Consider the following 210,393-nt stretch of genomic DNA (forward strand, 5'->3'; position numbering starts at 1 on the left):
TTGCTGACATGCTCTATATTTCTTCTTCATATTTAGCACTTATAGAGTCTGGTAAAAGAGTTCCTAATCTCGACTTACTTATTCATATAGCAAAATTCACAGATGTCACTCTCGATTATCTTGTTTTTGGAGATGATCCCAATTGTGATCCTTTGCAAATGACTTTTAACCGACTAAATGACAGTTATGAAAACAGACAACTTGAAAGAGCTATGAAACTAGCTGAGTTTTACCTTGAAATGACAAAAGATGATGATAAAATCAAAGACAATATAAATAAAAAATAATTTCCCATTGCCAATTTCCTTCCTTATTTCTATAATATTCACATACCATATATTCAAATGCAGCATATTAAGAAAGGGGATTTTCAATGGACACTTTTTCAGAAGTTTTTAAGGCTATCGCAAGCTACCCGTGGCAGGTAAATGTGGGTGTGCTTTCACTAATACCACTGTACATCATAGATTTTAAGTTTTTCTGCAAACTAAATATTGGTTTACAGCGCAAGATAGCACTTGCAAAGGAGCGCGGACATGTGGCGAGAGGCATGATTGTGAAGGAGGATGCGAAGAGGCTCGTTGTCAATAATTCACAATCCGCTTACAGCTACTGGGCTGCCAGGTACACATATACTGTAGACGGAAAGGAGTACCGCAAGCGTTTTTCATGCGATAACAGACATAGCACCCGTTCTGAGCTTAGGACTATCATAAATGTGTACTGGCTTGATGACCCGAACAAGCCTTTCTGGGACTATAGCAGCGATTCACTCGGCGCATGGTTTGGAATTTTTACGATATTGTTTCCATGGATTGGGGCTATACTTATCATACTGCTGTTAGGCGGTGCCGATGCAATAGCGCAGTACAATAACAGCCGGATGTGATACCTTTTGGCACAAAAAATCCGCTATACCAAATTCAATGGTTAGCGGATTTTTACTATTTACATTTTGATAAATTATTCATACCTGATGCTACACAGTCTCAGGTACCTTATAGCCTGCTTCACTCATCAATTTCTCAAACTCACTGACACTGACACCGGCTTCCTCTGCTGCAGTATCAATATCGAGCTTGCCCTTTGTTACCAGAGTAAACAACATCTTATTTTCTCCTTCCTCGATAGCATCAGCTCTTTCAAGCTCAAGCTGCCTGTCAAATTCATAATTTAACTGCATACTCTTCGTCACCTCACTTCTGTAAGTCTTTAAAAACTCCTTCAGAATATCATATCTGTAATAAATGTGTCAACGACCGCACAGGTTGCTATAGAAAAACTGCTTTGTCTATATTCTATTATATTGTTTTTGTTGTATATGCAACATATTTTTGGACAAAATTATAGTAATATTGTATTATAAATAATGAAATCAACTTTCAAGAAAGAAGGACAAGAAATCCTATGGACAAGGTTTTCAAAATAGAAGATTTGCGCCCTATCCGCGACGAAATGACCGTCTCACGAAATTCAAGGCTTAGTGACAAAACACCCATAACCTATTTTTCTCTCGGAAAGGGCACATCAATCTCTCAGGAATCCTACGATAATACCACGGTATACATCGGTGCAAAAGGATGCGCTGATTTTCTTATCGGAGCTTATGCTGCAAAGCATACCATATCAGAAGGTGATATGCTGGTAGTTCCTTCGCTAACACTCTGTGGAGTAACAACGGAAACCGGCTGTATTTACACCGAAATCATCATAGAAAAGGAGAACAACAGTATGAACAAAATTATCAAATCAGGCGAGGTCATGAAGCTTAAGGATCTTATCTCATATGAGGATGGCAGTATCACAAACATTGATGTGGTAAGCAACGACACGATGAAATTCGTGCTTATGGCATTCGATGATGGCACCGGTCTCACCCCGCATCGCGCTCCGGGAAATGCAATAATTTTCGCACTTGAGGGCAAGGCTGTAATAGGCTACGAGGGCAAAGATTCCACAATCTCAGCAGGCGAGAATTTCCGCTTTGACAAGAACGGACTACACAGCGTAACCGCTGACGGAAGGTTCAAGATGGGACTGCTTCTGGTGTTGGAGTAAAGCCTGCTTTACTCTTTTTTTCAAATCCCATGCCCCTGCTTCCTAAGCACCGGCATGGTGTATATCTTCACCAAAAGCGGTATCACCATGATAAACCATACAAGCGGCTCTGCCACTATCACTCCTGCATAGCCAAGCAGTGGCACAAGTGTGAATGCAATGACAATCTTTCCTACCATCTCAAGTGAGCTTGATACAAGCGGTGTTATCTGCTCTCCAAGCCCCTGCATTGCATTTCGCACTATACATATGACAGCAGTCACATAATAAAACAGAGTGTCAAATTTAAGATAATTTGTGGCATTTTTTATGACAACAGGATTATCAGTGCCTGTTACAAGCTTCACCAGCCACGGGCCTATAGTGTAGCTTGCGATAATTGCCATCGTACACCATATGCAGGTATAGAATATTGCCAGTTTTATACCCTTTTTTACTCTGGTCACTTCTCCCGCTCCTATATTCTGCCCACAGAAGGTCGCCATGGTCTGTCCGAACACGGTAAACATGACCATGAATATCTCCGATATCTTTCTGGCAGCCGTGTGAGCTACTATAATATCCTGTCCCAGTCGGTTTATGGCGGTCTGCAGGGTCAGCGAGCCTATATTGACAAGCGAACTCATAAATGCCATGGAAAGACCGGCCTTAAGCATCGTCATTTTCATCACGGCTATTACTTCAGGTGTCATATTATTCTCGCTGTCTTCACCCTCAGCTCCTTCAGTATAACAATTTTGACCATTTAACTTCATACGTCTTCGCAGTAAATGACTGTCAAATAAATCACTGCGGGACAACCGCAAAAGCTCATATCTTTTTACCATATATACATAGCACACTATAAACGCAATAACCTGTGCAAGTACAGTGGCAAACGCAGCGCCTGCGACTCCTGCCTTCAGTACGACCACAAAGAAAATATCACCTGCCATATTCAGACAGACCGAGACGGCAAGTATGACAAGCGGCGTAACTGTATCGCCCAGTGCCCTAAGAGCCGCAGCACATGCATCATACAAAAATGTCGCTACAAGCCCTGCTATTATGATAAAAATATATGACACAGACATTCCCATCAAAGCCTTGGACACATTTAAAAATCCAAGAATCTGACGCAAAAATAACAGACACAATGCCGTTATAGCAAGTGCTATGGTGCATCCCATTTTAAGTGACAGCGCAAACGATTTCTTTACACCGGCATAGTCCCTTGCGCCGAATTTCTGGGCTGTTATTATGGCAAAGCCATTGGCTAATCCCATCAGAAAGCCTATCATCAGATTGCTGAGTGTCGTGGTGGCTCCGACTGCTGCCAGTGCGTTTTCTCCCAGATATGAGCCGACTATTCTCGTGTCAACTATACTGTATGTGAGCTGGAGTATATTTGCCATAAATATTGGAATGGCAAATGCCAGTATGAGTCTTGATGGTTTTCCTTTTGTAAGGTCTTTCATATATGTGCATCCTCGTATATTTCAAAATATTTTCATCAATATATTAGCAGATAAATTTTAAAATTCAATCTTTTTAATCTGTAATATAATCATTTCTGATTGTAATAAAATATGAGCAACAATATATAATTTATATACACTATATTTATACGCATTATGTTTACATGCATTGAATTTATACGTATCATATGTTATATTATAACTATTCCTTTTCATAAAGGCAAAGAGCTGAACAAAATCACTGAAAATTCTATCCGTAAGCAGGCGGGAATCAAATAATCATAAGGAGGTATACTCATCATGTTATCAATATATCCGGCATGTTTTTTTAAGGAAGATAATGGATACTCTGTAATCTTTCCTGATTTAAATTATCTGGCAACACAAGGAGATACCCTTGAAGATGCTGTGGCTATGGCTGTTGATTGTCTTGCAGGATATCTGTATACGGCTAAGATGGATAATGAAAAAATCCCTAAAGCATCCAAATTATCTGATATCAATATTGACAGACTATCTGACGAATTAGGCATAACAGGAGCATATACCGATGCATTTACCAATATGGTTTCAGTAGATGTTAAGGCATATGCCAAAGAGCATTTCGATAAATCGGTACGCAAAACCCTTACCATTCCGGCTTGGCTAAATACTGCTGCGCAGGAAGAGGGAATTAATTTTTCAAAAACACTGCAGGAAGCACTTATGTCAAAGCTTAAGGCTCATTAGATATCTACATTATAATTTGGAGAAAAGATGAACAACGATATAAAATACAAACTGGCCAATGCCATGAAGGAATGCATGATTTCCTCTCCTGTCGAGAAAATTACGGTTAAGGAAATCTGTGATACATGTGGCGTGACCAGACAAACCTTTTACAGAAATTTTCAGGACAAATATGATCTGATAAACTGGTATTTTGATAAGATACTGATCGAATCCTTTCACCAGATGGGTGAGGGCAGTACCGTGTACGAAAGCCTTGTTAAAAAATTTGAATATATCCGGATGGAGCACCTTTTCTTTAAGGCTGCTTTTAAAAATGATGAGCAGAACAATCTAAAGGAGCATGATTTTGAGCTGATTCGTCAGTTTTATATTGACCAGATTGAGGGAAAAAGTCACCGGAAAATATCCGAAAAGCTATTGTTCCAGCTTGAGATGTACTGTCAGGGCTCTGTCTTTATGACAACTCAGTGGGTGCTTGATAATAAAAGTTTCACGCCTCAGGAGCTTGCCGGACTGCTTGCTGATGCTATGCCAAAGGAGCTTGCCGATGTGTTTCGCGAGGTAAACCTGATATAATTCAAGTATAATATGTGGTTTTCGCCGCCAATTTATAACAGAGCAAAAATCCGGGACTGTTGCTAATTGACAGGTCCCGGATTTTTTTATTTTTTAAATCGTAACTATTCGCATCCCACGCGCATTTGCAAAGCCGCATGATACTCGTACTTTTGCCAAGATATCAAACTATACATTCCTGTAAAATATTACAGAATTACATAATCTTACGGAAAAGTGCCTTCAAATCCTCAACACTTGCATCCTTTGGATTTCCAGGTGCACATGCATCTGCGTGAGCTGACTCTGCGAGGAAGTCTAAGTCATCCTCCTTTATAGCCTCGAGCTTTGTTGGGATTCCTACATCTACAGAGAGCTGCGCTACAGCGTCGATTGCAGCCTTTCTGTACTCCTCTACAGACATATCATCTACGCCCTTTACTCCCATTGCACGGGCAATTTCACGATATTTCTCGCCTGTGCAGTCTGCATTGTACTCCATTACGATTGGAAGCATCATAGCACATGCTACTCCGTGTGGTGTATCATAAACAGCTCCAAGTGTATGAGCCATTGAATGAGCGATTCCAAGTCCTACATTTGAGAATCCCATTCCGGCAATGTACTCACCGAGAGCCATGCCCTCACGACCTTCTTTTTCATTGGCAACTGCACTTCTTAAGGATCTTGCAATAATCTCGATTGCTTTGAGATGGAACATATCTGTCATCTCCCAGGCTGCCTTTGTTGTGTATCCCTCGATAGCATGTGTGAGTGCATCCATACCTGTTGATGCTGTAAGTCCCTTTGGCATTGATGACATCATGTCAGGGTCTACGATTGCGATGATTGGCATGTCATGTGGGTCCACACATACAAACTTTCTCTTTCTCTCTACATCTGTGATGACATAGTTGATTGTAACCTCTGCTGCTGTTCCTGCTGTTGTAGGTACTGCAATGATAGGAACACAAGGCTTCTTTGTAGGTGCAACACCCTCTAAGCTTCTTACATCCTCAAACTCAGGGTTTGCGATGATGATACCGATTGCCTTTGATGTATCCATTGAAGAGCCGCCTCCGATTGCAATGAGGTAATCAGCTCCTGATTTCTTAAATGTCTCCACGCCATGCTTTACGTTGTCGATTGTTGGATTTGGCTTAATCTCTGAGTAAAGCTCATATTCCAATCCGTTCTTATCAAGGATATCTGTTACCTTTGCTGTAACTCCAAATTTGATTAAGTCAGGGTCAGAGCATACCAGTGCCTTTTTAAAGCCGTGTGCCTTTGCCTCTGTTGCAATCTCCTCGATTGCACCTGAACCGTGATAAGATGTCTCGTTTAACATGATTCTGTTTGCCATAGTGTAAAATCTCCTTCCAATAAAAAAATCCTAAAAGACTCTGCCGATAAATTCTTATAACTTATCTGCCTGACTATATTTTAACAAAGTATTAAACGAGATGTAAGTTACAAACTCATCAATGTGTAACATAGTCTGTTATGACCTTCTTCAGTTCTCTTGCCGCCGCACTGATCGGATGATGAATATCGTATACCATACATATATTTCTCTGCGGTATCTCCTCCTCCAGAGCTATCTGAACGATCTCTTTATTTGCTATCGCAGTCTCTGCCATCGGCTTTGGCATAAAGGCAAGACCAAGCTCACTCTTTACTAGCGGCAGTATCTGGTCTGTCGTTGCAGTCTCTGTATCAGGTGCAAATTCAAGTCCGTGTGACATAAAAAATCTGTTAAAAAACTGAAATGTCATGGTCTCCCGCCCCAGTCCGATAAGCGGATAATTATGCAGCTCCTTTAATGACAGAGTCTGGCTTCCGAGCGCGGTAAAGGTGGTGCCTCCCACGAGAATCTCCTGAAACGAACCAAGCTTTATCATCTTAAGAGGTGCCTCCACCTCAGCCGGTGTCGATACCACTGCAAAATCTATCATGCCGTTTTTTACCGCATTTATAGCCTGTGGGGTGGAGTGATTGTATATCTTAAGCCTGATACCCGGATATGCCATGTGAAATGTCTTAAGCCTATCAAGCAGATATATGTTGAGCGCTGTCTCACTGGCTCCTATGGATACGCTTCCGTGTGACAGGCCTGTGCTGTCTGCCAGCTCCTCCTCCGCCGCAAGTATCTGTGACATCGCAGCAGACACATGCGCATACAGACGCTCGCCCTCCGGTGTAAGCTGCACACCTCTGTTATTTCTGATAAAAAGTATGCTGTTTATCTGCTGCTCTAAATTGTTCATGGCGCGGGTTACATTCGGCTGGCTGTTTCCGAGCGCCCTCGCAGCCTTTGTGAAATTACAGTATTTTGCCACATAATAAAATATCTTGTAGTACTCAAAATTAATATCCATGTTCACAGTCTCCTTTTTATTAGCGTTTTACTTGTCAATGTCCTGATTATGTGCAGAAATTCATGATATGATTTTGATATAATTTTGATATGTCTGATATATCAATTATATTTTTTACTTATTTATGATTATACATTATAATATCAAATGTTCTTGAATACAAGAACAGATTAAACCTACTCCAAAAGCATTTCTCTCAACTAAAAATGCAAAAACCCAGAAAAATCCGAAGACACCCCCTATTGTCTTCGGATTTTTATTTTTAAGCTTTGGATATTAAACTATCTCTCTAAGTATCCTTGCAGCCTCTACCATGTTCTTAAGGCTCGCCTGCGTCTCCGGCACTCCTCGTGTCTTAAGTCCACAGTCAGGATTTACCCAGAGCTTTCTTCTGTCTATCTTTGTGAGCATCTTTTTAAGCACTGTAACTATCTCTTCAACAGATGGCACTCTCGGAGAATGTATATCGTATACTCCGGGTCCCACCTCCGTCTCAAAGTTGTTCTCCCTTAAGGAATCAAGTATCACAAGATCCGAGCGCGATGCCTCAAATGTGATAACATCCGCATCCATATCATCGATTGCAGGAATAATATCCGTAAACTCACTATAGCACATATGTGTATGAATCTGGGTTTCAGGCTTTGTCTCTATACCATTTTCCTTTGCTGTTGTCTGAAGCTCTGTGGCTGTGATTTCATTTCTAAAATATTTTTCCAGGGCAAATTTCAATTCCCTGAGTGTTCCTATTCTCGGATAACCGATTACCGATGTCTGCATTATTAAACCTCCTGCTTTATTTTTGTGTTTTATTGCTTTCAAAAGTTGAGGCTATTATATATTTCCTTTTGTCCATTGTAAAATACATAAAATCATGCGTTTGATATAGATTTTTTCTATAGATAAAAATTTTTCGGTCGTGTCTTCTCACAGATATAATAATGTGATATTTCAATTATATCAATTATACTTTTTACTTATTGCAGTCATGATTGTATAATCATAAATGCTCAAAAGAGAAATATTGATTATATAAGAAAAGGACGTGTTTCAAATGAGTGAAAAGACAATGTTTCCAAGAGAAGATCATGCAGAAATGCTGTTTCAGAAGATACTAAACGATCCATGGGCGTGTGACAGGCTTATGGAAACCTTCAATGAAAATCTGGTTTACAACGATGAATTTGATGTATCACTTCCGGCAGAAAAATTTGCAAAAGCTCTCTTCAATGCATATACCAACCGCGATCTTTCCGCACTGCTTATGTGCCTGTGCAACAACACAGTATTTGATCTGCTGCGAAATTCATATATCATACCGTACAGGTTCAATGCCGACGGACATCAAAATCCAATAATCATGACCGATGAGCACGGAAATCCGCTGCCCGAGTATAAACACATATCTCACGACAAGAACTATATACATTTTCATGAGATATATAACGATATGTCAAATAAAAAGGATATCTATTACGCACAGGCTTACCGCTACAGCCACACCTATGATTCCGAGCATATGACTCCCACACAGCAGGTCATCGTAAAGCATGACGGAATACTCCTGATTCGCGAGCTTCCCGATACGGTAAAGCTCAAGGAGACTGAGGCTGAGGCGTACTCTGCCGTATGGGATCTGATGATACAGATTGAAAAGGAGCTTCCTATGGCATATGTTTTTTACGGTCAGGACTCGCTTGTGGAAAATGACAAGCGGTATGATGAAATTGGTATTTTCCTTCGAAGCTCTCATTTCCTAAAAAATCTTGAGAAACATGTACAAAAGGCCGAGGCGATAATTTATGGCAGATAACAGCTACACAGATATCATGGAAAAAAATCATATGGAAATCCCCTGGCATGATTATGCCAGACAGGATGGAAATATACTCATAGATAAGGCCGGACTTATTGAAAAAGCCTCTGTAATCGGACGTGTCGGTCTCATCATGCTCTCCTGCGGCACAGGAGCCTGGCGTGTGAGAACCTCCATGAACCGGCTCTCAAAGGAGCTTGGTGTCACATGTACAGTGGATGTCGGACTGATGTCCATCGAGTTCAACTGCTTTGACGGAAATGACTGTATATCGCAGTCACTCAGCATAGCAAACACAGGTGTAAATACATCAAAGCTCTATCGCATGGAGCAGTTTGTCGACAATTTTCCTAAGGAGGAAGCGCACCTGACCGGTGAAGAAATCCACCGCCGTCTCGATGATATAGAGCAGATTCATACCATTTACTCCCCTGCAAGGCTTGGACTTGCAGCAGCTATAGCATGCTGTGCCTTCACGTTTCTGCTCGGAGGAGGTCCTATCGAGATGATGCTGGCATTTATAGCAGCCGGCATTGGAAATCTCATCCGAACAAAGCTTATAAAGCATCATTTTACTTTATTCCTTAATATAGCGGTATCAATTTCTGCCTCATGCTTCATATATGCGGCACTTTTAAAAATAGCAGAGATGGCTTTCAATGTATCAACCATTCATGAAGCCGGATACATCTGTTCCATGCTCTTTATCATACCGGGATTTCCGTTTATCACAAGCGGAATCGACCTGGCAAAGCTGGATCTGCGCTCCGGGCTTGAACGCCTTGCCTATGCAATAATAATAGTCATGGTAGCTACGATGTTTGCATGGATTATGGCACTGCTTCTGCAGCTGCAGCCTATGGACTTTGAAGACATGAATCTGAGCCCCGTACTACATCTAATCCTGAGGCTTATAATGAGCTTCTTCGGTGTGTTTGGATTCTCAATTATGTTCAACAGCCCTGCTCCCATGGCTGCAACAGCTGCTCTTATCGGTGCCATAGCAAATTCACTGCGGCTTGAGCTGGTAGACCTGACAGGTATGCCTGCTCCTGCTGCCGCATTTGCCGGAGCTCTCACAGCAGGGCTTCTCGCATCATTTATCAAGGAAAACAACGGATATCCGAGAATATCCCTCACTGTTCCATCCATCGTCATAATGGTTCCGGGGCTTTATCTGTACCGGGCAATATACAATTTCGGCATTATGGCACTTTCGGATGCAGTCTCATGGTTTGCATCGGCAATCATGATAATCATTGCACTGCCGCTTGGACTTATCTTTGCAAGAATACTCACGGATAAGACGTTTAGGTATTGCACGTAGTAAAATAGTTACCTTATATTCATATAAAAAAACAAGGAGGCATTCATCATGCTTACAGCAGTTACAGGAATAAACTGGGGAGACGAGGGAAAGGGCCGTGTCATCGACCTGCTCGCAGAACATGCGGATATCGTAGTCCGCTATCAGGGCGGTAACAACGCCGGACATACAGTGGTCAATAAACAAGGAAAATTTGTCTTAAATCTGCTTCCATCCGGAATACTCCATCCGGATGTGGTGTGTGTGCTCGGTGACGGAATGGTTATCGACCTCAACCATCTGTCAAATGAAATTGCACAGATAAGAACACAAAATGTATCTGTTTCACCAAAAAATCTGAAATTATCAACAAGAGCCACAATTTCCATGCCGTGGCATAAAATACAGGATGAGCTTGAGGAAGCCCGCCTTTCAAAATCAGGAGCAGCCTTTGGCTCTACCAAGCGAGGCATTGCCTATGCATACAGCGATAAATACCGCAAGAAAACAATACGTCTCGGTGATTTACTCCACTTAGATGACGAGAATGTACAGGCCAGACTTAAGACCATGCTTGAGGCTAAAAACCTTGAGCTTGCAGGCTGCTATCATCAGGAGCCTATGTCACTGTCTGCTCTTTTGTCATGGTGCAAGCAGAAGGCTGCAAAATATGCTCCTTATATCACAGATACCGGCGCCTTCCTTGAGGATGCGCTCTCAAAGGGAAAGCGTGTTGTCCTTGAAGCACAGCTCGGTGCAATGAGGGATATCGACTATGGTATTTTCCCTTATACCTCAAGCTCATCAACCATCTCCGCATACGTTCCTATAGGTGCCGGTATCCCCGGTGCTTCATTAGACCATGTGGTAGGTGTGCTAAAAGCATACTCTACCTGTGTCGGAGCCGGACCGTTTGTCGCAGAAAAAGCCATGAACGGTGAATGGACTGAGATGGTCCGTAAATATGGCGGCGAATATGGTGCTGCAACCGGAAGACCACGTCGTGTAGGTCCGTTTGATGCCGTTGCAAGCCGCTATGGTCTAAAATGCCAGCATGCTGACAAAATTGCACTGACCAAGCTCGATGTTCTTAGCATCATGGACGAAATTCCAGTAATCACCGGATATCAGTATAAAAATGCTGTAACCAATGTCTTTGATCCTACCGAAAATCTTGAAAAATATACCCCGGTAGTCAAAATGCTGCCGGGGTGGAAAACCAATATATCAAACTGCAGGTCATATGATGAACTGCCTGTAAACGCCAAGCGCTACATAAGCTTCCTTGAGGACATGCTCAGACATGAAATACAGTTTGTCTCAGTCGGAGCTGAGAGAAATCAGTATCTTCTCAATGGTAAATGGCTGTAATTGGCTGTAAGTGCTTTTAACATTTTTAACAGACCTTAGCCGACCTTGGCCTTGTTCTTCTTAGTAGCAGCCTCTGTCATCGCATACGGATCAAGCACCACATCAAGCTGCTTTTCCTTCATAAGTCCGTGCTTTAAAACCAGCTTCTTTACAGGTACACCTGTGCGCAGTGATTCTTTGGCAAGGCTTGCAGCCTTTTTATAGCCTATGTATGGGCAAAGCGCTGTCGTGATTCCTACACTTGCATCAAGCAGCTTCTGGCAGCGCTCCTCATTTGCTGTTATTCCTATTATGCAGTTGTCAGTAAGTGTATCGACAGCATGTGTGAGTGTGGTTATCGAATCAAAAAGATTATAGAATACAACAGGCTCAAATGCGTTGAGCTCCATCTGTCCTGCCTCTGCTGCCATGGTGATTGTCACATCATGACCTATTATGTGAAATGCCACCTGTGATACAACCTCAGGGATGACAGGATTTACCTTGCCCGGCATGATTGAAGAGCCGTTCTGCATTGCAGGAAGTGTGATTTCGCCAAAGCCGGCCTTTGGTCCGCTGGCCAGTATACGAAGGTCATTGCACATCTTCGAAAGATTTACAGCGCAGGCCTTGAGACACGAAGAAACTCTGACAAAGCCATCTAGATTTTCTGTCGCATCAAACAAGTCATCTGCCTGTACAAGTGGATATCCGCTGACCTTTGCCAGTGTTGGAACAATGTGGTCAAAATAGTACTCAGAAGTATTTATGCCTGTTCCGATAGCGGTTGCTCCCATATTGACCGTATACATCTCCTTTTTCGCCTTTGCTATGCGGTCTATATCGCGCTCTATCATTGTGGCATATGCGTGGAATGACTGTCCGAGTCTCATCGGTACAGCATCCTCAAGCTGTGTCCTTCCGATTTTTATCACTCCGTCAAATTCGTCTGCCTTTTTATAGAGTGCACTATCCAGCTTCTTAAGGCTCTTTTCCAGTTTCTTTAACAAATCAAGTACCGTAAGCTTTCCGGCTGTCGGTATCACATCATTTGTGGACTGTGCCATATTTACATGATCGTTTGGATGTACGATTGAATAATCTCCCTTTTTACCGCAGAGCATCTCGATGGCTCTGTTTGCTATTACTTCATTCATATTCATATTTGCGCTGGTTCCCGCACCGCCCTGTATTCCATCAACTATAAACTCAGATGCGAACATTCCGCATACTACCTCATTGCAGGCTGACTCTATGGCATTTGCTATCTCAGGCTTTAATCGTCCTGCCCTCATATTTGTGATAGCTGCCGCCCTTTTTATCCTCGCTATGTTTTTGATAAAGTCAGGATTCAGGCTGTTGCCTGTTATCGGGAAATTCTCATTTGCCCTCAAAGCCTGTACTCCGTAATAGGCCTCGCCCGGTACCTCCATCTCACCAATTGAATCTGATTCCAAACGCATGTATTCTGTCATTTTAACAATTCTCCTTATCGATTTTTCTCATACATTAAATTTCATACATAATTTTCATACATTTATTTGAAGTCGCGCGTTCTTTCAATGAAACGAGGATAGCACTCTTTGAAGAAAAGGTAAATATGTTAAGTGCAACTTATTAAAAAGACTTTATTTTTCACTCTCGCTTATAATTTAATTAAGAAATTTATTCTTTGCCTCTAAAAAAATAAGGTGACTGCTCAAAATGTGTATTCTAAGCAATCACCGTCATCAACAAAATGCTATGTTATATTACATTATATTATGTTGTGCTATGCTATATTATTTTACTGATTTACTGAGATATTGTATACAAGAGTGTGCTGACACATTTCCCTCTCCGACAGCCTTTGTATACTGGTAAGGCCTGCCTGTGCAGTCTCCTGCCGCAAAACAGCCCGCTACATTTGTCTGCTGGGCTCTGTCCACCACGATATGTCCGTTTTCAACCTCAAGCTGTGGCATAAGCTTTGACGGTGCTATGGCATTTCTGAGGCAGAACACTCCGTCCACGCTCTCAGTCCTTCCGCTTCGAAGCGTAATTCCCTCTACAAATGAATCACCTGTCAATGCAACCGGCATATCCCTTGATATCTTTACATTGGAAAGCTCTATTTCGCTGTCATTAAAGGTCGGGAAATACAATACCTCTGCTGCAATATCTGCAAGATACTTTACCTCATGCTCATACTTTTTGTCATTACATATGACAGCTATCCTCTTATCCTTGTAAAACATGCCGTCACAGGTGGCACAGTAGCTGAGCCTCTTTCCAAGCAGCTCATCCTCCCTGTCAAGCTGCTTTGCAGACATCACACCCATGCACAGTATAAGAGACCTTGCCTCATACACCTCATTATCTGCAAGCACCATAAATCCATCTCCTGCAGGCATGATATTGGTCACAGTCTTTTCTGTTATCTCAATTTCCGCTGACCGTCTGTGCGCATCAAAGCGTTCAAACAGCTCCTGCCCGCTTATCAGCGGAAAACCCGGATAGTTTGCAATTTTCTCTGCCTTTTGCACCTTATCACTTAGGTTCTTTGACCCAAACCAGATAAAATTCTTTTTATATGTTTTTAAATTCAGGGCTGCCGACAGTCCGGCAGGACCTGTTCCTATTATTATACTGTCGTACATGCTTATGCTCCTTGTACCAAATGTTTGTATATGTTCAGACCTTATATATGATATATCATATATATCATATCTTATATATCATATCTTATACATTATGTCTTATATATTGATTGTAGTGTCACATACAGTGGGCCTTCAATGCTTCAATATACTCTCTTGCATATCTCGAGAGCACCACACCCTTTCTGGTTATAATGCCTATCTGCATATATTCCTCCACATCAAGTGGCTTTGAGATAATATTCCTTCCATTCAGCTCAGCGGAAATCACTCCTGAGCACACTGTATAGCCATTTAAGCCGATTATCAGATTAAAAAGTGTAGCTCTGTCTCTCACCCTGATATTCTTTCTGCTGTCAAGAGTGCTGACAAATTCCTCCGAAAAGTACTGTGAATTGTACTCTCCCTGCTCATATGTCAGGTACGGATAGTCCTGCAAATTCTCCATCGTGATGCTCTTTTTTTTGGCAAGCGGGTGACTGTCACATATGAATACATGCGGAGTTGCTGTAAAAAGCTCTGTAAACTCGAGCTCATTACGCTTTAGCATCTTTGAGAGCACCTCTGTATTTTTTGAGCTTAGATAAATGACGCCAAGCTCACTCTTTAAATTCGTAACATCCTCAATAATTTCGTGAGTCTGCTCCTCCCTGATGGTAAAATCATACTGATATGCATCAAACCTTCTGATTACATCCACAAATGCATTTACCGCAAAGGAATAGTGCTGACACGATACTGCAAAGTGCGGCTTGCTCACCACATCATTCTTGTAAATTCCTTCTATGAGATCCACCTGCTCCAGCACCTGTCTGGCATGACCGAGAAATCTTTCACCATCTTCTGATAGTATCACTCCCTTGTTTGTCCTGACGAAAATAACTATCTGCATCTCTTTTTCCAGGTCATGTATAGCGCTGGTCACTGTGGGCTGCGAGACAAAAAGCTGCTTTGCAGCCTCTGTTATATTGCCGCATTCTGCCACTGTCACCACATATTTTAGTTGTTGCAGAGTCATATTCGTTCTCCTTTGGTTACATATCTAAATATTATTTTTAAGTGTCTTACATCATTTAGGTCATCTCGAAGCTATTACTGTATACCTAGTGTCACTGTATACCGATAATCTTCCTGAGTATCTCACCAAGCAGCTTTCCCAGCATAAGCGGAATGACAACAAGCACCACGTACCACAGAAGCTTGTCATACCACACCTTGCCATCATTTATCACACAGATAAAGTGCAGCACAACAACCGCCACCGCAAACACAGATGAAAACATCTGCATAAAGCTCGCAAGATGCAGTTTATTTGTCACTTTACCAAGGGTAAAAAGAATCATTGACGCAAAAAACATCGCTATATCCATCTCCCACGGTATCCTGTCTATATATGTGAAAATTTCAAACATATCACGATATTCCCTATGCAGCTCAAGGAATAAATCCACAGATGCTACCATGAGAAGTATTGCGCCTATCACTGAAAACAGAGCCGCAAAATATATATAACTATTTCCAAACCTGTTCTGTCTGAGCTTATATTTAAGCATCCCCTTCTTCTGCACATACTGCGTGCGCAGATAAGAATCTGTCGCAGCGGCAATAGCCCTGTCACAGTAATCTGATGCTGCCCTGTACACCTTGGCTCCTGCCTCATTATTTTTAAGAGCAAACTCCACAAGGCTCTCTCCTGCCCTGTTGTTGCCACGCTCCGTTGCCGTAACCAGATACCCTGCGCCAAGCTTCTGCTCCTTGCCATCAAAAAAGGTAGTGACAAGATACTGTCCGTAATCGGCAAGTGCATCCACATTTCCAAGCTCCACTGCTTTCTTCCACCAAAACACTGCGCGCCCCGGATCTCTGTATGTGCCCTGTCCTCTTTCAAACATATTTGCTGCCATATTCATGGCAGCCGCATCGCCTGTCTCTGCCAGAGACAGAAACTGACGGAATGCTCCCTCCATATCATTTTGTCTGTATGCCACCATAGCCATATCAAACGCTGTACTTTTCATATTGTTCTCCTTGACAGCCTTTGCTGTTTTCTTCTTATTATAATGTATTTAAAGCGATGATAGCAATATGACTTCTTTCCCAATTTAGTATATGTTTTTCTTTAGTGCTACAGCAGATATTGCGGACACAATAGGCACCGTGAGTATTACTCCAAGCGTCGCTGAAACTCCCTGAATTATTTCAATTCCGATTGAATACATATCAAGCACCTGATAATACTGATAGTTATAGCTGTAAATATATACAAAGGTATTAATTGAACCACCAGCAAAGGCAAGAATCAGCGTGTTGGACATGGTTCCCATCATATCCTTTCCTACATTTATGCCTGATTTAAACAGCTCTTTGGTGTCAAGCTTTTGATTTTTATCATGAATCTCATTAATAGTGCTTGCTACAGACATGGCAACATCCATCACTGCGCCCAGAGCTGATATCAGTATTCCTGCAAACATCAGCTCTCCCACCTTTATATCTGTCATCTCACCAATATAAATAAGACTTTCTATGTCATCCACATTATAGCCGGATATATGGCATATTTTTCCAAATATAAATGCAAAAACAGCTGCCAGCACAACGCCTATTATCGTGCCGACGATTGCACAGATTGATTTTGCAGTAAATCCATCTATCAGATACATAACAACAACAGTTGTTATAATTACCACAAATGCCGCCGCAAAAATAGGAGACACCCCTCTGTAGATAAGCGGCATAAATACAAATAAAATACAGCAAAAGGTAAACACAAGCCCTACAGCTGATTTAAAGCCCTTGAGTCCTCCTATTAAAACTAAAACTATAAGGAAAAAGGCAATTATCATATACAGCTGATTTCCTCTGTCATAGTTATAGACACTTACCGTTATAAGCTCATCCGACTCGCTGATTATTACTATTACCTTTGTTCCTATTCTACATCTGGCACCATACAGATACGATGAAGAACTGGTGGCATCCAGGATTTCTCCCTTATGCTCACCAGTTCTTATTTTGACTTTTATCTGCTGCTGCCCTGCCCTGACATTGTCACCTTCACCCGTAGAGCCATCAGAAGCCTTTGAAGAGCTATCCGAATAATCCGAGCTGACAATCTCTGTCACCGTCGCTTTTTCAAAATCACGGCCATCAGTTGATTGAAGCTCTGTCTTTTCTACATTGTTCAGTGATATTCCAAATGCAACTATCAGAGCAATACTTATTATTGCAATACAGATTTTCTTCACTATTTTCTCTCTTTTCCAGCAAATACTACTGCTGTTCCTGCTGCTCCAAGACCAATCACACAAACAATTGTCCAAAGCAGTGCCTGTGACTCATCACCGGTCTTAACCTTAGATGTTGATTTATTGTTTGACTTTTCTGAAGTCTTCTTTGCATCCTTTTCTGATGCTTTCTCTGATTCAGATGTCTTTTCTGTTGGCTGCTCTGATGATTTTTCTGATTCAGATGTCTTTTCAGTTGACTGCTCTGATGATTTTGGCGGTTTCTGTGCATTCACCTTTACCAGACCGTTTCTGGCTGTTGTCAGGTTTTCAAGCACCTTGTTGATCTGTGCCTGCTCAGTCTCAGGGCTGATACTGTTTGCGGCATCCATCGCATCCTTTAAAGCCTTCCAGCTGGTAGCTGTGTAGTCCTTCTCTACCAGGGTATTATCTGTAAGCTCTTTATTTATCTCTGCAAGCTTAGCATCAACTGCTGATTTGTCTGCAGATTTTACAATAGTAACAGTATTATCAATTGCACTGTCATTGTCAGTACGATAAGTGTTAATTGTCATGGTTGTCTCTGTCACATCAATAAGTGAATATGTAGGGACATCCTCCTGCCATCTGTTTGCTATATATGACTGCTGACGTGATACGAGGTCATAATACTTACTTCCTGATGAACTGCTGGCTGTAAGATAAAGAATTCCCTTAGGATCTACCACATACTCTCCTGTCTCGGTAATTCTGTCTGCATCCATCACAGATGTAAGATAAGATAAATAAGCCTTTTCTGATTCATCTGTTGTGTCAGCTTGGATATTTCCCGGTGCTACGGTCAAAGTACCCTCACCTGTATAGTCAATGTCCTTATCTAGCATTTCATCAAACTCATCATCAGTATATGTAACTGTCTTTTCAGTCTGATTGTCTGAAAGAAATTTACTTCTTGAATAAGCATGGTCATGTCCTGTAAGCACGACATCTATACCATATTTCTCAAATGTCGGTGTAAGCGCATAACGTAAATTCACAATCTCAGGCTCATTTGAATGCTCTGCTGAGCCATAGATATCCTGATGCAAGGTAACTACCTTCCACTTGCAATTGGCATTTTTTGCAACTGTATTCTGGATAAACTGAATATGCTCTGCTGAGTTTGTATCCTGTGTATTAAGCATCATAAAAAGCACATCACCATATGTGAAATAATAATCGCCACCTACTTTTCCATTATCTCCCAGATTGCTGAGGTTTGGAACATTAAAATGGTACTGATAATTGGCATTGTCTGCATCATGATTACCGACTGTTGTTGCTACCGGCAATGACGCAAGTGTATCCGGTGAAAGATATCCTGCATACTCTATCTCACTTGTTGTAGAGCTCTTTCCCGGGGCTTTTTTCTTTGTTGTCTGAATCTGGTCTCCTGCTGACACGATAAAATCAGTCCCTGCACTCTGTATCTTTTTCAATGTCTGTGACCAATTGTAGCTGTCATTTGCTACCGCATTGCTCTGTGCATTGTAAAACTCCTCTGTATCAGAGCCCTTTAACTCATTGGATGAACCAATCTGTGGATCACCAACAAAAGCAAATCTGAATTTATCTGTATTTCCCGTTTTAAATGACTTTATTTCCTTGTCATCCACCTTATAGTAATATGTGGTCTGAGCTGCAAGTCCTGAAATAGTTGCCTTATTGCTATTGTATTCATTTCCGTCTTTATCCTTTTGTCCGGTGCTCTTAGTCGCAATCAAAACAGTCTTTCCATCGCTTAAATCTGCCTTTAAACCATATGTCAGTGAGACTGTATCTGTTGTCTTTGAATACCATGCAAAGTTCATGGTTGACTCATTAACTCCCGGTGTCATAGAAACAGTTGTCCAATCCTTTCTGAGCCTGTTCTCCCATTCATTTGTCTTCCAGCTTGTAAAGCTTTCACCATAAGAAGACTCTGCGCTAGAGTTTCCATCCTTTGCTGCCTTTGCAAATATTGATGTTGCCGGTGTGATTATCATTGTCGCTGCAAGAAATGCCGCAATGATCTGATTTCTCTTTTTCATTTTATTCCTCCATGTGTAAATCATTTAACCATAATGGATTATACAGTGCCCCGGTAAACTCTATACTTGCTCTATGTAAAAACTATGAGATATTTTATGTGAATACTGTCGTTGCAGGTCACCATGAAACATGTACAGCAAAATGCCGCACCCGAAGGTGCGGCATCTAAGAGGTTTATAAAATGTTTAGTTTAAAAGCTGTTTTATTTGCAAGCTCTCTTCTTGCGATATGTAGCTGCTGTGATTGCAACCATTGCAAGTCCGAGTAAGCATACATATGTAGCTGCTTCATTGTCATCGCCACTCTTTGGAGCTGCTTTTTTGGTATCAATAGCAGCCTGGTCTGTTACGGAAATAACGTAATCAGATGCATGAGTGAATGTAAGTAATGCTGAACCATCATCTGCAATCTTTACAGACATCTGACCCTCAAGTGCCTTTGTCTTTGTATTGTAATAGTAAAGGTTAGCATACTTTCCGGCATATGACTTTCCAATGTCGATTGAAAGAACCGGTTTGAAACCAAACTCACCTTCATGTGCGAGGCTGATTTGTACTACCTTCTTTGCGTCCTTTTCAACCTTAGCTGCCTTAATAACATCCTGAGGAATCTTTTTGCTGTCAACTGTAACTGACATATTTACATCCTTTGCAGGAACCTTAGACACGTCAGAACCATTGATAATCCACTTGATTCCATCTCCCATATCAAGAACAAGCTTCTTTTGCGTTCCCTTGATGGCTGCAATTGCATCCTTTGAGATAACTCCTGTTTCATCCATCTTTACAACGATAGTTTCCTTTGCAGAAGCATTCTTGATTGTTTCTACCTCTTTAGTCCAGTCAACCTTTGCTGCCGGTGTAGGATCTTCCTTGCCCGGATCTGCCGGTGTTGGATCTGTCTTGCCAGGATCTTCTGTTTTCTTCACCTCAGCAAGAATGATTGTTCCACCATCCTTTGCTGCCGGAATGCTTACTGTTACTGTCTTATCAGAAGAAACAGTATATGTTTTACCATCATAAAGATTTTTAACTGTATCTCCTGCATTTGCATTAACCGGAACTTTTACTTCTTTTGCGGCATCCTTGATATTCATACCAACATATAAGGTTGTTCCTCCATATGATCTTGAAACTACATCATAGCCTTCCTCATCAGAACTTGCCACAACCGTTCTGCTTCCTCTTGCAAATACGTCTGTGTATGCATTACGGATGCTCAGCAGATTCTTATAATGCTGATATGTGACATTGTCCTTTGTTGCCTTAGAGAAATCCATGTCATATCTATTAGTCTGATATGGATAATTATTTAATCCGCTTAAACCAACTTCTTCACCATAATAGATAACCGGAATACCCTTTGCAGTAAGCTGTAATGTAGCTGCAACTAACGCTGCTGATGTTGCCTCATCCTCGGTATATTTTTTTCCGTTCATTAAAGCAGCCTTAAATCCATCTTCATCATGACTGCTTAAGAACTGACCTGTCATGTATGTGTTATTAAGTGCTGAATTTCTTGCAGAAAGGAATTTCTCTACAGAAGAAATATTGCCACTTACAAAGCTTGTTGCCTGGTCATTAAAATCGAAATCAAGGTCTGCATCCATCTGACCAGTACCTAAGGAACTACCATTTGATGCATATCCTGCACCAAAGTATTCACCAATCATCTTGAAAGACGGATTTACTTCTGTTGTAGAATTTTTAAGTGCTGCCCATGTTGTGCTGTCAACATGCTTTACAGTATCTACACGGAAATAATCAACTCCATAATCCTTCATCCATGATGTCTGCCATTCTACTAATTTTGCCCTGACATCTGCATTCTCTGTTGCAAAATCCGGCAAGCCAGACTGCCATGATTTAATATCGCCTTCACTGACGCTCTTATCCCTAAGCATATCAGCAAATGTTGATTCTGTACCATATCCTGCATGGTTTACAACAATATCAACCATAATACGCATACCACGTTTATGTGCTTCGCTAATCATAGTTTTAAATTCTTCTGTTGTACCAAGTGTAGGATTCAATTTTGTAAAATCACTTGCCCAGTATCCATGGTATGCTGCATTATAAGGAACATCTTTTGACCCCTCATCTGTAACATCTACTCCCTGAATATTCTCTACAATTGGTGTAAGCCAGATTGTATTTACTCCTAAATCCTGTAAGTAATCTAACTTAGCTGTTACACCTGCAAAATCTCCACCATGATACAGTCCAGGGTTGTCTCCGTATGTATTTGCACCACTTGCTGTATTATTAGATTCATTACCATCAAAGAAACGGTCTGTCATCATAAAGTAAACAACAGCTTCATCCCAGTCGAAATCTTTTTTGTTTTCCTTCACACGGTCTGTGATTTCAACATCCACTGTAGTACTGAATTTATTACCATACTGGTCTGTTACAGTAATTGGTAATGTCTTAATTCCTAATTTTGTATCTGTTGTTGCAGAAATGGTAACTGCCTGTAATTCCGGTTCAATCGGCATTGCATTGCTTCCTCCAAGGGAAGAAACATCGATACTTGCACTAGCTACTTCTAATGTTTTAGCATCTGAACTATCCTGTTTAACCTTAAACTTAACAACATCATTCTCGTTATAATTAAAGGATTTATTCATAACTTCTGCTGTAACTGTTGCATTTAATTTATAGTATTCAAAATATGAATAATCTGCATTATTATACTTTTCGCTGTTTGAATTGAATGCATCTACAGCATAAGTTCCATTTGCTTTGTAACGATAATGTGTTTTGCCATCTGTTAAACCGCTCTTTACATACTCAAAACGCTTTGTTGTATCATTGTATGTCATTGGATACTCTGTTCCGTTTACGTCAACAGATACGGTCATATCCTTTAAGGTGCCACCTACAAATGCTGCATCATCACGATAGTAATATGATACCTGCTGTTTTTCTGCATCTACTTCATAGCCAACATTATATGGCATAGCAATTTCCGGCTCACTGCCGGCTTTCATGCTGGCATATATAACCTTCTGGTCAGAAGGGAATGTAACTGAATGGTCTCCACCATCTTTAATCCATGGGTCACCTGTTGAATCTAATGCAATACAAAAATCAACCTTTGTGCAGGATGGTTTTGCAGGAATCGTTACTGTCCATTTATCTCCACCTACGTATTTAAAATTGGTTAATACTGAAGCATATCCTGATGTCCATGTATAGAACTGTGGTGTAATACCTTTTTCTTTTAATCCCGGATTCTCATAATCCAATACAAGGTATCTCTTTTCCGTTTGTTTAATTACCGGTTTCTCATGAACCGGATCTGAACCATCCACATAATATAATACTTCATTCTCATCACCGCTTATTGTAAAAGAACGATCTGCGGTATCAGAGCCGCCATCCCATCCCTGTGTTATGTCATAACGTGCCTTTAATCCTACTGTTTTTTCCACATTACTGCCGGCAACTGTAATGGTCTTTTTAAACCATGTCACATCATTTTCAGCATCATAATATGTTCCGTCAAAAACATAGGAACCGTTTAATCCGGCATTCCACATCCACAAATCAACTTTTCCCATGTCTGTGTCTGTTGATAAATCTTCATTGTAATAATAAATTGTAAATGTGTGATCTGGAACCGGTGCCTCCCAACTGTCCGGTGCTGTTTTATATACGGTTGTATCACCACCAGCTTTGGTTCCGGTAACCCAGAGTTCAGTACTTGTTGATGTTACAGAAACATCAATATTATCCGTCTGTGTCCCACTGTTATTATTAAAAATACAGCTGAAATTCTGTTTTACATCCTGTGTATATACTACATCATACCATCCGGAATGGTCAGCATTTTCTGAAATCTGTCCGCCTGGCCATTCTTTTCCAACACCTGCTCCTGTTGCAGAGGCATCTACATTCCATACATGATTGTAAATAGTACTTCCCATTCCTGATGCAAGATAATGAATGGTTGTTACGTATTTCCAATCAGCAGGTTTTTTCTCTGACAAAGAACCATCGAACCAGTACTCTGCCTCTGCCTTTCCTTTCGTAGAAAGTGTTACTTCGCTTAACTGGTTTCCATGTCCTTCATCATTTAAAATGAGATTATAATCTGTACTGTTATCTAATGTCAGATGCATTGTATACCAGTCTTCATGACCTTCTGCTGCAGTCATGGTTTTTCCCGGCCATTCACCTACCGGCTTATTATCTCCCTGATATATATATGCCGCAACATCATCGCCTAATGTGCTCTTATAATTAATCGTCAGATCACATTCTGTTGGTACAGACTCTGGAATCAATGTTTCCTTCTTTGAAGCATCCTTATACCACTGATATTTTCCATTGTCATCCAATAAACAATAGATGCTAGTATCAGAAGTAAAAGTCTTAATCTGCTCAATTGCAGCTTCTTCTGTCTTTATCTCCGGTGCAGCCTTCTCATCAGAACCTGCATCAACAAACTGAAAACCTGTCCACTCGCTGCTCTGTACATCTACATAATAGAGTCTTGTGCTTTCCTCATATGCAAGCTTTGGTTTTTCCTGATCCCCCCATTGTGAAATGGTGGCATTTCCTGCGTCATGGTTATTTACCGTAGCACCGGAAGCCCAGACATTGACAACCGGTGTATTCCAGGTACTTGGTTTGTCCAAATACAACCGGATTGTCGGGCTCGCAGCATATGCAGTGGTTGCACCACCGATTGCCGGAACCATGGTCACAATCATAGCAAGTGCAAGTACCATACTAAAGATACAGCTTACAATGCCATGTTTCCTGTGAAAGCGTTCTTTTAACTTTCTCATATTTCCTCTCCTTTTCCTTTTTTGTTTGTACGAAAATTTCCTTTCGCACGTTTTCGTACTTATATTATAATATTTTCGTTGGTTTTCGACTATTGGGATAAACAGAGAATTACTTTACGAAATTTTGGTGAAATTTACTATTTATTCATTTTTATGTAACATATGCGAAATCTTTTTGGTACTAAAGGTCCTAGATATAATAGATAATTTTTCATTCGAAATTTTGTGAATTATTTTTTAAGCTATTTCCGGTTTTATTCGAAATCCTGGAGCTGCACTGATCTTTGAAAGGGAAGTTCTCACATTTCTTTTATTGAGGGAAATCTCTGTTTATGTGAAGTTTTCAAGGTACCAATTTATGGTTTACAAGGGATTTATAGCATAGTAGGCAGACCTTGGGGAGCTGTAATCCCTAAATCTTTTAAAACAGCTCCACAAATTCAGCCCAAAAGCCGGAAAAATTACGAGAAAAGTAGCTGAAACTGCAAAAATTCCTAAAACAGCTCCCAAAACCAGCCCAAAAGCCGGAAAAACCGCGAGAAAAAGTAGCTGAACCTGTAAAAATTCCCAAAACAGCTCCCAAAACCAGCCCAAAAGCCGGAAAAACTGCGAGAAAAAGTAGCTGAACCTGCAAAAATCCCTAAAACAGCTCCCAAAACCAGCTCAAAAATATGAGGATTCTGGCATAATGGCGGAAGCCTTTAATTATTTCACACAAAAAGAGCCTGCACATTTCTGTGCAAGCTCCTTTTGAAAACTAAAAAACTAAAAAACTATAAAAAAGGGAAAATGATGAATTTAACCTTTTACGAAATGTATAATATCACATATTGTGGTCTGTTTGCAATACTTAATTAAAGAGTTTATTATTTTTTAATTATAGATTTAATTTTTTAATCAGCTAGCCCCAGATGATTTCTTCCTTGGCTGCCTCCACGTTTTCCTCGGAATGCTCCACTTCCTTAGAGAAGATTCTTGCAACCTCCATCTGGTCCTCTATGGTGAAGTTGCCACCGTTTTTGTAGAAACGTGTGGCATTCATATCCCTGACTATCATGGTAAACATGACGCTTAGATATGCATAAACCATGATATTTGAGTCATAGATTGCATTCATAATATATCTGAAGGTAAAGTATACAAGAAGCTGCTCAATATCGTTTTCACGGTAATCGCTGCTGTCCATGTACTCCTTCATGCGCTTTTCATAGTCCTTCTCTGTGAGGACTGACTGCATATCATCCTTGAAATCCTGCCATACCTGGCGCAAAAGCTCCATCTCATTGATGATACCGAAGCGGATATCAAAGTGCTCATATGAGAAATCATTAAATGAAAGCCAGTCTATATGCTTTTCAACATCATTTTCGCTGAGCTTCTTCTGATACTCGTTTGCCCTGTCAAGGTACTCCTCAACGCGTGCTCCGATTGGCTTTGTCCTGTCCTGGAGTATGGCAATCAGCTCGCGCTGCACCTCCTCAAAAAAGGCTGCCTCCTCCTCTGTGACACCCTGGTCATCATCACTGTCTCCAAAAAGCTCCTGTTCTACAAACTTAACAGGCTTCGTTTTGCTGAAAAATATTCGGCAGACCTCCTCGCACGCAAGGCTCAGACACTTCTGCTCCACGTTTCTGTACTCTATGCCAAACCTCGGGAAATCGGTACACACCTCACTAAGTGATGCCTCTCCCGCCGCTATGTACAAATCACACAGATTCTTGTCGTTTAGCATAATACAGCGGCCGCAATTGTTTGTGCGGATACCGTGCCCGCCATCCTCTGTCTCATACATGCCCTTTCTCAGGCGCTCTCCGACCTCTCCGGGCAGTGTCTGATAATACTCATATGAATCCTCATCAATATCAATCTCCCAGCCCAGACAGCAGCTATCCTTGCAGTCTCCGGCTATACAGCTAAACTCTGAAAAATAATCAGGTACACGGACTATCATACTTCTCTCTCCTTCAGTAAATCTTCGTTTGTTGTATCACTGTGCTTATTTCTGAAGCGCGCTTCTATAGCCGCCCAGTCAGGGTCCTCATTTCCCTTGAAAAAATTGTAGCCTATGTATCCGATGCACCACACAAGCCCTGCAAAGGTCGTAGAAAATGCTATCTTTATGATACTCTTAAGCAAAAGCGGAAGTGTCAGCATATCATTGCCAAATGCAATGATAATCACATGAATAGGCTTAATCAGCATAAGCCATCCTCCCACATAAAGCGCCGCTAAAATCCCGAGCGCATAGCACAGTATTCCTAATAATCTGTCGCATTTTTTCTTCATTTCAAATCCTCTTACAAATTTTTTATCAAATTTTTCATCAATTTCTTTTCAAATTCTCTTCTCAAATTTTCTTATCAAATTCTCTTTTTCTAATTGCAATATAGTTATTCAGTCACACACATTACGATTTATATTTTCGTAAATTCCAGTATGGACACCTCTCCTGCCTCTCTTGTCTTTTCCATGTCTATTACACGCTGGTTTGCAGAGCCCTTGAATTTGAGCGTGATATCCTTCTGCTCCTCTATAAACGGACCATCTACCAGAACATCTATCATGGATAAAAGCTCATCCGTATACTCTGTGTGCTTGCGTCCGTTTGCAAGCAGCTCCTCGTACAGATAGCCTGTGTAGGCCCACACATCCTTATTGGGATAGCGCTCCTTGACTCTTCTCATAAACGGCACAAGTGCCTCCTGATTCTCCTCCTCAAACGGATCACCGCCTAAAAGGGTAATGCCCTGCACGTAGGCAGGCGCAAGCGAGTCGAGTATCTCGTTTTGTATCTGCTCATCAAACGGCTCTCCATAGTCAAATTCCCATGTCTGCGGCTGAAAGCAGCCCTTACAATGGTTCCTGCAGCCTGACACAAAAAGCACAGTACGGCAGCCCAGTCCGTTTGCGATGTCACAATATTTTATTCCTGCATAGTTCATATATTTTCCTCGTGTCTGAGATTATAGTTCCATTTAAAAATCGCACTGCCTATTATTATAACATATCCTATCACACTTAGATAGTCCGGTATCTGTTGTAAAAAGACAAATCCAAGCAGGGCGGCAAAAATAACCTGTGAATAGTCGAACACCGATATCTCCTTTGCGGGCGCCTTGGTGTATGCCTTTGTGATTGAAAGCTGCCCACCTGTAGCTGCGGCTCCTGCAAAAAGCAGCATGACAATCTGATATGCACTCATAGGCTTTGCCCCTACAAAAAGAAACGGTGCTGTCACTATACATGAAAATACCGAAAAGCACATGACTATCACAGGGCCTCTCTCGCCCTGCTTACCGAGCTTTCGTACAAATGTATACGCAACACCTGCGCCAAAGCCGCCTATTACACCAATCATTGCATTTAAAAACTGCATATTCATGGATGGCTTTACCACAAAAACAGCACCTATAAATGCCGTCACCACGCACAGCCACTCTGTCTTGTTTGCTTTCTCCTTAAGCACAAAATATGACATGATTATGGCAAAAAACGGTGACAATTTGTTTAAGATATTGGCATCTGCAATGGCCAGATGGTCAACAGCATAGAAATTGCATATGAGCCCTGTTGTTCCAAAAAAGCTTCGCAGAAAAAGTCCCTTCCAGCTATCCTTTTTTATTTTGAAGCCTTCATCACTTTTTGCAAGTAAGATAACAGCCGCTGCCGCTGCTACCGCATTCCTGAAAAAAGCCTTCTGCATGGTCGGCAAATCGCCCGACAGCCTCACAAAAAATGTCATCAGGGCAAAAAAGAACCCTGCCATTATGATATATATTATTCCTTGTTTCTTATCGTTCATACTTATAGTATAACGTATTCTGTCAAGAGGGCGGGAGAAAAAGCCTGCCATTTTGCTCGTAAAAAAGGACCGCCCAGGTGAGCGGTCCTTTTTAGATGAAGGGAAAAATATAAAAAGAAAATTGTTTTAATCAATGGTCTGTATCAGCCCTTCACACTTCCCATGGCAACACCACCTACGATGTGCTTTGAAAGAATAAGGTAAACCACTATTACAGGAAGGATAGAGAATGTAATCATCATGTATACCTTTCCCATATCAAACTTCAAGAAATCTGCACTTCTAAGCTGTGCTAACAGGATTGGAAGTGTCTTCTTGTTGTTTTCGTGTAATATAAGTGCCGGAGTGAAGTAATTGTTCCAGCTGCTTACAAAGGAGAAAATTGCCTGTACTGCTATTGCCGGCTTCATCAACGGAAGCACGATATGATTAAATGTCCTAAACTCTCCGGAGCCGTCAATTCTGGCTGCCTCAATAAGAGACAACGGAAGCGAGCTCTCCATATACTGCTTCATGTAAAAATATGTGACAGGTGAAGCAATTGTCGGAACTATAAGCGGAATAAACGAATCCATCAGTCCCATGCCTGTTACCAATTTAACAAATCCAAGAGCTGTAACCTGTGTAGGAATCATCATAACCATCAGTATAAAGGTGGAGATGAATTTCTTGGCCTTGAACTCATATGCATGTATGGCATATGCTGTCATTGTCGAAAAGTATACACACAATACTGCACTGCAGGCTGCTACGAAAAGGCTGTTAAACATACCTCTTATGACCGGAAGTGTGTCATGTAAGAGTGAGTTCCAGTTGTCAAGCAGATGCGTACTCGGAATTGCCGTAAATCCTGACTGGAGCTCTCCGTTTGATCTGGTCGCATTGATTATCATTACGTAGAACCAGAACAGACAGAAGAAAGAGATTATCACAAGCACGATATATGCTAACGCACGTCTGGCATGGATTCCCATACCTTTATTTTTTTTGTTTACATTTGCTGCCATATCGACCTACTCCTTTCTCTTATCATCATTGCCGCTGAGCTTGAATACCGCTATACTAAGTATTGCTGTGATGATAAACAGTATGACTGAAAGTGCACCTGACATTCCATAATCCTTACTGTACAGACGTTTGTTTAAGTACATGATAAGTGTCATGCTCGATCTGACCGGATTACCGGTTCCGTTTGTCAAAATCTGTGGTACATCAAAGAGCTGTAAGCCACCGATAAGGGATGTAATGATTACATATATCAGTATCGGTCTAAGGAGCGGAAGTGTTATCTTAAAGAACACCTGTGTGGATGTTGCTCCGTCCACCTCTGCTGCCTCAAACAGTGACGTATCAATTCCAAGCATACCTGCCATAAGCAGGATGGTTGTATTACCAAACCACATCAGACAGTTCATCAATGCGATGAGCCCTCTTGTACTGCCAACATGTGACAGGAACTTGTACGGCTCTGAGATGAAGCCTATCTGCATAAGCAGATTGTTTATAGGTCCACCATCAGCAAACAATGTAAAGAATAACAGTGAAAACGCTGAAGCCATAATCAGATTTGGCAGATATATAACTGTTTTAAAAAATCTTGTTCCCTTGAGCTTTAAGCTGACATCCGAAAACCATGCTCCAAGGAGCAGTGATAAAAATATCTGCGGTATGAAGCACATGATCCAAAGAACCATTGTATTCTTGAAATACTGCCAGATATCACCGGATGTGAACAATTTTTTATAGTTTTCAAATCCAACGAAATTTGGTCCTATTTGTGTAAGACCTGACATATAATTTTCAAAAAAGCTGTTGTAAATAGTAGTGATTAAAGGTACCAGTTGAAATACTACGTATACAACGATAAACGGAATCAGAAAGATATAGCCCCATTTGTTATATCTGACCGCTTTACCTCCACTCTTTTTCATAATACCTACCTCCCAACTGGTATTGTAGTCAATGGTGATGTAATGCTGTAAACTGATTTTAAAAAGAATACCCCGCCTGCCTGCTTACGCAAGGCAGACAGGGTATTTATTATTTTATATTGTTAGCCCTATAGTCAATTCAAAAACTATCTTATTCTGAAAGGTCAGGATATTTCTCAACAACTGCCTTCTTGAAGGTCTCAATAGCTGTATCCTTATCGCAGTTTCCTTCGAAGTAATCCTTCATAGCCTTCTGGAATTCCTCGTTGCAGCCCTGGTCATATGCTGAAAGGTTGCTTAAGTCGAGAGTCTTAACACCTGCTATATACATTGGTAATGGATTCTGTCCACCAAGTATTGTACTTGTGTAAGGCTTGTCGTCCTTGCCCATGATTGTTCCGTCTGCAAGACCATCCATAACTGTGCTGTTGTTTACGAAATCATCATCCTTAACAACGATATCCTTCATGATGTCATCGTCTGTTGTCATCTTGAGCATGATATCCTTTACAAGGTCAGCATTGTCTGTTCCCTCTGCTGCACAGATCCATGTACCGCCCCAGAAGAAGCCCTGTGGTCCCTGGGCTGCACCCCAGCCGCCCTGATTTCCGATAGAACCTGACTCATCTGCTGCCATTGAGAAGTTTACTAACCATGCAGGTCCAAAGTATGAGAATACCTTTCCTTCCGGATAGAAGCCCTTCTTCCAGTCATCTGACCAAAGATCTGCTGTTCCTGTCTCGCCTGCGTCTACAAGCTTCTTAGAATCATCAACCCACTTCATGATGTTGTCATCAATCTGGATCTTTTTGTCATCGCTTACCCATTTCTTTGAAACGTTGTTAGAGTATACACGGTATGTATCGTTTGCTGTAGATGTCATCTTGTAGCCTGCTGCTTTCATCTTCTCAGCTGTAGCATTGAAGGTATCCCAGTCAGATACTGACTTCTGAACCTCATCCGGATCATCTGTTCCAAGTACCTCTTTTGCTGCTGCTCTGTTGTAGAAGAGAACACCCGGGCAGCCCTGCCATGAAAGACCCTTTAGGTTGCCATCTGAATCAGTAACGACATCCTGTGTGTACTTGTACTGCTTAGAGATATCGCTGTCTGTGATTCCTAAATCCTTGATTGGCATTGTGTAATCAGAATCTACATACTTAGGTGCGTAGTCAGCCTCTACCAGGAATAGATCGATCTTGTCATCTGCAGATGCATCAGTCTGCTTCAAAAGTGTCTCATCAAGGTTGTTCTGGTATGCATTGTTCTCACTAGGTGTAATGTTCCAGACTACATCGATATCTCCGATTTTACCATGTGTCGCATCCACCTTCTTATAATCAGGATAGTGGTCTGTGAGACGGCTCTGAAACTCTTCATTCCAGCAATAGATGTTGAGTGTCTTGCCATCGTTTGTCACTTCAGTTTTTGCATCGCCCTTCTTATCAGAGCTTCCTGTGTCGGATGTATCTCCGCTGCCACAGCCTGCCAGTAATGATGCTGCCATTGTTGCGCAAAGTAATGCGCTTACGAGTTTCTTTTTCATAGAAAATCCTCCTTCTCGCTTCAGGTTTAAACCTGTTAGTAAATGTTAGTAAAAAAGTAGTAAAATATATTAAATTCTGCCTACGGACTCCCCCTCCAGCAAAATTCCTTCAACAACAGCTCTCTCCACAAGTGCTGTTTTAGGCTTTTTAATGATGCTTATCAATCTGTCCGCTGCTTCCCTGCCTATCTTGTCAGTGTCCTGTCTGATAGTGGTGAGCTTCGGGCTTAGCATCTGTGAAACTCTTGTGCCATCGTATCCTGCTATGGATATATCCTCCGGAATCCTAAGGCCTCTGCTTCTTATAACATTGATGCCTCCGATTGCCGCCGTGTCATCCGGATAGATGATACATGTAGGTTTGTCAGGTAAATCGAGTAAATATTCTGTCTGCTTTGCAACATCCTCTGTTTCCAGATACCTTGCTTCCCTGACATACTCCTCAGGAATATCTATTCCATGATTCTCAAGTGCCCTGTAATAAGCTGCCAGCCTGTCTCGTGTAACGCTCGAAAAATCCTGTCCATGTATGTAAGCGATTTTCTTATGTCCCATACTAATGATATAATCAAGCAGGTCGCCCATGCACTTCACATTGTTGGAACAGACCGCCGAACAACTGTAATGTACGTGGTCGATCGTGACCACCGGTATGTCGCTGCTCATCAGCTCCTGTACCTCTTGGTCCTGAAACCTGGCACAAACGATTACGACTCCATCGAAATTTCTGTACTTACAATGCTCAAGGTATGATAATTTCTTGCCGACCGGGCTTGTATTGATAAATGTGATATCATATCCAAGCATCTCAGCCTGTGCCTTGATTCCGTTTAGCACTCCGGCAAAATACTCATGCGTAAGTCCCATTCCTGCCTCATCGAAATACAGTACTCCGATGTTGTTCGACTCGTTTGTCTTAAGAACTCTGGCCGCAGCATTGGGAAGATATCCCATTTCCTTAGCTATCTTCTTTATTCTGTTTTTGGTCTCGGCACCAATATCCTTCTGGTCATGTAATGCCTTGCTGACTGTCGCTGTCGAAACACCACATCTTTGTGCTATGTCTTTCAGTGATACCATATCGTTTCCTCATTTCGAATTGATTGCGTAATCGTTTTCGTATCTTTACTATACCACAAGTCGTTGATTTTGCAACCCCTAATTTACATTTTCAACACTTTTCACACTTTTTCATATCTTGTATTGTGCAAATTTTATAGTATTACGTTGTATTTTTCAAACGTTTACGTTTTTCCTCTTATATTATGCATTCACAATTACTTAAGCGGATATCATCTCATCAGCATTTTTTACTATAATATGCAGTTTTCTTTGTGTATATGTCATAAAACCATTGTTTTTTGTTGTTTTACGCTTGATTTTTAGATATTTCCAATATATACTTCTATGTATAAGTAACTTAAACGTTTACGTGTATTTAAAAAAAGGAGATTACATATATGAAATTTGGACACTTCGATGATCAAAAAAAAGAGTACGTCATCACCTCTCCAAGGACTCCATTGCCATGGATCAACTACCTTGGATGTGAGGATTTCTTTTCTCTGGTATCAAATACCTGCGGTGGCTACAGCTTCTATAAGGATGCAAAGCTTCTGCGTCTCACCAGATACCGCTACAACAATGTTCCGTACGACAGCAACGGACACTACTACTATATAAAGGATGGCGACACCATCTGGAATCCGGGCTGGATGCCTTCCAAGACCGAGCTTGACTCATACGAATGCCGTCATGGCATGGGCTATTCTGTTTTCACAGGAGTAAAAAACGGCTTAATGGCTCAGCTTACCGACTTCGTTCCTATGGGCTCTACCTGCGAGATCAATAAGCTCACATTAAAAAACACATCTGATAAGAAGAAAGGCTTTTCGGTTTTCTCATATGTAGAGTTTTGTCTGTGGAATGCCATGGATGACATGACCAACTTCCAGCGTAACTTCTCTACCGGAGAGGTTGAGATTCACGCCGGTGGCTCCCAGCTCTTCCACAAGACAGAATACAGGGAGCGTCGCAATCACTATGCTGTATATGCTGTAAATGCCCCTGTGGACGGCTTTGACACAGACAGGGATTCATTCCTAGGTGCCTACGGCGAAAACAGCGCACCATCAGTTGTAGTAAATGACCAGTCTAAGAACTCTGTTGCAAGCGGCTGGGCTCCTGTCGGCTCTCATCACCTGAAGGTAGCTCTTGAGCCGGGTGAAGAAAAAACATATATTTTTGTACTTGGATATGTGGAAAATCCTGTAAACGAAAAATGGGTCGGACGCGCTGAGGATGGAATCATAAACCGTGCTCCCGCAGATGCACTCCTTGCCAAATTTGACACCACTGAAAAAGCCGACGCTGCTTTAGCAGAGCTTAAAGCTTACTGGGATAAGCTGCTTGGCCACTTTACCATAGCTTCATCCGAAGAAAAGCTCGACCGCATGGTAAATGTATGGCATCAGTATCAGTGCATGGTTACATTTAACATGAGCCGCTCTGCTTCTTATTTTGAATCAGGCATCGGACGAGGCATGGGCTTTAGGGATTCCTGCCAGGATCTGCTCGGCTTCGTGCATCTGATTCCGGACAGGGCAAGGGAGAGAATACTCGACATCGCAGCCACACAGTTTGAGGACGGCTCTGCCTACCACCAGTATCAGCCTCTCACTAAAAAGGGTAACGCCGACATAGGCTCAGGCTTCAATGATGACCCGCTGTGGCTTATCGCTGCTGCCGCTGCTTACATCAAGGAGACAGGTGACTACTCTATACTTGACGAATCAACACCGTATGACAGCGATCCTTCAAAGGCAACTGACTTTATGGAGCATCTGCGCCGCTCGTTCAACTATACTATCAATCATCTCGGGCCTCACGGACTGCCGCAGATTGGACGTGCTGACTGGAATGACTGTCTGAACCTAAACTGCTTCTCTGAGGAGCCGGGCGAGTCCTTCCAGACCTTCGGACCATCTGAGGGACCAAATGCCGAGTCAGTTTTTATCGCAGGCATGTTTGTAAAATACGGAAAAGACTATGTAGAAATCTGCAGACACAGGGGACTTTGCGACGAGGCTGACACAGCCAGGAAGGCTATTGAACAGATGGAAAAAATCGTCATGGACGCCGGATGGGATGGCGAGTGGTATCTTCGTGCATACGACCACTACAAGCACAAGATTGGTTCCAAGGAATGTGAAGACGGAAAAATCTTTATTGAGCCACAGGGCTTTTGTGTTATCGCTGAAATCGGAAAGGATGAAGGGCTCTGCCTTAAGGCAATGCAGTCTGTTGAGAAATATCTTGATACCAAATACGGTATCGTGCTCTTACAGCCGCCTTACCACAGATATCATGTGGAGCTTGGTGAAATCTCTTCTTATCCACCTGGATACAAAGAGAATGCCGGCATCTTCTGCCACAACAATCCTTGGATTTCTATAGCAGAGACTGTTATCGGCCGTGGAAACAGAGCATGGCAGGTATACACCAGAACATGTCCTGCATACATTGAGGATATCAGCGAGATTCACCGCACCGAGCCTTATGTATACAGCCAGATGATTGCTGGAAAAGATGCGCCTAACTTCGGTGAGGCAAAAAACAGCTGGCTGACCGGTACTGCTGCATGGACCTTTTTAGATGTCTCACAGTACATCCTCGGTATCCGTCCTGACTACGATGGTCTCATCATAGATCCTTGTATTCCTGACACTATGGACGGCTTTACAGCTAAGCGTGAGTTCCGTGGCAATACTTACCACATTGCCGTCAGAAATCCTGCTCACGTACAAAAGGGTGTGACAAAGCTCATCGTGGATGGTGCTACTATGGACGGAAACATGATTCCTGCTATAAACGGAACCGGACACGATGTTACAGTCGAGGTTACAATGGGCTAATTTTCCCGTAGCTCATAATAAATTGCCCAGCCATACATGGCTGGGCATTGTCGTGTTTTGATATAATTCTATGTAATTGAGACCTGCCACATATGCTCCTCGGTCTCACCCATGTGAAACATCTCTTTGGTCTGTTCATCGTGAGTATCATCAGGCTCATAGTTGCCTAGAAGATGCACGAGATACTTCTCCTGCTCATCTGCCGGCGAAACCTGCTCAATGTGTTTTTGCAGCTCCTCAAGAAGCTGCTTTGGCTCCATGTCGGCATCGACTGCGATTCCAAAACACTTCTTCGCAAGACCTGCTGTATAGTACAGCTCGTAATTACTTACAAGCACTGATTTCTGGCGTAAGCATTTTAGTATGATGCTTTGTCTGGCTATTGATGTAATCATATTTTTTCCTTTCCTTTTTCCGTATTTCCATTATACCCTATTTGTCTTTTGTTTCAATAGTATAACCTGATATAGCTAAAGATAACTTAAGAGAGCCCTATGAAGTGGCAACAAATCCCGTCAGGAAATAATAAAGTGCTCCAAGCGCCTTTCCTATTGCCATGGAAATCACTATGATGCCAAGACCTGCGCGAAGCTTCATGCGCTTATATATGATAGGGAACGTGTGCAGAATTTCTGCGAGCGCCACTGCAATACAGCCGACAAATATGCCGACACACAGTCCATAAATTGCAATAATTATATTACCGCAGATAATGGTTACAAGTTTCTCTGACACATCTGCAAAGCCCAGATTATATGCCGTATCAAGCACTGACGATATATTACCTGCCACCACACCACATATCATGACATTTTCTATAAGTATTATATTTTCTATCCTGCTGCACCGAAGTATACGCGGCACCACTCCTATCACAAGCACAAATGCAAACACTCCTGCTGATACCCCGGCTCCTGCCAGAAACGCTATGACTGACAAAAATATTTCACGCAATATATATTCAAACATCCTGCTTTTCCTTTACCTTGTCTATTATTGTGTCCCATGTATCCTTGTTATGCTTATCCATCTCCACCTGAATCGGCGTGACATCATCGGACAGCTTACGTTTTCCGATATGATTGAAAAAAAGTATGATTCCGACCGCCAGACCAATGCAGTAAAACACCTCAAGCACCGACACCTGTGGCTTGTCCACACCCATTATCTGCTTATAGAAATGCTCAAACACACCTGATATCGAAATATCATTATTAAAAGCCATGATGGTAAATGCCGAGCCGAAAAATATGAGTATACACACCGCTGCTACCTTTAATGCCTCAAGAATCTTATTTTTGCTGTTGTCGTCATACTCTACAAGCACCTCCGGCTCACCTATACTTATAACCTGTGCATCATCATAGAGCTCCGTGATTTGCTCTATTATTTTCATTACAGGTATCACGCTCTTTTTCCCGCGTATCTTATCCACAATCATTCCCTTTATATGTCCCTCATAGCGTGAATATTTGCAATACACACTTGCTATGTCATTGATGCAGACCTGCCTACGGTGAAGTGTTTTCTGCTGCTCTGCACGTATATACACGAGGATTTTTTCTTTTGGGGTATCAGTATGCTCCGGCATTTTCATGCTCCCTTCTAACAATATGATATGAATATAATTTCCATTTATATTGATTTTATGCATAAAATACACCTGCATAAAATACACACATGTAATTAAATCAATATTTTTCGTGCGATATATTGTTTTTTTCGTGCAAACATCATATAATAAATATAAATAATCTAAGGGAGGAACTTTATCATGGCTAAAACAACAACAAGTAATATCAGCATTCGCATGGATAGCAATTTAAAAGCTGCTGCTGAAGCTTTATATGAAGAATTAGGTATGAATATCAGCACTGCATTCAACATTTTTGTTCGTCAATCTTTACGAGAAAGAGGTATTCCATTCAAGATTACAGAAGGATCTCCAAATAAAGAAACTGTCTCAGCTATGCTTGAGGCAGAAAGGATTGCAAAAGACTCTACTATTGATGGTTATAAAGATGTAGATAAACTTTTTGCAGACCTTGATGCATGAGTAAATATGAAATCAAATACACAACACAATTTAAAAAAGATTATAAACTAGCAAAACGTCGTGGTCTTGATATCACTCTTTTAAAAGATATTGTTTCAAAAATTGCAAATGGAGAAATCCTTGATACTAAATATAAAGACCACCCTCTCTCCGGCAACTGGAGTGGTCACAGAGAATGCCATATACAACCTGATTGGCTGCTTGTGTATTATTTTGACAACGAAGTTTTAGTACTCACGCTTGCACGCACAGGTACACATAGTGACTTATTTGGTCTGTAAAATATCGTAATAATTCATATTTATTGTATACTATTATCAATTTATAAAGTGAGGTAACAAATGGCATACACTAAGGAAATACTGACTCTCGCCGTGGAAATTGGCGATTGTATGCTCAGAAACGGTGCAGAAATCTACAGAGTGGAGGACACTGTGGTTCATATACTAAGTTCATATGAGGTGGAGGAATTTGACGTATATGTGCTGTCAAACGGAATATTTGCAAGTGCAAATGAGAACAAGGAGGATGCCTGCAGCATCGTGCGCCACGTACCGCTTGGTGCTGTCAATCTGGCAAAGATCAGCGCGTTAAACCAGCTCGCAAGAGACATATGTGACCAGAAAATCTCCCTGATTGACTCATGGGACAGGCTTGAGCAGTGCAAAAATATCCCTAATTACAAAAAAAGCGCACAGATTTTCTTCTGTGGGCTTGGAAGTGCCTGCTTTTGCTATCTTTTTGGCGGAAGCTGGCTTGACTTTGTTTTTGCATTTGTTATCGGCTCACTGGAGCAGGTGCTTTTGTTTGGTCTTAAAAAATATAATTTCTCAAGGATCATCACCAATATCCTTGCCAGTCTTTTTGTGACACTGCTTGCCACTGCAAGTACACTTACAGGGCTTTCTCTTTTATCTGATAAAATCATTATAGGAGCTATCATGCCGCTTGTTCCGGGAATAGCATTTACTACCTCTATCAGAGATATCTATAACGGGGATTACCTGTCAGGCACAATACATCTGCTCGACGCACTGATCACAGCCGTTTGTGTTGCTGTGGGAGCATGTCTGCCGTTTGTTGTGATGAAATATATGGGAGGGCTTTAAGCTATGGAGTTTATAGTACAATTTATTGTGGCTCTCTTTGCCACATTATCGTTTGCAGTTATTTTTTCCGCTCCAAAAAAGGAGCTGTTTTACTGCGGTTTTATAGGAGCGTTTGGCTGGATCATCTACTATATAATGGTTCAGTTTGATATGGGTGTTGTGATTCCATCGCTTGTCGCGACACTGTGCCTTACAATAATGGCGCGCATTTTTGCGGCGGCACGCTCTATGCCTGTGACAGTTTATCTGCTTTCCGGTATCTTTCCTCTTGTGCCTGGAGCAGGAATTTTTTACACGGCATATTATCTTTTTACGAATGACAGAGCACTTTCCTCCTCAAAAGGTATTGAAACCTTTGAGGTGGCGGGTGCCATCGTGCTTGGTATCATATTCGGGTTTGGAATACCGCAGAGTTTGTTTAATCTGCTTAGAAAGGATAATTGCAATAAAAACGAATGCGTATAAACACAGTAAGACTATTACTAAGTTGTCAAATTTGCAATTTTCTGCGCCAGATCCTCGAGATACTCCCAGCGCTCCATTTTCTCCATCAGCTGTTCCTCGAGGTCTTCCTTTTCCTTTGTGAGTTCGTTTAACTTACCAAAGTTAGTGGCATTTTTAACCATCTCATCATCTATCTCCGAAAGACGTGTTTCGAGCTTTTCTATGTCAGCCTCTATCGTCTCGTACTCTTTTTGCTCTTTGTAGGTAAATTTGAGCTTTTTCTCATGGCCCCAGGTTTCCATGGATTTCTTCTTCCGGGCTTCTTTTGCGTCTGTATCATATGATGCAGTATTTCCCTGTACGCCTGCTACGGCTGCTCCTGTGGATGATTCATTTTCTGATACGGCTTTTCCTGACGCAGGCTGTGGACGTTTATCCATGTAGTCGGTGTATCCGCCCTCATACTGTACGATTTTTCCGGCTCCCTCAAATGCAAAAATACGCTTTACGATCCTGTCAAGGAAATACCTGTCATGGGATACAGTTATGACTATTCCGTCATAGCCATCCAGATAATCCTCTAAAATAGCCAGCGTCTCGACATCAAGGTCATTGGTCGGCTCGTCAAGTATCAGTACGTTCGGTGCGCTCATCAGCACACGAAGCAGATAGAGTCTTCTCTTTTCTCCACCTGAGAGCTTGCCTACAGGACTGTACTGCTGCTCCGGTGGAAATAAAAACCGCTCGAGCATGGCAGATGCTGACACAAGTCCGTCCGCCGTGCGCACAAATTCGGCAGCTTCCTTCACATAGTCTATCACTCGAAGCTCAGGATCTATATCCACTTCCTGACCGAAATATCCTATCTTTATCGTCTGTCCTATCTCCACCTCACCTGAATCGGGCTCGATAAAACCTGCAATTATCTTCATGAGAGTGGACTTTCCACAGCCGTTTTTGCCTACAAAACCGATACGGTCATTTTTCAGGAAAATATATGTGAAATCCTTTACACAGACAATATCTCCGTATGCCTTTGAAATGTCATGAAGCTCTATGGTTGTCCTTCCCATACGCGATGAAACCGATGAAAGCTCAACTTTTCCGTCTGTCTGTGGTCCTTTCTGATCGCGTAAAGCCTCATATCTTTGGATGTGCGCCTTCTGCTTTGTGGAACGCGCTCTTGCGCCGCGCTGCATCCACTCTATTTCCTTTCTGAGGATGGACTGGCGCTTACGCTCACTTGCCCTCTCACTCTCCTCTCTGGCTGCCTTAAGCTCAAGAAAGCCCGAGTAGTTTGTATCATAGCTGTAGGTCTGTCCTTTGTCCACCTCCACGATTCTGTTGCAGACACTGTCGAGGAAATAGCGGTCATGTGTGATCATGATGATCGCACCTCTGAAACGGCGCAGATAATCCTCCAGCCACTCCACCATCTCATAGTCTAAGTGGTTGGTCGGCTCATCAAGTATCAGCACATCACACGGCTTAAGTACGACTGTTGCAAGCGCAAGCCTCTTTCTCTGTCCTCCTGAGAGCTCACCGGTCTTTTGCGTCATATCTGTGATATCCAGCTTCATAAGAAGCGACTTTGCATCACTTTCTATGCTCCAGCGCATGTCCTCATCGAGCTGCGAGGTAACCACACGGCTCATCACATGCTCAAGCGCTGTCTCGTCCGGGTCAAACTCCGGATTCTGCGGCAGATAGTTTATCACTATGTGATTTGCTGTGGTGACAGTACCCTCATCCGGCTCTTCATCACCTGCCACAATCTTTAAAAGTGTAGACTTTCCTGTACCATTTATACCTATGATACCGATTTTTTCATTTTCCTGCACATAAAAGGAAGCTTTAGAAAAAAGCTTCCTTCCCGTATATGACTTTGTTATATTTTCAACATTAATGATGTTCATCTTCTCGTATTTTCTCCTCCCTCTCATGCTCCTGCTTCTCCTTTTCCTCAAGGATTGCCTCATTGAGCGAAAGCATCTTTGCATCAAGCTGCCCTACGATACCTGCACACTCACGCAGATCGCGGCTGATATAATCCGGAGCATTGCCCTCGAACTTGTAATATATCTTGTGCTCAAGGCTTGCCCAGAAATCCATAGCTATTGTACGAATCTGTATCTCAACCTTTGTGTCAACCACCTTGTTTGAAAGGAAAATAGGCACCGAAACAATCATGTGGTAGCTCTTATAGCCACTTGCCTTCGGATGCTTCATATAGTCCTTTACCGATATGACAGTCAGATCATTCTGCCTGCCAATCATCTCAGCAAGCCGGTATATATCGGAGGTGAACGAGCACACGATTCTGATGCCCGCTATGTCCTTTACATATGTGACCATATTCTCTATGGTGCTCTCGTAGCCGCCCTTTTTGAGCTTCTTAACTATGCTCTCCGGAGTCTTGATACGCGACTTTATGTACTCTATCGGATTATAATTATGTATGTGAACGAACTCGTCATTTAGTATCTCGAGCTTCGTATTGACCTCTTTCAGTGCAGAATTATATAGAAACATCATAGTCTCCCAGCTATCGATGCCCTCCGCAAACTCTTGTTCCATTAAAAACCTCCATGTGATATATTCACCTGATTTACAATTACCATAAATCAATTATAGCATATTTATTCGCATAATTGGCAAATTATACCCATTATTTATATATTTTTAATTCTTGTATATTTTTATGTGCACAGGTCCGCACACTGCAGGCACGGCGGCGCAAACGTACTCTCTCGTAAGCGCATAGCGAAGCCGTTTAGAAGCTGTTGAATTATGCTTCACAACCAGAAATGCACCGGCATGGACGCCGGGGCAAGGCGTTATGCGCCATGGACGGCGCATAAAAGCCGGTTTCGTCAAGCATAGAAAACCAAAAGACATAATTCCTACAGATTCTTAATGGCGTAGCGTAGCGAACGAGAGAGTACGTGTGTGCCACCGTGCCTGCAGCGTGCGGACCGTCATCATATCTATAATGAGATATCAATCCTCCTCGATAATGTGCATCTCGAGAAAATCAAAGTCAATATCCTCCACAAAATTGTCCTTCGTAAAACGAGTCTTTCCATGCCTCTTGAAATCACTTACGTTGCTGTCAAGCCAGATGGGCTTTCCCAGATCAAATGCAAGGCAGGCATCCTCAAGAGCCTTAAAAATCTTGTGTGTACGTGTATCGTCACTGTAATTTTCTATTGTAATATCACGCATCAGGTGCGTGTCCGTATAAATCTTAAACCAAATACGCATATTATTCTCCCAAAAGCCTTCTCTGACGGTTGCACTCATACATGAGCAAGGTAGCTGATATTGCGGCATTAAGTGACTCCACCGCGCCCTCCATAGGGATGCGGATGTATGTGTCTGCCATATCTGCTATCTCGTCAGACAGACCATTGCCCTCGTTTCCTATCATAAAACCGCATGCTCCGGTGTAGTCCGGTCTGTCGTAGGAACACTTTCCCTTTAAATGGGCTGCGTAGAGAGAAACTCCTTTTGACTTTGCATACTCTATAGTCTTTGGAAGGTCATCTGTGATGTAAAACGGCACACGGTAGAGTGAACCCATAGTGGAGCGCACAGTCTTTGGATTAAAAATGTCCACTGTCGTACGGTTCATTATGATGCCGCTTACACCTGCGCCCTCACCGGTACGGATCATGGTGCCTAGGTTTCCCGGATCCTGTATGCTCTCAAGCACAAGAAGCTCTGTTTTATCTCCATTAAACAGGTCATCTATCTCATAGTGCGGCATCCTTACTATAGCAAGCACCCCCTGTGGAGTCTGCGTATCAGACATGCTCTTAAACACTGAGTCGCTCACTATTTCTGTTTTGTCAAGGAAGCGCTTTTTCTCTTCCTTAAATCTGTCATCATTAAAAAATGACTCAGACATATATATGGCACTTACCCAGTCATATGGCGCCTCAAAGCTCATCTTTGGGCCCTCGACCACGAATACGCCCTGCTTTTTCCGCTCCTTTGCCTTGCTTAAAAGAGCCTGCACATTTTTTATATTTTTGTTTGATGCACTTGTAATCATTTTCTTCTCTTTCTATGTCGATGTATATTATCCTACTGCCAGTGATTTTCACTACATCATATGCTTACACATATGATAGACCTGCGGCTGATACCTATGCGCATTCATCGTTCACCGAATGCATAAATGCCCCTGCACCGGCACATGCACGCAATTACCTGCATTTAATGTGCCGGATACAAGGGCATTCATGTTTATTATAATTATACTAGATACTAAACCAGAGATTTAGAGATATCGTACATGTACTCGTCTACGCTCTTCTTCATAGCAAGTGCCTCGTCGATATCGAAATCTACGAAATTGCCATCCTTGTGTGCAACAACTCTGTTTGACTTGCCCTCGCAGAGTAAATCAACTGCCATAGCGCCCATGATTGTAGCGTATACACGATCCTTGCATGATGGGCTTCCACCTCTTTGCATATGTCCAAGGATAGTTGCACGTGTCTCGATGCCTGTTGCAGCCTCGATTTCCTTAGCCATCTCCTGTGAATGTCCTACACCCTCAGCATTGATGATGATGTAATGCTGCTTGCCGAGCTCTCTTGCATTAGCTACTCTCTTGATGAGTGCCTCAAGGTTGTTGTCATACTTCTCAGGAAGTAATATCTCCTCAGCTCCGTTTGCAAGACCACACCATAATGCGATGTATCCTGCTCCACGTCCCATAACCTCGATGATTGAGCATCTCTCGTGTGATGTAGATGTATCACGTACCTTGTCGATAGCCTCCATAGCTGTGTTGCAGGCTGTATCGAAACCGATTGTGTAATCTGTACATGCGATATCAAGGTCGATTGTGCCAGGAAGACCGATTGTGTTGATGCCAAGTGCAGCAAGCTTCTGTGCACCCTGGAAGGATCCGTCACCACCGATAACTACGATAGCATCGATGCCATGCTTCTTGCAGATCTCAGCACCCTTCTGCTGTCCCTCTGCTGTAACGAACTCCTTACATCTGGCTGTCTGTAAGATTGTACCACCGCGTGAGATTGTGTCTGAAACGCTCTTTGAATCCATATCCACGATCTCTTCATTTAACAGACCTGCGTATCCTCTCTTGATTCCTTTAACCTTCTTGCCCTTTGAGAGAGCCTGACGAACAACGGCACGAATCGCTGCGTTCATTCCCGGTGCGTCACCACCACTTGTAAGTACACCTATTGTGTTAATCTCTTTTGCCATTGGTATAACCTCCATATGTTAAAAAATTATCATTTATTCTAATCCCAATCTATTGTACTTGTTTTAGCATAATTTTTCAATATTCTTTTCAACAATTTTCGCATTTTCTTTATCCAAAAACTCTAAAAGCTGCTCCATGAGCTCATTATTTGCATTTACGGAATAATTTCTGCCAAGTTTTTTCATCTGCTTTGTATCTGCGATGTAAATTATGACCTCATCTCCTCCGTCAGATTCACGGATTGTATCAAGGAGCCTGCTCTCATTTTTCTTATAGTCATCCATCGTATCAAACCTGAGCCAGAGCTGCTTCGGAAGCTCATCAAACGGTACGATTCTCTCGCAGATTATCTTGCCGTTCTGCTCATCCTCGACTGTCGCATGTCCGATGACAAATATTTTAGCATCGTCCTGTAAATACCTCTGGTAGCGCTCGTAATCTCTCGGAAAAATAATCACCTCGACTGTTCCTGTCAGATCCTCTATCGTGATAAAAGCCATAGCCTGATTGTACTTGGTAAACTTAATCGTCTTTGTGGCTATCATGCCTCCGATTACCACGTGCGCATTGTCCTTTATCTTTACGGCACCGCTCTCCTCTTCAAGTACAAAATCTATCGCATTTGCTGTGATGTTTTTCTTTAGGGTAGCTGCATATTTTTCCAGTGGATGTCCGCTTAAATAGATGCCAAGCACCTCTTTTTCATATGCCAGGGCCTCTTCTGCATCATATTCACCAACATTTGGATACTTAAGCTCAAACGACTGCCTGTCCTCATCTGAGACCAGGTCAAACAGACTCATCTGCCCTGCCATAGTTGACTTTTTGTCATGCTGCACCCTGTCCACAATCGATGCATACACCATTGCCATCTGCTTTCTCGTGCCATCGAGTGAATCACAGGCGCCTGCCTTTATCAGATTCTCAATCGCACGCTTGTTGATAAGCTCCTTCTGGCAGGTTCTCTCTATAAAATCCGAGAGTGTGCGGAAGTTGCCGCCGCTATCTCTCTCCTCGATTATCTGGTCTATGACCGGCCTGCCGAGCGATTTGATGGCATACATGCCATATCTGACATGGTCTCCCTCAGCGGTAAACTCGCCCTGGCCACAGTTGATATCCGGCGGAAGCACCTTAATCCCCATATCACGACAGCTGTAAAGATACTGCGCCGCCTTGGCTGAATTGTCGATAACAGAGGTCATGAGCGCTGCCATAAACTCGACCGGATAGTAATTTTTGAGCCATGCAGTCTGAACACTGATTTTCGCATACGCGGCAGCATGTGATTTGTTGAACGCATACTTCGCAAAATCGACCATCGAATCGTATATGCTGTTGGCGGCTTTTTCATCTATGCCGTTTGCCACACAGCCCTTTATGCCGCGCTCCTTGTCTCCGTACACAAAGCTCTGGCGCTCTGCGTCGATGACATACTGCTTCTTCTTGCTCATGGCACGACGGATGTTGTCCGCCTGTCCCATTGTATAGCCCGCGAGCTTCTGCACTATCTGCATAACCTGCTCCTGGTATACTATACAGCCGTAGGTCGGCTCTAGAATACTCTCAAGCTCCGGCGTCACATAGCTTATCTCCTTTGGATTGTTCTTGCCCTTTATATAGTTTGGAATGAAATCCATAGGACCCGGACGGTAGAGTGAGATACCTGCCACGATGTCCTCAAAGCTCTGCGGACTAAGCTCCTTCATGAAGCTTTGCATACCGGCAGACTCGAGCTGGAATACCCCTTCTGTCTTTCCTGTTCCGATAAAGTCAAGTGTACCCTTGTCGTTGAAATCAATATGGTCAATATCCACATCAATGCCCTTTGATGCCTTGATATTCTTCACGGAATCCTTTAGCACCGTAAGTGTACGAAGCCCCAGAAAGTCCATCTTTAAAAGACCAAGCTCCTCGAGCTGTACCATATTGTACTCCGCGGTAGGGCTTCCGTCGTTTGCCCTTCCAAGAGGCACATAGTCGCTCGCCACCCCCGGATAGATTACCACTCCTGCCGCATGCACGGACGTATGGTTTGGCAGTCCCTCAAGCCTTTTGGCCATATCTATCATATCATGCACTCTGGCATCACTCTCGTAAATGCCCTTGAACTCAGGATTCATCTGAAGTGCCTTGTCAATCGTGATATTCAGCTCCTGCGGCACCATCTTTGCAAGCCTGTCAGTCTCTGCATATGGGAAATCCAGTGCCTTTCCGACTGATTTTATGACTCCTCTTGCAGCCATCGTACCAAAGGTGACTATCTGCGTTACAGAATCGTGTCCGTACTTCTGCTGAACATACTCTATGGCACGATATCTCTCCGCATACTCAAAGTCTACGTCGATATCAGGCATGGAAACTCGCTCCGGATTTAGAAACCTCTCAAAGAGCAGATTGTATTTAACCGGGTCAATATCCGTGATTCCGGTACAGTAGCACACCCTGCTTCCCGCCGCCGAGCCTCGTCCCGGGCCTACCCAGCAGTCGTGTGTGCGGCACCAGTTAATATAATCCCACACGATAAGGATATACTCTATAAAGCCCATGGTCTTTATGATACCAAGCTCATAGTCCATATCGGCATGTATCTTTTTAAGCTCCTCATCACTGTACTCGCCACATCCTATGTACTTCTCCCTAAAGCCCTTCTCACAGAGCTCTGTAAGGAAGGCTTCGGCGCTGTCATAACCATCAGGCACCTCATACTTTGGAATCTTGTAATTGCCAAACTCAAGCGTCACATTGCATCTGTCGGCAATTTTTTGTGTATTCTCAATAGCCTCTGTGGCATATGGGAAAAGCGCTCTCATCTGCTCCTCGCTCTTTACGAAAAACTGTCCGCCATCATAGCGCATCCTGTCCTCATCCGACACCTTTTTACCGGTCTGGATGCACAAAAGCACATCATGTGCCTCCGCATCGGATTCGTAGGTATAATGCACGTCATTAGTGCACACTAACCCTATTCCAAGCTCCTTACTCATCCTAAGCAGCTGCTGGTTCACAAGCTTCTGGTCATCAATGCCATGGTCCTGCAGCTCAAGGAAGAAATTGTCTTTTCCAAAGCAGTCCTGATACTTCCTTGCAATCTCCTTTGCCTCGTCATAAAAGCCTCTGACGATGTATCTCGGGATTTCTCCTGCCAGACAGGCAGACAGGCATATAATACCCTCGTGATACCTCTCAAGTGTCTCAAAATCCACTCGCGGCCTGTAATAATAGCCCTCTGTGAAGCCTATTGACACTATCTTCATGAGGTTGGCATAGCCTGTATTATTCTCAGCAAGCAGAATCAGATGATAATACCTGTCATCACCGTGGCTTGTCTCCCTGTCAAAGCGCGAATTTGGCGCCACGTACACCTCGCAGCCTATGACAGGATTGATATCGTTTGCCTTTGCCGTCTTGTAAAACTCCACCACACCGTACATATTGCCATGGTCTGTGATTGCGGCTGAGTTCATGCCAAGCTCCTTGACGCGCTTTACATATTCTTTTATCTTGTTTGACCCATCGAGCAGACTGTACTCGGTATGGGTGTGAAGATGACAAAATGACATTTGGATTCCTCTTTCTTTTATTTGTGCATCGCCGCCCGCCCTTCATGGGTTGTGCCACCCGGCGGGTACTGCGGCAGAACTCGTTTCAAATTGCTAATTTGTCGGTGTCGTTTTCGGCTCCTGCGATTGTTTATGTTCATTCGACAGCTGGACACTTGCGTCGTGGTGTTCGCCTGTGTCATACGCTTGATTTATGACGTGCCGTGTGGGAGTTACATGCCGCCTCAAACAAAAGTGGGCGCAAAAAATACTCGTTCAAGCAACACAGCCTGCCTCATATGATAAAAGTAAAAAGCGCGTTTGATTTTTTGCGCCTGATAAACTCTGTTTGAGGCGGCATTTACTCCCACTAGGCTAAGGAATTATGAAAGCGTATGCCACAGACGTACGCCGCGCCGAAAGTGTGCATCTGGCGAATGTACACAAACCCTGAGCCGAAATTCGACACCTGACAAATTAACGCAATTCTTACGAATTGTTCTGCCGCAGTACCCGCCGGGTGGCACAACCCATGAAGGGCGGGCGGCTATCTCCTCAAAATAAAAGGAGATAAGTTTATCAGCTTCCCAGCTCTATGTGTATAAACACCGCAAGCGAATTGGGCTCCTGCATATACGTGATAGTACCGCCTCTTGCCGTCGGTATGAGATATTTGTAATCACCCTTCTCGAAAAGACTGTGACACGCAGTATCATAGGTTTCTCTGTCTGCAAACTTGAACGTGATATAGTTAGATGACGTTGTCATGCCCTGTAAGACTTTAAGGTCATAGGAAGTAAAATACAGACCATTCCTGTAATAATAATCATCCTCCACAGTCGCTTCCTGCGGCAGCATATCCTCATTGTCCAATGTACGTGTGAGCTTTACCACATCAAGCGGCACTCCAAACCAGCTGTAGGATATGCCCTTTCCAAGATAATCGCCATCACCGTAGGTGCAGTCCACCGCACACCACGCACCGTCTAAATATACCATATTCCAGGCGTGGTTTGCATCAGATGTGGTACCTGTCACAATAAGCGAGCTGATGCCGGCCCGGTCACACAGATACTTAAACATCATCGCATAGCCCTGACAGACTGTCCTTCCAAGCACCGCTGAGTACATATCCTGGTTGTGGGGAGAATCCTCCTCATACTCGGCATGCTCTATTACATATTCATAGAAATGCACTGCCTTGTCATAATCTGATGCCCCTTCCTCAATACCAGCCATACAGGCTGACACATAGCCGGAAATCGCACTTGCTGCACTGTCGATATCCGACTCCGCCATATTGTATACAGGCGAAAAAATGATGCTGTTTCTCACAATATACTGGCTCTTTTCTATGTAGAAAAACTGCGGATTGTCCAGCAGCACAAACTGCTGTATACGGCTTACGTTGTCAGTGTCGGTAGTATTAAGTGAAATTCCGTCCATGCGCTTTTGCATCATCGCATAAATCTGCCTGTAAATAAGCTTATCGTCATCTGACAGCTTCTCGTAGTAGTAGTGATATTCCCCTGTAAATACCGACTCATCGTACTCTGTCTGTTCACCGTTTAAATAGTCTGTTGTGGTTTGCATTTGCCCCTTTACGGCTCTGTGTATAGCTGTAGGAAAATCAGCTATAGCACCGGTAAGCCCTCCTGCATTTAAGCATTTTGCAGCGAACATAAAGCAACAGGCGGCAAACACAAGTGCCAGTATGGTTTTTAAAAGCTTTTTCATCTATTCCCTCATTTCCACTATTATAATCAAATATAATCATAATTGACAGACTTTAACAGCATCTGCTTACAAAAGCTTGTGCGCCATAGAAAGCCTGCATATCAGATAAAGCACAAAAAGATGCACCGGGTAAAAGGCATAGAACACATATTTAAGTGAAATGCCTCTTTTTCCATTGTAATAGCGCAGCGGTATAAGCATAAACAGTGCAAAAAACTCTATGGTACCTGAGAAAAGCCCAAGCAGTATGACTGCCACCGCAAATGCAATCTCTCGGTTTGAAGAAAGCAGATACATCATGACAATGCAACCCACACCCGCTGCCCCATAATCGCAGCAAAGCACAAACTCTGCAATAATCATCATAACAAGCACCACTGATACCATTACTATACACCTGATCAGTGTGACAAAAAACCACTTAACTGCAGAGGATGACTTTTCTATTTTATCGACCGACTTAAGCCAGTCCAGCACTGTGATGGCAAGCAAGCCTAAAAGCAGTGTAAAAAACACATTGTTGCTCTTAAATTCAAGCACTGTATTGTTTATTGCAAGGTCAAACGGTATCTCAGAGATAAGCGCGAATATAAATAGTCTCGCAGCATATTTTTCCCTGCTGTGCGTATATTTAAAGCCCTCCACAAGCAGGAAGCAAAAAACAGGAAAGGCCATGCGCCCTATAGAACGCATGACCCAGTAGATATCAATAAGCGTTTGTCCACCTATCCCGTTATTTATCATCCGAAGAATAACCGTTGCCGCAGTATGGTCTATGAGCATGGTAAAAATGGCTATAAGCTTAAGCGTGCTGCCACTGATACCCGTCTTTGCGATAACTTTTTCCAAAATCCTATACTCCTGCCATATTTACGGTAATCCTGTCAAGATGCCAGATATCGTCCACATACTCCTGGATTGTTCTGTCTGATGAGAACTTTCCTACATTTGCGATATTGAGCAGTGCGCTCTTTCTCCATGCGCTCTTGTTCTTGTAATAATCATTAATCTTCTGCTGTGCATTTGCATATGAGCGGAAGTCTGCAAGGATAAAGTAGCGGTCAGCCACCTGTCCCTGCTGTGGATTGAGCAGTGAGTTGTAAAGCTCCCTGAAAAGCTCATGGTCATTTGGTGAATATGTGCCGTCTACGAGCTGGTTTACTACCTTTCTAAGCTCGGCATCGTTGTTGTATACATCAACAGGATTGTAGTCATGTCTGTTCTCGTGTGAGATGACCTCATCAGAACTCATTCCAAAGATAAACATGTTGTCAGCTCCCACCTCATCGAACATCTCGACATTTGCACCATCCATGGTTCCGATGGTGAGTGCTCCATTGAGCATGAACTTCATGTTTCCGGTTCCTGATGCCTCCTTGCTCGCTGTGGAAATCTGCTCGCTGACATCTGCTGCCGCAAAAATTATCTCGGCATTGGATACCTTGTAGTCCTCGATAAATACGACCTTGAGCTTGCCACCGATAGAAGCATCGTTATTTATCACATCAGCCACACTGTTGATGAGCTTGATCGTCTTCTTTGCATTTCTGTAGCCTGCTGCTGCCTTTGCTCCAAAAATGAATGTTCTCGGATAGAAATCCATAGACGGATTTTCCTTGATCTTGTTGTACAGATACATCACATGAAGGATATTCATGAGCTGTCTCTTGTACTCGTGAAGTCTCTTTACCTGCACATCAAAGATAGAATCCGGATTTACATCAATGCCGTTGTGCTCCTTGATATACTTGGCTAAACGCACCTTGTTTGCTCTCTTAATCTCTGCAAACTCCTGCTGTGCAACGGGGCTGTCAGCATAAGCCTTGAGCTTTGAAAGCAGTGAAAGGTCTGTAATCCAGCCGGCTCCCACCTTCTTTGTTGCCCAGTCTGCAAGGAGTGGATTTGCGTGTGCTAAGAATCTACGCTGTGTGATTCCGTTTGTCTTGTTATTGAACTTCTCAGGGAACATCTCATAGAAATCATGAAGCTCCTGATTCTTAAGTATCTCTGTGTGAAGCTTTGCAACACCGTTTACAGAGTAGCCTGCAACGATAGCCATATTTGCCATCTTGACCTGTCCGTCATAGAGGATTGCCATCTTTCTCACCTTGTCCTCATTGCCCGGATATCTCTCGTTAATCTGGATCACAAATCTTCTGTTTATCTCGTCAACAATCTGGTATACACGAGGAAGCAGTCTCTGGAATATCTCGATTGGCCACTTCTCAAGTGCCTCAGCCATGATTGTATGGTTAGTGTAGGCTACACATCTTGTAGTGATATCCCATGCATCATCCCATGGCAGATGCTCCTCGTCCACAAGGATTCTCATAAGCTCTGCAACTGCAACTGTAGGATGAGTATCGTTCATCTGGAAAACGACCTTATTCGGGAGATCCTTTAAATCGCTGTGATGCTTTTTAAACCTTGCAAGTGCACGCTGGATGCTCGCTGATACAAAGAAATACTGCTGCTTTAAGCGAAGCTCCTTGCCCTTTACATGGTTATCGTTTGGATAGAGCACCTCAACAAGATTTCTTGCAAGATTTTCCTGCTCCACTGCCTTGTCGTAGTCACCCTGGTCAAAGGACTCGAGAGAGAAGCCGTTCTTTGGCTCGGCATCCCAAATCATAAGTGAATTGACCACATTATTGTCATAGCCGACTATAGGCATATCATAAGGCACTGCAAGCACCGACTGATAGTCCTTCTGCTCAAAATGAAGCTCTCCGTTTTCATCTGTGCTCTCCTGCACATATCCGCCAAACTTGACCTCGTAGCAGTACTCAGGACGACGAAGCTCGAATGGATATCCGTCCTTGAGCCAGTTGTCGGGCACCTCTATCTGGAAGCCGTCTGAAATCTGCTGCTTGAACATACCGTATCTGTATCTGATTCCACAGCCGTATGCAGGGTATCCGAGTGTGGCAAGTGAATCCATAAAGCACGCTGCCAGTCTTCCGAGTCCGCCGTTTCCAAGTGCAGGATCCGGCTCCTGGTCCTCGATAGCATTGATATCCACGCCTATCTCATCGAGAGCCTCCTTGACCTCCTTGTACGCTGAGAGGTTTATGAGGTTGTTTCCGAGAGCTCTTCCCATCAAAAACTCCATGGACATATAGTAAACAACCTTTGGATCATCCTTGTCCATCACTCTTTGTGTGGCAATCCACTCATCCATGATGACATCCTTTACAGCCTCTGATACAGCCTGATAAAGCTCCTGCTGTGTGGCATCATCTATGGTCTTGCGATATTTATTTTTTAAATTGTCTGATACAGCCTTAATAAACACCTTTTTGCTAAACGTATTATCTCTCATCTTTTTCCTCCTTATGGCACCAAAAGGGAGCAAATTAATGCTCCCTCTTGCGCAGAGATTATTGTTTTTCAACTGCAAGCTTAACAGCCTCGCCATTAATCTTCCAATCCTTTTCATAGCCCTTAAGTTCGCCTGATTTAATTGATACGGCAAGAACCTCGGTTTTGATTTCATCACCAAACTTTTCAAATACATTTGAAAGCTTCTCATCTGCCTCGTATGTCACAGCGATGTGATCCATGACCTCAAAGCCTGCGTCCTTACGCATTGTCTGGATCTTACTGATGATTTCTCTTACGAAACCTTCCTCGATAAGCTCAGGAGTGAGGTTGGTGTCAAGGACAACTGTGATATTGTTGTCAGACTGTGTCACATAGCCCTCCATCTGAGTCATCTCGATAAGTAAATCCTCTTTAGATAATACAACTTCATCGCTAATGCTGTCAAGCTTGAGGGAGCCGGTGCTATTGAGCTCCTCCATAGCCTTATGACCATCAAGTTCAGCTAAAACTGCCTTGATCTGGCCAAGGTATTTACCATACTTAGGTCCCACTGTTCTAAGCTGTGGCTTGAATTTGTAGGTAGTGTAGTGTGACACATCATCAGTGAACTCAACCTCTTTTACATTGAGCTCGTCTGCGATGATATCCACATAAAATTCATCCAGCTTTTCCGGTGCCTTTACGAACATTTTACCGATTGGCTGACGGTTTTTGATATTTGCCTCGTTACGGCATGCACGTCCTAGTACTACGACCTTAAGTACCTCGTCCATATCAGCCTCAAGCTTTTTGTCAATCAGCTTCTCATCAACTACAGGGTAGTCGCACAGATGGATTGACTCCGGTGCGCTCTTGTCTATTGAGCAGACGAGGTTTCTGTAGATATCCTCTGTCATGAAAGGAATCATAGGTGCTGCTGCCTTTGATATGGTGACAAGTGCTGTGTAAAGTGTCATGTATGCGTTTATCTTGTCCTGCTCCATGCCCTTTGCCCAGAAACGCTCACGGCTGCGGCGTACATACCAGTTACTCAAGTCGTCTACGAACTCCTGAAGGTACTTTGCAGCCTCCGGAATCTTGTAGTTTGACAGGCACTCATCCACTCCTGCCACTGCTGAGTTGAGCTTTGAAAGAATCCACTTGTCCATTACTGCAAGCTTATCATACTCAAGGCTGTATTTTGTAGCATCAAAATTGTCGATATTTGCATAAAGCACGAAGAATGCGTATGTGTTCCAGAGTGTTCCCATGAACTTACGCTGTCCCTCAAGCACGAGCTTTCCTGAGAACTTCTTTGGAATCCATGGAGCCGATGCTGTGTAGAAATACCATCTGATGGCATCTGCACCGTATGTCTCAAGTGCGTCAAACGGATCTACCGCGTTGCCCTTTGACTTGGACATCTTCTGTCCGTTCTCATCCTGTACGTGTCCAAGCACGATAACATTCTCATAAGGAGCCTTGTTGAAAAGGAGTGTAGACTCAGCCATGAGTGAATGGAACCATCCACGTGTCTGGTCAACTGCCTCTGAGATAAACTTGGCAGGGAACTGCTTCTCAAATACTTCCTTGTTCTCGAACGGATAATGGTGCTGTGCAAATGGCATGGCTCCTGAATCAAACCAGCAGTCAAGCACCTCAGGTACACGGTGCATATCCTTGCCACACTCAGGACACTTGATTGTCACAGCGTCGATATATGGTCTGTGAAGCTCTACCTCTGCAGCCTTTGGATCTCCTGCTTTTTCGGCGAGCTCTGCACGGCTTCCGATACACTCTCTGTGTCCGCACTCACACTCCCAGATATTGAGTGGTGTGCCCCAGTAACGGTTACGTGAAATAGCCCAGTCCTGTATATTCTCAAGCCAGTTTCCGAAACGTCCCGAACCGATAGACTCAGGAATCCAGTTTACTGTATTGTTGTTTCTGATAAGGTCATCCTTTACCGCTGTCTCCTTGATGTACCATGACTCTCTTGCATAGTAGATAAGAGGCTTGTCACATCTCCAGCAGTGTGGATACTCATGCTCAAACTTAGGAGCATCGAAAAGCTGCTTTCTGCCGCTTAAGTCCTTTAATACCTCAGGATCTGCATCCTTTACCCACATACCGGCAAATGGAGTCTCTGCTGTGAGCTCTCCCTTGTCGTTTACAAACTGTACGAATGGAAGGTCATAGTTTCTTCCGACGTTGGCATCATCCTCACCAAATGCAGGCGCGATATGAACGATTCCTGTACCGTCTGACATAGTAACATATGTGTCACATGTCACGAAGAAGCCCTTCTTGCCCTGCTTGTCAGCAACCTGCTTAGCGCAATCATAAAGTGGCTCATACTCCTTGTACTCAAGATCCTTTCCCTTGTATGTCTCAAGCACCTCATATGCCTTTTTACCTGCTTCAGCTTCCTCTTTTGAAAGAAGCTGTGAGAGCACCTTGTCTGCAAGTGCCTCTGCCATATAATATGTGTAGCCGTCGACAGCCTTTACCTTTACATATGTGTCATCAGGGTTCACACAGAGTGCCACGTTGCTTGGAAGTGTCCATGGAGTTGTGGTCCATGCGAGGAAATATGCATCCTCTCCTACTACCTTAAAACGTACTACTGCTGATTTTTCTTTGACTGTCTTGTAGCCCTGTGCCACCTCCTGTGCTGAAAGAGGTGTTCCACAACGAGGACAGTAAGGAACAATCTTGAAGCCCTTGTAAAGAAGACCCTTGTTCCAGATTTCCTTGAGAGCCCACCACTCTGACTCGATGAAATTGTCATCGTATGTGACGTATGGATTGTCCATATCAGCCCAGAAGCCTACTGTGTTGGAGAAATCCTCCCACATGCCCTTGTATTTCCATACAGACTCTTTGCACTTCTTGATGAATGGCTCAAGTCCGTAATTCTCAATCTGATCCTTGCCGTCAAGTCCGAGAAGCTTCTCCACCTCAATCTCAACAGGAAGTCCGTGTGTGTCCCAGCCTGCCTTACGTGGCACGTATTTGCCCTTCATGGTCTGGAATCTTGGAATCATATCCTTTATGGTACGTGTCTCAACATGTCCGATGTGAGGCTTTCCGTTTGCTGTAGGAGGTCCATCATAGAATGTGTATGTCTCTCCTTCTTTTCTGTTTTCCATGGATTTTCTGAAGATATCGCTCTCTCTCCAGAACTGCTCTGTCTTCTTCTCGCGTTCAACGAAGTTCATATTGGTGTCAACTTTGTTGTACATGACTATCTCTCCTTATTCTGTATTGTTCGTGAACATCCCGGTTTATGGAATATTCATTAATAAAAAAGGCACCCATTCCTGTAATTAGGAACGCGTGCCTGATACGTCTATACCACCTATTACAATGTACTTAAGGGAAATACCCTTGCATACCCGCCCCCTGTAACGTAGGGAATACGTCAGAACCTACTCTCGCAGCACTGTATAGCGATTTTAGCCTGCGGCTCAGAAGTGATTTTCAAAATGACAATACTCATACCGGCTCTCACCAATCCCGGCTCTCTTTGACTTTCCTGCCATATCTACTGTCTTCGTCACTGCCTTTTACTAACTGTGTCTAAGTATATAACTGAAAAGCCACTGTTGTCAAGGTGTAATTGCTTCTGTAATAATTTGATAACTAATTAATATATGCCATCATACTCAAAATTCTGATAATCAAAATCGTCATCATCAAAAGAATCATAATCATAATCGTAATCCTCATATGAATCGTCATCATTGTAGTACTCATAGCCCTCGTCAAAGCCCTTCATGAACTCCTTTTCGAAATCTGTGCTTACGCTCGAGCCTGCTATAACCCAAAATATGATACTGACTATAACTGAGATAGCGGCTGTTGCTATACCAACTATACCAAACGCCTTGTTGTTGCCCTTTATGATATGTATAATACCAAAAATGATGGCAAGCAGAGCTGTCACATAGTTGATGCATGTACAAAACAGTACAATAGATGCGATTCCAAGTATCATGGAAGCTATACCAAAGCCATTGCTGTTCTTTGGTGGCTGATTGTATGGATTTGCTCCATACTGTGGCTGATTGTAGGCTGTCTGTCCGTATGCTGTCTGATTGTAGCCCTGTCCGTTTGGCTGCTGGCCATACTGTGCCTGTCCGTAAGCTGACTGATTAAATGAACCCTGGGCATATGTGTTCTGGTTGTATGTGCCCTGGGCATTTTGATTCTGATTGTATGCACCCTGGGCGTTTGGATTCTGGTTGTATGCGCCCTGATTTGCATAACCATATGCACCGCCCGGATTATTGACATATCCATCTGTGCTGCCTGTCTGGTCTGCTGCCTGTCCATATGCGTATGCATTCCCACTTTCCTGATGGGATACAGACTGATTATATGTGTCTGTCGGCTGACTGTATGTGTCCTGCGGCTCGCTGTATGTGTCTGAGCCATTTGCTGCACCTGCAGACTGCCCGAATACACCTGTATTGTCCGGTGTGCCTGACGACTGGTTGTCATTGTTCATAAAATTGTTATCGTCCATAACTTCCTCCATATATCCTATGTTTATGTTTCTATTGTGTTAGAAATATTTTATCATATATTACGATAATGTAAATATTTTTATCATAAAAATATATGTAAAAACGGCAGGAGCTAATGCACTCCTGCCATGAATATAAAAATCGTATTTACTGCTCCCGGAAAACATATTTCTGACCAAGCTCTTGCTCATTCTCCTCAACAGAGTTTTTGAGGTCATCCGCAAGCATATAGATATTTTCCAGTACCTTCTTGCACTTTGCCATACTCTCGACTGTGGTATCAGCCATGCGAAGTCCCTCTGTTGAAGAAGCTGCGACCTCTTCTCCGGTAGCTGAAAGGTGTGTGATATTGTCTGATATGACTGTTGTTGAATCAAGAATCTTTTTGATACTCTCCTCAGCCACATTGATATCCTTCATCAACAGCTCAACGGCCTCTCCCATGGCATTAAACTTGTCTCTTGTATCGTCGATAAGCTCATTCTGCTTCTCTACCGATGATACTGAGTTCTCGATACTCTCGTTGGCACGCCTTGTGTCCTCATTGAGCTTGTTTATAATCTCTGTAATATTGGCTGATGCATCCTTAGTCTGCTCTGAGAGCTGTCTGATTTCATCGGCAACTACCGCAAAGCCTTTTCCTGCTTCACCGGCTCTGGCAGCCTCAATTGAAGCATTGAGCGCAAGCAGATTGGTCTGGTTTGAAATATTGATAATCGACTCAACGAAGCTCTTTACTTCCTCTACCTTGGCTGTAAGGCTCTGGATAACCGACACTGTCACATTGCTTGCCTCTGCCACGTTGTTGGCCTGCTCCTTGAGCTCTTCCACAACATCAGCTCCCTGCTTTACAGTCTCGTCAGTCTGGCGTGAGGCATCAATCATTGCCTTGATTCCACTCTCAGCATTATCTGTATTTCCCTGAATATCAACACACATAGCCGCCTGCTTCTGAATAGCCTCCGCTGTGCTCTCTGTGCTGTCTGCTATTTCCTGGATGGAGCTGTGGCTTACCGCAACCGCCTCATCAAGATCATTTAACATGGTCATGGCCTCATCAAAGTGTTTTGAAATATTCTCCGCAACCAGAACCATCTTCTTATTGCTGTCCAGCTGTGCCATGGCAGACTCTTTGATTTCTTCCATGTTCTCATTGAAGAATTTGTTAAGAAGCATGGTAATACTGTCTGACGCATATCCCACAAGTACAAGAACAAATACTGCTATCACATCATTCTGAAGAGCTGCGCCCCCTGTTCCAAGCTGCATGACAAGTCTGATAACACTGGATATGATTATAACACCATTCATCACCATCATCATCTTTATATCCAGATATATCATTGCTGCAATAACAAGCGGCAGGGCATATGTCCATGTACCGACTGTTAAGTTGAGCAGTGCGATAATAAAATATCCTGCTGTCATAGCGCCCACGAGCATAAGTGCACCGGTTCTGCTGTCTCTTTTTGTGATAAATGCAATGACAGCTATTACTATTACTGCTATTGCCGCAACAAGCTGTATAATTATCCTTGTGGCATCTGCATCTTTTGTCCCAAAGGCCGCAAATAACGTAAATGCTATATATGCAAATACTATGATTGCCGCGAGGAATACACGTTTGTTGGCTCTGTTATACTGTTGACTGTTCATAAAATCCCCCTTCTTTTGTTTGAGTTTTTAAAGTAGTTTTATTATACAACATTTTTTTATAATAATCCACTATTTTTTAGTGCCAACGTACTATTTTTTATAACACTATCCTTGAAGGGCTAAGCCTTCTCCTTCTCCTCGTCCTCTCCCCAGAAATCCACCGGCTCATAGTCCTGCAGCTTTGCTAAAAAGCCCTTCTGCTTAAGCTCCTCCTGTATGGCATCAAGCACCTCTTCACTCTCCGCACATATTGTGTGATAGTGATAACCGGAGGTTACATTTTTAAGAAGGCTGGACTTTCCTGTACGGATTTCCTCTAGATAATTTCTGACATCACGTCTGGACTTGATGTCCATATGGGCGCGGAGCACTCCGTAGACCTTGTGGTAAACAAATACGTCCTTCACATGGCCTCCGGCATCAACTATTGTTGAAAGCTCTTCCTCTACCTCATCATCCTCGTGAATCACCTTTAATACTCTCGAATACTGCTTGTCAGCCTGTATCAGATATCCTCTGTTTGTCGAAAAAATCGCGGCTCCGTTTGCTCGAAGCAGTGCTATGTCCTGCACTATCACCTGACGACTCACATCAAGCTCCTTTGCAAGCGCAACTCCCGCCACAGGCGACTTTGACGAGGACAGAATATTTATTATTTTTTTTCTTCTCTCATCACCGTTCATTTTCGTTCCTTTCTGTAAAAACATTACTGTCACAGCCTCGTGTGACCGGCAGTTTAAATTCTATACTGCATGCAGATTTTTAAGTGATAAATCCATAATAGGTGCTGAATGTGTGAGTGCACCACTTGATACATAGTCTACACCAAGACCCTTTATTCTTTCAATGTTTTCTTTGGTAACATTTCCCGAAACCTCGATTTCGGCTCTGCCGTCAATGTAATCGATACACTGCTTTAAAAGCTCTGTGGACATGTTATCAAGCATAATAATGTCAGCACCGGCTTCAACCGCATCCTTTACCATATCAAAGCTCTCGACCTCAACCTCAATCTTTCTGACAAAAGGGGCATAGGCCTTTGCCATGGCGATTGCCTCCTTCACGCCGCCTGCTGCTCCGATGTGGTTATCCTTAAGAAGCACTCCGTCTGAAAGATTGTATCTGTGGTTGTTTCCACCACCGACTCTGACTGAGTATTTTTCAAAGATTCTGTTGTTTGGAGTTGTCTTTCTGGTATCTAAAAGTCTGATGCCTGTGCCCTCTAAGAGTGCTGCAACCTGGCTGGTGTATGTGGCAATTCCACTCATGCGCTGCAAATAGTTGAGCGCAGTTCTCTCTCCGCATAAAAGCACTCTAATATCTCCGTAAACCTTGCCGATAAGCTGCTTATTTGCTACCATATCGCCATCCTTCACGTAAAACTCTACCTTTGTGTCCGCATCAAGCAGTGTGAAAACTCTCTCAAAAACCTGCAGTCCACAGATGATTCCGTCCTGCTTGCAGATTAAATCCACCTCTCCTGCCTGCGGATGTGGCATCACGCTGTTTGTGGATACATCCTCGCTTGTGATGTCCTCCTTTAATGCGCTTAATATGAATGGGTCTACGTTGAGGCCCAGTGTTACCTGATCGTACATATATTTTGATTCCTTTCGTTGCATTTTTTGCATTTTTACTTTTTATTTTATATTACGGTTTCGCACTTTTTATGCTGTGTGGTGCCGGGGGTAGTACGCAGTATATTCCTCAGATAAATATGAAGTCAGCCACGGGATTTCTTTTGGATAGTGCTTTGTAATTTGCCACTTGTTCGCATTAACTGCGTTAATGGAACCCCGTGGCAGTTCATATTTTTCTTCGGAACACACTGTGTACTCTCCGGCTGTCCAGTTTTTTGAGTGCGAAACCTGGTTACTACAGCTATTACCGCACTTAAAATTGCCTCTATGCTTGAATGTAGGTGACACCTGATTCAGCATTCATGTTTTGTGCGCCGGTGCGTCCCTCTATAGCCTCCATTGCGAGCTTCCTATACTCTCTCTCCACAGCTTTTTCATCGCTGTAATCTGCCAGATTGATGCTATCTGCGGCCTTTTGGGCTGCTATCTCATCATTTACAAAGCCAAGCTCAGCCATCTGTCCTGCTGCACGCTTTGCGAATACCAGGCTCTCTAGCAGTGAGTTGCTTGCAAGACGGTTTCTGCCGTGCACTCCGTTGCAGGCGGTCTCTCCGACTGCATAGAGATATTCCATGGATGTGCGGCTATGGTGATTTACCTTGACACCGCCCATGAAATAGTGCTGTGCCGGAACAACAGGGATAGGCTCTTTAAAGACATCATATCCCATCTCCTTGCAATGTTCAATGATATTCGGAAAATGTGATACAAGCTCATCCCTTGGAATGGTACGCAAATCCTCCCATACAAAGTCTGTGCCGTCCTTTTTCATCTGCTCACGGATTTTGCCGGTAAGCACGTCTCTTGGTAAGAGCTCATCGACAAACCTGTCCATGTTCTTGTCCAAAAGCTTTGCACCCTCACCTCTTACAGACTCAGATATGAGGAAGCTTCTGTCCTCGTGCTTTTTCGTGTAAAAGGTCGTCGGATGAATCTGCACATAGTCAGGATTTTTAAGCTCTATGCCATGCTTTTTTGCAATGGCAAGCGAGTCACCTGTCAGATGTCTGAAATTCGTTGAAAATCTGTACAGTCCTCCAACTCCGCCACAAGCCATGACAGTGTATGCAGCCGTCACCTTTTCAAGTGTGCCATCCTGTTTTCTGATGATGGCGCCGTAGCATTTGTTATCCCTTTCGATGATGTCAACCATCGTCGTATACTCCATGAGTGTCACATTTGAAAGCTTCTTAACCTGTGCAAGCAGTGTGCTTGTTATCTCTTTTCCGGTCACATCCTCATGGAAAATAATTCTGTTGTGTGAATGTGCTCCCTCTCTCGTATAGGCAAGTGAGCCATCATCATTTCTCGCAAAATCTGCTCCGTATGAAACAAGATCCTTCACCACCTCCGGTGATGAGTTTATCATTATCTCAACCGACTCCTTGTCATTCTCGTAATGACCGGCCTTTAAGGTATCCTCAAAAAAGCTGTCAAAATCAGACTGCTCCTTGAGCATGCACATGCCGCCCTGCGCCAGATATGAATCATTGCTCTCAAGATCTGACTTTGTTATCAGTGTAATTCTTATGTCTCTTGGGAGCTTAAGCGCACAATAAAGACCTGAGCAGCCGCTTCCCACAATAAGTACATCTGTATTCATAGTATGTTACCTCTTTTATTTACCTGCATCCGCCGATGTAGCCGCTTCTTTAGCAGCATCACCCTGGATGCGATTTACTGTAATGGGCGTATTATAACACTAAAATTTACAACTGACAAGACACCTGTAAAACTTTTGTGTTGACAGCATGTTTACAGCTAAGTATAATGACAAGTAACTTATTTATTTACACTAGGAATTTTAAGAGGTATATCATATTATGATGACAACAAGAGAATTACAGGATGAAATTATCCGATTAAAAAAGGAAAACGATATCTGTATATTAGCTCACGCTTATCAAAGTCACGAGATACTTGAGGTTGCCGACTTCACAGGTGACTCATACGGACTCAGCAAACAGGCTGCCACAGCACCACAGAAGAATGTGCTCATGTGCGGTGTCCGCTTCATGGCAGAGACCTGCAAGATTTTATCGCCTGACAAACATGTGTTTTTGTCAAACAGCGCAGCAGGCTGTCCTATGGCGGAGCAGCTTGATGTAGAGCTCTTACAATCGTTAAAGGCCAAGAACCCTGACTATACAGTGGTTGCCTACATAAACACCACATCAGAGCTAAAAACCATATGCGATGTGTGCGTCACATCATCATCCGCTGTAAAAATTGTTAAAAATATTGACAACGACAAGATTCTTTTCATCCCTGACTGCAATCTGGGCGCATGGGTTGAGGAACAGGTTCCGGAAAAGACCTTCAAATTCGTACATGGCGGCTGTCCTACTCACCTGCGCATGTCAATAGCAGATGTTGAGAGAGCAAAAGCTGCTCATCCTGCTGCAAAGCTTCTCGTACATCCTGAGTGCCTTGCTGAGGTTTCAAAGGCTGCAGACTATATCGGAAGCACCACCGGCATCATTGACTACGCTAAAAACAGCTCAGACAAGGAATTTATCATCGGAACAGAAAACAGCATACTGCAGCACTTACAGTATGAGTGTCCTGACAAGAGCTTCTATCCGCTCTCAAAGGACTGCGTATGCCACAATATGAAGCTCACTACCCTAATGGATGTATACAATTGTGTTAAGGGAGCAGGCGGAGAAGAAATCATACTGCCTGACGATATAAGAACAAAGGCCAAGGCCTGCATAGATACCATGCTCACACTTGGAGATTAATTTAGTTACTTACAATATCAAAAGACCACAGGTCATCTGTTTTGATGCCTTGTGGTCTTTTTTAATTAATTGATGATAATATCTCATCTGAATAATACTTATTTCACATCCATCTAATTAAATCCGACAACCTTCTGCGACAGCTTATACGCACCGATAGCTACCTTCCTGCCACCCTTGCCCGGCAGGTTCATTACCTGTCCCATGACACCATGGCGCAGCTTCTTATAGGTCTGCTCATCATGCTCCTTCATGTATGCCCACAGCTCATCCTTCTTTGCCATGTTCTCATCTGTGCCTGAGATAATTGCAAGAATAGTAGATATGGTCGTGATAATCTCCAGATAGCTGTACATATACTTCCTGCACATTTCATTTTTTATCTCGTGCAGATTTACATCGTCAAACATAATCTTATTTACACGAATCTGCTGATCGATACGGCGTATCATAACCTGCTCATTGACCGACTGGTCATCGCGTCCGATAAAATATCTGTAGAAGTCCACATCCAGATAGTACATTGTGCGCACATACGGCAATGGCTTGTATACATAGATATTGTCCACGTAAAAGGTATGCTTCGGAAGCTCAAGTCCACAGCTTCGCAAAAGCTCTGTCCTGTATATTACCGAATGCATCAGTATGTAATGTCCCTTGTGGATATGCTTTATGTCACTCCAGGTAAATACCTCATTTCTCGGGAAGCCGGTCTGGCGCATGACCTTTTTACGCCTTGCTCCCTCCTTCTCATAGACATAGTTGGCAAGAAGCATATCAATCTGTGTATCCTCCTTCTCAAACTCCCTGAGCTTATCCAGTATCTTCTTATATGAATCGAGATCCACCCAGTCATCACTGTCCACAACCTTGAAATATTTGCCCGTGGCATTCTTAAGGCCTGTGTTTACCGCCTGTCCGTGTCCGCCATTCTCCTGATGTACAGCCTTTACTATGTCAGGATATTCGGCTGCATATCTGTCAGCTATCGCTGCTGTCTCATCCTTTGAACCGTCATCAACAATAATTATCTCCACATCATCTCCACCCGGCAGGATAGATTCTATACAATGCTCCATGTAGTCCTTTGAATTGTAGCATGGGATTGCAAAACTTAGTAATTTCATCTTTTTCCCCTTGTAAAAAATAATATCGCTGTTTGATTATGCATAAAATTTTATTCTATATGCATCATCAAATACCGATACTATAATTATACACAAAATCATGATATTGTCTAAGGGTTTTTTGTGGTACCTTAGACCTGCACATTTTGTTCATATTTTGTTTACAGAAAAGTGAAATTCAAAACACACGGTTTTCACAATTGATTTGTATACTAACATCATAAACGAAAGATACATAACAAAAGCAACAAAACATATTAATTACGCAATACTCATACTAATCTTTTTCATATATAGCCGATGCAAGCCACATGCATCGGCTTCCTCTTTATATATCAGCTTCTCTTTATCTTACGTGAAGCCGTCTTCTCAAACTCACTTTCCCGCACCTTAAGGCTATAGATACGCTTGTAGGCAGGTGCATTCACATTGTACCCATCAATCAGCTCCTGCAGAGCTGCCCTTATATCGGTAATACCGGCATTTTGAGCATACTCGCTGTCCGGGAAAATCTCAGCCTCAATCACGCCGTCTGACTCACGCACTATGATTTCCTTTATGAGATGATTCACGCTCAGAGCGTTTTCAAGCTCCTCCGGCGACACATTCTCGCCGTTTTTGGTGATAATCAGATTCTTTCTTCTTCCGGTCAGATAAATATATCCATCCTCGTCCACATAGCCCAGGTCGCCTGTGTGAAGCCAGCCGTCAGACAGTGTTTCCTCTGTCTCCTTTGGCATCTTGTAATAGCCCTGCATCACGCTTGTACCGCGGACTAAAAGCTCACCGTCAACTGTTTTTGCCTCACAGTTTGGCATCAGCTTGCCTACAGAGTTTTTGCGGATATCCCAGCTTAGATTGGTGCTGATGACCGGAGAGCACTCTGTCATGCCATAGCCCTGCAATATGGTAATCCCAAACTCTGCAAATAAATCAACATAGTCAGGATTCAGGTATGCCCCGCCACTGCAGATTGTATTAAGTCTCTCTCCAAATATCTTTTTGCGGACCGGCTCAGCCGGAAGTCCCGCTGCCCTTACCTCCTCGAGCTTTCTGGCAAATGTCTCAATCATAAGAGGCACCATAAGAATCATATCGGGAGCAAAAAGCTGTATATTTTTTGCCATGCGCATGATGGAATCATTGATGCAGATTACAGAGCCCAGTGAAATTCCCTTCAAAATATCCATACTCAGACAGTATGCATGATGTATCGGGAGCACAGACAGAATTACCGTGTGCGGTGCAATTTTCATATCAAGGCAGGTGGCATTTTCAGCCAGGTTGTTCTGCGTCAGCATGACTCCCTTGCTCTTTCCCGTAGTTCCCGATGTAAACATGATAGTGCAAAGCGCATCCTCTGCCACAGCAGGCTCATAGCTTCCCCTGTTGTCATCTATAAGCCCATTAAACGAAAGCACCTGAGGGCAATGCTCTGCGCTGTTCATAGACACATACACATTTATATCATGACAGCTTTTAGCTGCGGCCTCAGCCACATCCAAACGTGCCTCATCAAATATAAGCATCCTCACATCGGCTCTGTCCAAAAGCTCACATATATCCGCTGCCGGAAGCGATGCATCGATTGGAACCGCAACACTTCCGCTTTCTGTGATTGCCAGATATGACACTATCCACTCATATGATGATGGACCGATTACAGCGATATGCTGTCCCTTTTTGCCAAGCTTTTCGATGGCATTGGCAAAGCTGTCTGTGTCATCCTTAAGCTCACTGTAGGTCCTTGCGTCTATCTCATTTTTGGATTTCTTCCATCTTATCGCGTCATCCGCACCGTAATTCTCTTTTGCATATGAAAGAATTTCAGGAATTGTGTGAAATAACATATTTTCTCCTATCTGCGCCCATTATGCGTCTTTTAATGTCTCAAGATAATCTATTGCTTCCTGTACTGTGCGGATTTCCGCTGCCTTTGTCTGCTCAATCTCCACATCAAAGGTATCCTCTATCTCTCCGAGCATGCTCATGAAGTCAAATGACGTGAAGCCCAAATCCTCCATAAAACGGGACTCTTCATGCACATCTGCCGGCTGAACATCAACATAATTACAGATAATTTCCACTAATTCATCAAACATAATAATCTCCTTTACCTAATACGTTTCCTAATCCACTACACTAATTTAATGATTTCACCTATTGTAAGCTCAGGGTTTTCTGCACCCTTGAACATGATTTTGCACAGGTAATAGTACATATACTCAAGCTGCTTTCTTGAGACAGCCTTAACCTGATGCTCGAAGCTGAAATCCAGTCCATTGTCCTCCGGGCGGTGCATTACCGTAAGATACATAGCCTGCGTGGTCATGCCGTTCGGGTACCACTTGGTCTTGTATTTTATATCTCCGAGGTCGTTTAAGCCCTTTTCCTTTAAGGTCATAGGCTGATATGTAAGCGACATCGGCTCATAGGTAAGCCCCGCCTTCGGCTGCGGATATGTCTTTGAACGCAGTGCAAAGTACTCTGTCGGGTTGTAGTTTGCATGGCGAAACAGCTCGTTTTGCTTATCCCTGATGGTATACACGGCATCGATAAAGCGTACATCCTTTGAAAAGCTCGTCCTAAACGGAAACGAATGAATACGTGTGCCGCCTGACCTCTTCTCCTTTAGTGTCGCACGTCTGGCGATGGCATTGTTTACGGAGACATCATCGAAGCCGTTTTCCTTCTGGAAAAATGTCCTGATACCCATAAGCAGCAGACATGCAAGCGAAACATGATATTTCTCACAAAAATCCATAAGACGCTTTGTCGGCTCAGCCTCCAGATGAAAGATATCAAGCGCTGAGGTGACATCATCCGATGCATTGAATGCACTCCTTAGCTTGTCATCATGCATCAGCTTCCTTGCCGTCTCAAGCTTTGCTGTGCCGTCGATTCCGTTGTAGATTGGCTCCGACTGTCCGATAAGCTTCTCAAAGAACTCTCTGTCCCTAAGCTGTGCCTTGCTTCCGGCTTCATACGCCAGATCCTTCTTAAGCTGCTCGATGTATGAGCACATATCCTTTGGAAAAGGTACTCCCTCGTACATGGCATTGCAGTATATCTCGATAATATCCTTTAAAAATGCAATAAGCGACTGCGCATCAACCACCATGTGATGACCTAAGAAGTACACTCCATTAAAGCCATCAGGCATCTTTATCATCACGATTTTGGTCATCGGAGAGTCCTCAAACTCAAACGGCACCTGTGTCCAGCCTTGCATTTCATTCTCTGCCTCCTCCATGGTCACATCAGTAAAATCCCTGAAATCGACAGTTCTCTCATTAAGATCCTCATCTACATCCGCAATATACTGATAGCACTCTCCATCCTTATCCCTTGTAAAACGGATACGCATTGCCTCGTTTCTGGCATACGCGTAGTTGATTGAATCCCTTAGCACGTTCCAGTCAAGCTCCGTGCCGATTGTGAGGCTTGTACCGATATTGAGCACAGCCATATTCGGACAGTACTTTGCATAGTACAAATGAAATTTTTGTGCAACCGTAATCGGATATACGTTGTGTCCCTTTCTCGTCTTCATCATCTCATAACTCCTTCCAAAAATTTATCAAGTGCGTCCTCGAAAGCCTTCGTATTCCTGTAATAGCTCTCGCAGTGTCCGGCGCCCTTTACTATCAGCTTTGTCTTTTGTGATGCGCAGCTTGCATAAAGCTCATCACACATGCTGCATGGCACAAATGTATCCTTATCACCATGGATAAACAAAATAGGCTTCTTCGCCTTTTGCACCTCTTTTGCGGCATTACAGTCATCAAGCCCATATCCTGCCATTTTCCTGTTCACAAAATCTGCAATCTGAAGCATCGGAAAAGCCGGCAGATGGTACATGCTGTGAAGCACATGTGTAAACACAGCCTTAGGCGAGGTAAATGCGCAGTCTGACACAATGCCCTTCACCTGCTCTGGCAGATTAAGCCCACTTGCCATAAGCACCGTGGCACCTCCCATGGAATTTCCCATCAGCACTATCCTTATGTCATTGCCTGCTTTTTTAATCATCCAGTCAATCCACTTGAGCGCATCATAGCGGTCCTTGCAGCCGAAGCCTATGAATTTGCCCTCGCTTTGTCCGTGCGCCCTCGCATCTACGAGCAGCATACTATAGCCCTTCTTTAAATAGTAATTGGATATGCTGCTGTAATCGGACATGGCTTCACTTGTGTAGCCGTGGAAGCATATGACAGCTTTATCCGGATTACTGCCAGCTATCCCAGGAAAATATGTGGCATGCAGCCTTAATCCATCATCAGACTTAATCCACACATCCTCATGAGTCTGTGCTCTCATCCACTCTCCACGCGGCTTCATAAAGCTGTAATAGCTCTCCCAGTCAACCCCCGACATCTTCATCGTGCGCTCCTTTTTTGCATTGTAGCGCATCATGGTTCTCATGTAGAAATAAGCACTGCCGCCTGCCTCTGCTGCAGCAATACCGCCTAAAACACCTGCAATTATTCCCCACTTCATCCTCATCACCTACGCCTTCTTACTGTCTATAATCTGCTTCAGTCGAAGCGCCTTATCAATATTTCCCTCCACCTTGAGCTTGCCTGTTGTAAATGCAAGAATCGGATCAAGCCTTCCATCTGCCAGCTTGAAAAGAGTCTCAGCACTGCATATAAAAATCGCATCCCTGTCAAAATACTCATACGGCTCCACTGCCAGCACGCCATCCTTTACCTCGGCATAGAAAATTCCCTCTGCCTCTCCTGTTATATTGAACTGAAAAGCAAGATGCTCACTTATATCGCTCACATCAGACTCCATAAACAGTCCCTTTACCTTTGAAAACATATCTGCATAAGTCATATTAATTCTCCTTTTCGACCATTGGTCAACCTGTTACTTAATTACAGTATCACTTTTTCGACTGACGGTCAATATAAATATTTTCGCTTTCAAACTATTCTGTTATTTTTTCATAAACTATCCAAACGTATAGTATCATTATCAACAAAACCTATTACCCCTGTAAAATTTCATGGAAGAATCACATGGATTGTGCTAATATATTAAAATAGACGTAAACGAAAAAAGAGGAACCACTATGCCACATTCCACCAGAGAAAATTCAGAAAAATACGAGAAGATACTTGAAGCGCTAAGAACCCTTTTAGAAACAAAAAAAATATCCCAGATATCTGTCAGCGAAATCGCCCAGACAGCCGGGATAGGCAAGGGTAGCATATATTATTATTTTTCATCAAAGGAGGCTATCTTTGATGCACTTATGGCAAAAAGCTACGAGGAGCCGCTTGCCACTGCAAAGGAGCTTGCAAAGCGCACCGATATCTCTCCGTTTGTGCGCATGGCGATGATATTTCAGGCGTGCCGCAACTCCTCTGCCGCCTTTTTAAAAATCCAGTCCGATGCCGGAAACGGTGTGCAGGAGAATGCATTTTTGCACAACAAATACATCAATTACCTGATTACCGAGCTAAAGCCGGTGACAGGTGAAATCATAAGGCAGGGAGCAGACGAGGGACTTATCGTGTGCCAACAGCCTGATGCGCTTGCAGAGATTGTGCTTCTTGTGCTCGTCGTAAAGCTTGACAATACACTGATTCCGTCCACAAAAGAAGAGACCGAACAGACTATCTCAGAGCTCATCTCGCTGCTCGAGAAGGGCACTGATAATCCTGAAGGGTCTCTAAATTTCCTGCGTGTCTAAGGACACTATTTATGCTTTTTTCTAAAAAAATATTGGACTACTGCTGCCGGAATGATTCCTCCCGCTAAAATCATTCCTTTTGAAAGCGCCGGTGTTTTACGTACAACGTGAGGTGACCTTTCCTTACTGTATCCTACATATATAGGCTTTTCTTCTTTGTCTGTGTAGTCTGCCTTTATATATCCGATAGCATTATCCCTATCCGGTACATATACCCTGATTATATTATCACGTATATCACCATTAAAAGCTTTATATGCTACCACTATCTCATAATCTGAGTGATGTGGCAGATACTCAAAAAAATACTGTCTGTTATCAACGCACCATAACAAAAGCCATATTACAAATACCATAATAAGTGTTCTCATGTCTTCTTTTTCATTTGAATTTTCCATAATCAAACATGCCTCTATTTTCCTGACTCATTCTTTGAAGCTTCAATAATTTTTCCAATAGTCACTTTATGATTTTAATTGTCTATATACGTATTACGCTAACTCCGGTACTCTGTAGCCAGCCTCACTCATTGATTTTTCAAACTCATCCACTGACATTCCAAGCTTCTCAGCTCCCCTGTTCACCGAATAGTCCCCATCCTGAACCGATAAGAATATTTCTGTACGACGTCCGGCCTGAATGCCCGTCTTCAAACCTTCTCTTCTTTGTTCCTCACCATACTCTTTTGCATATTCCATTGCATACTTTCTTACAGCTTCACTCATAGCACCACGTCCTTCCTTTTCTTTGTAATAAGCCACTGCTTTTGACAATGTCTCGCTTTTTATCTGCTCCGGCCTGCACTGGTGAAAATCTCTCATCATCCGGCCTATATCATCATTACCTTCATACCTTCCATTTACATAGATGATATGCGAACCATCTCCAAAGGCTTCACCCGTTTCATCAACACGCCTTTGAATGTGATAAAATGGCAGTCCTTTTCTGAACTTATCGTGATCATAAATAAAAATCACGTATGAATCCTTAATCTCCTTAAATTCCTGACCTTCCTTCAGCATCCTCGCATCCATCATACTGCTGTGATATCTGGCTCTTCTGACATTCGAGCCCTCCGCATTAATCTGCACCTCGATATCAATATGCCTGCCATCAACATCTATTGCATGCACATCCAAGGTAATACACCGTCCGCCAATCATTGGGTTTTTTAATTCATCCTGCCCCCTGACGTCTATAACCTTAATATCACGCTCCATTATTACGCGAAGCAGCAGCTCCGTTGTCTCGATATTCTGCCCGAATACAAGACTCATCAGATTGTCATCAAACAGCGTCATTTTGTCAATCAATCCGTTGATGATTACATCGTTCTGGTCATAATTACTGCCCAAAACCTCTTTTGTCTCTCCCGACATTATTCTCCTCCTGTTCAGTTGTGTGAGCAGGGAGAATATAATATCGCATGATGCGAAATCGCTTATCAATATAAAGCATCCGCAACCCCAGTCCGCTTCATTCACATAAGGTTTTCTCAATCGACATATCCATTTTCCCTGCTATTGATAGGTAACTTAAAGCATTGAAAATTTCCATGTCTTTGTCGAAAAATACTAAGTGGTTCTACCCTCTTCAAAGTGATACGCACCGATGAAAATGTGTACTGTGGTGTCGCTCAACAGAAATATAATGCTTTGGCTTGATTGTAGCATTAAAACCTCAAAAGGGCAATAAAAATATCAGGCAATTATCAAAATGTCAAATATATCAAATTATCAAATTTGCCGTAATAACGTAAATGACGCTTAAAAGAGACAGCCGCGAAACCGCGGCTGCCTCTGAGGATAAATTTTACTAACAGGTTAGTGAATTGCGTATTTTTTTTCTGTTAAGCATATTCTAATGAGCTTTTCTTCTCTTTAAGCTGTATCCAACTGCACCTGCTCCGCCAAGAAGCATCAGTATAAGTACCATCATTGCAGGATTGTCATCGCCGGTTCTGGTTGCTTTATTCTGATTTACTGCCGGTTTTTTAGCCGGAGCTGCTGTCTGCTGTGCCGGTTTCTGTGATGTAGCAGGTTTATTGATATCTGTCTTATCCTTGTCGGCCGGTTTAGTTTCTTGTGCCTGCTTCTCAACTACTGTGATAGTTGCCCTGGCTGTTCCGTTTGTGAATAAGAACTTCACTTCATGGTCTCCGACACTGAGTGAATCAAGGAACTCCTTTGTAAATGTGACAATTGTTGAGCCGCTCTTTACTGTATAGTATTTCGGATCAACGGTCTTTCCATCTACCATGACATCAAGGAAATACTCTACTTCACAGTTGACGCGGATTGCATGAGCTTCATCCACTTTAAGCACGTGGGTGGTGTCTGCTCCCTCAAGGATATCGTACTCATTGAGTTTAAGCTTTTCTATGCTCTCTGTCTTTGTAGCGCCACATGACTCACAGGTGTATGTCATCTCTCCCTCGTCTGTATATGTTGGAGCCTTGGTCTGTACTCCGCCATCCCACTTGTGGCCTGTTGCTTCTTTTGTCTGCACATTTTCCTTGGCCTGTGCTTTAAAAGCTGTGCCGTTTTCGTTCTTGAAACTTACTGTGTACTTTGTGAGCTCCGGCAGTGTACAGCTATTATTCTGTGTCACTTCTGCTTTTGATTTAGCTGTCTCTGTGTCAGTCTTGTCGCAGTATGTGCACTTTCTTGCAGCTGTACACTCTGTGTTGTCAGCGCTCCATGTGTATGTTGTATCGGAATATATGTGGTCTGCTATAGTTAATTTGCCGTCAACAGTTGTTATTTCATAGTTAGGATTAGAATTAGCCTTTGCTGTAATAGCGATATCGTACTCGCCACATTCCTCTCCTTTTGTCCTTTCAACTGTAATATCCTTAAGTGTATCTCCTGTTACCAGTGCATTAGCTTCAACTGTGTAAGTAAACTTAGGATCATCAGCATTTACATGTTTTTGTACACTGTCAGCTGTTACTTTGATTGGCTTTCTAGCAATGCTGAAATCATGTGTACTGTCAGCTTCTGTGCTGAGCACATAATTTGCATTATCAACACCAGTTGCTGTTGCTGTGTACTTACCTGCGTTAGTCTGCTCTCCAGTTGTTATGACACTTACTTTGTCTTTTCCAACTATGTCATCAGAAATAACATCTGCCTGAGCTTTGTGAACTTTACCATCATAAGTAAACTCATCACCTGTCCACTTAATATTTACAGGCTTCTTTGTGATAGTAAAGTCTTTTGTACTCACTGCTTTTGAATAATTATCATCCTCAGCAACAGTAATTCTTACTGTATAGCTGCCTGCATTTACCGGTACAGCTTCTGAATACTCAGCATCTGCTGCATCCTTTTGTTTGTACTCATATGTAACAGTTTTATCACTCTTGGCATTTGTTGTTGTAAACTCCGGAACACTTACTGCTGTTCCATCGTATGTTTTTCCAATATCTGCAATATCGCTGACACTTCCAGCCAATCTGTTTACTTGTATTGTTATAACAGACTCTGCCGGAGCATCATTATTACTGTCAGATACATATTGCTCCCCAAAAGGATTATAGCCTATTGTAAGCCTGTGTTCTCCTGCACTCAAAGTCTCTAAGAATGATTTCTTTAATACAATTTTGCCGTCTGAATTATTAATCATAAGCACATCATTCAAATTTGCTGTAATATCTTTTCCGTCAAACAATACTGTTGCGACAGTGTTTTGATTTACTGAGATATTTGTTGGTGTATCTTTTGCATTTAATCTTTCGGAAGATACTGTATCTTCTGTTACAGCATCAGTGTAAACTACAATACCATCAGAATTAATGACTGCTGTATTTCCTGCATTATCTGTCAGTCGAGCATATACAGCCTTCTTGGTATGTGCTGCTAAAGATATCTTCTTTGCATCTGTAATATCCTTCCATGTAGCAGATTGCAGATCTTTGACATTTGAAATCAATGCATACTCAATCTTAGCCACTCCACTTGTCTCATCTAATGCATTAAATTTAACATCAACAGAATTCTTGAAAAAATGCTTAAATGTAATAGTATTGAGCAGTGATGTAAATTTGTTTTCCTTTACGCTGATAGTTCCTGTTGGAGCTGTACTGTCTATTTTGACAGGAGCAATGCTTATAGGATTTGTCACATATCCTGTAGAACTCTCCATCAACTGATATGTTGCCATTTTATCTTTTCCATCAGTTAATGTACACGCCGCTGTATCCTGCCAACCTGACTTATTATCGCTTAGGCGTATTTTATACCCCACCGGTGCCTTCAATTGAACAGTGCCTGACGTAAACCAGCCATTGTCTTTAACACTACCAGAAACAGTAGCCCTTACATCCGTTACAAACTCTTTTATACTCCACTCGTAAGTATTATTTGAACCGTCTAACGTATAATTTGAATTATCAATGCTTTCTACTTTTGCTGTATATTGCCCCGGATTAGTAGCTGTATGGACATTGCTGCCATCATTACTATATGTGATATTTGCAGTTTCGCTATCTACCAGGTTTGTTATTTTTGCATTTACCTCATGCTGCATTTCATCGAATATAAATTCTGATTTAGTCTTCCATGAAAATTCAAGTTTTCGAGGGTTAATTGATGCAGTGGTATATGATGGATAGGAAACAATGTAATTGTCTGCCTTTGTGCCATTATTTGATGAAGAATTAACTGTTATAACAGCATTATTGCTATTAATATTTACTATCTTACCATTTCCTGCATTCTTATTATCAAATGTACCTGTAAGTCCGGAAATACTGAGTTTTTCTCCTTCTATTCCTGTATCAGCTAATGCTGACACATTAGTGATAGTTGTTCCATCGTAATTTTTGCTGTCTGCATTTACTGTTGCTGTTATTTGTTTAGGATGTATAACCACATTGCAAGTACCAACTACAGGTTTGTAGCCTGTTGCATTGATAAAATACATAACCTTATAATTACATACATCTTTGAACTCATTTTTTATTCCCGTTGCCCCTGTGAAACTATAAGTCACTTTTGCATCTGCTGGTTCAGTTACATTTACAGAAATACCATGAACTTTCCCATCGTATGTACCATCATATCCTGTTGCAGTGTATGTTATTTTCTTTGCAGCCGATACCGTTACATTTACTTTTACATTTAAAGGTTTATTATTTTTATTTACCACCGTATCTGGTAATGTTATTTCTCCAGAAACCTCAAATTTCTGTTCATCATCCTTATTTGGATCATATTTCACATTTTTAAAATCCCATGTAACAGGAGCTGATGTAATATCTGAACTCTCTGTTATAATTTTGACAGTGTCTGGCAATCCCAACCCCTCTGCTGACTTTTCAGCTCCATAGCTTGTCTGAACTGGCTGCGGCTGTGTTATGCTAATAAGATTTGCCTTTACCCAAAATGGTATCTTTATATTTAGCGATCCACCCGTGATGTTACAGCCTGCATTAGGGCTCTCTTCCCCATTACATGTAATTGTTACCGTATCACTAAAACCATATCCTTCTTTTTTTGTTAATGTAACATTAGCATAATATGTGGCACCATATTGTACTTTATCATCTGCTTTCACTTCTGTTCCATCTTCTTTAGTCCATTTAATGCCTGAGCATCCTGATACCCCAGTCGTCTTACAAGTTACAGATGTAGGAAATGACACACCAGGAACAGGCGCAGTGATTGTCACATCCACTGAATCGATTGTAATGACATTCATCCAGTGACATTTATTACATTCATTTTTACTGTTATACTCATGATTGCATCCTGTATAATATATCTCTCCTGCTTTTGCCTCATGTGATCCATTTCCAAAATCGACCTTAGTACATCCGCTAAACATATTTTGCGTGTCTGCCTGACTTGAAATATTCCAATTCTTAGAATGTTGTTCATCCAACTTCGTACTAATTCTTAATGTTGTGCAATTGTAAAACATTAGCTTATAACAATTACTTGCTAATGTCTTTGCTGGCAGATTTGGAGCCTCTATAAGTTTTGTACATCCATTAAACATATATGAATAACAATACTCTGCTAAATTTGTTGCCGGCAGATCTGGAGCCTCTATAAGTTTTGTACATCCATTAAACATATATGAATAACAATACTTTGCTAAATTTGTTGCCGGTAGATCTGGAGCCTCTATAAGTCCTGTACATTTATCAAACATAGAAAAATAACAATAAGGTGCTAATTGTTTTGCTGGCAATTTAGGTGCTGTTGTCAAGCTTTTGCATCCAGAAAACATATTTTCATAACAGGTCTCTGCTAATTGTTCTGCTGGCAATTCTGGCGCTGTTGTCAGTCTTGTACATCCACTAAACATAAATCCATAACAGAACTCTGCTAATTGTTTTGCTGGCAATTTTGGCGCTGTTGTCAGACTTGTACATTCAGAAAACATATAGTCGTAACAACACGATGCTAATTGTTCTGCTGGCAATTCTGGCGCTGTTGTCAGGCTTGTACATTTATAAAACATAGAATCATAACAATACGATGCTAATTGTTTTGCTGGCAATTCTGGCGCTGTTGTCAGACTTGTACATTCAGAAAACATATGGTCGTAACAATACGATGCTAATTGTTCTGCTGGCAATTCAGGTGCCGTTGTCAGGCTTGTACAACCATAAAACATATGGTCGTAACATTCTGGTTGTAATGTTGTTGCTGGCAATTCCGGCGCTGTTGTCAGGCTTGTGCATTTAGAAAACATATATCTATAGCATTCCCTGGAAAGGTTTACATCAGTTTTATTTCCTTCACCATCTGTTAAACTGGTAACACTGCCTGATGCTTCTATTATGCCGTTCATTGTAAAGTGATTATAATAATCCGTAGTAACATTTTTTCCTTTAAAACTTACAGTACTTCCAACCTTATCAAGTTTAATTTCTGTACCATTAGTGTATTCAGCCCAATTATTTCCACCATCTGTACTATACATTACATCAGAGCCATTTCTCCATGCAAACGTAATTGTAGGCCCTGCCTCCTTCGCTGTAAAAGTCAAATAATTAGGTTTCACATTTTCTGTCTCATCCGCACTTACCTTACTCATAAATCCATTTACCGGCATGAGTGTTACTGCTGTCACTACTGCAAGAATCAGTGCCATCATCTTTTTTGCGAATCTACTTTTCTTCATATTCCAGTACCTCCCTCGTATCTGTGCTTCGTTATATATTTCCATATCACATATACTTGTATTGATAGTACTAATTATACAACATTTTGTGCCTTACTTTGCACCAACGGTGCCAAATGTAGTTTTCAGGGTGTGAATTGCATGCTCTCATCCATAAATGTGCAAAAATGTGCAAAAATGTGCAAAAATGTGTAAAAACGCAAAAACAGCCGGACACATCTCTCACATATGTCTGACTGTTTTTATCACGTACTATTCAGTTTTATTATAACTATCCGCTAGATTCTCCTATAGTGGTACGCAAAGTATATATTGCCGGCGATTGCGGTGAGCGTCCACGAAATGACGTATATGAGGTATAAGGACTGCAGTGTCCTAAAATACGCAAACACCGTGAGCAGCCATATAATCCTGAATACGACAGAGCCCATGACCACTATGATGGTTGGCATGACGCTTTTTCCGATACCCCTGGCGGCGGCTGTGGCATTGTCCATGAAGGCTGACACACAGTAGACGAATGCCATCACACCGATTCTGATCTGCCCATAGTGTATCACAGCATCATCACTTGTAAAGAGCAAAAGGAACGGTCTTTGAAATATAAACAGCGCCACTCCAAGCACCAGCCCCATAAGAAACGAGTACGCTAATGTGATGAAAAATGTCCTCAGCACTCTTTCTTTTTTCCTTGCGCCCAGATTCTGAGCTATGAAGCTGGTGCATGCCGTGTAAAATGCCGCCATCATGTCATAGATGAGCGAATCCGCATTGGTGGCGGCTGAATTGCCCTCCACGACCACATGGCTGAAGGAGTTGATGGATGTCTGGATACATATATTGGCTATGGCAAAGAGCGAGTACTGTATTGCTGCCGGCACTCCGATACGAAGCACTGCTGCGGCTGCATCACGGTCAATCGCTATATCCTTCAGGCGCAGGCCGTAGCTGCCGTATGTCTTCATGAGAAACCTGATGATGAGAGCCGCTGAGATGTACTGTGCTATGATGCTTGCGATGGCTACTCCTATCACTCCCAGTCTGCATACTATTACAAAAAACAGGTTTAGCACTATATTGATAATTCCGGAGATACTCAGGTATATGAGAGGCCTCTTTGTATCTCCCACTGCGCTCAGCACACCGTTACCGAAATTATAAAGCGCAAGCGCCGGCGAACCGCACAGGTATATCATCAGATATGCTGTAGCACCGTCTATCAGCTCGGGCTTTGTATTCATTACTTCAAGCAGGGGCTTTGAAAAAACCAGACCTGCCACTAACAGTAAAAGCCCCGCTATAAAGCACAGGATGACCGATGTGTGGACTGTCTTATGCACCCTCTGGTAGTCCTCAGCTCCCATGTGCAGTGCCGTGACAGCATTGACACCGCCTCCCATACCAAGCAGGATACCTGTTGTGAGTGTGATGATGATGGTCGTAGAACCGACCGAGCCGAGTGCTCTTGCACCTGCAAATTTTCCCACCACTGCCACATCCGTCATATTGAAAAATACCTGAAGCAGGTTTGAAAACATGAGCGGTATGGAATAAATCAGTATCTTCCTTGCAAGTGGTCCGTTTACCATATCCAGTTCTTTGGTCTGTGTTGCTCTTGACTTCATTTTACCCTCTTGTAAATCTATAATAATCTGATTAATTATAGATACATTTCATTCTTTTTTCAAGACTGTTGTTTACGCTTTACAAAAAAGATTATATAATAAAGTAAAAAAGACATTAGAGGTAAAAAATGTTTGAAATAGTAATCTGTGATGATGACAGTGCATGTCTTGAGCAGACCTGCCAGCTCGTGAACGACTGGAAAGCCACAGCCGGCACTCCCATCATTGTAAAAACCATGGAAAGCGGCGATAAGCTGCTTGAATACTGTGCCAAAAACAGGCCTGATGTGATTCTTCTGGATATCATGATGCCGCTTTTAAATGGCATGGATGCCGCAAGAGAGCTGCGCGAGCACAATCTGATATCGAAAATCATCTTTCTGACCACATCGCCTGAGTTTGCCATCGAATCCTATGACGTGGATGCTTCCGGCTATCTGCTAAAGCCTGTTGACAGAGAGAAGCTATATAAGCTTTTGGACAAATGCTTGTCTGCTGTATCAAAGCCTGCCGATTCCATCGCAGTACATACTGCATTTGGATATCAAAATGTACTCATGCACCATATTGAGTTTATCGAGGCGCAGAATAAGAAGGTCAGATTGGCACTATACGACGGACAAAGGCTTGAAGCCATTGGCACACTTTCATATTATGAAAAGCTGCTCACTGTCGAAAAGGGCTTCTTCAAGTGCCACCGGAGCTATATTGTATACATGCCGGCTGTGGAGCATTTTTCAGCAACTGAGCTTGTCACAAAATCAGGTACCAAGATTTCCATTTCCAGAGGTCTTTCAAAGAGCTTTCAGGATGCCTATTTCTCATATATGTTTAAGGAGTAGGCTATATATCATAAAAAAGGAATAATTATATGCTTAATTTTATCATGCACACTGTGAGATACATACTCACGCTCTACTTTGGAGTATTTGTCACTACATCTATAATAGGTATCAAAAACAATAAAAAAAATATACTGATATTAAACGCATTCTGTATCACAGATCTGCTTTTGGATCTCGTACTCATATGCTTTAAGGGCTCTGCAAGTGTGGTAAATGCATATCCTCTCGTGACGCATCTGCCTCTTTTGCTGATACTGATATTTGTTTTTCACCGAAGTGTGCTCAAATCACTGCTTGCTGTCACAAGTGCCTACATGTGCTGTCAGATATGTAACTGGATGTCTATCATCGCAGAGTCGCTCGGCTATAAGAGCTGGATTGTCGATTTGACCTATATTGCCGGTATTTTCCTCACATACTTTGTCGTATACAGATTCATCGCCCCGGCACTGTCCGATATCTTTGCAAAGCCCGATGTGGAGCTCATACCTATATGCATCATGCCGTTTTTCTACTACATATTCGACTATGCGACAACAGTGTACACGAAGCTGCTTTACAGCGGCAGCCGCATAGTGGTCGAGTTTGTGCCATTTCTCATGTGTATCAGCTTTCTGACCTTCTGCGTGGTCTACTATCACTCGATTGAACGACAGCAGCAGATTGCCACACAGAATTATTTTATGCAGATAAAGCAGGCGCAGTTTGCAAAGGAAATCGAGAGCATGCAGCGCAATGAGAAAAATGTTTCTCTGCTGCGCCACGATATGAGGCACTTTCTGAATAATATAGCTGCCTTTATCGAAAACAATGAAGACGAAAAGGCATTGGAATACATACACAGCATAGTCAAGGCAACCGAAAAGACCACCAGAAAACGCTTCTGTGCAAACGAAATAATAAACATCATTATCATGTCCCATGCCGACAGCTTTAATGATAAGCATATCGATTTCAGGTATTCTATATCCGTTCCATCAAAGCTCCCCTTCTCAGACATAGACATGACAGCGATACTTCAGAATGCCCTGGAAAATGCCATGCATGCCGTCATGATGCTTGAGCCTGACAGGCGCTTTATCAGACTCTCCATCTCAGAGAAAAGCGGCAAGCTTTTGATTTCTGTTGAAAATCCTTATGCTGTAAGGCCTAAGCTCGTAAACGATATGCCTGTAGCGACAGAAAGAGGACATGGACTTGGCACAAGAAGCATCAGACAAACTGCCGAGAGACTGGGTGGCAAATGCCAGTACAGTGTGACCGATACACTTTTTATTGTAAGAGTGATAATTTAGTTTATTTTATTAAAACAGCCGGTGCATAACGCACCGGCTGTTTTGATTCATAGACCATATAATTCAAATCACAATTAGAAATCTGTAAGGTTTGCAGCTCTCTTCTCAAGGAATGCTCCCATTCCCTCTTTCTTATCGTTTGTATCATTTACAACACCGAAGAGGTTTGCTTCCATCTCAACAGCGTTCTTGATATCCATATCATATCCGTTGTTGATAGCAGCCTTTGCAACTGCGATTGCGTAGCTTCCCTTAGAGATGATCTTTGCAGCCATAGCCTTAGCTGTTGGCATAAGTTCCTCTTTAGCTACTACTTTATTAACGAGACCGATGCGGTATGCTTCAGCAGCGTCTACATTGTCGCATGTGAAGATCATTTCCTTAGCACGTCCCATTCCTACTAAACGAGCAAGTCTCTGTGTACCACCAAAGCCAGGGATGATTCCAAGACCTGTCTCAGGCTGTCCGAAAATTGCGTTCTCAGAAGCGATTCTGATATCACATGCCATAGAGATCTCACATCCTCCACCGAGTGCGAATCCATTGACAGCTGCGATTGTTACCTGACGCATATTCATAAGCTTGAAGAATGGCTCTGAAGCCTTGATTCCGAATGCTCTTGCCTGTGGTGCTGTGAAGTTAACCATCTCTGAGATGTCTGCTCCTGCTACGAATGACTTGAACTCGTTGCCCTTCTTGTCAGGACCACCTGTAAGGATAAGCACCTTAACATCGTCTCTTGCCTCGATCTCTGTTAATGCTACATTTAACTCATCAAGAGTCTCACTGTTTAATGCATTAAGAGCAGCCGGTCTTGAGATTGCAAGTACTGCAATCTGATCTGCTACGTCAAGTGTTAAATTTTTGAACTCGCTCATTGTATAAATCCTCCTTAAAAAACCTATGTATAACCGACATTTCTGTCGTAATTTATAAAAAAATAGTAACACTTTGACAAATTTTTGTCAATGTCTGAACGGTCTTTTTCCATAATATTTATTGGGAATCGTTATCTAAACAGAAATATCGCGAACCATCTGCAGGCTGATAGTCTCAAGCAGCGTGAAGCACACTTTCACAAAATTGCAGGAGACAGTCTGCTTAACGCAAACTGCCTCCCGCTTTAGATATAATATAATCAAATTATTTAATTAAATTAAATCAAAACTCAAATTACATAAGTCCATGTGTCCTGTTGTAAGCATTGCAGATCATATTTGAGTTCTTGATAAGGATATGCATAGCGATGAATGGTCCGATTCCACAGATAAGTGTACCAAATATGCACCACATCAAAACAGTGGTTCCATTCTCCTGAATGCCAAGTCCGTATCTGCCTGCGTTATTTGCCAGTCTGTTGCCCAGCTTGTAGTACCAGTACCATGCATAGATACCACATGTAATCATTGAAAGCAGGATAAATGCTACAAGTCCAGATGTATTCTCGCCATCTCCATCACATGCCACATTGACATCATGAGCCATCTTGTAGATGAAATAATAGCCATAAATACCACATGTGATAATAGACAGGATGATGTATGAGGCAAGACCTCTGTCATCCTTTAATCTCTCTCCCCTGTACGGTGGAGGAGTCTGACCACCATTGTTCTGGTAGCCTGTGTTGTACTGGCCGGCTGCTCCGTTGTTCTGATAGCCTCCGTTGTACTGGCCGGCTCCGTTATTCTGGTAGCCTGCGTTCTGCTGGTTTGCATTGTTTCCTGTGAAGGACTGCTTCACCTCATCAAATGCACTTCCAAGCTCCTGCTCTGCTGCATTGAAAGCCTCTCCGGCTTTGTTGACAAAATCCTGTGCCTTTGAAACAGGCGCTCCGCAGGCTGGGCAGAATTTTGTTGAATCAGGAATTTCTTTTCCACATTTCTCGCAAAACATCTTCTTTCTCCTTTTCTATTTGCTGTTTATTATACGGATGATACGAAACAGGATGTTGTTTTGCGGCTCAAAAACCACGACATCATCGCCTGACCATATCAATCTGCATATATAAACTATAGCAAACATAATAATGATTGTAAATATAATTATTTTATAAATTTTAATATTTATTTTAGATTTACACAAAAGCACTATTACCGCAATAGGTGGAAGCCAAAAAAGCGGATGGTATTCAAATGCCTTTGCCATATCCAGCTGCAAAAATGCAATCCATGCCCTCGACATGCCACAGCCTGCACATGATATTCCGGTGATGAACTTAATAGGGCATGTGATGCCTATTGACTCCATAGCTGTGTAAAGTACCACTACGGCTGTGACAGCACATATGAGCTCTTTTCTTTCTTTTTTTTGTTTATTGTCCATACAAATGTTATCTCAAAAAGTACGCACTGTAAGGCGGAAGCTCAAGGCCACCGTTTAATGTAACCGTTTCCCCTGTAATCAGGTCTGTTGCTTCATTCTTTCCCATATCAAAGCCTGCGAAAAACGGCTGGTCTGCGGCATTGATGCACACGAATACCTTTTCACCATCACATTCACGACCGAAAACACACTGGCCGTTTGTGAGCACTACCGAATAGAAATTGCCATAACAGAGTGCCCTTGACTCCTTCTTTGCCTTAGCGAGCTTTGAAATCCACTCCGTCAGCTCATTGTACTGCGGTGCTTCAAAGCATGCTCTAAGTGCCGGATCACCGTCCTCTTTTTTTGCCTTCTCTCCCCACTCACTGCCATAGTACACGCAAGGAATACCCGGCATGCCAAACGCAAGCGCATAGATGAGTGGCAGGTGCTTTTCATTGGTCAGTATGCTTGCCACTCTTGTCACATCATGATTGTCCACAAATGACAGCAGGTGCTTACCCTTGTAGAGTGTCCACTGCTCCGGTCCGAACTGTCTGAGAAGCGAATGATTTATCTCAAACATATTCATGGAATTGAAGCTTGAATGAAGTCCCTTATAGCACTCATAATTTGTAACAGAATGAAGCATCGCGTCATTCATAATCTGGTTATAGTCACCGTGCAGTGTCTCTCCCACCAAAAAGAAATCAGGCTTTAGTGAATCGCAGAACTCTCTGAGCCTTCTTAGGAAATCATGGTCGAGGCAGTATGCCACATCAAGTCTCAGTCCGTCTATATCAAACTCATCTACCCAGCCCTTTATCGCTGAAAAGATATGCTGGATTACATCCTCATTTCTCAGATTAAGCTTGACCAGATCATAGTTTCCTTCCCAGCCCTCATACCACAGTCCATCATTATAGTTTGAGTTGCCATCGAACGCTATACGGCCAAACCAGTTCACATACGGTGAGCTTTCTCTGTTTTTGAGCACATCCTGAAACGCCCAGAAGCCTCTTCCCACATGATTGAACACACCATCCAGCACTACCTTTATGCCGTCTTTATGCAGATTGTCACAAACCTTTGCAAAGTCCTCGTTTGTGCCAAGCCTTGTGTCTATTTTTGTATAATCCCTCGTATTATATCCGTGTGTATCAGATTCAAAAACCGGTGAAAAATAAATTGCATCTGCCCCAAGCTTTTTGATATGAGGTATCCAGTCATTCACCTTCAAAATTCGGTGTTCCAAAACACCATCATTCTCAAACGGCGCCCCGCAGAAGCCTAACGGATAAATCTGATAAAATACACTTTCATATGCCCACATTATTTTGCCCTCCTTGATAGTTGTGTAGTGGTTTTGTACCTGTTATCTATTATACACAATTTTGTGCTTATATGCTACAGTTTTTTGTTACTTTTTACCTACATTAAGGTATAATTAAATTTCTAATAAAAATTCCTGTAGATAACACATGCTATAACCACATGGATAAAGAAAATAAGCGGCATCCCCTTCACAAAATACCAGTGCTTTGTCTTGTGCCTGAAGGCATACATCCCAGCCCAGGTACCGGCGCTTCCGCCCAGCAGGCTGAGCCCGAATAACGTCTTCTCCGGGATGCGCCATGCGTGTGCCTTAGCCTTATACTTGTCAATTCCCATAGCAAAAAAGCCTGCTATATTCATAAGAAGCAGATAAATCAGAAAAATTTTCATATAAATGACGCTCCATTCTATTACTCTGCACATAAATTTATAAATATAAACATATCTGCATATATTAATAAGTCCACAAAAAATAATAGCCCAGCCTTTAAAGGCCGGGCCATAAATTAATTATTTGTTCTTAGCTTTTTTAGAACCCTTAGCCGGTGCAGCCGCCTGCTTTTTGATGGCGCTCTTTCCCAGATAAAGCTTCATTACATACCACAGCTCTGTAGCGATGCAGATTGAAGAATATGTTCCGCAAAGCACACCTACCATAAGCGGTAATGAGAACTCTCTGATTGATGTATGACCAAAGATAAAGAGTAACAATACCATGACAAATGTAGTGAGCGAAGTATTGATGCTTCGTGAAAGTGTCTGTGTAAGAGACTCGTTTGCTATATCAGCAAGCTCGTCTGCTGAGTACTTCTTAAGTCCATGCAGGTTCTCACGGATACGGTCGAAGATAACGATTGTATCGTTGACTGAGTAACCTACGATTGTAAGTATACATGCGATAAATGTACTGCCGACTGAAATTCTGATAAGTGCATATGCTGTGACAACAACAAGCACATCATGTACCAGCGCAAGGATAGCACTTGAAGCAAATCTGATATCCTTAAATCTGAACCAGATATATAACAGCATGAAAATACATGAAATAATAACTGCCTTTACAGCGTTTGTTCTCATCTCTCCACTGATTGTTGAGCTGATACTCTGAGTCTCTATAGTTGATGTATCAACCTTGAAATCCTTCTCAAGAAGCTCTGCGAGATCCTGTCTCTCATCAAGTGAAAGTGTACGAGTCTTTAATGTAACATCATGGCTGCCCTGAACTGTAGTAACCTGTACTGCACTGTTGCCAAGGAGCTTTGATACTGAAGGCACGATGTCCTTCTCAACCTCTGCAGCTGTATAATCCTTGCCAAAGTCTGCTGTGGTTGATGTACCACCTACAAACTCAAGGCTGTAGTTTAATGCATTGCCACTTGTAGCACCGAAATAAATCATGCCGCCGATACCTGCAAGTATAACTACACCTGAGATAACAAAGTATTTGACTCTGTTTTGTACGAATCTGATAACTCTTCTCTTCTTTGCCTTGCCGTAGAACTTCTCAGCTCTGACACCAACACCGTAAAATGCTCTTGTAAGGTATTTTGCAATAAAAAGAGCTGTAAACAGTGACAGAACAATTGAAATCATAAGTGTGTAAGCAAAGCCCTTTACTGTACCTGAACCGAGCACCATAAGCACGAGTGCTGCGATAAAGGTAGTAACCTGTCCATCGAGGATGGCTGAAAGAGCCTTCTTGTAACCCTCATTTACTGCTGCAAGCACTGATTTGCCACCTGCGATTTCCTCACGGATACGGGCAAATACGATAACGTTTGCATCGACAGCCATACCGATACCGAGGATGATACCCGCGATACCCGGCAGTGTAAGTGTAATCTCAAACCAGTAAATAAACAGTACTGTAAGCATTGAGTAGAGTGCAAGTCCGATAGATGCAACCACGCCGAGTATACCGTAGAGCACAATCATGAATACCATGATCAAGATAATACCGATAACTGCGGCCTTTACTGCATTGGTAAGGGCTGTTCCACCGAGCTGTGCACCAACAACATTGGACTCTAACTCCTCAAGCTGGAGGTTGATGGCTCCGACACGGATAAATGTTGCAAGGCTTGTCGCCTCGTCATAATCCTTCATTCCGTTAATTACGCAGTTACCGTCTGAGATAACAGCGCTTACTGTAGGAACGCTGATAAAATGATCATCATAGTAGATACCGATTGACTGTCCGGCATCCTTTGCCTTCTTTGTTGCATCTGCCCATGTGTCAATAGCCTCGTCCTTGAGCTTTAATGAAACAACAGGCTCCTTTGTTGATGTAGATGATGACTGGTCATACTGGGCGCTTGCATCCTTTACATCATTACCATCGAGGATGACTGAACCGTTGGCCTTTAATGTGTCGATATCATAGTTGAGCTTGTAGCCGCCCTCAACCGATGTGTCCTGTGTGTAGTTGGCATTTCCGTCACTGTCATACTGTGCGATGAAGTACAGTGATCCCGGACTTCCGAGGTCCTCAAGTACCTTATTAGGATCGTCAACACCCGGAATCTCAACAGTGATACGGTCATCACCGCTCTTGTATACAGAGTACTCTGTTGTGTAGCTCTCTGCACGCTCCTCGAGCTTTGCGATAGTATCGCTTACGTCCTTGTCTGAAGGATTCTTGTCCTTGATATGGTAGGTGATTGAAACACCACCTGAGAGGTCGAGACCAAGCTTGATATTCTGATAATCCTTATCCTTGGTGCTCTCACCATTAGCAGTAGCCTCCTGCTTTTGCTTTGTGTCGGTGATTACCGCAGAGGAATACCAGCCCAGTAAGCCGATACAAATGACTGCCACAAGGATAATCACCCAACTCTTTCCTTTTTTCATTTTCTTGTACCTTCCTGTCATTTTGCTACCATCCATATAGGTATACGGATGGCAAATATATTCGCACACGGGTCACAAATACAGCGATCAGTTTCCCGTGACAAATTCAAATTATTGTGTGTCAGCTGCCATATCAGCCTCTGCTGCCTTAATCATGATAGCACACTCTATACGCTTCTTCTGCAGCTCGCAGCCTAAATCATAGGCATCTGTGATTGTGCCGTGGAAGTTGTATGAGTTTGCGGCACAGCCACCGCTGCAATAGAATCTGGCAAAGCAGTTGCGGCATTTTTCCTTGGCATAGACATTACAGCACTTAAACTCATCCTGGATGTCAGTAGCCTTGATGCCATCCCAGACATTGCCCATGAGAAAGTCCTCATTGCCCACAAACTGATGACATGGGTATAAATCTCCCCATGGAGTCACTGCCAGGTACTCTGTTCCCGAGCCACAGCCCGAAAGACGCTTGTATACACAAGGTCCTCCCTCTAAGTCTATCATAAAATGGAAGAAATTGAAGCCGTTTCCTGCCTTGTTTCTCTTTACCATCTCTGCTGCAAGTCTGTCGTACTCATCAAAGAGTACAGGTAAATCAGAATCCTTAAGTGCATACTCATCTGTAGGCTGTGCCACAACAGGCTCAACCGAAATCTGCTTGAAGCCTAAATCAGCCAGATGAAGCACATCCTTTGAAAAATCAGTATTGAAATGTGTGTATGTACCTCTCACATAGTACTTGTCCTGATGTCTGCTCTCTGCAAACTTCTGGAATTTAGGAACAATAAGGTCATAGCTGCCGGCACCCTTTCTGAAAGGTCTCATGCGGTCATGAACCTCCTTGCGTCCGTCGATACTAAGAACTACATTGTCCATCTCTTTGTTGGCGAACTCCATAATCTCATCATTTAAGAGCACACCGTTTGTGGTGAGTGTGAACCTGAAATGCTTGTTATGAAGCTTCTCCTGCTCTCTTCCATATGCCACAAGCTGCTTCACCACATCCCAGTTCATGAGAGGCTCTCCTCCAAAGAAGTCTACCTCTAAATTTCTTCTGCTGCCGGAATTGGCAATCAAAAAATCAAGTGCCTGCTTTCCGGTCTCATAGCTCATAAGAGCCCTCATGCCGTGATACTCGCCCTCCTCTGCAAAACAATATCTGCAGGCGAGATTGCAGTCGTGCGCAATGTGAAGGCAGAGTGCCTTTACAACTGTCTGGCGCTTCTTGAAATCTATGATACGCTCTTTGTATGTATCTTCTGTGAAGAGCTCTTCATTATCCTTAAGCTCATTTACTTCCTGTATTGCTTCTTCTATCTCCGTCTGTGGATACCTGTCCACAAGCTTTTCAATAATCTCCTTAGCTGAGTTGTCCTCAAACAGCTCAATAACGTCATATGTGACATCATCCACCACATGGATTGCGCCACTGTTGACATCTAAGACAATATTATAGCCGTTGTTCCTGTACTGATGAACCACTACAATATTCCTCTCTTTCTATACACATTTTAAAATTACACTGCGAAAAGAGTGTGCACCTATCAGCGCACACTCTTTAAATCCGCTTCACCTATGACTATTTGTACTGCTCACAAGTCTGGTTTCCAACTGTACAAGATGTCTTGCAAGCTGACTGGCATGATGTCTGGCACTCGCCACATCCGCCCTTTTTAACTGTGTTCTGTAATTTTCTTGTATTTAATGTCTTTACGTGTTTCATTTTTATCTCCTTTTCATTTAACGATGTCTGATTGACACATCATATTTGCTCTCAACATTATATCACAGCATTATCAATATGAAAAGTCCTTTTTTTAGCGAAAAACAAGCGCTGAAAACATTACCAGAAGGAGTATTATCAAAAGCTCGAATATATTTTTTGATTCACCTATATCTATGACCACTGTTGCTATCACATACGTTATCCAGTATGCTACGACCGTCACCCTGATAAAACGTCTGCGGTGAAAGCAGCATTTAAGTAAAAATCCGCACATAAGCCCAACCACTATATTGACCGCCATTGAGAGTGCAAAGCTTATCCACTCCGCCATGTCGACAAAGCACTGTACTATGGAAAGTATGATAAGGCACAAAAGCGCCGTAAGATGCATGATACATATTGTTATCACAGGACCTTTGATTTTTCTCCACATAAAAACGCCCTCCACACATCATATATATGTGCAGAGGGCGGTAATTATTCATGTATGAAATTCATTCGTGATTACAGCTCACAGTTATTAACTGTTCTAGGGAATGGGATAACGTCACGGATATTGCCCATGCCGGTAAGATACATTACGCATCTCTCAAATCCCAATCCAAAGCCTGCGTGTCTTGCAGAGCCGTATTTTCTTAAGTCAAGGTAGAACTTGTAATCATCCTCTGAAAGTCCAAGCTCATTTATTCTGGCAAGAAGCTTGTCGTAGTCATCCTCTCTCTGGCTTCCACCGATGATTTCTCCGATTCCCGGCACGAGACAGTCAACTGCTGCAACGGTCTTTCCGTCGTCATTCAGCTTCATGTAGAAGGCCTTTATCTCCTTCGGATAATCTGTGACAAATACAGGGCGCTTGTAAATCTGCTCTGTGAGGTATCTCTCATGCTCTGTCTGTAAATCACAGCCCCATGATACCTTGTAATCAAACTTGTCATTGTGCTTTGAAAGGATGTCGATAGCCTCTGTGTATGTCACACGTGCAAAATCATTTTCAACAACATTTCTTAATCTGTCAAGGAGTCCCTTGTCCACGAAATTGTTGAAAAATGCCATCTCCTCAGGTGCATTTTCAAGCACATAGTTGATAACATACTTGAGCATGCTCTCTGCAAGCATCATATCATCCTCAAGGTCTGCAAAAGCAATCTCAGGCTCAATCATCCAGAACTCTGCCGCATGACGTGTGGTGTTTGAATTCTCCGCACGGAAGGTAGGTCCGAAGGTGTAGATATTCTTGAATGCCATAGCATATGTCTCGCCGTTTAACTGTCCTGAAACAGTAAGGTTGGTAGGCTTATTAAAGAAATCCTTTGAGAAATCCACCTTTCCATCCTCTGTCATAGGCAGATTGTTCAAATCAAGTGTGGTCACCTGGAACATCTCTCCTGCACCCTCACAGTCACTTCCTGTGATAAGCGGAGTGTGCACGTACACAAAATCCCTCTCCTGGAAGAATTTGTGAATAGCATATGCGCAGAGTGAGCGCACTCTGAAAACTGCCTCAAATGTATTGGTACGAGGTCTTAAGTGTGAGATTGTACGAAGATACTCAAATGTATGTCTCTTCTTCTGCAGAGGATAATCCGGTGTGGATGCACCCTCAACAGTCACCTCAGCTGCCTGAATCTCAAATGGCTGCTTTGCATCCGGAGTAAGCACAAGTGTACCTCTTACGATAATTGCAGCTCCGACATTGATCTTGCCAACCTCATCATAGTTGTCTAAGCCATTTCCGTATACAACCTGGATTGGCTCAAAAAATGTACCGTCGTTTACCACGATAAATCCAAAATTCTTTGAATTACGATTGCTTCTGACCCATCCTCCGATAGTCACCTCTTTGTCAGCGAATTTGTCCTTGTTGCGGAAAATCTCGCGTATGTTTGTAAGTTCCATTATCTAATCCTCCATTTAAGCTGCCTGCGCATCACCACAGACAGCATATTTATCGTTATTATTCGGCATCCGCGCTGCCACTTGAAGTATCCGGCGCTGCACTGCCATCCTCAAATGTCACATTTGCTTTCTCTGTGACTGTATCAATAGCCTTGTTTACAAGGTACTGGTTCTTAAGGTATGTCTTTCCCTCATCCTTGTGTCCGCTTCCAAAATACTTGTATACCTCAGAAGCCTTGCTGAACTGGCCATTGCTGGCTGATACGATATAATCCACATAGCTGTTGAAGGCATCATCATCCATCTTGATATTTTCCTTCTCAGCGATAAGCCCAAAGATGAACTCTGTCTTTATCTGGTCTGTCAGATTCTCCTTCCACTTCTCTGTGGCCTGATCCACTGTCATGTTGTAGTTGGACTTTAAATATTTCTTAAGTGTCTGTCCATCTTTGACATTTTCTTTGGTAAATGAAGCAATATACTCATTGAGTCTGGCCTGTAGATACTCATCAGGAATCTCGACTGTGCTGTTTTCAATCATGTAGCTCTTTATCTTGTCCACCTCAGCGCTGTAGAGCTGCTGCTTCAAATCCTTCTCAATCTGTGTGGTAAGCTGGGCATTTGTTGTCACTCCGGCCTTTCCAAACACTGTGTTGACCTGCTCGTCTGTCATATCAGCAAGTGCAACAGGATCTGCTGAGTAAATGCCCTTTACTGTATACTCAAATGTAACTGTCTGTCCGTTTAGGTCATCGTTGCCATAATCCTCAGGGAATGTCACGTCACCCTTAACCTTGTCACCCACCTTGGCTCCGATTATAGGCTTTGTAAATCCATCAATAAAGGATGAACCGCCAACCTGGCTGTTGTTTGTCACATCAAGCATCACATCTGTAGCTGAGCCACCATCAAATGCTTTGCCATCCTTATATCCTGTGTAATCAACCTTGACATAATCTCCATCTGCAACTGTATCACGGTCTGTAACCTGCTTGTACGCATCTGCACCATATGACTGAAGCACATTGGTCAGATATGTCTGCTTTGCTGTATCGTTTATCTCATAATCGTTTGAGACAGTAATTGCAACACCTGAATAGTCTGCAAGCTTTGTAACCTGCTTTGCATAGTCTATGTCAAACTGTCCGCTTCGCATCGTCTCGCTGCCGGCCTCGGTGCCTGTCTCTGTTGCGCTCTTTGAGCCACCCTTTTTGCTCTTGCCGCTTATCACAACAGCAAGCGCAATAATTACCACGATAAGTGCAATCACAATCACTGCTATGACTGCCTTCTTACCTGTATTCTTCTTCTCACTCATTAGAATCCTCCTGAAATCTGTAAGTCATGTTATTTATATGTATAATGCCCTGCCACATCAAAAACGCATCAGCAAAACACCATACCTGTCTACAATATCACATATCAGGTTAAATTACAACGAGTGAAAATTTCTTTATCTTTGCAAACACCGGAGGAGTATGCATCCTAAGCCCTACTGTCACCCTGGCATTCTTTTGCAGCCTTACCGGCTTAAGCAGATGTGTCACAAACCTGACATCAGCCGGGAAAATATCGCTTGTATATGTATGAACGCCGCTTTCATCCTCCACATCCATAAACAGCTCGACCTCGACACCTGTTGTATTGGTTCCTCTATATTCAACCGCTGCTATATACTCACCGGTATATTCAATATCCACCGTCTGGCTTATCGAATAGTCAAAATTGACATCCGAAGAGATAAACACTCCATCCTTCCCCAGTGTATACTGTCTTTCTTCAAGGCTTGTCTCAATCTGCCAATTATTAAATCCATCCTTAAATTCAGGATTTGAGATTAGATTTCCATGAATCATAAGAAGCTTTTGAAAATCCTCTACCTCCGGTGATTCTTCATACTCGTAAAGCGATTCAATATACTTATCAAGCTCTTTAATCGGCGGATTCTTCGGATCAAATGCCTTTATTGCATCCCATCCCGGCAAAGCCCTGCCATGCTCATCAAACATGCCCATGTTCTCAAACCATGTTCCAAGACCATGACCCGGCACGCCGACAGGCTCCCAGTAGTATACACCGGTCTTTCCGGTATCCTTTGACACCTCTGCTGCTATCTGCATGATTATTTCAAGAGACCTCTTCTGCTCTGCGATGCCAGCCTCAAGGCCTGCTGTCTCCATGAGCTCCTTCGAGATATGCTCTCCCTTGCAGTGCCTCCACGGATGAGCTGTCTCCACAATATAAACCGGCAGATTATATAATTTTATGAGCCTGCTCATGGTGTCCTTCAGATCCATGAAGGTGCCATGCCAGAACGAATAATATGAGAGACCGATTGCATCAATCGGCAGCATGCCGGCATTAAACATCGAATCAAACCATGGCATCAGACAGTTATGTCTGCCTCCCTGATCCAGATGAATCATAACCTTTGTCTCCGGAAGCAGCTCCCTTACAGCCCTGATTCCCTCATTTACTAACGCTGCCAGCTGCCTGTACTGCGGCACTGCACCATCCGGAAACAGCATACCACTCCTTATTTCATTGCCAATCTGGACCATATCAGGCGCACAATCCATGATTTTTAATCTGTATAGCACATCATATGTGTACTTGTGCACCGCTTTCTTCAGCTCATCAAAGCTCAAATTCTTCCACGCATCAGGCTTATTCTGCTGTCCCGGATCTGCCCAGTAATCTGAATAATGAAAATCAAGCAGAAAATGCATATTGTATTTTTTAATGACATGAGCCATCTCGAGAACATATGCAAGACTGCAATACCCCTTTGACTCAGGCACCTTATCGGGATCGTTCCATATGCGCAGACGGACTGAATTTACATTATTCAGCTTCAAAAGATCAAATGCCTTGCACACATTGCCTTCTTTATCCATGATTTGTATATTATTGTCAACAAGCATAGGAAGTGATGATATATCCACGCCCTTTAGGAAATTGTTATCCTTTTTCTGTTTGTGCTGCTGCTTAAGCTGATACATCTTTGTGTCAGCACTTACGAGATAATCGTCAAAGCTCTTACCACTGCCCGGCTTCGTATATATGATGCCGTGACTGATAAACAGGCTATGCTGCTCCATGATGTCATACACGCGCTCTATATACCTCTCAGCAGTATCATGACTGTCACCCGGAATAAATACGATAAACTCATCTCCACCGAATCTGTATACCATACTTCCTTCAGGCTTTTGCTCATCAAGCACCCTCGCCACAGTCTTTAAAAGCTCGTCCCCATACTGGTGTCCGTAGGTATCATTTATGTCCTTGAAATCATCCACATCAAGAAATACTAAGGTGCAGCCGACATTTTGGGCTTCAAGCTCAGCAAACATAGGAATGACCATCTCATTGCATGCCACACGATTGTATAGACCCGTGAGTGCATCATGGTTGTAGAGATTCTTAAGCTCGTTATTTGTGTTCTCAAGCACCTTCTGCTTAAAAAGATTCTCGAGCTTCTTAAGAAGGGCAGACTGTATATCAAACTGCTCAGGATGGTCGTATAAAAACTCAGGATTTCTGAGTATTACATAGCCTGCTATCTCGTCCCTGAAATGCAGCGAGCAATACATATAGCAGGTGTTCTTATCTACACTCTGCATGTACTGCATAAGGTCATTTACACTCTTAAACTCAAGCCTTCCATTGTCCTTGTCATCCGCATAGAGCACAACCTCTTCGTCAATATCATAGCCATGCTTCCTAAAGTGTGCATTGTTTTTTGCAGCTGCAAGATCCAAAACCCCGACCACATACACTCCGTCGCACTTCATGCTCTGTATATAGTCAGAGTATTTCTCAAACAAATCATAATATTCATCGCACTCCTCGAGCTCCTTCTGGAGGATCATTACTGCATCCTCCTCCTGCTCTTTTACAACGGAGCCTTTGATAATATTCTTTATGTAATTACGATAATCCACCCTGCCGGTATTAGGGCATCCGCAGCTCTCCGCCGGGATGAACTCGGAATCAAGGTATTTATCAGAAGCCTCTCCTATTCCATACCAGAGCGCCTTAAATATCTCAAGGGCTTTTCTGCCTATATTGTCCCTGTTGTGCTCAACAGTAGTAATCTGCGGATTAAAGTACGCAGCCTTGTCCAGATTGTCAAAGCCTGTGACCTTAAAATCCTGTGGCACCCTGTATCCAAGAGTCTCTGCTGCCGCACACAGTCCTGCCGCTATATTGTCATTTGCACATAAAAATACATCAGGTAACGGCTTTTTGCTCTCGTGCCACTGACTCATATACCTGACACCTGTCTGATAGTCAAAATCACCAAACATGTACATATCAGCGGTAAGCGGTATGCCATAGTCACGTAAAGCCTCCTTGAAGGCCTCAAAACGCATTCTGTTCTCATAATGATACGGCGGGCCACCTGCAAACACAAAGCTTTTGCAGCCATGCTCATAGTACATATGATCCATCACCCTGCGAAACAGCCTTTTATTGTCGTTGCCTACATAGTAAAACCCGTCAACCTTATACCCGATACTCACTACAGGCACTTTTACCGACTGCAGCTTTCTGACCATATACTGTATCTGATCCTGGTCGGTCGTATTGGTACAGTCAAATACCACTCCGTCGAAGCTGTTTAAATCAGGCAAATCGTTCAGTGCATACTCACCCTTGTTAAACTTTAAATCATGGCTCCAGGTTCCGTTGGTGTTGTAAAAATACAGGCACACATCCAGTCCCAGCTCTTTAGAGCCTCCCATGATACCCTCAACCCACGAATATGTTACATATCTTCTCCAGCCATCAGCCAGAAGAGCTATCTTCTTCATCTATCTGTTTACCCCTTTTGTCTTCTAAAGACCTTTTCCAAAATATGGTTCTATTATACTACGTTTTTACCTATTCTTGCAATAAAGATTGATTTTTTTTAGCATATTTGATAGAATTAATCTAAATAAGCAAATTTTTAGGAGGGATACGTTTTGAATCCAGCATTAATCGTACTTATTGTTATCGCAGTAGTGCTTGTGGTAGCATTTATAGTATTAACAATCCTCGGTAAAAAAGCACAAAAAAGAAAGGAAGAGCAGGACGAGCAGATAGCTGCTGCATCGCAGACTGTCAACATGCTAATCATTGACAAAAAGCGTATGAAGCTAAAGGATGCCGGTCTCCCACAGCAGATTGTTGAGCAGACACCAAAGCTTATGCGCCGCTCAAAGCTGCCTGTAGTCAAGGCCAAGGTCGGACCAAGAGTCATGACTCTTATAGCAGATGAGCAGATCTTCGATGAGATTCCTTTAAAGAAAGAGGTTAAGGCTTCTGTCAGCGGTATCTACATTACAGCAGTCCGCGGTATCAGAGGACCTCTTGAGAAGCCTAAGAAGAAAAAGGGCTTCCGTGCAAGAATGGCTGAAAACTACAGCAAGGCCAACGAACAGCTCAAGGCTGAGGAGGCTGCAAAGGCTGAAAGAAAAGCTGCTAAAGAGGCTGCCAAAAAGGCTAAGCAGAAATAATATCATGATTTAATTTTCATGTACATAAACAGAGCATGTGGGATGTCTTTCATCCTCACATGCTCTGTTTTTTTATGCTTTGTCCATATATTCTTTGTATATATGCCATATATTTTTTTACACCATAGGCTCGGCAGACTTTTATGCGATTTTGACTGCTGCGCCCTTTTTCTTCACAGCTATATTGATGTGGCAGTCGCCTACAAATTCATAGTTGACATCAAGTGCGTACTTTACCTCCGCCCTTATCTCGTCCTCGGTCTCCTTTACCTCTATGCTTGTGGCATCGATGCCTATCTGGATACTTCCAAACGGTGTATAATAATATGTCAGGTTTTTCTTTCCCTTTTCAAATATCATATGTACACTCATCGGTCCCTTGCGGGTGAACTCAAGATAATTGTCATTGAATTTAAGCATATTTTTGAGTGTCTGGGTCTCCCCCTCCATTATCTCCTCAAAAAGTACATAGTGCTTGTTATTTCTTATATAATACTCTCCCGGGGCTATCACCTCTACCGCATCAGACTGCTGATCCGGTGCGAGCTGCAGGCCCTTTAATGATACTACTACATCCTTTGTCATTTCTTTCTCCTTATCCTCTTGCATATCTAAATTAATTCACGCTTTAATAATTTGTCATTACATATTTTCTTTTAATATATTTTTTCAGCATGAATATACTAACTGTTTTATCTGAAAATATCAAGGATTTTTAGTTTTATTTCATATTTTCCGCTGTCAAACACGCTCTCATACTCATCCGGAGTGAGCACCTCCCTAAGATTTTCCTTTGCTTCGTCCTCAACTACCTCATACACACTGCCCCTGAAGCACATGTTGGGATACAGCACGCACCACCAGTTATGACCGGCTCCATCGCCCAGTGTTATTTCAAGCGCCTCGTAATTTCCCGCAGGAAATGTATAGTCCCCATACGTCTTTTCCGGGAAATCGGTGTGTGTAAGCTCTGCCGATGCGCCATATGTAAAGCCGTTTGCTGCAAGCGTCTCCTTTGATACCGCTATTATTTCGTCCATATGGTCATTTACGGTGGCTCTGGTTTCTTCGATATTTTCGCACTCCAAAAGGTATGGCTCAATGTAAGCTCCCACTGCATCGCGCACCTGCTTTTTCACATTCTGGTCTGCCTCGCTGTCGCTGTTTGCCAGCACGTGGAAACGCAGGATTTTGCCGGCGATGGATTTTTGCATGTCGGCTGCATGCGCTGTACTGTTTGTGCTTATCGCAGGTGCATGATTTTTTGCAGCGATTACTGCTGCAAGGGATATTATTGCTATGGTTGTTATTATTATTCTCTTTCTCATGTAAACAAGTATTGCCTTGTTTGAAAAGATTATTCATCCTTTTTGAAATTTTTACCGGGTTTCATGAATTTCATTCGTATAGTCATCCAGTAAGGTGCCTAGTGTAATTATCGTTTCACCGTCCTCATGATTCTCCTTATTCATCTTCTGCTCATAATAATCACCCATGTTATCAAAGATATCGTTTATATCATCTGCTATGCACACGTATGTGTTTCTCGGAAATTTTTTGGATATCTTGCAGTATTCTATGAATCTTGCATAAGCTGCTTTATCGTTTCTAAGCGTTTTTCCTATTAATATCACCTTCAGATGATTGGTATCGGCTTTTTGTGACAGCCGCCCCTCGAAGCTGTCCACGGCTGTTTTGATATCATCTGCATATTCCGGTTCGTAGGATTTGTCCATGTTATAGTAAAACTCTACAACTTCTTTATCGGTTGTTTCGTCAGTAGCTACAGCTACAATATCCACCGCAGCAAGTGTCGGGAAGCATCGCTCCTCAAGCTCCACCGCACTGCAGCCGGTCAGCATAAGACCTATCGTCAGCACTACTATGACCGGTATTGCTATACACAATAAAAATCCAAGATATTTTTTCACGATTTCATCTCCACTTTCAAGAATATATGCTAATGTCACTGTGACTGCTATGGCAAATATGATGCACCGGCTTCTAATACTGCTATTTCCTTCGTCATGGCTTTTCTGTCTGTCACAGCTTAATTGCTTATTGTTACTGAAGCCTCGGTTTTTATTAAATGTAAGTATAACTTTTGCCGTATTTTTAGCAAAGTTCTCACATCTTAGAACCGCATAATAAAGGCTCATGTTGAGCACTGAAAACAGCGTGAAAAACCACACCGACAGCATAAGTGCGTCCGCTCTCTTAAAGAAGCTGCCCTTTATCTGCACATCACTCATCAGTACAACAGCCGGAAACTCTATTTCCGACAGTGAATATTTTCCAAAGCTTCCAAGCAATACCGCATACAACAAAAACAGTATGCCTGCATATGTGAGTATTGCTTTGCTCACACTCCATCGTATCTGTGAGACACTGCGTTCCCTTACAAACAGTATATTGAACACGGAAATGGATGCTGCAAACACATAGTACGCGCCCGCGAATATATCTGCGATGCCAAATTCCACACCAACCCTGTCCTTAATCATCAGATAGTCAAGTCTCACATCCGATATTGCAAACAAAAGCATAGCCGCAAGCGGTATGAGCACAAAGAAAAATACTACCTCATATACTCTGGCACGGCACTCCACTCCGCCGCTTAGCGCATAAGCGCACACCGCCATTATCACAAGAAGCACAGCTGTAAATGACTCATCCGGTATAAGACTGTCACGTATCAGCTTTACAAATATCCATGCAAGAAATGCAGCCTGTGATAACTCGTATACTGCAATAATTAAATCATAAATTAATATTTTTGCATGTGCTGTTTTACCAAAGCTTCTGTCATATATAATTTTCCTGCGTTCACGTACCTCGCTTACTATCCACATAAATAGCCATGCCATGAAAACTCCGAGCGCGATAGAGATAAAACCATACTTTCCAAGCTTCGCCAGATTGTTTGGAAGCACCAGCGTGCCGACTCCAAGCAGATTAAAGACGTATAGTCTATATAGCTGGCGTGGCGATATGCTTTCGTTTTGTGCAAATGTGTAGCTTTTGCTCATATTTTTAGTCATACTTATTTCCTTTCAGCTTCCTGCACTCCTTTTCTCTTGCAAACACAGGCCGTCTCCATAGTCTGCGAAGCGGAAACCGTATGATACTGTCCTTTTCATCCTCTCCGCCTGTCAGCTCGCTGCCCACGAATGGCATCATGTATGGATAACCACAGCTTTTGAGCTTTGCAAGATGCAAAAGTATCACCATCAGACTAATTAAAAATCCAAAGTATCCAAGCCATGCCGACATAATTATTACAGCAAATTTGAGTATCCTAAATGAAAATGCAAACTCCTCACTCGGTATGGCAAACGAGCAGAGTGCGGTAAATGCAACCAGGATGACCACTATAGGGCTTACTAAATTTGCATCCACTGCTGCCTGTCCGATTATGAGGCCTCCGACTATGCCTATCGTGTTTCCCATTGCTCCGGGAAGTCTTATGCCGGCTTCGCGAAGCAGCTCAAACGACAGCTCCATCATGAGTACCTCTATGAGCTGTGGAAACGGGCAGCCGAGTCTGGCCTCATAAAATGCCAGTATGAGTGGTGTCGGCAGTATCTGTGTATGAAAATTTGTGACCGCCAGATAGAGCCCCGGCAATGTAAATGACATGAAGGCTGCCACATACCGTATCAGCCTGGCAAAGCTTGCTGCTATCGTTCTGTTATAGTAATCATCTGCGGTTTTTAAAAAATTGTTCATGGTGGTTGGCAGTATTATCGCTATCGGTGAATTATCGCACAGCACCACCACCCGCCCCTCTAGGAGCGCATTTACCGCAACATCCGGCCGCTTTGTGGTCTGAAGCTGCGGAAACGGCGAATACCATTTTGCCTCTGCAAACTGTTCAATGACTCCCGAATCACCCACATGGTCTATCACATAGCTGTCCAGATTCCTTTCCACCTCCTCAACAAGCCCATCTTTTACGAGGTCTCTCACATACAGTATGTCCACATTGCTGTGTCCTCGAAGCCCCTTTTTCACCTCTTTGCACTTTAAGCGAGTGCTCCTTAACCTGCGCCTGATAAGTGCCGTATTTATTTTTATGGAATCTGCAAAGCCCTCATTGGAGCCTCGTATGACCTTTTCCGAATCAATCTCCTGAATTGACATGGCAGGATATCCCTTGTCGGGAAGCTTGAAGGCATCAGGATAGCCATCCACAAAAAATATCACGTCTCCTGTCAGCATCATCTGAGCCGCCTCCTTAACCGTATGAAGATGCGCAAATTCGGATAAAGCTGCCTGATTTTTGTCAAGTACTTCCTTAACCTGATCCCGGTCTATCCCTTCAAGGTATGAGGTAAATCGTCCAAACGCACTGTTATTGATACCGGAGCCTGCACATGTCACCTCAATATATGCAACAAAGCACTTTATGGAGGCATCACGCCCCAGATACATCTCCTGCATCTTGATATCGGAGCAGTCAGAATATATCTGTCTGAAGCTTTTTATGTTCTCATCTATGTTTGTGGTCATCTTTAACTCTCCTATATCCCCCGTCAGATTTAAAATTCTTTATATAGTATGACCGTACAAGCTCGCAAATATCCCTGATTGTTTATTTTATAACTATCTAAGCCACTAACTAAGCCACTAAAAAGGCCACCGTTCACACATCAGTGCGACCGGCAGCCTCTGTTTTGTTATTTTATCTTTGTCTGCTATATTCTTGTTATATTTTTATTTCTTCTCTTCATCCTGCATTTGTATCACAGCCTTCACAGCAACCGCCTGATTTGCCACATGCGTATGCATTTCCGTAGTCACAAGCTCCATATTTCTTGACTCAAGCGCCCTGTAGATGGCATCATGCTCCTTCACCAGCATCGGATAATTCTTCGGATCCTTCAAATACTCCACTCTGTAGCGGTACATCTGCTCGCGGATATTGTTCATCATAGATACAAGCTTCGCATTGTCGGTTGCCTCATAGATAGCATCGTGAAACTTCACATCCTCCTCAGCTATCTTTTTCACATCGCCTGAGTCCATGCTCTTTTTGAACTCATCCTTTATTGTCTTTAGCTTTGCGAGCTGCTCATCACTGATTTTCTTACATGCAATTTTGGCTGCAAGCTCATCTAGAGCCTCTCTCACCTCAAGCACATCCTCCATATCCTTGAGAGTCATCTTGGCAACCTCTGCGCCCTTTCGCGGCATCGTAACTGCAAGCCCCTCCTGCTCGAGCATTCTGATTGCTTCACGTATAGGTGTACGGCTGACTCCAAGCTTTGACGCAAGCTGCAGCTCCATAAGTCTCTCGCCCGGCTTGAGCTCTCCCTTTAAAATTGCCTCACGAAGTGTGTTAAAAACCACATCACGCAGTGGCAGATATGCATCCATATTTAAAGTTAAATTATCAGTCATCAAACTTCTCCTATCTCTTGTATTATAATTCTCATCTATAAGAAAATAAGGTAACTATAAAGCACCGGCTATGCTGTCACGGTATCGTATCATTTACGATTATTGTATACAGATGTCAGATACACCTGTCTGGCAAGGTGTGAGCTTCGCATAGCTTTATACGCTTTCTTTGCGGTAGCTTCATCGTCAAACAGTCCAAAAACTGTCGGACCACTGCCGCTCATCATGGCTCCCACCGCGCCATGAGAAAGCATATGCTTCTTTATCTCGTCTATCACCGGATAGTTTGGTATGGTCACGGTCTCTAAGACATTTCCCATGTGTGCTGCAATGTCATGCAGATTCTTAGCCTTTATATCCTCTATCAGGAGGTCTATATCCGGATGAACTGTCGTATCATCAAGCTTTAAATTCTGGTACACAAACTTGGTGGATACCGAAATGGACGGCTTTGCAATGAGCACCGGACACTTTACCATTGGAGCAAGAGGACTAAGCTCCTCTCCTATGCCCTCAGCAAGCGCCGTACCTCTCATAATACAGTATGGCACATCCGCGCCAATCTGCACACCTCTTTCCATAAGCTGTCTCTTTGTCAGCCCCAGTGAAAAAAGTCTGTTCATGCCAAAAAGCATAGCTGCTGCATCAGTACTGCCCCCTGCCATTCCTGCCGCAACAGGAATACGCTTGTCCAGCTTCACTGATACACCGTCAGTTATAGAAAACTCATCCATAAGAAGCTTCGCAGCCTTGTATATGAGATTGTTCTCATTTACAGGAAGAAAAGACAGATTGGTCTGTATCTGTATGCCAGACTCCTTTGTCCTTTTGATATCTAGCCTGTCATACAGATGAATAGTCTGCATAATCATACGGACCTCATGATATCCGTCCTCTCTGCGCCTCACCACATCAAGCCCCAGATTAATCTTGGCTAATGCTTTTAATGAAATATCGTTATTACTACCCATATTGTATTACCTCTGTTTTTTGTATACAAGGATTATAACACAAACATTCAAAAAGAGCAATTTCAAATATTCTCATTTATTTCTATCTCAAAATATTCTGTTTGTACAAAAAAAGCCTCGCAGCATATCAATAATGCTTGTGGGGCTTTTTTAAGGTTTTTCTAAACTCGTATGTACAATTTTTTATTTCTTTTCCAATATAAATTTGCTGATCAGCTCGTTCATTGTCTCCGCCTGTGCTGAAAGCTCCTCACTTGTTGCTGATGTTTCCTCTGCATTTGCTGAGTTTGACTGTACAACATCTGATATCTGATTAATGCCAGCCTCTGCCTGCTCCATAGCCTTTGCCTGCTCCTCTGCAATCTCGCTGAGTTTTTGAGAAGAATCTGCAACTTCCTTCATACCATTGATAACCTTTTCAATAGAAGTACTTACGCGCTCTGCAGCTTCATTACCCTCGTTAGATACCGCAATGGCACTCTCTATAAGCTGACGTGTGTCAACTGCAGCCTTGGCACTCTGCTCTGAAAGACTTCTGATTTGTCCCGCAACAACTGCGAATCCTTTACCTGCCTCACCTGCACGCGCTGCCTCGATAGCTGCATTGAGTGAAAGAAGGTTTGTCTGACTGGCAATATCCTCAATCTCAGAAATGATATTCTCAATCTGCTTAGATGTATCATTGATGCGTCCGATAACATCAACCATGCCCTGCATCTCTGTATGGCTGTGATCTGCTTCCTCAGCATACTCCTGTGCAATCCTGTATGTATCATTGAGCTTCTCAGATGTTTTCTCAACACCGCCTGTGATATCTGCAAATGTAGCCTGAAGCTCCTCAATGGCTGCTGACTGATCCATAGCACCTTCTGCTATTTCCTGTGCTGCCTGAGCAAGGTTGTTAGAACCTGCTGTAACAAGTGATGATATCTCATTGATATGTGACATAACATCATTCATCTGTGTCTTCATCTGACGCATTGCCATGAGAAGTCCAATAAAATCTCCGGTATATTTATCTTCCATGTCTGATGAAACTGTATAATCTCCTTCTGCCATCTTTCCAAGAAGCTTGTCAGAGTCAGATATGATAGTCTTAAGGTCTGCTGCCATGTTTTTTGCAACCCCTACCATATCAGCAATTTCATCTTGTGAATCAACTGCCGGGAATGGAGCCTCAAGATCACCCTGTGCAAATGTACGTAATCTCTGTTTTAACTCATCGAGTGGTTTAGAAATACCAACTGCAACTTCGTCCCCGATTTTCATCGAGATAAAATATGAACCGACAATGATAACAATAACAATACCAAATGCGGCATATGATACTAATGATAATGTCTTGCTTAAATTATCTCCCTCTGTTACCTTTATATTCATAAGAGCAACAAGCTGCTGATATATCTCATCATATGCAGGTGCAAGCTCTGCTACTGCTCTCTCCTCGGCCTCCTTCTGTGTCTCAGAATCTGTAGCAGTCTCACCTAACTGTCCGATTTCATCATCGAGACTCCAGTATGAGTCGAGCTTACTGTTTATATCATCATATATAGCCTGCTCCTCACCTGTCTTTATAGAGCTTTGCAGTTCTTCCCAGTATTTTTGAAATGATTCCTTTTTAGAAGCATGTGTATCAGACATCTTACTTAATGTGTCAGAAGCTGTATAACCGATAAGAGCTCGTGTAGCGCTTCGTGTCTCTGAGAAGGTTACCATAACCTTTCCTATATCTCCCTGTGAAAATCCGTAAAAGGTTAGTGCACTGGAATATCTCATTGATACAATAATCATAAGAATACCCGCGATGACCCCCGATGCCGATGCTACAAATGTAGTCAGTCTAAATCCTTTTTTTAAACGATTTTTAATGCTAAGTGTTTTCCACTTTGACATGTCTAATTTCATGATGTTCCCTCCCCTATGAATAATGATACCTATATACTATATTTCTATTATACACCTCTTAAAAAATTATACAAGCACTAAAAAGGTGACTGCACGCTGCGTGCAGCCCCCTTTTCATAATTCATAAATCAGATTTCTTATATTATAATATTCGTTCCATAACGACACTTTTACATACACATCCGGCTTCTAGCCCTGTACCTGTGTCTCCTCAGTGCCGTTCTTCCAGGCCTCGAATTTCTTGACTACTGCATCATATGTATCCTGACATATTGACGGCAGCTTGTCTCCCCATTCTCCTGTTGCCTGTGAAAAGCCCTTCTTGAATGCATTCAAAAGCTCATCAGCCTTGTCCTTGTCGCCCCCTGACAGTGCCTTTGCAAAGTCAAGTATACGGTCTGAGGTCTTCTCAACTCCCCAGTATCCATCCTCAGCGATGTCCTTTTTGGCCTGCGCTATCGTGTCTGCATCTACAGTCAGATTCTCAAACAAACTCTTTAAGCCCTGTGACTTGTCCCAGGTTGTAGCCTGTCCTGTCATAGACTTTCTGACGATCTCGATAAGCTGCTGCTGTCTGGCGTTGGCATCATCCTTAAGTGCCTGTACCAGCGCATCTCTGTCTGCCTTGCTCATCTTCTGGTTTACTGTGCTCTTTGCAGTATCCTTTGAATCATCCTTGCTGTCTGATTTCTCATATACAGCAGCCTCCTCACTGAAGCCTAAAGTCTTTGCATCCGACTTATCAGTCTTTGCGTCCTGCTTCTTTGAAGCGGTGTTGGTATTCTTTGCTTGCGCCTCGTCCTTTGCTGTGACACTCTGCGCAGCTACTGCTGAAACTACACTTGAAATAGCATCTAACATTTCTCATCCCTCCCTGGTAATGCGTGTGCGGGAATCCTTTCCCGCTATACTATTATCAACCTGTATAGCGTCTGATATAGCTAAACAGTTTATCTCTTATAATCTGTATCGGCTGTTTTGTGTCTGTTAATTATAGCCTTTACTGTTATTTTTTCAGTTTTCTGCCAAATATAAATGTCGAAAAATATATTACCGATGCTATAATCACTATCATCGGGCCTGTTGCCACATTGGTGTAGTATGACACCGCAAGGCCGACTATTCCGGAAAATACTGAAAATATCACTGAAAAGAAATGATACTCACGCATATTTTCTGAAATATTCCTTGATGAAGCCGCAGGCAGTATGAGCAGCGCATTTATTATAAGTATACCTATCCACTTGATAGAGAGCATGACTATGAGTGCTACAAGCACTGCAAACAGATTGTCCAGTAAACGCACATGGATACCCTTGCTTTTTGCCACGCTTCTGTGTATGCAGATGGCGTTGAGCTTATTAAAGCAAAGCACCCAGAACACTATCGTGACCACAAAAATCACGATTAGATATACTATCTCTGTCTTTGTGATGCTTAACACATCGCCCACCAGTATGCTTGAGTATTTGCTGAAATTGCCGCCCTTTGACAGTATCGCAAGACCGATAGCCACAGAGCAAGATGAAAATACCGATATAATGGTATCTGTTGATGCTGTGTTCAGACTGCCTATCTTGTTTAAAAGAAGCGCAAACACTATCGCAAATATTACCATGGCAAGCGAGGTATCAGCCATGCCGCATACCACACCGACTGCGATGCCGGTGAGGGCAGAGTGTCCGAGCGCATCTGAAAAGTATGCCATTTTTTTGTTTACAATCATGGTTCCCATTATGCCAAAAAGCGGTGTGATGATGAGCACCGCGATAAGGGCATTTCTCATGAAATCATATTGAAGCCAGGAGGTTATATTCATTTATGCTCCTCCTCTCTCACCCAGGATTCCTCTCCTGTGTAAAAAATTCTTTCAAATTCCTTGCTCTCGAAGACATCCTTCACAGTTCCCTGCTTTGCTACTGTCTTATCAAGCAGCACAACATGGTCTGCGTACTTTGCCACATAATCCAAATCATGCGATATGAGTATGATTGCAAGGTCATAGTGAGTCTTTAAATAATCCATGGTCTTGTAGAAAAGCTCCATGCCGTTTTGGTCTATTCCCGACACCGGCTCATCCAAAAGCAGCAGGTTTGGCTCGTCCATGATTGCCATGGAAAGCAGCACTCTCTGCAGCTGTCCTCCCGAGAGGTTGCACACCTGCTTGTCGATGAGCTCCTCTGCCTCAAATACCTCGAGTGTCTCCTTTATTTTTGCCTCTATCTTTTTGCTCTTCGGCAGAAAAACAGGGTAATTGTACCGGTAGCTTGCTATGAGGTCATACACGCTGACCGGTGTGTTTTTCTCGATATTGACAGACTGTGGCACATAGCCGATTTTAAGCTTTGCCATATGTCCGTCCTTTGTATCCTTGAACTCAATCGTACCGGTGTGAGGTATCTCGCCCAGTATTGCCTTTATGAGTGTGGATTTTCCGGCACCGTTCTGGCCTATTATGACATTGAAGGAACCACAGTGTATGTGCATATTCACATCCTCAAGCACCGTCTGCTCTCCGAAGCTCACTCCAAGATTATTTATTTTTATGCAATGAAAGCCACATGGCTGTATAATTTTCCGCATATATTCCTGAATAGTTACCTCCAATTTTATTTAGTGAATGCATCTTTGACAAGCTCTATATTATGCTCCATGCCGTCAAGATAGCTGTCCTTGTCGTACTCTCCCCGATTGAGAGGGTCGATATAAACCATATGCACATCTGTCTCACGCGATACAGTATCTCCCATGCTCTTTCCGTAGAGCTCCTCAGCGAGTATTACCGACACTCCGTCATCCTTTATGGCACCTATTACCTGCTTTACCTCACCGGCGCTGACCGAGCGCTCCTCGTCAAGATCTAACAGGTAGCACGCATTCATGGAAAAGTCATCAGCCACATACTCATATGCCTCATGGAATATGATGATATTCTGTCCACCGGTAAGACTCTTTAGGCTATCTATCTTTTCCTCAAGCACTGCAAGCTTGGCGTCATATTTTTCGGCATTCGCATAATACTCTTTGGCGTGTGCCTCATCCTTCTGTGCCAGATGTGAGGCGATGGTTTTGACCATGGTGCGGTAACGCGGCACGCTCATCCATGCATGGGCATTCTCATCACCGTGATCGTGATCGTGGTCATGGTCGTGGTCGCTATCTGATTCTGTATCTGCATCGTGATCATGGTCGTGATTACTATCTGATTCTGTATCTGCATCGTGATCATGGTCGTGATTGCTTTCTGATTCTGTGTCTGCATCCTCAGAAAGAAGCGCCACATCCTCACAGGCCTCCACCACATCAAGCTTCGGATATGCCTTTGCCACATCAGACATAAACGACTCTATACCACCTCCGTTTATGACAAACACATCGGCAGTGGACAAAAGCTTCATATCCTCCGGTGTGAGCTGGAAATCGTGCAGACAGCCGGTCTGTGGCTCGCTTAGGTTTTCAAGTCTCACTCCGTCCACGCCGTCCACTATGTTTAATGCAGCAATATACATGGGATAGAAGGACGTCACGACGGTAAGCATATCATCAGTATTTTTTGTACTGTCAGAAGCTCCTGATACTCCACCGACAACGCCTGTTTTACCTTCAGTGTGCTCATATGCCATTACTGCAAGTGTACACACTGTCAATATACACAAAAACATAATGCCTACAAATTTGCATTTATTCTTCATATATTAAATATTCGCCTTTCTTTCTATAGCTTTATTTCTATGACTTTATTTCTTTTTATGATTATTAGCGCTTTTTTTGCTCTTGGCCTTATCTCTGCGCTCTTTTGTTTTTTTCGCAACCGGCTTTCCGGTCTTCTTCCAGCGCTCCTTTTTGTGTGGCTCCGATGAAACGGCTTTTTTTGCCGCTGATTTTGCCTCGCGCTTTGCTTTTTCCTCCTGCTTCATGGCAAGAAGAGTCTCCTCGTCAAACACGAGTGAATCTATGAGCTTCCAGATTTCATCCCTGCCTTCCTTTGACATTGACGAAAACGGTATAACCACCGTGTCCGGCTCTACATGAAGCACATCCTTGATGGTCTTTATGTGTGCGGCAATCTGGCTTTTTTTCAATTTATCGGATTTGGTTGCAATGATAATCGGTGCAAAGCCCTGGTTTACCATCCAGTCATACATCATGATATCATTGTCCGATGGCTCATGCCTTATATCTATAAGTAAAAACACCGCCTGAAGCTTTTTTGAGGTGTGCAGATAGTTTTCTATCATCTGTCCCCATTTTGCTTTTATCTCAATATTGGCGTTTGCATAGCCATAGCCCGGCAGATCGACCAGATACATGGCGTCATTGACGTTATAAAAATTGATGGTCTGTGTCTTGCCGGGCTGTGAAGAGATCCTGGCAAGTGACTTTCTGTTCATGAGCGCATTGATCAGTGACGACTTGCCTACATTGGATTTGCCGGCAAATGCCACCTCATTATACTCATTGTCAGGGATTGTGCTTGTAATTCCGCAAACTGTCTCTAAATTAACACTTTTAATTACCATAATCTCTTCCTCATTCTTATTTTACAAATACTATCTTCTCTACCTGTGAAAATTTCTCCACCGGCACGATTTCCATGCCGTCTGTTATTTCCTTTGAAATCTCCTCAAGGTCCTTTTCATTATCCTTTGGAATACACACTGTTTTTATTCCGATTACCTTGGCTGCAAGCAGCTTTTCCTTGAGTCCTCCTATCGGAAGCACCCTGCCGCGCAGCGTTATCTCTCCTGTCATGGCCACGTCTGCCCTGACAGCTCTGTCTGTAATAGCCGAGAGCATGGCTGTCGCCATAGTGATACCTGCAGATGGACCATCCTTTGGCACTGCTCCCTCCGGGATATGTATATGGATGTCATGCTTCGTGTAAAACTCTGCATCAATACCATAGCCTTCGCTTATTGAGCGCACATAGCTAAGTGCCGCCTGTGCCGACTCCTTCATCACATCTCCAAGCTTACCTGTTAGAACAAGCTCACCCTTGCCCGGCAGCACATTCACCTCGACCTCGAGCGTGACTCCGCCCACGCTGGTCCATGCGAGCCCTCTAACGATTCCCACCTCAGCGTGATCATTTTTCTTCTCCGGGCTGTACTTCGGATTGCCAAGGTATATCTTTAGATTGGTCTTTGTAACCTTTACAGCTGCTTCGCTGTCCTTAAAGATTTCTCTTGCAGCCTTGCGGCACAGCTTGCCGATAGTCCTCTCAAGACTTCTGACTCCGGCCTCTCTGGTGTACAGCCTGATGATGTCCTTTAAAGCTCCGTCTGTTATCGTAAGCTGTTCCTTTTTAATTCCGTTTTTGCTCTTTTGCTTCTCAACCAGGTGCTCCTTTGCGATATGAAACTTCTCATTTTCAGTGTAGCTTGACACCTCAATAAGCTCCATCCTGTCAAGAAGTGGCTTTGGAATGCCCGAAACCTCATTTGCCGTTGCAATAAAAAGCACCTCCGACAAATCCACAGGCATCTCAATGTAATGATCCCTGAATTTGCAGTTCTGCTCACTGTCAAGCACCTCAAGAAGAGCGGCTGATGTGTCACCCTTGTAGTCACTTGACACCTTATCTATCTCATCCAACAGCATGAGAGGATTTGAGACACCTGCCTGTCTTAAGCCATTTACTATACGGCCCGGCATGGCACCGATATATGTCTTTCTGTGTCCACGAATTTCTGCCTCATCGCGCACACCGCCAAGAGAAATACGCACATATTTCTTCTCCAGTGCAGCCGCAATTGAGCGGGCTATGCTTGTCTTTCCAGTTCCCGGAGGACCGACAAGACATATGATAGGACTCTCTCCCTTGCTGGTCAGATTTCTGACTGCCAGAAACTCAAGTATCCTCTCCTTAACATCCTTTAATCCGTAGTGATCATCATCAAGCACCTGCGCTGCATGGTCAAGGTCCTTGTTGTCCACAGACATTTTGTTCCACGGAAGCTCAAGCACTGTCTCTATATACCCTCTCTCAACCGTGCTCTCAGATGAGTTGCTGCTCATATTTCTAAAGCGCTTTATCTCTTTTTTCGTCTTTTCCTTCACATAGTCAGGCGCATCTAACTCGGATAGCTTTTTCTCATATTCATCAGCATCCGAGTCAGCATTCTCACCCAGCTCCTCACGTATCACGCCGAGCTGTTCGCGAAGCACATACTCCTTCTGATGCTTGTCCACACGAACCTTTACTTTTTTCTGAAGCTCATTCTTTATGGAAATAACCTCCACCTGGGAGAGAAGTAATGATACTATAACCTGATACCTGTCATTGATGTCCTCTGCCTCAAGCACCTGCTGCTTCAGCTCATATGACACCGGCAGATTATTGGTCACATAGTCTATGAGCTTTTCAAGATCCTCATACTGGTCTATCTGTCTGATAAGCTCCTTGCTGATTTTGCCTATGACTGCCGCATATCTGTGAAACGCCTCCCTGACTCCGAGAAGCATAGCCTCCTTTAGATCCTCCGGCAGGCTGTCTGCATTACTGTCACAATAACAAATTTCTGCCTCAAGATACTTCTTACGACCGGTAAAGCCAAGCAGCTTTGCCCGGCTTATTCCATCTACAAGTATTCTCACAACATCATTCTGCAGTCTGACAACCTGCTTTATGTCGGCTACTATTCCCATCCGGTAGAGGTCTTCCTGAGTCGGGTCCTCCCTGTCCACATTACTTTGTGTGACAAGATATATCCTTTGATCCTGCTCCATAGCCTCCTCGATAGCACGGAGTGAGCGCTCTCTGCTGACGTCGAAATGAGCAATCATCCCGGGCAGAATAGTAAGCCCTCTCAGCGCTACTGCAGGCATGTTAATAATCTGTTCTTCCACTTATATCTCCTGTATTATTGCACAGCTAAGCTTAACAAAGAGCTGTGCAATTTATATTATCCGATGCTGTACCTTTATAAAATACCGCCATGTACTTATGACGCTGCTTTTTCCTCGATATATGCCTCCGGCACACACTCACCATCGAGCTTTAAGTTGTCCTCAACGGTATCCTTGTCAATTACGCACTTGCTGATGCTCTTGTCTGACGGTATACGATACATAAGGTCAAGCATAACAGCCTCCATGATGGCACGAAGACCTCTGGCTCCTGTCTTTCTCTCAAGTGCCTTGTCAGCGATGGCATTGACTGCATCATCTGTGAACTCAAGACCTACTCCGTCAAGCTCAAAGAGCTTTGCATACTGCTTGATAAGTGAGTTCTTAGGCTCCTTGAGTATGCGGATAAGCGCATCCCTGTCAAGTGCCTCAAGTGAGACTGTGATAGGTACACGTCCGATAAACTCAGGAATCAGTCCAAACTTCACAAAATCCTGTGGAAGTGCATGCTTAAATGCCTCACCCACATTGAGCTCTGTCTTTGACTTTACATCAGAATTGAAACCGATAGATGATGTATCCATACGGCTGTCGATGATTTTCTCCAGACCATCAAAGGCTCCACCACAGATAAAAAGTATATTGGTGGTATCAATAGGAATAAGCTCCTGCTGTGGATGCTTTCTGCCGCCCTGTGGCGGTACAGATGCCTCTGTGCCCTCAAGAATCTTTAAAAGAGCCTGCTGTACACCCTCTCCTGACACGTCTCTGGTGATTGAGACATTCTCTGATTTCTTTGTAATTTTGTCTATCTCATCTATATAAATGATACCGTGCTCTGCTCGCTCGATATCATAATCTGCCGCCTGAATAAGCTTTAAGAGGATATTCTCCACATCCTCACCTACATATCCTGCCTCTGTGAGTGTTGTAGCATCAGCGATGGCAAATGGTACATTTATCACTCTGGCAAGTGTCTGCGCAAGAAGTGTCTTTCCTGAGCCTGTAGGTCCAAGCATGAGGATATTGCTCTTCTGCAGCTCAACATCTGATGTATCACCTGCCAGTACTCTCTTGTAGTGATTGTAAACAGCAACCGAAAGCACCTTCTTAGCCTGGTCCTGTCCTATTACATAGTCATCCAAAAATGCCTTAAGCTCCTCCGGAGTAACAAGATTTATATCATCCTTAGCGCTGCTCTTGTCCTCATGGCCCTCAACGCCTTCCTCCTCAAGAATCTCGGCACATATATCTATACACTCATCGCAGATAAAAGCTCCATTAGGTCCGGAAATCAAACGATTTACCTGGTCCTGTGTCTTACCGCAAAATGAGCAGCGAATCTTTCCGTCGTTTTTTCCTGCCATTATTAACTCCTTTTATTGCATGAGGGCATCCCATACGGGGTACCCTCTTAAATTCATCTAACTTATAATTATCTGTTTATTATTACACTGTCTATAAGACCATACTCAGCTGCTTCCTGTGCTGACATATAGTTGTCACGCTCTGTATCAGCTGCAATTGTCTCATATGGCTTGCCTGTATTGGCTGCTAAAATCTCGTTTAATCTCTTCTTTGTCTTTAAAATATTCTCTGCAGCAATCTGAATCTCAGTAGCCTGACCCTTTGCACCGCCTGATGGCTGGTGAATCATAATCTCTGCATTTGGAAGAGCATATCTCTTGCCCTTTGCACCACCTGCGAGAAGGAAAGCCCCCATGCTGGCTGCAAGACCGATACAGATTGTTGAGACATCACACTTAATGTACTGCATAGTATCGTAAATAGCAAGTCCTGCTGTAACCATTCCACCCGGTGAATTGATGTAAAGGTGGATGTCCTTATTTGGATCCTCAGACTCAAGGAATAAAAGCTGGGCAACAACAAGGCTTGCTGTTGTCTCGTTCACTTCCTCTCCGAGGAAAATAATACGGTCTTTTAATAATCTGGAGTAAATGTCGTAGTTGCGCTCTCCTCTGCTGGTCTGTTCAATGACATATGGTACTAAACTCATATAAAATGCCTCCTTTATAAAAGCTCAAAAGACCGGCTCAGAAAATAGGCTTCTGAGCCAGTCCATCAAATTTTGATTCAAAAAATCTTATTCTTCTGTAGACTCTTCTGCATCAGCCTTTTTCTTTGCCTTTGCACGCTCTTTAACGTTGTCCATGACAAGATCTACAGCCTTTGTGATAGCGAGGTCTTTCTTCATAGACTCCTTCTCAGCATCTCCCATGTACTCTTTAAGCTTATCAGCCTCCATGCCGTATGCCTTAGCCATCTTCTCTACCTCAGCATCGATATCTGCATCAGTAACCTCGATGTTCTCCTCCTTGGCAATCTGCTCAAGTACAAGGCTGCTCTGGATACGTGTTGTAGCCTCTGGACGAACCTGATCCTTAAGCTGGTCAACTGTCATGCCTGAGAACTGTAAGTACTGCTCCATTGTAAGACCGCTCTGTGCGATTCTCTGAGCGAACTCCTCAACCATTGTCTCACACTGAGTCTCAATCATTGCCTCCGGAAGATCCATCTTTGACTTGTCGATAATCTTCTGGATAGCCTCATCCTCTTTAGTCTTCTTAGCTTCTGTCTCTTTCTTCTCTGTGAGGTTCTTCTTGATTTCCTCTTTGTACTCAGCTAATGTATCAACACCTGCTGCATCCTGTGCAAACTCATCATCAAGCTCAGGAAGCTCCTTAGCCTTGATCTCGTTGATCTTAACCTTGAATGTAGCCGGCTTTCCTGCAAGGTCTGCTGCCTGATACTGCTCAGGGAATGTTACATTGACCTCAACCTCATCGCCTGTGTTCTTTCCTACTAACTGATCCTCGAATGTATCGATGAATGTGTGTGAACCGATCTCTAATGGATGATTCTCACCCTTTCCACCCTCGAAAGCTACTCCGTCAACAAATCCCTCGAAGTCGATAACTGCTGTATCTCCCTCTGCTACAGGACGATCTGTAACTGTAACTGTTCTTGCATTTTTGTTTCTCTGATTCTCGAGCTCAGCGTCAACCTCTTCATCAGAAACTGATGTGTCGATCTTTGTAACTGTAACGCCCATGTACTTACCAAGAGTAACCTCTGGTCTTACAGCAACCTCTGCTGTGTAGATGAAAGGCTGTCCCTTCTCAATCTGAGTAACCTCAACTGTAGGACGTGAAACTATATCAACACCACTCTCGTCAACTGCACCTGCATATGTCTGCTGCATAAGAATGTTTGCTGCATCCTCATAGAACACACCTGCTCCATACATTTTCTCAATCATAGCTCTTGGCACTTTTCCTTTACGGAATCCAGGTACACTAATCTGTTTCTTCTGCTTCTGATATGCAGAATCCAATGCTTTCTCTAATTCCTCAGCTGCTACCTCAATAGTAAGCTTCGCCATATTATGCTCTAAATTCTCAACCTGTACACTCATGTCAATCGTTATCCTCCTTAAAAATATATATGAATGGTATGTACATCAAATGTAATGTGGGCACGCTTTTTAAACTGCTAAGCCCAGTCATTGGATGATTATAACACAACAAATCCACTATTTCCAGTGTTTTTTACATTAAATTTGCTTTTGTGTATAATTCCATAAATTGTCAGCAATACCAAAACATATTTTTGTCATTTTACGGCATAATATTTCCATACACATACAGCTTGTGTATAACGTTTTAAAAGGAGGTATTGCATTATGGCAGCATCAAGTAGTAAAAAGGCTTCTGTACCGGAGGCAAAAGAGGCTATGAGCCGTTTCAAGGAAGAGGTTGCTTCAGAGCTTGGAGTTCCTTTAAAGGAGGGCTACAACGGTGACCTTACTTCTAAGCAGGCCGGTTCAATCGGTGGCGAGATGGTCAAGCAGATGATCATGAAGCAGGAGCAGCAGATGAAATAAGCTCTGCAATAGCAAGCTTCAAAAATACGCTTCAATCGCAAGCACAAAAAGAGGCCGCGCACCATGGGGTTTGGTGTGTGACCTCTTTTGTTATAATATAGGACTTGCCGGTCTAGTATACCAGCCCCTGTCGGATATGCTCTACTGTGGCATCGTCTGTGAAGTATCTGACAATCTCGAGTGCAAATGCAATCGCTGTTCCCATTCCACGGCTTGTAATCACATTTCCATCCACAACAACAGGCTGCTCAAGCCACTGTGCACCGAGGAGCTTTTCCTCAAAGCCCGGATGACAGGTAGCCTTTTTGCCCTCAAGTATATGATTCTCCCCGAGCACGCTAGGCGCTGCACATATTGCCGCAACAAGCTTTCCATCAGCGGCAAAGCTCTTAATTGTCTTTACCACTGTCTCATCTGCGCCAAGGTTTAATGTACCGGGCATTCCTCCCGGCAGTACGATTGCATCGTAGCTGTCAAAGTCAGCCTGCGCCTTTGTTGTATCTGTCTTAAAGGTCACCTGATGTGAGCTTGTCACCTCAGCTTTTTCTGTGATTGATATGGTCTCAATCTCAAGCTTTGCTCTTCTAACTATATCGACCACTGTAAGTCCTTCAATCTCCTCACAGCCGTCTGCCATAAAAATTCCTACTTTACTCATATTTTTCTCCTTCTTTTCTTAAAAATACTATAGAAATTACTACATATCAGTAACGCCTATAAAAAGGTTACTGCTCATAAGCCTGGATTCACCGCTTGAATTTTTAAATACCGGTCATTATAATCAGTTATGTGTAACTATAAATCCACTCATAAACCGAAAGGACATACCATGGAAATCGAAAGAAAATACCTACTTAAACAGCTTCCTTCCAATTTAGACAGCTACGCGAGCAAGAAAATTGCCCAGGGCTATCTGTGCACATCTCCTGTTGTCAGAGTCAGACGCTCAAACGACAGCTATTATATGACCTACAAGGGCGCCGGTCTTATGGTGCGCGAGGAGTACAATCTTCCTCTTACCAAAGAGGCATACATACATCTCGTCCAAAAGATAGACGGCCGCCTAATCGAAAAGACCCGCTATCTCATACCTCTTGACGGCGGCCTGACCGCTGAGCTTGATGTATTTGAGGGTGATCTGGCTCCTCTTACGCTTGTGGAGGTGGAATTCGACTCTGTTGACGCAGCAAATGAATTCGTAGCCCCTGACTGGTTTGGCGAGGATGTCACCGAATCCGGCAAATATCACAACAGCTATCTGAGCCGGTTGGAAAATTCATAGTACTGTCTTGTCTTTATCGTATTCTTCAAATCATCATACCGCTTCTGCAATGGGCCCTCAGGAACTACAACATCCATAACCACCGCTATATCATCTATAAGGCGGTCGGTTATGGTATCCCTCATTGAGACAAGTATATTGTACTTTTCCTCAAAGGTATCCGCATCCAGAAACTCCATCAAACGCGGATTTGGAGCCTGACCTGCGTCTGCATCCGGTATCGGCTCATGACATGCCTGTGCTTGAACACTCACGGTTTCCGGCGCATTAGCTGTGATCACATTTGCATCAGAAGAGATGCTTTTTCTCAACATATCCTCCGGCTTATCCTTAATCGTAACCCTCTCAAACCTGTATTTCTGCTTCACATCAGGATATTTTTCATGGTCTACCTCGCTTACAAACATATCAAGCGGCCTTGCATATACTCCGAAATCATCATATAAAGCCTGATAAATCACCAGCTTTTCTCCTGTCTCTGAATGTGTTGCCACTGTAACTATCTGATACAGCTTATTCTTAAAGTGTCTGTAAAGCTCTCCGGGCTTTGGTGTTTGGTCCATCATTTTTGCCTCTTTTCCTATTATTTAAAAGTTGTTAATCATGTCTAAGCCTTCTCCAAGGAAATCTCTCTCAAACTCCAGATCGCCACTGTAGCCCATGGCAATCAGATCCTCAACACTGCCAAACATGCTCTGTGTCTCAGCCTCTATAATCTTTGCACCGTCTGCCGCTTTGCTATGCAGTGTCTGGCAGTTTCTTGAGTGCTCCTGCTTAATCCTCTGCTGTGCCTCGCTATGTCCGTGCATTGTCTCAAGCTCTTTTTGTGTCGTATCATCCGCAAAGCGTGCATTGTTTTTCATGGCCCTCTGCACTATATCCGGATTGCTCTGCTGTGACTGTGCTCTCTGCTGCTGTGGTCTCTGCTGCATCTGTGGTCTCTGTGGCTGTGGCTTCTGCTGATATGTCTGGTTCAATGCATTCATACCCGACTGAACTGTATTCTGCATGCTGTTCCATATCTGCTGCACCTGCTGCTTCTTCTGCTGCTGCGGTCTCGGCTTGTTTGGCTGCGTGTTTTTGCCTCCTGCGCTCTTAGATTTTTTGTTAATATAAAAAACAGCTCCTAATATAATAGCCCAAATTATAACATCCATATTCTGCTCCTTTATCAATCTGCATTTTCTATGTCAATCCTTGAATATCCTGCACATATCGCGCAATATGTACTCTGCTGTCTGTTCCGGCTCCCATTGCTTTGCAATGCCCACAAGAAGTGGCTTAAGCTCTGACAGTATCCTTGCCGTGCGCCGGTCTGTCGTGCCCTCATACTTATCGTTTATGGCCTCCGCCTGCTTCACACATGCCTCAAGCTGCTTTAATATATCCTTCCAGAACTCCTCATAATATATCTCATGCACCTGCTTGGTCTTTTGTGTGAAATTAAGCTCTGCAAGCTCTTTGTTGCTGTGCCCCAGATAGAAATATGACAGGGCAAACAAATCAGGCTTTTTCCTTTCAAGCCCCTCATTTGTCAGGTGCATCAGGTTCTCTATCTCACTCTGTAAAATAATACCGTTGTCAAAGGATGACAAATACCTATCCCCCTGCTTTACAACAGAGTCCAGAGTCGTGTGAAAATCCGTGTCTGCCTTGCTGATTAAAAATTCATCGTCAAACATGCCGCTTTTCGCTTTGCACGCCTTTATGAGCTCTCCAAAGTGCTTCCTGTCAGCCCCTGTGAGCTCACGATACCCAATAACTTGCTGCTCAAGCTCCTTTAAATCTGAAAGCAGGCTGCTTAAACCGGTCTTCACTCCATAATAGCGCTTTGCAACGCCGGAGGAATTCTTTTTGGTTTTGACATACAGCTTAAGCCAGCTGTTGACCACTGTCATGTCGGCACCTGCCGTATCCATCGCAGTCTTAAATTTCTTTTCCGTATCACTTAGTCCTAAAATCATCACACACCCTCAAACATCATTCTAAAACTATATAATAACAATTCTACACCATTATCGTATATTTTTAAAGAGCCTTTTTTCGCTCTGAAAAGCCTACTTAAAAAGCACAAAAAAGGAAGCCATACAATAGCTGTATGACTTCCTATAAGCTGCTTTGTTATGATTGCAAAATCAAATTAACGACCGAACTGCATATCGTTGTTACCTGACTTTGTTGTGAACATCTCAAGCATGTTGATTGGATCGTTGTAATCCATAAGCCATCCCTCACGGGCGAAATCAAACTGTCCGTCCTTACGGCTGTTAAGGAATACGTTCCACTCCTGCTGCTCAACCTTTAAGTTGATACCTACCTTTGAAAGATCAGCCTGGATAGCCTCACCAATCTTTACATTGGCCTCTGAATTGTTTACGAGGTAAGAGAACTCGATAGTCTGGTTTACCTGACCTGTGCTCTCATCTAATAATCCGATAGAAGCAAGAAGCTCTTTAGCCTCCTCAAAGTTCTTATCGTAATCTGTGCCGTAGTAATCCTTGTTCTTGAACTCGCCACCGTTACCATCTGTAACACCCTCTGGGATAAATGTTGTGGCAATCTTCTGTCCGCCCTGAGCAATTGTATCGATGATGTACTGACGATCGATAAGAAGACAGATTGCATGTCTGAATACCTTAGCCTGATCAGCATCTAATCCAAGATCTGAGTAGAGCTTAGAGTTGATATTGAAGCCTGCGTAGTATGTTCCAAGGTTGTCTACTGTGTAGAACTCGCTTGTCTTCTTAGCTGCTTCAATCTCTGCTGTAGGAATTGAATCAATAAAATCAAGGTCACCGTTCTGGTAAGCTGTGTAAGCTGAAACATCATCAGATGTAAGCATTACGTTCATCTCATCAACTGTTACATTGTCAGCATCCCAGTAGTTAGGATTCTTAACATATGTCATGCTTGAATCATGCTTCCACTCCTTGAGTGTGAATGCACCGTTTGTAACGAACTTGTCGCCTGCATCGTTTGCCCAGTCATCATTTCCCTCTACTGAGTTCTGGTTTACAGGGAAGAAGAATGGGAATGCACATAAGTCAAGGAAGTATGGTGTAACTGCCTTAAGCTTAACTGTAAGAGTCTTTCCATCCTCAGAAGCTACTACATCATCAGCAGCAAGACCCTTTGTATCATCATATCCTGCGAATACTGCGCAAAGGTAGCTGTAATCTGCAGCTGTCTTAGGATCTGCAGCTCTCTTCCAAGACCACTCGAAATCCTTTGCAGTAAGCTCATCACCGTTTGACCACTTAAGACCGTCACGCATTGTGAATGTGTATGTGAGACCATCCTCAGAAACCTCATAGCTCTCTGCACATGCAGGCTCAAGCTTGCCCTCAGCGTTGTAACGCATAAGACCCTCAAAGCTGTTTACTGCAAGACATCCGCCGTCAACAGTACTGTTTAATGCAGGATCGATATGATCAGGCTCTGATGCCATGAAAATGTTTAACTTTCCGGCATTCTTTGTGTTCTTTGCATTGTAGAAGTATTTCATACCCTCTACTGTTGAGTATACGCCTGTTACATAATCCTTGAGCATATACTGATCATTGTAGTAGTAAAGTGGAATAACACACCATGTATCCATAAGCATATCCTCTGCCTGGTGCATCATCTCTGCACGCTTTGCAAGATCTGTCTCTGTACGGATAGATTCTACTAACTCATCATAGCCTGTCCAGTCTACGCCTGCTGATACAGAAGTATGAGAAGTGCCGTTAGCAGATGTGTCGTTAGTAGATATTTTGCTCTCGCTCTTGCTTCCACAAGCAGTCATGCCAAGTGCCATAGCTGCAACAAGAGTAAGTGCTACTAATCTCTTTTTCATCTTTCTTCCTCCTTATATAATGAAAAATAAATTTATGTTAGAACCGGCACAAGCGGCTTAAGCTATATGCCGGTAAAAACCGTATATTAGCGGTTGAAGCATGCAACCATATGTCCGTTTCCTCTGTCTGTAAGCTCCGGACGTGCTGCTGCACACTGCTCTGTCGCGTATTTACAGCGCGAACGGAATGGACAGCCGCTAGGCATGCGAAGAGGTGAAGGAACATCTCCCTCAAGGACGATTCGCTTGCTGTGTCTGGCAGTCTCAGGATCTGGAATCGGAACCGCTGAAAGCAGCGACTGTGTGTACGGATGGATTGGATTGTCCATCAGCTCATCAGCATCTGCAAGCTCCATCATATGGCCCAAGTACATAACAGCTATTCTGTCAGAGATATGCTGCACTACAAGCAAATCATGCGCTATAAACAGATATGATAAGCCTCTTTCCTTCTGCAGGTCCTCAAACATGTTGACTACCTGGGCCTGAATAGAAACATCAAGTGCCGATACCGGCTCATCACATACGATAAACTTCGGATCTACTGCAAGTGCTCTTGCTATTCCGATACGCTGTCTCTGTCCACCCGAAAACTCATGCGCATAGCGTGTGGCATGGTCTGCGTTTAATCCAACAGTCTCCATGAGATCCATGATCATCTCATGGCGCTCTTTCTTGCTGTTGTAGAGCTTGTGCACATCGAGAGGCTCTCCGATGATATCCTCAACCGTCATACGAGGATTGAGTGATGAATACGGATCCTGGAATACCATCTGCATCTGCTTACGGTAAGGATGCATATTCACATCTATCTTCTTCTCACTGTCAAACAATACATTGCCGTCGAACTCAATGCGTCCCGCTGTCGGCTGGTACAGACGTAAAAGAGTACGTCCTACTGTTGTCTTTCCACAGCCTGACTCACCAACAAGTCCGAGTGTCTCACCCGGCTTTATGGCAAATGACACATCATCGACTGCCTTTAATTCCATCTTTTTAAATCCGTCATGAACAGGGAAATACTGCTTCAAATGGTCTACCTTGAGCAGGTACTCGTTGTTTTTTGTATCATTACTCATTTGATTTTCCCTCCTCCATCATATTCTTAATATTCATCCAGCAGGCTGCGAGATGATCCTCTCCAACCCAGATTTCCTCCGGCTTTTCGGTGAGACATATCTTCATAGCCGCATCACAGCGAGGGCAGAATGCACAGCCCTTTGGCATGTTGAGCATATTGATTGGTGTTCCTCCGATAGGAACAAGTCTGGTCTTTGAATTGGTCTTTGTAGGGATTGAACGAAGCAGTCCCTTTGTGTACTCATGCGCCGGGCTGTAGAATATAGCATCTGCTGTTCCTCTCTCGCAGACACGGCCGCCGTACATAACTATAATCTCGTCACACATTGAAGCAATGACACCCAGATCATGTGTAACCATGATGATTGCCATGCCGAGCTTTTCCTGCAGTGACTGCATAAGCTCAAGAATCTGTGCCTGGATAGTCACATCAAGAGCTGTTGTAGGCTCATCTGCGATAAGGATATCCGGCTCACAGGCTAACGCCATAGCTATCATGACACGCTGTCTCATACCACCTGAAAGCTCATGAGGGTACTGATTTACTCTCTTCTCAGGCTCATTGACACCTACAAGTGTAAGCATCTCTATAGCACGCTCTTTTGCTTCCTTCTTTGTACGGTCTGTGTGAAGAAGCACTGCCTCCTCAAGCTGGTAGCCTACCGTAAATACCGGATTAAGCGATGTCATAGGATCCTGGAAAATGATTGAACAGCATTTTCCTCTGAAATCTGCCATTTTCTTTTTATTCAATTTGGTGATATCCTCACCCTTATATTTTACTGAGCCGCCTGTGATGGCACCATTCTCAGCAAGAATCTGCATGATTGAATATGCTGTAACGGACTTTCCTGAGCCCGACTCTCCTACGATTCCAAGAGTCTTGCCCGGCTCAAGCTTAAAGCTGACACCGTTTACAGCGGATACGTCTCCGTTATCGGTCTTGAAGGTAGTGTGCAGATCAGATACTTCAAGAACAAACTTATTATCTTCCATCTTACTCACTCCTTACTATTTCGATAATTTAGGGTCAAATGCATCTCTTAAGCCGTCGCCGATAAGATTCAATGTAAGAACAATGATACAAATCGTAAGCGCCGGGAAAATAAGACGCAGTGGGTAGCTCTGAAGTCCGCCACGCGCTGTATTTGCCAGTGAACCAAGTGAAGGCATAGGAGCCGAAACACCAAGTCCGATAAATGACAGATAGCTCTCAGTAAATATAGCTGAAGGTATCTGAAGCGCTGTAGTAATAATGATTACTGACAGACAGTTCGGCAAAATGTGTTTTCTTATAGTGCGGGCTGATGATGTTCCGATACACTTTGCTGCGAGAATGTACTCATTCTGCTTGATGGTAAGAATCTGACCTCTTATAAGTCTTGCCATTCCTACCCAGTATAGCAGTCCAAACACTATGAAAAGTGCAATCATATTGACACCAAGCTTTGAAAGCACTGTACCCTTTATTACAGGTGTGAGCACCTCGTTTAATACAACTGCAAGTAAAATGATGAGCAGCATATCAGGCAATGAATAAATGATATCTACTATTCTCATCATAACCATATCTACCCTGCCTCCGCAGAAACCTGATACGGAACCGTAAATGATACCGATTATAAGCACAAGCAGTGATGCAAACACACCGACTCCGAGTGATACACGCGCTCCGTAGACAACACGGATAAAATAGTCTCTTCCGAGCTCATCTGTACCAAAAATATGTGGGAAAAGCTTCTCACCTGCATCAATCTGTGCCTGCTCTGCCTCACTGTACTGGAAAGGTCCTAAATTCTGTGCACCCTTAACAATATCTGCATAGCCGTATGGCACAATCTTTGGTGCCAGAAGAATAACCAAAATAAGTAAAACCAAAACTATAATAGACCCCATAGCCAGTGGATTTTTGCGGAGTCTCTTAAGACCATCCTTTAAGAAGGTGGTTGACTCACCCATGACCTCCTGCTGGCGTTTCTCTTCATCTGATGCCTTGGCAAAATCCTTCATATTGAACTTGCTAAGGTCAATCTGTGTAGAGAAAGGTGCTCTCTTCATATTATCTTTCATCTTTATCTCTCCTTAATCAAGCTTAATACGTGGATCAATCACTTTGTATACAATATCTGTAATGAGGTTCGCGCCTACCATGATGACAGCAAGGAAAAGTGTTGTAGCCATAATCATTGTGTAATCACGGTTTGTGATACAGCTTACGAACTTGGAACCGAGTCCTCCGATATTGAAAATACTCTCAATAACCATTGAACCTGTGAGGATACCACCAATCATAGGTCCCACATATGTGATGACCGGAATGAGCGCATTACGAAGCGCATGTACAAATATAATCTTGTACTGGTGCACACCCTTGGCCTTTGCCGTACGGATGTAGTCCTGTCCGAGTGCATCAAGCATTGATGTCTTTGTAAGTCTTGTAATATATGCCATCGGTGAAAGTGACAGTGACAATACCGGAAGTAATACCATGTTGCTTCCTGATTTGAAGGCCTGCACCACACCAAGCTTTATACAGAAGAAATAAAGTAATAATGTAGCGATGACAAATGACGGCATCGACGTAATCAACGTGACGAAGAATACTATAACTCGATCAGGCCACCTGTTTCGCATCAGCGCTGCTATCGATCCGAGCACCACTCCGAATACTATCGCAGTGAGCGCCGCTAAAAGTCCAAGCTTTGCTGAAATCGGGAAACTCTCCCCAATGATATCTGAGATTGGACGGTCAGTCTTTAGACTCACACCGAAATCTCCGTGCAGCACGCCTGCCATGTAGTTCTTGTACTGGACTATAAGTGGCTGATCCAGTCCGTAGCGTGCCTCAAGCTCTTTCATTACCGCCGGACTCTTTGCCTTCTCCGAATTGAATGGACCACCCGGAATTGCATTCATGGCAAAGAATGTGATAAGACTGATAATGAAGATTGTAAAAATAGCGAGAATAACTCTCTTTACAATGTACTTACCCATAATTTTCTCTCCCTCTTGGATTTATATCGATAATGCAATGTTTTTATTTTTTAAAGCATTATCACTGCACCACGTCAAAGTATTTTGTCTAATACGCAAAAAAGTGCGAATGACGTCATTGTCATTACACACTCCCTAATCTTGCTGTCTGATACAACTGTCGTTCTGACGCGAACAATTCTTTTTTATTATACACAGAAATCATACTTTGTCAATTGGATATATTTTCCTATATCATTTTTATTTTTGCATAAAAATTAGTCATATTTTTATAATACTCATTAATAAGGGCCGTTTATGCAGCTTATAAGAGTTATTTATACATTTTTATTCATTTTTTATTTCTGCATTAAAATATTAATTTTCTACGCATGATTACTTTGAATTATTAAGTACCGGCATTAATCTGGCATTAAACGGGTATTTGATGTATAATTACATATCATTATATATCAAGATATATCAAGGAGCCATATATGCTTACATACGACGATGCACTCAATCTCAACTACTATAAAAAAACAACCTTTACCGGCTGGATGAACGGTATGCGCTTTCTCATAAAGCGCGAGGAGCCTGTCATCAAGGAAGCTACCGAGGATACTCCCGAGGAAAAGGGCGAGCCAATCTTTCATGCATGGATATGGCCGGGGCCGTATATTTTTGACCTGACCGACGACAGCAAAAAGACTGACAATACCTTTCCTTTTACAGATGACGGTAAAAAGCAGTGCGTAGACTGGATTAATGAGGTCATCAGTGCGCACTCAAACGATTATCCGAAAAATAAAACAGATGGAGAAAACCTGTAAAAAACTCTTGACTTCTCACTAAAAATATTGTAGTATACGTTTTGTGCAAAACACAAGGGCTTGTAGCTCAGCCGGTTAGAGCGCACGCCTGATAAGCGTGAGGTCGGAAGTTCGAGTCTTCTCAAGCCCATCCTTGTAATAAGCGTATTATGAAAGCCACGGATTGCTCCGTGGCTTTTGTTTTATGTATATCTACACCTGCACAATGCGTCCGTGTCTGCCTATTCCTTTAAAAAATCCTGCATTTATTCCGTCATACCTTTTAGCACTGCACTCTGAAATCATGAGCTGCTGCTTATATTTGTAATCATCCCACTCGAGAATTGCTGTAACGTAGGGCTGTTCCTCCATTACACGCACAGTCGTATTTTTCTTTGAAAACACAGGGTATTTTCCGGTGTATCCCTTTTGAAGCAGCTCCTTTTCAAGCGCTTTACGCTTTTCTTTTATGCGTTCATTTATCTGATTTCCGTAATTTCTCTCCGGATAATCCTTTGATGCCTTTATCACAAGCTTATAAATATACTGATAAAGCGGTACTCTTTTTGCATCGGCTAAATGTCTGCTCAAAAGCTTTTCAGTTTTCTCACATGGATTTGCCCTGTAGCGTGCAATGAGTTTAAGATAATCAGTGTCCGAAACCTCCCTGCAAAGCTCCTCCATAATGTCTATTCCCTCTACACGGGCCGGAAAATGATACTCCATCAAATCGCCCGGTACCGGTGTCCATCTGCGAAACGGTGCAAAGTAAATAAGGCTCTGGATAAAGCATTCTGTCTCGTTGCAGTATTCCTTTCCCATGTACATATACTTGTCCGCGATTGTTCCTACCATATATACAAGCATGCGCCACTGCTCCTGTCCCTTTACCCAGAAATGTCCTATTTCATGGTATTTAAAGCATGCTTCATGCACATGCAAATTATCAAACCAGAGTGTGACCACATTGTCGTGCTGGTGCAGAATAAGTCCGTAGCCTTTTTCATTTCTTAAAACCAACGATGCCGAAATGATTTCTTCCTCGCTATGATAATCGCCCTTTAACACTGCATTTTCCACAGTCAGATAGCATTCCACCGCATCGTTCATGATATATGGGATTATATATTTGTCGTCACTTCTGCATATATCAAATGAACCGTAATCAAAGAGCTCTGCGAGCATGTAAAATGCGCGTGGCATATCCTCTTTTAAGCCCGGAAGTGCTTTTACTAAATCCTTGTAAGCCTGCATTGTGGTATCCTTTCGTATAGGAAAAAATGATAAAAAAATAAGAATTTCAGAAGTAATAAAAACCTCTGAAACCCTTGTAAATAGTACGGGCAACAGGACTTGAACCTGCACGGTCTCCCACTAGAACCTAAATCTAGCGCGTCTGCCAATTCCGCCATGCCCGCAAACACTTTAAAAGTATATCATTTTGTTTCATGTGTGTCAACATTATTTATCACATTACAAAAGTGACATTACAAAAGTGAACTATTCACCTTCAAACTGTATTTCCACAACAAACCGCTTCCCCTCAAGCCTTGCTTCAATGCTTCCGCCCATTCTCTCCACAAGCTCCTTTGCAATCGAAAGTCCAAGCCCGCTCGATGATATGCTCCTCGCCTCATCTGCCTTGTAAAAGCGCTCAAACACCTTATCCACGTCTATATCATCAGGATTTTTCACATCGTTTGAAACCAAAATATGGACCATCTTATTTTTCTGCTTCATCTGTATGCATATGCTGTTCTGCCCATGCACCAGTGCATTTTTTATCACATTCTGAAACACACGCCTTAGAGCCTGCGCATTTGCAGTGATAAATATCGTATCCTCACATATATCAAGCGACGGCTCAATGCCCTGCTTTTTCCACTCCTCATAATAAGAAAACACTGTCTGCTTTAAAAGTCTGCTGACACAGCAATTAGACAGCTCTAGCTTGAAGCTGTCATTTTTAAGCTTTGTGAACATGAAAAGCTCCTCAAGCATATCCTTGAGGCTTGTGATGCGCTCCTGGATAATATCTATATAATGCTCCTGCTCACTCTTGTCAGTCTCATCCTTAAGCAGCTGAAAATAGCCGTCCAGCGAGGTAAGCGGAGTGCGGATATCGTGCGACAGGTTTGTGTACGTGTCAGATATCATCTGCTCCTTTTTTGCCGCAGCCTCACGCTGCCTGTGCCATTGCTCTAAAAATCTGTTTATGTGCTCCTTAAGCTTTCCGATATCAGCCATGTTGGTATCGGTCAAAAGAAGCATATTTGTATCCTTTTCGCACAAAAAATCAAGCTGTTCATTAATGTCACGAAGCTGTGCCCTTATTTTTACGAGCACAGCTATTAAGACAGCTACCGAAACTGCAAGTATCACAGTCAGTATTTTCCAAATCATATTTTATTCCTCATTCAAAACACATTATATATCCCTGCGTTTAAACACACCGTACACTGCAATCAGTGACACCACAGCCCACACAGCGGCTACCGCAAATGCACCGCCTACAGTCTTTGCAGATGCACTCAGGTCAAGCTCAGAAATCTGATTAACAATAAGGTAATCATTTATATCAAAGTTCTTTACTCCGATTTTTTCAATAAGTATATTGATTCCACTGAAAATCAGTGTAAAGATACCTGTACACATGCACACAGCGATAATCATACTGATTACATTGTTTTTTATAATGATTGCCATTGCCATGACAAAATATACAAACAAAAGTGTGACCACATACTGGCTGCCAAGCATCTTAAATAAGTCTGCTGCATCTCCGAATTCTGCTCCATGCAAAAACAGCGGAGTCGCAATACACTGGACAATCACATCAAGTGCCATAGCCACAAGGGTAAATACCGAAAGCGCTATCATCTTTGAAAACAGCAGCACTCCACGGTTCTTCACCTGTCCGCCTACGCTCTTTATATAGCCGCTGTTTAGGTCTGCTGTTGAAAAGAGCACCGTAAATATCGCAAGTAAAAGTGCCAGGTCAAGCCCCGCTATATCGCTTTCAACCATATCTGCTATGGTCGGCACCTCATCTGACGTGTCGGATTCGTCTACTTCAAGCCCGACTGTTGCCGTTGGTCCATTCGACGATTCCACTGATGCTGTATCGTATTCATCTGCTATCTCACTGTCCGACTCACTTACCATAGTGACCTCATCAGTTGTTTCCACGATGCCCTCTGCCGCCATGCTTCTGACAAGAGCTGTCATACCGCTCATAGCTATTGCGAGTGCCATAGCTATTACCAGTATAACATAAGCTGACTTTGTATGTATCAGTCTGTAAATATCCATTCTTACCGCATTAAACATTTGTCGCACCTCCTGTGATACTAAGGAAATATGTCTCAAGCTCCATTCCTGTGACCGCCAGCTGTGCCACCGAAACTCCCGCTGTGACAAGTGCTGTATTTAAGGCGGCGCTGTCATTCAGGCGCTCATAGACATCTATATGATTTTTGTCCACTATCATGTAGTGCACAAAGCCCATCTTATCGAGAACAGGCACTGCTTTATTTGGATTGTCCACTGTCAGTGTAATCTTCTCACTGCACTTGGAAAGCAGCTCCTCCCTGGTAATTTCCTGAAGCAGGGCTCCGTTATTTATAATGCCGTAATCTGTGGCAAGCTTTGAAAGCTCCTCCAAAATATGGCTTGAGATAAACACAGTCATATCCTGCTGTGCACACAGATTCTGAATCGTATCACGCACCTCTGCAATTCCCTGTGGATCAAGTCCGTTGATAGGCTCATCAAGCACTAAAAGGTCAGGCTCTCCAACCAGCGCCATACCGATTCCAAGCCTCTGCTTCATACCGAGTGAGAAATTTTTTGTCTTTTTCTTTCCCACATTTAACAGACCTACCTTATCAAGTATACCCTCTGCATAGCCCTTTTTACTGATTCCGAAGAGACGACACTTCATCTCGATATTTTCCTTCGCAGTCATGTTTGGATATACACCCGGTGCCTCAATCAGGCAGCCCACTCTTGAGCGTACCTTTGATAAATCATTTCCCGTGTATCCAAACATGGATATCTCTCCGCTTGTCGGCTTTGCCAGACCACCGATCATTCTCATACAGGTAGTCTTGCCGGCACCGTTTCTGCCGATAAATCCATAGATTGCACCCTTTTTGATGTGGATATCCACATTGTCAACTGCCTTCTGGTGCCCATACTGCTTGGTCAGTGCCTTTGTCTGCAATAATATTTCACTCACAATTAAATCTCCTTTTCTTGTATTCCTTAGCAACCCTTTAAATATAATATAAATGTAAAATCCTAATACAACGCTAACAAAAAGTAAAAAAAGAGTAAAGCTTGTTTACCTTTACTCTTTCATTTTGTAGCCTATTCCCCACACGGTCTCTATGTATTCGTCATCGGTCAGCTTTTTTATCTTCTTTCTGATATTGCTGATGTGCACATCAAGAGTCTTTGTCTCGCCCATGTACGGCTCATCCCAGGCATATTCGAATATGTCCTCCTTGGCAAACACCTGTCTGGGATGCGCCATGAGAAGCTCGAGTATGGAAAACTCCTGCTTTGTAATGCCGTCAACAGCATTATCTGCCACGTAAAGCTGTCTTGAAATCCGATCGAGCACAAGCTGTCTGTGCTCTATTTTAGCGGGACCCGCTATGTATGTATTTGCAGTATCTCCCTGCCCGGTCTCATTTTCTGCTTTTGTCTGGTTTTCTCCCGCCTTGCCCGACTTTGAAGGCACATCTGCCACCGCATGACGCAGCTGCACAGCCACTCTGGCAACGACCTCCTTTATCTCAAACGGCTTTGTGATGTAATCATCAGCACCTGCCACGAGCAGATTGATTTTCTCATCCAGCTCATCCTTTGCCGTAAGGATTATCACCGGAAGTGACGCATCCATCTGCCGTATCCGTGCCAGAAGCTCCTCCCCTGAAAGCCCCGGAAGCATCAGATCCAATAGCACAAGCGCATAAGCTTCCCTGTCCAGCTTAAGTAAAAGCTCTCCCTCTGTGCCTGACCATGCCTGCCTTGTCCTATATCCGGCTTTTGAAAGCGCTGTCGCAAGCAGATCATTGATGTCCTTATCGTCCTCTATTATGAGTATCTCCCCGGATTTATTATCAGTCATAATATTCCCTTTCTCTATCCATTGTACCACTTCTATAATAACACTTCTATACTGACAAAATCATGCCGGACGCATTTATCTCACTATACGTCCTATTCGTTTGAAGCCGCCTGCTCATCGCATGTATAGGTAAGCTTCTTCTTGTAGGTCTCTTCATAAACCGCTTTCCATGCCTCGTAGTTCTTATCAAGCATCTCCTTTGCATTTACCGCCTGCTTCTTTGACGGATCCGGATAGATTGGCTCACAGAAATGCACTGTGTACTCCTGCACATAAAAACCATCTGCATCAATTACATCGCTGTCACTCATAGTGATAAACACCGGAAGCACCGGCTTATTATTCCTTGCAGCAAATGTGAAGGCTCCCTTCTGAAGCGGTCTTGGCTTTCTGTAGTTCCACCACATGCCCTGCTCCGGATAAACAAGCACAAACTGTTTCTTCTGAAGCACACGGTCCACCGCCGTAATAAACTTCTCCATGGTCTTGAAGTTTGAGCTTAGAGGCAGCGTGTTGCAGTGCCTCATCAAAAATCCGTAAAAGCCCGGAAAGCCCGTGTAATTACCCTCTCTTATGACACGATACAGCTTTTTCTTTTTAAGCTTTCCCTGCTCAAACGCAAGTGTGATGGCAAAGCTGTCAAATGCATTGAAATGATTGCATGTAATCACGGCTCCGTCAGCCACTTTCTCAAGATTTTCAACCCCCTTATACTCCTTGATGATAAGCTGTTTTTTCTTGATCAGCAGATTTACAAACCATCTGGCAAGCTTAAACGCATACTTGGTCTGTGTCTTGCTCTTTAAGCTCCTTGACAGATAGTTGATATCCTCCGGCAAAAGCGGCGGCGCCGGTGGATTAGCCTGCGCATCCTCTGCAAAGCGCCCTTCCTTTTCCAGCTCTTCAATGTGCTTTAAAAGCTCAAGCTTTTCCTCTGAACGGTGTGTATTTGTCACCTGACGCAGATAATTGTCCTCCCTGTTGATTTCCGATACTGCAAGCTCAACGAGCTTCTCTCCCGAAACACTGTCCACATATCGCTGCTCATCTGTATAGCTTTCAAGTCCCTCTTTTATCTCACCATAGCTTGATGTGTACTTTGCATATTTCCAGAAATACTCTGCCAGACGGCAATCCTTATAGTGCCATGGCTTGGCAGCCATATTGAAATGGAACAGCCCAACCTCCTCGACAGGACATGCCAGCTCACCAAACACCTGTGCATTCCACTTCGGCTCCATGTAAAGCACCTGGTCCTTGCACAGAATATTCAGATAATCCTGATCCTGCGCCACAACAAACAGATACACATGCAGCAGCTCAAGAAATTCGTCAAGCAGATGATTTTCCCTGAACTGGCTGCAGTTTATGAGCATTACTCCGGCATTAAAGTATTTCTCACGCTTTACACCAAGTACCTTCTCCACATATTCACCGAGTATTTCATTCTGCGCCACTACCCTGTCAGGGCACACACCCGCATAGAGCCTTCCAAGCCTGTGGTCATACATCTGTGAAATGTCACCGACCACTATAGTGTCACTGTCGATATAAAGTGCCTTTCTGTACTGTGGAAACATATCAGGGATAAAAAGCCTGAAATATGTCGTATTCGAATAATAATCCCTGATTGGCAGCTTGCCTGCAATAGAATTCATCTTCTCTGTCACATCAACAAAATCAATATCAAAATCAGCGTCAGCCATTGCCGTCACACGGCTCTGCGTTGCAACCGAAATTCCCATGTGTAGTATATATATGTGATATCTGCGGTCTCTCGATGCATTTTCCATGATAGACTTTATGGACACCATCGTGTACTTCACAAAGCCCTCATCGCATGCAAAAAATATTGGTATTTCCCTTAAGCTTTTAAGATTCAATTCTTTTATTTCCATTTCGTCCGATTCTCCCTGTTAGTATTGTACTTTTTTGTAAAACTATTCCAAACCACCGCATTCGGCGTATTTCTTTTTCAGATAAATATACTCAAACAATATATCGTCAAACCGGTCATACTTAAAAATCCTGTGAACCGCGCTGACATTCCACTGCTTGATATTGGCAGTATGCGGATACGGCAGCCAGAAAAGCCTCTTTGAAAAATGTCTGACTATCGTGTGGTCGTGCAGGAATTTTTGATCGTTGAAGCGCTGTGGCAGCATTTTCTTGCGTGTGGTGCTCTTATATATTGCATCCTGATCCGCAAACAAAAGCTTTTTCGTCTTAATCAACGCCCTCGCCTTTTCAAAAAGCCCGGTCTGTTTTATCTGCTTCATATTTAGGAGCAATACTCCAGCATTGATATAGTTTGGATTTAGCAGATATTTACCATAGTGGTCTCTCGCAGCCGCATATTCAAAGCCTGTCACATCTATATCATATAAAAGCTCCGGCTCCCTGTTAAACAGGATATCTGCGTCCAGATAAAGCAGCTTGTCCGGTATCTGCGGTATTTTGTCCGCAAAAAGCCGAAGCAGCGTATACGGTGAGCAGTACGCTCCCTCGTTCGGACACCCCGAAAACTCACTCATATACAAATCAGTCACATCTATTTTTATGACCTCATTGGCTTTATTGTAGCTCTTTGCCACATCATCCAAGAATGCAATCTGCTCATCTGAAACCGGAACAAAATCAACCCTCAGATGCGACACATCCATCGTAAATATATAAAAGCGGTACGACTCATCTGACCTTGTGCGCATGAATATCGAAAGCATACACGTCAATATGCCGTCAAATACCTTTATATTTCCCGAAAATAAAATGTTTCTCATAAAATCCCCTATTTCTTAATATACTTCGCAAGCTCTATCGTATTTAACTTACTCCGCTCCACCATGGCTTCATATACCCGATTTCTGAGTGCCTCCTTGCGCGCCTTTCCCTTAAGACTCTCATCCGGGTAAAAGGGTCCGTCAATATATGTGACGATGCGCGGCTTATGTCCGTGTTTTCTCTTCTGGTAGGTATTCGTAAAACACATTACAGGACACTTAAGCTGCACCGGATAGCGGAACGACGAATCCGTAAACGGACGGATTTTCGTGTAATACGGCCATATATGTGCCTCCGGGTATATCATCACACATTTGTCCTGCTCTATCTTTTTCGATATCTCGTCAAGAAAATGCTTCATCGCCTCGCGGTCATCCGGCAGCGGAAGCGCACCCAGATACGGTGTAACATGCCCGAAAACAGGCATCGACACATTATTAGGATGGACTATCACATACGTATCCTGCGGATTGGATACCATGGTTGGAATCAGTGCATCCGCACCTGCGTTGGTATGATTGCCGTACAGGAAAAAGCCCTTTCCCCTTACAGCCTCCATTTTCTCAAGGCCTACTATCCGGTGACGGAATTTAAGCTGCAAAAACAATCGTGCTATAGGCTTTGCTATAATTTTATACCAAAAGAAGTGCAGAAATCGCCTTCCTGCACTATCCATACTGTAGTCATAGTCTGCGTCTATCTTTTTTGCCTTGATTGAAGCTGAGGAAAATTCATCCTCCAGCTCGTTTTCGTAATAATATACTCGCATGTATGACATTTTACTATTATTCGGTTGTTTTTGCAAACTTTAGTTTAGGGCAAATCCAAAACCAAAAATCAACTGCAGCTTTTTATATTCTAGAAATATCCCTCGACTCCCTGCACCAGTCCGTCTGCCAGATTTTCAAGTGTGGCATCGCTGTGGTCAGAGCATGCGTTGCCAAGCTCTACATCCACTGACGGAACTGTACTGTATGAGGTCTGTGTCAGGTCTATCGCCATAGAGCCATTACCGTTTATCTTTGCTCCATGAGCGCGCAGTCCTTCTATCAGGCTTGCCCCAAGTGCATCATGCTGCTGCCAGTGCGATGCAACCGGCTCCATTCCCTTTATGCCGCCCGGCACTGATATGTAAAAGCAGCCCTTATCGTAGCTTAGTCCGTCCCCATCCCAGTGCAGCGCAATATGACAATCTGCCGCATTATTGCAGATAACAGTACGTGCCACATTATCGAGCTGTACATCGCTTCCGTCTCTTACCATAAGCACATCATAGCCTGCCGCAAGCAGCTTGTCCTTTAGTATCTGCGCCATGCGAAGTGTGACAGAGCTCTCCGGTGTACCGTCATTAAAGGACATACCGCCTGAAACTGCTACCGCTTTTGTTGCGCCTGCGCCTGTTGTACCGCCTGTGGTCTTTGCCGAGCCATCCGGATGACAGAGTGTCTTTACGGATGTGCCTCCGCTCGTTCCGTGTCCTGCATTGACACCTACTACTATATTTTTGCGGTTTGCTGTTGCCTTGTACATGACCGCACAGCCTGAATTTATCGCTGAATGATCTGCATACTGCCATGAAGGATTTAGTGATACCGATTCTCCATTCTCATAGGATGCTCTTTCTACATACTGATATGAGGAATTATTTTCACCTGAATCGTTCTGCTCCTCGTCCGGCTGTTCGGCAGTCTGTTCTTCCTGCTGCGCTTCTGTCTGCTGTGTTTCTTTTGCGGCCTCTGTTACCACCTCTGTCACAGCTTCTGTTTCCGTAGGCATCTCAACCTTCTCTGCAGCCTGTGTCTCTGTTGCAGGCTCTGTCGGTGTATCCTGTGCTTTTTTGCCGCATGATGCGAGGGTAAATATCATCATGCCTGTAAGTAATATTGCTGTAAATCTTTTCATTTATTAAAGCTCCATTTTCTTTTTCTTACATTATAGACAAACCCATGATATTGTTCAAGCATTAGGCTACATTACTTTCACTGCTATATCGATTTGTGATTAAGTATTTGAAATCCATCACATTATATTGTAATATATGTATATAATAACGTCAAAATATTACTAGGAGGATATCTGGTTGTAATGGATATTGAAACGTATGACCAAAGGGAAAAACAGTTAGAATTACGTGAAAAACTTGTTGAAATTGAAGAAAGACGCCAGGCTGGAATAAAAGATACTCCCGCCCGCGATTTTTTATCTGAATTAAGGGAGATTTACAACAGTAATCGTACATTGCCTCTTTGAAAAAAACAAATGTATCTACTCCAATCAGGAATAATATAATTTCAAAACCATGCATACATATATTTATATCAGCATTTTTTGAAGAAATTCACAAATCACTCCCAAAAGTGAAAGCTATCCTGGCAAGCCTATTATTTTCTTTCACCCCTATCTGTCAATAGTTAGCTGATTCTCAAATTTTGTCTAACTGATTCATAAAACTTAAACAATTGAATGTCTTTATTGTCTATTCCTTCATCCAAGTCTTCTGAATATAACAAAAGGGAGCTTTTAGATGTGTTTTTCATGTCTATATGCAAACACAATACATTTATAAAAAAATAATCGAAATAATGAATTTCACATTTTATTACATCTTGATATTCATATTTATTCCCGTTAATATAGAAGAAATCTTCATATATCTCATACTCAAATTCCTTTATGAATAATTTCCTTGTTGCTTTTTGATAAATATATGCTATTCCTACAATCATAAGTGCATTCATAAAAATAAATGGAAATCCATTTATATTCAAGCACAACCTATTAATTGAATATTCCTCAGCAAATACTAGCACAATTAACACCAAGAAAAATATAGAAAATCTACCAAATAAGTGCTGTATTTTTATCGTTTCCATATAATACCTCATACTTTTCTATAAAATCCAGTTATAGTCCATTATTTTCTCAAACTTATTTTTTAAGCTATCCTAAAAAACAAGAGTATTCGTGTATACAGCTTCGTTCATTTCATATGTCACATGGTAATTATATTTTTCTTAACAAATCACGAATATTTAATAGATATAAACAACATAAATATGCGGATAGTATTAAAACTTGAAATCGAGCAGTATCCCTTTGAGTAAAAACAAATATATTTATTCCTATAACAAATGACACATCGCAAACTATTTCATAAACAAAATTAGATTTAATTACTTTTAATCTCGCAAAATTAAAAAATAAAAATATAAGATTCAATATAACATAAACCATTACAAAATTTATCCCAAATTTGTATTCATCAGTAAATATATTTATTATATCTATAATAAATTTCCCACCAAAAAGAAGTATTGCCCAAGACGCAGATAATGTAATCCACAAATATTTCTTTATATTATCATCACACTTAATCGATTTGTCTCTATTTAAAAACATAGTGATTCGATTATATATATAATTACGTATATCCGTTTCCGACACAATAACACTTTTTCTATTGTTAATATCTATTTGATTATTTTCTATATTTACTTTATGCAAAAAACAAATCCAGGCTATCAAATTTATAATAATAATAATAGACGCTATATTTTTCAAAAAAGCAATCTCAAAAAAGTCATTCAATATATTTATTCTGCATAATAAAATAATAAATAAAATGCTATACCACATGCAAAACTCTATTGTTCTAATATGCTGTTTTACATTTATTAAAATCATTAAACTAAACAATAAACATAATAATGATATAAAGTCATCTACGTATTTGACTTTAAAACACTTATAAAATGCATTATAAAATGTTAATATATTCACACCACTTATTATTACACTTGCTATTGTTATATTTCTGTTAATACAGTTTTCTCTTTTCATTGACATAGATCCACTTTCTAGAAATAAACAAAATTATAATTGAACCAATAACCAAAATATGGGATATAAATAAATTATCATACAATTCCAATATATACTCCAAAACAAACATATTGATTAATAATCCTATTAACCAAATAGTAAAATGTATAATGTACTTTCTCATAATTATCTCCATATTCCCCTTGTTTTGTCCGGTAATTCTCATTAAAAAACAATCTCTATTTTTTCTTTCTTACTCATATTCATACATGTGTACCTACCTTCGTTTGTACGATTTTTTTATGAAAAAAATTGTAAAGTAGTGTTTATGAATTAAAACATCATATTATTCATACTTATATTTTGTTATAAGAACAATATTGAAAACAATCATTTCAAAAGCCCATACGTTCAAAACAAAATATGAAAAAGTACGTTCTATCAATGGCAATCCCAAAAACATTTGAGGATACAATAATCTTACAGCTAATACAATAAAGAGTACCATCACACCCATCAGCGCCCGTCCTGCTTTCAACATTACCTCAATTTTATCAAGAACTGTTAATTTATCAACTTTCCTATAATTCCATTCACTTTGGACAATTCCAATTAGCATTCCACCGAAAATGCTAAACGGATAATATGGATTCCCTCCACTTAAAATCAATACCGCTACATTAATCAAACTAATCACAGCTATGACAAAATGAATGATTTTTCGATTCCATCCGCGTAGGCGAAAAAATAATGTGTATTCTCCAATCAAAAAATTAAGCGGAATCAGAATAGTAATAAGCCCAGATTTTTCAAAATTTAAATATTCCATATATTTGCACTCTCTGTATCAATCAATATCTCTTTTGTACAAATTTTTAATATTATTTTTTTCTATTATCATAAACACTAAATACTTGAGCTATTAATGCAAGCAGCATAATAATAAACAGCCCTATGCTATTTCCATATAAAAATATAGTAAACGCCTGTATTGCAACAACTACCCAGTTAATTATTAATAAAATAAGTTCAAGATTTTTTTTCATTTTCATTTCCTCCTAATTCATTATTTTCTAATATATCAGCATTTTTTGAAGAAATTCACAAATCACTTCCCAAAAGTGATATCAATGCACTTATCAGAATGTTGAAAGCAAAACTTTCTAAAAATACTCTATAATAAACTCAATTGCTTTCTTAATCATAATTATCTTCATATCTCTTATAGTTATTTGTGGCAAATCTGGCCAACCATGTATCAGGCGGTAGTGTCCATAAAATCACCAAAATCCACACTATGATACCAATAGCCCTGTAAATACCACAAAGCTCTGTGCAAGGTGCAATATCCAGACACGCAAATACAGAAAAAATACCACAAATAATAAATGCAATACCAAAATACACTAGCCAAAAATTATTTTCCCAGCGATTCTCAAAGAAAAACCCTTTTATTTTTCTCCGCTGTAATATAAGCAATACCACACCGGCTATAGTCATCGCTATATTAGCCGCCTGATATACATATATTCCCAATATAAATGCAAGTAGTATCGCAGAAATAAAGACTCCGCATATTCTTGCTCCGGCTATGCCATCACTTGACACTTCATCTTTCATTCTGCTCACAGCACCTTTAATCTGTATTATAAAAAATACCAAATAAAACATAAGACCGGCTATCACAAGTCCAAGCCATTTGGGCAAGCCGAAAACTGCTTCTCCTATAAAGCAGCCTATTGCCAAAACACATAATTGTATGAATAAAATTTTTAAATTATTCTTCATATTCCCCCCTTATTTTGTAACGAATGGTATTCAACAAATTTAGCAAGCTTATTTTTTAAGCCATCCTAAAAAACAAGGGTATTCGTGTATACAGCTTCGTTCATTTCATATGTCACATGGTAATTATATTTTTTATCTCCTTTTATTGTCTCAACTGCACGAAGCTCTTCTATTATTTTCGAGTTGAGTATAGATGACTGCTACATCTGTTCTTCGTTTATCTTCTTATATGGCTGCTTGAATATAAATACGAGTACAATACTTATGAGTGTCATTCTTTAGTGTATTAGAATCCACCATTCTGATATGCTCGTGCAATCACATACGATGGCTCATAAAATGCACTACAGTTGTAATTATCAATCACATCACAGATTTCATTGTTATATACCCTGATTATCCCATCTACAAAATCTTCTTTTGAATTCAAGGTATCTATTATCAGACGCTGATATACTGCTCCCATATCCAAAGGCGAAGGAATAATTGAAGCCATCTCTTTGTCAACTTCTGTAATGTCATAATCTCCGTTCTTTAAATCATAATCACTTATCCAGTCTTCTTCTACCTTCAATGGATTTTCACAATGCAATACATTTGCACAGCTAATCAAATGATATAAACCATCTCGTCCGATTGTATTTACGACATACTTATTTTTCTGCTTAATGTGTCTTGCTACACGCTCTATCATATAACATACAAAATAAAGGTCATTCGATTCTATATCTTCGTCTGGGAAGTACTTATTTTTCATAATGCCTCACTCCCTTCAAAAGTCAATGTTTTCAGTGCGGTTTCTGTACAGAACACAATCTGATGGGTAGGATAATTAAATCTTACCAGCCCCCAGAATGCATCTCTTGGGATTCTGCCATCAATGAATCCTTCCACAAAATTCCAGATCTGATCGTCTGCCATAGGGCCTTCCACAATGTCATAATCATGTTCAATTCCTCTTCTGCAGTCTGCGACAAAATCAAGCCACTCATCAGTCATCTCATTAAATGTCAATATATTCAATTCTGTGTTTGGCGTATATTTATAATGATTTACTACAGATGCACATTTTCTTGTCATTGCCCACCGCTTTGCCTGTTTTTCAAAACTGGTGCAGTAAAATCCATATCCAAAATCCTTGTAAAAACCATTTTGGAGAATACGCGGAATCGAAACTTCTACATTACTTCCATGATACACAATATTCTTTTCCATCTGCGTCCTCCTATTCTTCCATGCTTGTTAGCTAAAACCTAATAACATTTTATCATCCTAATACCAAAAATTCAATCTATTCCAGCTTGTTCTGCAACCATAAATGTATGAATGGTATGAAAAGCAAAACTTTCAAAAATACTCTATAATAAACTCAACTACTTTCTTAAACTTTCCTTGAATAATCATTCCAATAATTCCCACTATAACAATAATTATTCCTATATAAAACATAACATATGAATCAATAAACCATGTTGTTATTTCCATTATCACGCATCCTATGACAAAAATCATTACTGACAAATTAGAAATTATTTTTTTCATTTATCCTCCTTATTTTGTCCGATAATTTTCATTAGAAAATAATCTCCATTCAACTTTTGTTAACTTCTTTATATCCTATAATTATCTATAGCTCAATTATAGACAAACTCACAGTATTTTTCAAACAAAATAATTATAACCATAAATGCTCTAAATTTTAGATAATCAATAGAAATTGTAATTCCTCTAAAAATCAGTTATACTATATGTGAATGTATTGAACATATTTTAACTGGGGAGGCTCGCATGGAAATATTAAAACTGCCTGTTGGAATTGATAATTTTGAAAAAATACGCCGTAATAATTTTTATTATATTGACAAAACAAAGCTTGTCGAACAGGCTTTACATAATTGGAGTGAAGTAACGCTGTTCACCCGTCCAAGGCGCTTTGGAAAGACTCTTGGCATGAGCATGCTGCGCTCATTTTTTGAGATTGGCACTGACAAATCACTGTTTGACGGATTATATATTTCACAGAATAAAGCTCTTTGTGATGAGCATATGGGCAAATATCCTGTGATATTTCTTACGCTAAAGGGTGTTGAAGGGCTAACCTTTGCAGATGCAAAAATGATGCTAAAGTCGATTCTCTCCACCGAAATGGACAGACATTACTATCTCAAAACAAGTGATGCACTTACTGACGAGGATAAAGCATACTTTGTAAAGATGCTTACAGGTACGGATGAGAATATAAATGACAGCCTCCGTAAGCTGTCACAATTATTATATAAGCATTATGGCAAAAAGGTAGTCATACTGATTGATGAATACGATGTGCCACTCGACAAGGCATACCAGAACGGCTACTACCATGAGATGGTCTCACTCATCAGGGGCTTGTTCGGACAGGCGCTAAAAACCAACGATTACTTACAGTTTGCTATTTTGACAGGCTGTCTTCGCATATCAAAGGAAAGCATATTTACAGGATTAAACAATTTTAAGGTGCTCTCCATCATGGATGCACGATTTGATGAACAGTTTGGCTTCACCGATAGCGAGGTTGAGGAGCTTTTAGCCGCCTACAATCTGGATTCACATTTCACGGAAATCAAGGAATGGTATGACGGATATCACTTTGGAAATGCCGATGTATACTGTCCGTGGGACGTGATAAATTACGTGGATCTGCTCAGATTTGAGCCTACTGCAAAGCCGCAGGATTTCTGGTCAAATTCTAGTGGAAATGCTCTGGTCAGAAGATTCATTGACAAAGCCGATGTCCAGACCAAGGATGAGATTGAGCGCCTGATAGCAGGCGAATACATTGAGAAAGAAATATCCCAGGAGCTGACCTATGATGAAATCGACAAAAGCATCGCAAATCTATGGAGTGTGCTCTTCACCACCGGTTACCTGACCAAGCAGGGCGTGACTGATGATGGCAAGGTGCGTTTATCAATACCAAACCGTGAGATAAAAAACCTTTTCATCAAAAAAATCCGCGAATGGTTCAGCGATACAACTGCAAATGACGGAAAGACACTTGAACAATTCTGCAATGCATTTGTGGATAAGGATACCGAAAAAATAGAAGAGCTTTTTGGCGATTATCTCTGGAATACAATAAGCATAAGGGATACCGCAGTTGCCAAAGATAAAAAAGAAAATTTCTACCACGGTATATTGCTCGGTCTGCTGGGCTACAAAGCAAGCTGGCTCATCAAATCAAACACCGAATCGGGCACAGGCTACAGCGATATCCTCGTTGAAGTTCCAAACAACCGAACCGGCATCGTGATAGAGCTTAAATATGCCGAAAACGGCGATATGGATGCAGCCTGTGATGAAGCACTGAACCAGATTGAAGAAAAATCATATGTGGATAAGCTGAAGCAGGATGGCATGCGCAATTTCATTAAATATGGAATTGCATGCTTTAAGAAGGATTGTAAGGTTGTGGTAAGTAAATAAGGCACGCATTTAAACAGGCGTAGAGAGACTAGCTCCACGCCTGTTTACTATTCTTTTAATACACATTTTGTAAGTCAATATATTAATTATTTCTTTCTATTATCATAAACACCAAGTACTTGTACTATTAATGCAAGCAACATAATAATAAATAAACCTATACTATTTCCATATAAAAATATAGTAAATGCCTGTATTGCAACAACTACCCAGTTACCTACTAATAAAATAAGTTCAAGGTTATTTTTCATATCCATTTCTCCTAGTATTTTACTACATCATATCATATAACTGATTTTCCAAACCAAGCATAAAGACGGTACCTGCAATGGTACCAGCCAGTCCCATACGGCTAGCAGTCCCAATTACAATTGCTCTAGTCTGCCATTTCCACTTAGACCATTTTTTAGCAGTATTTATGCCAGCATGATATAATCTTTTACCACATACCGTTCCTCCAGCATATGTGGCACCATATATGGTTATTACCGTACCAACTATAGTTGCTACTGTTGTTACAGCTATTCCTCCTTCCGTATAGCACATCTCCTCTTCATCCATTACAGCATAACTGCTTGGGAGCACCAGTGCTCCATCGTAACACATATCCATATATGTGTACCTCCTTTTCTCTTTGTTTTATTTTGCCATTCCCGTCTGCAGACAGGCCTGACTCTATGTAAAGCTTTTACATACAAAAATTAATCATCTATGTGTAGCTCATTACACCTTTATCGTTCGATTCCACTGAATCTTCACACTGTTTTTCTTTTATTTCACCTTCTCTGATAACAAAATTTCCCTGCTGCATCCCTGATCTCATCAAGAGTCGCACTCTGTCTTGTAACACTTATATTGTCATAAATACTTTTTTTAATTATCTTCACAACTATAATTTTTTCACTTTCTTTTGTTTTCTAAAAAATAAACTAAAACTGCATATATAATCATACAAAATAAAAATATATATTCACATACCGAATACTCACTCAATGTAATGAAATGTGAATTAACAGCCGACAATAAAAAAAACTGTAAAAACAAAACAGAACCAGCAAAATGTAAAATTTTTGTATTTTTCTTTATTGTTATAAATAAATTAATAATCATATAAATCAGTATTGCAATTGACACATAAATTATTTTGCTCATAATCACCTCAAGAAACAGAAAACAATCCAAACGGATTGGATGTTGTTTTTAATGTAAATTTTCCTTTTTTTGCCATACAGTATAATGCCTGAAACCCTGCACTATACATTTGACCTCCCAATGCCCCACTTCCATACATTATTGCTACAGTTGCTGCAATTCCACATATCCAAGCAATTGGACCTCCGCCTATACATCCTCTAATAATTGTAACTCCTACAGCTTTACCCATTCCAGATAAAAACAAACCAGCCGATGTAAGTGCAACAGCTGCTGCCCATCCTTGATTTCCTCTATAAGTTCTACTTCCACCCCCTTCTGTATAAGTCATTTCCTCTTCATCCATTACAGCATAACTGCTTGGGAGCACCAGTGCTCCATCATAACATAATTCCATTTTGTTTTCCTCCTGTTCTCTTCTAAACATTATTTTTCTGCCATGTCTGTTTGCAACCGGACACGACTTTATGTAAATCATGATTACATACACCTTTACCAGAACCAGTATCTTCTCTTTACCGCCACATACACAGCTATTCCTGTAATTATGCCGATTCCACCTGCAATCAGTATATATCTGACCGCTACGCTGCCCTCTCTGATGGGCTTTGCCGTAATCATATACTTTCCTGGTGTGCTTAAATTAAGCCCGCTCATATCTTCTGTACTCACAAGTTCGTATTTATGCTTTACGTTATTATATAGATACAGATATTTTCCTTTTACATCATCTATGTGCAGTGTCACTTCTCCGCACAGATACTCTCCATCGTTGAGATTGAATTTTATGCAGTCTCCTGTCCTTTCGAGTTCTATATCCGTATTAAGTTCATTTTTATAATTTACTATCTTTTTTCCGTCTATTATGATGCTGTAGCCGTCTCCGGTCACTTTCATCGATCTGCCTGCTGTGTACAGTTCATATAGCATCTGTTCACTTATTACAGGTGTTTCGGATACATCAGTATTTTCATCAAATGTCTGTTCACTTGTATTTTCTGCGTCTGTACTATCTGCTGCCGGCTCAGCCACAGAACTTTCCGTATCTCTGTTTACGATTACCGACACTGCGCCAGACAAATCCCCATTTGAAACTATTATCGTAGCTGAACCTGTCTGTTTTGCCGTTACCACACCACTGCCCGATACTGCTGCAACTGATGTGTTGGTTGATTTGTATGAAACCGCCTGCTCTGCCTCTGCCGGAAACACAGATACGCTCAGTTTAAATGCCGTTCCCGGCTTCATTACGAGATATTCTTTATTTATATTTATTCCGGTGGTTTTTACTTTTACTGTCAGATTTACCTCTTTTATTATACTTCCGGCAGATACATATATGGTAACATATCCTTTTGAGATACCCTTTACTTCACCTGCTGAAGTCACAGTTGCTATATTTATATCAGATGAACGGAATGTTATCGTGCTTTCCGTGGCATTCGCCGGAAGTGCTGTGGCTGTAAGGTTTATTGTCTTTCCTACTTCCACTTCCTCCTCATGATCTGATATCTCGATATCCGTTACCGGTATATTCTGTCCCGTATCCTGTACGTCTGTTTTGTCTTCCTTGTCCGGTTCCGGTGTTTCATCCATATCCGGTTCTGCATCATTTGCCATATCGCTTTCTTCCGCTGTCACTTCTGCAGCATATACCGCCATCGGTAAGTACTCCATTCCCAAAGCCAGTATAAATATAACTGCAAATATTCTTATTCTGTTTCTTAACTTCATAACCTTATCCCATGTCATTTTCCGGTTTTTATTCCGAGTTTCTCAAGCACATAGTTAAAATATGTGACTTTATCATACTGTATCCTTGCAGCCGCAGTCATGCCGTTAGTCACGTCTACCTTGTCTCCCTCACGGCTCAGCACATAATCCTGGTCTAGCACTATCATCACTTTAAATGCCCGGCTTGTTGCTCCATCCTGCCCTTCCTGTGTAGTGACATTGCTGTCTATCCGTGATACGCTTCCGCTTATCGTCCCATAGACATTCTGGGACAGACCGTCCATAACCACCTGCACTCTGTCTCCCTCATGCATTCTGGCCATATCAGATGTGGAAACATATGCTTCGAGATATCTCTGCGAATTTTCCGGTGTGATTGTTGCCACAGTGGTCGTTGTCTGTACAACCATTCCGCTCTTATAATTACCCAGCATATGAAGCACGCCTGATGCTGTTGCCTTTACTTCATAGGAATCCTGTCCTCCCGATACTGCCGCAAGCTGCGCATCAATTGATTTAATCTGCTGGTCCGCCTCTGCGATCTTGGCTTCTGCCGACTGTATTGCAGAATAATAGACTTCGTCTATTTTCCCCTGATTTGTCTCAAGCTGTGACTGAATCTGCTCATCAGTATATCCATATGCCTGATACGTTGACACATCAACCTTATTCTGTTCCACCTGTGATTTGTAGGTTTCAAAAAGGCTCCAGTACAGACCGTCATCCGCTTTTGTCTCGTCAAAATAATTGGTATCGTCTTTTATTGATTTTATAAGAAGACTATACTGTGATATCTGTTCTTCATATGATTTTCTGTTGTCTTCAAGCTGTGTCTGCTGCAGATCATAATCAGTGCTTTTAATTGTAAAAAGCACATCCCCGGCTTCCACAAGTGCGCCCTCTTCCATGTTGCTGTCAAGAATCTCACCCGTATAGCTGCACATGACGTAATTTGACTCATCATTCGTCACAGTTCCCTGCGCCTGTATGGTATACACCTTTGGTGTTTTTATACTCCATACTACTGCCACAATAAGAAAAACGGCTACAACTGTTATAAGTATATAGCCGAATGCCGGCGGATTTTTATCAAACAGCAGTCTTGATTCCCTTATTTCATCTAAACTCTTTACTCTTTTGCTCATATTTCTTTTATTCCTTTACAGGCATGAATACATCCGCAACCATGGTTTCATCCTCTTCATTCCTGTCCACATAGATAGTATAATTGCAGCCTTCAAGCTCTATGTCATTCTCAAATGCATAAACTCCGAGCTTGTCATAGGCAAATTTCAGCTTATCCTCCGGTCCGATATAACGTGCATAGAGACAGTTCTTTACACGTAAAATGGAATCCATCTTGTAAGGTGGTTCTACGTTATGGATGAAGTTGTCTGTCTGAAGCATAAACTGCATTTTAATATCTACAGCTCCGTCATCTTTAATTTCAAAACTCGTAGCCTGAATTAATGGCCCAATCTGTTTTGCTCCATGAGTTTGTATATAAGTATTCAATTTATTAATTTCAATATCAAAGAGTTCATCCGATTCAGATTCTAAATCCACCTGCACAGATAATACATTTTGAAGTTTTAAAGTTTTATTTTCCGAAAGAGTTATTGTATTCATATGCTATCCTTCATACTATTTTATCTCTGTTGTTTACAACTATACTGTAATAAATGTAATTACTAACATTATTAAGATCAGTAAAAAAGTAAAAAAAATAATTGCATTATTTTTTTCTTTTACTCCTGTGTTTTCTTTTCGGATAACAAACGATGAAATTAGTGTTATTAAAAGTCCTAAAAACATTGTTATCGTTACAAACCCTGAAACTGTATGATTAACACACATACACACTAACATATATACGATTGACAATAATTGAATTATTAATCCAACATACATAATTTTATTCTTCTTTTTCATTTCTCCTCCTTATTCTATCCAATAATTTTCATTAGAAAATAAAATGTGTTCGTTGCATATCTAAATTAAATAAGTTTCAGATATGAACAGTCTTTTACATCTTGTGTTAAAATAGTGTTTTAAAGGTACACCTTTTCCTTCATAGCTTATTCCCACTGGAAAAAATCGTATAGAAATTTTGGAAATTCCTATATATAACACAAAATATTCAAAAAAGCTGAATATTTTGTGTTATAATCTAGTCAATATAAATTATCTATGCTTTTCCATAAGACACCCCCGTTACAGCAATAGCAAATGTTATTGTTGTCATTTTATACTTTGTAGTGGATTTTTGACTTTTTTGACTAAAATAATTATATGCATTTCTATATTCATTTCCAACAAATCCACAATATCCCGCACCTATCCCCGAAAAAACTGAAATTGGAAGACCTGCACCTGTCGCAGCTGCTGAAGCCGCAGCATATGTATACCCAATAGCTAGTGAAAACCAGCTAGCCATTAGTGCTCCAGCCTGTGTCTTCAGTCTTTTGGCAGTTCCTTTTATCGTACTTGTACCACCTTCTACATAGCACATCTCTTCTTTCATCCTAGCGTAGCTTGATGGCATTACTAATGCTCCATCGTAACACATATCCATATATGTGTACCTCCTTTTCTCTTTGTTTTATTTTTGCCATTCCCGTCTGCAGACAGTCCTGACTCTATGTAAAGCTTTTACATACAAAAATTAATCATCTAAGTGTAGCTCATTACACCCTCATCATCATCAAAATTCTCAGCAAGATGTTCATCCTTATCTGAGTCTTCTTTGATAACAAAATTTCCCTGCTGCATTTCCCACAGTCTGTAATACAGTCCTTTCCTCTCAAGCAACTGCTGATGTGTTCCCTGTTCTACAATTTTTCCTTTATCCATTACTATTATCTTGTCACAATTTTTTACTGTTGCAAGCCTGTGCGCAATAATGAGCATGGTCTTTTTTCTGAATTTATTGTATATCATATCGAAGATTATATTTTCCGTTGCAAAATCCAGATTACTTGTGGATTCATCCATGATATAAAACTGATTTTCCTTTAGAAATGCTCTTGCAAGTGCAATTCGCTGTTTCTCGCCTCCACTCAGACCATTTCCTGCTTCCTCAAGATAAGTATAATACTGCATCGGCAGTCTCTTTATGAATTCATGGGCATCAGCGGCTTTGGCAGCCTCTTTTACCTCGTCAAGCGTTGCACTCTGTCTCGTAACTCTTATATTGTCATAAATACTTTTTGAAAAAAGCTCTATATTCTGTGGCACATATGATATCGCATGACGTATATCGTCATTCTTATATTCTGATATATCCATCCCATCTATTGTTATATCCCCCGCCTCCGGCTCATAATATTTGAGCAGCAGCTTGGCTATTGTAGATTTTCCGCTTCCGCTTGCCCCCACAAGTGCCACTTTCTGTCCTTTTTCTATTATAAAGCTCACATCATCCAAAGCCGGTTTTCTGTTTCCGTATCTGAAAGTGACATGATCAAGCTTAATATCACCATCTATACTTGATATTTCCTGATACTGTCTCTCGCTTTTCTGCTCTCTCTCATAATCCATGATTTCAGAAAGTCTCTTCATTGAAATATTTGCTTCCTGAATGGATAACTGAAGGCTTACCAGATTGCCTATAGGATCCATAAAGTATCCCGCAAGTGTGTTAAATGCCATGAAGCTTCCAAGCGTCATGTTGTTATTTATAACCTGCATTATTCCTACATACAGAAGCACCAGATTACCAACTCCCGATATAACACTCGATATTGTTGACTGCACATTTGAAAGCATGCCCTCTTTATAACTTATCCTAAGAGATTTTATGTATTCCCGCTCTATGCTTTCGAGCTCTATATCCTCATTGGCATTTCCCTTTATTGTCTCAACTGCGCGAAGCCCTTCTATTATTTCCGAGTTGAGTATGGATGACTGCTGCATCTGTTCTTCGTTTATCTTCTTATATGGCTGCTTGAATATAAATACGAGTACAATACTTATGAGAGTCATCATTATGATCACTGCAAAAAGCTTCGGGTTCATCTGAAAAAGTATTACTCCAGTTATCAAAGCCATTGATATGTCCATGATCAGTGATAATGCTATACTGGTAAATATGTCTTTTATGGTAAATGCATCCGAAAATCTGGTTGTAATATCACCTGTCTTACGGCTCGCAAAAAATTTCATCGGCAATTTGTATATATGTTCAAAATAACCAAGCATAAGTGGTATATCAATTTTTATGGACAGATGCATGAGAATCCACTGTCTCACAAAACTTACAAATGTAGATGTCAGTGATATTCCAAGAAATACCGCAAGCATCATCTTTAATACATCTTTTTGCTGATACGGAAGTATTTCATCATATATTATATTGTTAAAAAGTGATGATAAAATTCCCAGAAGTGTAACCAAAAGTGATGCTACAAGCGCATATATAAACAGCTTCTTCTGTGGAAGCAGCAACTTTATATATCTGTCGAATAACTTCGTTCCCTTTATCTTTTCACGCTCAAACTCACTATTTGGTTTCAGCAGGAGCATGGCCCCTGTAAATTTCTTATAAAACTCGTCTATAGTCAGTCTCTCAAGATCCTTAGCCGGATCACCTATTATCACATACTTTTTTGTGATTCTAAATATCACTACAAAATGCGATAAGCCTTCCTTTGTCACGATATTTGCTATAGCCGGTAATGTATATCTGCTAACAAAACCCTCTTTATCTACTTTTACAGCCTGACAGTTAAATCCAAGTTCTTCTGCACACTTAGACAACCCTATAAGGTTTGTTCCTTTCAGGTCTGTTCCCATCATGTCACGTAATTTTGTAATTGTTGTCTCTTTTTTATAGTGCAGACAGACCATGCCCATGCAAGCTGCTGCACAGTCTGTTGCATCATGTTGTTTTATGAAAGTATATCTCATTTATCATTCCCTTTATCAATTGTTCTAATGAAATTCTATCCCATAAGAATTTTTGCTATCTCTTCCCATAATCCCCAGCCACACACGGCTACTTTATCATAAATTAAAAACATGGTATTTGTCCTCCTCATTTCTGAGATAAAAATAACATGACAAATACCATATTTCAATAATAACCCCGTGAACGTTGCACTTAACCCCGCGAATGAAACAAATCAACGATATCACATTTTCTGAAAAACCCATAATATTGTTAAATATTGGGCAACAGTACCTTCACTTTAAACATTTCTGCCGATGATTCCCAATAAAATTTACCATTATTTTTATTAATTGTATCCTTTACATTTTGTAAGCCATACCCATGACTATCTTTTTCTTTTTTGGTAGTATCCGGCAATCCATTATTATTTACAAATGTTTGATTTGATGCACTATTGCATAGCTCAAGAACAAAATCATTTGATCCGGTATAGAATTTTACTGAAAGATATTTTTCTCCCTCAATATGCTGTAATGCCTCAACACTATTTTTCATAAGATTTGAAAAAATAGTACAAAACTCAACATCACTTATCGGTAGTTGTTCATGTATGGCTCCTGAAACAGTGACCTTTACATCCTCTGACAACTGACTCACATAGCGATTTAATAGCGCATCTATAATTGTATTTCCAACACTGTAGCAACAATTATGTATTCTTTTCAATTCTATTTGTATATCATCAATATACCTTCTTACTTCATCTAGTTTTCCCTGTTCTGCCAATTCTCCTATACACATAATATGGTTAGATATATCATGCCGAAATTTCTTTGTATTCTCTTCCTTTTCTATCACTGCCTCATAATAGTTTTTCTGAGTTTGCTTTAACATTCTTTCAATCTCAAGATAGCTCTTCATTTTCTGGTTCATACCATATATATAAATCAGTACTAAACCTAATATAACAATACCCAACATAGACATTGCCGACAAAAGCTGTATCATTTTCATGTTTCCCATATTATTATATTTTTTTGATAAAATATTCAGTTCTGCAATGGTCAGTGGTATTGCAACCGCCATCATAACAATGCCTGCATACATGATCCCCGTTCCAATTTGTTCCAGCCTTGTATTTTCAACCTTACTCTTGTATCTCCTAATCACATAAATACTTCCATAAAGTGATATGGAAATCACATTACTTATGAGCCATCCTCTTACGCTTTTAATCCCGGATGACGCAAATAGTTTCATAAACAATTCAATAACATAATCCATGTAAAGAATCAAAAAAGTCAGTTTCACAAAACAGGTCACCCTGCTCCACCGTTTTCCACCCATTGTTATAAATAGGATAACAAAAATAATAGGTAAAACCATAAATGATAAAATCTCTACCTTATCATTAATACTCACTGCTAAAATTGTCATGCTCAGTGCTACAATTAGTCCAACCCTGTATCTTTTTATCAGGCTTATGTTAAACACAGCCTCTCCGGCTAAAATATATTTTACAATTTCTAATAATAAATTTATAAAAAGTACAACTCTCATACCAAATGTTCCCTATACGCAATCTGGAATTCTTTCTTTCTCCTTTGGGATACCCTTTTTATATATCCATGAATGAATATATTTCCCTTTTCATATTTTTCTATTTTATCAATATTGACTATACACTGCCTATTAATACGGAAAAAAGTTGCTTTCTCCAACTCCTTCTCCAATTCTGACAATGAGCTTTCTTTCCTGTATCTTCCTTCTTCCAAAATAAATTCTATCGAGCTTTCAACAGCTTCTATGAAAAAAATATCCTTGCACAATATATTGTATTTTTCTCTATTTCGATATACCTCTATTTTCTTTGTTCCACCAAGCGATATAACCGCATCCTGCAACACTTCCCGGATTTCATCAATTTCAAAGGGCTTTGTAATAAAGCGAAATGTATTTATATGAAAGGCTTCCTTAAACCTGTCTACTCTGCTTGTTGCAACAATAATTTTACAGTCTTTTCCATTTTCACGAAGTTTTTTCCCAGTCTCTATCCCATCAAGCTTCGGCATCTCTATATCAAGAAATAGAATATCCGGTTTTTTACTGTTATCTAATAGTTCCTTACCACTATAAAAGCATTCAATCTCCGCTTCTGTATTCGTTTCTACTAAGCATATGCTGACTTTCTTTTTTAGTATTTCGCATACAATCGGTTCATCGTCACAAATACCTATTTTTATCATTTTGTATTATACCTCTTGAAATTATCTATAGCTCAATTATAGACAAACTCACAGTATTTTTCAAACAAAATAATTACAACCATAAATGCTCTAAATTTTTAGATGATTTGAATATGTCTTAAATCCGCGATATCACAAGCCTTCCATCCTGCACATCAACCTTGACCTTATTAGACTCTATCCCCGCTGCCTCAAGCATCTCATCAGTGAGTTTTATCCTGTGTGCCTTGTCCAATACCGTATATTCCATTGCAGGGTGTTTCTTCAATTTCTCCGTACTTACCTTTCCGTCAGATATAAGCACTGTGCGGTCTACACGGCCTGCAAGTGCCATATCGTGTGTCACTATGATGATGGTTATACCAAGCTCTTTGTTCAGCTTATGAAACAGCTCATAGATTGTATCAGCAGTCCTTGTATCCACGGCTCCGGTCGGCTCATCCGCAAGCAGTATGTCCGGCTTATTTGCCAGTGCCACCGCTATCGCTGCGCGCTGCTGCTCTCCTCCAGATAGCTGAGCCGGAAGCTTATCCTTATGCTCCTGTAATCCCACTGCATTTAACAATTTAAGGGCATAGCTTTTATTATTATCCTTGCGCTTTTTTATAATTTCTCCGTGTTTTAAATTATCGGTATTACCTGCATTTTCAAACATCATCACTGCCTCGACATTCTGCAGCACAGTCAGGTATGGGAACAGATTTTTGGCACTTTTCTGCCACACAAAGCCCACCTTGTCCCTGCGGTATCTCACCATTTCAGCTTCTGAATATGTGGAAATATCTTTTCCGTCAATAGTGAGTACTCCAGCCGTTGGAGTTTCCAGTCCTCCTATCATATTTAGGAGCGTGGATTTTCCACTGCCGGATTTTCCTATTACCGCAAGCATCTCCCCTGTTTCCACAGTCAGGTCAAGCCCCTCCAGTGCCATCACCTTTTTATCGTCTGTCTCATATATTTTTACCAATCCATCGCAGTTTATCATCTGGTTTTCTCCCTTTTAATTTAAATTACTATGCCGTCACTAAGCTCAAACACTTCATCTCCCAGCTCCATCAGGTTCGGATCATGCGTGGTCATAACTATTGTGATGTCCTCATCGTCTATCAACTCACGGAACAATCGCATGACTTCAAATCCAGAAGCGGTATCAAGTGCTCCTGTCGGCTCATCCGCAAAGACCACCTTCGGGCGATGAACCACAGCGCGCGCTATCGCAACTCTCTGCTGCTCACCTCCCGATAGTTGATCCGGCATATGATCCATGCGCTTTGAGAGTCCGACACGCTCCAGCAGCTCTGATACTCTGTCCTGCGTATTCTCATTTATCACATCGTTTTTTGCATCTCCAATGTCATTATCCATATCAGTCAAATTCTTTTGTATCTGACGTTTATTTTTCGCAAGTCTAAGGGCAAATTCCACATTCTCATATGCCGTCATCGTGGGAATTAGTGCTATAGACTGGAATACAAATCCCATCTCATACCGCCTTAGCATTTCCCGGTCTTTCTCGGTCATCTGCTCGAGGTTTTTATCCAGAAACTTCACACTTCCCTCTGTCGGCATATCAAGCGCACTAAGGATATTAAGAAGTGTGGTCTTTCCAGAGCCGGAACGCCCTTTTAAGATGGCAAGTGTTCCTTTTTTTATCTCCATGGATACTCCGTCAAGTGCGTGGACTGTTGTACCATCTCCCGCCTTGAAATATCTTTTTATATTTTGAGCAATTATCGCATTTTCCATATGTCACGACCTCATTTATCTGCTAACTATCTTCTCCAAGCCTTAGTGCCTGTGCTATCTTCATACTCTTAAGCAGTCTGCTGATAACCACATAGCATACGGCTACAGCCACAAAAAGTACTCCTGCAAGCTCCAGCATATCAGATGGATAAATATATACATTTACTCCGATATTGTGTTTCTGCGGCAGATATATGATCGATATGAGCCTTACAAACATCGCTGTTGCTGCTATACCTATGCCTGCTCCCGCAAGAAGCGGCAGAAATGATAAAAATATCTGCTCGTTTAAAAGCATTGCTTTTACCTCTCTCATTCTCATTCCCATTGCGCGGTATATACCAAACTGCAGCTCCCTCTGTTTTAGTGTCATAACCCAATACAGCAAAAATCCTACTGAGCACACTATCAGTGAAAGTATAAAGCTTAAGGTAAACATACCGTTTGTGATCTGCACTGTGGCTGAGTTTTTATTCTCGTCTATAAGCTGTTGCGCGGATGTTATATTTTTGTATATATCATCCACCGTTTTTCCCTTTGACAGATTCATCCACACACTGTACGGTGTCATGCCGAACTTTTCCACAACCGTAGCATAATTTGCAACGATCAGGTATTTCTCCTGCTCGGTCACATTTCCTTCTGCATCTGTCTCATAGGTGTAACGCTCGTAGCCCGGAAAACCTTTTACTATGGCACATACCTTTGCATTCTCGGATGCGTAGATCTGATCATCATCGACAGCCTCCGGTACATACCTTGAGTAATTTAAGCTGTCACCAACTTTAAGTCCCAGGGCTTTTGCCAGATTTGAGGAAATGATGACTCCGTCCGGCTCTTTTGCCAGCTCATTCAGGTAATTGAACCAGTGCGCATCATTAATATCATCATTTTGGTCACTCTGCAATTTCGCAGTCTCACCGAATTCTTTTGTGTTTATCGCCATAAGATATGCATCCGGAACCGAACCACTGCCTGCAGAAATGTCTACCCGCTCGTCCTCAAGCACACGCGTGACACCGTCACAGATGCCCTCATTTTTGAGCGACTCATATTTACCGAAATCAGGCTCGTCATACATCCAGTTTACAGAGCCATCTTTATTCTTCTGTATCCTGAGTCTGAAATCTTCGTTGTATATCGCATCACAACCCACATTGTAGACGATCCGTTTTTCCATATTGCTGTTCATGGTGCGCGCCATATTCGCGTCAAAAATACCGCCAGCCACTGTCATGATAAGAAATACTGCCAGAAATCCCTGATTGTATCTGGTTCGTTTTAGCTGTAAAAATGATGCATACATTGCCGGAGAAAAATGCTTTTTAAAGAGCCTGTCCACAAGTAGAATAATAAGTCCGGTAAGTCTTACGCACAAAAGTGCCGTTGCAAATATAAAAAGCGAATTATCCAGTATCATGACAGGATCTATGCTCCTGTTCTCAAGAACAGATATCGCAAGCGTACTCTTCTGCTTGTTGTAATTGTAAAGCAGATATGCTGACAGAGCCAAAAGTATAACGTCTATAAAGCACTTCTCCCAAAGAGGCTTTTTCTTTGATATTCGTCCCCTGCTGCTGCGCTCTGATATGGCATCCTTTGATTTTTTCCACACCGGAACTGTGATAAACAGCACCATGATAACTCCCGCTGCCACCGCATAGACAAGCATCTGCCATACAAATTTGTAAGTGCCTATATCCTTTGCCGTAAATCTTAAAAATCCGTCTGTAGATGCGGCAGCGCGGCACATTATATATCCGAGTACTATTCCGAGTACACAGCCCGCAAACGCTATTATTCCCGACTGCTGCAAGTACAAAATAAATACCTGTAATTTTGTCGCACCGCGGCTTCTTAAAACAAGTATGTCATTTTCCTCGAGCGAAAGTATCTGTGCAGATATCATTCTTATAAATAAAATCAAAAGCACAAGACACGGCAGCTCCAACGCCCAAAGCATCAGCTTTATCGTCTTCTGCTGTGTAAAAAAGCCATCCAGCGTATCACGGATGTTGTCATTGTAGAGCTTGTCAGCATCCTTAAACTGCTCCATATAACCGTCATAAAGTGAGGCATTTTCCGTATTGATCTGCCTGTAATCCAGCATGAGAAAATCACTGTAGCTGATGTTGTCCTCGCTGTAATACTGCATCATTTCGTCAAAAACATCCTGCGAAACAAATATCACATCGCCCATATCCGAAAGCGTCTTGGCCCAATATGGATCGTTTATATCTTTTTCACGGCAGATCTGTGATATGACAAACGGAATTTCCTTTTTCCCACTGCCATCAGGTACATGTAAATAGATTTTTTCACCTGCTACAAGTCCGTAGTGATCCATTGTCTTTTCGCTTACACTGCACTCGAATGTGGCTGTGTCAGCCTTAGACTTTACAACCTCAGCGTACTCAGAAAGTCCCGGCAGATATCCTATTGTAAAATAATTGTTAATTCCTCCAAACTCTGTATCTGCGCGTCCGCCTGAGAGTGTGATAAGCTGCTGTGCGGAAACCTTATCTATATCCACATATTCAGTCCACTTTTGCTCATATCCCGACAGCTTATCAAGTACTGACTGCGAATCAGGATAATCTGCCACCGCGTATGTTCCCTCGCGGCTCATCTGTGCAGGAAACTCATTCTGCTGTGTGGCATGATCCGTAAAAAGTCTGTCGAGTATCTGATTTCCCGCACCCTTTTCAAACATGGGGTGGCACACAAAAAGTGCTATAAACAAAGCCACTCCCATAAGCAGACACAGATTTAACCATTTTCTGTTTTTTAATTTATTAATTACGAAGCCAAACATATTTCATCGCCCTCATCAATACCGTAAAGCACAAGTGTATTGCTGCCTGATGTATAATCGCTCAATATTACCGGCTGCTTTACCACGCTGTCCCCATCAATTTTCCACACATAGTAGGATATATCATCTTTGTCCATCGGATTGACCTGCTTGTGTATGATCGAAGTCGGCACCACTACCACCTTTTTAAAAGAAACATAAGAAAACTTTACAGCAGACTTTACAGCAGATGCCCCGGTCAGGTCATCCGGTATTCCATTGTCAAGTTTTATATAAAATGCTGCATTTCCATATCCCGAATCTGTGTTTCCGGTAATATGCACACCTTTATCATCCTGATTTACATATCCCTTTTGAGCTTCCCCGCCATAACCGGCAAAACCGATGCAGCTTCCGTAGATCGTTGCACCGTCCAGCTCAAGTGATACGCGCTCTCCCACATCTGCCATATTGTCCTTATATACTTTATAGCTATTGCTTTCCTTTACCTGAACCAGCAGTACGTCCGTGGAATTTCCGGTTATCTGCAGGATATCTGCTCCTTCCTCCACATTATCTCCTGCCTTGACACTCACCTTTGAAACTTTTCCGTCATTTTTGGCATATACTGAAATATTTCCTTTGCCGTCATTTCCTGCGCTTATGCTGTCATATGCTGACTGTAGCCGGGAAAGCTGATAGGTGTGGTCTGCACCGGCAAGTTTTTTCTGCAGATCCAATAATTGTAAATTCATTTTCAACTGTTGCTCATCATATGCTGTATCCGGCTTTTCATCCTGCCGGTTATTTTCTTCTGCGCTGCTACCACATTCAGATAAATCTTTTATCTGCTTATTGTAGTCAGCAATCTTCTGCGCATAGGATTCATTCTCCGAGTCTATCGCATTTTTCGCCTCTGTTATGGCAGCTTTGCCCTCTCCGGTATCCACCACGTAAAGCAGCATGCCCTTTTCTACCGTATCGTCCTGCTTCACATTGACCGATACGATCTGCCCTTCATAATCACAGGTTTCGGTTATCGTCCCTGCGTCAGATCTGCTGTACTGCACACCGTAGTTTGCTATATCAAAGTCAGACCTTGTTACCGTATATTTGCTGTACTTTGTCGGAACCTGATCTGTAGAATTATAGTAGACCAGCTCCCCCTCTTTTAAGCCCTCTGTGACCTGTGTATAGTTTTCATCAGACTCACCTGTTGTTATGATGCGTTTCTCGCGGCCTCCCTCATCATTTTTCACATAGACATATCTAGTATCGCCATCCTTATAGATGGAATCTTTTCCCACGACAAGTGCCTGATTTGCTTTTGTCTTTTCAAAATATACCGGATACATCTGTCCTGCCGTAAGAAACGGCTTTTCCCTGCTTTCCACGCACACATCCGGATAGCGGTTGTTTATCTTCGAAAGTACCAAAACCTCTGATGTATATTGAGACTCGGTGACATCATATTTTTCGCCATCGACTATCACATATTTCTTGTCATAATCGCTGTATTTGTACTCATTTATGGCTGTATCTTTTATATCCAGCACAAGGTCATCCGTATCTGAGACAATGACTATATTCTCATATGCCGCAGCAGACCTTCCCTCTGTCAGCTTCTTAGTGTAAGTGACACGACCGCTGTGAGCTGCCTTAAGCGTTCCATCATCAACGAGCTGCTGATATAAAGCCATCTGCTCATTGATCTTTTGCACGCGGTATTCGTGAAGCTGCTTATCGTACCGCTGATTTTCCTGTTCCGTGGCGATCTGTGTGTTGTAATCCTCGTCCGTACTCTCATTTTTCTCAGTCTGTTCTGTTGAAAATTCGCCCGTAACTGCTGCATATTCATCAATATTTGTGTCTGCATCGGCTTCATGCGTGTCATCCGCAGTTCCATCTGACTGGTCAGGCTCATTATTATCCTGCCCTGCGGCCTGGCTCTCCCATAATCGGATCTGCGTATCCGAGATCTGAGCTGATATCTCATATGTCTCATTCTCATGCGCCAGCGCAGCCTGACATTCCTGCAACTGTTTTTTTGCCTCATCCACATCACAGACAGCAAGCACATCTCCAGCATTTACTGTATCTCCCGGCTCCACATATATCTGTGAAATGTTTACATTGGCACTGTAGTAATTGCAGTAATCCCTAGGAACTGCGGTAGCCATCAACACCTGTATGGAGCCGATCGTACCGTATTCCACAGGTCTGTAGGCTTCATTTAAAGCTACAGGCTCCTCAAGCTTTGGTATGCTGCTTTCTGTCATTTTTCCACAGCCACCTGCCACAAACGACACACATATCCCCAGTACTGCCAGCTTTTTTATTGATAAAATGTTTCTGATCTTCACTGCAAAACCACCTCATCCCCGCTTTTAAGTCCTTCTGTGATGATCCGGTAATCTCCCACCTGATCTCCGGCATTTATCCATACCGCCTGTCTGTATCCATTCTCATCCAGCGTGTATACAAAATACCTGCCATCATTCTCATGTACTGCGTCCTTTTGCACATACACAGCATTTTCTATAGCGGGGCGCGTCACCTCTATGGAAAATATCTGTGCATCCGATACTGCCGACATGTCCGATACCGGTTCAAAAACAAGCTTTTTATCGTCCACCTCTTTTACCTTAAGTTCAAACTCTATATCAGATGCTGTTGCCGTGTATACATCACCTACATTAAAGTCATAACCTTCCGGTCTGTCAGCCTCGTAATTGCCGTTTCCGCTGATTTCTGTTATAAGATTGCTGCCCGGTTCAAAAACTCCCGCCAAAAGCGAATTGTTCATTGCTGTGATCGTGCCATCCTCGGATGCCGTGATCTGATATCTCGACAGTTTTTCCTTAGCCTCATCAAGATAAAGCTTGGCAACCTCTGTATCCTTATCAAGCTGGGCAATATCGCTTGAATAATCCTGAGTATCATCGATTTTCATAATAGCCCTGTAGTGCTCTGCTAAAAGCTTATTCTGACTGATCTGCCCGCTGTAGTCCTCAATCTTTTTCTGTATCTCCCCTGATTTAAAAGCCACCAGTATATCGCCCTTTTTCACATGATCACCCACTGCCACATTCACCTTTTCAAGCGTAAGCTCCGTGTTTGTCGCACCATAGGAAAACTTGGTATAGCCCTGCGCTCTCAGACTGATGGTAGTCTGCGGTGTGAGTGACCCGCTCTGTACCGTAACTGTCTGGTATGATATTTTCTCGTAGGAAGCTCTGTCCGTCTGTGCAAGCTCCTTTTGTGCCGCCCCACATCCCGAAAATAAAATAGAGGTAATTGCAACGGCAAGTGTCAAACGCCCTATATATTTTTTCTTTTTATTAATCATATATTTTCCACATCTTTTCCAAATAAATATGAACCTGATCTATTATATAAAAATGTAACTCCAGGTATAAACTGTATAACAGCCAATAACAGTATCTTATATTAGATCATCAAGCCTTATGATCGTGCCGTCTATAGCATTCACATACACCGGATATCTGTCGTAGCCCATATCCTGTTTTGACAGACACCATGCCGGAACATAAGTATATTTATCCTTGTCAGATGCATCCTTCAAACGGATATATCCGAGCTTTAGATTGTTGTAAGTGTGATTTTGTGTAAAATCATACTGATCTGAGTTTTTTGTCATGTCATCCTTGATGATCTCCTTTATAGTGTCCATTGACAAGAGTTCTACGTTTTTTGACTCATTAACAATATCAACAGGATAAGAAATACTAAATTCCGTTACTCCCTGATCCGTCACAATAAAGGAACTATTGCCATATGGCATAAAATCATCATAGTTATCGAGATTCTCCCATATATCCATATTCCGGGTGAAATCGAGCGACTTGCAAAACGCTATACCATCTACACCCTCACCATAATCTACGATATATCCCCAGGCTGTATCCTTTATAACGCTCTCTGTATCATCAGTTTTTACGGTATCATCGCCATCCTCTATCACTCCTGCGCTCCACTCGTAGTCTGAGGTTCCTATATATACCTGTGAAGCCCTGCCTAATTTATTTTGAAATTCTTCTGCCTTCTTTACAGCTTCGTCTTTGGTCAATACACACTCGTTGTCATATGCAGAGGTAGTATCTCCACCTGTAGAACCTCCATTAAGGCCCCCTACACCCTGCTCCTGTTCAAATGATGGTGGTCCGTAATAGCCATACTCACTGCTATCATATGATGTGCCCTCACTTCCTGCTTTAAGAGGCTGTGCTGAAATATATTCAAGAGAACCGTCCTCAGCAATTCCAAATCTAAGCTCACAGAAAACATTACCAATATATCCCAGATACTCATTACAATCCGTATAATCTGTGGCTATTTCACGCGTATCCAGTGCAGACGGTTCTGCCTTTTCATACTGTTCCAGCAGATCATTTTCACTTTTCATCACACTGCTGACGCCCTCTTCTGTGATAAGTCCCGCATCAATTTCCTGCTGATACCCGGCAATCTCATTTTTGACAACTTCCATGCTGTGATATATCTCTTCTTTCGTATAATGAGGTATGTCGTGATAATATATGGTACTATCGCCAAAATAAGCCTCTATCACACTCTTTTTGAAATCGGCATCTACCTTTATATTCTGCACCTCAACAACCGACATGCTTTTGCAGTCCGGCAGGGTAATGTCTGCTGAAATATCCACATCCACACTTTTGTCCGATGTCTCAACAGAAAAGCTGTCATTCCATTTCGTACTGTCGTCAAACGCGCTTATATCGCTTCCTGCTTTTGTGTTTATATTTTCAGTTTCCATATTGTAATCTACTTTTTTTCCTGAACAGCCGGTTAATGCTATTGCAAGAACTGCTGCCGGTATAATAACGTTTTTCCTCTTCATAGCCTCTCCTTTACAGTGAATTTTCCAAATCTATGATCGTTCCATCTATAGCGTTTACAAAGATAACATTTCGCTCACTGGAGTAGTCTACCATACGTGACAGTGCCCACGCCGGAACATAGCTGTATTTTCCCGGTTCACTGTCACTTCTTATCTTAAGATAACTAAGCTGCAGCTTATTAAATGACGATGCAGTATCATATTTATCAGGATTTTCCGTAATCTCCGCCTTGATGATCTGCTCTATATTTTTCAGAGAAATAAGCTCCACATCCTTATAAATCTGTGTTACATTTACCGGATATTCCAACTGCACATCGATTATTCCATCATCCGTGACTGTAAGAAGTGTACTGTCAGGCAGTGTAACATCATCTGTATCACTATCATTTGTTTCATACACCGACAAATAGGTATCCCTATCCAATCCATCCTTAAATGTGATGCCGTCTATGCCGGTCGCGTATGAATAAATATATCCCCACGCTGCTGTCTGATAATCATTTTCCTTTTCGATCTCGAAATTAAAACCTACCCAGCTGCACTCACATTCACCTCGTTCCACCTGATCCTGCATTCCCAATTTACTAAGGAAATTCCCGGCTTCTTTTTTGGCTGATGCGGCAGATTTACTGCCCTCATTTGAGGTCTCGTCTGCCTTATCCTTTAGATCCTCATCCTGAAAACTCTGCGTTATGGTATCATAGTCCTCATTCCTTAAAGATGGTGGACCGTAATCTGTCCCGGACTGAGACAAGGCATAAGCATGTACCTTGTGAGCCTCAAACTCCACCTCACAGAACACATCCCCCTTGTAGCCTGCAAATACTTCACAGCTTTCGAGATCCTTTGCCACGGTATAAGTAGTCTTTGCCGTTTCAAGCTTATCCCTGTATTCAGCCAGTCGCTGTTCCAACCACTCCCTGTAAGTATCATCCTGTTCTTTCTGCCAGTACTCTATGACCTTATTCAGTTCGTCAACAGTATAATGATCCGGATCGTGATAATAGTACTCGTTCCCTCCAAAATATAAATCCAGAAAACGCTTTTTGTAATCAGCATCTATCTTTACATTTTCCACCTCAACAACCGACATATTATCGAAGTCCGGAACTACAATATTTGCATTTACATATACTGTTTTCTCGCCATTACCGGTCTGTATGGTAAAGTTTTCATTCCAGCCGGAGTCTGCCTTGATATCAGCTAAGGCAGACATATTTTTTGTCTCTTTACTTTCGCTCTCATTCCCATAATCTACCTTTTTGCCGGCACAGCCTGCCAGTGAGATGATCACTATCGCTTCAACGATCGTCATAGCCGCTGCGAGTATTCTTGTGTGTTTTCTCATATGCCAATCCTCCCTGATATGTCACATTTTTTCTACAACATAATTATTCCTGTAATGGTACGGTCTGATGTAAACATTCTGTATCTTAACTCAGATCGTCCGGATGTATCACACTTCCGTCAATCGCGTTGATAAATACAGGGCATGCATTTGCAGTGCCTTTCTGCAGCAATTCCAGACTCCATGCCGGAATATAACTGTATTTTTGCATATCAGTCCGGTTGTTTACCCTTATGTATGCAAGTTTCAGAGTATAATATTTTACATTTGTATCCAGTACATATTCATCAGCATTGTTTTTAAGCTCATCCCGGGCAATATCAAATATATTTTCTAAAGGAAGCATTTCTACATTTTCCTGTTTTCTTACTATACTTACCGGGCTGTCTATATAAAAAGTACCTATACCATATTTATCAACATAAAAATTGTAGAATTCATTATCAAAAGTATCCTCTATACTATCACCATATTTCATATTGTATCCGCTGTAATCCATCGGGTTTAAAGCATCATCAAATAATATTTTGCCAACTCCGATATTGTAGTAAAATCTATAACCACTTACACACTCATGTATATCATCTTCCTGATACACATGATCGGCTCTTTCGTTATATCCACTCCATTTCAGCTGCGAGCTCTCAGTCTGCGGGATGGATGAAAAACCTGTCTCTTTCAAAAAGCTGTCTATCATATTCCCCGCTTCTTCTATTGTGATACCCGATTCATTTTCCTCCTGCGCGATTTCCTCTCCCGATGTATCCTGTGAATCCGTGATATCATTTACCGTATCATATTCCATGAGTGAATCCGGTCCAAAGTATTGCTGCACATATCCATCGTTAAATATATTACTCCACTCATATTCATTACTTCCTGCCTTTTTGGTATATCCCTCAATCGGACCTGCGCCAACTCCCGACAGCCATTTATTTTCATCACCATCTGCAACAAAATTCACGTTATACCAGGTGTTTCCTTTTTTCCCTACAAACTCATCACATGAATCATACTCTGTAGCTATAGTCCATTCATCCCCGGCATTTTCCAGATAATGCGTATATTCCTTCAAAAACTCAGCTCTGTTTCCTGTACCAGTTGTATCAGTTGGTGTTGTTGAGGAATTTATGGAATCAATAAAATTTTGAAGCTGTGTTTTTGTCCAATGCTCTTTATCATAGTAATAAATCTGTGACTCTCCAAAGTATGCCTTCAATACCTTTTCCTTGAACTTTGCAGAATAAGGTATCTTTTCCACTTCAACTACTGACATTGTCTTACAATCAGGCAGTTCCACTTTTGCACTTATATCTATATTTACATTTCCAATTTCTGTCTGCACGGAAAACTCATCGCTGTAGGTCTCATCTGTACTAAAATCCTTTACATTGCATACAGCACTTTTTGTCAGTTTTTCTGTATCAGTGCCATAATCTACCTTTTTATCTGCACAGCCTGTGAGTGATGTGAGGACAAGTGCCTCGATGAGTGTCATAATTGCTGCAAATAATCTCATATTTCGTGAAGATATGTTACCCCTTTTATCCATATGCGGCTCTCCTCCCTTTTGGTTCTTTCCCGGTGACTATTCAGAATAGTTATCTTCCATGTTGTTATAATGAGTATATATGTCAGTTGTAAACTTTTTGTATCATACATTGCATTTTTTAAAATAAAAACCCGGTCTGCACATACTTATGCAAACCGGGTTTTTATCACTTCTCATGGACCGCATACACATATTCATTTTCCTGTAAAAACTGCAGCACCTCATAGCTTTCATTATTTTTTTGCTCCACTGCTGTTGTCTCGGATATCAGTTTAAGCTTTGAAAAATCTATCCCGCTGTAGTCAAAATATCCTTTGTAAGCAAGCATATCATTTTCTGCCTGTGATTCACCATCTGTCTGCAAAACTGCTTTATATTCACTCATATCACTAATATCTTTCATATATGCTTTTGCCATAATGATTGTCCCATCCTCAAGCATCCAGATGGTATGATTTTGCGTACCATCATACTTCTCAAACCTGATTATCCAGTAATATGCCGTATATGTGTTAAAGGTATTATCCGATGCCTTTTTTGCTGCTGTCTCCCACGTATACCAGTTAGAATAGTCAGGTGAAAGATTTACAGGATAGAGCTTTTCGTCATAAAGCTTTTCCATGCTTTTTCTGCATGTGGCAACTGCCTGATAGTCCTGCTCATCCATCTCATAAGAGGCAGCATCATCTGTCGTGCTGTCCCACTGCCCATCTATGAGCGAGAGCTTCTCCGACAATTTCAGATTGGCAGATGCTTCCTTTGCCATTACAGAGCCTGAAGGCAGATAGCTTTTAGGAACCTTCGCCACATGATCATGTTCACTTTTCTGGTTTGCCTCAAGCACTATGCCCGGCACCATGATGCCTGCTATTACTATACAGATTACTGCAACAGACATTATTATTAATTTGAAGCTGTATTTTTTCATATCTTCCTTTAAATCTTACGAATTTACCCTTTTTTAATATCTATATTGCGTTCAGATTACCACGGCAGCAAAATCCTCATCGTTGTTCCGCATCCTGGCTCACTTTCCACAGAAAGTACTGCATTATGGTGCTCTAATATGATAGCCACAAGCGACATTCCGATTCCGGCACCGCCCTCTTTTCTGGCTCTTGATTTGTCTGCCATATAAAACTCATCACAAATTCTTTCTGCCTGCTCTTTAGTCATTCCGATTCCGTGATCGATTATGCAGATTTCATATGCCCTCGTACAGTTCCCGTCACCTGCTGATTCGGCTTCGCCTATATCCGTTTTATCTTTAGGTATATTACAAGCCATATTGTCCACAAATTTTCCTGTAACCTCAACCTGCTGACCTTCTTCTGACGCTTTCCTTGCATTATCCATCAGATTGACAAGTGCCGTAACCAGAAGCTCTCTATTCACAGTCAGCACAGCATCCTCTACCCCGGTTTCTATAGTAAGATGCCTGTTTTCGTATGCAGGCTTTACAACCTTTACCACCTCAGCGCAAATATCAGCCATATGCACCCGCTCTTTTTCAATATCATGCCGGCGCAGATATATCAGCTCAAAGAGCTTCTGCGACATGCTCTCCAGACGTTTTCCCTCCGAAAAGATATATCCAAGCGCCATCATCTGTTCCTCTCTCGGAAGCTCCAGTGAACGCATCGTGTCTGCATATCCAATGATTGACGTCATAGGGGTTTTTATCTCGTGGGTAAAATCCGCCACAAACTGCTCACGCCTGTGCACCATATCGTTAAGCTCATCTACATGCTCCGATACTGCCTGCGCCATGATATTAAATTTCTGTGCAAGAAGCCCTATCTCATCATGACTTTTTACGTTTACCCTTGTGGCATAATCCCCCTGCGCTATTTCCTCGCTGACATGGTTAAGCTTCTCGAGCGGCTTTGTCATGTACCTGCTGATAAAATACATTGCTGCCGACTCTGCAATCAATATGACTATTATTATCAGCCTGAAATATTTTATCTGCTCATCAAGCAGTGTATATGCCTCTGATGCATCGCATTTACTTACTATCCAGAGATTTTTTTCATCTATCACACTCTGCGATGTAACATAGATATAGTGCTTTTGAGATTCTTCTTTTATCACATAGTTTTTGTTTCCTGTTGTGAGATTTTTAAAAAGTGTGTCACTTATCCCTGCATCACTTTTGTCATCTGTATATACTTTTTCCCCATCAAAATATATGTAGAAAAATGAATCCCTTGAACGCACACTGCTGCTCACGCGGCCTCCTATCTGAGGAAGCTGTGCTGTTATTGAGGATGCTGTAACACTACTTTTTTTGGCACCGCTGTTATCCGTATTATTGTTTGAGGTTTCAGAGTTATCTGCGTTTTGAGACACGGAATTATCGGAAGCTGAATTCAAAAGCTGCAGAAGCTCATACTCCACCGAAGACTGTACCAGATTATTCTGCACAATAGCGTTTTTAAGCTGTGTCTGCTTCGCAAGCTCAAAATTCTTGTGTATCATGAGGTAACCCACCAGCCCCAGTCCAAGTGAAAGCAGTATTAAATTTGTGAACAATACCTTGTACCTGAATTTCATTTAGCCCTCTTTTTGTATATTACGCTTACCCATATTCAAAGGTCTTTAGTTTTCTATTCTTCCAACCTGTATCCTGCCTTAAATACGGTTTTAAGGCAGTCTCCTATATCAAGCTTTTTGCGCAGTCTCTGTATGTGAAGATCGAGCGTCCTCGACTCGACAGAGTACTCACTTCCCCATATTTCTTCATATATCTTTTCTCTGAAAAGTGTGATATTTTTATTGCGCATCAAAAGCTCAAGCAGCTCAAATTCCTTCGGTGTAAGCTCTATATGCTTTCCTGCCTTTGATACATTCTGGTTTTTCGTATCGATAGCTATATCCTTAAAGGTAAGCTGCTGCTCCATCTTATTATAACGTCTTAGCACTATATTTACCCTGGCCAAAAGCTCAACAATCTCAAATGGCTTTACCATATAGTCCTCGGCACCGGATGTGAGACCTCTTAGCCTGTCATCTAAAGTGGCCTTGGCTGTGAGAAATATCACAGGTATACCAAGCGGCTTTATGTATTCCATAAGCTCAAACCCATTTAGCTTTGGCAGCATTACATCAAGTATTATCAGGTCAAAATTTCTCTCCTCAAGAATATCTGCTGCCTCCATCCCATCAAAGGCACAGGTGCAGCTATAGCCTGCTTTCATGAGATTTAATCTGATGAGGTCTGATATCGGTTTTTCGTCTTCTACTATTAGTATTTCTATCATCGTATTCCTTCTAAAACTTTATTATCCTTTATAAATCTTTGCATATTCTTCTTTTGCTGTCAATCCTAAGGAGCATATATTTAGCCTGTATTATGCATGGCTGTTTATATATTAGCAGATACTTGTATCTAAAATGTATCAGACGCAAGCAATTACATACGAAAATCCGCCATGCTTACCCTGCATGACGGATTACTCTTTAATCATATGCTGCTCCTTTAACCTATCCTCCACCTTAAAACTGCAATTATCTACACAACACAAATTCCTTGAACCTTGGGAGTGCGAACTCCAAATGTCCATACTCCGGTGAAATAATCAATCCCTTTTTTATAAGCCTGTTCCTGTATACACTGAAGCTGTTTGACGCCTTTTTTATGGTTTTTCGTATTGCTTCCACTTTAGTGCCATTGGTTTTTGCCATAGCAATCAACAATTCCTTATCACCTTTTGACAGTTCACTCCATATCTTTTCGTATACGTATTCCTCCAGATACTGACTGAATTCAGGTAACACATTGTGCCATCCGGTATTATGCTTAAAGCAAAGATACCCCAGTACCTGAAAGGCAAATGGATATCCCATTGTCTCTTTAGCCATCTCTGTAGCTTCCTCATCCGTCAATTCAAAAATAGACTTATATTTTTCAGCTATCATGCCTATATTCAAAGGGCGAAGCTCTATTTTGGGTGCCCTGTATAAAAAAGTGAGTGTCTTTTCATTCTGAAGCTCATAAATATTCTCATAAAGACCTGTCATAAGCAAAAATACCGGCAGATCCTGTCTCATATATATCTGAAACAGGCTGACAAACTCTTTCATTGTATCATTACATACAGCCTCGTCTATCGTCACAAGAACTCTCTTATGCTTCTTTTTAATCTTTTCAAGCATCCTCGTCACTGCGACATTTAAATCGGTAATTGGAGAAACACCTTCTATTTCAACGCCCAGCCCTAAAAATGACAGATTTATTTTAGCTTCACGAAAAACCTCTGACAAACTTGGATAATTGCTCAGATTTGCAGCAAATGACTGTAATAAATCACGTTCAGGGCTCAAATCGATAACTATCCAGTCATCCTCTGCCCTAAAAGTTTTATTGATTTCTGTGAGCATTACAGTCTTCCCTGAGCCTCTGACTCCTGTAATCATACACACCTGGTAAGCAGGGTTTTCATCTTCAAAGGTATCAATTATCTCATATGATTGGACATTACGGTTAATTAAACTGACCGGTTCCTTGCCAAATGATAATGAAAAGGGATTTTTTTTCATCTCTGCGCTCCTGTTTTATAACTCTTTATAACTTTTGCTAGTTTTTATAACTCTTTATAACTTTATAATCTTTTTATAACTCTTTATAACTTTTTTGTCAAGGTCATGTCCCATATATGCCCCCTACAGCCCCCTACAGCCTCCTGTAGTTCTCAAGAAGCTTGTGCAGATCATCAATCTCTCCAATAAGCCTCTTTCCTATATCGGTATCCTTCACAAGCATACGTCTCTTGTCATTCTCCTCGACCTCCGATGATGTCTCTATGTCAGTATTATTTATCAGAGCATCCTCCACTGATGTAAAAGGTGTATGTGCCTTGAGCCTTAGACCATGCGAATTGTAAATCAGTGTATAGCCGGCGATACCGGTTTTCTTGTTCATCGCACGGCAGAAGCCTCCATCTATAACAAACAGCTTGCCATTGGCCCTGACAGGGTTCTCTCCCTCTATTGCGTGAACCGGAGTATGGCCATTTATGATATGCGCATCATCATCGTAAAGCCCGAACTCGTGCAGTATCTGACAGCAGAAGCTTTTATCGTAATACCTGCTGTAGTATGGGTTCGAAGGCTCTTCCCACATGCTCTTGTCTGTAACGTATTCCATCTCAAAGGTCTTAAGCATTCTGCCGCACAGCGGGGATTTTTCTCCTCCCCACAAGAACCACATAAAGTCCACATCATCCTTGTACGGATTATCCACATATGCAGCCCTTGCTTTCTCATCACATTTGTCAAGCAGCGCCCTTCCGTGATAAAATTCACCATCTATATAGAGCTTGTCAAAGGCTCCGTTGCTGTCTACCGGGACACAGCCATGATAGAGCAGATTGCCATTGTATACATTGTACATGCTACCCTTGTCATACAAAAACCTGACATGCTTCTGCAGGCGCTGTCCTGTCACAAACTGTCTGTGCAGCTTTCTCATGATGACAGTCTCCTCATCATTTAGCGCATATGGTCTCTCGTCATCGACGGTTGGAAAGCGCTTTCTGTCCACTCCTACATCCTGCAAATCGTCAAGCCTGTCAAGCATCAGCCTGTTTCCCATCTCATACTCGGGATGCGCAAGTATAAGCTGTCCCTCAAGCTTAAAGAGCATTACTGTGATGGCAGCCCTTGCCGCCTCAATTCCATCCTCTATACCATATGTTTTCATGCCAAACAGCATGAGCTGGCGTAAACTTATTCCATAGGCATTCTCAAGAATTTCCACATTGTTGTATTTCAGATTGTTGCGGATAACATTGCATATACATGCATCATTGCCACATGCCGCACCCATCCAGAGTATGTCATGATTGCCCCACTCAATATCAAGCGAATGATAATCATAAAGCAGATCGAGAATCTTATCCGCGCTTCCTCCTCTGTCAAATACATCTCCAACAATATGCAGATGGTCCACAGCAAGCCTCTTAATCAGCGCAGACAAAGCGATTATAAACTCATCTGCATCCTCCAAATCAATTATAGTCTTTAATATCTGCTTGTGATATCTGACCTGGTTTGCATCCTCATCCTCCTGCGCATGCAAGAGCTCATCGATGATGTACGCATATTCCTTAGGCAGAGCCTTTCTGACCTTCGACCTTGTATACTTTGATGAGAGCAGCTTTGCGACAAGTATAAGCTGATTTAACGTCATGGCATACCAGTCACTGTCTATCTTGCCCTGTTCGTCAAGCAGAGCCATTTTCTCCCTTGGATAGTATATGAGAGTGCAAAGCTCCTGTCTGTCATAATCAGAAATCGTATCCTTGAAAATTAAATCCACCTTTTCCTTTATCACACCTGAGCAGTTATTCATAATATGTAAAAAAGCCTCATACTCGCCATGTATGTCACTCAGAAAAAACTCTGTGCCCTTTGGCAGGTTTATAATCGCAGAAAGATTGACTATCTCCCTGATTACATCCTGACTTGATGAATAATTCTGTTTTAACAGCTTCAGATATTTTGTATTACCTTTATCGTTGTACATATTTCCCCGTAACCTCTTATTTTTAAAAATGAAATATACTAATTAACTTATTTAATATCAATCTGACACATCTTCATTGTTACAAGCACTTCCTCATGACTGTCCGGTGTGACACCTGCACAGCACGATGTATCCACTTTATTTAACCTGTAATTTTTTTCATTATATAATAATTTTTTTTACCCCGCAACCAAACCTGTCGTTTGTACTAAAAAAGATGCGCAAAATTGTTATAATTTTACGCATCTTTGACATATTTTATATTCTGAATAGTAACCTTTATTTCATGTACTCAGGTGTCACATTCCTGCCCATGCCCTCAAGCATTTCCTTGTCACTTCTGATTGTGGCACAGGCTACTGTCGTAAGCATGTTTCCTGTGATTGTGGCTGAAGCTCCCGACTTGAATGCAAGCTCTCCGTCATTTGTAAGAAGTGCCCTTCCTGCGCCGAGACGTATGTCAGCCTTTGGATTTATATATCTGAAAAATGACACTGTACGCAGTATATCCGGCTCACTGATATGCTCAAGCCCCTCAAGCGGAGTGCCGGCAATCGGCATAAGCGCATTAAGCGGGATGGAATCCACTCCTACCTCTGCAAGGCTTACTGCCATATCCAGTCTGTCCTCCCAGGTCTCACCCATTCCGATGATGCCGCCTGAGCATGCATACATGCCCTCTGCCTTCACCTTTTTAAGTGTCTCTATTTTCATATCATAGGTGTGTGTGGTACATATATTCGGGAAATTGCGCTTTGAGGTCTCTATATTATGGTGATAGCTGCTCACACCTGCCTCATGCAGTCTGTGAAGCTGCTCTGCTGAAAGAAAGCCCATTGACGCGCATAAATCAATCTTGCACTCCCTGTTCATGGTCTCATATGCATGTATTGCCTTATCAAATTCCTCACCCGTCAGTGCTTTTCCCGCTGTAACTATCGAGAAACGGTCTACGCCCTCTCTCTCATTCATCCTGCAGGCCTCAAGTATCTTTTCCTCAGGTAAGAAATCATAAACCTCACAGTTTGTATGATTATGTGCTGACTGCGCACAATATTTGCAGTCCTCAGGGCATTTTCCGCTTCTTCCGTTTATTATCGAGCACAAATCTACCTTGTCGCCGATAAACTTCTCCCTGATCATATCTGCGCCCTTACACAGCTCGTCCAGATCACAGCTTAAGAAAAAGGACAAATCATCATCCCTTGTGATTCTCCTTCCGTCTATAATCTCCTGTGCCAGTTTTATTGCATCCATTTTTATCTCCTTCGTGTCCTGTGTTTCTTCTCTCAATTAATAAATATCATTATATTACATATCATCCGATATGATTGTCAACTGTAATTATTTCTTCGGTTAACAATGATAATAGAAAAACAGGAAAACGTCAAGATATTTTTATATATTAAACCAGCATAATCAATGTTCCCGCTACGATAAGCACCAGTCCCGTAAAGGATTTAATAGTCAGCTTTTCCTTAAATACGATATATGAAAATACAATTGACACAACTATGCTCAGCTTATCTATAGGCACTACGACACTCGCAAGTCCGTCCTGCAGCGCCTTGTAATAGCAAAGCCATGAGCCGCCTGTTGCAAGCCCCGAAAGGCAGATAAAGCCAAGCTCTTTTTTCTCTATATGCTTTATGCTGTGCTGCTTTCCTGTGACAAATACCACTATCCAAGCCATGATAAGCACCACTATTGTCCTTATTGCAGTTCCCAGATTAGAGTTAATTCCCTCTATGCCTACCTTTCCCAGTATTGAGGTGAGGCTGGCAAAAACTGCAGACAGCACTGCATAAAACAGCCATCCATGAGAACCGTTTGCCTTGTTTTGTTCTTCCTGCGATATCTCTTTTTTGGTAATCATCATATATGTTCCAATTGCAATAAGCACCACACATACCAGCCTGAGTGCGTTTATCTCCTCTTTCAAAAAGATAAATGCAAGTATAATGGTCAGTATTGTGCTTGATTTGTCAATCGGCACCACTCTGTTTACATCGCCAAGCTGAAGTGCCTTAAAATAACAGAGCCATGAGGCTCCTGTCGCTGCTCCTGAAAGTATCAGAAATATCCAGGTCTTTGCTGACACAGCTGTGATCTGTCCCTGCGCATTGACCACAAATACCATGATCCATGAAAAAATCAAAACTACAATTGTCCTGATTGCAGTTGCTACGTTTGAATCAGTTTTTTTGATACCACACTTTGCCAGTATTGATGTTATACCCGCAAAAAATGCGGATCCAAATGCATATAATACCCACATATTTACCTCTATCCAGCGCCCCGGTCAACTACGTTGTCCGGGGGGTCACTCTCTCGATTCTCCTGAACACAAAAAAACCGTTCAAGGAACGGCTTCTTTTACGCTAATGAGACATCGGGGATTCGAACCCCGGACAACTTGATTAAAAGTCAAGTGCTCTACCACCTGAGCTAATATCCCATATATTTAGATTGTAACAGGGCTAGTTGGATTCGAACCAACGAATGCAGGAATCAAAATCCTGTGCCTTACCGCTTGGCGATAGCCCTTGAGTAATACTCGTGCGCCGCACGGATACGCATATAATGCGCACGACACTATTTGCACTAATGCAAAGGGTGGATACAGGGATTCGAACCCTGGGCCTCCAGAGCCACAATCTGGCGCGCTAACCAACTGCGCTATACCCACCATATTTACTTCATATGGTCCATATGGAATTGATATGAAATAAAAAATGTGCCTGAAGGGATTCGAACCCCCGACACCCGGCTTAGAAGGCCGGTGCTCTATCCAACTGAGCTACAGACACATATGGGATACTGCGAATACTGCAATATCTAAGCGGGTGATGGGAATCGAACCCACGTATCCAGCTTGGAAGGCTGGTGTTCTACCATTGAACTACACCCGCATGTAGTCGGGGTGACAGGATTCGAACCTGCGACCTCCTGGTCCCAAACCAGGCGCTCTAGCCAAGCTGAGCCACACCCCGAAGGATTTGTTTTGCGTTCTTTCCGTGACGCAAGAATTAGTATATAGCAAAGGGAAGAATATGTCAACAACTTTTTTTATTTTTTTTATATTTTTTTAAAAGTGGCTGCCGGTCAGCTTAAATGAGCCTTCCGGCAGGCTTTTTATCCGTATACGTTGCAATTCAGTGCATATACTTTAGATTTCCTTCACAAGCATCTCTTTCATGGCGCGAAGAGCCTTACCTCGATGGCTTATGGCATTCTTCTGCTGCGGAGTAAGCTCTGCCGAAGAGCAGCCGTACTCATCTAAATAGAAGATAGGATCATAACCGAATCCATTGGCACCTGCTATCTCCCAGCCTATGTAGCCCTCCATAGTCTGTCTGGTCACAAGCTCCTTTCCATCAGGAAGTACTGCTGCGATAGCACACACAAAGCGTGCTGTACGCTTCTCCTTTGGCACTCCGTCCAGACGCTCTATTAGGTTATTATTCTTTATATCATAGGAAGTATCCTCTCCCATATAGCGCGCCGAGTATACACCGGGCTCCTTATTTAAATAATCAATTTCAAGTCCTGAGTCGTCTGCAAGAACGATTGCATCTGTGTGTGCCGCTATTGCGCGTGCCTTAATCAGCGCATTGTCTTCAAAGGTCTTTCCATCCTCCACTATATCCACATTGATACCTGCTTCCTTCATTGACCGGATATCCACGTCACAGTCTGAAAGTATCTCTTTGATTTCTCTGAGCTTATCCTTATTTCCTGTTGCAAATATAATTTTTGTCATAATCTATTCCTTTCTTCTTATTATTATACAGACAATTTACTATACACACAATCTCCAGGTACAGCTAGTAGCCCTCATCAAAAGCCTGCATGATTGCGTTGTATATACCCTGCGCCGCCTTTTTCTGGTAGTCTGCATTTGCCAGATTGTCAAGCTCCTGCCTATTGGTCATGAAGCCCACCTCCACAAGTGCAACCGGGGCTTCACTTGTTCTTATTATATATATGTCATCCGCAGGAAGCAATCCAAATGCCCTGTTTCCTGTCGCAGCTGTCACATTGTCCATGCAAATCTGTGCAAGGTGCCTGCTTCCAAGCTCTCTGTCATCCGACTGGCTGTAGAGCACCTGTGTACCCGAAACTGAAGTGAAATTGCCCTTTTCATATGAGTTGCAATGCACGCTTATAAATAAATCCGCATCTGCCTTATTGGCAAGCGCCGCCCTCTGCTGCAGTGTAGGATTGGTGTCTGTTGTCCTGGTATAAAATATACCAAGCCTTTTGTCACCAGAATAGCTGTCCAGCTGCTCCTTAAGTGCCAGCACTATGTCCAGATTGATGCTTTTTTCCTCTATTCCGTTTCGCACGGCACCGGTCATACGGCCGCCGTGACCTGCATCTATTATGATTACCTTATCGTATATATCATGCAGATTGACAAAGCTCAGATACAGATATCCGCTCTCTATACGCTGCTTCACCTGATAGAGCTTGTCTGTAGTGATAGATATCACACCATCTGCCCCCTTGCGGTAGTACTGCATGGAGTCTATATGATTTGACCTGCCTGTCATGGAATACTTTGTAAAGTAATTGTCCACATCAGTCTTAAGCTTCACATAGACAGTCTGTGTCAGGGCATCGGTTTCCACTGATATGCTCTGCCTCTCCCCTTCTGAATCGTCCGGCAGCTCTATCCTTAAATCCTCCTCAAAGCCAGCCCCCTCCTGCAGTATCTCATCAGGGTTCTTTTCCTGCTTTGCATCTGTGGATGCCTTGACATAGTTTTGCAGCACATTATCCTCCAGTGCTTTTGCCATATCATACTTCTCATTTATAGCCGGAAGCTTTTCAAGCGTGACCGGCACGATAAGTGCAAGCATAACGAAAAATACTGTTATTATCTTTAGAATATTTCTGTACATATCATCTGTTATCAGAAAAGGCCTTTATACAGAGGTTACAATCCTGTTTTTCCTTTACATTGATATACGCCACACCATCGTAGCTGATATAGCCCTCGCCATCATCCAGATTGACCGTAGACATGTATGCTTCTCCCGAATTGTACTCTATAGCCATCGGATGAGACGAGCCCGGTGTATTTATATAGAGCACAATTGCATAACGCTCTCCAGACTCTACATCAATAGGCTCATCAAAATCAACCGTGTAATAGCCTGCATTTTTTAGTGAACCCTCAGCCACCAGTGTCTTATTTTTGAAAGAATACTCATTCTCAAAATTCTTAACCACATACAGCTTGTATGAGGTATCCGCTGCTGTAGCATAGAAGCCGGCAGCCCTTAACGATTCAGCTGACTGTGAGGTAAATATGTTTGCTCCATACATGTCCTCCTTGTCGTAGCCCATCTTTCCTACCCAGCCACATAAATCGCTCTGGTAAATATTATCATAGTTGTCCACATCCTCAATCTCTGTGTAAACAACATTGTGCGTGCCTACATTTGTATCGTAGTATGACACATAGAACACGCCATCGTCTCCAAACCCGCTGCCCCAGCTGTTCTGGCATATGAAGGCTCCGTCCCCTTCCAGATCCACATTGAAGTTTTCCTTAGGGTAATTGTCATCCCAGCCAATTATCACCACATCATGATTTGGCCTCTCCTGCCCCATATAACAGTATGAATTAGTCTGCTTATTGTAATAAGGAGTCTTTGTCTTGGAGCTTGATATTGTACTGTAAAGCGATGTCTGCACACCACCATACTTGAAAACTGCCTCCTTTATGCCCTGATAATCCTTGCCATCTATAATGAGCATCTGCTGCACATGCTTGACCGCAGTAAGATCATCGCGGGTCACTCCGTCTCCGTAAGGATCATCCGCATCATAAACCGGTCCCTGCCATGCTGCTAAATATGCCATTCCCATGGTATACTCTCCACCGTCATACTGATTGACGTTGAAGGAATTGCTCATGCTCATATGATCCACGGAAAACAAAAGCTGCTCCTCCGGCATAAGTGCTGACTCGAGTGCACTTGTGGCCGCAAAGGCCCAGCAGGTGCCATAGCTGCCCTGATCCCTTATCAGTGACACACGCTGTCTATCCCTCAGATCGTACTTTGTAGGCACCGTTGATACACCCTCGGATTTGTCTGTCATAGTCAGTGTATTTGTCGCAGTATCAAAGCTGCAGGTCATATCCAAAAGCTTAGACAGCTTGTCTAAGCTTGCATAAAACTGCCCCTTATACTGTACAAAGCCATTGTCGTCTGCCAGCTTAAAATCAGCTGTCAGACTGTGCTTTTCCACCAGAAGCTCATTTTGATTGTATACATGGGCACTGCTGTTTAGTGCATCGCGAAGCATTGACACGGGAACCATTATATTCCTGTTCTCATCCATGTACACATGCTCATCCTCACTCGTATACTCTTTATTTTCTATCTTAAGCCTGATGGTAGTGCCATTTACATTAGCAGCCACAAGCGGGCTCCATACTTTATTATCTATCTGTGCTCCTCTGAACGCGCCAAGCGTAGAGCTGTCATTTGCATAAATGTAGAAATTTGACACAAAAATAAGTGCCAATATGAATGTAAATGCAATATATCTCTTTGAATATTTCATATACTTTGCTAATCCTTTTTCCTTCTTGGAGGCTTAGGTCCCATAAACTGATAAAAGTATGTCTTTATCATACCATTGTAAATTTTCCTGTTTTTGTCAGCTTTTCTGCCGATATAGCGCTCTGTATCCTCATAGCTCGTAATCAGATACATTGACCATGCATCAAGCCCCTTATAAGCCTCTCCAATCTGTGAATACAGTGCCGGAAGTGCTGATTTCTCCTCAAGACGCTCACCGTATGGAGGATTTGAGATAATAAATCCGTACTTCTTAGGATGATGCAGATCTGCCACAGCCCTCTGCTGGAAATGAATCATGTGCTCCACTCCGGCGCGCTTTGCATTTTCCCTGGCTGCAGCCACCACATCAGGGTCAATGTCATAGCCCTGGATGTCCACCTGCGCATCCCTATCTATCATATCCTCAGCCTCCTGCACAGCCTCATACCACAGCTTTCTTGGTATGATATTGGTCCAGCTCTCAGCCGTAAACTCCCTGTTCATACCGGGCGCTATGTTTGCTGCCATCATGGCTGCCTCTATCGGAAATGTACCACTGCCGCAAAACGGATCAACAAGTATTCTGTCCGCATGCCATGGAGTAAGCATGATGAGTGATGCCGCAAGTGTCTCAGTCAGCGGTGCCTTGCTCGTTGCCAGACGGTATCCTCTCTTGTGAAGGGAATCCCCCGATGTATCAAGTGTCACCATCACCTCATCCTTGTACAGAAAAACCCTTACCGGATACTGTGCTCCGTCCTCCGGGAACCAGTCAATGTGATAAGACCTCTTCATTCTCTCAACCATAGCCTTTTTCACGATAGACTGTATATCAGATGGTGAAAAAAGCTTACTCTTTATGGATGAAGCCTTTTTCACCCAGAATCTGCCATCCTTTGGAATATAATTTTCCCATGGGAGAGCCTTTACATTTTCAAAAAGCTCATCAAATGTGGTAGCCTTAAAGCGTCCTACCTGAAGTAATACTCTCTCTGCGCCTCTTAAGAATATATTTGCTCTACATATTGCCTCAGCATCACCCTCAAACGATACCCTGCCGTCCTCCACACGTGTTATCTCATATCCCAGATCATATATCTCCCTCTTGACTACTGCCTCGAGGCCAAAATGACATGGCACAACAAGCTCAAATCTATCCATATATTGTATAACTGCCTTTCTATAATTGTACTTTACATTGTTATCTAATATTGTTGCATAAATTTAGTTTTTTTTAAATAGTTTCAGCCATATTTCTGCAACTTTTTTTGATATCCGCACATAGCATTGTAGCCACCTATGACTGTTGCTGTATCAAAACCGCGGTTTCCCAGATATCTGGCCAGCTTCATGCTGCTTCCACCATGCGTGCAGTAGAAAATCACACTCTGTGACACATCGAGTTCACTCTCATACGAATCCGTGATATCCATCGGCATGCTGAGTGCGCCTTTCCAGTGCGACCTGTCGTATTCCTCTCTTGTTCTTATATCTATAAGCAGTGCATTCATCTCTTTTTGCACCTTATAAAGCTCATCCGCATAAACTATTTTAAATTTCATACATCCATACGCCAAAATACGAATTTACATTATGATATTCATTTTATTATGAGATGTGAACCATGATAAATTACCAAAATCATTACAGCTGGTACTTTAGTGCTTTAAATCTTTAATGAATTAACTCATTTTATTAAGATTATATTATTTTGTGTTTCAAAGTGTTGCTTTTTAATTACTGTTATTTTATAATATTTTCGAAGAGAGAAATCTTTTCAATGTTATACCTCTTATTAATTATTTATACTCCCCTCAAAAGAGCCGGTCACGTGACCGGCTCTTTTATATTGCTTATATTTTCTTATATCATGCCTCCAAAAGCATCTCATACTCTGCTAATGGCAGCGGCTTTGAGTAATAAAAGCCCTGTATACTGTCGCAGTCTATATTCTTCAAAAACTCTACCTGCTCTCTGCTCTCAACACCCTCGGCAGTCACACAGATTCCCAGCTCCTTTGCCAGCGCTATCGTGTGCACAAGCAGCCTCTCACCATTTGAATCTCCTATATAGTCAATCAGGCTCTTGTCGATTTTGAGTGTATCAAAGCACTTCATATTGAGGGTTGCAAGTGATGAATAGCCTGAGCCAAAATCATCAACCAAAAGCGGAAATCCATTACCATGGAACCTATCCGCAATACTCTTGATTTCATCATTATCGACGGCTGCACTCTCTGTAATCTCTATAGGCACCAGATGAGTGTATACACCGATTCTTCTTGCTATATCATGATATCTTTTGACCACAGACTCAAAGTACAGGCTCGCTCTGGACAGGTTTATCGAGATAGGAACTATCTTTTTGCCCTCATCAAGCCATCGTTTCTGGTGTGTACACACCTCGCGGAACACATACTCATCAAGCGCCTTAATCATGCCGTTTCTTTCAAAAAGTGGTATAAATTTGGCTGGCGAAATAATCTCATTATTTCCTCTTCTCCACCTGACAAGCCCCTCTGCACCGACCAGCTTGTTGGTCTTTGGAGCATACTTGGGCTGATACCATATCTCAAAACGATTGTCTTTTAAATCCCTGTAGAAGTTATCCTCCATCTGCTTTTCTTCGACAATCCTTTCTGTATCGGCCTGACTGTATATCTGATAGAGCACGTCCTTTCGCTCCTTAATCCGATTCTTGGCAAAGTTGGCCTCGCTGTATGCTTCCTCAACCTTTTTGCCCGGCTCCCATTTTGTCACACCAAAGTATGGCTGAATCTTTGGAAGCTTTAAGGATTCTGAGATCTTAATGAGCTGTAAATTGATGGTCTCTATCTTTCTGATAACCTTATTTATCTTGTCGTCCGCACAGAAAATAACAAATCTGTCTGCATTTATATGACCTGATATGTCATTATGTCCTACGACACCGCGTATGTTTTCAGAAATCCATCTGAGTGCCTCATCGCCCTTTGCCACACCACAGATGGAGTTTACTATCTTGAAGGAGTGAATATCCATGGAAATCAGATACCCTGATACATTTCTGTCACGCAGCTTCTTTTTAAAGCTCTCGTAGTTGTTACCTCCGGTCACTGTATCCACGTACGCTATACGCTCAAGCTCTCTTTGCTTCTCTGGGCTTATATCCGAAAAGCCAGCTATCATCTTATGCAGCTCTCCAACACCCGACACATTGACAAACTTGGCTCTGCAATACTGTACATGTCCATCCCTCACGATGCGGTAATCATGCTGATAGGTATCCTTTATCAAAAACTGCCTGCGCAGATTATTAATTGATGTCTCTAAAAGCATGTGAAGCTTATCCTCCTCTAAGACAATAGCATTTACATACTTTTCCATCATCTCCTGATAGCCTGGTTTTGCTTCAAGCGCTTCTCCAAACATAGCATGGACAGAAGGATTCATCCTGTACGGGTACATCTTGTTGTTGTCTACATCTATATAGTAGATACTGTTGAAGTTGCTGCCTAAAGCATTCACCATCTCACTCTCGTTGAGACGGTCATCAAGCTGCTCGGCAAGCCCTATTGCCTCAACTGTTCTGCCATCATCATCAAAGCAAACCGACTTGAACGATATCCTGTAGGTATCTGTTCCTTCCTTGGCATGCAATACTACAGTAGCAAATTTTTCTCCCGCTGCAATCTGTTCAACAGCCTTCATCAGATTATTTCTGTCAACCATGCTGTCTATAAACGGATTGTTTATAATATCCACAGTTTTCTCTTTTGAGTCATCTAATGAATCCTCTGATAAAAAAGACCTCAAACGCCCTTCCTGCGGAAAGCACTTAAATACAGACTTCCCCCAGGATGCGAATGCGGTCTTTATATCCATCTCTATATTATTTTCATCTTCAAATCTATTACTCATAATAATTCCCACAAAAAATAATTATCAAAACTCTTTCATATCTATCACTACTATATCATTAGTAAGTCATTTCGTAAAGTTTTGTTTTTACTAATTTTGTTTTTTTTGTGTATTTTATGAATATATGTATTATTTTATGGCGTCAAGTGCGTTTGAGATATCTGCAATCAAATCCACCTTGTCCTCAAGTCCTAAGCTTATTCTGATAAGCTCTGCCGGTACTCCTGCCTCCTTAAGCTGCTCATCATTCATCTGACGATGTGTGCTTGTTGCAGGATTTAAGCAGCAGGTTCTCGCATCTGCCACATGTGTCTCGATTGCGCCAAGCTTTAAAGCCTTCATAAATGCAGACGCTGCCTCTCTGCCACCCTTTAAGCCAAATGATACGACTCCGCAGCCTCCGTTTGGAAGATACTTCTGTGCTCTCTCATAGTATTTGTTTGAAGGAAGCCCAGAGTAGTTTACATAGTCAACCTTTGGATGGTTTTCCAGAAACTCTGCCACTGCCTGTCCGTTTTCCACATGCTTTGGCATGCGCACATGAAGTGACTCAAGACCAAGATTCAGCATAAATGCATTCTGTGGTGACTGCATAGAGCCGAAATCACGCATGAGCTGTGCTGTACATTTGGTAATGAACGCACCCTCCTTGCCGAATTTCTCTGCATATGTGATGCCATGATAGCTGTCATCAGGTGTGCAGAGTCCCGGATATTTATCTGCATGTGCCATCCAGTCAAATTTGCCGCTGTCTACGATTGCTCCGCCGAGTGTAGCTCCGTGTCCGTCCATATACTTGGTGGTTGAGTGTGTGACGATATCTGCGCCCCACTCAATAGGTCTGCAGTTTACAGGTGTCGGGAATGTATTGTCCACTATAAGCGGTACTCCGTGCTCGTGTGCCACCTTGGCAAAAAGCTCTATATCAAGCACTGTAAGTGCAGGATTGGCGATAGTCTCACCAAACATGAGCTTGGTGTTTGGTCTGAAGGCCGCATTGAGCTCCTCCTCTGTAGCATCAGGTGATACGAAGGTAGCTGTGATGCCCATCTTTGCCATAGTTACCGCGATGAGATTGAAGGTGCCTCCGTAGATGGATGATGATGCCACGATATGGTCTCCGCACTCACATATGTTGAACATGGCATAAAAATTGGCTGCCTGACCTGATGATGTGAGCATGGCAGCAGTGCCACCCTCCATAGCTGCGATTTTTCTTGCTACTGTGTCACAGGTCGGATTCTGCAGTCTGCTGTAGAAATAGCCCTCTGCCTCGAGGTCAAAAAGCTTTCCCATATCCTCGCTTGTGTCGTATTTGAATGTAGTTGACTGGATAATCGGAATCTGTCTCGGTTCTCCGTTTCCGGCTTCATAGCCTGCCTGTACACACTTTGTACCTATACTGTATTCTTTCATTGTACTTCTCCTTTATGATGTTAATGTTTCAGTTGGATATAGTATATTACATTTGGCGCGTTTTGACAAATTCTTCAAATCGTGGAAGCGTCAGAGTAATTTTACCGTACTCAGAGGTATCTATAACACCCTTTCTTTTGAGCCGGTCTCTATATACCGAGAATAATCCCGAATTCATATCCAGTTTTTCTCTGATTTCTTTTACCTTTTCTTCACCACTTACCGATATTTCCGACAATATTTTTTTATCAAGCTCTGACAACTCCGACCAGATTTTACTGTACACATATTCATCCAGACACTGATCATATTCCGGTAAAATATCTTCTATCGTGTGATCATCTCTGTTTTCCCAGTAAAGATATCCCAACACCTGAAATGCAAAAGGATATCCTTTTGTGAGAGCTGCCATTTTGTCTGCTGCGCTTTGATCCAGTTCAAAAATATCCATATAGTGTCTCCTGACTGCTGTGAAGCTAAGTGGCTCAAGCATTATCTTAGGTGCCCTGTATAAAAATGTAAGCGCCTTGTCATTCTGCAGATCATATATATTTTCAAACAGCCCTGTCATAAGCAGAAAAATAGGATAATCCTGCCTTAAAAATATCTGAAAGGAACTGACAAATATTTTTACAAATTCACAGTTTGTAACCTCATCAACTGAAATGAGTAACCGCTTATTATGTTTCTTTATATTTTCAAGCATCAATTCCAGAACATTTTCTATATCTGTAACCGGCGCTGCATTTTCTATGGAAACTCCCAGACCAAACGCTGAAAAATCCAGTTTCGCATTGACAAATATTTTATTCATCTGAGGCATACTGTAAATCTTAGATGCAAGGCTCTGGAGCATATCTCTTGTAGGATTAAGCTCCACTGTCAGCCATTCCTCATCCTTCTTTATCTCTGATACGATATTGGTCATCATAACCGTTTTGCCCGATCCCCTTACCCCGGTTATCATAAAAAGCTGGTTTGCGGGATTTTCAGACCTAAATGTCTCTACTATCTGATTGGTCTGTGAAATTCTTGATATATATTGCAGTGGTTTTTTCCCAAATGATAATGTAAATGGATTTTGCATATTGTTTTCCTCTTATATAACTTTATATAACTTTTTGTTTCGTATATAAGTTTATATAACCTTATATAGCTTTTTATTTATTATATAACTTTATATAACTTTTGTCACCATAAATTCTTAATCTTTAAAAGCATCTTTATAAGATATTTTATCTACTATTGCTTCATAACTGCTGTCATCAGCTTGTAGTATCTTTCTGACATTGTATTGCTTTAATGCGGCTGTCGTTTTTTCTCCTATGGAGTATGCTGTTTCCACATATGCATTCTCCGGCAGCATATCAAAAAATCTGTCCACATTTGATGCGCTTGTAAAAACAGCTTCGCTTATACTGTTTCCAATACTTTCAGAAATACTCTCATCTGCCTGCTCGTTTACATATGCATCAATTTTTTCTAATTCGCAAATACCTTTAAGCCCTGCCTCAAGGTCAGGTGAAGCCTCCTTTGCCGAGAAAATGCAGACTTTGATTTCATCATCATCATTATCGCTCATATGCGAACTCAATTCTCCCGCAAGTCCTTTTCCGGTCTGTTCTGTCGGAATAAGATCTGCCTTTATGTGATGCTTTGCAAGCTCTTTTTCTGTAGCTTTTCCCACTACTGCAAACCTTGCATTTGCTATCAGCCTGATGTCTGCCCCTGCCAAATCCAGATTATAGAAAAATGATTTCACACCGTTTTTGCTTGTAAAAAGTATCCAGTCAGCCGATTTTATTTTGTTGATAAAATCAGGAATTATTATCGGTTTTATTATCCCTGTTTTAACCGGCGTGACATCTGCTCCAAGCTGCTGTAATTTTGCTATCAATTCGTTTGTTCCGGCCATCGTCTCGATATACGGCACTGTGATTTTTCTTCCAAACAGCGGTCTCTTTTCAAAGAAATCCAGCCGGTCATTCAGTGAAACCACATCTCCCACAACGATTATTGCCGGGGATGTAAGCTTTGCCTTCTCGATTTTTTCTCCGATATCCGCAAGCGTTCCTATACATTTGCGCTGCGCGGCAAGCGTGCCGTTTGATATCACTGCTGCCGGAGTATCCGCTCTGCGCCCTGCCTTTATGAGTCCTGTTGCAATGCTCTTTACATGCGCAAGTCCCATTAAAAATACGCAGGTGATTGTCTCATCTGTAAGGAGGGAATAGTCTATATCTGCCTCCTCATCCTTTCTGCTGTGCGCAGTGATGACCTGAAAGCCTTTTGCTATGCCTCTGTGCGTGATAGGTATTCCGGCAGCAGCAAGTGCTGCAACCGACGAACTGACACCCGGCACCACTTCTACATCCACATTTCTCTCCACCAGATAGAGTGCTTCCTCTCCACCTCTTCCAAAGACATAGGGATCTCCGCCCTTTAAACGTACTACAAGCTCATGACATTTTGATTTCTCGTATAAAAGCTCATTTATGGCATCCTGCTTCATGACATGCTTGTGATTTTCCTTGCCCACATAAATAAGCTCACAGCCTGCCTTTGCCATTGAAAGAAGCTGTGGTGACGATAGTCTGTCATACACCAGACAATCCGCCTGTTTTATATATTTTTCTCCTTTTAAAGTGAGCAGGCCCGTATCTCCCGGTCCTGCTCCAACTAATACTACTTTTCCTGTGTTTTCTCTCATGATTTTCCTAATTACTTTCCAATTTATACCGAATATCGTGCACGGCTCGCTCCACAATATCGTTTCTATCTGCTGTCATATCAAAGAGCTGCTCTGTCCTTGCAAGCTGTTTTCCATCCTCCGAGCCAAACATCGCAAGAAGCTTTAGTCTACTATCTTTTTCACTTACAATATCACAGTATGCAGCCACAGGCAGATGACAGTTTCCGCCGATTTGCTTTAAAAATTCTCTCTCAAGGCCTGCGCACAGATTGGTTTTCTCATCTGACAAAGCATCAAGCTTTGCCATCAGCTTAGCATTGTCAGCACGTAGCTCAAGCGCCAGTGTGCCCTGTGCCGGAGCCGGAATCATATCATCCTCCGAAAAGTACTGTGTGATCTCAGACTCTCTTCCGATACGCTTTATTCCTGCCGCCGCAAGTACGATTCCATCCAGCCTATATTCGTTATACTTATTCTGTTTTTCGTTAGCTATCTCATTGTTATTTACAGTATTATCGGCAACCTCTTCATATATAATCTCTCCATCATAAAGCTTACGAAGCCTCGTATCGATATTTCCGCGTATTCCGACCACCTTAAGGTCAGGACGCAGCTTTAAAAGCTGATACTTTCTGCGCTTGCTTCCGGTTCCTATCACGGCACCATGAGGAAGCTTATCCAGTGAAGCCGCATTTTTAAGCACCAGTACATCCCTTGGATCCTCGCGTTCCCATGCCTTTGTAAATGTAAGCCCTGCTGCCGGTTCATCAGGCATATCCTTCATGGAATGGACTGCCATATGAATCTTTCCCGATAAAAGCTCATCCTCTATCTCCTTTACGAAGATACCCTTTGAGCCAATCTTATCGAGTGCCTTTTTCTGCTCTAAATCGCCTGTTGTCTTTATTATAACAGCCTTAAAATCATCATCCGGATATGCTCTTTTTAACTTATCTATCACATAATCAGTCTGAACGAGTGCAAGCTTTGAGCCTCTCGTTCCTATTAAATACCTCATTTTACTCTCCTACGGATCATGCCATTTTCCATTTATAATCTATAAATGAACAGCAACTTCAAATCTGTAATACCATACTTTAAACTATATTTCCGGAATCCTTCCATTATCAATAGCTGCACACAGTATTTCCTTAAACACACGCTTTCTCTCGGCTTCCGTGTCATATTCCGCTATTACTTTTTCGCGGATCTGTCCCATGTATTCGTTCAGCTCACCAAGAAACGGAGTAAGAATCTCCTTCTCTTTGCCTTTCAGATACTGGGTCAGCACAGGGCTATTTCCTCCGCTTGAAAATGCCGCTACAAGATTCTTTTCCTTTATGTATGACGGAAAAATAAAGCTGCAATCAGCCTTCTGATCGACCGCATTTACCATGATGCCCTTAGCTTTGCAATACTCTGCAATCTCATGATTAAGAGCATTGTCATCAGTGGCAGCGATAACCATTTCCATGCCGTCACAGTCTTTTCGTTCAAACCTTCTTTTTATAAAAGTAATTCTGTTTTCTTTATTTGCTGTATCATCAATTGTAAGCTTTCTCAACTCATCACATATATCCTCTGCCACAACCGTGACCTTCGCGCCAAAATCCAGCATTACCATCACCTTGCGGTATGCCACATTTCCACCGCCAACAATCAGACACTCTCTTTCCGTCATGTCCACAAACATCGGAAAATACGCCATTTTTATCTCCCTGTAATACTATATCCAAGCTTTATTTCATGCTTTATTTCGTGCCTTATTTCATACTTCATTACACGCTTTATGCTTTATTTCCTGCCTTATTCTTCACACTGTAGCCGTTTAATATTCCTGCAAAAACAGGACGAAGCTTGGCAGAAAATACTGCTGCCGATACGCATAATATAAAGTCCGGTGCAACAGTTATCAGGCAGTAATCCACTATTACGATGCCCCAGCTTACAGGTGTTGCCGCATAGAAATTCTTCATGCAGTAAAAGTATATTGCACCAACTGTATAATATGCCACCAGTCCGACCGTTGCTGGAAGAATAAGTGTAAACACATTGTTCTTTTTAAGCTTTTCTGTGATAGCTCCGATTAAAAATGCTGCAAGCACAAAGCCTAGGAGGAATCCAAAGCCCGGTCTTAAAATGTATGTAGGACCACCGCCTGCCGCAAATACCGGCACTCCCACCAGTCCGATGCACAGATATACTATCACGCTAAGCGATGCCAGCTTTGCCCCTAGCAGAAATCCCGCCATCAGCACAAAGAACCACTGTAATGTAAAATGCATGGTGTACATAGGAAGCGGAATATCAATCTTGATAAATGCTCCAACTGCTATAAGTGCCGCAAAAAGTGCACATGTTGTAAGTTCCTTTGTCTTTAATTTCATTTTCACACGCTCTTTCGTTTTATTAAATATACATGCTATAATAACATCTTTCTCTAAAAAAGAAAAGCCATCTTCGATGAAGCTGACTTTTCTTCGCAGCTTTCGCTGCTACTCAAAACATTAACATATGATTTAGAAGTAATATTCATCAGAATATATTCGTAAATCCTCTTTCGTGACCTGTCCACCCTCGATATGAAACGAGTTGATTACAGGATTTTCTGCCATAAGCGACATTATCATATAGCTAGCATTCGGATCGTATGCAAGCTTGATATCCTCATCCGAAGGCCTTGATGGGCTCGACGGGTGTGAGTGCCAGTTGCCAAGCGGCTTGAGGCCGTTTGCCCTCATGTCCTTTATGGCTGCCAGTTGTTCCTTTGGATCCATTGTGAAATGGTCCTCTGCATGGTCTGTATTGGTCAGGTAATATACCTTTGTGATGAGACGACCGTTTTCGTCCTCACTGCCTGCTATCAGACCGCATGCCTCCTCCGGCAGATGCTCTTTGGCATATTTTGCTATTTCATCCAGAAACGGATATTTCATTCTTACGATACTCATATCGTTCCTTTCCTTGCTGTCTTTTATTCCTGTGTACGAGGTGCATCAAATCTGCCCGCTGTCTCCTCGCAGACCTCCTGCTCGTAGTCGATTGGCTCAAGAATGGTCGGGTGGTCTCCACAGACTGCACAGTTGTGTGTATCCTTTGGAAGCTTAATCTTGTGGAACTCCATGGTGAGTGCATCATATGTGAGCAGATATCCTGTGAGGAGCTCTCCCACACCGATTAAATACTTGATAGCCTCCATAGCCTGGAGTGAACCGATTACTCCGCCCATAGCTCCGATGACTCCTGCCTGCTTACATGTAGGCACTGCATCCTTTGGTGGTGGATTCTTGAATACACATCTGTAGCATGGTCCCTCTCCCGGCACATATGTCATGAGCTGACCCTTGAAACGGATGATTCCGGCATGTGAAAACGGCTTTTTCTCAAGCACACATGCATCGTTTATCAAGAACTTTGCAGGGAAATTGTCAGTTCCATCGATGATGAAATCATAGTCCCTGATAAGCTCTCTGATGTTTGACGCATCTACAAACATACGGTATGTATTAACCTGAACGTCCGGGTTCATGGCGTTCATTGTCTCTTTTGCTGACTTTACCTTGGCTTTTCCTACATCGGCTGTTCCGTGGATAATCTGTCTCTGCAGGTTGGATAAATCCACCTCATCCGCGTCCACAATTCCGATTGTGCCAACTCCCGCTGCTGCAAGATACATAGCTGCCGGAGCTCCGAGTCCGCCGGCGCCGATAATAAGCACCTTGCCCTTTAATAATTTCTTCTGACCTTTAACGCCCACCTCATTAAGGATAATGTGGCGTGAATAGCGCTCGATCTGCTCATCAGTCATTGCCATTAGCATCCACCTCCCATGAAGTAAAGGAACTCTACATTGTCGCCATCCTTAAGCACTGTCTTTGGCTTATCCTCTGTGGCAACAAATTCCTCATTTATTGAAACTGTTACATACTCAGGCATATCTACATTCTCAAGCTCGATAAGCTCCGGTAATGTAAGTCCATCCTTATATTCTTTCTTCTCTCCTGCTACTGTGATAGTCATTTTGTTTCCTCCTGTGTCACAGATTTTGTATCTGTATGTGTTATTATCCTGTATCAGACTGCTTCATATGATAATCTAAAGACTATAATAATGCTTCAACCCATGCCTTCAAATCAGCAGGCTTTTGTGCGCCGACCTTTCTGTCTAGGACTTCTGCGTCCTTTATAAAAAGCAGTGTCGGGTTTGCAGTCACCTCATACTCATCAGCGAGCTCTCCGTCAAAATTTGTGTTGACCTTGTATACATGAAGCTTATCCTCATAATCATCCTCGATATCTCCGAGAACCGGTGCCAGCTTCTTGCAGGCCACACATGAATCCGAGTAAAAATCAACAATTACCGGAAGCTTGCTTTTTAATACTTTTTCATCGAAATCAGCCTTTGAAATTCTTGCTGCCATGATTAGTCCTCAACCTTTCTGACGTAAAGAGTGTATGTTCCGTCCTCGTTGTCCTCAAGCTTAAGTATCTTGTGTCCCTCTTCCTTCATGCTTCTTGGAACATTCTGTACAGGCTCTCCGTCATTCATACGGATTGCAAGCACCTCACCGTCATCTAATTCCTCTATTGCTACCTTTGCCTTTACAAATGTAAGAGGGCAAACCTTGTCAGTTATATCTACCTGATCGTCGAATGCTATATCTGCCATTTCGCATCTCCCTTCCTATACTCTGTATTTATCATGCTGTAATCGTTATTGTTTTATGCATGCCGGATATTTCCTGCTGTACATGGAAATTATTTTCCCTCGTATGCAGCCTGAATCTCCTTTTTGAACTCTTCCTCGCCCACTCTCTGAAGAGTAAGTCTGAAACGCTCACCACCGTTTGCATGCTTCTCAAAGAAGCTAATCGCTGCATCTGTCACTCTGAAAAGAGTCTCCTTGTCGCGGATAATCGGAAGAAGCTGCTCTCCCTTGTATATGTGGTTTCCGAAAAGTCCTCCAAACGATACGATATATCCCGGAGTTCCCTTCCATGCATCTGTCGGACAGCTCTTTACGCAGCGCGCACAGTTGTTACATTTGTCTCTGTCGATGACAATCCTGCCATCCTCCATCGAAAGTGCACCCTCGCGGCACGCCTTCACGCAGACACCACACTGGATACAATCATCATGGCTGCACTCCACTGTCATGCCGCCCTTGATTCCGACATCGTTTTCCTCTGCCTTTAAGCAGTTGTTCTGACAGCCTGTGACACCAAACTTGAACTTGTGTGGAAGCTCTCTTCCAAAATATCTTGCATCAAGCTCCTGTGCCAGAGTGTATGTATCGATACATCCGCTAGGACAGATTTCTGAGCCCTGACACGCTGTGATAGTACGTACTCTCGGTCCGCAGACACCTGTTCCTACACCGCCCTTTGCAAGCTCCTCTTTTACCTCGTTGATATCCTCAACCTTGATAAACGGAATCTCAATCCCCTGACGCGATGTCATATGAACATATCCGTGTCCGTATTTCTCAGCAACCTCTGCTACTGTTTTGATGTTGTCTGCTGTAAGATTTCCTCCTACAACCGCAAGTCGAAGTGAGAAACAGCCCTTTTGCTTCTGTCTCATGAATCCGCCCTTTTTGAGGGCTGCGTAATCAACTTTCTCCGCCATTTTTAATCTCCTTACTGTGTAAATATGTTAATGTTTTGTTTTATATATGAAGGCTTAATCAGCTATCTTTGCAAAAGCCTGTGCAAAATCCTCCTTGAGGTCATCTATATCCTCGATACCCACGCTGACTCTTATAAGATCCTCGAATACTCCTGCATCCTCCTTCTGCTTATCTGTGCTGTGAAGACTGATTGTGGAGCCCGGATGAATGACAAGTGTCTTTGTATCTCCGATATTGCTGAGAGTGTATGGAATTGTCAGGCTGTCTATAAATTTAAATGCCTTTTCCTTGCTGCCCACCCTGATTGTGAGGATTGCTCCATAGCCGTTTGCAAGCTGCTTTTTGGCTATTTCATGCCATTTGCTGCTCCAAAGCCCCGGATAATTAACCTTTATGTCGGGATAATTGTTTTCTATCCACGACGCAAGCTCAAGTGCATTAGAGCATTCTCTTTCCATTCTAAGACCGAGTGTCTCAAGTCCTATAATATTTAAGTATGCATTCACCGGAGCTAAACAGGCACCCATATTTCTGAAAAGACTGTTTCTTAACTTTGCAACGAATGCCATCGGTCCATACTTCACATAATCTGCAAAACCCGGATATCTGTTCTTATCCCATTTGAACTTACCTGAGTCTGTCAGAATACCGCTGATTGCATTGCTGCTTCCATTGATATACTTGGAAGAGGAATTAACCACTATATCAGCTCCATGCTTTAAAACCTGTATCAGGTAAGCGGTCGATGTGGTATTGTCAACTACAAGCGGTATATCATGTGCGTGCGCTATCTCTGCAAGCTTCTCAATATCTGTAACATCCAGACAAGGATTTCCGATAGTCTCTGCAAAAATCAGTCTGGTATGCTCATTGATGCTGTCCTCTATCTGCTGCCAGTTGTTGTTCTCTACATATCTGGTTGTGATGCCGAAGGCCTCAAGATCATGAAACAAATCTATGGTACCACCGTAGAGGCTGGCGCTTGAGATGAGCTCATCTCCACTGCTTAGTATATTTAAGAAGGTATTCATCAGTGCCGCCATGCCTGATGCGCATGCTACCGATGCTATTCCTCCCTCGAGCTTTGTTATTCTGTTCTCAAAGGCAGTAATCGTAGGATTGGCAACTCTTGTGTAACAGTAGCCCGGAGCTTTGTTTTCAAATATTTTTTCCAGATCTACCGCGCTCTCCTGCTCGAAGGCGCTTGTCTGGTATACCGGTGGCAGTGTAGAACCATTTGTCTCTTTTGTCACGCCGGCATGAAGTAAGCTTGTATTAAATCTCATTGTTTTCTTCTTCCCGTTAATTCTTACATAGTCTATTGTGTTACTAGGAATTGATGAGACTATTATACAAACGTGTGGGTTGAAAGTCAATGCTATCAGTTATACAAATTATTTGTGCATGGTTATAAGATTTGGTTATATCAGTTAATATCCCTTAATAAATACTCAGCGGCTGTTGTTGCGGCGTTTGCGCCGTCAGATACTGCGGTTACTACCTGACGCAGTGTCTTGGTGCGGACATCTCCTGCCACATATAGTCCAGGCTGGATTCTTCTATCATCGTCAGCTTTTTTTGTTGCAGCATATGTGATGCCGTCCTCACCTGCCACTACATATCCTCGCTCATCGAGCTGCACCAGATTCTTTATAAGCTCTGACTGCGGTACTGAGCCATATGCCACGAATACTCCGTCTAAGGCGAGCTCTCTGCCGCTTTTTAGCTTTATGCCTGTCGGCTTCTTTTCTCCATATATCTCAGTCACGGTTTCGTTTAAGACAAGCTCTACATTTTCTTTCTGCTTTAGAAGCTCTACTGTGCTCTGTGCGCCGCGGAAGCTGTCTCTTCTGTGAACCAGATAGACCTTCTCACATATATCTGCCAGATATAATGCATCATCCAAAGCGGTATCCCCGCCGCCCAGCACTGCGACTGTCTTTCCTTTATAGAAGGCTCCGTCGCAGATTGCGCAGTAGGATACTCCCTTTCCGGTATACTCAGCCTCTCCAGGCACTCCTGCCTTTCTCGGATATGCTCCTGCGGTGTAAATGAGAGCTCTTGCCTCTTCTATCGTGTCATCATCGAATTTTACTCTGTATATTGCCGATTCCGCAGCACACTCCTCATTTTGTACTGCCTCTATCTCTACTGCTTCCTTTTCGATAAATTCCACATTCAGGGATACTGCATGCTCCCTGAATTTCTCGCCCAGGTCGTATCCGTTTATGTTTGGAAGCCCCAGATAGTTGTTCACATTTCCGCTCTCGGCTATCTGGCCTGTTCCCTCGTATTCTTTTTCTGCTACTGCCACATTCAGATTGGCTCTCTTTGCATATATCGCTGCTGACAGTCCTGCCGGACCACTGCCTATTATTATTATATCGTACATGGAATTGGTTCCTTTCATCGTCCCTTGAATTTTTTCGGTAACTTATTATATACATTATCTTTAAAAAATACAATAATACCGCCTGCTTTTATAAAACACCTTTATAAAAACAGACGGTATCAATATTTTACTTATCGTATATACATCCTTGCCTCATAAGGTCTGAGCACAGACATATCAGAGGTATCCTTATAATTTGAAATCAGCACCTCCATGCCCTCGCACTCCTTTGCAAGTGGCATTGGTATCTCCTTGTCAAAGAAATTGCACACAACAAGCATGGTCTTTTCTTCATTCTTTCTGCTGTATGCAAAAATATTCTCATCATCCTCAAGTAAAAGTGTGAACTTACCATCGACAAATACCGGATAATCCTTTCTCAGCTGCACAAGCTTCTTGTAGCAGCTAAAGATTGAATCAGGGTCATCTACCTGTGATTTGGCATTGATTTTGTCGTAATTGTCATTTACCTTTATCCAAGGTGTTCCTGTGGTGAAGCCGGCATTTGCCGAGTCATCCCACTGCATCGGTGTCCTTGCATTGTCACGGCCCTTTGCGTAAATGGACTTCATGATTTCGTCCTTTGAATATCCTTTTTCAAGGCGCTCATGATACATGTTTATGATTTCGCAGTCCTTATAATCCTCGATATCATACTGTACATTTGTCATGCCAAGCTCCTCGCCCTGATAGATGTACGGTGTACCCTGCATGCCGTGCAGCAATATGGCAAGCATCTTTGCAGATTCCACTCTGTACTCCCTGTCATTGCCCCATCTTGACACAATACGAGGCAGGTCATGATTGTCCCAGAACAGACTGTTCCAGCCACAGTTGTAGAGCTCATTCTGCCAGTGTGCCATTATCTTTTTGAGCTTTTTAAACGGAAGCGGTGCAAGGTCCCATTTCTCGCCGCCCTCCTTCTGGTCAAGCCCTATGTGCTCAAACTGGAACACCATGGAAAACTCGCTGCCGTCCGGATTGCTGTAAAGCTTTGCACGCTCTGTGTCTGCGCCCCATGCCTCACCTACGGTAATCAGATCCCCCTTCTGGAAGGTCTCCTTACTCAGCTCCTTAAAATACTCCTGAAGTCTTGGTCCGTTTATTGTGATTCTCTTGTCCGGCTCCTTTGCTATCTGGTCGATGACATCCAGCCTGAAGCCGCCGACTCCCTTGTCCATCCACCAGAGGATCATATCGTAGATTGCTCTTCTGACCTTTGGATTCTCCCAGTTTAAGTCCGGCTGCTCAGGTAAAAACTGATGGAAATAATACTGTCCGATTTCCGGCACATATTCCCATGCGCTTCCACCGAAAACAGCCTTCATATCACTTGGCGGCACGCCTTCCTCTCCGTCTCTCCAGATATAGTAGTCGTGATATGGATTGTCTTTGCTCTTTTTAGCCTCCTTGAACCATCTGTGCTCGTTTGAAGAATGATTTAAGACAAGGTCCATCATAATCCTTATATTGTGCTTCTTTGCCTCGTTTATGAGCTCCTCCATATCATCGAGACTGCCAAATGTTGGGTCAATATCCCTGTAATCCGAAATGTCATAACCGTTGTCCGCCTGCGGCGATTTAAATACCGGTGAAAGCCAGATTGCATTTATACCTAGTGTCTCAAGATAATCAAGTCTTTTGATGATACCCTGTAAATCGCCAAAGCCATCTCCGTTGGAATCCTGAAAGCTCTTTGGATAAATCTGGTAAACTACCGCTTTTTTCCACCATTTTTCGTTATTGTTTTTGCTCATTATGCCCTCCATCTCTCTTTTTGTAAAATTAAACATCGTTTCTTTAATTCCGTATCCGATTATGCTATCCGACAAGCACCACCAAAACCTCACAGCTTTCAAGCTTAAGCTCGGATGCTCCCACTTCGATTGTACTCTCAGAAGCATTATTCCTGTTAGACAAAAGCACCTTTTTCACACTGCCATCCAGCCTGATTTGCGCTTCTTCCCTGCCAAAATTTGCCGCAACCAGCACGCGCTTATTGGCATCCTCTCTGTAATAAGCCATGATGCCATCCGTATCCTCATATGCCGGAACACATCTGCCGTAGGTGAACAACTCCCTGAATTCCTCTGACTTCCTAAGTGCCACAAGCCTTCTGTAGTAGTTCAAAACAGATGCAGGGTCCTTTTCCTGCGCAGCCACATTGATAGCCTTATAGTTTTCATTGACCTTAAGCCATGGCTTTGCTGTGGTAAAACCGGCATTTGCCTCATCACTCCACTGCATAGGTGTCCTTGCATTATCCCTGCTCATCCTTCCACAGGCTGCAAGTGCCTGCTCCTTTGACAAGCCTGCTGCAAGTGCAGCCTTGTACTGGTCCTTTGTGCTGATATCGTCATACTCATCTATGCTGTTCCACTTTGCATTTTGCATACCGATTTCCTGTCCCTGGTATATAAACGGAATACCTCGAAGCAGTACGCTGACGGTTCCAAGCATCTTGATTCCGGCAGGATTTTGTGCATACTCCGGTAAAAATCTTGAAGCGCCTCTCGGCTCATCATGGTTTTCTATGATATTGGCCTTAAAGCCGTACTTTTCCGTCTCAAGCTGTGAATCAAGAATGGTCTTTCTCCATGTGTCAAAATCTATTTTCGGTGCATCATACCAGCCGTGCTCTCCATCGCTTAAGCACTGCGCACAAAAATCAAATATCGTTGAAAAATGGCCATTCTCACCGATAAACTCCGGCAGCTCCTCAGGCTTCATATTGAATACCTCGCCGACTGTAAATGCATCATACTTCTTAAATGTATTGTTCTTTAATTCCTCCAGGAACTCTCCGACGCCCTCGGCACTCTCAACCATCTTGTAGCAGGCAGCTAGTCCATCCTCTGCATCCGGCTCAAAATCAGGAAAATCGAGATTTTTCTTTATATTGATTATCGCATCTATTCTAAAGCCTGACAAGCCCTTATCAAGCCACCAGTTAATCATCTCATAAAGCTTTTGTCTTAGCTTTTCATTTTCCCAGTTTAAATCAGGCTGCTCCTTCGCAAACATATGCAGATAATACTTGTCCGTGCCCGGTACCTTCTCCCAGCAGCTTCCGCCAAAGTAAGAGCGGTAGTTGCTCGGCGGATTGCCGTTTTTGCCCTTTCTGAAATAGAAATAGTCAGCATACTCTCCATCCGGATCCTTAAGTGCCTTTTGAAACCACTCGTGCTTATCCGAGCAGTGATTTATTACCAGATCCATGATGATATGCATATCACGCTTCTTTGCCTCGGCAAGGAGCTCATCAAACTCCTCCATAGTACCGAACTCTTCAGCTATCGCATAGTAATCAGATATGTCATAGCCCTGATCCACAAATGGCGATTTATATATCGGAGACAGCCATATGATGTCAATTCCAAGTGATTTTAAATAATCCAGCTTTGAAATGATACCTCTTAAATCTCCTATTCCGTCACCGTTTGTATCCAGAAAGCTCTTTGGATAAATCTGATATGCCACCTTGTCGTGCCACCATTTTCTCTCCATAATGTGTACCTCTTATCTAATCATAAATTTCGCACTCATTTACATCTTGAGTGCTTTGCCTTGATGTATTATACTGCTATTATAGAAAGTAATTAGTATAAATTCTTGCAATATTTTTTCATTTTATAACACAATACTGCTCTTATAATTTTTAAAGGGTATGGTTTTAAAAGCTATGGAGAAACAACAATATGAAAAACAATAATCCTCTTACACTTGGACAGAAAGAAAACGCAAAGCACGGAGACGTATTTTTCCCTGTTCAGAAATATATAACAAGACTTGCAACAGATTATCCTGTCATCACCACACACTGGCATGATGAGGCAGAGCTCACACTTATCACAAAGGGCTCATGCACCTATCAGATTGATTTGCTTGAGTATGAGGCAAAGGAAGGCGATATCATCTTTATCCCGCCACTGCTGCTGCATTCCATTTCAATAAGGGACTGCGATGAATTTTACTCGGAAACGTATGTATTCCATATCAATTTTTTAGGTGGAAACAATACCGATATATGCTCATCAAGATACCTGACTCCGCTGATCAATCATGAATTTGCCGTGCCTTACCTGATCACACCGAAGCATCCTACATATTCATCCCTTCGCAAATGCTTCATGCGCATAACAAATCTCTACTCCGGTCAGGAATTCGGATATGAGCTGGCACTAAAGGCATTTCTGCTGCAGGCTGTATTTCTACTGCTGCAATACAGTGAAAAAAATGCTGATTTTGGTGCCAATACGTCCTCCGATAAGCTTAAAAACGTGCTCGATTACATCGACATGCACTATGCCGAAGGCATACAGGTTTCAGAGCTTGCCGGGCTTTGCTATTTCAGTGAATACCACTTCATGCGTTTCTTCAAAAAACACATGAACATGACCTGCGTGCAGTATATCAACAATGTGCGGCTTGAAAAATCCGTGGAACAGTTTGAGCGCGGCAACACCTCAATTCTCGATGTATCACTGTCTGTCGGATTTCACAATCTGAGCTATTTTCACAGGGCATTTAAAAAGAGGTATCATATGACACCTCTTTCCTTTATCAAAAGCCTTGAATAACTATTTATTTGCACGCAATCACTCTGAGTATATACTCATATGACCTCTTTGCAGAGGATATTGAAAGCCTCTCCTCTGTTGTATGGATATCATACATGTCCGGTCCCATTGATATGCAGTCGAGTCCTTCAATCTTGCCGCTTAAAAGTCCGCACTCAACACCGGCATGAATAGCCTCAACTGTAGGCTTTTTGCCATACATCTCCTCAAAAATCCTTACCATATCCTCGCGAAGCTTTGAGTCCTTCTTGTACTCCCATGCAGGGTAATCGCCCTCAAATGTAACCTCTGCCGCAAAAGCGCCTGCTATGCATACAAGCTGGTTCTTAAGGCTCTTTTTAGCAACACCGACAGAGCTTCTGACTGCGTATCTTAAAGTGACAGCAGTATCGTCTGATTTTAAAACTCCCAGATTAAGCGAGGTCTCAACAAGCTTATCAATCTCCCGGCTCATTCTGATGATGCCGTTTGGCAGTGCCTCGATAAGTGCGATAACCCTTGCGCTGTCCTTTGCACTTATAGCAGACTCACTGCAGTCAGTCTCCTCTGACACTGTAAGCTTAAGGTCAGGATCCGATGCCTTAAACTCCTCCGCAATCTCAGCTGCGGCCTGTTCTATCGAAGCCTTCACTGCCTCTGCCTGATCCGGTGCTACAATAATCTGTGCAGTACACTCTCTTGGAATAGCATTATCCTTTCTGCCTCCATCTATAGAAGCTATAGCTACAGGTGCTGATGCGTCGCGAAGCAGTCTGGACATAAGAGTATTGGCATTGCCCCTGCCCTTATCAATCTCTGAGCCTGAGTGTCCACCGGTGAGACCTGATAAGCTCACAGTGAGCTTTGTTCCGTTTACTGTCTCTCTCTCTACAGGCAGCTTCACATCAGCTCTGCATCCACCGGCGCAGCTTGCGAGCATCACGCCCTCCTCCTCGCTGTCCATATTAAGAAGCTTCTTGCCCTTAAGCATAGACACATCGATGCCTGTGGCACCCTCCATGCCGACCTCCTCGCATACAGTGCATACAAACTCAAGGCGTGGATGTGACAGGCTGTCATCGTCCAAAATAGCAAGCGCATATGCCACCGCGATACCATCATCTCCACCGAGTGTAGTGCCCTTTGCCGAGATAAAATCACCATCTATCAAAAGGTCTAAGCCCTCCTCGTCCATGTCCTTATCACAATCAGGTGCCTTCTCGCAAACCATATCCATGTGTCCCTGCAGTATGATCGGCTCCACATCCTCATATCCAGCTGATGCTTCCTTTATGATTATCACATTGTGAAGCTCATCCTGATAATGCTCAAGGCCTCTTGCCTTTGCAAACTCCACCAGATAATTACTGATTTTCTCTTCCTTGTATGATGGATGAGGAATACTGCATATATCCTCGAAAAACGAAAAAACGTTCTTTGGCTCTAAATCTGTTAATACTCTCATTTTACTCTCCTTAAAAAAAGTCTGCCGACGAATCTGCCGACAGACATATTATAACACAATCCGGTATTTAATTGTATATGTATTATTCAAGTCCAAATCTTCTCTTTACGGCATCGACCAGATAGTCCGCTGTTCCTTCCGTACCGAGCATACTGCTATCAATCATGATTTCCTTGAATCTCTGGTCATTTGGCAGAAAACCGGCATAGTGCATATGATAATGATCCCTCGCCTCATCTACAGCCTTAATCATCCTTCTGGCCTCAGTCTCATCCATATTGAGATCATTTACACAGTTTTTCACACGCTCCTCATATGGTGCGTAGATATATATTCTAAGCAGATTCGGCTCATCAGCCAGGATAAAATCAGAACAGCGTCCTACTATAATACATGACTCTCTTTCCACAAGAAACCTGATGATATTCTGCTGTGCCTCAAAGAGCTTATCCTGCAGCTCGTCAGCCTGTGTACCAAGCGGATACATCATCCTTCTGAAGCTGTTAGAATGTACCTTTTTCTTTGCGCTCTCCTCTATCTCATTAATTTTTGACACCGGAAGATTAAGCTTTTTCGCGGCCTCCTCCACGATGTCCCTGTCATAAAACTCTATACCAAGCTTTTCGCTCATGCGCATGGCAATCGGACGTCCCAGACTGCCAAACTGCCTTGCTATTGTTACAACATATTTTTTATCGTCCATACTGTACTCCTTTTCTTTTGACGGGTTATCATCTCACAATTATAGTTACTTAACATATCAGTGTAACTGCTACATCGCAAATCCCAGAATCAGGAAACCAATTATAGAAACACCGGCTCCGATAAGCACATACGGCAGCTGTGAGCCCGCGTGCTCAAGGTTGTCAATTCCTGCTCCGTTTGATGCGAGCACTGTTGTGTCACAGTAGAAGCATGCATGGTTTCCGAATGCACAGCCTGAAAGAATAGCTGCCATAACAAGTACGATATTTGCTCCGACACTTGCGCCAAGCGGTAAAAGCACCGGTGCTACAAGTGTACATACACCCCATGCATTTGCAATCATGAAAGCCAGAAGTCCTACAATGATAAATGTAATCATCGGGAATACACTTCCTGCCATAAACGGCTTGCATATATCTACAAAGAACTCTGTCATCTTCATCTCACTTGCAATCTTTTGGAATGTAAGTGCAGATATAAGTAAAATGATAATCGGAAGCATATCCGAAAATCCCTTTACAAATGTATCCCAGAACTCTGAGAATGTCATAATCCTTCCTGCGATATACAATACCATAGAAACAATTATCGCAATAACCGCTGCCACAACCAGATCTCCTGTTGCAACTGCCACACCTACAAGTATAGCAAGCGGAATGATGAAATACCATACACTTCTGCCCTCGTCCTCACCGTACTCAGAGCCTATATTGTACTTTCTGCTTATATCGCTGTATGTTTTTCCTGTAGCAGCAACACGCTCATATGCTTTCTTCATGCCTCCAAGCTTTGGAAACCATCCCATACAGAAAAGGAATACTATTAAAAGAGCCACAATCGGATAAACACAATATGGAATTGCCATCATATATGTCTTCATCAGGCTTCCACCTGCAAGCTTCTTCACACAATCCTGCTGGAGGAAAATAGCTCCAAAATACGCTGCCCATGAAGAGAACGGAATCAGTACACAGACCGGAGCGCCGGTGCTGTCTAACAGATATGCAAGAGCCTCTCTTGGCACCTTCTTTTTATCGTATGTGCCCTTCATGGCTGTTCCTATTGATAAAACATTAAGGTAATCATCTACGAAAATCAATATTCCTAAAATAAATGTGGTAAAAAGTGTCTTTCTTTCTGAATTACAAAGCTTTGACACAATCTTTGTAAAACCAAAGCTTCCTTTTGAAGCAGTAAGCAAAGCGACAAGACTTCCGAAAAGTCCGCATATCAAAATGACATATGCCTCATCACTCATCACACCCTCAAGTGTACTTACCCATTTTGACAGGAAATCCTGTTTCCAGAGAACAATTGCTCCCACCATAGATCCTGCAATCAGGAAAGCCTCACATTTTTTTGTTGTGATTGCACCGACAACAATCGCCACTACAATCAATGTTGCAATCAGTCCATAGCTCATAATCTTTATATTCCTCTCTTTCCAGGCATCATATACTGCAAAAAGGGCCGAAGGATTCTTATCCTCCGGCCCCGTTGCCTTTCGTTGAACACATATTATATTTATCTGCCTGCCAAATCAATAGCTCACGTAAATTTGGCTGTATTTTCGTCTCATGTAAACAAAACCTGCCTTGCGATTTTGTTTCTATGTAACAAATCCACCCAAAAACTCAAGTCATCATGGCTCAAGTCATCATCTGATGGATTTCTAATATAATCGCCCTAAGTCCTATCACTCTATCACTGCAGATAATAATAAATCATCAGCGCATTATACAGCTCCTGGCTGTCAAAGCGGTCTGCAAAGCTTCTACCTGTGAGCTGTTCTACTCTCTGCAGCCTGTACTTCACAGTATTTTTATGAGAAAAAAGCCTATCCGCAGTCCTCTGCAGATTACAGTCGCACTCAAAATACGTCCACATAGTCTCCATAAGCTGCGTGTGGGCCTTCTTCTCATATGCGATTATCTCACCAAGCACCTCATCCGCAAACCTCTTCATAGGTGCGGTATTCTCATATGCCATGAGCATCCTGTAAAAGCCCATCTGATCATAAAAGACAATCTCATTCGTCCTGCCTATATGCTCAAGCACGGCATTGGTCTTTGATGTCTCATGAAAGCTCTTTTGAAGCTTTGAGATATTATCGCATTTTTCGCCTATGTTAAGTGTATAGCGTATATCACTGTACTCATTTTTCAAAAAAGCATCAAATTTCGTGAAAATATCCACAATTACATCTCTTTTGTCCGTGCAGTCATTCATGAAACCGATTATTCTGTCTCCATAGCATGATACAATCGCCTGATAATCAGCCGTCTTGAAATAATCCTTTAAGGTCTGCGCATAGCTTCTTATCTGATCATTGTTTATTATATTGCCTGCTATATGCAGTACAAACACCTGCTTAAGTACACTTTTTTCATACCCCATCTGAATGCACTTCTGCTCTATGCTTGTCGTATTAATACTGTTTCCAAAAATAATTTCGGCAAGCAGACTGTCCTCTATATCCTTTCTGTCGTCCAGATATGAAATCGCATGCCCCAGCTCCTCAAAAAAGTCCAAAAGCGGCACATCCCAGGGCATGGTAAAAAGCGGAAAATCATTCTTTTCCGCTAAATCAATTACCTTATCATCTATCTGCGTCACATAGCTTTCTCCAACCAGCAGAAGCGCACATGACATTTGAAGCTCTATCGCTTTCTTTATTGTCTTGTACAAATCAAAATTCTTTCTCTGTGTGACAGGGCTGCTCACTATAAGAAGCTCCTTTCCCCGCACCCATTTCTCAAAGTTGATATTCTCTGCCTTATAAGACCACCTGATGCCTTTTTCCATACCGCCTTTTCCGGCGATAACCTTCGCCTGCGACAAAGTCGTAAGCGAAAGTAAATCCTTGCACTGAAACATGAATTACTACCTCTTATTTCAGCAGGTCGATTGCTCCTGTAACCTTTGCCGGGATTTTTTCAAATAAATACTCACCGTGTCTGACAGAAGCAGTGATTCCTGCTCTCTCACATATTGCCTCAAATTCTGATTTTGCATCGAGCACGATAAAGTTGGCAGGCTTCCCCTCCTCGATACCATAGCTATCGGTGATGCTCATGGTGATGGCTCCATTTGTGGTAACAAGGTCTAAATCATTTGTAATCTCCTCCGGAGACATCATCTGAGCCAGATGAATGCCATGGTCGAGAATCATCATCATATTGCCGTTGCCAAGCGGATACCATGGGTCTGACATGGAATCCTGTGCAAAGCAGACATTGATACCATTGTCATACAGCTCCTTAACCCTTGTGATTCCTCTTCTCTTTGGATAAGTATCCTGACGTCCCTCAAGATATACATTCTCTGTAGGGCATGAAATGAAATTGATACCTGACTTCTTGAATAGCTTCATCATCCTGAAGGCATAGCTGTTGTCCGCTGAGCCAAATGAACATGTATGGCTCGCCGTAGTCCTGGTGCCAATACCCTCCATCAGGGCAAGTGCATTCAAAAGCTCAAGGAAGCGGCTCTGTGTATCATCAGTCTCATCACAATGTGCATCCACCAGCTTATCGTATTTTACCGCAAGCTCGATAGCCTTGTGTACAGACTTCTCACCAAATTCCCTGGCAAGCTCAAAGTGTGGTATGGCACCGACACAGTCAGCTCCCATCTTGAGAGCCTCCTCTACAAGCTCATCACCACCCTTGTACGCATACATGCCCTCCTGCGGAAAAGCCACAATCTGCAAATCCAGAATATCCTTTACCTCATCTCTCACCTCAAGAGCAGCCTTAAGCCCTGTAAACGTCGGGTCTGTGACATCAATATGCGTCCTGATTGCCTGCACACCATTCAACATCTCTTTCCTGATACCACTATATATGCGCTCCTTCATCTGCTCCACTGTCATATGTCCCTTTGACTCGCTCCAGCGCTGAATGCCCTCAAACAAGGTTCCTGAGCCATTCTCCTCGCCCAGACCTGCAGTAAATACATAGTCCAGATGCATATGCGGATCAACATACGGTGGAATGACAAGCTGTCCCTGCAAATCAATGACCTCGCAGCCTTCCTGCTCCGGTAAATCTGCCGCAATCCTCTTAAACACTCCATCCTCCACAAGAATTGAAGTAAGCTCCTTTTGGCCCTTAAGCCTTACGTTTTTAAATAATTTTGTGCTGCTCATACTGTATTCCTCTTTTCCATATGACCTAAGTATTCATAGCTTTTAGCCACGCATATCCGGGCTAAAAAAGGCACTAAGGAATACACCTTAGCGCCTTTGCTAAAACCTCATATCATTAATTATCTGCTGTTTGTTGTTTACGAACAAATAGTAGCATCATGTCGGAATACAGTCAACAAAATGCAAAATCAACGATATTATTTTATTCCTGTGTACCAAAAATGTCAAATGGATTTGGTTGTTGGGGACAAAACTAGCCATATTTTTTACACTAAAGGCTTAATCTCGTCATCCAACGTGCTCCTAAGCTCTGCGAAAAACTTAGTATAATACTTGAATTTAGGTAAAGCGTGTTCCACTGTATTTTTGTACTCAGGATAATTAATAGATGCCTTTATGGCACTCTCGTTAGGGATAACTCCATTGCGGTAATGTGTTGCCGCATACATTACATCATCCTTGTCTGCATGCCATAGCAGGCAGAAATTACTCACAACCTGTTCTATACATTCATGTTTCATATTTTCAACAATGTTTAGAATTGATTTGCCCTTGAATCTGCTCTCATCAAGCTCTATCTCATTAATCAAATGTGACATGATATCTGCAACCTTTGGATTATCCTTACGCAGATCCTCTACATACTGCTTTGCCTCATCAATCTTCTTTTTCTTTTCCTCAGGGGTGATATCACCATCCTCCTCCGGATTGACGATATTTTGAATGAGATTGATGATATATTCATAATCAATCCTTGTATTACTGTATGCCATAAGCTCATAATCCGAGTCTATTTCCGGTTGTACCGGAGGATTAACCGGGTCCGGTCCCGGGTCTGGTCCAATCTCACTTTTTATGTTCAGATAATGACCTGCATAGTCTATATATTCCTGTTCAGTAATTCCGTAATCATCAAGCATACTCTCATCATATCTGCTGAAGGATTTAAGCTGCGCAAAAAGTCTGTCAAAGCTCTGAAACATCTTCATGAAATGAAACTTCTCATCATCTGACATTGAAGGAATGACGTCCGATGTCTGAGCTGCAATTCTAAGTGCCGCAAGCGCCTTCTTAAAAGCAGGCTCCACATCATCCCACTCTGCAATAAGCGGTGTATCCTCTGTACTTCCCGCAGAATAAAGTTTGACAGCATCATCCACACATTTCTTGAAAAGTACCGGTGCCTGAAACGTCACAATCTGTCCATACGGCTTTGATTTTTTATCAAATATACGATTAGTTCTGGAAAAAGCCTGTATTAAATCGTGTGGTCCCATCGGCTGCCTGTCAATAAAAATTGTTGACATGCATGGCGCATCAAAGCCTGTAAGCAGACGATCCACAACAATAACCAGGTCAAGCTGTTCGTTTCTGCTCTTATACTTAGGATCTTTTCTAGAAAGTCGTTTGTTTAGATTACTATTGTATGAAGTAATCTGTGAGATATCAAACTTTGTATCAAACATAGCATTGTAGTCATCAAGAGACTGCTTCATCTTCTCCTGATTGACCTGCGATCCGTCCTCATTTTCAGTTACAGAGTATGTGATGGCAAACTTAGGGAAGTCCGGTAAAACCTGTTTTATGCGTTCATCTATATGTAATGGTGTTTCTCCATTTTTCACCCTTGTGAGCAGCTCATAATATTTTTGTGCAAGCGAAATAGAACTTGTAGTCAAAAGCCCTTCAAAGGTCTTGCCCTTTCCATTTTGAAAGCCCAGCTTATGATATGACTTATTTAAAATAACCTCAAGCACCTTGAGCATATGCGTCTCATTTTCATATCGGCTGCTGTCAGTCTCATCCTTCACATCCTTTGGACCATCATGCTCCACTTGAAATCCCAAAACAGCATTATCATGAATAGCATTCTGGATAGTATATTTGTGCAGACATGCTCCGTATAATTCCTCTGTTGTACGTGGCAAATCCCCCATCAATGGATAAGGATTCTCCGGAAAACGTGGTGTTCCGGTAAAACCAAACCAAAGTGACTTTCCAAAGAAGCGCTCGATTATTCTCTTGGTAGCCGGAGATACAGCTCTGTGACACTCATCCACCACAAAAGCTATTTTTAATCCTCTTAACCTGTTATACTCAGGTGTGCCCTCCTTCAGACGCTTTGAAATGAGAATCTGCATCTTTTGAATTGTAGTAACAATCATCTGTCTATCAGACGATTTAAGTTTATTTTTCAAATCAGTCACATTATCAGTATTATCCACATCAATTGAATCATTCTGAGAATATGAACTAAATGACGTATTTGTCTGCTCATCAAGATCTTTCCTGTCTATAAGAAAAATAGCCTTGTCCAACGCCGGAATATCCATAAGCAGATTTCTTGTTGCCTTATATGATGTAAGCGTCTTTCCCGAGCCTGTAGTATGCCATACAAATCCTGACTTTCCTGTTCGTGATGCTTCACGAATTGCCTCAATAGCATGTATCTGATATGGTCTAAGCAGAATAAGCCGCTTAGCCTCGTTGTCTAAAACCGTATATCTTGCAATCATCTCATGTGCCTGCGGAATCTTAAGAACATTTTTTGCGAAATCAATATAATCAGAAACCGGCTGGTTGTTCCTATCAACCCATCCGCTGATAAATTCTTTCTTTAACTCCGTATCACTTGCTGCTGAAAAATACTTCGTGTCAACACCGTTACTTATAACAAACATCTGAACAGCCGAAAAAATCCCCCTGAACTGTCCCTCACCTATGTATTTCTTTATCTGATTGAATGCTTCCATATAGGAATGCTGTCTGTTTTTCAGCTCAATATGTATCATTGGAAGACCGTTTATCATCAAGGTCACATCAAATCTACGGTCTCTTGATGCGACATCCTCATCATCCTTCAATGCACTGTACTGATTTATAACCTCATACACACTGCTGCCGCCTGCAATATGCTCATGATTCATCACAACCAGATGAAGCTTCTTAGTATCACGCTGTACATGCACCATGACCTTGCCGTTTTCGCCTACCAGCCACTCCCCTGCCTTATAAAATGTTGAAAACTGCAACTGATTCTTTACCTGCTCAAACTCCGAATCAGAGAGTGGCTCACCATCCAGCCTGTCCTTATTGTTCTGCTCTAAAATATATTTAAAATTGTTCCATAAATCCGCTTCTGTCTTTAAATCGGGTCTGTACGTCCACTGCGAATCCCCATATATCAACTGCTCAATCAATTTCTGCTCTATTAACGATTCCAACTCCGGCATGATAATTTCTCCTTCTTCAAAACCAAAACACTAACTATATTTATTATAGCAAATATAGGCATAAAATACCACAAAATTACTTATATCAAAATCAGCGTAAGCATATTGTTTAAAAAGCTACATTACAGTCCTGACAAAGTCCTCATTACCAGATCCACATCCTTATTTTCCAGCTCCTGAATGATATGCAGATATGTCTTCTGCGTTGTTGTCATACTTGCATGCCCCAATCTGCGCGCCACACTGGCTATAGAAACACCGGCAAACAAAAGCAAAGACGCATGCGTGTGTCTAAGTCCGTGAATGGAAATCTCCGATATCCCACAGGCCTTACAGTGTCTGGTGAGAGCGTCATTGACGGTTGAATTATAAATCTTTTCCTCTCCTACAAATATGGGCTCGTCCTCCGGCAACCCTTTTACCAGCTCAGAAAACTTTACTACTATCTGCCAGTCAATCTGAATCTTTCTCACAGATGACTTATTCTTCGTCGGCAGAAAACCGCCTTTACCCTTATAATCCCAAGTCTTACTTATAGAAAGAGTTTGTCTTCCAAAATCAAAATCCTTCGGTGTTATGGCAAGAGCCTCTGAAAAACGCATCCCTGTCTTTGCCACAAGCAAAATAAACCAATCCCAGTTCGGCTCTTCCTTTATATCCAAATCAGCTATCAACGTATGCAGTTCAAACTGATTGAGATATTTAATCTTTTTCTCACGTGGTGTCTTCCCCTTGATGATAGCCTTTCTGGTCGGATCACGCTCTATCAGCCCCTCATCCACAGCGTCCATTACCGCACCCTTTAGCTGATGATGGAAGTCAAGTGTTGTCTGTCTCTCATGCTCCTTTGCGTAATCATTTAGTATCTTCTGATACGCGGTCCTTGTCAGCTCACAAACCCTAAGCTCCGGAGCCAGCTTCTCCACCCACTTTTGAGTCATCCTGTACTTCGCCATAGTGGCTTCACGAATTGCATCTTTCTTATACACTTCTATCCACTGTGCGTAATAGTTGTAAAATAATGCATCCTTGCTCATATCCTCTAGCATACGCTACCTCCTTTATTAGTACTGCTTACGCTGATGTAAACATAATTAGGCTTGCTTTGTTTGAGGTTGGTTTATGTTCGGTTCATTGTCAAATTTATGTTAACCATTGTATAGATACTATGTTACTTACGATAAAAAACAGTTTATAAAAGCGTGTTCCGATGTAATTTGTGCTGGCGCTGGTGAAGAGTAATGAGGTGGTCGAGGTGGCTCAAATAAGAGAATATTTTCCTCTGCTCACCCACCGAAGGTAATGAAATCGGCAGTATTTTTATCAATTCAGCATTATAACTTTGCTGTTTAGTTCCCTGAGTGTAATTGATTCCATACTCTTCGCCAACTTTCCTATACCATTGAAATAAAAATTCTGAAGTAAGCATTTCTTGCTTTGGAAACAATGCCATGCAAGACTGATTGAGTGTTGTATCAAATCCCAATAACGCACAGTTTCCTCGTGTTCCAGCCGCCTCAAGACCTGTAATAGCCATTACAAAAGTACCCTTAGGAACAATTTTCAAATTAGCTGCTTTCTGTCCTTCTTCCGTTATCATTTCTATACTGTCATATACAGTTCCACGATTTAACTCTCCACTAGATAACCATTTTATAGTCCCATTCCAATACTCACTCTTATTTCTTGACGGAGTCTGCCCATTATACATATCATCAATGACATCTCCCAACTTACGCTGTTCCCAATCGTTTTCAACATTTATAATTTTTTATTGGCTTACGATGAGATAAAGTAGAAACTGGTTTTTTTATAAAAATCTGTCTGGCGCTGGTGAAGAGTGATGAGGTG

General features: G+C 42.2%; 182 protein-coding genes, 8 tRNA genes and 2 pseudogenes (1 of these 192 cut by a window edge). 26 read left to right on the forward strand and 166 right to left on the reverse strand.

Features of this window, described 5'->3' with window-relative positions; all coding sequences use genetic code 11:
* Together ACW6PM_RS04405 and ACW6PM_RS04410 are read left to right on the forward strand one after the other, a co-directional pair.
* On the forward strand, positions 1-287 hold the 3' portion of the coding sequence (locus tag ACW6PM_RS04405; protein WP_055224894.1) for a helix-turn-helix domain-containing protein. Its footprint begins 85 nt before the window's first position; only the last 287 of its 372 coding nucleotides appear in the window; its start codon lies off the left edge, out of view; its stop codon occupies positions 285-287.
* A gap of 86 nt (positions 288-373) precedes the next feature.
* Complete coding sequence (locus ACW6PM_RS04410; RefSeq protein ID WP_456056340.1) at positions 374-889, forward strand: hypothetical protein; 516 nt, start codon at positions 374-376, stop codon at positions 887-889.
* 90 nt (positions 890-979) lie between these two features.
* On the opposite strand, the gene ACW6PM_RS04415 is transcribed toward ACW6PM_RS04410, so the two are convergent.
* A complete protein-coding gene (locus ACW6PM_RS04415) occupies positions 980-1,183 on the reverse strand; it encodes a hypothetical protein (RefSeq protein ID WP_308655591.1) in 204 nt (67 codons plus the stop codon).
* A gap of 224 nt (positions 1,184-1,407) precedes the next feature.
* On the opposite strand from ACW6PM_RS04415, the gene ACW6PM_RS04420 reads away from it, so the two are divergent.
* Entirely contained in the window at positions 1,408-2,058 is a 651-nt protein-coding gene (locus ACW6PM_RS04420; RefSeq protein WP_456056341.1) for a cupin domain-containing protein, read from the forward strand.
* Positions 2,059-2,078: 20 nt separating this feature from the next.
* On the opposite strand, the gene ACW6PM_RS04425 is transcribed toward ACW6PM_RS04420, so the two are convergent.
* Positions 2,079-3,515 carry an MATE family efflux transporter gene (locus ACW6PM_RS04425; protein ID WP_456056342.1) on the reverse strand — a complete coding sequence of 479 codons (1,437 nt, stop codon included), beginning with the start codon at positions 3,513-3,515 and terminating at the stop codon, positions 2,079-2,081.
* A 156-nt stretch (positions 3,516-3,671) separates the two neighbouring features.
* On the opposite strand from ACW6PM_RS04425, the gene ACW6PM_RS04430 reads away from it, so the two are divergent.
* From ACW6PM_RS04430 to ACW6PM_RS04440, 3 genes are read left to right on the forward strand one after another with little or no spacing between them, the layout of a single operon-like run.
* The gene (locus ACW6PM_RS04430) at positions 3,672-3,794 is read left to right on the forward strand and encodes a type II toxin-antitoxin system HicA family toxin (protein ID WP_456056343.1); all 123 of its coding nucleotides are present in this window, start codon (positions 3,672-3,674) and stop codon (positions 3,792-3,794) included.
* A 21-nt stretch (positions 3,795-3,815) separates the two neighbouring features.
* Positions 3,816-4,244, forward strand: a complete 429-nt coding sequence (locus ACW6PM_RS04435; protein ID WP_308655587.1) for a type II toxin-antitoxin system HicB family antitoxin — start codon at positions 3,816-3,818, stop codon at positions 4,242-4,244.
* A gap of 27 nt (positions 4,245-4,271) precedes the next feature.
* Positions 4,272-4,823 carry a TetR/AcrR family transcriptional regulator C-terminal domain-containing protein gene (locus ACW6PM_RS04440; protein WP_456056344.1) on the forward strand — a complete coding sequence of 184 codons (552 nt, stop codon included), beginning with the start codon at positions 4,272-4,274 and terminating at the stop codon, positions 4,821-4,823.
* A 196-nt stretch (positions 4,824-5,019) separates the two neighbouring features.
* Here ACW6PM_RS04440 and fucO read toward each other — a convergent pair whose 3' ends face one another.
* From fucO to ACW6PM_RS04460, 4 genes and pseudogenes are all read right to left on the reverse strand, one after another.
* Positions 5,020-6,165 carry a lactaldehyde reductase gene (gene fucO, locus ACW6PM_RS04445; protein ID WP_456056345.1) on the reverse strand — a complete coding sequence of 382 codons (1,146 nt, stop codon included), beginning with the start codon at positions 6,163-6,165 and terminating at the stop codon, positions 5,020-5,022.
* A 118-nt stretch (positions 6,166-6,283) separates the two neighbouring features.
* Positions 6,284-7,180, reverse strand: a complete 897-nt coding sequence (locus tag ACW6PM_RS04450; RefSeq protein ID WP_308650281.1) for a LysR family transcriptional regulator — start codon at positions 7,178-7,180, stop codon at positions 6,284-6,286.
* Between the two features lie 276 nt (positions 7,181-7,456).
* Entirely contained in the window at positions 7,457-7,876 is a 420-nt protein-coding gene (locus ACW6PM_RS04455; protein WP_456056464.1) for a hypothetical protein, read from the reverse strand.
* A pseudogene (locus ACW6PM_RS04460) lies at positions 7,853-7,960 on the reverse strand (hypothetical protein); the annotation flags it as partial. The pseudogene ACW6PM_RS04460 and the gene ACW6PM_RS04455, both read right to left, overlap by 24 nt.
* A 274-nt stretch (positions 7,961-8,234) precedes the next feature.
* On the opposite strand from ACW6PM_RS04460, the gene ACW6PM_RS04465 reads away from it, so the two are divergent.
* The 3 genes from ACW6PM_RS04465 to ACW6PM_RS04475 are packed head-to-tail and all read left to right on the forward strand — an operon-like array spanning position 8,235 to position 11,673.
* On the forward strand, positions 8,235-8,993 hold the full coding sequence (locus ACW6PM_RS04465) for a DUF4866 domain-containing protein (protein ID WP_308650279.1): 759 nt from the start codon (positions 8,235-8,237) through the stop codon (positions 8,991-8,993).
* Entirely contained in the window at positions 8,983-10,323 is a 1,341-nt protein-coding gene (locus ACW6PM_RS04470; protein WP_456056346.1) for a threonine/serine ThrE exporter family protein, read from the forward strand. Before ACW6PM_RS04465 ends, ACW6PM_RS04470 begins: the two co-directional genes overlap by 11 nt.
* A gap of 48 nt (positions 10,324-10,371) precedes the next feature.
* Positions 10,372-11,673: an adenylosuccinate synthase gene (locus ACW6PM_RS04475; protein ID WP_456056347.1), complete on the forward strand. Its 1,302-nt coding sequence runs from the start codon at positions 10,372-10,374 to the stop codon at positions 11,671-11,673.
* A 35-nt stretch (positions 11,674-11,708) separates the two neighbouring features.
* Here ACW6PM_RS04475 and ACW6PM_RS04480 read toward each other — a convergent pair whose 3' ends face one another.
* The 15 genes from ACW6PM_RS04480 to ACW6PM_RS04550 form a co-directional block, all read right to left on the reverse strand.
* Positions 11,709-13,127, reverse strand: a complete 1,419-nt coding sequence (locus tag ACW6PM_RS04480; RefSeq protein ID WP_456056348.1) for an aspartate ammonia-lyase — start codon at positions 13,125-13,127, stop codon at positions 11,709-11,711.
* A 306-nt stretch (positions 13,128-13,433) separates the two neighbouring features.
* Positions 13,434-14,291 (reverse strand): NAD(P)/FAD-dependent oxidoreductase, encoded by an 858-nt coding sequence (locus tag ACW6PM_RS04485; protein WP_456056349.1) that lies wholly within the window; start codon positions 14,289-14,291, stop codon positions 13,434-13,436.
* 118 nt (positions 14,292-14,409) lie between these two features.
* Entirely contained in the window at positions 14,410-15,309 is a 900-nt protein-coding gene (locus tag ACW6PM_RS04490; RefSeq protein WP_456056350.1) for a LysR family transcriptional regulator, read from the reverse strand.
* Between the two features lie 91 nt (positions 15,310-15,400).
* Positions 15,401-16,309 (reverse strand): tetratricopeptide repeat protein, encoded by a 909-nt coding sequence (locus ACW6PM_RS04495; RefSeq protein WP_456056351.1) that lies wholly within the window; start codon positions 16,307-16,309, stop codon positions 15,401-15,403.
* Between the two features lie 84 nt (positions 16,310-16,393).
* Positions 16,394-17,539 (reverse strand): YibE/F family protein, encoded by a 1,146-nt coding sequence (locus ACW6PM_RS04500; protein WP_456056352.1) that lies wholly within the window; start codon positions 17,537-17,539, stop codon positions 16,394-16,396.
* Positions 17,539-19,587: a metallophosphoesterase gene (locus ACW6PM_RS04505; protein ID WP_456056353.1), complete on the reverse strand. Its 2,049-nt coding sequence runs from the start codon at positions 19,585-19,587 to the stop codon at positions 17,539-17,541. The genes ACW6PM_RS04500 and ACW6PM_RS04505 overlap by 1 nt, the downstream gene beginning before the upstream one ends.
* Before the next feature lie 203 nt (positions 19,588-19,790).
* Positions 19,791-24,389, reverse strand: coding sequence for an alpha-amylase family glycosyl hydrolase (locus ACW6PM_RS04510; protein WP_456056354.1), 4,599 nt, complete (start codon positions 24,387-24,389; stop codon positions 19,791-19,793).
* 901 nt (positions 24,390-25,290) lie between these two features.
* Positions 25,291-26,340, reverse strand: coding sequence for a flagellin lysine-N-methylase (gene fliB / locus ACW6PM_RS04515; RefSeq protein WP_456056355.1), 1,050 nt, complete (start codon positions 26,338-26,340; stop codon positions 25,291-25,293).
* Positions 26,337-26,675, reverse strand: coding sequence for a hypothetical protein (locus ACW6PM_RS04520; RefSeq protein ID WP_306776665.1), 339 nt, complete (start codon positions 26,673-26,675; stop codon positions 26,337-26,339). The genes fliB and ACW6PM_RS04520 overlap by 4 nt, the downstream gene beginning before the upstream one ends.
* 128 nt (positions 26,676-26,803) lie before the next feature.
* The gene (gene nrdG, locus ACW6PM_RS04525; protein WP_456056356.1) at positions 26,804-27,331 is read right to left on the reverse strand and encodes an anaerobic ribonucleoside-triphosphate reductase activating protein; all 528 of its coding nucleotides are present in this window, start codon (positions 27,329-27,331) and stop codon (positions 26,804-26,806) included.
* Entirely contained in the window at positions 27,328-28,191 is an 864-nt protein-coding gene (locus ACW6PM_RS04530; protein WP_308650267.1) for a DMT family transporter, read from the reverse strand. Before ACW6PM_RS04530 ends, nrdG begins: the two co-directional genes overlap by 4 nt.
* 143 nt (positions 28,192-28,334) lie before the next feature.
* Positions 28,335-29,198: a carbohydrate ABC transporter permease gene (locus tag ACW6PM_RS04535; RefSeq protein WP_022292696.1), complete on the reverse strand. Its 864-nt coding sequence runs from the start codon at positions 29,196-29,198 to the stop codon at positions 28,335-28,337.
* Positions 29,199-29,204: 6 nt separating this feature from the next.
* Positions 29,205-30,122, reverse strand: a complete 918-nt coding sequence (locus tag ACW6PM_RS04540) for a carbohydrate ABC transporter permease (RefSeq protein ID WP_456056357.1) — start codon at positions 30,120-30,122, stop codon at positions 29,205-29,207.
* Between the two features lie 151 nt (positions 30,123-30,273).
* Positions 30,274-31,668, reverse strand: a complete 1,395-nt coding sequence (locus ACW6PM_RS04545; protein ID WP_456056358.1) for an ABC transporter substrate-binding protein — start codon at positions 31,666-31,668, stop codon at positions 30,274-30,276.
* Between the two features lie 69 nt (positions 31,669-31,737).
* A complete protein-coding gene (locus ACW6PM_RS04550) occupies positions 31,738-32,748 on the reverse strand; it encodes a LacI family DNA-binding transcriptional regulator (protein WP_456056359.1) in 1,011 nt (336 codons plus the stop codon).
* Positions 32,749-33,128: 380 nt separating this feature from the next.
* Here ACW6PM_RS04550 and ACW6PM_RS04555 point away from each other — a divergent pair, with 380 nt between their 5' ends.
* A complete protein-coding gene (locus tag ACW6PM_RS04555) occupies positions 33,129-35,582 on the forward strand; it encodes a GH36-type glycosyl hydrolase domain-containing protein (RefSeq protein ID WP_456056360.1) in 2,454 nt (817 codons plus the stop codon).
* A gap of 68 nt (positions 35,583-35,650) precedes the next feature.
* Here the strand turns inward: ACW6PM_RS04555 and ACW6PM_RS04560 are convergent, their stop codons facing one another.
* The 3 genes from ACW6PM_RS04560 to ACW6PM_RS04570 all read right to left on the reverse strand — a co-directional run bounded on the left by ACW6PM_RS04560 (position 35,651) and on the right by ACW6PM_RS04570 (position 37,173).
* The gene (locus tag ACW6PM_RS04560; protein ID WP_448754722.1) at positions 35,651-35,977 is read right to left on the reverse strand and encodes a DUF3837 domain-containing protein; all 327 of its coding nucleotides are present in this window, start codon (positions 35,975-35,977) and stop codon (positions 35,651-35,653) included.
* 97 nt (positions 35,978-36,074) lie between these two features.
* On the reverse strand, positions 36,075-36,551 hold the full coding sequence (locus tag ACW6PM_RS04565; protein WP_330022976.1) for a stage V sporulation protein AB: 477 nt from the start codon (positions 36,549-36,551) through the stop codon (positions 36,075-36,077).
* Positions 36,544-37,173, reverse strand: coding sequence for a stage V sporulation protein AA (locus ACW6PM_RS04570; RefSeq protein ID WP_456056361.1), 630 nt, complete (start codon positions 37,171-37,173; stop codon positions 36,544-36,546). The genes ACW6PM_RS04565 and ACW6PM_RS04570 overlap by 8 nt, the downstream gene beginning before the upstream one ends.
* A 183-nt stretch (positions 37,174-37,356) precedes the next feature.
* On the opposite strand from ACW6PM_RS04570, the gene ACW6PM_RS04575 reads away from it, so the two are divergent.
* The 4 genes from ACW6PM_RS04575 to ACW6PM_RS04590 are packed head-to-tail and all read left to right on the forward strand — an operon-like array spanning position 37,357 to position 39,212.
* Positions 37,357-37,638: a type II toxin-antitoxin system RelB/DinJ family antitoxin gene (locus ACW6PM_RS04575; protein WP_308669799.1), complete on the forward strand. Its 282-nt coding sequence runs from the start codon at positions 37,357-37,359 to the stop codon at positions 37,636-37,638.
* On the forward strand, positions 37,635-37,919 hold the full coding sequence (locus ACW6PM_RS04580) for a type II toxin-antitoxin system YafQ family toxin (protein ID WP_012741929.1): 285 nt from the start codon (positions 37,635-37,637) through the stop codon (positions 37,917-37,919). The genes ACW6PM_RS04575 and ACW6PM_RS04580 overlap by 4 nt, the downstream gene beginning before the upstream one ends.
* 60 nt (positions 37,920-37,979) lie before the next feature.
* Complete coding sequence (locus ACW6PM_RS04585) at positions 37,980-38,747, forward strand: threonine/serine ThrE exporter family protein (protein WP_456056362.1); 768 nt, start codon at positions 37,980-37,982, stop codon at positions 38,745-38,747.
* Between the two features lie 3 nt (positions 38,748-38,750).
* The gene (locus tag ACW6PM_RS04590) at positions 38,751-39,212 is read left to right on the forward strand and encodes a threonine/serine exporter family protein (protein ID WP_456056363.1); all 462 of its coding nucleotides are present in this window, start codon (positions 38,751-38,753) and stop codon (positions 39,210-39,212) included.
* A 17-nt stretch (positions 39,213-39,229) separates the two neighbouring features.
* On the opposite strand, the gene ACW6PM_RS04595 is transcribed toward ACW6PM_RS04590, so the two are convergent.
* The 15 genes from ACW6PM_RS04595 to ACW6PM_RS04665 form a co-directional block, all read right to left on the reverse strand.
* The gene (locus ACW6PM_RS04595) at positions 39,230-41,107 is read right to left on the reverse strand and encodes an ABC-F family ATP-binding cassette domain-containing protein (RefSeq protein ID WP_456056465.1); all 1,878 of its coding nucleotides are present in this window, start codon (positions 41,105-41,107) and stop codon (positions 39,230-39,232) included.
* A complete protein-coding gene (locus ACW6PM_RS04600) occupies positions 41,094-41,768 on the reverse strand; it encodes a GTP pyrophosphokinase (protein WP_308650250.1) in 675 nt (224 codons plus the stop codon). Before ACW6PM_RS04600 ends, ACW6PM_RS04595 begins: the two co-directional genes overlap by 14 nt.
* Positions 41,769-42,191: 423 nt before the next feature.
* Positions 42,192-42,455 (reverse strand): hypothetical protein, encoded by a 264-nt coding sequence (locus tag ACW6PM_RS04605; RefSeq protein WP_456056364.1) that lies wholly within the window; start codon positions 42,453-42,455, stop codon positions 42,192-42,194.
* A gap of 1 nt (position 42,456) precedes the next feature.
* On the reverse strand, positions 42,457-43,248 hold the full coding sequence (locus ACW6PM_RS04610) for a TrmH family RNA methyltransferase (protein WP_456056365.1): 792 nt from the start codon (positions 43,246-43,248) through the stop codon (positions 42,457-42,459).
* 215 nt (positions 43,249-43,463) lie between these two features.
* A complete protein-coding gene (pfkA, locus tag ACW6PM_RS04615; protein ID WP_456056366.1) occupies positions 43,464-44,435 on the reverse strand; it encodes a 6-phosphofructokinase in 972 nt (323 codons plus the stop codon).
* Positions 44,436-44,498: 63 nt separating this feature from the next.
* Complete coding sequence (locus tag ACW6PM_RS04620) at positions 44,499-47,999, reverse strand: DNA polymerase III subunit alpha (protein WP_456056367.1); 3,501 nt, start codon at positions 47,997-47,999, stop codon at positions 44,499-44,501.
* A gap of 558 nt (positions 48,000-48,557) precedes the next feature.
* Positions 48,558-49,715, reverse strand: a complete 1,158-nt coding sequence (locus tag ACW6PM_RS04625; protein ID WP_456056368.1) for a transglutaminase domain-containing protein — start codon at positions 49,713-49,715, stop codon at positions 48,558-48,560.
* Between the two features lie 66 nt (positions 49,716-49,781).
* Positions 49,782-50,564: a TraX family protein gene (locus tag ACW6PM_RS04630; RefSeq protein ID WP_456056369.1), complete on the reverse strand. Its 783-nt coding sequence runs from the start codon at positions 50,562-50,564 to the stop codon at positions 49,782-49,784.
* A 4-nt stretch (positions 50,565-50,568) separates the two neighbouring features.
* A complete protein-coding gene (locus ACW6PM_RS04635) occupies positions 50,569-53,037 on the reverse strand; it encodes a glycogen/starch/alpha-glucan phosphorylase (protein WP_456056370.1) in 2,469 nt (822 codons plus the stop codon).
* A gap of 58 nt (positions 53,038-53,095) precedes the next feature.
* Positions 53,096-56,263, reverse strand: coding sequence for an isoleucine--tRNA ligase (ileS, locus tag ACW6PM_RS04640; protein ID WP_456056371.1), 3,168 nt, complete (start codon positions 56,261-56,263; stop codon positions 53,096-53,098).
* 404 nt (positions 56,264-56,667) lie between these two features.
* Positions 56,668-57,549, reverse strand: a complete 882-nt coding sequence (locus tag ACW6PM_RS04645) for a hypothetical protein (RefSeq protein WP_456056372.1) — start codon at positions 57,547-57,549, stop codon at positions 56,668-56,670.
* A gap of 148 nt (positions 57,550-57,697) precedes the next feature.
* Positions 57,698-59,206: a methyl-accepting chemotaxis protein gene (locus ACW6PM_RS04650; protein WP_456056373.1), complete on the reverse strand. Its 1,509-nt coding sequence runs from the start codon at positions 59,204-59,206 to the stop codon at positions 57,698-57,700.
* Between the two features lie 119 nt (positions 59,207-59,325).
* Positions 59,326-59,889 (reverse strand): 3H domain-containing protein, encoded by a 564-nt coding sequence (locus ACW6PM_RS04655; protein ID WP_456056466.1) that lies wholly within the window; start codon positions 59,887-59,889, stop codon positions 59,326-59,328.
* A gap of 60 nt (positions 59,890-59,949) precedes the next feature.
* Entirely contained in the window at positions 59,950-60,804 is an 855-nt protein-coding gene (gene nadC / locus ACW6PM_RS04660) for a carboxylating nicotinate-nucleotide diphosphorylase (protein ID WP_456056374.1), read from the reverse strand.
* A gap of 307 nt (positions 60,805-61,111) precedes the next feature.
* On the reverse strand, positions 61,112-62,449 hold the full coding sequence (locus tag ACW6PM_RS04665) for an L-aspartate oxidase (RefSeq protein ID WP_456056375.1): 1,338 nt from the start codon (positions 62,447-62,449) through the stop codon (positions 61,112-61,114).
* A 220-nt stretch (positions 62,450-62,669) separates the two neighbouring features.
* Here ACW6PM_RS04665 and nadA point away from each other — a divergent pair, with 220 nt between their 5' ends.
* The gene (gene nadA, locus ACW6PM_RS04670; protein WP_456056376.1) at positions 62,670-63,590 is read left to right on the forward strand and encodes a quinolinate synthase NadA; all 921 of its coding nucleotides are present in this window, start codon (positions 62,670-62,672) and stop codon (positions 63,588-63,590) included.
* A 113-nt stretch (positions 63,591-63,703) separates the two neighbouring features.
* Here nadA and ACW6PM_RS04675 read toward each other — a convergent pair whose 3' ends face one another.
* From ACW6PM_RS04675 to ACW6PM_RS04700, 6 genes are all read right to left on the reverse strand, one after another.
* On the reverse strand, positions 63,704-64,717 hold the full coding sequence (locus ACW6PM_RS04675; protein ID WP_456056377.1) for a glycosyltransferase family 2 protein: 1,014 nt from the start codon (positions 64,715-64,717) through the stop codon (positions 63,704-63,706).
* 335 nt (positions 64,718-65,052) lie between these two features.
* Complete coding sequence (locus tag ACW6PM_RS04680; RefSeq protein ID WP_456056378.1) at positions 65,053-66,567, reverse strand: AMP-binding protein; 1,515 nt, start codon at positions 66,565-66,567, stop codon at positions 65,053-65,055.
* A gap of 21 nt (positions 66,568-66,588) precedes the next feature.
* The gene (locus tag ACW6PM_RS04685; RefSeq protein ID WP_055061240.1) at positions 66,589-66,819 is read right to left on the reverse strand and encodes an acyl carrier protein; all 231 of its coding nucleotides are present in this window, start codon (positions 66,817-66,819) and stop codon (positions 66,589-66,591) included.
* Positions 66,820-66,854: 35 nt separating this feature from the next.
* Complete coding sequence (locus tag ACW6PM_RS04690; protein ID WP_456056467.1) at positions 66,855-68,270, reverse strand: condensation domain-containing protein; 1,416 nt, start codon at positions 68,268-68,270, stop codon at positions 66,855-66,857.
* A complete protein-coding gene (locus tag ACW6PM_RS04695) occupies positions 68,270-69,223 on the reverse strand; it encodes an alpha/beta hydrolase (RefSeq protein WP_456056379.1) in 954 nt (317 codons plus the stop codon). The genes ACW6PM_RS04690 and ACW6PM_RS04695 overlap by 1 nt, the downstream gene beginning before the upstream one ends.
* A gap of 3 nt (positions 69,224-69,226) precedes the next feature.
* The gene (locus ACW6PM_RS04700) at positions 69,227-69,559 is read right to left on the reverse strand and encodes an SCP2 sterol-binding domain-containing protein (protein WP_308669419.1); all 333 of its coding nucleotides are present in this window, start codon (positions 69,557-69,559) and stop codon (positions 69,227-69,229) included.
* A gap of 238 nt (positions 69,560-69,797) precedes the next feature.
* Between ACW6PM_RS04700 and ACW6PM_RS04705 the strand changes: the two genes are divergently transcribed.
* Positions 69,798-70,421 (forward strand): TetR/AcrR family transcriptional regulator, encoded by a 624-nt coding sequence (locus tag ACW6PM_RS04705; protein WP_456056380.1) that lies wholly within the window; start codon positions 69,798-69,800, stop codon positions 70,419-70,421.
* A 5-nt stretch (positions 70,422-70,426) separates the two neighbouring features.
* Here the strand turns inward: ACW6PM_RS04705 and ACW6PM_RS04710 are convergent, their stop codons facing one another.
* The 4 genes from ACW6PM_RS04710 to ACW6PM_RS04725 all read right to left on the reverse strand — a co-directional run bounded on the left by ACW6PM_RS04710 (position 70,427) and on the right by ACW6PM_RS04725 (position 79,183).
* Entirely contained in the window at positions 70,427-70,819 is a 393-nt protein-coding gene (locus tag ACW6PM_RS04710; protein WP_456056381.1) for a hypothetical protein, read from the reverse strand.
* Positions 70,820-70,912: 93 nt separating this feature from the next.
* Positions 70,913-71,800, reverse strand: a complete 888-nt coding sequence (locus tag ACW6PM_RS04715; RefSeq protein ID WP_456056382.1) for a PD-(D/E)XK nuclease family transposase — start codon at positions 71,798-71,800, stop codon at positions 70,913-70,915.
* A 481-nt stretch (positions 71,801-72,281) separates the two neighbouring features.
* Complete coding sequence (locus ACW6PM_RS04720) at positions 72,282-77,558, reverse strand: MBG domain-containing protein (protein ID WP_456056383.1); 5,277 nt, start codon at positions 77,556-77,558, stop codon at positions 72,282-72,284.
* A gap of 278 nt (positions 77,559-77,836) precedes the next feature.
* Entirely contained in the window at positions 77,837-79,183 is a 1,347-nt protein-coding gene (locus ACW6PM_RS04725) for an MATE family efflux transporter (protein WP_456056384.1), read from the reverse strand.
* 128 nt (positions 79,184-79,311) lie between these two features.
* On the opposite strand from ACW6PM_RS04725, the gene ACW6PM_RS04730 reads away from it, so the two are divergent.
* Positions 79,312-80,025, forward strand: coding sequence for a LytR/AlgR family response regulator transcription factor (locus ACW6PM_RS04730; RefSeq protein WP_456056385.1), 714 nt, complete (start codon positions 79,312-79,314; stop codon positions 80,023-80,025).
* Between the two features lie 29 nt (positions 80,026-80,054).
* Entirely contained in the window at positions 80,055-81,323 is a 1,269-nt protein-coding gene (locus tag ACW6PM_RS04735; RefSeq protein ID WP_456056386.1) for a sensor histidine kinase, read from the forward strand.
* 74 nt (positions 81,324-81,397) lie between these two features.
* Here ACW6PM_RS04735 and ACW6PM_RS04740 read toward each other — a convergent pair whose 3' ends face one another.
* The 12 genes from ACW6PM_RS04740 to ACW6PM_RS04795 form a co-directional block, all read right to left on the reverse strand.
* Positions 81,398-82,201: an enoyl-CoA hydratase-related protein gene (locus ACW6PM_RS04740; RefSeq protein WP_022292662.1), complete on the reverse strand. Its 804-nt coding sequence runs from the start codon at positions 82,199-82,201 to the stop codon at positions 81,398-81,400.
* Between the two features lie 295 nt (positions 82,202-82,496).
* A complete protein-coding gene (locus ACW6PM_RS04745; protein ID WP_308669413.1) occupies positions 82,497-83,216 on the reverse strand; it encodes a DUF4234 domain-containing protein in 720 nt (239 codons plus the stop codon).
* Between the two features lie 15 nt (positions 83,217-83,231).
* Complete coding sequence (locus ACW6PM_RS04750) at positions 83,232-83,645, reverse strand: DUF2752 domain-containing protein (protein WP_308496438.1); 414 nt, start codon at positions 83,643-83,645, stop codon at positions 83,232-83,234.
* Between the two features lie 7 nt (positions 83,646-83,652).
* Positions 83,653-84,957, reverse strand: a complete 1,305-nt coding sequence (locus ACW6PM_RS04755) for an alpha-amylase family glycosyl hydrolase (RefSeq protein WP_456056387.1) — start codon at positions 84,955-84,957, stop codon at positions 83,653-83,655.
* A 122-nt stretch (positions 84,958-85,079) separates the two neighbouring features.
* On the reverse strand, positions 85,080-85,349 hold the full coding sequence (locus ACW6PM_RS04760; protein ID WP_456056388.1) for a DUF1294 domain-containing protein: 270 nt from the start codon (positions 85,347-85,349) through the stop codon (positions 85,080-85,082).
* A 120-nt stretch (positions 85,350-85,469) separates the two neighbouring features.
* Complete coding sequence (secD, locus tag ACW6PM_RS04765) at positions 85,470-87,809, reverse strand: protein translocase subunit SecD (RefSeq protein WP_456056389.1); 2,340 nt, start codon at positions 87,807-87,809, stop codon at positions 85,470-85,472.
* 111 nt (positions 87,810-87,920) lie between these two features.
* Positions 87,921-89,291, reverse strand: a complete 1,371-nt coding sequence (gene scfB / locus ACW6PM_RS04770) for a thioether cross-link-forming SCIFF peptide maturase (RefSeq protein WP_456056390.1) — start codon at positions 89,289-89,291, stop codon at positions 87,921-87,923.
* 97 nt (positions 89,292-89,388) lie between these two features.
* Positions 89,389-89,532: a six-cysteine ranthipeptide SCIFF gene (scfA, locus tag ACW6PM_RS04775; protein ID WP_012741873.1), complete on the reverse strand. Its 144-nt coding sequence runs from the start codon at positions 89,530-89,532 to the stop codon at positions 89,389-89,391.
* Positions 89,533-89,626: 94 nt separating this feature from the next.
* A complete protein-coding gene (locus ACW6PM_RS04780) occupies positions 89,627-89,968 on the reverse strand; it encodes a hypothetical protein (RefSeq protein WP_308496442.1) in 342 nt (113 codons plus the stop codon).
* Positions 89,969-90,039: 71 nt separating this feature from the next.
* Complete coding sequence (asnS, locus tag ACW6PM_RS04785; protein ID WP_022292657.1) at positions 90,040-91,431, reverse strand: asparagine--tRNA ligase; 1,392 nt, start codon at positions 91,429-91,431, stop codon at positions 90,040-90,042.
* A gap of 58 nt (positions 91,432-91,489) precedes the next feature.
* Positions 91,490-92,749, reverse strand: a complete 1,260-nt coding sequence (locus tag ACW6PM_RS04790) for a trigger factor (protein WP_308500309.1) — start codon at positions 92,747-92,749, stop codon at positions 91,490-91,492.
* A gap of 109 nt (positions 92,750-92,858) precedes the next feature.
* Complete coding sequence (locus tag ACW6PM_RS04795; RefSeq protein WP_456056391.1) at positions 92,859-96,251, reverse strand: glycosyl hydrolase 53 family protein; 3,393 nt, start codon at positions 96,249-96,251, stop codon at positions 92,859-92,861.
* A 153-nt stretch (positions 96,252-96,404) separates the two neighbouring features.
* Between ACW6PM_RS04795 and ACW6PM_RS04800 the strand changes: the two genes are divergently transcribed.
* Positions 96,405-96,938: a hypothetical protein gene (locus ACW6PM_RS04800; protein WP_109258552.1), complete on the forward strand. Its 534-nt coding sequence runs from the start codon at positions 96,405-96,407 to the stop codon at positions 96,936-96,938.
* A 141-nt stretch (positions 96,939-97,079) separates the two neighbouring features.
* Here ACW6PM_RS04800 and ACW6PM_RS04805 read toward each other — a convergent pair whose 3' ends face one another.
* From ACW6PM_RS04805 to tig, 16 genes and pseudogenes are all read right to left on the reverse strand, one after another.
* Positions 97,080-97,523 (reverse strand): DUF1934 domain-containing protein, encoded by a 444-nt coding sequence (locus ACW6PM_RS04805; RefSeq protein WP_015516871.1) that lies wholly within the window; start codon positions 97,521-97,523, stop codon positions 97,080-97,082.
* A gap of 107 nt (positions 97,524-97,630) precedes the next feature.
* The gene (spoIIR, locus tag ACW6PM_RS04810) at positions 97,631-98,266 is read right to left on the reverse strand and encodes a stage II sporulation protein R (RefSeq protein ID WP_456056392.1); all 636 of its coding nucleotides are present in this window, start codon (positions 98,264-98,266) and stop codon (positions 97,631-97,633) included.
* 51 nt (positions 98,267-98,317) lie between these two features.
* Positions 98,318-99,979 carry a GerAB/ArcD/ProY family transporter gene (locus ACW6PM_RS04815; RefSeq protein WP_456056393.1) on the reverse strand — a complete coding sequence of 554 codons (1,662 nt, stop codon included), beginning with the start codon at positions 99,977-99,979 and terminating at the stop codon, positions 98,318-98,320.
* Positions 99,972-101,450, reverse strand: coding sequence for a spore germination protein (locus ACW6PM_RS04820; RefSeq protein WP_308650213.1), 1,479 nt, complete (start codon positions 101,448-101,450; stop codon positions 99,972-99,974). The genes ACW6PM_RS04815 and ACW6PM_RS04820 overlap by 8 nt, the downstream gene beginning before the upstream one ends.
* Positions 101,451-101,654: 204 nt before the next feature.
* Positions 101,655-102,341 carry a GntR family transcriptional regulator gene (locus ACW6PM_RS04825; protein ID WP_456056394.1) on the reverse strand — a complete coding sequence of 229 codons (687 nt, stop codon included), beginning with the start codon at positions 102,339-102,341 and terminating at the stop codon, positions 101,655-101,657.
* Positions 102,342-102,430: 89 nt separating this feature from the next.
* Positions 102,431-103,312, reverse strand: coding sequence for a 4-(cytidine 5'-diphospho)-2-C-methyl-D-erythritol kinase (ispE, locus tag ACW6PM_RS04830; RefSeq protein WP_456056395.1), 882 nt, complete (start codon positions 103,310-103,312; stop codon positions 102,431-102,433).
* Between the two features lie 183 nt (positions 103,313-103,495).
* The gene (locus tag ACW6PM_RS04835; RefSeq protein ID WP_456056396.1) at positions 103,496-105,217 is read right to left on the reverse strand and encodes a methyl-accepting chemotaxis protein; all 1,722 of its coding nucleotides are present in this window, start codon (positions 105,215-105,217) and stop codon (positions 103,496-103,498) included.
* Positions 105,218-105,406: 189 nt separating this feature from the next.
* Positions 105,407-106,078 carry a hypothetical protein gene (locus ACW6PM_RS04840; protein ID WP_456056397.1) on the reverse strand — a complete coding sequence of 224 codons (672 nt, stop codon included), beginning with the start codon at positions 106,076-106,078 and terminating at the stop codon, positions 105,407-105,409.
* A gap of 145 nt (positions 106,079-106,223) precedes the next feature.
* Positions 106,224-107,036 (reverse strand): metal ABC transporter permease, encoded by an 813-nt coding sequence (locus tag ACW6PM_RS04845; RefSeq protein ID WP_012741858.1) that lies wholly within the window; start codon positions 107,034-107,036, stop codon positions 106,224-106,226.
* Positions 107,033-107,800: a metal ABC transporter ATP-binding protein gene (locus tag ACW6PM_RS04850; RefSeq protein WP_456056398.1), complete on the reverse strand. Its 768-nt coding sequence runs from the start codon at positions 107,798-107,800 to the stop codon at positions 107,033-107,035. The genes ACW6PM_RS04845 and ACW6PM_RS04850 overlap by 4 nt, the downstream gene beginning before the upstream one ends.
* Positions 107,801-107,826: 26 nt before the next feature.
* Positions 107,827-108,909 (reverse strand): metal ABC transporter substrate-binding protein, encoded by a 1,083-nt coding sequence (locus ACW6PM_RS04855; protein WP_456056399.1) that lies wholly within the window; start codon positions 108,907-108,909, stop codon positions 107,827-107,829.
* Between the two features lie 237 nt (positions 108,910-109,146).
* A pseudogene (gene yihA / locus ACW6PM_RS04860) lies at positions 109,147-109,737 on the reverse strand (ribosome biogenesis GTP-binding protein YihA/YsxC); the annotation flags it as partial.
* A 16-nt stretch (positions 109,738-109,753) separates the two neighbouring features.
* Positions 109,754-112,066: an endopeptidase La gene (gene lon / locus ACW6PM_RS04865; protein ID WP_456056400.1), complete on the reverse strand. Its 2,313-nt coding sequence runs from the start codon at positions 112,064-112,066 to the stop codon at positions 109,754-109,756.
* Positions 112,067-112,161: 95 nt separating this feature from the next.
* Positions 112,162-113,433 (reverse strand): ATP-dependent Clp protease ATP-binding subunit ClpX, encoded by a 1,272-nt coding sequence (gene clpX, locus ACW6PM_RS04870; protein WP_308650204.1) that lies wholly within the window; start codon positions 113,431-113,433, stop codon positions 112,162-112,164.
* Between the two features lie 68 nt (positions 113,434-113,501).
* Positions 113,502-114,083 carry an ATP-dependent Clp endopeptidase proteolytic subunit ClpP gene (gene clpP, locus ACW6PM_RS04875; protein ID WP_456056401.1) on the reverse strand — a complete coding sequence of 194 codons (582 nt, stop codon included), beginning with the start codon at positions 114,081-114,083 and terminating at the stop codon, positions 113,502-113,504.
* 87 nt (positions 114,084-114,170) lie between these two features.
* Complete coding sequence (tig, locus tag ACW6PM_RS04880; RefSeq protein WP_308650203.1) at positions 114,171-115,502, reverse strand: trigger factor; 1,332 nt, start codon at positions 115,500-115,502, stop codon at positions 114,171-114,173.
* Positions 115,503-115,769: 267 nt separating this feature from the next.
* Here tig and ACW6PM_RS04885 point away from each other — a divergent pair, with 267 nt between their 5' ends.
* On the forward strand, positions 115,770-115,970 hold the full coding sequence (locus ACW6PM_RS04885; protein WP_012741850.1) for an alpha/beta-type small acid-soluble spore protein: 201 nt from the start codon (positions 115,770-115,772) through the stop codon (positions 115,968-115,970).
* A gap of 112 nt (positions 115,971-116,082) precedes the next feature.
* Here ACW6PM_RS04885 and ACW6PM_RS04890 read toward each other — a convergent pair whose 3' ends face one another.
* Positions 116,083-116,628, reverse strand: a complete 546-nt coding sequence (locus ACW6PM_RS04890) for a DJ-1 family glyoxalase III (protein WP_308668953.1) — start codon at positions 116,626-116,628, stop codon at positions 116,083-116,085.
* A 171-nt stretch (positions 116,629-116,799) separates the two neighbouring features.
* Here ACW6PM_RS04890 and ACW6PM_RS04895 point away from each other — a divergent pair, with 171 nt between their 5' ends.
* Entirely contained in the window at positions 116,800-117,252 is a 453-nt protein-coding gene (locus ACW6PM_RS04895) for a CYTH domain-containing protein (RefSeq protein ID WP_308650201.1), read from the forward strand.
* On the opposite strand, the gene ACW6PM_RS04900 is transcribed toward ACW6PM_RS04895, so the two are convergent.
* The 8 genes from ACW6PM_RS04900 to ACW6PM_RS04935 form a co-directional block, all read right to left on the reverse strand.
* Entirely contained in the window at positions 117,225-117,815 is a 591-nt protein-coding gene (locus tag ACW6PM_RS04900; RefSeq protein WP_456056468.1) for a DUF1653 domain-containing protein, read from the reverse strand. The genes ACW6PM_RS04895 and ACW6PM_RS04900 overlap by 28 nt on opposite strands.
* Positions 117,816-117,839: 24 nt before the next feature.
* Entirely contained in the window at positions 117,840-118,409 is a 570-nt protein-coding gene (locus ACW6PM_RS04905) for a hypothetical protein (protein WP_456056402.1), read from the reverse strand.
* Positions 118,410-118,442: 33 nt separating this feature from the next.
* Positions 118,443-119,216, reverse strand: coding sequence for a hypothetical protein (locus ACW6PM_RS04910; RefSeq protein WP_456056403.1), 774 nt, complete (start codon positions 119,214-119,216; stop codon positions 118,443-118,445).
* Between the two features lie 176 nt (positions 119,217-119,392).
* Positions 119,393-121,090, reverse strand: a complete 1,698-nt coding sequence (locus tag ACW6PM_RS04915) for an ABC transporter substrate-binding protein (RefSeq protein ID WP_456056404.1) — start codon at positions 121,088-121,090, stop codon at positions 119,393-119,395.
* 86 nt (positions 121,091-121,176) lie between these two features.
* The gene (locus tag ACW6PM_RS04920) at positions 121,177-122,169 is read right to left on the reverse strand and encodes an ABC transporter ATP-binding protein (protein WP_456056405.1); all 993 of its coding nucleotides are present in this window, start codon (positions 122,167-122,169) and stop codon (positions 121,177-121,179) included.
* Positions 122,162-123,166, reverse strand: coding sequence for an ABC transporter ATP-binding protein (locus ACW6PM_RS04925; protein ID WP_308500025.1), 1,005 nt, complete (start codon positions 123,164-123,166; stop codon positions 122,162-122,164). The genes ACW6PM_RS04920 and ACW6PM_RS04925 overlap by 8 nt, the downstream gene beginning before the upstream one ends.
* Before the next feature lie 15 nt (positions 123,167-123,181).
* The gene (locus ACW6PM_RS04930; protein ID WP_308500026.1) at positions 123,182-124,240 is read right to left on the reverse strand and encodes an ABC transporter permease; all 1,059 of its coding nucleotides are present in this window, start codon (positions 124,238-124,240) and stop codon (positions 123,182-123,184) included.
* A gap of 12 nt (positions 124,241-124,252) precedes the next feature.
* Positions 124,253-125,164, reverse strand: coding sequence for an ABC transporter permease (locus tag ACW6PM_RS04935; RefSeq protein ID WP_308500027.1), 912 nt, complete (start codon positions 125,162-125,164; stop codon positions 124,253-124,255).
* Between the two features lie 476 nt (positions 125,165-125,640).
* Here ACW6PM_RS04935 and ACW6PM_RS04940 point away from each other — a divergent pair, with 476 nt between their 5' ends.
* Positions 125,641-125,976 (forward strand): GNAT family acetyltransferase, encoded by a 336-nt coding sequence (locus ACW6PM_RS04940; RefSeq protein WP_118003721.1) that lies wholly within the window; start codon positions 125,641-125,643, stop codon positions 125,974-125,976.
* Between the two features lie 56 nt (positions 125,977-126,032).
* A tRNA-Ile gene (locus ACW6PM_RS04945) sits at positions 126,033-126,106 on the forward strand.
* Positions 126,107-126,168: 62 nt separating this feature from the next.
* Here the strand turns inward: ACW6PM_RS04945 and ACW6PM_RS04950 are convergent.
* The 10 genes from ACW6PM_RS04950 to ACW6PM_RS04995 form a co-directional block, all read right to left on the reverse strand.
* Positions 126,169-127,209, reverse strand: coding sequence for a DUF3878 family protein (locus ACW6PM_RS04950; protein WP_456056406.1), 1,041 nt, complete (start codon positions 127,207-127,209; stop codon positions 126,169-126,171).
* A gap of 84 nt (positions 127,210-127,293) precedes the next feature.
* Positions 127,294-127,373, reverse strand: a tRNA-Leu gene (locus tag ACW6PM_RS04955).
* A gap of 82 nt (positions 127,374-127,455) precedes the next feature.
* Positions 127,456-128,358, reverse strand: coding sequence for a sensor histidine kinase (locus ACW6PM_RS04960; RefSeq protein WP_456056407.1), 903 nt, complete (start codon positions 128,356-128,358; stop codon positions 127,456-127,458).
* Between the two features lie 24 nt (positions 128,359-128,382).
* On the reverse strand, positions 128,383-129,285 hold the full coding sequence (locus tag ACW6PM_RS04965) for an ABC transporter permease (protein ID WP_456056408.1): 903 nt from the start codon (positions 129,283-129,285) through the stop codon (positions 128,383-128,385).
* Positions 129,278-130,195 (reverse strand): ABC transporter ATP-binding protein, encoded by a 918-nt coding sequence (locus ACW6PM_RS04970; protein WP_118191222.1) that lies wholly within the window; start codon positions 130,193-130,195, stop codon positions 129,278-129,280. The genes ACW6PM_RS04965 and ACW6PM_RS04970 overlap by 8 nt, the downstream gene beginning before the upstream one ends.
* 111 nt (positions 130,196-130,306) lie before the next feature.
* Complete coding sequence (locus ACW6PM_RS04975; protein WP_456056409.1) at positions 130,307-131,092, reverse strand: response regulator transcription factor; 786 nt, start codon at positions 131,090-131,092, stop codon at positions 130,307-130,309.
* A gap of 92 nt (positions 131,093-131,184) precedes the next feature.
* Positions 131,185-132,990, reverse strand: coding sequence for a glycosyltransferase (locus ACW6PM_RS04980; protein WP_456056410.1), 1,806 nt, complete (start codon positions 132,988-132,990; stop codon positions 131,185-131,187).
* Positions 132,991-133,032: 42 nt separating this feature from the next.
* The gene (locus tag ACW6PM_RS04985; RefSeq protein ID WP_456056411.1) at positions 133,033-133,872 is read right to left on the reverse strand and encodes a glycosyltransferase; all 840 of its coding nucleotides are present in this window, start codon (positions 133,870-133,872) and stop codon (positions 133,033-133,035) included.
* An 8-nt stretch (positions 133,873-133,880) separates the two neighbouring features.
* Complete coding sequence (locus tag ACW6PM_RS04990; protein WP_456056412.1) at positions 133,881-134,651, reverse strand: lysophospholipid acyltransferase family protein; 771 nt, start codon at positions 134,649-134,651, stop codon at positions 133,881-133,883.
* Between the two features lie 80 nt (positions 134,652-134,731).
* Complete coding sequence (locus ACW6PM_RS04995) at positions 134,732-135,775, reverse strand: N-acetylmuramoyl-L-alanine amidase (RefSeq protein WP_456056413.1); 1,044 nt, start codon at positions 135,773-135,775, stop codon at positions 134,732-134,734.
* Between the two features lie 183 nt (positions 135,776-135,958).
* Here ACW6PM_RS04995 and ACW6PM_RS05000 point away from each other — a divergent pair, with 183 nt between their 5' ends.
* Positions 135,959-136,123, forward strand: coding sequence for a hypothetical protein (locus tag ACW6PM_RS05000; protein WP_456056414.1), 165 nt, complete (start codon positions 135,959-135,961; stop codon positions 136,121-136,123).
* Between the two features lie 161 nt (positions 136,124-136,284).
* On the opposite strand, the gene ACW6PM_RS05005 is transcribed toward ACW6PM_RS05000, so the two are convergent.
* The 8 genes from ACW6PM_RS05005 to ACW6PM_RS05040 form a co-directional block, all read right to left on the reverse strand.
* Positions 136,285-136,746, reverse strand: coding sequence for a hypothetical protein (locus tag ACW6PM_RS05005; RefSeq protein WP_456056415.1), 462 nt, complete (start codon positions 136,744-136,746; stop codon positions 136,285-136,287).
* Between the two features lie 130 nt (positions 136,747-136,876).
* Positions 136,877-137,713: a hypothetical protein gene (locus ACW6PM_RS05010; RefSeq protein ID WP_456056416.1), complete on the reverse strand. Its 837-nt coding sequence runs from the start codon at positions 137,711-137,713 to the stop codon at positions 136,877-136,879.
* A 328-nt stretch (positions 137,714-138,041) separates the two neighbouring features.
* Entirely contained in the window at positions 138,042-138,524 is a 483-nt protein-coding gene (locus tag ACW6PM_RS05015; RefSeq protein ID WP_456056417.1) for a hypothetical protein, read from the reverse strand.
* A 52-nt stretch (positions 138,525-138,576) separates the two neighbouring features.
* The gene (locus tag ACW6PM_RS05020; protein ID WP_308668928.1) at positions 138,577-138,741 is read right to left on the reverse strand and encodes a hypothetical protein; all 165 of its coding nucleotides are present in this window, start codon (positions 138,739-138,741) and stop codon (positions 138,577-138,579) included.
* Between the two features lie 151 nt (positions 138,742-138,892).
* The gene (locus tag ACW6PM_RS05025; protein WP_456056418.1) at positions 138,893-139,483 is read right to left on the reverse strand and encodes a hypothetical protein; all 591 of its coding nucleotides are present in this window, start codon (positions 139,481-139,483) and stop codon (positions 138,893-138,895) included.
* 286 nt (positions 139,484-139,769) lie between these two features.
* Complete coding sequence (locus tag ACW6PM_RS05030) at positions 139,770-140,240, reverse strand: hypothetical protein (protein ID WP_456056419.1); 471 nt, start codon at positions 140,238-140,240, stop codon at positions 139,770-139,772.
* Complete coding sequence (locus ACW6PM_RS05035; protein ID WP_456056420.1) at positions 140,237-140,698, reverse strand: DUF3990 domain-containing protein; 462 nt, start codon at positions 140,696-140,698, stop codon at positions 140,237-140,239. The genes ACW6PM_RS05030 and ACW6PM_RS05035 overlap by 4 nt, the downstream gene beginning before the upstream one ends.
* A 132-nt stretch (positions 140,699-140,830) precedes the next feature.
* Positions 140,831-141,025, reverse strand: coding sequence for a hypothetical protein (locus ACW6PM_RS05040; protein ID WP_456056421.1), 195 nt, complete (start codon positions 141,023-141,025; stop codon positions 140,831-140,833).
* A 246-nt stretch (positions 141,026-141,271) separates the two neighbouring features.
* Between ACW6PM_RS05040 and ACW6PM_RS05045 the strand changes: the two genes are divergently transcribed.
* Positions 141,272-142,945 (forward strand): AAA family ATPase, encoded by a 1,674-nt coding sequence (locus tag ACW6PM_RS05045; RefSeq protein ID WP_456056422.1) that lies wholly within the window; start codon positions 141,272-141,274, stop codon positions 142,943-142,945.
* An 86-nt stretch (positions 142,946-143,031) separates the two neighbouring features.
* On the opposite strand, the gene ACW6PM_RS05050 is transcribed toward ACW6PM_RS05045, so the two are convergent.
* The 54 genes from ACW6PM_RS05050 to ACW6PM_RS05315 all read right to left on the reverse strand — a co-directional run bounded on the left by ACW6PM_RS05050 (position 143,032) and on the right by ACW6PM_RS05315 (position 197,937).
* Positions 143,032-143,196 (reverse strand): hypothetical protein, encoded by a 165-nt coding sequence (locus tag ACW6PM_RS05050; protein WP_015516843.1) that lies wholly within the window; start codon positions 143,194-143,196, stop codon positions 143,032-143,034.
* Between the two features lie 22 nt (positions 143,197-143,218).
* Positions 143,219-143,557: a hypothetical protein gene (locus ACW6PM_RS05055; protein ID WP_012741815.1), complete on the reverse strand. Its 339-nt coding sequence runs from the start codon at positions 143,555-143,557 to the stop codon at positions 143,219-143,221.
* A 547-nt stretch (positions 143,558-144,104) separates the two neighbouring features.
* The gene (locus ACW6PM_RS05060) at positions 144,105-144,494 is read right to left on the reverse strand and encodes a hypothetical protein (protein WP_015516841.1); all 390 of its coding nucleotides are present in this window, start codon (positions 144,492-144,494) and stop codon (positions 144,105-144,107) included.
* 95 nt (positions 144,495-144,589) lie between these two features.
* Positions 144,590-145,831 (reverse strand): Ig-like domain-containing protein, encoded by a 1,242-nt coding sequence (locus ACW6PM_RS05065; RefSeq protein WP_456056423.1) that lies wholly within the window; start codon positions 145,829-145,831, stop codon positions 144,590-144,592.
* A gap of 14 nt (positions 145,832-145,845) precedes the next feature.
* Positions 145,846-146,976: an HlyD family secretion protein gene (locus ACW6PM_RS05070; RefSeq protein WP_456056424.1), complete on the reverse strand. Its 1,131-nt coding sequence runs from the start codon at positions 146,974-146,976 to the stop codon at positions 145,846-145,848.
* A 7-nt stretch (positions 146,977-146,983) separates the two neighbouring features.
* Positions 146,984-147,460: a hypothetical protein gene (locus ACW6PM_RS05075; RefSeq protein ID WP_456056425.1), complete on the reverse strand. Its 477-nt coding sequence runs from the start codon at positions 147,458-147,460 to the stop codon at positions 146,984-146,986.
* 39 nt (positions 147,461-147,499) lie between these two features.
* A complete protein-coding gene (locus ACW6PM_RS05080) occupies positions 147,500-147,763 on the reverse strand; it encodes a hypothetical protein (RefSeq protein ID WP_308651427.1) in 264 nt (87 codons plus the stop codon).
* A 256-nt stretch (positions 147,764-148,019) separates the two neighbouring features.
* Complete coding sequence (locus ACW6PM_RS05085) at positions 148,020-148,406, reverse strand: hypothetical protein (protein ID WP_456056426.1); 387 nt, start codon at positions 148,404-148,406, stop codon at positions 148,020-148,022.
* Positions 148,407-148,504: 98 nt separating this feature from the next.
* Entirely contained in the window at positions 148,505-150,739 is a 2,235-nt protein-coding gene (locus ACW6PM_RS05090) for a peptidase domain-containing ABC transporter (protein WP_456056427.1), read from the reverse strand.
* Between the two features lie 253 nt (positions 150,740-150,992).
* The gene (locus tag ACW6PM_RS05095) at positions 150,993-152,282 is read right to left on the reverse strand and encodes a sensor histidine kinase (RefSeq protein ID WP_456056428.1); all 1,290 of its coding nucleotides are present in this window, start codon (positions 152,280-152,282) and stop codon (positions 150,993-150,995) included.
* Complete coding sequence (locus ACW6PM_RS05100; RefSeq protein WP_308651433.1) at positions 152,279-152,968, reverse strand: LytR/AlgR family response regulator transcription factor; 690 nt, start codon at positions 152,966-152,968, stop codon at positions 152,279-152,281. The genes ACW6PM_RS05095 and ACW6PM_RS05100 overlap by 4 nt, the downstream gene beginning before the upstream one ends.
* A gap of 118 nt (positions 152,969-153,086) precedes the next feature.
* Positions 153,087-153,953 carry an ABC transporter ATP-binding protein gene (locus ACW6PM_RS05105; protein ID WP_456056429.1) on the reverse strand — a complete coding sequence of 289 codons (867 nt, stop codon included), beginning with the start codon at positions 153,951-153,953 and terminating at the stop codon, positions 153,087-153,089.
* 20 nt (positions 153,954-153,973) lie between these two features.
* Entirely contained in the window at positions 153,974-154,714 is a 741-nt protein-coding gene (locus tag ACW6PM_RS05110; protein WP_456056430.1) for an ABC transporter ATP-binding protein, read from the reverse strand.
* Between the two features lie 22 nt (positions 154,715-154,736).
* On the reverse strand, positions 154,737-157,529 hold the full coding sequence (locus ACW6PM_RS05115) for an ABC transporter permease (protein ID WP_456056431.1): 2,793 nt from the start codon (positions 157,527-157,529) through the stop codon (positions 154,737-154,739).
* Complete coding sequence (locus ACW6PM_RS05120) at positions 157,514-159,871, reverse strand: efflux RND transporter periplasmic adaptor subunit (protein WP_456056432.1); 2,358 nt, start codon at positions 159,869-159,871, stop codon at positions 157,514-157,516. The genes ACW6PM_RS05115 and ACW6PM_RS05120 overlap by 16 nt, the downstream gene beginning before the upstream one ends.
* Complete coding sequence (locus ACW6PM_RS05125; RefSeq protein WP_456056433.1) at positions 159,868-160,857, reverse strand: efflux RND transporter periplasmic adaptor subunit; 990 nt, start codon at positions 160,855-160,857, stop codon at positions 159,868-159,870. Before ACW6PM_RS05125 ends, ACW6PM_RS05120 begins: the two co-directional genes overlap by 4 nt.
* 96 nt (positions 160,858-160,953) lie before the next feature.
* On the reverse strand, positions 160,954-162,390 hold the full coding sequence (locus ACW6PM_RS05130; RefSeq protein ID WP_456056434.1) for a DUF6034 family protein: 1,437 nt from the start codon (positions 162,388-162,390) through the stop codon (positions 160,954-160,956).
* A gap of 10 nt (positions 162,391-162,400) precedes the next feature.
* Positions 162,401-163,741: a DUF6034 family protein gene (locus tag ACW6PM_RS05135; protein WP_456056435.1), complete on the reverse strand. Its 1,341-nt coding sequence runs from the start codon at positions 163,739-163,741 to the stop codon at positions 162,401-162,403.
* 85 nt (positions 163,742-163,826) lie between these two features.
* Positions 163,827-165,293 carry a DUF6034 family protein gene (locus tag ACW6PM_RS05140; protein WP_456056436.1) on the reverse strand — a complete coding sequence of 489 codons (1,467 nt, stop codon included), beginning with the start codon at positions 165,291-165,293 and terminating at the stop codon, positions 163,827-163,829.
* Between the two features lie 166 nt (positions 165,294-165,459).
* A complete protein-coding gene (locus ACW6PM_RS05145; RefSeq protein ID WP_456056437.1) occupies positions 165,460-166,221 on the reverse strand; it encodes a hypothetical protein in 762 nt (253 codons plus the stop codon).
* A gap of 56 nt (positions 166,222-166,277) precedes the next feature.
* Positions 166,278-167,849 (reverse strand): ATP-binding protein, encoded by a 1,572-nt coding sequence (locus tag ACW6PM_RS05150; RefSeq protein ID WP_456056438.1) that lies wholly within the window; start codon positions 167,847-167,849, stop codon positions 166,278-166,280.
* 53 nt (positions 167,850-167,902) lie between these two features.
* On the reverse strand, positions 167,903-168,556 hold the full coding sequence (locus ACW6PM_RS05155) for a response regulator transcription factor (protein WP_119224274.1): 654 nt from the start codon (positions 168,554-168,556) through the stop codon (positions 167,903-167,905).
* A 247-nt stretch (positions 168,557-168,803) separates the two neighbouring features.
* Positions 168,804-169,835 (reverse strand): ATP-binding protein, encoded by a 1,032-nt coding sequence (locus tag ACW6PM_RS05160; protein WP_456056439.1) that lies wholly within the window; start codon positions 169,833-169,835, stop codon positions 168,804-168,806.
* A 133-nt stretch (positions 169,836-169,968) separates the two neighbouring features.
* Positions 169,969-171,822 (reverse strand): fructose-1,6-bisphosphatase, encoded by a 1,854-nt coding sequence (locus tag ACW6PM_RS05165; protein WP_456056440.1) that lies wholly within the window; start codon positions 171,820-171,822, stop codon positions 169,969-169,971.
* A 279-nt stretch (positions 171,823-172,101) separates the two neighbouring features.
* Positions 172,102-173,079 carry a biotin synthase BioB gene (gene bioB / locus ACW6PM_RS05170; RefSeq protein WP_456056441.1) on the reverse strand — a complete coding sequence of 326 codons (978 nt, stop codon included), beginning with the start codon at positions 173,077-173,079 and terminating at the stop codon, positions 172,102-172,104.
* Positions 173,080-173,227: 148 nt separating this feature from the next.
* On the reverse strand, positions 173,228-174,100 hold the full coding sequence (locus ACW6PM_RS05175) for an EamA family transporter (protein WP_456056442.1): 873 nt from the start codon (positions 174,098-174,100) through the stop codon (positions 173,228-173,230).
* A gap of 107 nt (positions 174,101-174,207) precedes the next feature.
* A tRNA-Lys gene (locus tag ACW6PM_RS05180) sits at positions 174,208-174,280 on the reverse strand.
* Between the two features lie 17 nt (positions 174,281-174,297).
* A tRNA-Gln gene (locus ACW6PM_RS05185) sits at positions 174,298-174,369 on the reverse strand.
* Positions 174,370-174,437: 68 nt separating this feature from the next.
* Positions 174,438-174,511: transfer RNA gene (locus ACW6PM_RS05190), tRNA-His, on the reverse strand.
* A gap of 47 nt (positions 174,512-174,558) precedes the next feature.
* Positions 174,559-174,632, reverse strand: a tRNA-Arg gene (locus ACW6PM_RS05195).
* A 31-nt stretch (positions 174,633-174,663) separates the two neighbouring features.
* A tRNA-Gly gene (locus tag ACW6PM_RS05200) sits at positions 174,664-174,734 on the reverse strand.
* A gap of 6 nt (positions 174,735-174,740) precedes the next feature.
* Positions 174,741-174,815: transfer RNA gene (locus ACW6PM_RS05205), tRNA-Pro, on the reverse strand.
* Positions 174,816-174,991: 176 nt separating this feature from the next.
* Positions 174,992-175,585 (reverse strand): XTP/dITP diphosphatase, encoded by a 594-nt coding sequence (locus tag ACW6PM_RS05210; protein WP_456056443.1) that lies wholly within the window; start codon positions 175,583-175,585, stop codon positions 174,992-174,994.
* Between the two features lie 64 nt (positions 175,586-175,649).
* A complete protein-coding gene (locus tag ACW6PM_RS05215) occupies positions 175,650-176,729 on the reverse strand; it encodes an N-acetylmuramoyl-L-alanine amidase family protein (protein WP_308651334.1) in 1,080 nt (359 codons plus the stop codon).
* Between the two features lies 1 nt (position 176,730).
* Complete coding sequence (locus ACW6PM_RS05220; RefSeq protein WP_456056444.1) at positions 176,731-178,404, reverse strand: lectin like domain-containing protein; 1,674 nt, start codon at positions 178,402-178,404, stop codon at positions 176,731-176,733.
* A gap of 8 nt (positions 178,405-178,412) precedes the next feature.
* Positions 178,413-179,564, reverse strand: coding sequence for a THUMP domain-containing class I SAM-dependent RNA methyltransferase (locus ACW6PM_RS05225; protein ID WP_456056445.1), 1,152 nt, complete (start codon positions 179,562-179,564; stop codon positions 178,413-178,415).
* Between the two features lie 83 nt (positions 179,565-179,647).
* The gene (locus tag ACW6PM_RS05230; protein WP_015568991.1) at positions 179,648-179,965 is read right to left on the reverse strand and encodes a rhodanese-like domain-containing protein; all 318 of its coding nucleotides are present in this window, start codon (positions 179,963-179,965) and stop codon (positions 179,648-179,650) included.
* A 306-nt stretch (positions 179,966-180,271) separates the two neighbouring features.
* The gene (locus ACW6PM_RS05235; protein WP_456056446.1) at positions 180,272-182,302 is read right to left on the reverse strand and encodes an EAL domain-containing protein; all 2,031 of its coding nucleotides are present in this window, start codon (positions 182,300-182,302) and stop codon (positions 180,272-180,274) included.
* A gap of 129 nt (positions 182,303-182,431) precedes the next feature.
* Positions 182,432-183,718, reverse strand: coding sequence for an O-acetylhomoserine aminocarboxypropyltransferase/cysteine synthase family protein (locus tag ACW6PM_RS05240; RefSeq protein WP_308651329.1), 1,287 nt, complete (start codon positions 183,716-183,718; stop codon positions 182,432-182,434).
* Positions 183,719-183,764: 46 nt separating this feature from the next.
* The gene (locus ACW6PM_RS05245; RefSeq protein ID WP_456056447.1) at positions 183,765-184,805 is read right to left on the reverse strand and encodes a P-loop NTPase fold protein; all 1,041 of its coding nucleotides are present in this window, start codon (positions 184,803-184,805) and stop codon (positions 183,765-183,767) included.
* A gap of 117 nt (positions 184,806-184,922) precedes the next feature.
* Positions 184,923-186,428 (reverse strand): uroporphyrinogen-III C-methyltransferase, encoded by a 1,506-nt coding sequence (gene cobA, locus ACW6PM_RS05250; RefSeq protein ID WP_456056448.1) that lies wholly within the window; start codon positions 186,426-186,428, stop codon positions 184,923-184,925.
* A 7-nt stretch (positions 186,429-186,435) separates the two neighbouring features.
* Positions 186,436-187,428 (reverse strand): hydroxymethylbilane synthase, encoded by a 993-nt coding sequence (hemC, locus tag ACW6PM_RS05255; RefSeq protein WP_456056449.1) that lies wholly within the window; start codon positions 187,426-187,428, stop codon positions 186,436-186,438.
* Positions 187,429-187,512: 84 nt separating this feature from the next.
* Complete coding sequence (locus ACW6PM_RS05260; RefSeq protein WP_456056450.1) at positions 187,513-188,118, reverse strand: precorrin-2 dehydrogenase/sirohydrochlorin ferrochelatase family protein; 606 nt, start codon at positions 188,116-188,118, stop codon at positions 187,513-187,515.
* A gap of 79 nt (positions 188,119-188,197) precedes the next feature.
* On the reverse strand, positions 188,198-188,797 hold the full coding sequence (locus ACW6PM_RS05265) for a biotin transporter BioY (protein WP_308651324.1): 600 nt from the start codon (positions 188,795-188,797) through the stop codon (positions 188,198-188,200).
* Between the two features lie 132 nt (positions 188,798-188,929).
* A complete protein-coding gene (locus tag ACW6PM_RS05270) occupies positions 188,930-189,361 on the reverse strand; it encodes a M67 family metallopeptidase (RefSeq protein ID WP_456056451.1) in 432 nt (143 codons plus the stop codon).
* 23 nt (positions 189,362-189,384) lie between these two features.
* The gene (locus ACW6PM_RS05275; protein ID WP_015516814.1) at positions 189,385-190,224 is read right to left on the reverse strand and encodes a HesA/MoeB/ThiF family protein; all 840 of its coding nucleotides are present in this window, start codon (positions 190,222-190,224) and stop codon (positions 189,385-189,387) included.
* Positions 190,224-190,430 (reverse strand): sulfur carrier protein ThiS, encoded by a 207-nt coding sequence (gene thiS, locus ACW6PM_RS05280; RefSeq protein WP_012741770.1) that lies wholly within the window; start codon positions 190,428-190,430, stop codon positions 190,224-190,226. Before thiS ends, ACW6PM_RS05275 begins: the two co-directional genes overlap by 1 nt.
* A gap of 82 nt (positions 190,431-190,512) precedes the next feature.
* A complete protein-coding gene (locus ACW6PM_RS05285) occupies positions 190,513-190,830 on the reverse strand; it encodes a thioredoxin family protein (RefSeq protein WP_118371879.1) in 318 nt (105 codons plus the stop codon).
* Between the two features lie 2 nt (positions 190,831-190,832).
* Positions 190,833-191,078, reverse strand: a complete 246-nt coding sequence (locus ACW6PM_RS05290) for a sulfurtransferase TusA family protein (protein ID WP_012741768.1) — start codon at positions 191,076-191,078, stop codon at positions 190,833-190,835.
* Positions 191,079-191,167: 89 nt separating this feature from the next.
* Positions 191,168-192,037, reverse strand: a complete 870-nt coding sequence (locus tag ACW6PM_RS05295) for a 4Fe-4S binding protein (protein WP_456056452.1) — start codon at positions 192,035-192,037, stop codon at positions 191,168-191,170.
* A 54-nt stretch (positions 192,038-192,091) separates the two neighbouring features.
* The gene (locus ACW6PM_RS05300; protein ID WP_456056453.1) at positions 192,092-193,324 is read right to left on the reverse strand and encodes an O-acetylhomoserine aminocarboxypropyltransferase/cysteine synthase family protein; all 1,233 of its coding nucleotides are present in this window, start codon (positions 193,322-193,324) and stop codon (positions 192,092-192,094) included.
* Positions 193,325-193,464: 140 nt separating this feature from the next.
* Positions 193,465-194,430, reverse strand: a complete 966-nt coding sequence (locus tag ACW6PM_RS05305; RefSeq protein WP_456056454.1) for an NAD(P)/FAD-dependent oxidoreductase — start codon at positions 194,428-194,430, stop codon at positions 193,465-193,467.
* Between the two features lie 131 nt (positions 194,431-194,561).
* Positions 194,562-196,187 carry a glycoside hydrolase family 13 protein gene (locus tag ACW6PM_RS05310; RefSeq protein ID WP_456056455.1) on the reverse strand — a complete coding sequence of 542 codons (1,626 nt, stop codon included), beginning with the start codon at positions 196,185-196,187 and terminating at the stop codon, positions 194,562-194,564.
* 64 nt (positions 196,188-196,251) lie between these two features.
* Positions 196,252-197,937, reverse strand: coding sequence for an alpha-glucosidase (locus ACW6PM_RS05315; RefSeq protein WP_456056456.1), 1,686 nt, complete (start codon positions 197,935-197,937; stop codon positions 196,252-196,254).
* Between the two features lie 191 nt (positions 197,938-198,128).
* On the opposite strand from ACW6PM_RS05315, the gene ACW6PM_RS05320 reads away from it, so the two are divergent.
* Positions 198,129-199,010 (forward strand): AraC family transcriptional regulator, encoded by an 882-nt coding sequence (locus ACW6PM_RS05320; RefSeq protein ID WP_456056457.1) that lies wholly within the window; start codon positions 198,129-198,131, stop codon positions 199,008-199,010.
* A 4-nt stretch (positions 199,011-199,014) separates the two neighbouring features.
* Here the strand turns inward: ACW6PM_RS05320 and ACW6PM_RS05325 are convergent, their stop codons facing one another.
* The 8 genes from ACW6PM_RS05325 to ACW6PM_RS05360 all read right to left on the reverse strand — a co-directional run bounded on the left by ACW6PM_RS05325 (position 199,015) and on the right by ACW6PM_RS05360 (position 210,310).
* Positions 199,015-200,454: an aminoacyl-histidine dipeptidase gene (locus ACW6PM_RS05325; protein ID WP_456056458.1), complete on the reverse strand. Its 1,440-nt coding sequence runs from the start codon at positions 200,452-200,454 to the stop codon at positions 199,015-199,017.
* 82 nt (positions 200,455-200,536) lie between these two features.
* Positions 200,537-201,157 (reverse strand): cytidylate kinase-like family protein, encoded by a 621-nt coding sequence (locus ACW6PM_RS05330; protein WP_308669673.1) that lies wholly within the window; start codon positions 201,155-201,157, stop codon positions 200,537-200,539.
* Positions 201,158-201,226: 69 nt separating this feature from the next.
* Positions 201,227-202,582: a Na+/H+ antiporter NhaC family protein gene (locus ACW6PM_RS05335; protein ID WP_456056459.1), complete on the reverse strand. Its 1,356-nt coding sequence runs from the start codon at positions 202,580-202,582 to the stop codon at positions 201,227-201,229.
* Positions 202,583-202,863: 281 nt separating this feature from the next.
* Entirely contained in the window at positions 202,864-204,036 is a 1,173-nt protein-coding gene (locus tag ACW6PM_RS05340; protein ID WP_456056460.1) for a PucR family transcriptional regulator, read from the reverse strand.
* Between the two features lie 13 nt (positions 204,037-204,049).
* Positions 204,050-205,309: a cytosine deaminase gene (codA, locus tag ACW6PM_RS05345; RefSeq protein WP_456056461.1), complete on the reverse strand. Its 1,260-nt coding sequence runs from the start codon at positions 205,307-205,309 to the stop codon at positions 204,050-204,052.
* 266 nt (positions 205,310-205,575) lie between these two features.
* Positions 205,576-208,542 (reverse strand): type I restriction endonuclease subunit R, encoded by a 2,967-nt coding sequence (locus ACW6PM_RS05350; RefSeq protein WP_456056462.1) that lies wholly within the window; start codon positions 208,540-208,542, stop codon positions 205,576-205,578.
* A gap of 122 nt (positions 208,543-208,664) precedes the next feature.
* Positions 208,665-209,591, reverse strand: coding sequence for a site-specific integrase (locus tag ACW6PM_RS05355; protein ID WP_456056463.1), 927 nt, complete (start codon positions 209,589-209,591; stop codon positions 208,665-208,667).
* 143 nt (positions 209,592-209,734) lie between these two features.
* Positions 209,735-210,310 carry a restriction endonuclease subunit S gene (locus tag ACW6PM_RS05360; RefSeq protein ID WP_456056469.1) on the reverse strand — a complete coding sequence of 192 codons (576 nt, stop codon included), beginning with the start codon at positions 210,308-210,310 and terminating at the stop codon, positions 209,735-209,737.
* Positions 210,311-210,393 lie beyond the last annotated feature (83 nt).

This window comes from Agathobacter sp., from assembly GCF_977054825.1.

Bases quoted from the DNA above. Each gene is read 5' to 3' on its own strand.
- ACW6PM_RS04410 (WP_456056340.1), top strand. From the start codon at position 374: ATGGACACTTTTTCAGAAGTTTTTAAGGCTATCGCAAGCTACCCGTGG.
- ACW6PM_RS04415 (WP_308655591.1), bottom strand. From the start codon at position 1,183: ATGCAGTTAAATTATGAATTTGACAGGCAGCTTGAGCTTGAAAGAGCT.
- ACW6PM_RS04420 (WP_456056341.1), top strand. From the start codon at position 1,408: ATGGACAAGGTTTTCAAAATAGAAGATTTGCGCCCTATCCGCGACGAA.
- ACW6PM_RS04425 (WP_456056342.1), bottom strand. From the start codon at position 3,515: ATGAAAGACCTTACAAAAGGAAAACCATCAAGACTCATACTGGCATTT.
- ACW6PM_RS04430 (WP_456056343.1), top strand. From the start codon at position 3,672: ATGTTTACATGCATTGAATTTATACGTATCATATGTTATATTATAACT.
- ACW6PM_RS04435 (WP_308655587.1), top strand. From the start codon at position 3,816: ATGTTATCAATATATCCGGCATGTTTTTTTAAGGAAGATAATGGATAC.
- ACW6PM_RS04440 (WP_456056344.1), top strand. From the start codon at position 4,272: ATGAACAACGATATAAAATACAAACTGGCCAATGCCATGAAGGAATGC.
- fucO (WP_456056345.1), bottom strand. From the start codon at position 6,165: ATGGCAAACAGAATCATGTTAAACGAGACATCTTATCACGGTTCAGGT.
- ACW6PM_RS04450 (WP_308650281.1), bottom strand. From the start codon at position 7,180: ATGGATATTAATTTTGAGTACTACAAGATATTTTATTATGTGGCAAAA.
- ACW6PM_RS04465 (WP_308650279.1), top strand. From the start codon at position 8,235: ATGAGTGAAAAGACAATGTTTCCAAGAGAAGATCATGCAGAAATGCTG.
- ACW6PM_RS04470 (WP_456056346.1), top strand. From the start codon at position 8,983: ATGGCAGATAACAGCTACACAGATATCATGGAAAAAAATCATATGGAA.
- ACW6PM_RS04475 (WP_456056347.1), top strand. From the start codon at position 10,372: ATGCTTACAGCAGTTACAGGAATAAACTGGGGAGACGAGGGAAAGGGC.
- ACW6PM_RS04480 (WP_456056348.1), bottom strand. From the start codon at position 13,127: ATGACAGAATACATGCGTTTGGAATCAGATTCAATTGGTGAGATGGAG.
- ACW6PM_RS04485 (WP_456056349.1), bottom strand. From the start codon at position 14,291: ATGTACGACAGTATAATAATAGGAACAGGTCCTGCCGGACTGTCGGCA.
- ACW6PM_RS04490 (WP_456056350.1), bottom strand. From the start codon at position 15,309: ATGACTCTGCAACAACTAAAATATGTGGTGACAGTGGCAGAATGCGGC.
- ACW6PM_RS04495 (WP_456056351.1), bottom strand. From the start codon at position 16,309: ATGAAAAGTACAGCGTTTGATATGGCTATGGTGGCATACAGACAAAAT.
- ACW6PM_RS04505 (WP_456056353.1), bottom strand. From the start codon at position 19,587: ATGAAAAAGAGAAATCAGATCATTGCGGCATTTCTTGCAGCGACAATG.
- ACW6PM_RS04510 (WP_456056354.1), bottom strand. From the start codon at position 24,389: ATGAGAAAGTTAAAAGAACGCTTTCACAGGAAACATGGCATTGTAAGC.
- fliB (WP_456056355.1), bottom strand. From the start codon at position 26,340: ATGATAGTCCGTGTACCTGATTATTTTTCAGAGTTTAGCTGTATAGCC.
- ACW6PM_RS04520 (WP_306776665.1), bottom strand. From the start codon at position 26,675: ATGAAGAAAAAATGCGACAGATTATTAGGAATACTGTGCTATGCGCTC.
- nrdG (WP_456056356.1), bottom strand. From the start codon at position 27,331: ATGAACTATGCAGGAATAAAATATTGTGACATCGCAAACGGACTGGGC.
- ACW6PM_RS04530 (WP_308650267.1), bottom strand. From the start codon at position 28,191: ATGAACGATAAGAAACAAGGAATAATATATATCATAATGGCAGGGTTC.
- ACW6PM_RS04535 (WP_022292696.1), bottom strand. From the start codon at position 29,198: ATGGCAGCAAATGTAAACAAAAAAAATAAAGGTATGGGAATCCATGCC.
- ACW6PM_RS04540 (WP_456056357.1), bottom strand. From the start codon at position 30,122: ATGAAAAAGAGTGGAGGTAAAGCGGTCAGATATAACAAATGGGGCTAT.
- ACW6PM_RS04545 (WP_456056358.1), bottom strand. From the start codon at position 31,668: ATGAAAAAGAAACTCGTAAGCGCATTACTTTGCGCAACAATGGCAGCA.
- ACW6PM_RS04550 (WP_456056359.1), bottom strand. From the start codon at position 32,748: ATGGTATCACTGAAAGACATAGCACAAAGATGTGGTGTTTCGACAGCG.
- ACW6PM_RS04555 (WP_456056360.1), top strand. From the start codon at position 33,129: ATGAAATTTGGACACTTCGATGATCAAAAAAAAGAGTACGTCATCACC.
- ACW6PM_RS04560 (WP_448754722.1), bottom strand. From the start codon at position 35,977: ATGATTACATCAATAGCCAGACAAAGCATCATACTAAAATGCTTACGC.
- ACW6PM_RS04565 (WP_330022976.1), bottom strand. From the start codon at position 36,551: ATGTTTGAATATATATTGCGTGAAATATTTTTGTCAGTCATAGCGTTT.
- ACW6PM_RS04570 (WP_456056361.1), bottom strand. From the start codon at position 37,173: ATGCCGGAGCATACTGATACCCCAAAAGAAAAAATCCTCGTGTATATA.
- ACW6PM_RS04575 (WP_308669799.1), top strand. From the start codon at position 37,357: ATGGCTAAAACAACAACAAGTAATATCAGCATTCGCATGGATAGCAAT.
- ACW6PM_RS04580 (WP_012741929.1), top strand. From the start codon at position 37,635: ATGAGTAAATATGAAATCAAATACACAACACAATTTAAAAAAGATTAT.
- ACW6PM_RS04585 (WP_456056362.1), top strand. From the start codon at position 37,980: ATGGCATACACTAAGGAAATACTGACTCTCGCCGTGGAAATTGGCGAT.
- ACW6PM_RS04590 (WP_456056363.1), top strand. From the start codon at position 38,751: ATGGAGTTTATAGTACAATTTATTGTGGCTCTCTTTGCCACATTATCG.
- ACW6PM_RS04595 (WP_456056465.1), bottom strand. From the start codon at position 41,107: ATGAACATCATTAATGTTGAAAATATAACAAAGTCATATACGGGAAGG.
- ACW6PM_RS04600 (WP_308650250.1), bottom strand. From the start codon at position 41,768: ATGGAACAAGAGTTTGCGGAGGGCATCGATAGCTGGGAGACTATGATG.
- ACW6PM_RS04605 (WP_456056364.1), bottom strand. From the start codon at position 42,455: ATGCGTATTTGGTTTAAGATTTATACGGACACGCACCTGATGCGTGAT.
- ACW6PM_RS04610 (WP_456056365.1), bottom strand. From the start codon at position 43,248: ATGATTACAAGTGCATCAAACAAAAATATAAAAAATGTGCAGGCTCTT.
- pfkA (WP_456056366.1), bottom strand. From the start codon at position 44,435: ATGGCAAAAGAGATTAACACAATAGGTGTACTTACAAGTGGTGGTGAC.
- ACW6PM_RS04620 (WP_456056367.1), bottom strand. From the start codon at position 47,999: ATGTCATTTTGTCATCTTCACACCCATACCGAGTACAGTCTGCTCGAT.
- ACW6PM_RS04625 (WP_456056368.1), bottom strand. From the start codon at position 49,715: ATGAAAAAGCTTTTAAAAACCATACTGGCACTTGTGTTTGCCGCCTGT.
- ACW6PM_RS04635 (WP_456056370.1), bottom strand. From the start codon at position 53,037: ATGAGAGATAATACGTTTAGCAAAAAGGTGTTTATTAAGGCTGTATCA.
- ileS (WP_456056371.1), bottom strand. From the start codon at position 56,263: ATGTACAACAAAGTTGACACCAATATGAACTTCGTTGAACGCGAGAAG.
- ACW6PM_RS04645 (WP_456056372.1), bottom strand. From the start codon at position 57,549: ATGGACGATAACAATTTTATGAACAATGACAACCAGTCGTCAGGCACA.
- ACW6PM_RS04650 (WP_456056373.1), bottom strand. From the start codon at position 59,206: ATGAACAGTCAACAGTATAACAGAGCCAACAAACGTGTATTCCTCGCG.
- ACW6PM_RS04655 (WP_456056466.1), bottom strand. From the start codon at position 59,889: ATGAACGGTGATGAGAGAAGAAAAAAAATAATAAATATTCTGTCCTCG.
- nadC (WP_456056374.1), bottom strand. From the start codon at position 60,804: ATGTACGATCAGGTAACACTGGGCCTCAACGTAGACCCATTCATATTA.
- ACW6PM_RS04665 (WP_456056375.1), bottom strand. From the start codon at position 62,449: ATGAATACAGATGTACTTATTGTGGGAAGCGGCTGCTCAGGTCTTTAT.
- nadA (WP_456056376.1), top strand. From the start codon at position 62,670: ATGATGACAACAAGAGAATTACAGGATGAAATTATCCGATTAAAAAAG.
- ACW6PM_RS04675 (WP_456056377.1), bottom strand. From the start codon at position 64,717: ATGAAATTACTAAGTTTTGCAATCCCATGCTACAATTCAAAGGACTAC.
- ACW6PM_RS04680 (WP_456056378.1), bottom strand. From the start codon at position 66,567: ATGTTATTTCACACAATTCCTGAAATTCTTTCATATGCAAAAGAGAAT.
- ACW6PM_RS04685 (WP_055061240.1), bottom strand. From the start codon at position 66,819: ATGTTTGATGAATTAGTGGAAATTATCTGTAATTATGTTGATGTTCAG.
- ACW6PM_RS04690 (WP_456056467.1), bottom strand. From the start codon at position 68,270: ATGAAGACGAGAAAGGGACACAACGTATATCCGATTACGGTTGCACAA.
- ACW6PM_RS04695 (WP_456056379.1), bottom strand. From the start codon at position 69,223: ATGAGGATGAAGTGGGGAATAATTGCAGGTGTTTTAGGCGGTATTGCT.
- ACW6PM_RS04700 (WP_308669419.1), bottom strand. From the start codon at position 69,559: ATGACTTATGCAGATATGTTTTCAAAGGTAAAGGGACTGTTTATGGAG.
- ACW6PM_RS04705 (WP_456056380.1), top strand. From the start codon at position 69,798: ATGCCACATTCCACCAGAGAAAATTCAGAAAAATACGAGAAGATACTT.
- ACW6PM_RS04710 (WP_456056381.1), bottom strand. From the start codon at position 70,819: ATGGAAAATTCAAATGAAAAAGAAGACATGAGAACACTTATTATGGTA.
- ACW6PM_RS04715 (WP_456056382.1), bottom strand. From the start codon at position 71,800: ATGTCGGGAGAGACAAAAGAGGTTTTGGGCAGTAATTATGACCAGAAC.
- ACW6PM_RS04720 (WP_456056383.1), bottom strand. From the start codon at position 77,558: ATGAAGAAAAGTAGATTCGCAAAAAAGATGATGGCACTGATTCTTGCA.
- ACW6PM_RS04725 (WP_456056384.1), bottom strand. From the start codon at position 79,183: ATGAAGTCAAGAGCAACACAGACCAAAGAACTGGATATGGTAAACGGA.
- ACW6PM_RS04730 (WP_456056385.1), top strand. From the start codon at position 79,312: ATGTTTGAAATAGTAATCTGTGATGATGACAGTGCATGTCTTGAGCAG.
- ACW6PM_RS04735 (WP_456056386.1), top strand. From the start codon at position 80,055: ATGCTTAATTTTATCATGCACACTGTGAGATACATACTCACGCTCTAC.
- ACW6PM_RS04740 (WP_022292662.1), bottom strand. From the start codon at position 82,201: ATGAGCGAGTTCAAAAATTTAACACTTGACGTAGCAGATCAGATTGCA.
- ACW6PM_RS04745 (WP_308669413.1), bottom strand. From the start codon at position 83,216: ATGTTTTGCGAGAAATGTGGAAAAGAAATTCCTGATTCAACAAAATTC.
- ACW6PM_RS04750 (WP_308496438.1), bottom strand. From the start codon at position 83,645: ATGGACAATAAACAAAAAAAAGAAAGAAAAGAGCTCATATGTGCTGTC.
- ACW6PM_RS04755 (WP_456056387.1), bottom strand. From the start codon at position 84,957: ATGTGGGCATATGAAAGTGTATTTTATCAGATTTATCCGTTAGGCTTC.
- ACW6PM_RS04760 (WP_456056388.1), bottom strand. From the start codon at position 85,349: ATGAAAATTTTTCTGATTTATCTGCTTCTTATGAATATAGCAGGCTTT.
- secD (WP_456056389.1), bottom strand. From the start codon at position 87,809: ATGAAAAAAGGAAAGAGTTGGGTGATTATCCTTGTGGCAGTCATTTGT.
- scfA (WP_012741873.1), bottom strand. From the start codon at position 89,532: ATGAAACACGTAAAGACATTAAATACAAGAAAATTACAGAACACAGTT.
- ACW6PM_RS04780 (WP_308496442.1), bottom strand. From the start codon at position 89,968: ATGTGGAGAAAAATCAAAGGTCCTGTGATAACAATATGTATCATGCAT.
- asnS (WP_022292657.1), bottom strand. From the start codon at position 91,431: ATGGAACTTACAAACATACGCGAGATTTTCCGCAACAAGGACAAATTC.
- ACW6PM_RS04790 (WP_308500309.1), bottom strand. From the start codon at position 92,749: ATGAGTGAGAAGAAGAATACAGGTAAGAAGGCAGTCATAGCAGTGATT.
- ACW6PM_RS04795 (WP_456056391.1), bottom strand. From the start codon at position 96,251: ATGAAGAAGATAGCTCTTCTGGCTGATGGCTGGAGAAGATATGTAACA.
- ACW6PM_RS04805 (WP_015516871.1), bottom strand. From the start codon at position 97,523: ATGACAAAGGATGTAGTAGTATCATTAAAGGGCCTGCAGCTCGCACCG.
- spoIIR (WP_456056392.1), bottom strand. From the start codon at position 98,266: ATGAGAAAGAGAATAATAATAACAACCATAGCAATAATATCCCTTGCA.
- ACW6PM_RS04815 (WP_456056393.1), bottom strand. From the start codon at position 99,979: ATGACTAAAAATATGAGCAAAAGCTACACATTTGCACAAAACGAAAGC.
- ACW6PM_RS04820 (WP_308650213.1), bottom strand. From the start codon at position 101,450: ATGACCACAAACATAGATGAGAACATAAAAAGCTTCAGACAGATATAT.
- ACW6PM_RS04825 (WP_456056394.1), bottom strand. From the start codon at position 102,341: ATGACTGATAATTTAACTTTAAATATGGATGCATATCTGCCACTGCGT.
- ispE (WP_456056395.1), bottom strand. From the start codon at position 103,312: ATGGGTAGTAATAACGATATTTCATTAAAAGCATTAGCCAAGATTAAT.
- ACW6PM_RS04835 (WP_456056396.1), bottom strand. From the start codon at position 105,217: ATGAAATTAGACATGTCAAAGTGGAAAACACTTAGCATTAAAAATCGT.
- ACW6PM_RS04840 (WP_456056397.1), bottom strand. From the start codon at position 106,078: ATGTTAGATGCTATTTCAAGTGTAGTTTCAGCAGTAGCTGCGCAGAGT.
- ACW6PM_RS04845 (WP_012741858.1), bottom strand. From the start codon at position 107,036: ATGAATATAACCTCCTGGCTTCAATATGATTTCATGAGAAATGCCCTT.
- ACW6PM_RS04850 (WP_456056398.1), bottom strand. From the start codon at position 107,800: ATGCGGAAAATTATACAGCCATGTGGCTTTCATTGCATAAAAATAAAT.
- ACW6PM_RS04855 (WP_456056399.1), bottom strand. From the start codon at position 108,909: ATGAAGAATAAATGCAAATTTGTAGGCATTATGTTTTTGTGTATATTG.
- clpX (WP_308650204.1), bottom strand. From the start codon at position 113,433: ATGGCAGGAAAAAACGACGGAAAGATTCGCTGCTCATTTTGCGGTAAG.
- clpP (WP_456056401.1), bottom strand. From the start codon at position 114,083: ATGAGTTTAGTACCATATGTCATTGAACAGACCAGCAGAGGAGAGCGC.
- tig (WP_308650203.1), bottom strand. From the start codon at position 115,502: ATGAGTGTACAGGTTGAGAATTTAGAGCATAATATGGCGAAGCTTACT.
- ACW6PM_RS04885 (WP_012741850.1), top strand. From the start codon at position 115,770: ATGGCAGCATCAAGTAGTAAAAAGGCTTCTGTACCGGAGGCAAAAGAG.
- ACW6PM_RS04890 (WP_308668953.1), bottom strand. From the start codon at position 116,628: ATGAGTAAAGTAGGAATTTTTATGGCAGACGGCTGTGAGGAGATTGAA.
- ACW6PM_RS04895 (WP_308650201.1), top strand. From the start codon at position 116,800: ATGGAAATCGAAAGAAAATACCTACTTAAACAGCTTCCTTCCAATTTA.
- ACW6PM_RS04900 (WP_456056468.1), bottom strand. From the start codon at position 117,815: ATGGACCAAACACCAAAGCCCGGAGAGCTTTACAGACACTTTAAGAAT.
- ACW6PM_RS04905 (WP_456056402.1), bottom strand. From the start codon at position 118,409: ATGGATGTTATAATTTGGGCTATTATATTAGGAGCTGTTTTTTATATT.
- ACW6PM_RS04910 (WP_456056403.1), bottom strand. From the start codon at position 119,216: ATGATTTTAGGACTAAGTGATACGGAAAAGAAATTTAAGACTGCGATG.
- ACW6PM_RS04915 (WP_456056404.1), bottom strand. From the start codon at position 121,090: ATGAAAAAGAGATTAGTAGCACTTACTCTTGTTGCAGCTATGGCACTT.
- ACW6PM_RS04920 (WP_456056405.1), bottom strand. From the start codon at position 122,169: ATGAGTAATGATACAAAAAACAACGAGTACCTGCTCAAGGTAGACCAT.
- ACW6PM_RS04925 (WP_308500025.1), bottom strand. From the start codon at position 123,166: ATGGAAGATAATAAGTTTGTTCTTGAAGTATCTGATCTGCACACTACC.
- ACW6PM_RS04930 (WP_308500026.1), bottom strand. From the start codon at position 124,240: ATGAAAGATAATATGAAGAGAGCACCTTTCTCTACACAGATTGACCTT.
- ACW6PM_RS04935 (WP_308500027.1), bottom strand. From the start codon at position 125,164: ATGGGTAAGTACATTGTAAAGAGAGTTATTCTCGCTATTTTTACAATC.
- ACW6PM_RS04940 (WP_118003721.1), top strand. From the start codon at position 125,641: ATGCTTACATACGACGATGCACTCAATCTCAACTACTATAAAAAAACA.
- ACW6PM_RS04950 (WP_456056406.1), bottom strand. From the start codon at position 127,209: ATGCAGGCTTACAAGGATTTAGTAAAAGCACTTCCGGGCTTAAAAGAG.
- ACW6PM_RS04960 (WP_456056407.1), bottom strand. From the start codon at position 128,358: ATGATTTGGAAAATACTGACTGTGATACTTGCAGTTTCGGTAGCTGTC.
- ACW6PM_RS04965 (WP_456056408.1), bottom strand. From the start codon at position 129,285: ATGTTTAATGCGGTAAGAATGGATATTTACAGACTGATACATACAAAG.
- ACW6PM_RS04975 (WP_456056409.1), bottom strand. From the start codon at position 131,092: ATGACTGATAATAAATCCGGGGAGATACTCATAATAGAGGACGATAAG.
- ACW6PM_RS04980 (WP_456056410.1), bottom strand. From the start codon at position 132,990: ATGGAAATAAAAGAATTGAATCTTAAAAGCTTAAGGGAAATACCAATA.
- ACW6PM_RS04985 (WP_456056411.1), bottom strand. From the start codon at position 133,872: ATGAGAAACATTTTATTTTCGGGAAATATAAAGGTATTTGACGGCATA.
- ACW6PM_RS04990 (WP_456056412.1), bottom strand. From the start codon at position 134,651: ATGTCATACATGCGAGTATATTATTACGAAAACGAGCTGGAGGATGAA.
- ACW6PM_RS04995 (WP_456056413.1), bottom strand. From the start codon at position 135,775: ATGAAAAGATTTACAGCAATATTACTTACAGGCATGATGATATTTACC.
- ACW6PM_RS05000 (WP_456056414.1), top strand. From the start codon at position 135,959: ATGGATATTGAAACGTATGACCAAAGGGAAAAACAGTTAGAATTACGT.
- ACW6PM_RS05005 (WP_456056415.1), bottom strand. From the start codon at position 136,746: ATGGAAACGATAAAAATACAGCACTTATTTGGTAGATTTTCTATATTT.
- ACW6PM_RS05010 (WP_456056416.1), bottom strand. From the start codon at position 137,713: ATGAAAAGAGAAAACTGTATTAACAGAAATATAACAATAGCAAGTGTA.
- ACW6PM_RS05015 (WP_456056417.1), bottom strand. From the start codon at position 138,524: ATGGAATATTTAAATTTTGAAAAATCTGGGCTTATTACTATTCTGATT.
- ACW6PM_RS05020 (WP_308668928.1), bottom strand. From the start codon at position 138,741: ATGAAAAAAAATCTTGAACTTATTTTATTAATAATTAACTGGGTAGTT.
- ACW6PM_RS05025 (WP_456056418.1), bottom strand. From the start codon at position 139,483: ATGAAGAATAATTTAAAAATTTTATTCATACAATTATGTGTTTTGGCA.
- ACW6PM_RS05030 (WP_456056419.1), bottom strand. From the start codon at position 140,240: ATGAAAAATAAGTACTTCCCAGACGAAGATATAGAATCGAATGACCTT.
- ACW6PM_RS05035 (WP_456056420.1), bottom strand. From the start codon at position 140,698: ATGGAAAAGAATATTGTGTATCATGGAAGTAATGTAGAAGTTTCGATT.
- ACW6PM_RS05040 (WP_456056421.1), bottom strand. From the start codon at position 141,025: ATGAAAAAAATAATTTCTAATTTGTCAGTAATGATTTTTGTCATAGGA.
- ACW6PM_RS05045 (WP_456056422.1), top strand. From the start codon at position 141,272: ATGGAAATATTAAAACTGCCTGTTGGAATTGATAATTTTGAAAAAATA.
- ACW6PM_RS05050 (WP_015516843.1), bottom strand. From the start codon at position 143,196: ATGAAAAATAACCTTGAACTTATTTTATTAGTAGGTAACTGGGTAGTT.
- ACW6PM_RS05055 (WP_012741815.1), bottom strand. From the start codon at position 143,557: ATGGATATGTGTTACGATGGAGCACTGGTGCTCCCAAGCAGTTATGCT.
- ACW6PM_RS05060 (WP_015516841.1), bottom strand. From the start codon at position 144,494: ATGGAATTATGTTATGATGGAGCACTGGTGCTCCCAAGCAGTTATGCT.
- ACW6PM_RS05065 (WP_456056423.1), bottom strand. From the start codon at position 145,831: ATGAAGTTAAGAAACAGAATAAGAATATTTGCAGTTATATTTATACTG.
- ACW6PM_RS05070 (WP_456056424.1), bottom strand. From the start codon at position 146,976: ATGAGCAAAAGAGTAAAGAGTTTAGATGAAATAAGGGAATCAAGACTG.
- ACW6PM_RS05075 (WP_456056425.1), bottom strand. From the start codon at position 147,460: ATGAATACAATAACTCTTTCGGAAAATAAAACTTTAAAACTTCAAAAT.
- ACW6PM_RS05080 (WP_308651427.1), bottom strand. From the start codon at position 147,763: ATGAAAAAGAAGAATAAAATTATGTATGTTGGATTAATAATTCAATTA.
- ACW6PM_RS05085 (WP_456056426.1), bottom strand. From the start codon at position 148,406: ATGGATATGTGTTACGATGGAGCATTAGTAATGCCATCAAGCTACGCT.
- ACW6PM_RS05090 (WP_456056427.1), bottom strand. From the start codon at position 150,739: ATGAGATATACTTTCATAAAACAACATGATGCAACAGACTGTGCAGCA.
- ACW6PM_RS05095 (WP_456056428.1), bottom strand. From the start codon at position 152,282: ATGAGAGTTGTACTTTTTATAAATTTATTATTAGAAATTGTAAAATAT.
- ACW6PM_RS05100 (WP_308651433.1), bottom strand. From the start codon at position 152,968: ATGATAAAAATAGGTATTTGTGACGATGAACCGATTGTATGCGAAATA.
- ACW6PM_RS05105 (WP_456056429.1), bottom strand. From the start codon at position 153,953: ATGATAAACTGCGATGGATTGGTAAAAATATATGAGACAGACGATAAA.
- ACW6PM_RS05110 (WP_456056430.1), bottom strand. From the start codon at position 154,714: ATGGAAAATGCGATAATTGCTCAAAATATAAAAAGATATTTCAAGGCG.
- ACW6PM_RS05115 (WP_456056431.1), bottom strand. From the start codon at position 157,529: ATGTTTGGCTTCGTAATTAATAAATTAAAAAACAGAAAATGGTTAAAT.
- ACW6PM_RS05125 (WP_456056433.1), bottom strand. From the start codon at position 160,857: ATGATTAATAAAAAGAAAAAATATATAGGGCGTTTGACACTTGCCGTT.
- ACW6PM_RS05130 (WP_456056434.1), bottom strand. From the start codon at position 162,390: ATGAAGAGGAAAAACGTTATTATACCGGCAGCAGTTCTTGCAATAGCA.
- ACW6PM_RS05135 (WP_456056435.1), bottom strand. From the start codon at position 163,741: ATGAGAAAACACACAAGAATACTCGCAGCGGCTATGACGATCGTTGAA.
- ACW6PM_RS05140 (WP_456056436.1), bottom strand. From the start codon at position 165,293: ATGGATAAAAGGGGTAACATATCTTCACGAAATATGAGATTATTTGCA.
- ACW6PM_RS05145 (WP_456056437.1), bottom strand. From the start codon at position 166,221: ATGAAAAAATACAGCTTCAAATTAATAATAATGTCTGTTGCAGTAATC.
- ACW6PM_RS05150 (WP_456056438.1), bottom strand. From the start codon at position 167,849: ATGAAATTCAGGTACAAGGTATTGTTCACAAATTTAATACTGCTTTCA.
- ACW6PM_RS05155 (WP_119224274.1), bottom strand. From the start codon at position 168,556: ATGATAGAAATACTAATAGTAGAAGACGAAAAACCGATATCAGACCTC.
- ACW6PM_RS05160 (WP_456056439.1), bottom strand. From the start codon at position 169,835: ATGAAAAAAAATCCCTTTTCATTATCATTTGGCAAGGAACCGGTCAGT.
- ACW6PM_RS05165 (WP_456056440.1), bottom strand. From the start codon at position 171,822: ATGTACAACGATAAAGGTAATACAAAATATCTGAAGCTGTTAAAACAG.
- bioB (WP_456056441.1), bottom strand. From the start codon at position 173,079: ATGGATGCAATAAAACTGGCACAGGAGATTATAGACGGAAGGAGAATC.
- ACW6PM_RS05175 (WP_456056442.1), bottom strand. From the start codon at position 174,100: ATGTGGGTATTATATGCATTTGGATCCGCATTTTTTGCGGGTATAACA.
- ACW6PM_RS05210 (WP_456056443.1), bottom strand. From the start codon at position 175,585: ATGACAAAAATTATATTTGCAACAGGAAATAAGGATAAGCTCAGAGAA.
- ACW6PM_RS05215 (WP_308651334.1), bottom strand. From the start codon at position 176,729: ATGTACAGAAATATTCTAAAGATAATAACAGTATTTTTCGTTATGCTT.
- ACW6PM_RS05220 (WP_456056444.1), bottom strand. From the start codon at position 178,404: ATGAAATATTCAAAGAGATATATTGCATTTACATTCATATTGGCACTT.
- ACW6PM_RS05225 (WP_456056445.1), bottom strand. From the start codon at position 179,564: ATGGATAGATTTGAGCTTGTTGTGCCATGTCATTTTGGCCTCGAGGCA.
- ACW6PM_RS05230 (WP_015568991.1), bottom strand. From the start codon at position 179,965: ATGAAATTTAAAATAGTTTATGCGGATGAGCTTTATAAGGTGCAAAAA.
- ACW6PM_RS05235 (WP_456056446.1), bottom strand. From the start codon at position 182,302: ATGAGTAATAGATTTGAAGATGAAAATAATATAGAGATGGATATAAAG.
- ACW6PM_RS05240 (WP_308651329.1), bottom strand. From the start codon at position 183,718: ATGAAAGAATACAGTATAGGTACAAAGTGTGTACAGGCAGGCTATGAA.
- ACW6PM_RS05245 (WP_456056447.1), bottom strand. From the start codon at position 184,805: ATGCAAAATCCATTTACATTATCATTTGGGAAAAAACCACTGCAATAT.
- cobA (WP_456056448.1), bottom strand. From the start codon at position 186,428: ATGAGAGAAAACACAGGAAAAGTAGTATTAGTTGGAGCAGGACCGGGA.
- hemC (WP_456056449.1), bottom strand. From the start codon at position 187,428: ATGAGGTATTTAATAGGAACGAGAGGCTCAAAGCTTGCACTCGTTCAG.
- ACW6PM_RS05260 (WP_456056450.1), bottom strand. From the start codon at position 188,118: ATGGCGTATTTTCCGATGTTTGTGGACATGACGGAAAGAGAGTGTCTG.
- ACW6PM_RS05265 (WP_308651324.1), bottom strand. From the start codon at position 188,797: ATGAAATTAAAGACAAAGGAACTTACAACATGTGCACTTTTTGCGGCA.
- ACW6PM_RS05270 (WP_456056451.1), bottom strand. From the start codon at position 189,361: ATGAGTATCGTAAGAATGAAATATCCGTTTCTGGATGAAATAGCAAAA.
- ACW6PM_RS05275 (WP_015516814.1), bottom strand. From the start codon at position 190,224: ATGGCAATGACTGATGAGCAGATCGAGCGCTATTCACGCCACATTATC.
- thiS (WP_012741770.1), bottom strand. From the start codon at position 190,430: ATGACTATCACAGTAGCAGGAGAGAAGAAAGAATATAAGGATGGACTT.
- ACW6PM_RS05285 (WP_118371879.1), bottom strand. From the start codon at position 190,830: ATGGCAGCAAGAATTTCAAAGGCTGATTTCGATGAAAAAGTATTAAAA.
- ACW6PM_RS05290 (WP_012741768.1), bottom strand. From the start codon at position 191,078: ATGGCAGATATAGCATTCGACGATCAGGTAGATATAACTGACAAGGTT.
- ACW6PM_RS05295 (WP_456056452.1), bottom strand. From the start codon at position 192,037: ATGGCGGAGAAAGTTGATTACGCAGCCCTCAAAAAGGGCGGATTCATG.
- ACW6PM_RS05300 (WP_456056453.1), bottom strand. From the start codon at position 193,324: ATGAGATTTAATACAAGCTTACTTCATGCCGGCGTGACAAAAGAGACA.
- ACW6PM_RS05305 (WP_456056454.1), bottom strand. From the start codon at position 194,430: ATGTACGATATAATAATAATAGGCAGTGGTCCGGCAGGACTGTCAGCA.
- ACW6PM_RS05310 (WP_456056455.1), bottom strand. From the start codon at position 196,187: ATGAGCAAAAACAATAACGAAAAATGGTGGAAAAAAGCGGTAGTTTAC.
- ACW6PM_RS05315 (WP_456056456.1), bottom strand. From the start codon at position 197,937: ATGGAGAGAAAATGGTGGCACGACAAGGTGGCATATCAGATTTATCCA.
- ACW6PM_RS05320 (WP_456056457.1), top strand. From the start codon at position 198,129: ATGAAAAACAATAATCCTCTTACACTTGGACAGAAAGAAAACGCAAAG.
- ACW6PM_RS05325 (WP_456056458.1), bottom strand. From the start codon at position 200,454: ATGAGAGTATTAACAGATTTAGAGCCAAAGAACGTTTTTTCGTTTTTC.
- ACW6PM_RS05330 (WP_308669673.1), bottom strand. From the start codon at position 201,157: ATGGACGATAAAAAATATGTTGTAACAATAGCAAGGCAGTTTGGCAGT.
- ACW6PM_RS05335 (WP_456056459.1), bottom strand. From the start codon at position 202,582: ATGAGCTATGGACTGATTGCAACATTGATTGTAGTGGCGATTGTTGTC.
- ACW6PM_RS05340 (WP_456056460.1), bottom strand. From the start codon at position 204,036: ATGTTTCAGTGCAAGGATTTACTTTCGCTTACGACTTTGTCGCAGGCG.
- codA (WP_456056461.1), bottom strand. From the start codon at position 205,309: ATGAGCAGCACAAAATTATTTAAAAACGTAAGGCTTAAGGGCCAAAAG.
- ACW6PM_RS05350 (WP_456056462.1), bottom strand. From the start codon at position 208,542: ATGCCGGAGTTGGAATCGTTAATAGAGCAGAAATTGATTGAGCAGTTG.
- ACW6PM_RS05355 (WP_456056463.1), bottom strand. From the start codon at position 209,591: ATGCTAGAGGATATGAGCAAGGATGCATTATTTTACAACTATTACGCA.